Origin of the sequence: Nocardia sp. NBC_00416 (assembly GCF_036032445.1) — a bacterium.
GTDB lineage: Bacteria > Actinomycetota > Actinomycetes > Mycobacteriales > Mycobacteriaceae > Nocardia.
In genome coordinates this window covers 6,331,736-6,562,421 of record NZ_CP107932.1, presented here as the reverse complement: position 1 = coordinate 6,562,421, position 230,686 = coordinate 6,331,736, and the positions used below count along the sequence as shown (strand labels likewise).

The following is a 230,686-nucleotide window of genomic DNA, read 5'->3' as shown; positions in this document are numbered from 1 at the left end:
ATTCAGCGCGGGATGCAAACGCTCGCCGAGCTTGACGTACAGGGCGCCGGTGTCCTTATCCGCGATAATCGGGGAATCGCCCACGGGTTTGGCGGGTTTGAAGAACGCCAGAACGGCCGCGCCCGCGATTCCCATACAGGCGATCGCCACCCCGATCGCGAGTGCCGTGGACCGCCCGCGCGACGGGTCGTCGATCATCGAAGCGTCGCGGCGGACCAGGGCGTGTTCGATCCGGTGTAGCAGGAACCGCCAACCCGAAACCTGGTGTTTGGTCACCACCCGGAAGCGTGCCACCGGTAACCGTTCCTTCCGCCGACCTCGGCCACAACCTAACGCGCACCCCGACATAGACCACTCCCCAGAATTGGGAATAGCCGGTCGGGTGGGCTGTGGGCGCTACTTTCCGACGGGCGCCAGCCCCTGGAGCGCGGCGCCGATATCGAAAGCGTCGACGGTCATCAGTTCCTCATCGGTGAGCGCGGCGATATCCACGTTGTCCCGGGTGAACCGGAAGTCACGCTCGGCCTCCGCGGCCTCCACCACATTGCGCACGAAACGGCCGTTGCCCGCGAGGTCGATGAGCCGCCGCCCGTTGCGGCTCTGCTCCGACATCACCGTGCAGCGGTCCCGCAGCACCTCACGCGCTTCGTCGGACAGGATCGAATCCTTCTTCCCGGCGATATGGTCGGCGATCTGCACGAGCTCGTCGGGGTCGTAGCTCGGGAAACGAACCCGCTTGGTGAACCGTGACGACAGGCCCTCGTTGGATTGCAGGAACCGATCGATCTCCGCCTCGTATCCGGCGATGATCACGACGAGTTTGTCCCGGTCGTTCTCCATCCGGGCCAGCAGCGTGTCGACCGCCTCCTTGCCGAACGCGTCGCCGCCGGAGAGCCCCTCCTGGATCAAGGTGTAGGCCTCGTCGATGAAGAGCACGCCACCGAGCGCGGAGTCGATCAGCGCATTGGTCTTCGGCGCGGTGTGACCCAGGTGGGTGCCGACCATATCGTTGCGCGAGGCCTCGATCACCTCGGCGTTCTCGACCACGCCGAGTCCCGCGAAGATCTTGGCGATGACCCGGGCGATGGTGGTCTTACCCGTTCCGGGCGGACCCGAGAAGATCAGGTGGTTGGACCGCGAGTCGACCGCGAGCCCGCGTTTGGCCCGCACCTGATCCATCAGCACACCGGATTTGAGCCGATCCACCTGCTCTTTGACCGAATCCATGCCGATCTGCGACTGGAGCAGCTTCGATGCCTCGTCCAGCAGTTCATCGCGCTCGGCCTTGGCCGCGCTCGCCGCGACCTCGGCGGGATCGTCCCCGGACTTCGCGTCCCAGATATCGGTCCGCGAGGCGACCACCGCCGGGGTGGTGACCTCGAGCCGGAAGTTCTTGTCCCGTACCGCCTGCTGCCAGTTCGGCCGGTTGGGCCACAGACCCGAACCCTGCAGACCCTTCAGGATCTTCTCCGAGGCCTCGTGTTCACCGCTGTGCCGCAGGATCATCCCGAGCAGATAGTGCGCGTCGGCCCAGATATAGGACAGATTGCCCGATTGGCTGTCCTCCACGATCCGCTGCGCCCGCGGCATCGCTTCGCCGAATCGGCCCAGATGCGCCAGCGCGGTCGCCGCCATCAGTTCCGCGGCGATATCGAGCAAGCCGTCCTCGAGCACCGGCTTCGCCGAGCGCGCGGCGAGGACGTCCGGCCAGCGGCCGGTGCGGTAGAACAGCGCGATCCGGGCGAAGTCGGCGACGTCGTCGCCGCGCACCTCGTCCAGGATGGCCACGGCCTCCTGCCATTCCCCGCCGTCGGCGTATGCGCACGCCTGCGCTATGGCGATCTGATCCCGGTCGGCCATGGCGACCCGGAGCCCGAAGACACCGATTTCGACCTGACACCACAGCGCGCGATCCACCAGTCCGGCGCGCTGCTGGTCGCGATAGAGGTTGTGCGAGGAGCGGTAGGCGCCGTAGATGACCTCCGAGGTGACCTCCCCCGCCATCGCCCGGCCCAGCCACGCGTCGCACATATCCGGATCGATATCCGTCGCCGCCGTGAACGCCGCGCGAGCATGCTCTTCGTTACGCACCCCTCCGGCGACCAATCCCAAACTCTGCACGCCCGTGTAGAACGCGTCTTCGGCCGCTGACACCTCGGACTTCCCTTTCGCCGACCCTCGTCTGCTGGCAGGGTAAGCCACCGGGACCCCCGGGAGGCGCTGGGCATTTCCCGGGGTTGGGAAGGCTAGGACTCGGACGGAGCGCGTCGGTGAGGTATTCGGCGGAACCTCGGGGAGGATAGGCCGAAGTTCGCGATCCGGACAAAACCCCGCATCCACTCGGCAACCCAACATTCCCACTGATGAACGTGCCGTAATTCAGCGTTAAAGTAGTACCGGGTTCCGCACCGCACCCTCGTACGGGACCGCAGTACGCGGACAGCCGGCCACCGTGAACCGGGGCCGGCTTCCGGTCGAATTTGTTTGTAGCCGAACGCATTAACCCCTCATCCTTTAATGCGACCAGCGGCAACCGCACCGTTAACCGCGTTGCCCGGATTCCCCCTCCTGGAGATAGCGCCGTTATTGAACGGCACGTTGTACATGGCTATAGTGGGGCCAGGTCACCAGTTCCCTCATCCCTGATGACCGCAACCGCGGCGGCCGGTGGAAACAGCGAGCCACCGGCCGCCGCATCTCATTCAGACCCGCGGCGGCCCTTCGTCCGCGCGTGTCGGCGCCGAGACAACCGGACTACTCACAGTCGATTGTTGCGCCCCAGCGCTGCGCGAAGCACTCGCCGCCGCATCGGTATCCCGCTCCTGATCTCGTTCGGTCGAGTCGACGGGCGGCGGGGCACCCGGCTGGACCGCCACCTCGACGTCCGCACCGCGCGCCGGATCACGATCCCGTCCGGTCGGATCCACGGGCGGCGGGGCATCCCCCGCGGCCACGACCCCGGGCACCGCCGGCTGCGGGCCACCCGGCGATTTGCCCCAGGGGGTGCGCGCCGGTTCGGCATCGGCGGCGGGACGCGCGGTCCACGGATTCGGCCTACCGGACCTCCGGCGGCGCGCGCCGACCGGCCGGCCGGCGCCCGCGGTGTCGGCCGCCTTCCGCCCGGGTGGCCGTCCGGGCGCCGCTTCTCCCGCACCACCCGACCCGGCCGCCGGGCGATTCCACGGATTTGTCTGTGCCCCAACACTTTCGGGTGAACCTTCGCTGATGGTTCCGCCGGGAGAAAGCTCGGCGCCCGAACCTCCCCCCGCTGCGCCGGAGCGAGCAGCACCGCCCGGCCCGGCGGCCGCGTCCACGGCGCGATCCGTAGCGGCGGCGGCACCAGGATCGCCGGGCGCGCGATTCGCGGGACCGACCGCATGCACGGCCCCCTCCGGTTCGGAACGCCTGTCCTGGGCTCCCACGACCGGCGGGCTCTCGCCACGCGTACCGGCGGGTGGCGCCTCGACCGTCCCCGGCATCGAGCCGCCCGGCGACGCTGCCGCCGCACCTGGTCGGTCCGTGGCCGGTGCGGCTCCGCCGGACCCCGCCGCCGGGGCGGCGGATTTCCCAGCCGAACCGGTCGCGGGCGCGGAATCCGGCGACGCCGTGTTCCCGGCTCCGGGTATCCAGTTCCGGGGAGCCGCGACCGATTCCGGGATGCTCGCCGGCCTGTCCCGAACACCCGGCTCACCCGCGGCGAAAGGCCGGGAGTTCGCGAGCGGACCTGTCTTGCCGGACGGTCCAGGAGTGACGGCGTGACGTACAGCCGGATCGGCGACACCGGGCGGCATTCCGATCGGCGTGGTGAAGTCCAGTGCCGCAACACCGTTCGCGAACTTGTCCGCGTGCTTCATGATGTCGTCGGCATGGTCGTCGAGAACCTGCGCGTACCGGCGGACCTCGTCGGGATCGATCAGCAGCGCTTCGTTTCCGCCGCCGTCCACGCCCAGCAGATCAGCGGTCGCGTTGTAGACGACGCCGCTGATCATATCCGACACCGCCTCCTCCAGCGGTTCGATGGCCCGGCCGAGCACTTCGGCCAGGATGTAGGCGACCAGCATTTCTTCCATGGCTCTGACCAGACGTTTCGCCGCCATGGCGAGGGATTGCCCCACTGCGGCGGAGACCCCGGAGGTCGCCACACTGGCACCCATGGCCGCGGTGTAGGCGGCGGCGAGCAGCGCGAGTTCGGTCAGTACCGCCACTTTCACCACGGCGATGACCTCGGCGGCGATTTCGAGAGCTTTGGCCACCCCTTTGCACAATTCGTCGAGCCGTTCCATATGCGACGAACTCAAGGTCGCCCAGGACGCGACCAACGCGCGATACGAACGCCCCTGGTAGACCGAGCCCATATCGTTGATCGCACCGGTCGCCGACTGATGGGTCCCGGAGACCTCGTCGGCGAAAGTGCGCACATGCGAAGCGAGTTCGCGAACCTGGTCCTCGTTGATATCCGGATACGGGATGCCGATGAAATTCAGGAACAGCGCCACGTCATGGGGTATCTCGATTGCCAAGGGCGAAGGTTCCGCTCAAACGACCCGAACTACGACAGCGCTGGACGGCATGGGGGAATAGGTCACCGTCGCACCCGAATAGGGCGCCTCGATCACCATACCGTTGCCGGCAGCGAGTTGAACGTGTTCGGGACCCCGTGAACTGAACGACCCCGCCGGAAACACCAGATCACCCGCCCGCACATCGCGCGGATCGATCCGTTCTCCGGCATAGATCTGGTCGTAGGTGGTGCGGGGCAACACCACCTCCCCGTTCGTGGCCTGGGCGATGGCGTATTGCGTCAGGCCGGAGCAGTCGAAACCGCCGCCGCTGGGGCCGCCGGCTCCACCGCCGCCCCAAATATAGGGCAGGCCCAGGGCGCCGTCCGCGGCCTGAGCCGCCTGTCCCCCCTTCGACTTGTCCCAGTTGCGGCGGGTACCGCGACGGGTCGGCTGATGGACGGCATTGGTGACCTGCTGACCGGACACCATGCGTGGCCGCCGGCGGCGACGCCTTTTCCGGGGCGGAGTCGAGGCTGCTCGGGTGCGCTCGGCGAGCGCCACCGGCGGCATGATCTGAGCCGCTTGTCTACGTGCCGCGTCGATATCGGCGTTCACCTGCCTGGTCGCGTTCGTGATGGTCTGCTGGGCAGAGTCGAGTAGTGCGGGGCCGCTGAACCGGGTGTCGCCGATAGCCGTGATGGCCTGTATCCGCGCCTGCAGATCGGATATCTGACTGTTGAGCACACCGCGCCCGTTGAGCGTTCCGGTACCTGATTCCGAAACCGTCTTGCCCACCACCCCGTCCCGCCCGTGCTGAGTGTCGATCACCGTCCGCTGCAACCCCAATGCGTCGCCGTAGCCACGAGCGCCCCCGCCGGAGAGTCTGCTCAGATCCGCCGCCATGGCCTGTGCCAGCGAGGCCGAGGCGCGTTCGGACGGCTGCCCGGCCCCGTACAGGCCGAGCAGCTCGTGTAACACACCGTGCACATCGTCGGTCAGTGCCGGCATGCGATCAGCTCACCATCGCTCATCGCACCGACTTACCTCTCTGCCCCAGCACCCCGGGCAATTTCTCGGCAATTACGCCCCTGTTATCTGTTCGACTATGCGACAACACGCGGAATAACGACGCCCATCGTATTCCCATCCTTAGGAAGGCAACACAATGAAAGTGACATCACGGGAGGCGACGACAGCGGATGGATACAGCGACAGCGGACGCAGATCTCAGTACCCCCGAAACGGGGCCGGACGGCACAACGATCGCGGACGGCACCCGCCCTCCCGGTGCGCGACCCGGCGATCCACGCCCACTTCCCCCGGCTCCTGGCACGGACCCGAATCGCCCACTCCCCCCGGCTCCCGGCGCGGACCCGAATCAGCCCACCACGCTGATGAGCGAGAAGCGCACCCCAGGTCCCGAATCCGGTCCCGGCGCGCCGGGAAGCGCGGGTGACGCGGGTGGCGGGATGCAGATCCGCGGCGGTACCGGCCCGACGAAGCCCTACTACGAGATAAAGCTGGTTCGGCTGCCCAAGCACCCCACGGTCAACGCCTTCATCGGGGATGCGGAAGTGGCGATGCAGAAATCGGTGAACGTGCTCGGATTCGGGCGCTCGGATCCGCCGCCGGCGCCGATGAACGGCAAGACCCCGGACAAAGTCCAGGCCGCCACTCTCCAAGGGTCGGGAAAGGGCTTGGACCTCTATAAACAGCAGGTGTCCTCGGCCGGCACCCGGCAAGACTCCATGGTCGATATGGATACGCAGGTGGACGGCACCTCGCGGATGGTCGCTGCCGAGCAAGCCCAGACTTTGTTCACCATTCAGCACATCGAAGCCGAACTGAACACCGCGCTGTCGTCGGTCAGTGCGAAGAAACTCACGCATGCCGAAGAAGCGACGGTCATGGACCATATCGCCGCCGCGGTGAAGAAGGTGCACGACACGGTCCAGGCTGCGCAGGACGTGAACGTCGGTGCGGCCGGCGGTGACTCCGGAAGCGGCGGTTCGTCCGGCGGCGGCACGTCGGCAGGCGCCGCCGGCGGCGCCGCTGGGGGCGCCGACGGCGGCCTCGGATCCATGCTGCCGATGCTCGCCATGCTGCCCATGGCACTGCTGCCCATGCTCGGCCAGCTCCCGGAACTCCTCGGACAGAAAGACGACAAAGACGAGGAGGACAAGGAGGACGGCGAAGCGCCGCCGAGCGAGCCGGCCCCCTCACCCGGTCCCGCCCCCACCGACCCCACCGCGTCGGCGCCCGGGGGCGCGACAGCCCCGCCGGGCGATACTCCGCCGCAGAATCCGGCGCCCGGCACCCCGCAGGGCGAAATCCCCTACGGCCCGACATCTCCCAGCAAACAGGTGTAACCGCCGACCGACGCGCCACACAGCGGCAAATCGACGCTGCTGAAAGTCGTCGCCGGTCTCCCCGATCCGAGCCGGGGCAGCGTCGAACTCGCTGTCCGGGCGCGGGAGAATCAGCGGGCCCGGACGAGGCCGTGATGGTGACCGGCCTGTCCGGCGCGCGCGGATCCGCTGTGCGGCGAGAATCGGCAGTGATACGTTGCGCGGCGCCGTCGCATCTGATGCACCGGTGACATCGACGGACTCCCCAGAACAACAGGCCCGCGACGTTACTGATCCTGGTGTGCGGGGCTGAGGGTTCGGGATTTCGCTCAGCGCGGCCACCGGTGCCGCCGCACTCCTCGCCGCGGCTCCCTCGTCGGCAATGCCGACCTGGCGCTGGGCATATTCACGAACACCGCCGCGCTGTCGCGAATTCTCTTCTGATCCACCGAAACAGCCCCTCGAACAGCGGTAATCCTGGCCCGGTCGGCCCGCGAACCGTCCACTCGGTACGGCCCTGCCGCCGGTCCGGGCAGCAGGGCCGACGACGAATCAGGAGGTTTCGCGGCGCTCCGGCGGTGGCGTGATCGACGGGGCGACTACACCGGGCGGCGGCCCGGCACCGATATCCGGAGCACTGACAGCGCCAGCGGGAGGACTGACAGCACCCGGGGCCGCCGAATCCGGGCTTGCACCCTCTTGTTCGGCGGGGGCGGAGACTCCGGCCGAAGCACCGGCGGGCCGTTCCACCCGCTCGTCGGTTCCCGTGGAAACCGCTTCCGGGGCCGCCACGAACGACGGGTGCTCCAGCACCTGGCTGTGCGCGTAGACGGCGTCGCGCAGGACCTGACGGTCCTGCTCCTCGTCCAGTAGCGCCACCAACTCGTTGGCGCGCCGCTCCCACACCATGGCGCGCACCGCGTTCACCTCGTCGTCCACACGAATGGCGCCGAGATCCACCCGGCCCACATCGACCCGTTGCGAGATCATCGCCGCGGCCAGCAGATCATCGGCGTCGCGCAGTTCGTCCCACCAGGATCTGGGAACATCCTCGCCGGCCTCGATCCGGGCCAGGATGCGGTCGCGGATACCGCGCGCGCCGACTGTGTCGAAGTGGCCCGGAACCGAGCGGCCGACCTGAGCGTGGGCGTCGAGCGCGAGTTCCACACAGCGGGCGCGCACCTGGGCGTCCGGAACCGCCGAGACCGACTCCAGAGCGGACGCCGAACCGGTGAGACCGAGGCGATCGGTGGTGTCGGGAGTGAGCACCCGCAGGTCCAGGTCGTCACTCGGCCCGATGAGGCCCTGCATGGCGACCTCCCGGAGCCGACCCTGCAAGCCGGGATCGATCGGCCCGGACGAGGCGAGCGCGGAGAGCACCGCATTGGCCTTCGCGCCCCATGCCTTTCCGAATTCGACCAGAACCCGGGCCGGGTCGGCGACGCCTTCCCATGGCGCGGCGGCTGCACCGTCGGCGCCGAGCAGCTCGTCCCACAGCCACGGCGTGGAGACCTGGCGTGGCAGGAACAGCCCGGCGGGCATCCAGCCGCGGCCCTCGTTGGACGTGATGAAGATGCCGGCGCCGGCGGGACCGCGCAGCACCGCGACCGCCCAGGTCATGCCGACCGCCGAATCAGTGGCGGCCAAGACGGCCCCGAGCAGTGTCTTGGCGATGACCAGGTCGTCGTTCACCGCGTCGCCGACGATGTAGGCGGGCTCGGCTTCCTTGTCCTTCGCGGAATCGACCGCCGAGTTGAACGGGGTCGGCGCGACGATCGGGACCGGAGTTCCGTCCGGCGAGTTGGCTCCGCTCGGCGGTGTGGTGCCGCTGCGGTCATCGTGCCCGGAGCCGGTCGGCGCGCTGACCACGGGACCGCCCGGATGTACCGCGTCGCCGGATACGGTGGGGCCGCTGCCGGGTCCGGCGCTGATCGGCGACGCGGGCGCACCGGCAGCCTGCTGACCGGCCGGCACGGCACCGGGTGCGGCGGTGGCGCCGTTCGGCGTCGCCCCGTTCTGTCCGGGCGCGGCGCCGTTGGCTGCGGCGGAATCCGGGGCGGCCGCCGCAGGCGCCGCCGGGCCCGCGGGCGGCGCCGCACCCGCCGGGGGACCCTCGACATCCATCGACCGATCCCTGGGGCCGCCGATCGCGCCCGGGACGGCGCCGAGACCGTCCTGGGGCGCCGAGACCGGACCGCGCATGCCGGGATCGGGCTGAGCGAACCCGGACGGGTCGCGGGAAATTCCGTCCACCGAGCCGACAGCGGACGCGCCCTCGGCATCTGTCCGCTCGTAGTCGTCGGCGGAGTCACGCAGCGATTTCGCGGTCATTTCGTGCTCGCGGGCAAGCGCCTCGCCCGCGCGTAGCCGAGCGTCGTAATAGCGTTCGAGCGCCTCTTTAACCGGATTGGCGATTTTGCCGTAGGTGGGTTCGAAGTTGGCGAGCCAGTCCACCGGCGGTTGCGCCCACTCTCGGGTTTCCGCCGCTACCTGGTCGTGTTGAAGTGCCAGCTGGCGCAGTACCGCAGGGTCGATGTCCAACCATTCCGGCATGCTTGATCAATCCTTTCCCACCAGCGACTGTTCCCATTGTCGATTCTTCCCAATCCTGGGGAGGATTAATGGTCGGCGAGAGCGGGATCACCGAGCCGGGCCGGTACTGATCGTCGCGCGCCGCGGAGCGGGCGCGGCAGCCGGGGGCGGCACGAACAGTGGATGCGCGAGGACCTGCGTATGCGCGTACACCGCGTCGCGCAGTGTCTGCCGCGATTTCTCCTCGGCGAGCAGCAGCACCAACTCGTTGCAGCGACGATGGAAAGTGAGCGTGCGCAGCACCGACAATTCCGAGCCCGGTTCGAGATCAGCCGCATCGGAACGCAGTTCGCCGAGCCCGATCCGACTGGTCTCGGCGCGGTGCCCGAGCGCGGTCGCGGCGATCAGATCGTCGGCGTCCTGGATCTCTTCCCACCAGCTGTCGGCGAAATCTCGGCCGTCCCGTAGGGCACGCAGGATCCGGAGCCTGATCTCGGGAGCGCCCATCGCGTCCACGGCGGGCAGCTCGGCCCGTTCGACCCGGGTGTGCGCGTCCACCGCCAACTCCAGGCAGCGCAGCGCGATCGCGTTGTCCGCGACCTTGGCCGCGCGGTCGAGCAACCGGGGCGCGGCAGTGATCCCCAGACGATCCAGGGTGCCCGGGGCAGGCGCCCGCAGATCCATGGTGTCCGACGGCGGGACCGACCCCGCGAGCGAAACAGCGCCGAGTTGGCGCCCCAGCACCGGATCGATCGGCTGCGACGAGGCCAGTGCCGAGAGTTTCGCGCCCGACTTCGCGCCCCAGGCTATCGCGAACTCCACCAGGATCCGGGCCGGATCCGCGATACCCTCCCAGCCCGACCCTTCGGCTACGGCCCACAACCAGGGCAGCGACACCTCGCTGGGCAGATGCAACCGGGCGGGCAACCAACCGCGCCCCTCGTTCGATGTGACGAAGGCGCTCACCCCGCTCGGGTGGCGCAGCACAGCCACCGCCCAGTCCACACCGACCACCCAGGAATCGGTGGCCGCCCGGATACCGCCCAGCAGTGTGCGGGCCAGCACCAGATCCCCGTCGACCCGTTCGCCGACCACGAACGTCGGGGCGGACGCCGAGATCATGGCCGCGCCGACGGCGGTCTGTACGAGTTCGCCGGCGCCACTGTGCTTCCCCGCGCCCGAGTCGCCGTCGGGCAGCGGCACCGGCGCCTTGCCGACTGCCGCGCTCACACCCGGCGCGGAACCGGGCGTCAGGGCTTTGCCGGTCGCACCCGGAGCACGATGTGCGTCGACCGGGCCCATGACACCCCTAGTGGCCTGCGCGGACGATATAGCGCCCGGGCCCGACGCCGCGGCGGCCGGCGTACTGCTCACCGACGCGCCTCCAGCACTCGCGCTGCTCACCGCCGGGGCCGCGGTAGCTCCCGGAGCGGGGTTCATCGCGGCTGGAAGCAGGGGCGGCACGGCGGGAGCGGCCGACCCGGTGTCGGAGTCCGTCGCGGAGTGCGCGCCGTTCCCCCGCGTCACATTCCAGTTCTCCAGGGGATCGTCGCCACTGTGCGCGGACAGGTCGCGGTCGGGGCCCGCGGACACGTCCGAGCCATCGGGAAGCTCTGTCTCGTCGGCGGTACGCCCTGCTCGCGGCGCACCGGCGGGCTCGTCGACCGCCGCGGTATCGATGCCGGCGCCGCCGTCACCACCGCCGCTCCCGGCCTCGGGCGCGGCCGGGTCGGAACGCCCGCCCGGCGATGCGAAGCCGGGAGTGCCGTGTCCGGGCACCGCCGGAGCGTGCCCCGGGTTCGGATCCGTGGGCGCGAGCGGCGCACCGGGCATCTCCCCCCTGCCCACCGGCACATCGATATTCGTACCCGGCGGCAGCATCGATCCGGACGGGCCCGGTGTGGGATGCAGGAGATCGTCGAGTAGATCGATCAGAATCTGCCCGAGAATCGGGTCGGGCCGCATCGGCTTGTCGAATCCCTTGGCCCATGGACCTGCCTCGTAGCCCCGACCCCCGCGGCCGGGCCGCTTGTCGCCGGGTCGATGGTGATCACCGAGCGGTTTCCGGTGCGGCGTGCCCGGCACCCGCCCGCCGGTGCGCCACGGGCCGGGTTGCCCCAGCGCCAACGCGATATCGTCGAGCCTGGGCAGGCCCTGGGGGCCGAGGGACGTGAGCGCGGCGGCGACGATGTCGACCACGTCCCCGCGCGCGTCGTCGAGGATCTTCTCGGTGGCCCGGCGGTCCGCCGCGGCCTCGGCCTCGTCGTCCTCCACACCGTCGTCGTTGTTGTCGCCGCTGGTGGCCTCCTCGATCCGGTCGGTCGCGTCCCGCACCACATCGAGGATCTGGTTCCTGGTCCGCCGCACCAGGTCACCGAAAGCGCCGAAGGTATCCGCGGCGGCCACCAGGGCCTTCGCGAAGGCTCGCGGATTCTCCTCCAGCGCGACCAGCGCCGTCCGGATCTGGGCCAGCCCCACCGATTCCTGAACCACCTCGTCGAACGCTCTGCGCGCCTGTTCGACATCGGCCAGATTCAACGCTTCGGCACCGTCGCGTGCCGCCGTCTCCAGATCGTGCCAGGCCGCGGGCGGTATCTGCGGCCAGTCCTTGCCGACGATCCGGTCCCAGTGCGGGCTCGCTTGTTCGGGCGCCATCGGGTCGGGTCAGACCGCGACCGACCGCACGGCCTCGGCACCGTCCACATCGGTGTTGCCCAGCACCGTCGTACCGTAACTGGTGGCCTGCACCGTGATATCGGACTGCTCGGTGACCGCGGAAGCCGCGGCCGCGAAGGTGTCCCGAATCCAATCCAGCTTGCCTGTCATGTTCCGGTCCAGCGGCGAATCGGGCTTCCTTTCCAGTGCCATCGAATCGACGGTCGTACCGACGTTCTCGTTCATCACCGCGAGCGCCCCGTGGACGTCACCGACAGTTGCGGTCACCTCGTCGAGGGAGTGAATTTTCACCATGGTCGTGTCCTGCCTTTCCGGTGTTCCCGCCGCCTCGGCCCCGTCATGCGGGCCGGAGTCCGAACGCTTCGTCCTCCATGGCCTGATAGGCGGCCTCGGTCGGCAGACCGAACGAGTCGATAGTGTAGGAGCGGGCCCCGTTGGCCTCCATTTCGCGCCGCAGCCCGAGTCGTGATTTCGCATGCGCGAGCCGGGCCAGTTTGAGGATCTCCGCGCCCAGCCAGGCGTCGCCGTTCTCCCGGGCGTCATCGGTGATGTGCAGACCCACTATCTCACCGTCGCGGTCGCAGGCCACCCCGGCCGTGTGATCGGGATTGAACACCTCGTGCACCTGGGGCGGGCCCACGGATTTCGTGGTCACCGGCCCGTCGAAATCGTCCGGGCTGTCGTCGTCGTAGTCGAATTCGTCGCTCATCGCTGTCTCCTGAAGTTCTATAGGGCGTTCGCGGCCAAAGCATCCGACAACGCCGACCACGGCGCGTCGCCGATGGTCAGCACCAGCCGCAGCGGCCAGACACGCGCGCCCAGATACATCTCACCCGTGCCGTCATCGATCAGGTCGAGGTAGTCGGAGCTCTCCACATCCGAGTTCATCGATACGGTTGTCACCGGGGGATTTCCGTCGTCCACGCTGACGATCGAACCGCCGCCGCCGGGGATGAAACTCTTACGGCAGCGCGGGCTGTTCCCGATCGCGACGTTCGGGTTGTTGGTGGTGACGGTGATCTCGGGGTTCAGCAGCAGCTGGCTCACCCAGGACCGGGCGGCCAGTTCGGGACGGTCGCCGTTGATCCCGATCACCAGCGACCCGGCGAGGTCCACCACGAGCACCTGATCACTCCCGGTGACCCCGACGATCACGAGTCGATTGGGCCCGCCCGTCGGCGCCGGAAGATCGTCCGCGGCGAGCGTGCTCGAATCGGCCCCGATACCGCCGTTGGCGGCGGGATATTTGGTGACTATCCCGGTCGCCACATCGACGGCGAACGCCACCGCCGGGTTGGGCGAGCCCGTGCCGAGTGTGGCCAGCCGGGCCAACCCCTCCTCGTGCAGCCAGCCGATGGCGTCGGCGGCCGATACCGAATCGTCGGCCGAATCCGCGTCGAGGGTCTCCGGACCGCTCATCGCACCACCTCGCCGACACCGGCCGGCTCACGCCCTTCGGCCTCGCTGTCGGTATCGGAATCGGCCTCCGCGTTCTCGGTGATCACGGTCTCCATGATCCCCTGGTACTGCCGGGCGGCGTCCTGGGTGCTCTCCCGGATCGCGGCCATGATCTCGGCGACCAGCTCCGGACTCGTGAACCGGTCGGTAGTGCCGGGCGCCAGATACAGACTCGTGAGTCGCCCCATCGCGTCCACCTCCGGGATCACCGTGCCGGAGGGTGAGGGCCGCCGGGCGCGGACATCGTCGATGCGCTCGCGCATATCGGCGATGCGATGCCGCAGTTGGCGGGCGGCGTCGAGCGCGGCCTGCACATCGGGATGGATGGTCATGCACTACCTCCGGAGCGGGTCGGGGCCTGATTGGCCGGCGCCGGGGTCGGTTGCGTGACCGTGGGCGCGATGGTGGGCCGTTCCCCGATGACGGGTTCGGTATGCGGAGTGTCGTCGACGTACATCAGCCGGTCGGGATGCCAGGCGACGACCCGGTTGCGATCGCCGCCACCGCCGCCACCGCCCCCGGCGCCGCCCATACCCGGCGCCATGGGCATGTACGGCATCCCCGATGTGGCACCGCGGCCTGCTGTTCCGGCGGTACCGCCCGCCGTGGCTTCGCCAACCGGCACTCGGGGCGCGGCGCCCACACTGCCGCCGGTGTTCGCCGCGGTCAACGGCATAGACGTCGATGCCGACAGGGTCTGCACCTGAGACGGGCTGGGAATCCCGCCGCCGCTGGGCATGGACGGCGATCCGCCGCCCGGGCTGCCGAAGGAAGGGACCGAATAATCCTGGAGACCGTAGTCGTCGTAGTAATCGTCGAAAGAATCGTCGGAGATGTCCTCGGTCGGGGACAGACCGTTGCCGCCGAGCTGCATCATGCTCATCAGCATGGGCAGCATCTGCGAGAGCATATCGCCCGAACCACCGGATTCGGCGGCCCCGGTCTGCGATGCCGCTCCCGTACTCTGCGACGAATCCGCGATACTCGTACCGGTTTCGGTGGCGTAGGAACCGGCGGCTTCGCCCGAGCGCACATTCAACTCGTTGTATTCCGCGGTCGCGGCGGCCAGCGCTGCCTGGTTCTTCGATCGAGCCGCCGCCAGCATCTTCTTCCGGGACGCCAGGATCTCCTCCGGGGTCGGATGTTTCGCCTTCACCCGGGCGAACGCGTTGCCATAGGAATCGGCGCCCTGCGCCAACTTCTCCATCGCGTCCCCCAAATGGTCCATCCAGCCGCGATAGGTCGCGAATCGCTGGGCGACCTCCGAGCCCACCGGGCTCCAATTCTGCAGGATCGAACCCGCCTGATCCATATCACCGGCAGCCTGGGTCCGGGAACTGGCGTTGAACAGCCGGATCGAATCGGCGAACCGGTGGGCAGGTTCGGGGCCGGGGCCGCTCTGCAGCTGCCGCGCGAAGGTCAGCGGATCACCGGTGGTGACGGGCATATTGCCGAGCCCCGGCGGTACCCGCCGGTAGCCCACCTGCTCCATAGCGGGTACCGGATTGTCCACCAGTTCCCCGCCCGACCCGTTGATCAGTTTCGCGCCGTCGTCGTCCACGGCCGCGTATTCGGCCGCCGCCTGGCCGATACGGTGGGCGTCGTGCTGGATCTTGTTCAGCACTCCGACGGTCGCGTTGAACAGCGCGGCGGCCTGGGAGTTCAACTGCGGGACCGCCTGGGCGGAAATCGGATCCGCCCCGGCGGGCAGCACCCATTCACGCGGCATGGCCGCGCCCGTGACGCGCGCCAGGTCCGCGGACCGCCCGGCCACCGACACCAGCTCACCGAGATCGACATTCAGCGGCATGCCTCACTCCTCTCCACCGTTCACCCTCGCATCCGCTAGGCCGGAACCATCGCCGGTACGTCGACGCCCTGGTCCGCCGAGACACCGGCGTTGCTGTCCTGCCCCTTGTCCCCGCCGGCCTCGACGCCCTTCGGATGTTTGAAGCCCGCGAAATCGCCGAACTGGCCGTCGGCGTCGGCCAGCTCCGGCGCGTACTGCTGCAATTCGCCGTTCACCAAGGCTTCCAGGGTCCCACTCTCGCCTTCGCCGAAGGCGACCAGCAGCGCGGTCCGGTACTGCGGTTCGCCGCTCGACCCGGTGTCCGGTTTGTCCTGCGGCTTCTGATCACCCTCGGCGGAGCCACCCGCGCTGACGCCGACCGCGGCCTGAGCTTGTTTCGGCTCCGGAGCCTGCGCCCCGTCCTTCGGCTTCGCCCGCGTCCAGGTGGCGACATCGCCGGTGGCGAGCTGGAACGGGTCGACCGCCGGCCCGATATCCTTCGGATCGGTCCAGGCGCCGGCGGTGCCCTGGTAGGCGGCCTGAGCGTCGGTGCCGCTCTTGTTCGCGAATGCCTTGTCCAGCGCCTGCGCCACCGCGAGCGGCACCCGCTGGGTCCGGCCGTCCGGGAACGGGTACGGCACCAGGCCGTCGGCCCCGGCCACCCGGTTGGGCAGTCCCGCGCCGGACTGGGTCGAGGTGGCGCCGGAAGGAGCGCCGGTCTGGTTGTGCGCGGGTTGCGCCGGCGTCGCCGGGGTCGCGGCCGCCGCGGCCTGGTTGGACCACGGTGTCGTCGGCGCGGGCTGCGTCTGCGGCATGGTCGGCGCGAGGGCCCGGTCGTAGCGCGCGGGGTCGATATCGTTCACCCGGCCCGCCAGATCGCTGTCCTGCATATTCCGCATGGCCGCCTGCTGCATCATCATCGGGAGCATCGAGCTCATCAGGCTGCCGAGCTGGCTGCCCATTCCCCCCATCGCGCCCGTCCCCCCGAGTTGAGACGCGCCCGGATTGTAGGCCGCGGGAATGGTGCTCGCCGAGTCGCTCGGGTTCTGCAACGAGTCCTTGGCCGGATCTTGGATTTGGTCGAGGGAATCCCGCAGACCCGAGGTCGCCGGGTCGACTGCGCCGGTATCGCCGGTGGTGAGATCTTGCAGCCACGAGGGGAGATTCTCGCCGATCCGCGAAGAGTCGGGCATCAGGCTCGGGTCGTTCAGGCCGTTCGCGAAACTGTCGACCGAACTGTCCAGATCCTGTGCGGCCTTCTTGTCGGCCTCGGCGGCGGCAGCGTCGATGTCCTTGGCTGCCGAATCATTGGCCAATACAGCATCGTTCAGGTTTTGGGCCGATTCACCGAGTGCCTGAGCGAGGAAAGTGAGGAAATTCGTCTCGGATGCATCGGGAATGCCCAACATCGCCTCGTTCACGCCGGCTATGAGACCCGCGTTTTTCTCCTTGAGGATCTTCTGGATCTCGGGGACCGTCGTTTCGGACATCGCGGCGACAAGGTCCTGTTGATCGCCCAGTTCCTTCGCCGAAGTCTCGAACCCCGACCTGGCCTCCTTGTACGCAGCGCCGGCGACCCCTACCCCCAGCCCGCTGCTCTCGGGCAACGTCGGAATCTTCGGCAACGTCAGTGGTGTCTTCAAATCCGGATCACCGGACATCACATCGGTGTCGACCAGTGTCTGGGCGAAGGAATCACCTTCCGACCCGTACCAGTCGACCAAGGTGGGGTGCAGATCCCGCGGCCGCAGCAGGAACCCCATTGTCGCGCCGTCCGTCGGCACTGCCTCGTCCATGACGAACGGGGGCTGCCACATCACCCCCTCCGCGGTGGCGGGAGCCAGCCCGTCCCACGACAGCGGTGTCTGCGGCTCGCCCTCCGGCTGAGCCCCATCCCCTTGCCCCCCTTGCGCCCGGTTCTTGTACGAGAAGTACCCGAGCGGGAACAACGCCGCACCCATCCCGGTCAGGCCGGATCGGGCCCAATTGTGCCCTAGATCCGCCTTCCAGCCGTCGGCGCCGAACTGCTTGTTGGCTCGCTGCCACCATTTGTCCTTATTCTTGGCTTTTGCCAGATCCCCTTTCGCGGCTTTGGCTTTGATCTGGGCCTTATTCTTGGCCTTTTGGGCTTTATTAACCGCATCTTTAGCATCTTTGAGCGTATCTTTGGCTGTGTCTCTTGCATCCCTTCTTTTAACCAATTGCTTTGTACCTACAGAATTCTTGAAGCGCTTATTTGCTTTGTCGAGACCCCTTTTTGCGGTATCTCGGGCGGCCTCGTTTCTTTGGAGGGCCTGTTTTTTACTGGCATAATTCAGCTTCGGCTTCTTCGCATTCATCAGATTCGTCGACGAACGGCCCGCGAGCTTGCTCACCGATCTCTGCGCAACGGCGCCCACACCGTGAAAAACGGCACCGCCCGCAGCCCCGACGACAGTGCCTGTCGCGAGGTCGGTCCACCCGTCCCCGTCGATCGCGGCCGCCGCGAAGCCACCGGCCGCACCGCCGAGCACGGCCCCTCCGAATCCCGGCACAACACGACTGACGCCCACTCCGATGACAGCATCGACGGCAAATCCGGCCCAACTCATGGATCCTCCTCCTATGCGGGTACGGTCGCGGACTGTTCGGTGGACAGCTCGGCGGGAGCGGCCGACGGCGCGGTCGCCGCCTTCTCGATTCCCGGCGGATGGAAGAATCCGGTGAATCCTCCGAATTCTCCAGCGCCGTCACGCATTTCGGCCAGCGAGGTCACCGCCTGCAGCGCGCCGTCGACCACCGCTTCGAGCTGCCCGTCAGCGGCCTCGTCGAATACGACCAGCACGGCATTCCGTGCCTCCCAGACGCCGATATCACCGGTCATCAACTGGTACGGATCGACCCGCGCACCGATTCGCTTCGCCTCGGTCCAGGCGGCCGGGGTCCCTTCATAAGCCTTTCGCGCATCGGTGTTCGCGGCATTGCCGAATGCCGCGTCCAGCACCCGCGCGACGACGGCCGACACCTCTTGCGTCCGGCCGTCGGGGAAGGTGTACACCATATTGCCCTCCGGAGTCTTGGCCGCCGCCGCGGTGGCGGGCGGCGGTGGCGCGGTCGGCTTGACCGGCGGGGCGACCGCCTTGGCGGGAGCCGGGGCCTGGCCGGCCGATTGGGCGGGGGGCGGCGCGCCCGTAGTCGCGGTCCCGGGCGCCACTGCCGCCACCGTGCCGCTGTCCTGCCGGTCTTCCTCCCGCTCCCGACGGTTCCGGCGCTTGTCCTCGCCCCGTCCGGTATTGCGGCCGTTCATCATCATGGCCTGCATGAGCTGCGGCAGCATCATCGATTCCAGGCCCGAGCCCATCCCGGAGCCGCCGATCGCCGGGGTGGTGAGGGCAGGAGTGTTCACCGTTCCGGGATCGAGACCCGCCGGCGTCGACCCGCCGGTGTCCACACCCCCGCCTCCCCCGGTCGAGTCGAGTCCGGAACCGGAACCGGTATCGGCGGTCGAAGAGTCCTTGCCGGTCAGGTCCAGCGCCGGCGGCGCCTGCGTTTCCAGGCCCGAGCCGGGCTGGGAATCGTCGGCCGTCGGCGTCCTCGGTGTTCCCGACCCGAAGGTGGGATCCTCGTCGTCCGAGCCGGGCTCGGTGGTTTTATCGCCCGTCCCTTTTTCTTTCTCTTTTTCCTCGCCGGTCGGCGCCTGCGCCCCCTGCTCGTCGGTCTGCGCGGCGAGTTCCTGGAAGGCTTGACCGTAGGCGGTGATGATTCCCTCGGCGACCGCCATCGCGGACTCGACGAGGACCATGGCGTACGCGTCTTCGTTCCCTCCACCGCCCAGCACGGCGGGGTCGAAAGCCAAGGCCGGAACACCGGTGACCTCACTCGGCTTTTCCTTGTACGTGTCCAACTGTTCTTTGATCCGCTCGAGATCGCGCGGGTCGGCTTCGGCGAACTCCTTCAGGGCGTCGATGGAGCCGTCGAATTCGGCCAGGCCCGCATCACACAGATCACCGGACTTCTCCACCGCGTTCACCACCAGACCGGACAGCGACCGAATTCGGCTGTACTGCTCGCGCAATGCGGCGACACGCTCGGTATAGCTGGGAATCCCGGCGGCTTCCTCGCCCGAGATATCACTGACGTCCAATTCCTCCGGCAGCACATCTTCCGCGGACTCTTTCCCGAAACTCTCCCGGAGACCCTGGTACAGGGGCGGCAATGTTTTGTAATTCTGCTGCATGGGCGTGGTGAACTCGAGACCGTGGGGCATCTGGTTCGGGTCGGGCATATAGACGTGCTGCATATCCTCGGGCCAATCCGAGATCTCTTCGCTGATATCGATCACCGGTATCGAGGGGTAGCCGATGACGTTCCTGCGGAACGAGTCCTGTAGACCACTACCCATAGCCGGGCCGGCCGCCGAACTCAACAGACCGAAATAGGCCCTGCCGGGCTTCAGATGCGCGCCACCGATCTGCCGTGGGAGCCAGCCCATCTTCGCCTTGTTCAGAGCGAGTTTTTCGGCTTCCTTGGCGGCCTTTCCGCCCGCCGCCCTGGCCGCGGTGGTAGCGATCCGTGCCTCCGCTATCGACCCGCCCGCGCGGACCATGCCTCGCACCCCCCAACCACCGACACCGCCGCCGATACCACCCAATGCGCCGAAGCCGATTCCCATCGCGATGTTCTCGCCCTGGACCCCGGCGGCGATACCGCCGGCCACCGCGCCGGCCACCGCGGCGCCGATCGGACCGCCCACCGCGAAACCCGCGACGCTGACCGCGCCGACCAGGATATCGTCGCCGTACTCGCCGAAGAAGTCGCCTACGCCGCCCCAGAACCCCACGGCCTCACCTACCTGGGACTACAGGAGCCGGATTTTGCACGCCGCGCGTCCCGCAAGCGGCCATACCCCGGCGGACACGAGGCACCGGGCACGGGCAGCCGACCATGCGCGTGACTCCTTCCTGACCCCACCCATTGTGTTGGATTCCCAGTAGGGGGAAGCGCTGACCTGGCCGAACAGGTCATTATCGAAGTCCCCGGTCGTAGACTGACGTGCACGAACACCACTGCCCCCCAAGGTCACCCGAGGGCCGGACAGCGCCGCAGGAGGAAACAGTCGATGAACCTGCGTTATCCGCGAGGCGAAACGACGGTAGACGCCCCGGCCCGGTCCCGCGTACTCGCGGGACCGCTCGGCCGCGATTCCGCCGCCCCACAGCCGAACCGGCGCCTCGAGTGTTCGGCGGTGACCGCTGTATGACCACTGCCACCCCGCTGTCGGAAGGCACTCGACCCGCCACGCGACGGACACGCGATTTCGACGCGCTGCGCTATTACCCGGACACCCTGATAGCCCGGAGCAAGGCCTGGCTCGACCGCAATCCCTGGCGTCGCCGGCTGTTGTGGTCCGTCGTGATCGTCTTGGTCCTGGTCGTGTTCCCCGGGGTGCTGGGCGCGGTGGCCACCGCGCAGACCAGTAGCGGCGTCTCCCAGATCGACGGTCTGAGCTGGATGAACGTGCGTGACTCCAATGGTGTTCCACTGTCGAGCTACGTTTTCTCCACCGACAAGGGCGGAATATTCAATCCCGGCAACACCGTGCTGTGGACGCTGATCAGCCTCGAATTCGTCGGCTATATGGCCATCGTGACCACGGCCATCTGGATCATCGGCTTCGCCTTCAGTTTCGTCTGGCTCGATATGTTCGGCAATGCGCTCACCGGTGTCGCCGACGCGTTGGTCCGCCAGGTCGCCACCCCGATGGTGCTGATCACCGCCTCGACCATCGGCGCGTTCTTCGTAGCGTGGTTCATCGCGCGAGGATTCCCGAGCAAAGCGGTCATGCAGGTGATCACCATGCTGGGCGTGGCGGTTCTCGGTCCGATCTTTCTCGCCGAACCGCTCTCCGATGTGCTGTCCTCGGACGGATTGCTCACTCAGGGGCGCGATGTCGGAATCGCCGTAGCGGCGGGCCTCACCGGCGACAACAACCCGAACCCGACCCAACTGGTCACCGTGATGCAGCACGACCTGTCCGATAACTTCGCCCGGAAACCCGTGCAGGTCTGGAACTTCGGCCAGATCGTCGACAACTATCCGGCCTGCGAGTCCGCGTGGACTTCCGGGGTATTGGCCGGCAACGACGGCAATATCCGCGAGGGGATGCGCGACTGCGGCAACGGCGCCGCCTACGCCAAAGCCTCCACGCCCACCATGGGGCAGGTCGGCACCGGCCTGATCCTCCTGGTCTGCGCCACCCTGCTGCTCGCCTTCGCGATCTATCTCGCGCTGAAGGTGATGAAAGCGGCCCTGAACGCCATCTATCACGGGTTCATGACCATCTTGGGCTTCGCCGCCGGAGGTTTCGTCTACGGGCCCACCCAGACCTTCCTGGTGCGCAATATCGTCGACACTTTCGTGGCGGCCGCGCGAATGACCGCGTTCATCGTCTTCCTCGGCATCTATGTGCTGTTCATGGGGAACCTGTTCAACGAAGCACGCGGCCAGGTGATGTCGGTGATCGTCATCGCCTGTGTGGTGGAGATCGTCGCGATCTCGCAGGTCCGGCGACTCAACAGCAGTCTGTCTCGCGGCAACGACTGGATCGCGAACCGCTTCTCGACGGCCATCCAGGGCAACGGTGGCGGCGGCGGTGGCGGCGGCGGTGGCGGTGGCAGAGCGCTGGGGATGGGTCCCGGCGGCGGCGGCGGCGGTGGTGGCGGCGGCGGCGGTCTGAGCGGTCTGGCCACGATCGCCGCTCTCAATACCGTCAACAGCTCACCGATCACCGGTTGGCTCATGGCAGCCACCCCGAACCCGCTGAATCCGCTGGCACGTGGAAAGCGGCGTTCGGATCTGGCCAATATCGCCACTGCCGGATCCCGCGAGGAAACCTACCGCTGGTCCGCGCTCGGACGGGCGAACTGGATGCGCAAAGCACAGGCCCGGTCCGATCCGTACGGCGGCCTGTCCGCGGCGCTCGGCATCGCGAACGCCCTCGACGGTCTCGGCGACAGCCGTGTCCCCGACAGCTACCTGGCCTCCGTGCTGCGAGCCGGCGGAACTCCCGACGAACAGGTCCATCAGGTACTCCGGGCGCAGTCGGCCATGAAGGCGAGTATGTCGACGAACCCCTTCGGCTGGGCGCCACTGCAGAAGGCCATCGCCGCGTCCCGTGCCGTCGAGAACCATCTGCGACCGACCGATACGGTGACGACCCAGCGGGCGTTCGCCGCGCAGGCCGTCGTCGCGGCGGAGAACTTCGCCCGGCATACCAGCGCACCGCCGCCGGGCGGCACGATCGATCACGCTTTCATACACCGTGTCCGGCAGAATTGGGATTCGGATACGGCGCTGCGCACCTCGATCTCGCCGGGCGAATGGAACGACGTCGGGCGCAATACCCGTTGGTCGATCGCCAGCGAAGTGGCGGGGTCGTTCCGGCAAGCGGCCGTGGACTACTACGACAACCCCACGGAGATGACCCGGCGCGAGCTGGCCCGGTGGTCCACACGGGTGGCCAATCTCGATCACCTGGATCCGGCGGCCGGCCTCGACCCCTGGGATTCGTGATCCGCAGGTAGTGGACAACACGATGTGCTGTGGCCGGTCCCGACCGGCCACAGCACATCGGTCACGCGAAGCGGCGTGCCGCGTAACTCTTGGGCAGACTGGTGATCTTCACGTCTTGACCGGTTCTCGGCGCGTGCACGCATTGGCCGTTGCCGACGTACATCATCACGTGCCCCATCTGCCCGTTCTTGTAACTGGTGGCCGGGAAGATCAGATCGCCCGGCTGGATATCGCCGGGACTCACCTTGGGCAGCTGGTTGAACTGGGCGTCGGCGACGCGCGGGATGTTCACACCCGCTTTCTTGGCCGCGTACTGCGTCAGCCCGGAGCAGTCGAAGCTGTTCGGACCCTCCGCGCCCCAGACGTAGGGGTCGCCGATCTGGGCGAGCGCCGTCTTGAGGGCGAACTGTGCTCGCTCCGAGCCGCCTTTGGTCGTCGAGACCGCGTTGTCGAACTTCACGCCGCCGGGCAGTTCCTTGCCCAGGAGGTTGTACAGGTACTGATTGGTCAGCTGGTTGATCGCCGACGCGGTGTCGCCCGCATTGTCGGTCCCGCCCGACACGATCTTGTGCGCCGCCTGCAACGCCGCCGTCAGGATCTTGCGGACCTTCTGCTGTCCCTCTTTCGTATACGCCATCGGCCCGAGCTCGGCCAAGGCCCCGTTCACGCTCTTCAGCAGTTTGCGCACCGCGTCCTGGTCGACCTTGTTCGACCCCGCCAGCCCCGTGATATAGGTGTAGAGCTGCTTGTCCAAGTTGTTGAAAGCGTTGGCCGAGGTGGCCTGATACATACGTTTCGCTTTGATCATCGCGGGCCCGTCGCCCGCGCCGAGAGCCTGTGACCCGCCGATCTTCTCGCGGAGTTCCTTGACCTCGGGGTCTTTCGGCTCCCCCTCGCCGTACATCGCCTCGAGCAGTTTCAGCACCTTCATGGCGCGCTCGGAGTCGGGCGCCATGCCGGCGGCGTCGGCCGCGGCCTCGGGGGCGGCGGCGCCGGACCCGCCCCCGCCCCCACCCAGCAGACCCGACAGGGCCGAACCGATCATCGGCAACAGCGCGGTGCCGGCCATCAGCGCCATGGGCGCCATCTGCTGGAGCATCTCGGGGTCGACGAGAGGTTCGGGCTCGGGCCGGTCTTCCGCGGCGGCGGGCGGCGGGGCAGGCGGAGGTTGGGCGGTGGGCTGCGCAGGCGCGGGTGCGGCGACCGCCCCGGCGGGGGGCGGCGCGGCAGCGGCTACCGGAACAGCTGGGCCGGCGGAGATCGCCGAGCCCGGCGGCGGCGCGGCTGCGGGCGCCGAGGTGAGATTGGAGACGGGACTCGTCGTCGCGTTCGGCGCCCCCTGACCGGTCGGAGATCCCGGCGAGCCCGGAGCAGAACCGTTGTTGCTTCCGCCGCCCCAACGGCGGCGTTCCCCAGGGGTCCACGGTGTCTCGACCGCGGGCGCACCGTCGACCGGGTCCTCACCCTCGCCCTCGGCCATCACCGAATAGGGGCCGACTTCCGCGCTGGTCACGTAACCTCCCCGAGTACCCGCTTGATGTAGACCTCGACACCCTCGGGCATGCTCAGCCGCACGAACTTCCCGCCCTCCGCGGTGACCAACTCGTGGGGCCCCAACGCGATACCGGCCCGCGTCGCGCCGTTGTCGTGGAAATCCCAGAACACCAGGTCACCGGGTGACGCGACGGAAGGGTCCACCTGCAGCCCGCAATATCCCTGCTCCCGGATAGTCATGGGAAGGACCACCGCGGGCACCCGTTTCCTGGGGTCACCGCAATTCCCCTCGGCGACCCACTGGGGAGCCCGGGTCGGCACGCACTGCCCGGTTCCCACTACGGCCGAGGCACTGTAGATCACGTCCCGCAGGTACACCGCCGTATCCGCCGTACCGCCGACGTCGGGATAGCGCTGCGCGATATCGGCTGCACAGGCCACGGCACGACCGGTGTTCGCCTGTCGCAGCGGCGAATCCTGATCCTGGTAGGGCGCCACATTCATGGCCGCCACACACGCCCTGTGACGGCCGGTGGCGTCCGGGGCCGTCGACGCCGCGTAGGGGTTGGCAGTCGGACGAGGCGAGGGCGAGACCGACTCCGGGCTCGGTGTGGCGGTGGTGGTGGCAGGGGTCGCGGTGGGCGTAGTCGTGTCCGTCGGCGATCCGATCGCGATATTGCATTGTCGCTGTAGGTCGGACGAGCCCAGTGAGGTGATCTCCCCGAGTGGCGATAGCACAGCGGATACCAGGCCGCCGCCGCAGCAGCAGCACAGCGCCGCGCACACGAGCAGCACGATCAGTGTTCTGTTCGGCATGACCGGAGTCGATTCACCTGCCGGCCGCGCGCCCTGCTCACCGCACCACCTCCGGCTCCTTGCGTTCGGTCCTGGAGACGGCCGTCGGAGTACTGGTGATCGCTTCTGCCCGGTCGGCCCGGGCGGGACCCAGCACCTTGCCCCGCCCGATCCGGCTCAGCGCGTCCCGCATGAACATCTCGCCGCGCCGCTCCTCGGGGACCTGCCGGCCCGCGCCCACCGGCGGTGAGGTCTCCTCACGCAGTGCTTGCAACAGGAACGGCGCCTCCTCGAGATCCACGCCGAGCCATTCCAGACTGTTCCGGGCCAGGGTCTCGTCCCGCTGGCGGAACACGAAGCGGTTCGGAATCAGATTGTGCGCCGCGCCCTGGAAGTCGGTGGCCGGATCATGGGAGGCCAACCCGATCGCCGCGAGGTGTTTACGTCCGTCGCGGCTGAAGTCCGAAGTCACCGCGGAACCGACCTGCGTCTGCGTGAAATGGTGCGCCTCGTCGCCCACGAGCAGCCCGAAGCGACCGTTATCGGAGAGGAACGCCTCCCGCGCCGTCACCCCGACCAGTTCGTACAGCGCGGTGCCGAGCCGCTTGGTCAAGGGCAGCCTGTTGTACAGGTGCGGGGTGGTGAGCTCTTCGGCGGTCGGCAGCGCCAGCCGGTGGCTGCGGACCACCGTGGCCGCGGCGTCCAGCCGGATCGGCTTCAGGTTCGGGTCGAAGAGCACCGGAACTCGCTCCACGATGGTGCCCAGCCGGGCGGCGAGATCCGAGTACTCCTCCATCGACCCGGGTTCGTCGCGCAACCGGCAGACCACCCGGTACAGGTCCAGCAGACTGGTGATCCCGTGTTGGGCGATCCCCCGCGGCGACAGGAGGTTGCTGATGACCGCGCCGGTTCCCGACGTGGGCGACAGATCCAGTAGCGGCAGCACGGAGTCCAGGGCACGTTCCCCGGCGACGCGGGGGTCGAACAGGCGCAGCGGGTCCAGGGATACCGAGGGATCGGCGAGATCGATGATCACCGCGTCGTCGATGGCCGAAGCGAAATGCTCCCATTCCCCGACCTGACTGCGGTCGATGGCCAGGAACTGCCCGCCCATATCGTGCACGAGCACAGCCATGAGTTTCAGGAAATACGATTTACCCGAACCCAGTTCGCCGGTCACCGCGAACGAGGCGGACAGATCGTGCAGCGCCGCTTCCATGATCCCGAAATGGATCGGCTCGAAATGGCCCGACAGCAGGTTGATGCCGATGACCGGACCACTGTCGTCACCGATCTGGCTGGTGGTGAACGGCACGAATCCGGCCCACATATCGGAAGGCACGATATGGGCGAAATCGTCGAACGCGCGACGCGGCGGACTGCCCGGCACCAGCAGCGACCACAGATCCACCTGCGCGCCGATCGGTGTGGCCATCTCCACCTGGAAGCGTTTGTACCGGCGGCGCAGGGTGTTCACCGCGTCCATGGTCTCGTCCCGCGAGGGGCCGCCGACGGCGATCACCGTGGTGAAGGAGACCTCCGCTTCGCCGCCGTTCACCTCGAAATGCTGGTTGTACTCGCCCAGCATCTGCGCCTTGGACATGAGCGTGTTCTGCGCGAACGAGATCTCTTGATCACGCTGGTCCATCTGTTCGCCGAGCCGCCGCAGGTTCACCTCGTTGGCTTTGAGCACCTGATCGGCGGGTTTGGTGGAGATCCGCATTCCCCAGTCGACGGACACGTCGCCGAGGCTGTCGATCACGCTCAGGAATTCGCTGCCGCCGGGAAACATCATGCCCGCGTACGGGAACGAGCGCGGGGTGAGCATCGCCTGGTACGAGGGCCGGTAACCGGTGTCGGGCTGCACGACCTTGATCACCGGGACGAACGAGGGACGCAGTTTGCGTTGCGCGTCGGCGCGCGCGCCTTCGTCCAGGGCGGCCGATTTGAACACCGCCGCCGTCGCGTCGTCCAGGGCGCCGGCGCGGGTGGGCGCCACCGGGTCGCCGACCGCTCCACGCGCCAGATAGTGCTCCCACAGCCACTGGAACATGGCGGCCGGTACCGGCACCGGATCGAAATCACCGCCGATGCGGGACAGGATCTGGTTCGCTTCTTCCTCGTAGGCGTCGAGTTCGGCGCGTGAGATGGCCGTGGCGTCGATGGTGGTGGTGCTGCCCCGCCACATCCGCGAGAGTGCCGAGATCCCGCCGGTGTTGGCGGTGCCCACCGGTATCGAGAGCAGGAAGATACGGGTCTGCGGCGAGATGGCGCGCACCCGTTCGTAGGAGGCGAAGACCTCGTCGGCGTAATCGCCGCATTCGTCGAGGTCGACGCCCTCGACCATCTTGCTCAGCACATCGATCGTGTTCTGCCGGGCCTGGATCCCCAGCAGCAGCGAGCCGTTGGGCAGATTGTTGATCAGGGAATGGTGCGCGAGCTTGACGTCGAACTTGTCGCTCGCTTTCCGCAGGCCGTAGCCGAGCGGCGTGATGAAATACGTCGCGGTCACCAGTCCGGTGTGGGTGAACTGCAGATGCCCGCGAATCGCGGCCGTCGGCTGTAGATCCCGGTTGAACCCCATCAGCGTCCCTCTCCGCTCTTCGACCGACTCCCGTTGCCGTTGGCCATCGCCCGCCAACCCGACGACGGAGTAGCGGGTTCCACTGCCTCCACCGGCCGCAGGAATCGGTTCGTGCCCAACAGTTCGAGCAGTTGACCACCACGTCCCTGCGCCCGGTCGCCGCGCCCTTTTCCGGACTCGGTGGCGAGCGGTTCGTGCGGCAGGATCGCCACCACCGTCTCCTCGACGAACATGGTGACCCTGGCCGACTCCGGCGTAACCGGCATACCGGAGGCGAGTGCCGGTTTCGGACGGAAGATCAACCGCCCGAACCACACCACCCGGGAGAACAGTCGCACCCCGGTGTAAGGGATCAGGCCGAGCCCGAATCCGATCAGCACGGTCAGCGCCAACCCGACCAGGAAGGTGACCGCCGGGTTCATCGGCAAGGTCATCGCGCCGGCGCCGGTGATGATCAAACCCACCGCGACCCCCGCCACCTGAGGCAAGGTGTAGGGCCCGAACGGCAACTTCTGGCCGTTCTGGGCCTTGCCGATCATGGTGGGGACGCGTTTGACCGGCGTGAAGACCTTGATCACCTGATTCACCCGCCGTAACCGCCTCCGACAGGGTGATCCGGCACGATCGTGTTCGCGTCGGCGCGGGCGTAGTTCACCAGCGTCGGCAGCATCCAGAACAGTACCGCCGCCAGGATCGCCGACCCCGCGACGCCGAGGACCTTGGCCGGGGACAGCTTGGACTTCGCTGCCTCCGAGATCATCACCCCCATCGACACGATGGTGATGAGGATCAGGCCCGCCCAGCGGACGAAGACGAGTATGCCGTAGAGGATATTGCTGATATTGCCCATGGTGGTCGCCTCATCAGTTCTGGGTCGCCGGCGGAATCTGCACGGTCGGGGTCGGGGTACCGGTGGTGGCACCGGTCGCAGGATCGGATTTCTCCCCCTGCGGTGCGACGGCGCTGAGCGGTTCCTTCAGAGCCGGCAGCGTTTCGATCGCTCGTACCTGCCACTGCCCCTCGCCGCGGACCATGGTCAGCGGATAGGCCAGCGGTGGCGCCGCCCCCAACTGACCCTTGGGGGTCACAGTGGCCAGTACACGCGCGTCGTTGCCCGCGGCGCCGCAGGCGGAGTCCTCGGCGGTGACACTCACGGCGGTGAGTTCCGTGAACGGCGCCGGGTGCAGCGCCGCGATCCCGGAATCGACGGTCACGTATCGCGCCACATCACCCGATCCGCTCAGGTAGGCGGTGAGGAATCCGGTGGCCACCTGGGTGAACGCGGTCTCCTCGCCGCAGGGCGCCGAATAGGCCTGCGCCAGATCGGCCCCGACACCCGGCGGCGCCACCGCGGCGGGCAGGGTCAGCGCGCGCAGCGTTCCCGCCGACACCGAGACCGGCACTCGGAAGTAGTGCCGCGTCGTATCGGTCTGGCTGCGTCCGAGACGCACGGAGACGGTGACCGACCAGACCTCCACGGTCCCGGCCGTGAGCGTGCGGGTCGTGTACACAACGATCGGATCGCTGACCGGCTGTCCGGTCTTGGGCAACGAGATCTGTCGTGTCCCGTCGACATAGCGCCCCAGCGCGTCCTGCTGGCCGGAACCGGCACTCAGGTACGCGACCACGAAATCTTCGGCGAACGAACCGGCCAGGCGCTCGTGTCCGCTGATGGTCACCATCGACTCGTCGCCCGGAGGTTGGGGATCGGAGGCGAAGAAGCTGAAGACGGCGTGCCCCCCGCCCAAGACCGCGAGGACCGCGAGGACGAGCACGAGGATATTGTCCCGGCGGCGTCGCGCGGCCATCTGACGAAGCAGTGCTTCGCCCGAATCCGCACGTCCAGCCGCCCCAGTCCTCACTCTGGAAATGGTAAAGAGCGGCCCGGACCACGGGACCGAGATCCCTTCCCATATGTGGGGAATCAAGGGTCCGGAGGGCGGCTAAGTGATCGAGCCGATCAGGATACGGCGCTGTGCCGCAACCGCCCCGCCAGCCGGTACCGGAGCTGATCGTCGTATCCGATCGGCGCCCCGGGCGCCGCCAGATCCGTCGGCTCCGGCTCCACCATGGGGATATCGTCGGCCACCCGCACCAGTTGCGCGATGGCCAGCTCCCGGTTGGAGAACCCGGGGTAGGGATACATCAACAACGAGGTCTGCGTGTAGCCGCCGCCATAGTTCAATGCCCGCACCGTCACCCCGGCGCTGTCCCCGCCGCGGACCCGGGAGCCGAGTTCCACCAACCGGACCCGATCATCGGGGTGGAAGACATCGACCGGGCGGAACAGGTAGTCCCACCGGATCCAGGGCGCCGGGTCGGTGAGCCAGTGGGAGATGCTGGTGTGGGCGAGTTGTACGACCGCGAGATGATTGCCCGCCCGCCGGTGCGCCTCCCGCAGTCCGACGCTCTCCAGCGTCGGCCAGACCGCCGGATCGTTCTCGGAGGTGATGTCCTCTATGAGCCACCAGGCGCCGCGTAAGTATTCGTCGTCGCGCGCTCGCACCGTGATCCGCCAGCGGGTGGCGCGGCCGGCGGTACGCAGCACGGAGACCTCGAACTGGAGCTTGTCGCCGGGTACGGGGCGGTAGAGCAGATCCAGCACTTCCGCGTGCCGGTCGAAGGCCGAGACCCGGTGGAAGAATTCCGCGATGGACATCCGCGGTACGTATTCCTCGGGCGCGATACCCGACAGTGTGGTGATTCCGCTGGGCTGCGCCAGGGTCTGACTGTCCAGGTCCCAGATCACCCCGACCGCCGCGGGCAACGGCGGGACCGGCCCTTTCTCCGGTCCGGCCCACCAGCGCACCGCGTGCACCTCGCCGCCCGGACCGAATACGGGACGCACCATCAACCGGTGCGGACCCGACCGGGTCGCGACGGTTTTGTCCACGTCGACCGAACCCTCGATGGAGGTGCGGAGAGCCTCGGTGATCTCGCCGGTGCTCAGACCGTCGTACAGTGCCGGCGTACGGGCCAGCTGTCGCTGCAGCACGCGCCGCCAGTCGGCGAACTCACGGGCGGAATCCCCGACCGAAGCGACCGAGAATCCTTCCGGCGCCAAAGTTTCGACCGTCACCCAGGGGATCACTGCGCCCTCTCATCGCCTGCGTCCTACCGTTGCGCGGCGTATGCCTCAAACGAGACAACGGCCGCAGAACATAATGTACCGTTGCGCAGCGGTACGTTCAACAGTGGACTCTGAGCGAAACGCGAACAATCGCCTCGGCAACCCGGCGCCACGGAAACCCCCGTTGACCGAGTCCGGAACGACCCGGCAGGGTGATTCTACGGAAATCATTGGCAACACGACCGATTCGGGTCCCGGATCCGCGACCGGCACCGGGTATCACCCCTGCGCCGACCGGCCACCGAGCGCGCGAAGTGATATCGCTAATCCTTGGCAAATCATCCGATGACGATCGGAACAGGCGCCCTCCGCGCGCCGGGCGGAGGGCGGGGAAGCCCGGACAGAACCGCCGGAGCTCAGCCTTCCTGCGAGATCAGCGCGATAACGCCGGCGCCGGCGAGCAGGCCCAGATCCTCGAGATCCGAGGGCACCGCGCGCAATCCCGTCAGAACCGGCAACCGCGCGTGTAGCGCGATCGCATTCTGCAGCGGCTTCCATATCGCCGATCCCGGGGCGGCGATCGGACCACCGATCACGGCCCGGTCGAAATCCAGCAGTGCCGCGACCGAAGCGATGGCCCGGCCCAGCGCTGTTCCGGCGCGTTCGAGCGCCGACACCGCGATCCGGTCCCCCGCCTGCGCGTCGGCAGCCAGGGCTTCGACCGAATTCCCGCCCCAGCCCTGGCCCCGGGCCCATTTCGTCAGTGCCGCACCACCGGCCACCGCCTCCAGACAGCCGCGACCGCCACACGGGCAGGGGTCGTCATAGCCCGGGACCAGCACGTGACCGATCTGGCCGGCATTGCCGGTACGCCCGACCACCGCGAACCCACCGACCATGACGCCGCCGACAATGGTTTCCCCGACATATATCGACAGCGAGTCCATGACTTCGGTGGTGCCGCCGAAATGCCTTTCGGCCAGCGACAGACACACCCCGTCGAGAGCCAGCGCCACCGACGCAGCCGGAAACAGCTGCTCTATCGACTCCACCAGCGGGAAGCCGACCTGCCATTCCCCGATCTCCTGGGGCGCCACCACTCCGGCCGACATATCGATGGGACCGCTGGAAGCGATCCCGACTGCGGCGACCTCACGGCCCGCGGCGATACCGAGCGCCAACTCGCGCAACTGGTCCCACGCGCCGGTCTGCGGAACCGGTATCTGCTGGAGTTGATCGGACCCGACGTCGTCGGCGATCTCGATCGCGGCGAACCGGGTCGGACCGATCTCCAACGCCAGGATTGTCATCTACACCACCAGAGTTAGATCCGCATTTGCCCCCGCAGCATAGTCAGACCGCGGCGGATTCGGTCGGCTGGAGCGGGCGCCCCAGCACGATATGTCGTTTGGGCGCACCGGCGACCGCTGCGCCGTGCGTCGGACGCGGGCCGTTGCGGATGATGCGCATCGGGCGTTTGTGGTCGATCGGCACCGTGCGGTGACGATCGAGGTTCTCGATGATGTTGCCCGAGTTGTCGTAGGCGACGCCCGCCCAGATCATGGCGCGCGGAGCATCGCCGCGCGCGATGAGTGTCTGCGCCAGCCGGTCGCACTGCTCGAAGAGCGGGCATCCATAGCAAATGCGCACTGCTGAATGCCAAGCCTCCGGCGTGCCGGAATCCAGATCCCAGCTGTCGGGCACCTCGGCGCACGGGGGCCGCTGCGCCGATTTCGCGGGCGCGGGCAGCGCCGGCGCGGGCGGCCGGGCAGGAGTGGTGGCGCGGGATGGAACCACGCTCAGGGTACGAATTCGCATTGCGCTCATGGCCGTCTCCGGAACTGCCGAGGGCACGCCGGTGGAACCGGTACGTGTCCCGTTGGTCGGGCGGATCGTCAGGGCTGCTCAACAGTCCCCGGAAACCAGCTGAATGTCAGCTGCATCACGCACGTTAAAGCACGACCGGCCCTCTAGGCAAGGCCTCATGCCGTTAAGTAACGGGACGTTGACATGTTTTTCACATCTTCTAGCCGCTGCTCAGCGGTTCGTTTAGTTACGGACCGTTTATCTACGGGCCTGATTATGGTTTCCTATAGGTATGGCTGGCGAATCCGAGTACACGATCGACGAGCTGGCGCGGGCTGCCGAGACCACCGTGCGCAGCGTCCGCGTGTACCACGAGCGTGGGCTGCTGCCCTCGCCCGATGTCCGTGGTCGGATCGGTTACTACGGGTCGGACCACCTCAATCGGTTGCAGACCATCAGCCGCTTGCTCGGCCGCGGGATGAAACTGAACGGCATCCGGGAGCTGCTCTCCGCCTGGGACCGCGGCGACGGGCTCGGGGATGTCCTCGGCGTCACCGACCAGACCATGAGCGTCTCTCGGCCGGCTCCGTCCGGCCCGCCGCAACCCGAGCCGGAAGAACCGGTCCACGAACTACCCGACTACCTCCAGCAGGCGCTGGCCGCCAGCGACGACCCCTTCGACGTCTACCGGGTCACCAATCCGCGCTGCAGCGATCTGGCCACCCGGCTCTCCGACGCAGGTCTGCCCGCCGCCGCCACCTTCCACATGGTGGAACGACTGCGCGCGGACTGCGACCGCATCGCCGACCGCTACGCGGCCGAGATCTTCTACGTACTGGCCGGCCAGTCCTACGAGCAGTCCGAACGAAACCCCAAGGACCGCACCAAACTGGAAACCGATCTGGCCATCGCCCGGCTCATCGTCACGCGGGCCGCCTCCGAACTGGTCGACCAGGCTTTCGGCCGGCGTGCCGAACTCCCCACACCGGAGGTGGAGATCGCCCGTCCCCGTCCCGGGCAGCAGAGTGCGGCAGCCACCAATGGGAAACAACCGACACGCTCTCATATATGAGGCCGGACGCGGTCGACTCCGCAACGTCCGCGAGAACGACTGTCGGGGTGACAGGATTTGAACCTGCGACCACCCGCTCCCAAAGCGGGTGCGCTACCAAGCTGCGCCACACCCCGTACTGGCCCCCGAAGGGGAGAATTACCGGTCTGGAGCGGGTGACGGGAATCGAACCCGCACCATCAGCTTGGAAGGCTGAGGTTCTACCATTGAACTACACCCGCATGCATACGGCACCGATGGGATCGCCACGATGTCGTGTGCACAGCGACTCTACCCAATCCCGGTTTGTTTTCGCCAATCAGCCCCCGCGCGCGGGTCGGTACCCGCCGCCGCGGCCGCCGGCGGCGCGACCGATATCGACCCGCCGGCCGCAGCGACCCCGGGCCCGGGTCGAGGACGCGCCGCCGGACCGGCAGGGAAGAGTCATCGGATCTTTCGCCAAAACTGTGTAACGCAGAAAGATTCGCGACGATAGGCCAGGGATTGCTGTTGTTCCGGGGCCCGAGAACTTGTTGCAGAACGCAGGTCGTCGGGCTCCACCATCTTGCTACGATCTTCTTGCCGGACGGGGTATCTGGAAAGGGGGCGGTGGCGTGCACCCGACAAGGTGGACCATCCGCACAGCAGTGCGACAGAGCCGGCCCAGCCCGGCGTACACACCGTGGGCCGATGCCCGCGGTGCCGGCTCCACCGTCGTCGGTGGGTCGCCATGACCGCTGAGAGTCGGCCACCGGTACGTTCCACCGCCCGGGAATGGGCGTTGGCCGCCGGTGCGCAATACGACGCGGATATCACCGCGGCGGAGATCGAACCCGTTCTCGTCGAAATCCTCGAACAACTACTCGACCTCACCATTTCCGATCCCTTTCCGATCCGTGCCGCGCGCCGGCTCGGGGCCCGGCTCTGCGCCGAGCCGCTGCACCAGGTACGGATGCTGGCACTGGTGACGCGGACCCTGCTGGGATTTCCGGCCGGTCCACGCGGATCGCTGGTGGCTACGCAGTGGCCGCTGGTAGCCAGTCAGGCCATCGACAGCTACGCCCAGGCACTGCAGGAGCTGGCCCTGGCCCGGCAGAAGAAGAACTTCTCCGACGAAGCCACGCAGCGGGTCCGCGAATTCGCCGCGCTGCAGCAGCGGCTGGAGCACGAGGCCACCCACGACGCCCTGACGGGGCTGGCCAACCGCACCCTGCTGCGCAAGCGGGTGCGCATGATGGCCGAACACTCGGAGCGGGGTGTGGGCCTGCTGGTGGTGGACCTGGACCGGTTCAAGCAGATCAATGACAGCTACGGTCACGCGGTGGGCGACGAGGTACTCGTCGAGCTGGCGAAACGGCTACGTGAGGTGGCGCCGACCGGAGCGGTGGTGTGCCGCTACGGCGGGGACGAGTTCGTCCTGGCGGCCGGTATGGCGGACAACTCGGTGGCCGAACTCGCCCACGACATCGTGATCGCCCTGAACGATTCCGTATGGTCCTCGGCCGGACCGGTACCGGTATCGGCCAGTGTCGGCACAACCTACGCGCCGCCGGAAGACCGCAGCGAACTCGCGGAACTGCTCCGCCGCGCCGACCAGGCGATGTACTCGGCGAAAACCGCCGGCGGGCACCGCTATGCCGGGGCGGAGACCTGCGCCACCGTCGTCGAGGCCGTCGACGCGGCCGTCGCCGGCTGAGCGGGACGGCTCAGGCCGGCTGGCACCGCGCGCACCAGAACAGGTTCCGGCCCTCCAGCACTGTGTGCCGCACCGGTTCGGCGCAGCACCGGCATGCTTCGCCGGCCCGCCGATAGACATATGTGCGCGGCCGGTCCGGGGCGTAGGACGGCGCGCCGTGATCGTGTTCGGGCCGCACCACGTGCATCTTTCCCCGACGGACACCCACCCGCATGAGGTCGACCAGATCGGCCCACAACGCCGACCATTCGGCGGCGGTGACTTCGCGCCCCGGCCGGTCCGGCGAGATCCCGTGCCGGAAGAGCACTTCCGCGCGGTAGACATTGCCGACCCCGGCGATCGCCCGCTGATCCAGGAGCAGGGACCCGATCGTGCGCCGCGAACGGCGGATCCGCTCCCACGCCCGATCCGGGTCGGCATCCGGCCGCAGCGGGTCGGGGCCGAGGCGGGCGACGAGCGCCGTCACCTCCGGCGGCGTCAAGACCTCACAGGCAGTGGGACCACGCAGATCGGTGCCGAATCCGCCACCGTCGCGGCCGGTTCCCGCGAGTCGCATCCGCACCTGCCCCACCGGCTCGGGCATCGGCAGCTCCGATTCGGTGAATGTGCCGTACAACCCGAGATGGACATGGACGAAGATCTCGCCCTCGTATTCGTGCAGCAGATGTTTGCCCCACGCCTCGGACCGCAGCAGGATCCGCCCGTCCACCCGGGCGGCGCCCGCCTCGAACTTTCCCTGCGGACTCGACGCCCGCACCACCGCGCCGGCCAGTCGCTGTTCGTGCCGACGGGCCAGACGATGCAGGGTATGACCTTCCGGCACCGGATCCCCGCCTGCCGATGGATCAGTTGGCGGGCAGCGCGGGCGGTTCGCCGGTCTTCTCGTAGGTCGCGAGGATATCGATCCGCCGCTGGTGGCGCTCCTCGTCCGACCACGGGGTCTCCAGGAACGCGTCGACGATCGCCAGCGCCTCGTCCCGGGAATGCATCCGGCCACCGATACCGATGAGCTGCGCGTTGTTGTGCTGACGCGCCAGCTGGGCGGTTTCGACGCTCCAGGCCAGGGCGCACCGCGCGCCGGGGACCTTGTTGGCGGCGATCTGCTCGCCGTTACCGCTACCCCCGAACACCAGTCCCAGACTGCCCGGGTCGGCGACGGTACGCCGGGCCGCCTCGATGCAGAAGGCGGGATAGTCGTCCAGCGCGTCGTAGACCAGGGCGCCACAGTCGACGACCTCGTGACCGGCCTGCTTCAGATGGTCCTTGACGGCGTTCTTCAGTTCGAAACCAGCGTGATCGGCACCGAGGTATACGCGCATGGCTGCGATTCTGTCAGGCCCCCGACCGGGCGGTGACGCCGGGCGGCGTCACCACGGGACTGCATAGAGTCGTGGTATGCAGCCGCACGACCCTCAGCAGCCGTCCGGACCCGGCCCCGGCGCCGCCTGGTCCGCGAATCCGCCGGAGCCCGGGCCCTACCCGTGGCTCACCGACCATCCCGCGTCCCCGGTTCCGATGTCGGGCGGATATCCCGCGCCGCCGGTTCCGCCGCACGAGCCCCGGGGTTTATCGCCGTTCGGTATGCCCGCCCGGCACAGCTGGGAGATCCCGCTGCTGGTGGTGGTCGTCCTGCTCACCACGGTCGCGTACGTACTGGCGTTCCTGCTGCTGTTCCTCGGCGCGGTCAACCAGTACGTGCTCATCCTGGTGGCGGCGCCGCTGCTGATCTGGTTCGGCCGTGGCATCAACTTCTCGTCACAGCGGGTGAACGGGGTGAAGATGTCACCGTCACAGTTCCCCGACGGGTATCGGATGGTGCAGGAAGCGGCGGCCCGGTTCGGGATGGCCAGTGCGCCGGACGCCTACGTCGTACTGGGCAACGGGCAGATCAATGCCTTCGCGTCCGGTCACGGTTTCCGGCGGTATGTGGTGGTGTACAGCGATCTGTTCGAGATCAGCGGGGCTGCCCGGGAACCCGACGCGCTGGCCTTCATCATCGGGCACGAGGTCGGGCACATCGCGGCGGGGCACACGTCGTATTGGCGGCAGCTCGGAATGTTCCTGGTGCCGTTCCTGCCGATCCTGGGCAACTCGCTGATCCGCTCGCAGGAGTACACCGCCGATAACCACGGTTACTGCCACCGGCCACAGGGCGCACCGGCGGCGATGGGCACCCTGGCTGCCGGCAAGTACCTGAACGCCGTGGTGGGATTCGACGAGATGGCCGACCGGGCGGCCCAGGAGCGCGGCTTCTTCGTCTGGATGGTCAACGCCATGTCGTCGCATCCGGTGCTGACCTGGCGAATGTGGGCGCTGCGCGATCGCAGCAGGCACGGGAGGCTGTTCTGGCGGCCGAATCCGGTCCCGCCGCGGTTCGGCCCGATGCCGGGTCACCCGCCCGCGCCCGGCCCGGGTGGGGAAGCGGTCGCCCTGTCGAAGACCCCGCTCTGATCCGCCGAGTGGTTCCGGATTCCCGGCGGGAACCCGGAACCACGGCGCTCAGTCGAATTCCGGATTCTCGTCGCGGGTGCGCTTGAGCTCGAAGAAGTGCGGGTAGGCGGCCAGCGTCACCACGGCGTCCCACAATTTGCCCGCTTCCTCACCGCGCGGAATACGCGAGAGCACCGGGCCGAAGAACGCGACACCGTTGACATGGATGGTCGGAGTGCCGACATCGGGCCCCACCTTGTCCATCCCCGCGTGGTGGCTGGTGCGCAGGGCCTCGTCGTAGTCGGCGCTCTCGGATGCCGCCGCCAGTTCGGCCGGCAGCCCGATCTCGGCGAGCGCGTCGGCGACGATCGCGGCGGACGTGGCCTTGGCGTCGTCTTCTCGTTCGAACTCGGCCCGGCGGTTGTGGAACCGGGTGCCCAGCGCGGTGTAGAGCGACGGCAGGATCTCCTCGCCGTGCTGCTGCGCGGCCGCGATCGCCACCCGCACCGGCCCCCAGGCGTTCGCCATGAGCGCTTCGTACTGCGGTGGCAGGTCGCGGCCCTCGTTGAGCACCGCCAGGCTCATGACGTGGAAACGGGCCTCGATATCGCGGACCTCGGCGACCTCGAGGATCCACCGGGAGGTGATCCAGCACCACGGGCACAGTGGGTCGAACCAGAATTCGGCAAGGTCTTTCTGCTGGGCCGAGTCGGTCACGAATCGTTCCTCTCCGTAGGGCGTCGGCGGGCGCCGCCCACCGCCATGGTCGCGCCGCGCCGCCGTTCCGGGCCGATACGCACACGCGGTTGTCCTGAGCGCCCGTGCGACACCGGCTCCGGCGGCCGAGCGGCCACCTCTTCCCGGCGCCGCACGCGGTCGCTGTTACGACCAACCGCCGCCGGGGGGTTTTCGTTCCCCGGCCCGCCCGATCCGCGGTCCCCGCCTCAGTAGGCTGACGGGAGGAGTTCGGATCGTCGCTGGAGCAACCCACCACAAGGGAGTGTCAGCTATGACATCTGCGCAACATTTCGTCATCGTCGGCGCCGGCCTGGCCGGGGCGAAGCTCGCACAAGCGTTGCGGGACAACGATTTCGCGGGACACGTGACCCTGATCGGTGCGGAGGACCGGCTACCGTACGAGCGGCCGCCGCTGTCCAAGGAGCATCTCGCCGGAAAGAAGTCGATCGAGGAGTTCACCGTCGAAACCGCGGCCTGGTATCGCGACCACAATGTGGACCTGAGGCTGGGCACGGAGGTCACCGCGATCGATCGGGGTGCCCGGACCGTGGGCCTGCCCGACGGCTCGCGGCTGGAATACGACAAACTCGCGCTGGCGACCGGCGCCGCCTCACGCACCCTGCCGATCCCCGGCGCCGACGCCGAGGGCGTGTACGCCCTGCGCACCCTGGCCGAATCGGATGCGCTGATCGAACTGTTCCGCACCGCGCGACGGCTGGTGGTGATCGGCGCCGGCTGGATCGGCCTGGAGGTCACGGCGGCGGCACGCGCGGCCGGGGTGGAGGTGACCGTCGTCGAATCGGCGTCCGCACCGCTGCTGGGTGCACTCGGCCCGGAAATGGGGGCGGTGTTCACCGAACTCCACCGCGAACACGGGGTCGAGTTTCGGTTCGGGGCGCAAGTTCAACAGATCACCACCGCCGCGGGCCGCGTGAACGGGGTCCGGCTGGAGGACGGCACCTTGTTCGAGGCGGATGCGGTCCTGGTCGCGGTCGGGGCACAACCGAATCTCGCCATCGCCCGATCGGCGGGTCTGCTGCTCGGTAGCGGCGTACTCGTCGATGCCGGGCTCACCAGCAGCGACCCCGATATCGTCGCGGTCGGCGATATCGCCGAACAGGACCATCCGGTGCTCCGGCGCCGGATCCGGGTGGAGCATTGGGCGAATGCCCTCAACCAGCCCGCGGTCGCCGCCGCGACCATGCTCGGCCGGGCCGCCTCCTACGACCGGCTCCCCTATTTCTTCACCGACCAGTACGACCTGGGCATGGAGTACACGGGTTACGCGGCGCCCGGGGACTACGAGCAAGTGGTGGTCCGCGGCGATCGGGCCGGCCGGGAGTTCGTGGCGTTCTGGCTGGACTCCCGGCAGCGCGTGCTGGCGGGGATGAATGTGAACGTCTGGGATGTCGGCGATCGGATCCAGGAGTTGATCCGTTCCGGCGACCCGGTCGATCCGGCCCGGCTGGCCGACACCTCGGCGCCACTATGAGCCGCGACCACCGCACACTGCGCGCAGCCCCGCACGTGACTTCCGGCGATACCGCCGGAAGTCACGTGATCACCAGGTGCGGCCGGTGATCAGCTCGTAGGCCTCGACATACTTGCCCCGGGTGGCCGACACGATATCGGCCGGAATCCGCGGGCCGGGCGGTTCCTTGTCCCAGCCCGTGGAGGTCGCCCAATCGCGGACGAACTGTTTGTCGAAGGACCGCTGCGGACGGCCCGGTTCCCATTCGGCGGCGGGCCAGAAGCGCGACGAGTCGGAGGTCAGGAGTTCGTCCCCGAGGGTGAGGACCTCACCGTCCCAGCCGAACTCGACCTTGGTGTCGGCAATGATCACCCCCCGGTCGGCGGCGTGCGCCGCACCGCGGGTGTACAGCTCCAGCGTGCGGTCACGGAGCTGCCCGGCGACCGTGGCGCCTTCCTGCGCGACCACCTCGTCGAACGTCATGGGCTCGTCGTGGCCGGTATCGGACAGCTTGGTGGTCGGGGTGAAGATCGGTTCCGGGAGTTTGTCACCTTCGCGCAGGCCGTCGGGAAGACGGATTCCGGAAACGGCGCCGGTGCGCTGATAGTCCTTCCACCCCGACCCCACCAGATAGCCCCGGGCCACACACTCCACCAGCACCATCTTCAGTGGCTTCACCCGCACCGCCCGGCCCGCGAACTCCGGCGGAACATCCGTGGTGGACACCAGGTGGTTGGGGATATCGGCGAAGAAATCGAACCACCAGTTGGACAACTGGGTCAGCAGGGCGCCCTTGTCCGGAATCGGGGTCGGCAGCGAAACGTCGTACACCGATACCCGGTCCGAGGCGACCAGGAGCAGCGTGTCACCGTCGGTGTAGAGGTCGCGCACCTTCCCGGCGTGCACATGCTTCACGTTATCGCTCCGATCCTGGTCGAGTGGCCGGCGAGGTCGTCTCCCGCGCGGGCAACCTTACCCACGTGGCATTGTGGACAACGCCCGTGCCCGCACCAATCGTGTCCTCGAAGGAGCCCGATGTCCGCACCGAACCTCACCCGCGACCAGGCGATCGAACGCGCCGAGGTCGTATCGGTCGACAACTACCGCATCGAACTCGATCTGACCGACGGGATGAGCGAGTCAGGCCCGGAAGCGGTAGCGGAGCGTAACCATGCAGGGCCCTCGTACATCCCCAATGGACACGGGACGGGGAAACCGGGCGAGCAGACGTTCTTCTCCCGCACGACGGTGACCTTCACCGCGAAACCCGGTTCGTCCACGTTCATCGATATCGTCGCGCGGGGCGTGCGCTCGGCGGTGCTCAACGGCACCGCGCTCGATATCGCCGGCTACGACGAGTCCACCGGTATCGCGCTGCCCGACCTGGCCGAACACAACGAGCTCGTGCTCGAGGCCGACTGCGAATACTCACACACCGGTGAAGGTCTGCACCGGTTCGTCGATCCGGCCGACGACGCGGTCTACCTGTACTCCCAGTTCGAGACCGCCGACGCCAAACGGATGTTCGCCTGCTTCGACCAGCCCGACCTCAAGGCCACCTTCGATATCGAGGTCACCGCCGCGGCGGACTGGAAAGTCATCTCCAACGGCGTGGGAACCGTGGACGGCGGAAAGCACCGTTTCGCCACCACTCCGCTCATGAGCACCTACTTGGTCGCGCTCATCGCCGGGCCGTACGCCGAATGGACCGACAGCTACACCGACGACCACGGCACCATCCCGCTCGGCATCTACTGCCGCGCCTCGCTCGCCGAGTTCATGGACGCGGACCGGTTGTTCACCGAGACCAAACAGGGTTTCGGCTTCTACCACAAGAACTTCGGCGTTCCGTACGCGTTCGGCAAATACGACCAGCTGTTCGTCCCGGAGTTCAACGCCGGGGCCATGGAGAACGCGGGCGCGGTCACCTTCCTCGAGGACTACGTGTTCCGGTCCAAGGTCACCCGGGCCTCCTACGAGCGGCGCGCGGAAACCGTGCTGCACGAGATGGCGCACATGTGGTTCGGCGATCTGGTCACCATGAAGTGGTGGGACGATCTGTGGCTCAACGAATCGTTCGCGACCTTCGCCTCGGTCCTGTGCCAGGCCGAGGCCACCGAATACACCAGCGCCTGGACCACTTTCGCCAACGTCGAGAAATCGTGGGCCTACCGGCAGGACCAGCTGCCCTCCACGCACCCGATCGCCGCCGATATCCCCGACCTGGCCGCGGTGGAGGTGAACTTCGACGGCATCACCTACGCCAAGGGCGCGAGCGTGCTCAAACAACTCGTCGCCTACGTCGGACTGGAACCGTTCCTGGCCGGGCTGCGCGCCTACTTCGCCGACCACGCGTACGGCAACGCCACCTTCGACGACCTGCTGGCGGCCCTGGAGAAATCGTCGGGGCGCGATCTGTCCACCTGGGGCGCCCAATGGCTCAAGACCACCGGCCTCAACATCCTGCGGCCCGAGTTCGAAGTGGACGCCGACGGCAAGTTCACCGCCTTCTCGGTGATCCAGGAGGGGGCCGCGCCCGGGGCCGGGGAACAGCGCGTACACCGGCTGGCCGTCGGCGTCTACGACGACCAGGACGGCAAACTGGTGCGCACCGAGCGGGTGGAACTCGACCTCGAAGCAGCCGAACGCACCGAGGTGCCCGAGCTGATCGGCACCCAACGCGGCAAATTCGTGCTGATCAACGATGACGACCTCACCTACTGCTCGGTCCGCCTCGACGCCGACTCCCTCGACGTCCTGGTCAACCGGATCGCCGATATCGCCGAACCGCTCCCGCGCACCCTGGCCTGGTCCGCCGCCTGGGAGATGACCAGGCAGGCCGAGTTCCGGGCCCGGGACTTCGTGGCGCTGGTGCAGCGCGGAATCGGCGCGGAATCCGAGATCGGTGTGGTCCAGCGGCTGCTCATGCAAGCCAACACCACCCTGGGCAGCTACGCGGATCCGACGTGGGCGGACAGCACCGGCTGGCCGGACTACGCGGACCGCCTGCTCGAACTGGCGCGGAAAGCGGCTCCCGCGTCCGATCACCAGCTCGCGTTCGTCAACGCCCTCACCGGAGCGAAACTGTCCGGGCAGCACACCGAGGTACTGCGCGGACTGCTGGACGGCGATCCGGCCTCCGCCGGACTGCCCGGGCTCATCGTGGACACCGATCTGCGCTGGCGGCTGCTCACCGCTCTCGCCGCCGCCGGAGAAATCGACATCGACGGCCCCGACGACACCCCCACCATCGACGCCGAACTGCGCAACGACGAGACAGCGGCCGGTCGGCGCCAGGCGGCCACCGCCGCCGCCGCGCGCCCGCTGACGGCGGTGAAGGAAACGGCGTGGGAGACGGTGATGGGCGACGACTCGGTGCCCAACATCACCGCCCGCTCGATCGTCGCCGGCTTCGCGCGAGCAGGCCAGGACGCACTGCTGTCACCGTTCGTACAGCGGTACTTCGACGAGATCCCGGCGGTCTGGGAACGCCGATCCAGTGAGGTCGCGCAGACAGCGGTGGTCGGGCTGTACCCGGCCTGGGACATCAGCGACGAGGCCGTGGCCCGCGCCGATGAATTCCTCGGAGCCGATCACCCGCCGGCCCTGCGTCGGCTGGTGATCGAGGGCAAAGCGGGCATCGAACGCTCCCTGCGGGCCCGCGCCTTCGACAACACCTGACCGGGACGAACGAACGAACGGCGCGTCCACCCCTGATCGGGTGGACGCGCCGTTGTCGTCGGTAGCGAGCGCTCCTGCGATATCAGCGGCCGATAGCCGCCGACATCACTCGGACCGCCGAGATCAGCCCGTCGATCAACTCACCCTGCCGCAGTGAACTCAGTGCGGCGGTGACCCCGAGCTGGCATACCCGGTCGTTCGCGCGATCGGCCACATCCTTACCGGACCGGACCTCCACCGCGTGGTTGTTCGGGGAAACGGCGATGAGCACCGAATGCGCCGCCTCCGGGGTGCTGGGGAACAGAGCGTCCACGGCGGCGGCGGCATCCGGGCCGAGATCGCCGATATAGACGTTGAACCGAACCTTGGTGGCCCGAGTGGCCTCGGTGAGGACATTGTCCATGGCCAGCCGCTCGTTGTTGTCGAACGGGGCTTCCTTGAAGACGCCACCGGCCTCGTGCACACCGGAGACCCGGCCGCTGCTGGTGAGCGCGTATCCGCGCGGCAGTTCGGACTCGACCACCGCCGGCCAATTAGTACTTGCCACTTGCCCGGCCTCCGATCAACGCTTCCTTGGGTGACTCGAGGGAGTCGAACGCCACATGCGAACCATGCGACGACTCACCGGCATCGTAGGAGTGACCGTGCCCGGTGGTGACCTCGTCGGTAGCGCTCCACAGCACCGGAGCCGCGGTCCATTCCTTGCTCAGATCGAAATGGACCGGCTTCTCACCGGGCAGCGGCTTACCGAGGAACGACAAACCAGCGATTATGAGGTAGATCCCCAGCGGGATACCGGCGAAAACCGCCACTGTCTCGAGAATGCTCACCAAACAAAGGTAGACGATCCTCTGTAGTAGTTCACTGCGGGCTCGCTGTGTTTATCGGCGCCGCCTGCGGCGTCTGTCCGATGGCGCGCCTGCGGCGCGCGGGTTGCGGCCCGTCCCGCGCCGTCATCGCGCCCCGCGCGCCGACACAGTGACCGTCGTGGAAGCGAACCGGGAGGAGAACGCTTACGACGAGTTCACCGTTCGCGCCGCGACCCGCTCGCCTCGTCCATCCAGCTACCGCTCCGTCCGCCCGCGGCAGCACTCGATCCCCGCGGACGGATGTCCGCACGGTCACCAGGCAGTATTGACCAGCGAGTTCGCTGCCATCTCGAGGTAGTCGAGGAGTTGGCGGCGGTGTTCGTCGTCGAGAACCTCGGGTTCGAGTTCCGCGACCGCGATGCGCATGCACCGCAACCACGCGTCCCGCTGGATCGGGCCGATCTGGAACGGCATATGCCGCATCCGCAGCCGTGGGTGTCCGCGTTCGTCGGAGTAGGTCCGGGGGCCGCCCCAGTACTGCTCGAGGAACATCCGCAGGCGACGCTCGGCCGGTCCCAGATCCGCTTCCGGGTACATCGGCCGCAGGATCTCGTCGGCGGCGACCTCACGGTAGAAAACGGCCACCAACCGGTGGAATGTCTCGTCTCCGCCGACGGCTTCGTAGAAAGAGAGCGTGGCCTGTTCGCCCGCCGGAGTGCCGGAGGCCGGATTACCCGAAGTCATGAACCCTCTCGTTTCGCTGGATGCGCCGTCCATTGTGCCCGCGTCGGCACGGGTTCGCAGATTCGCCGGGGCACGCCTACCATCGGGGGCTCGCACCAGGCGTTTCGGGCGCGGTAGCTGCTGGGCGTCGATTCAGCGACCGTTAACCGGCCATTGTGCAAAATAACCGTGCGCTGCGGGGCTTTCCATGGTCAACTGGTTTCTGTCTCTGCCGAGATACCACATGATCTTGAAACGCAGAATTTGGGGTCGACATGAAGCAACGGACCGGCGCCCGATCACCGGAGGCGATACGCCACCGACAACTGAAGCCCGCCGACGTCCACGCTCGTGGGTCGGGGGCTCCTCCGCTGCAATTGCTGTCCGATCACGCGGTCAACCGGCACAGCGCCGATACCGCTTCCCATCCCGATCTCATCCGCTCCGAGAGCGATTCTTCCCCCCATACCCCGCCGACGCAGGCGATCAGCTGGCTCAAACGCCGCGTTCTGCTGCTCAACGCCACCTACGAACCGCTGACGGCGCTCACCGCCCGCCGCGCGATCGTGCTCCTGGTCTGTGACAAGGCCGACGCGGTACACCACGACCCCACCGGCCCGGTCCTGCACTCCGCCGGCGCCGCCGTGGTCATCCCCTCCGTCATTCGCCTGCGCACCTATGTCCGCGTCCCCTACCGCGCCCGGGTCCCGATGACCCGCGCGGCCCTCATGCAGCGCGACCGTTACCGCTGCGGATATTGCGGCAGCAAAGCCGAGACCATCGACCATGTCATCCCGCGCAGCCGGGGTGGTGAACACAGCTGGGAGAACTGCGTCGCGAGTTGCGCGCCCTGCAACCACCGCAAAGCCGACAAACTGCTCAGCGAACTGGGCTGGACCCTGCGCTCGCCGCTGGTCTCCCCGAAGGGCCCGCACTGGCGCCTGCTGTCCACGGTGAACGAACTCGACCCGGTCTGGCTGCAATACCTGGGCGAGGGCGCGGCCTGAGGCGCCGACCTCGAACGACCGGAGCGATTCTTCGATCCGGTCAGTGCGGAGTCAGGGAGAGCCCGCCGGCTCTCCGGCGGGCGACCGAGCCGTAGCGGGCATCCAGCCGCAGCCAGGTGTTGCTCGCGCGTACCCGAACGAGTTCGCCGGAGGGAATCCGCCCGGAATCCGCGCGGTCCCCCGAGTGCGGGACGAAGTCCATGGCGGTGAGCGCGAAGACCACCCGCATCGGCACCTGTACCCGGTCCTGCGCCGCGGATACCGTCACCACGGTCTGATCGAGCAGCGACACGGGTGGACCGTGGCCGGAGCCGTGCTCCCTCGCGAGGTCTGCCCCGCGTTCGGCGAGTTCCACCAGGGTGCGAGCGGGGAGATCGTCGATATGGCCGAATCCGGTATCCGGGGGCAGCGCGCCACGCCATGCGGAATCCAGGGAGTACCCGAGGTCGATCGGACCCGGGCCCCGCAGACCGGCCAGCACCGTGTCCACCCCGACCGTCGCGTCGTCGACAGCCAGCTCGGCGGTGACCGTACGGGTCGCGAGCGTCTCGAAACCGGTGGCAACCCAGGCGGCCACCAACCCTTTTCCGCGACGACGCAACCGGACCACCACCGCCGGATCGAGTCGTTGCGCCCGGTTGAGGAAGGTGGCCAGGTTCTCGCGTTCCGCCGGGTCCGCTACGGTCAGGGCGCGCTGGTCGGAGATCACGATGTGGCCGGTTCGGCCGGACCGCTCACCGATCCATCCACTGCGCCAGATATTCGCGTTCGGGCTCACTGAGGCGGCGCAACCGCTGGGTCTCGATATCGAACGCGGCGAGCTGGGTGGTGGCGGTGACCGCGGCGGGCGAGCCGGGAGCCGCGGTGGCGGCCCGCACCTCGTAGCCGACGGTGAAGTCGACCGCCCGCAACTGCTCGATCCACATCGCGATATCGAGCGGAGTGTCATCGTGGCGCAGCTGGCCCCGGTACTTCACGTGCAGATCCGCCAGGACGCATCCATCGCGCAATGCCACGGTGGGCCGGTCGTCCTCGAACAGCCACGGAATCCGCGCTTCCTCCAGCAATGTCACCATCCGAGCGTGGTTGACGTGCTGGAAGACATCCATATCGGACCAGCGCACGTGCACAGCGGTGTGGAACCGGCGCGGCGGCGCCGCGACGGCGCCCTCCGCGTCGACACCCTCTCCGTTGCGGGAAACAGCGTTCGTCACCGTGGTACCTCCGATTGGGCACCCACCCCACTCACCATGCTGCGCACCTGCCGCGCCGCGACCGACAGCGTGGCGAGATCGTGGGTTCCGGACTCGAACAGTTCCGCCAGCGCCGCGCGGGCGCGACCGAGCCGGGACTGATTCTTGGACTCCCAGTATGCAATCTTCTCGTCGGCAGTCTCCTCCGGGTCGCCGCCGGAGAGCACATCGAGGGTGAGGGAGCGCAGCGAACTGTACATATCGTCGCGCAATGCGAGGCGGGCCAAGGCATGCCAGCGGTCGCCGCGTTCCAGATGGCTGACCGCCTCGAGCAGCCAGTCGATCTTGAGATGCTCGTTCAGCGCGTAGTACAGCGCACCGACCTCATCACCGGACCGGTCGGTGATATCGGCGATATCGAGCACGTCGAGCAGCGGGAACAGATGCAGCAGTCCGAAGACCTCGGTCGCGAGATCGAGTGGCGCACCGTGCGCGACCAGGTCCGCGGCCTGGTCGGTGAGCGTGGTGACGTGATGACCGCGCAGCCAACCCGGAACCTTCGGCGCCAGTTCGCTGACGCCCTCCCGGTACCGGTTGATCTCGGCGCCGACCGCGATGGGCTGCGGGCGGTTGGTGAGCAGCCAGCGGGAGGCCCGGTCCAGGGTCCGTTTGGTCTCCAGTTCGAGCTGGTCGCGCACCCCGACGGTGGTATCTGCGGCGCGAATCCGTTCCCAGATGTCGTGCAGGCCGAAGACATCGGTGACCGCGGAGAAGGCCCGTACGGTATCGGTCGCGGTGGCGCCGACCTCCTCACCGAGCCGGAACGTATAGGTGACACCGCCGTAGTCGACCACCTCGTTGGCGATCACAGTGGTGACGATCTCCCGGCGCAAGCGATGCTTCTTGATCGCGGCACCGAACCGTTCCCGCAGCGGAGTCGGGAAGTAGCCGGGCAGCCGGGCGGCGAAGTAGGCGTTGTCGGGCAGATCGCCCGCGAGCAGATCGGCCTTGAGCGACAACTTCACATGGGCAAGCAGATTGGCCAGTTCGGGCGAGGCGAGCCCGGTGCCCTCTTCGAGCCGCCGTTTCAGCACGGCATCGGTGGGCAGTGCCTCGAGCCCGCGGTCCAGCCCACGGCGCGTCTCCAGCTCCTCGATGAGGCGCCGGTGCACATTGAGCATTCCCACCGACTCGGCCCGCGAGATTCCCATCACATAGTTCTGCGAGATATTGTCCTGCAACACCATCTGCGCGACCTCATCGGTCATCTCGGCGAGCAGCGGATTGCGATCGGCGAGCTCGAGCTCCCCCGCCGACACCACACCGTCGAGCAGAACTTTGATGTTCACCTCGTGATCGGAACAGTCCACCCCGGCCGAATTGTCCAGCGCGTCGGTGTTCATCTTCCCACCGTTACGGCTGAATTCGATCCGGCCCAGAGCGGTGGCACCGAGGTTACCGCCCTCGCCGATCACCTTCACCCGGAGTTGGTCGGCATTCACCCGAACCGCGTCGTTGGATTTGTCCCCGGCGTCGGCATTGGTTTCGTTGCTCGCCTTGATATAGGTGCCGATACCGCCGTTCCAGAGCAATTGCACCGGGGCGAGCAGAATCGCGCGGATCAGTTCGGGTGGTGAAAGTTTGACGACACCGTCCGGCAGGCCGAGCGCGGTGCGGGCCTGCGGGCTGATCGGCACCGATTTCACAGTCCGGTCGAACACGCCGCCGCCAGCACTGATCAACGAACGATCATAATCCGCCCAACTCGACCGAGCCAAACCGAACAACCGCTCACGCTCACCGAACGACGACCCCGCATCCGGATCCGGATCCAAGAAAATATGACGATGATCGAACGCCGCCACCAAACGAATATGCTCCGACAACAACATCCCGTTACCGAAAACATCCCCACTCATATCCCCCACACCCACCACAGAAAAATCCTGCGACTGAGTATCCACACCCATCTCCGCGAAATGCCGCTTCACACTCTCCCACGCCCCCCGCGCAGTAATCCCCATCGCCTTGTGGTCATAACCCGCCGAACCACCCGACGCGAACGCATCCCCCAACCAGAACCCATACCGACCCGCAACATCATTCGCGATATCGGAAAAAGTCGCCGTACCCTTATCCGCCGCCACCACCAGATACGTGTCATCACCGTCACGCCGCACCACCCGGTCCGGCGGCAGCACCTGCCCGCCGGCGAGGTCGACATTGTCGGTGATATCCAGCAGCCCGGAGATGAACGTGCGATAGCAGGCCACGCCTTCGGCCATCCGTGATTGCCGGTCGGCGGCGGCGTCGCCGGTGGCGGCCGGCGGGCGCTTCACCACGAAACCACCCTTCGCACCCACCGGCACGATCACCGCATTCTTCACCGCCTGCGCCTTCACCAGACCCAGAATCTCGGTCCGGAAATCCTCCAACCGATCCGACCAGCGCAAACCACCCCGCGCCACCGCACCGAACCGCAGATGAACACCCTCCACCCGCGGCGAATACACGAAGATCTCGTACTTCGGCCGCGGCTGCGGCAGTTCGGCGATCTGCTGCGGCTCCACCTTCACCGAGATGAAATCGCGCGGCGAGCCATCGGGATCGGTGACGTAGTAGTTGGTCCGCAAAGTGGCCAGGATCATTCCGAGGATGGCCCGCAGAATACGGTCCGCGTCCAGGCTCACCACCTGGTCGATACGTTCGCGCAAGCGTTGTTCGAGTTCGGCGGCCTGCTCCGCGGAGTGGCTGTCGGGGTCGAATCGCGCGGTGAAAAGTTGCGCGAAGAGCTTCGCCGTATCGGGATAGGTGTGCAGGACGCGGGCGATATTCACCTGGCTGTACGGGAAACTCGCCTGTTGCAGGTATTTCGCGTAAGTGCGCAGCACCGCGACCGCACGCCAGGACAGCCCGGCCCGGAGTACGAGTTCGTTCAGGCCGTCCGCCTCGGCCCGGCCGTACCAGAGCGCGTCGAACGCGTCGGTGAAGCGGTCGCGAACGCGATCGGCACTGGTGGCCCCCGGCGCGGTGAGCGTATCGGCCGCCACCTCCAGCAATTCGGCGTCGAGGTCCTGATCGAGGGCACCGTGCAGCAGTTCGGGACTCGCGAGCAGGCCGAAATCGTAGATCCAGCGTTCGGCGGCCGCACCGTTACCGTCGCGTTCGCGCCTGATCCGGTAGGGCCGTTCGTCGAGCACCTCGACACCGAGGCTCTGCAGCACGGGCAGCACCTGGCTCAGCGAGATCCCGGCGCCACCGATGTAGAGGGTGAACCGCCAGGAACCGGCCGGCGCATCGGCGATCCGGTACAGATGCTGATCGATGCTGCCCGGCGTCAACCGCTCCAAGCGGTCGATATCGGCGAGGGCGCGCCGCGCCGTGAAGTCCTGTTTGTAACCCTCCGGGAAGGCCTCGCAGTACCGGCGCACGATCCGCGGATCCAGCACCGTGGAGGCGTTCACCGCATCGTTGAGATGGTCGTCCCAGGTTCGGCTGGCCGCCGCGAGCAGGTTCTGGATCCGCAGGCGTTCGGCTTCGGAGATGTCTTCCGCTGAGGACACCCGCACCGGCTCGCCGGTATCGGCACCCGGCATCCGGATGGTGAAGTACACACTGGCGAGCTCGCTTTCGCTCACCCGTGCGGAATAGTCGATCGAGGCGCCGCCCAATTCGCGGACCAGAATGTCCTGCATCTCGAGACGGACGGCGGTTGTGTAGCGATCCCGCGGCAGATACACCATGGCCGCGACGAACCGCCCGTACGGGTCGACCCGCAGGAACAGCCGCACCTGCCGGCGCAGTCCGACATTGAGGACTGCGGCGGCCGTGCGACGCAGCGTGGCCGCGTCGGAGGAGAACAGTTCGGTGCGCGGAAAGCCCTGCATCACTTCGAGCATGGCCTGACCCGAGAACGAGTCGAGGTCGAATCCGCTGCCCTTGATGGCGGCCCGCACCCGCTGGCCGACCACGGGTATGTCCAGCACGTTCTCGTGCAGGGCGGTGACCGTGAAGACGCCGACGAACAGGTGCTCACCCCGGACCTCACCCGCGCTGTCGAGGTCGGCGACGCCGATGAAGTACGGGTACACCGCCCGCTGCATGGTCACCGGGACCAGCCCCTGGGTCATGCGCAGCAGCGGGCGCGCGCCGGTCGTGATCGGAACCTGGAATCCGGTCCCGGTCCCCGGATGCAGTACGCCCAGCGCGGAATCCGGCACCGGAACCGGCAGCGCTTCGCCGGGCTCGCTCCGATAACGGGCGTACCCGAGCAGGGTGAAATTATCGTCGGCCAGCCACCGCAGCAGGCGCGCGCAGTCGGCGGGTTCGATATCGGCCTCGGCCGCCGCCTCGGAAGCACCGGCCCGGTCCAGCCCGGACGCCAGCTGACCGAGGACGGCGTGGATGGCCTCGGTGTCGGTGCTGACCTGCCGCACATCCTTGATGACATCCGGTATGGCGGCGGCGATCTCGTCGAGCAGACGGGCGCTCGTCGCCGGGTGCAGCTGGAGATGGATCCAGGATTCGTGTCCGTCCGCGGTGCCGTTGCGGCGTAGTTCGGCTTCGTGCGGGCGAGCGGCGGTGAGCAGGCCGTCGGCGTCGCGTTCGACCGTGAAGATCGGATGGATGACTTCGCTGATGGTGCCGCCCATGCGGCCGAAGAGCGCCGTGACCGAATCGACCAGCATCGGCATATCGTCGGTGACGATCTGCACCGCCGCGCCCAGTCCCGACCCGTCGTCGGGATGGTGCACCCGCACCAGCCCTTGACCCGGCTGCCGGGTGAGGGCCAGTGTCAGGTGAGCCCGGAAGGTCAGGGTGGGTGCGGTGATCTCACAGTCCGCGTCATCGGTCCCGACGTGCCGAAAATATCCATCCTCCAGAGCGCCGAGGCCGGCACGTAGCGTGTCCGGCAACTCGGCAGCCCATGCCTCGCTGGACAATTCGGACGAGACCGTCATTTCCCACTCCCTTGAATGCGGTTGTTTCGGACACACCGACACCGATTCCCGAGGGTAGTCCCGAACCTGGGCAGCGGGAAAAATTCCGCGGCGTTACCCGCGGGTCAGCTTGCGATGTGTCACTCGATGCGGCCGCGCGGCTTCCGAACCGAGGCGCTCGATCTTGTTGGCCTCGTAGGCCTCGAAGTTGCCCTCGAACCAGAACCATTTGGCTTCGTTGTCGGCGTCACCTTCCCAAGCGAGGATATGCGTACAGGTGCGGTCCAGGAACCACCGGTCGTGGGAAATGACCACGGCGCAACCCGGGAAATGCTCCAGTGCGTTCTCCAGCGAGCCGAGGGTCTCGACGTCCAGATCGTTGGTGGGCTCGTCGAGCAGGATCAGGTTGCCGCCCTGCTTGAGGGTGAGCGCCAGGTTCAACCGGTTGCGTTCACCGCCGGAGAGCACGCCGGCCGCCTTCTGCTGGTCGGGACCCTTGAAACCGAACGCGCTCACATAGGCCCGCGACGGCATTTCCTGCTGGCCCACCTCGATGTAGTCGAGTCCGTCCGAAACGATCTGCCACACGGTTTTGTTGGGATCGATACCCGCGCGGGTCTGGTCGACGTAGCTGAGCTGTACGGTCTCGCCGACCCGGACCGTGCCGCTGTCCGGCTCCTCCAGCCCGACGATGGTCTTGAACAGGGTGGTCTTACCGACGCCGTTGGGGCCGATGACACCGACGATGCCGTTGCGCGGCAACGTGAACGACAGATCCTTGATGAGCTGCCGGTCGCCGAAGCCCTTGTCCAGATTCTCGACCTCGACCACAACGCTGCCCAGCCGCGGCCCGGCCGGGATCTGAATCTCTTCGAAATCCAGCTTCCGCATCTTCTCGGCCTCGGCGGCCATCTCCTCGTACCGGCCCAGGCGCGCCTTGTTCTTGGCCTGTCGGGCCTTGGCGCCGGACCGCACCCAGGCGAGTTCGTCCTTGAGCCGCTTCTGCAGCTTCTGGTCCTTCTTGCCCTGGACCGCGAGCCGTTCGGCCTTCTTCTCCAGGTAAGTGGAGTAGTTGCCCTCGTAGCCGATGGCCCGGCCGCGGTCGAGTTCGAGGATCCAGCCGGCGACATTGTCGAGGAAGTACCGATCGTGGGTGACCGCCAGGACAGCGCCCGGGTACCGGCCCAGGAACTGCTCGAGCCAGAGCACGCTCTCGGCGTCGAGGTGGTTGGTGGGTTCGTCGAGCAGCAGCAGATCGGGTTTGCTCAGCAGCAGCTTGCACAGCGCCACCCGGCGACGCTCACCACCGGACAGGTTGGTGACCGGCTCTTCCGGCGGCGGGCAGCGCAGGGCGTCCATCGCCTGCTCCAGCTGGGAGTCCAGATCCCACGCGTCGGCGTGATCCAGGTCCTCCTGCAATTTGCCCATCTCGTCCATGAGCTCGTCGGAGTAGTCGGTGGCCATGAGTTCGGCGATCTCGTTGAACCGGTCGAGTTTGACCTTGATCTCGCCGAGCCCCTCCTCGACATTGCCGCGGACCGTCTTCTCCTCGTTCAGCGGCGGTTCCTGCTGCAGGATCCCGACGCTGGCGCCCGGCGCGAGAAAGGCCTCGCCGTTGTTCGGCTGGTCCAATCCGGCCATGATCTTCAGTACGCTGGATTTACCGGCGCCGTTCGGACCGACAACGCCGATCTTGGCGCCGGGAAGGAAGTTCAAGGTGACATCGTCGAGCACGACCTTGTCGCCGTGCGCCTTACGAACCTTCTTCATTTGGTAGATGAACTCAGCCATAGCGATCACCCTATCCGTCACACATCGATGCGGTTTCACACGTCGGCGTTCACGGGCACATTGTCCCGCGCCGACTGCTCGACCACCTGATCGTCCTGTTCCCCCGCCACCCCGGTTTCGGCAGACGCAGCGTCCGGACCGGCGGATATATTCCCGGCCACCGGCGCGTGCCCGGGGCGCCTACGCACTACTCGAGCGGTGCAGCGCGTGAGATCCGGCCCCACGGTATGCGCCCGCATCTCCAGATCACGGCGTTCGGCGCCGTCCCGGGTGCGATATTCGTTCGACCGGAGTTGTCCCTGCACGATCACCGGGTCGCCCCGGTGGATCGACGCGTCCACCCCGGCCACGAGCCGCCGCCAGCAGCTCACCGTGAGGAACAGCATCCCATTGTCCACCCACTCGCCGGATTCGCGATCGAACCGCCGCGCGGTGCTCGCCAGCCGGAAGCTGAGCATCTGCTCTCCACTGGGCAGGTCGCGCTTCACCGGCTCGGTCACCACGGTACCGACCACGGTCGCCACTGCTTCGTACATGTCCACCCCTTCGTCGCGCCCGGCAAGTCGCCGAACATGCTCATCGTGGCCCGCTCCGCAGGACTGCGGACGTGGCGAACGAGATCTGTGGACAACTCCGGCCGTCGAGCGAGCTTGTGGAAAGAACGGCTACCACTCGGCCGCCCTCACCGCGAGGAGGCCGGCATGGCCGCGGCGATCTCCCGTCGTGAGTGCACGCCGAGTTTGGCGAGAATGCTGGACACATGCGATTGGACGGTCCGCCGCGACAGGAACATCTGTGCCGCGATATCGGCGTTCGAGCAGCCCTCCGCCACCTGGACCGCCACCGCCCGTTCGGTCTCGGTCAACGAAGCCCAACCCGATTTCGGCCGGTTGCGCGGTCCCCGCACACCTCGGCGGATCCCGTAACGCCGGATCCGCGCCACCGCCCGGGCGCAATCCCACGACGCGCCCAGCCCGGTGTACAACTGCACGGCGGACTCCAGCGCGTCGCGGGCATCCGCATTTCGACCACCGGCGGCCAGCACGACCGCGGCGTTTTCGTAGGCCTGAGCCCGGTAGAGCGGCCATTCGCACCGACCGAACTCGCGCGCGGCGGCGGCGAGATCATCCGGATCCTGTTCGGCCAGCCCACGGCACAGCAGCGCGATGCCGTTGCGGGAAGTCGTCGACTGGGTCGATACCAGGTGGTCCGCGGCCTGCCGGGCGAGACGCAGCGCTTCCTGGTCTCCGGCGTCGAATGCCAACCGGGCGATATCGGGCACGATGTAGTGCAGTGTCGAGGCGCTCATTCCCTGCGCCAGGTCCGTGTGGGCGGCGACGAGCATCCGCAGGGCGGGTTCGGGCTGCCCGCGGGTTTCGTGGGTCAGCGCGGTCACCCACGTATGGACGTACCCGTACCCCAAGCTGCCCAACCGGCTGTCGGGGGGCGGCGGATCACCGGCAACGGACGCGCCGCGATGGATATTGATCAACGCCAGCATGCTCCGGGCGACCGGGGCGTAGCCGAGCACATCGGGCACCTCCAGGCACGCCTCGCATTCGGCGATCGCTTCGTCCCATCGTCCGCTCAGTAGGAACATCCGCGCCTTGGCCAGCAGGTTGGGGCCCAGGTAGACGCCGTGCACGCGGCGGTTGTGGCCGATCGCGGTCTGCAGCGCCTCCTCGGCCGCGGCTGTCCGGTCGAGTTCGATCAGACAGTGCGCATACAGCACATACGGGTCGATCTGATCCGATCCGGCCCCCTCTTGCAGGACATCCAGGGACTGTTCGCTGAGCCCCAGCGCTTCATCGAGACGGCCCTGCGTGTAGCTGACCGCGCCGAGCGCCATCAGGCCGTATCCCGTCGCCAGGGAGTTACCCGCCCGCCGGCCCAGCGTGACCGCGCGCCGGCCCGCCTGCTCCGCCTCGCCGAACCGCTCGAGGAAGAAGTTGTCCAGGGCGCACAGACCCAGGAATCGAGCCGCGTCCGAATCGTCGAGAGGCAGCGTGCGCAACGCTGTCTCGGCGACCAGAACGGCCTCGGCCAATTGCCCCTGGGCATGACATACCTGGGCCAGCAGCCAGCGCAGCCCGGGATCGTCGGAATGCTCGGGCCGGTGCCGCAGCGCGGCGCGCAGGGTGGCCTCTGCCTGCTCCGCCCGGCCGTTCCACAGCAGCGCGCGGGTCCGCATCCGGATCAGGGCGCCACGGGTCGCGTCGTCGAGGCCCGCGGTGTCCACGATTCGGGTGAGCAGCCGCATGGCCAGTTCCGGCGCGCGCACGATCAGCGGATCGCCGACCGAGAGCAACCACTGCAGACTCGCCGGCTCCAGTTCGCGTCCACCGATCGACAAGTAGTAGGCGACCCGCTCGATCGGCGCGCCGGTCGTCTGCAGGACCCGCCCGGCCCGGCGCAGCAGATCCGAGCGCAGCGATGCCGGCAACCGGTCGGCCAGCACATGGCGGATCAGATCGTGGCGGAAGACGAGTTCGGAATCGACCTTGACGAGCAGGTCGGCGTCCATCGCCTCGGTGGCCGCGCTCCACACCTCCATGATGTGGCTGTCCAGGACTGTCGCGAGTTCCACCACATCGACCTTCGGCCCCAGGGCGGCGGCCATGGGCAGCAGGTCGCGGGTCGAACGCGACAGGAATTCCAGACGTCGCCAGATCGCCTCGGCCAGCGAGGCGGCCGGTGGCGCGTCGCGCTCGGCTGCGGTCCCGTCCGGGATCTCCGTCGTATCCCGGATCGAGGTGGCGACCAGTTCGGTGATGTGCAGCGGATTACCGTCCGCTCCGGCGACCTGCCGCAGCAACGCCGGATGCGGTGCCGCGCCGACCATCTGCCGCACCATGCTCGCCGCGGCGGCTTCGGGCAGCGCGCCGAGCCGGATGGTGGACGCGCCGCAGGCGGACAACGCGGCCGTCAACGCCGCGAAGATCGGATCGGCGGTACGGGGTCGCATCGCGAGCACCAGCAGCAGCGGCAACCGGCCGGACAATGTGCACAGCCGGTGCAGGACAGCCAGACTCGAGCGATCGGCCCAGTGGATATCGTCGAGGATCAGTGCAACCGGCCCTGCCGAGCACCAGTCGGAGATGTGCTCGAGCAGGACTTCGGCCAGGGCGAATTCGTGCGTGGCGGCGGCGTCACCGGCCTGCTCCGCGCCCCCGAGCAACAACCGGATCGGATCGGGGTCGGCGTCGGATTGCGCGGCATCGGCCATGAGCCAGGACGCGACCGCGGCGAACGGGACATCCTGCTGGAGTTCGCGCGCACAGGTTGTGCGCACCTGCAGGCCCAGATTCGGAAAACGTTGTTCGACCGCGCTCAGCAATGTCGTCTTGCCGATACCGGCTTCGCCTTCGACCAATACGACGGCCCCGTGCCCCGCGGCGGCCGTCCGGCCGCGAGACACCAGAGCCGCCATCTCGGCGTCGCGACCGACGAACACTGTCGCGAGAGATTGCTGCACCCGCACGAGTCTAAGCAACTGGACCTTTGTCTGCATGGGTCCGCGGCCGATGAAAGCGATGAATTCACTCCGCGCCACCGAATGGAATACGGACATTTCGACCGATTTCAATCGATATTCCGTCGCCGCGTCCGGCAGCCGTGTCCGTGCTGGACAGCTCGGATCCGGTCTCCGGTCGGAGCCTGCCGATCGGTGGCGACGGCACAACGGCCCGCTCCGGCACCCGCGCACCACGTGGCTCCCGACCCCGCCGCGGCCGGATTCGTCCCCGCACCGGACCCGATGCTCGCCGGTTGCCCGATGATCGCTCACCCGGTCACGCAGAGCCGGCTCGCACCCGGACCCGAGGCGATCCGGAATCGATCGGCGGAACCTGTTGTCCGGGAAGCTCTCCCGCGGACCTCTCGGCCGAGTCCGGCCGCGAGCCGATCAGCTGTCCGAGGTCAGAGGACGGGAAGTTCGGTATTCGCCCCGCACAGCACCACCACCGGCCGCTCCCCCTCGCGCGGCACGTAGACACCGCTGAGAATCGCCGCCAGCGCCACCGCCCCCGCCAGCTCGACCACGATCCGGAACTCGCGCCACAGATAGTCCCGGGCGTCGGTGATCGCGTCATCGGTGACCAGAGTCGACCGCACACCGTAACGCCGGGCCACATCGAGCGCGATCTCCCCGATCCGCGAAGCGCCCAGGGCGTCGGCCGTAATGCTCGACACCCCGACATCCACCGCCTTCCCCGCCGCCAGCGCGGCATGCAGCGTCGGAATCCCTTCGGGTTCGACACCGACGATCTCGCGGCGCCGGCCGCCGGCCGCCGCGATACCACCGATCAACCCACCGCCACCGACCGCGACCAGAACCGGCGGCCGGCCCCGGACCTGTTCCTCGATCTCCAGCTCGATCACCCCGGCCCCGGCGACCACCGCGGGCAGATCGTAGGCGTGCAATTGCAGCGCACCCCGCTCGGCGGTGATCTCACAGGCATGCTCGTACGCTTCGGCGTAGGTGGTTCCGTACCACCGCACCTCGGCGCCGTGCGACCACATGGCGGCCACTTTCGTATGCGGCGCCGACTCCGGGACCACGACCGTGCACGTCTTGCCCAACCCGGCGGCGGCCAGCGCGGCCGCGATACCGGCGTTTCCACCCGACGCGATCACGACGTGTTCGGGACACACCCGCTCCGACAGCAGTGCGTTGTAGCTGCCGCGCACCTTGAACGTCCCGCCGTGCTGGAGATATTCGAGCTTCAGGGTGACCGGTACCGGCCCGGTGGGCCCGGGCACGGCGGTATGGAACACCGGCGTCTTCCGGATGCGGCCGTTCAGGCGGCGGCGCGCCGCCCGCACATCCGACCGGTAGATACGCCGGAACGGTTGCACAGGTGTCAGCGGGGTTTTCTGCTCGGTCATCTACCTACTGCCCGATCTCGCTTGGCCAATTCGGCGAACATGGCGTTGTGCGCGGCGAGGTCCGCGTTGTCGTCGCGTTCGGCGGCGCGGTCGGTGCGCCGCGCGAGGCGCGCGTCGCTGCGCGACCACTGGATCAGTAGCGCCAGCATCACCAGCACCAGCGGCACCTCGCCGGTGGCCCACGCCAGGCTGCCGCCGGTGCGCTGGTCGCCCAGCAGATCGACAGGCCAGCTCAGGTCGAGGCTGCGATAGAACCACCCGGCGAGCACCGTGCTCATCCCCATCAGCACCACACCGAAGAAGGCGTGGAACGGCAGCGATCCGAAGACCATCGCCAGCCGGGTGAGCGGCTCCACCCGGCGCGGCTTCGGATCGATTCCGATCACCACCCAGTAGAAGAGGTATCCGCTGACCAGGAAATGCAGATTCATCAGCAGATGAGCGGTATGGGAGTCCGCGAAGGCATCGAAGATCCCGCCCAGGTACAGGGCGTAGAAACCGGCCACGAAAACGACCGAAGCGACGATCGGATGGGTGAGGAACCGGGATACCGGGTTGTGCACCGCCGCCAGGATCCACTCCCGGGGCCCCGGGGCCCCGGTCCGGCCCGCCGGTGGCAGCGCGCGCAGCGCCAGCGTCACCACACCGCCCAGGGCCAGCAGTATCGGTGTCAGCATGGACAGCGCCATATGCGCGCCCATGTGGACGCTGAACATGGCGGGTGCGTATCGGCCGACGCCGGACGAGGTGGTGAAGAGCAGAACCGCGCAGCCGAGCAGCCAGGCGACCGTCCGGCCCACCGGCCAGACGTCACCGCGCGCCCGCAACCGCCGAACGCCCAGTAGATACAGCACCGCCAGCACGATGGCGAGCGTGCCGAAGATCAGGTCGAACCGCCAGTCGAACAGCAGCCGCGCCACCGTCGGCGGACCGTCCAGGTTGTAGCCCAGTTCCACCTCCATCGGAGTGGGCACGCTGGTCGGCGCCGGTGGCGGGGTGCGACCCAGCCCGACGGCCAGACCCATCGTGGCGGCGAAGACGAGCATTTCCACGCTCGCGAACCGGGCCAGCGCCCGTCGGTCGTCCGGGTCGGCGGCCAGCGCCGGCAGCGCGGCCCTCCGTTGGAACCAGCCGAAGACGCCCAGAACCACCAGCGCGACCGCCTTGGCCAGCACGAGCCGCCCGTAGGTCGTGGTGAACAGTTCGTTCCAGGGCACTCGGACCCAAGCGTTGGCGACCCCACTCACCGCGAGCACCACGAAGGACACCAGGGCCACCGCGGAGAAGCGCCGGGCCGCAAGCCCCGTATACGTGCCGTCGCGCAGCGCGTGGACGAGCAGGGCGCTCAGTCCGCCGACCCAGACCGCCGCGGCGATCAGATGCAGGATCAGGCTGTTGGTGGCCACATCGTGCGCCCCGCCGGAGGCGGAGTGGCCGGTCAGCGCCAGCGGCATCATCGCCGCGATCGATCCCGCGAAGAGCACCGGCGTCCAGCCCCAGCGCAGCGCCAGCCGGCAGGCGATCGCCAGCACCAGTGCCGCGATCGCGGTCAGCCGCCACGTGCCCGCCAGTTCGATCTCGTCGACAGCGGCCCACAGATCCTGGGGCGCGAGGATCTCGGTGACCGGGCGCCCGGTGGTGTCGGACACGGTCAGCGGCACCAGCAACGCGGCGCACAGGGCCCAGACTCCCGCCGTGATCGATGCCCGCCGCACCGCCCGGTAGCCGCCGGTGTCGAGGAGCCCGCCCCGCTGCGGTGGGATCAGGAAGGCCGCGAACAACAGCGAGCCCACGGTGAAGGCCGCGAACAGATCCGACAGCGCCCGCATCGCGGGCAAGCCGTAGGTGGTCAGCGGGCCCGGATCGGGGATCCCCAGCAGGCCCAGGGCCTGTGCCGCGGAAAGAGCCACCACCAGGGCCGATACCAGCGCCGCGAGCGCACCGGCCACCACGGTCAGCACCGCCGGAACAGCCGCCGGTCCACCGGGCCGACCGGCCTCGGTGACGGAAACGGCGGCGGGAGCCTGGGCTGACGACATAGGTTCGAGAGTAGTTCGGTGGGCCATGATCGGCCCGGCGGGGCCGTTTCCGGGCAGCCCAAATCAAACGATCAGGTGATCGCTACACTTTTCAGCTGGACAGCGCGACCGTTGTCCGCCATGGTGGAACCACTGCCTCCGTAGCTCAGTTGGATAGAGCAAGGGCCTTCTAATCCCTAGGTCGCAGGTTCGATTCCTGCCGGGGGCGCTCCACCCACCCGACTGAGCTGTCCGGGCCAGTCGGAGTGGGTGTACCCAGCAGAGCGCGCCCCAAACACACGATGCCGACAGCCGATTCGGAATTTTCGGCACCGCGACCGTCCGCCTCTGCGGAGCGCCGCCGCACCGCATCGGAGGAAACGGGGCTGCCCTAGGGTGTCGGAATGGGTTTGCCTTCGCCTTCCGCTGATAGTCGCGCCGTGGTCACCGGAGCCTCGTCCGGAATCGGAACCGCACTGGCCGCTGAACTCGCCCGGCGGGGGCATTCGCTCATCCTCGTCGCCCGCCGCGGTGAGATTCTCGATGAACTCGCCGGGCGGCTGACCCGCGAGCACGGCATCACCGCCGAGGTCCGCGCGGTCGATCTCGCGGACCGCGCGCAGCGCGCACCCTTGACCGAGGAACTCGCCGGGCGCGATATCTCGATCCTGTGCAACAACGCCGGTATCGCGACCTTCGGCCCGCTCGCCGCCCTGGACCCCGCCTACGAACGCGACCAGCTCGAGCTGAACGCCGTCGCCGTCCACGATCTGACCCTGGCCGTTCTGCCCGCCATGCTGACCCGGCGCGCCGGCGGCATCCTGGTGAGCGGGTCGGCGGCCGGCAATATGCCCATCCCGAACAACACGACCTACGCGGCGAGCAAGGCGTTCGCCAACACTTTCGCCGAATCCCTGCGTGGTGAGCTGAAGGGCTCCGGAGTGCACATCACCCTGCTCGCCCCGGGGCCCGTGCGCACCGAGACGCCCGACCCCGGCGACGCCTCCCTCGTCGATCGGATGGTCCCCGACTTCCTGTGGGTGTCCTCCGACTACACCGCGCGGATCTCGATCGACGCGCTGGCCCGCAACAAGATGCGGGTCGTACCGGGCCTGATCGGCAAGGGTATGAGCGCGGCCGGCAACTACGGCCCCCGCGCGGTCACCGCGCCGATCGCGGGCGCCTTCTACAAGAAACTGGGCGACTGATGCACCCGCGACCGCGGACGGTTTCCGCAACGGGTGGGCGACGATTGCGCCGGACCGGTAGATCGGCTGATTAGGGTGGTGCGAGTGTCCGACAAATTAGTGGTGTGGATGGATTGCGAGATGACCGGTCTCGACCTGGTCGCCGACAAACTGATCGAGGTGGCCGCGCTGGTGACAGACAGCGACCTGAATGTCCTCGGTGACGGGGTGGATATCGTCATCCACGCCGACGACGACGCACTCGCCGCCATGCCCGAGGTGGTCGCCGAAATGCACGCCCGGTCCGGCCTCACCGAAGAGGTGCGGCAGTCCACGGTCACCCTTGCCGAGGCCGAGCAGCAGGTATTGGACTACGTGCAGCAGTACGCGCCCACCGCACGGGTGGTACCGCTCGCCGGCAACTCGATCGCGACCGATCGGGGATTCATCGCTCGGGACATGCCGCGGCTGGACGCGCACCTGCACTACCGGATGATCGATGTGAGTTCGATCAAAGAGCTGTGCCGACGCTGGTATCCGCGCATCTACTTCGGCCAGCCGGAGAAGGGTCTGGCCCATCGCGCGCTCGCCGATATCCAGGAATCCATCCGTGAGCTCGAGTACTACCGGCGCACGGCGTTCGTACCCGCTCCCGGCCCCTCGACCGCGGAGATATCCGCCATCGCCGCCGAGGTCAGCGCACATTCCGTAGGCGAAACCGGAGCGGGCGCCGGCCACACACCATAGGCCCGGGTCCCCGGCACACCGATAACCGATTGGCTTGCGATGGGGTGAACGCGCTACTATCTAGGCCGCCGGTGCGAAATCGGTGATGGTGAGTGTAGTTCAGTTGGTAGAGCACCAGGTTGTGATCCTGGATGTCGCGGGTTCGAGTCCCGTCACTCACCCTGTAAAGCCCGAGGACCATGGTCCTCGGGCTTTTTCATTGAGCCGGCGGCCCGGTCAGGCGGCGGGTTTCTCGGTATCGACCGGTGGCGGGACGGCGTCGCGTGCGCCCTGATCCAACCGGAACGGCGGATACTCGTCGCGCAGCAGCGAGGCGTAGACCTGTACGCGCAGCATCCACCGGTTGACACCCATCACGAAGTCGAACAGGCCCTGCGAATAGCGCGCGACGAACAGCAGCCCGACCAGCGCGACGAAGGTCAGCACGCCGATCAGCGGGATGCCCATGGCACTGGCCGCACTGCCGGCGTCGTCGTAGTCGACCACCCAGGCGGCACCGGTCATCGCGCCGATGATCAGATAGTGCGGGATCGCCAGCAGCCACCATTTCACCAGCACCAGGCCGCGATGCAGGGTCGGCGGGTAGTCGACGTCCAGATCCGCCGGATAGTCGTCGTCGTTCGCGAGCGAGAACGGCGGGTACTTATCGGTGCCGGCCGGCGTCCAGGCGTAGTAGCTGACGCGCCAGGTCCATCGCACCACCCCGACGCTGTAATCGAACAGGGCACGCGGGTATCTGCCGGTGAACAGGATCGCGAAGAACGCGATCACCGTGACGACGGCATAACCGATGTGCAGGAAGAACAGAACTATGTAGTGCGGTACCGCGAGAATCCATTTGACGATCCACAGCCAGCGCGACAGCGCGGGGTCCAGATCGCCGCGAACACGGACCGGATAACCGGCGGGAGCAGGCATCGTGATCAACGCTCCTTCGAGGGTGCTGGTCCGGCCGAACCGGCCCGACCGTCCCTCAATTGTGAGCTATCACACAATTATTCGTGCCCGGCGCGCGATACCGACACGTCATCGAGATCAATCGGCCGCCCAACGGGCCCGATCGACCGGCCGCCGCTACCGCACCGGCGCCTTCTCCTTGTCGAAACCCTCCAGCGCGGCCAGCCGCGGCAGGGCTTCCGGATGCTGCTCGTTCAACCAGCTGATCAGTTCCTCGCGCACGGCGCAGCGCAGCGACCACACCGCGTCCGAATCACGCCCGGTCATCGACGCGCGGACCTCGATACCGGTGGGCGTGCTGTCGGTGACAAGGAGATTCCAGCTCCGGCCGTCCCAATCCGGGTGGTCGCTCAGGTACCGATAGAGGTGTTTACGCAGCGCGGATACCGGGGTGCTGTGGTCCAGGTACAGGAAAACGGTGCCGGTGAGTTCCGGGCCGCCGCGCGACCAGTTCTCGTACGGCTTGCTGTTGAAATAGGACACGGGCATGGTCAGCCGGCGGTCGTCCCAGATGCGGACGGTGAGAAAGGACAGTGTGATCTCTTCGACGGTGCCCATCTCGCCCTCGACGACGACCGTATCGCCGATCTTCACCGAATCGCCGAACGCGATCTGCAGCCCCGCCATGAGATTGCTGAGGGTGGATTGCGCCGCTACACCGGCGATGATGCCGATGATGCCGGCCGAGGCCAGCAGCGAGGTACCCAGCACGCGCAACCCGGGAAACAGGATCAGCATGGCGATGGCGGCGGTCGCTACCGCGAGCACCGTACTGGTGATCCGGCGGATCAGCGTGAACTGGGTGTTCAGCTGACGCACCCGGCGTGGGTCACGAGCGCGGCGGGAGTAGCTGTTCAACAGGCCGTCGGCCACCGCGTCCGCTATCCGGACGACCAGCCAGACCGCCGACATGGTGACCATCGTGGCCAGCACACTGAGGATGACCGTGTCCTGCCGCAGTTCCAGATCGGCCAGCGGGTAGGTGATCCGGAGCGCGGCGAAGCCGAGGAACAGTTGCAGCGGGAGCTGGATCCGCCGGAGCAGGCCGGGAATGGTCGTCTTCGGATGCCTGGCCGACCAGTACCGGAGCCCGCGATCGATCCCCCAGCCGAGCGCGATCGTCACCACCAGCGTGCCCCCGAATACGATCAGCAGCCGTATCACGTTCTCCACCGCGCCCACTCCTTGCCCTTACTGATCGGTCGTTCACGTCCCCCGAACAAGGCTACAGTTCGATAACGACGGATCACCACCAGTAACGGGGAACAACGCCCACCTCATGGGTCCGCGGGCTACTGCGGCGCCTGCCCGTGCGCGGAGTACAGCCTGATCTCACCGGCGTCACCGAGAAACGCGTTGACCAGCATCACTCGCTCGGCACGCAGTTCCGCCGCGTCGGGCGCGGTGGTGGTGATGGATATCTGCGGAATCGCCGCCCAGTTCACGACATAACGCTCCGGAGGGCCGGCATCGTCGGACAGCCGGGCCAGCCGGAAGACCGATACGGTTTTGCGCTCCATCAGGTCGCGTACCACCTCCGCGATCCGCTCGGGGTCCTCCAGCGCGAACAAGAATCCGAAGGTCAGCTCCGGCGAGGAGATGTAGGCGGGCACGACCAGAGGTTAGCCGATGAGTAACCGCTCGGTGTGAGCTGTCCCACCGAGCGGTTCGAGGTCCGGATCAGCGGCGTTTGCCGGACGGATCGGAGTCCGCGGTCTCGATATCGACGATATCGGCGTCCACCACGACCTCCCCCTCGTGCACCCGCGGCGTACCGGCGGCGGTCTCGGGTGCGTCCGCGGCGTCACCGACGCCGGCGGGCTCGTCGGGCCCCTCGGTGGCCGCGGCATCGCGCCGGGCCGCGGCGGCGGCCTCGTTCATCTCGATGGCGTCGGTGACCCATTCACCGATCTCCCGGGTCACCTCGGCGATCGTGCCGGTGATGATGCCCGCGATATTGCCGACCCGGCGCGCGCCCGACGAGGTGAGTTCCTGGATCAAGTCCTTGTTGGCCTCGAATTTGCCGATCATCACACGCCCGCTTCGGTTGGACTCTGCTGACGCATCACGATAACACCGGAAGCAGGCTGTTTCCGCAGCGCAGCGGGCAAGAACCGAGCGAACCGGGACCGCAGCGCCCGCGGCGGCAGGGCCAGCTGGAAGATCTTCGCCCAGACCGATCCGATCTGCTTCCCGAGCGGCCCGGTGTTGTAAGGCAGTCCGAACTTCTCGCACAGCGCGCGTACCTCCGGTGCGATCTCGGGGTACCTGTTGGCCGGCAGATCCGGGAACAGATGGTGCTCGATCTGATGCGACAGGTTGCCGGACATGATGTGGAACAGCGGGCTGCCGGAGATATTGGCCGAACCGAGCATCTGGCGCACGTACCATTCGCCGCGGGTCTCCTCGGCGGTCTCCTCCTCGGTGAACGTCTGCACACCCGCGGGGAAGTGCCCACAGAAGATGATCGAATAAGCCCACAGGTTGCGCATCAGATTGGCCGACGCGTTACCCGCGAGGGTCGACAGGAACAGCGGTCCGGTGAGCAGCGGGAACGCCACATAGTCCTTGAGGACCTGCTTACCCGACTTGCGGAGCTGGCCCGCGAGCAGCGGTTTCAGATCCGACCAGCTGCGCTTGCCCTTGACGATGTTGTCCGCTTCGAGGTCGTGCAGCATCACACCCCATTCGAAGAACACCATCAGCAGGAACGCGTACAGCGGGTTGCCCAGGTAGTAGGGGTGCCAGTCCTGGCCTTCGTCGATCCGCAGCACGCCGTAGCCGATATCCCGGTCGCGGCCGTGGATGTTGGTGTAGGTGTGGTGCATGTAATTGTGCGAATGCTTCCACTGGTCGCCCGGGCAGACGTTGTCCCATTCGAAGACTCGCGAGTTCAGGTTCGGCTCACGCATCCAGTCGTACTGGCCGTGCATCACGTTGTGGCCGATCTCCATATTGTCGAGAATCTTCGACACGCTCAGCGCCGCCACGCCGGCCAGCCAGAACGGCGGCAGGAAACCCAGGTACATGAGGCCGCGGCCGGCGATCTCGAACCCGCGCTGTGCCTTGATGATGCTGTAGATGTACTCGCGGTCGCGTTCACCCAGGTCGGCGACGACGCGGTCGCGCAGTTCGTCGAGCGTGCGGCCGATCTCCTCGACCTGGTCTGGCGAGAGGACCAGCGGTCCGTCCTTGGTCTCGGTGAGAATGGTCATCTGTTTCTCCCCTTCGGGTGTCAGATTCGTTTCGGGTGTCAGATATCGATGTCGACATCGCCGACGGCGGCTTGGACACAGAGTTGGATCGGCTGGTCGGGATCGGATTCCAGCTCCCCGGTGCGCAGGTTGCGGGTGCATCCGCTGCGCCGGACCGAAGTGCAGGAGAAGCAGATCCCCATCCGGCAGCCGAACTCCGGGGTCAGGCCCGCGCCTTCGGCCTGCTCCAGCAGCGACGCCCCGGTATTCTCCGCGGTGACCCCGCTGGTCGAGAAGGTGGTGGCCCCGTCCACGTCCGCGCTGTCCACCGGCACGGTGGAGGGCGTGAACTCTTCGGTGTGCAGGCGTTCACTCAGCCCCGAGGCCGCGTATACCTCCCGAACCGAGTCCATCAGCGGCGGTGGACCGCACAGGTAGGTGTGCGCGTCGGCGAACCACGGCGCCACCCGCGCGAGTTCGGCGGAATCGAAGCCGCGGCCGTCCCGTTCCGGATACCTCGTCTCGAGCGAGATATTCGGATGGGCGGCAGCGATTTCGGCGAGTTCGGCGCGGTGCGGCACCAGCTCGGGCGAGCGCGCATAGTGCAGGAAGACCACTCGGCCGGCGTATCCCTCGTCGACGAGGGTGCGCAGCATGGACAGCACGGGAGTGATCCCACTGCCGCCGCTGATCAACAGCACCCGGTCGGGCCGCCGGTCCGGGAGATGGAACACGCCGGACGCGGGTTCGAGATCCACGATCATGCCCGGGCGGGCGTGCTCGTGCAGGTACCGCGATACCAGGCCGTGCGGGTGCACGCGGAGGGTGAGGTCGAGCCGACGACGCGAATCGTGCTGCGAGTTCACCGGTGAATAGCAGCGCAGGTGCCGTACACCGTCGATCACCACTCCCAACTGCAGGAACTGACCTGCGCGCAGCCCGGTCCACTGCCGGGTGGGGCGCAGTCCCAGCGAAACGGTTCCGGGGACCGAGCGGTCCACCTCGACGATTCGTGCCCGCATATCGCGGACGGTGAGCATCGGGCGCACCAGTTCCAGGTACCGGTCCACCGGATGCGGAGTGGTCAGGGTCTGCATCAGATCGAGGAGGGCCACCATCGGAGTTCTCCGTCCCTGTCTGTCGGTCACGTCACCAGCGTGAAATAATTTCGGTGTACGCCTGTACACTCAACCAGTGTGCCGGATACCCCGCCGGGACTGTCAACCAGTAATAGGTGTGACGCGGACGACAAGAGGGAGCAAGGCGAATGGTGAACGGCTGTATGCTCACTGAAATGACGGATCAGGGAGCGAGCCGCGTCGAGCGCAAGGAGCGCACCCGGCAGGCCCTACTCGTCGGGACACTGACGCTGGCCGCCGAACGCGGATTCGGAGCCCTGAGCCTGCGCGAGATCGCCCGGTCGGCCGGTATCGTCCCGACGGCCTTCTACCGGCATTTCGACTCCCTCGACGATCTCGGCGCCACCCTCGTCGACGAAGGCGTCCAGGCCTTACGGCTGGCGCTGCGGCAGTTGCGGCGCACCCCCGACGCCCGACTCTCGGAAACGGTGCGGTTCGTCTTCGGCGAGGTCGCCCAGAAGCAGGAGCTGTACGGCTTCCTGATCCGCGAGCAGCGCGGCGGCACCGCGGCGCTGCGTACGGCGATCGCGCTCGAACTGCAGTTGATCGTGCGTGAGCTGGTGGCCGACCTGTCCCGCGTGCCGGCGCTGGACGACTGGTCGCCGGGCAACCTGGAGGTCGCCGCCGATCTCCTGGTCGCCACCGTGATCGACGGAATCGCCGACTATGTGGCGGCCACCCCGCGCGACCAGCAGTCGATCGTCGAACGCACCATCCAGCAGATCCGCCTCATCTCCTTGGGAATGGGCGCCTGGAAGCCCTGAACGGGTGTGTCGCCCTCGTCACGCCGCGGGCGCCTGCGCCGGCTCCTTGCTCCCCTTCTCGCCGGGGGCGGGAACCAGCAGCAGGGCGATCAGACCGGCGCCCAGCACCAGCAGCAGCCCGCCGATACCTGCCCGATCCGCACCGAAAGCCCAGACGAAGAGACCGAACAGGCTGGGAGCCAGAAATGACGCGGCCCGCCCGGTGGTGGTGTAGAGGCCGAAGAGCTGCCCTTCGCGTCCGGGAGGTGTCAGCCGGGTGAGGAAGGACCGGGCAGAGGCCTGCGCCGGACCCACGAACAGGGTGAGCGCGAGCCCGAACACCCAGAACATGGCCGTCCCCGACACCACCAGCAGCACCGCCCCGGCCACCACCGCGGACAGTAGCGACACCACGATCACCCGCTTGGGACCCACTGTGTCGTCGAACCGGCCGGCGACGATCGCGCCCAGCGCCGCGACGACATTCGCCGCGATGCCGAACAAGAGCACATCGGAATCGCTGAGCCCGTACACCTGCACGGCCAGGATCGCGCCGAACGCGAAGACCCCCGCCAACCCGTCCCGGAAAATGGCGCTGGCCGCCAGGAACCAGATGACGGTGCGATCGAGCTCCCACAGCTCCCGCAGGTCGCGCCACAGCACCCGGTACGAACCGAACACCCCCGCGGCAGCCGCCCCGGGGTCGGCGCCGGTACGCGGCACCTCCGGCACCGCGAACAGCACCGGCAGTGCGAACACTGCGAACCAGACCGCGGCCAGCAGCACCACCAGCCGGATGTTGAGACCGCCGTCGGTGCTCACGCCGAGCAGGCCGCGCTCGGGGCCGTCGCCGGCGATGAAGCCCACATAGCAGATCAGCAGCAGGAAGATCCCGCCGAAGTAGCCCATGGCCCAGCCGAACCCGGAGACCCGGCCGAGCGTCGCCGGAGTGGACACCTGACGCAGCATCGCGTTGTAGGGCACCGACGCGAGTTCGAAGAACACCGTCCCCAATGCGAGCAGCACCAACCCGAGCCACAGGTAGGAATGCTCGTCCCGGACGAAGAACATTGCGGCGGTCAGAACGACGGTCACCGAGGTCATGATCCCGAGCGAACGTTTGCGGCTGGCGGTGGCGTCGAAACGCTGCCCGGTGACCGGGGCGGTCACCGCCACGATCAGCCCGGCCGCTCCGAGAGCCCAGCCCAGCCACGCACTGGCCGGGACTCCCCCGGGCAGATCGTCACCGACGGTATCGGTGAGATAAACCGCGAAGACGAACGTGACGATCACGGCTTGGAATGCGGAGGACCCCCAGTCCCACAGCCCCCATGCGACCACCTGCCCGCGCCCCACCCGCGCGTCCGCCTCGCTCATACCGCGCACCCTAACGGATACGCCCCGGACAGGCCGGGTATCGGTGGTGGGGTGGATACGCGGCCCGCGGCCACGGTCGAAGTACGGCGAGGTAGCGGGTTGATCACGTCTGGTGCTGTCTGATTACAGGTGACGAGCGCAAACCCTATAGTCGGAAATGTCTTTCGACTGAAGTGCGCCATCAGGGACTCGAACCCCGAACCCGCTGATTAAGAGTCAGCTGCTCTGCCAATTGAGCTAATGGCGCGCGCCCCGTTGTGCGGTGCGGGACAGACATTAACAGGCTCGGGCCGCAGAAGTGAAATCGATAGTCGGTCGGACCGGTGTGAGCCGGACGACACCGTAACGGATGGCGAGCCGAACCCTATGTGTAGGTGGGCCGGTGGAGCCGGAAGTGATCATCGACGGTTGGGATCACCTCGGGACGGCTGGCAGAATAGTTGACGTGGTCTCGACCGATCCCGCCGCCGTGGGTCGAGGTGAGCAGTAATCGGTCGGATCCGAAGGTCGGTGCGTAGCGGGTGCGCCGGGACTTGAAACGGGGTTGAATATGCGTACAGGTGATCGGCGTGAGCCGATCCGTTGGCTGGTCGGACCGCTGGTCCTGATCACATTGGTCGCGATGGTGCTGACCGGTTGTTCGTCGTCGGAGGCGGCGGACGGATCCGTCGCCATCGATCGAAACCCCATCACAGAACTCATCAAGCCCAAACTCGTGGCTCCCGTCAAGGACGGCGATATCGGCGTGTCGCCGGCGGAAGGGATGAAGTTCGAGATCACCGAGGGCCTGTTCACCGATGTGGCTCTGCTGAATCCGGACGATCAGCCGGTGGCCGGCCAGCTGGCCGCCGACGGGCGCAGCTGGTCGACCACCGAGCCGCTGGGTTACAGCAAGACCTACCGGCTGCAGGCCCGGGCCAACGGGCTGGGCGGTGCGTCGACGGCCGCCATGAGTTTCACCACGACGGCGCCGGGCAATGTGACCAAGCCCTACCTCGCCCCCGGCGAGGGCGAGGTGGTCGGTATCGGCCAGCCGGTCGCGATCCAGTTCGACGAGAACATCCCCGACCGCAAGGCCGCGCAGGACTCCATCACGATCAAGACCGACCCGCCGGTCGAGGGCGCCTTCTACTGGGTGAACAATCGCGAGGTTCGCTGGCGGCCCGAGCATTTCTGGGCGCCGGGCACCAAGGTGAACATCGACGTGAACGTCTACGGCAAAGACCTGGGCAACGGGCTCTACGGCCAGGACGACATCCACTCGAACTTCGTGATCGGCGACGCGGTCGTCTTCAAGGCCGACGACAACACGAAGATGGTCACGGTGGAGAAGAACGGCCAGGTCATCCGCACGATGCCGACGTCGATGGGTAAGGACGACACCCCCACCAACAACGGCGTCTACATCCTGGCCGACCGGCACGAGCACATCGTGATGGACTCGTCGACCTACGGTGTCGCGGTGAACTCGCCCACCGGGTACCGCACCGATGTCGACTGGGCCACCCGGATGTCCTACAGCGGGATCTTCTTCCATTCGGCTCCGTGGTCGCTGGGCGCACAGGGGAATACCAACACCAGCCACGGGTGCCTGAACCTGAGTCCCGAGGACGCCCAGTGGGTGTACAACACGGCGAAACGGGGCGATATCGCGATCGTGCAGAACACCGTCGGCCCCACCCTTCCCGGAGTGGACGGCCTCGGTGACTGGAACGTCCCGTGGCCCGAATGGAAAGCGGGCAACGCCCAGATGTGAGCCCACGGGCGAACGCGAACACCCGGTGCCGGGTCCCTCGGGGGCCCGGCACCGTGCTGTATCAGCGTGCTGTCTCGTAGAGCCGCCGGACGATGTCCTCGATATCGGGTTCCTCGATCGAGAGGTCGCGCACCTCGGCGCGGGCCGATACCTCGGCCAGCAATTGCGCGGCGGTGGTCGTCTCGTCGTCGAAGGCGAGCCGCTGCCGCATCCCGTCGGCCTCGTAGGCGACCATTTCCGCACCGGACAGCCCGTGCAACGCCGGTGCGGGCCCGACCAGGTCGACGACAAGCACCCGCTGCGCGCCCACGGTCGCGCCGAGGCCGAGCAACGACCCGTCGTAGGCGAGACGGCCGCGATCCACCACCAGCACGCGGTCGCAGAGGCGTTCGATATCGCCCATATCGTGGGTGGTCAGCATGAGCGTGGTGCCGCGTTCGGCCCGTTCGGCGCGCAGGAATTCGCGCAACCGCTGTTTGGACAGCACATCCAGCCCGATGGTCGGCTCGTCGAGTATCACCAACTCCGGGGAATGCAGCAGCGCCGCGGCGACCTCCGCGCGCATTCGCTGCCCCAGCGACAGCTGCCGGACCGGTGTATCCAGTGTCTCGGCCATTTCCAGCTGCTCGACCAATTCCGCGGTGCGCGACCGTCCGGCTCCGGGTTCCAGCCGATGGATGGCGGCCAGGATCGTGAACGATTCGCGCAGCGGCAGATCCCACCACAACTGGGAGCGCTGCCCGAACACGACACCGATCCGGCTCGCCAGTTCCCGGCGCTGCCGGATCGGTTCGAGTCCGCAGGTCCGAACGGAGCCGGAGGTCGGGACGAGGATCCCGGTGAGCATCTTTATCGTGGTGGACTTCCCGGCGCCGTTGGCGCCGATATAGCCGACCGCCGCGCCCCGCTCGATCCGGAAGCTCATGGCATCGACGGCGGTGACCGCCTCGCGCCGCGACCGCAGCCGTTTCCCGGGTCGGCGCGACCGGACGAACTGCCGGGTCAGCTCGTCGACCTCGATGATCGGATCGGCGCTCGTCATATCCTCGACCCCATCTCAACCACCGCCGCTCTGATAGTGCCGGGTCCCGATCCGCCACAGTGCCCCGGCCAGCGCCCAGACCCACAGCGCCGCCAGCGGCGCGCCCCAGGCGAGCCAGGACGGCAGCCCGGCCGGGCCGGGCATGCCCAGCAATGCCAATGTCGGGAAGTATGCGGTGAACGCCACCGGAATCGCGATGCAGAACAGGAGTCGCAACGGCGTCGGGAACACCGATATCGGTTGCGACGCAGCGAAGGATCCACCGTAGGTGAAACTGTTCGTGAGTTCCGCGCCGTCGATCAGGAAGAACTGGCAGCCGGCGGCCGCGACGAACAATCCACCGAACAGGACGGTCGCGCTCAGCACGGTCAGCGCGAGCAGCGCCACCGTGCTCGCCGACCAGTCGATATCGTTGCGCACCAGCCCGGTGGTCAGTACCACCAGCGCGACGGTGGCGCGGGCCAGGCGGCGCAGCGAGAAATCGCTGGTGATCAGTTGGAGCAGCACCGGTTGCGGGCGCAGATGGTAGACGTCGAGCGTGCCCAGGCGGATGAGGCTCGGCAGTTTGTCCAGATGCCCGAACCCGAGCTGGGCCAGCGCGAAGGCCAGATTGCTCAACCCGAACAGCAGCAGGGCGGCGTCCATATCCAGGCCGCCCAACACCTTCGCCTGGTTGAACACCACCCACACCTCGGCGAATTCGACGAGTCCGACCATGGTCGCACCGAGCAGATCGCTCGCGAACGACAGACGATAGGTCCGTTGTGCCCGGATCCGGGAACGCAGCACCGCCGCGTAGGGACTCCACCGTGATCCGCTGGGACCGGTCCGGCGGCCGGATGCCCGGACAGCCGTCTCAACCACCCTGCACCTCCAGCTTGCGCCGCCCCGCCGCCAGCAGGACCCGCCCGGCCGCACCCACCACCAGCAGCCAGAAGACCTGGGTGCCCACCAGGTGGGCCGCGTCCCAGCCGGTGACGCGCCCGGACAGCACATCCACCGGCACCTGCAGCATCGACGGGAACGGTGTGGACTCGGCAATGGCGCGCAGCCAGTCCGGGAAGATGTGCACCGGCACGAAAAGCCCCGCGAGGAAGGTACCGCCGGTCTGATACAGCGAGCGGATACCCCGCGTCTCCACGACCCAGAACGCGACCATCGTCAACGCGAACAGCGATAGATACGAAAGGGCCGCGGCCAGTAGGACACTGAACGCGCCGAGCAGGTAAGACTCGGGCGAGGTGGGCAGCACCAGGCCGAAGGTGAGCGAGCCGACGAGCAGACTGGGCACACCGCGCGGAATCAGCGTGCACAGGGCCCGGCCCAGATCGGCCGCGAGGTTGCCCAATTGCACATCGACCGGCCGCAGGAAGTCGATGGCGATATCGCCGTTGCGGACCCGTTCGGCCAGTTCGAGTTCCGCCGACATGAACTGCATGGCGCCGAGCAGACCCTGGGAGATCCAGACATAGGCGCCGATACTGCCCGCGTCGTAGCCACCGAAACCGCCGGTCGCGTCGATCGCCGCCACCATGACCGCCGCCCGGACGAATCCGAACACACAGTTGGTGAACAACCCGGAGAACATCGCCAGCTTGTAATGCCATTGGCGACGGAACCCGGCCGCCATCAGCCGCCAGTAGACGCCCGCCGTACCTCGGAGATCGACCGCAACGGCCGGCACGGTCACCCCCTGATTCGCGCGAATACAAAGCCGCAACCCTACCGCGCGCACTCCTGCGGAGAAAGCCGATTATCGGTCCGGGCGAGCGCCGCGCCGCGGCGATGTCACCACCCGGACCCACCGGAGCTCACAGCCGTGCCGCGAGCCTCGTCCCCTGTTCGATAGCCCGCTCGGCGTCGAGTTCAGCGGCCAGTTCCGCACCGCCGATCAGATGCGCCGAGACACCCGCGGCGGTGAGTTCGGATTCGAGATCGCGTACCGATTCCTGTCCGGCGCAGACGATCACGTTGTCGATCCGGATCACCCGGGGCCGCGCGTGTTCCGGACCGAAGCTGATGTGCAGGCCCTCGTCGTCGATCCGCTCGTAGTTCACGCCCCCGATATGCTCCACCCCCTTGGCCTTCAGCGCGGCCCGATGCACCCAGCCCGTGGTCTTGCCGAGTCCCTTCCCGAACGGTGTGTCCTTGCGCTGCAGCAGAACGACTTCACGGGCCGCCGGCGCCGGACGCGGGGCCCGCAACTGGCCCCGCACTTGCTCGTCATCGGTCTCTACGCCCCATTCCTGCCGCCATTCGTCCGGTTTCAGGGTGGGGTGTCCGTCGACGATCAGATATTCGCTCACATCGAATCCGATCCCGCCGGCGCCGATCACCGCGACCCGCTCGCCCACCGGTTTCTCCTCCCGCACCAGTTCGGCGTAGGACAGCACCATCGGGTGATCGATCCCCGGGATATCGGGAATCCGGGGCCGGACGCCGGTGGCCAGGACGACCTCGTCGTAACGTCGATCGATCAGTTCGCGCGCGGTGATCCGGGTGTTCAGGTGCACCTGGACGCCGGTGAGTTCGAGCTTGCGGGTGAAATAGCGGATCGATTCGTGGAACTCCTCCTTGCCCGGAATGCGGCGTGCGATATCGAACTGGCCGCCGATACGGTCCAGGGCTTCGAACAGCTCGACGCGGTGCCCGCGCTCGGCCAGATTGACCGCGGCCGAGAGCCCGGCCGGACCGGCCCCGACCACCGCGATGTCCTTCACTCGGCGGGTGGGTAGGAGCGTGAGCTCGGTCTCCCGGCCGGCACGCGGATTCAGCAGGCACGACACGGTCCGGTGCCGGAAGGCGTGATCGAGGCAGGCCTGATTGCAGGCGATACAGGTGTTGATCTCATCGGCGCGGCCGGTGGCGGCCTTGTCGGCCCATTCCGGATCGGCCAGCAGCGGGCGAGCCATCGAGATCAGCTGGGCGTCGCCCCGGGTCAGGATCTCCTCGGCGACCTCCGGCATATTGATCCGGTTCGACGCGCACACCGGAACACCCACCGCGGCGGTGATCTTCGCGGTGAATTCGACGAACGCCGCCCGCGGCACCGAAGTGACGATCGTCGGGACCCGGGCCTCGTGCCATCCGATATCGGTGTTCAGAATGCTCACCCCAGCGGCCTCGAGTTCCACGGCCAGAGCCAGGATTTCTTCGAACGTCTGCCCGTTCTCCACCAATTCGGCCATCGACAAACGGAATACGATCAAGAAATCCGGGCCGATCGTCTCGCGTGTACGCCGGACGATCTCGACCGCCAGTCGACGTCGATTCTCGGCGGATCCGCCCCAGCGATCCTTGCGTTTGTTCGTGCGCGGCGCAAGGAATTGATTGATGAAATAGCCCTCCCCACCCATTATTTCGACGCCGTCGTATCCGGCGAAGTAGGCCAGTTCGGCGCAGCGGACGTAATCGTCAATGGTCTGCCGAATTCCACGGTCGGATAACGCGCGGGGCCGGAAGGGATTGATCGGGGCTTTGATCGACGACGCGGATACGCTGCCGGGAACGTAGGCATAACGCCCGGCGTGCAGGATCTGCAGCGCGATCTTTCCCCCGGCCGCGTGCACCGCGCGAGTGATCGTCCGGTGCCGGTAGGCCTCGGTCCGGTTGGTGAGTTTCGCGCCGAACGGCAGCAGCCAGCCGGTGCGATTCGGGGCGTAACCGCCGGTGATGATCAGGCCGACCCCGCCGCGCGCGCGTTCGGCGAAATAGGCGGCCAACCGGTTCATATCCCATGCCCGGTCCTCCAGACCGGTGTGCATCGATCCCATGACCACCCTGTTCCGCAGCGTGGTGCGCCCTACTTCGAGCGGGGTGAACAGCTGCGGATAACTCGTCGTCGAGTCCATCGCGGGCTCTCTTTCCGATATCGGTCCGGGCCCGGCGACGACCCGGACGCTGGGCCTGCAGGACCTCATCACACCATCCGCCACGGTGGGATTCCACCCCCCGGCGGACCCGCTGCCGACCGCCGGTCACGGACGGGTGGCCGATACGCCCGCCGAAGGGTCGCGACCACCCGTTTTCGAATCACGGAACCATCACGAACACTCGAAACCAGCGTTATCGAACAGAAATTTTGCGCCCTGCGCCACATCAGGTTTAGAACTATTTCCCCAGGTCGACGCGCTGGTGCAACACGTTCATTTCTCACTTCAAGATCGCACTTAAGATATTCTCAGGCTGCGTTAACCCTCTGTTCACCTGCTGTGACCATTCTGAGATCCGGTCTTGAACGACCTGAAGTTCGGTTAGCCCGCGAAGTTGTGGACACCAGGTTGGAAACAACCGGAAAAACTCGCCGGCGCGACAACCACAAACGGTATCGCGATAACCGAACCCGAGTCCACTCGACTTCACCACACCGGTGAAGTTCCTGCGGGCGCAGCGGACCGGGAACCCACCCGGTAACCGTGGCTTGCGCCATCCGGACCCGAACCAGCCTGCGTTCGGTGTCACACAAAAGAACCCGACAACAGCACAGCCATGTTTTCCGGTCGCGAGCCACCCGGCCGCCGCCGTAGATCCGTGCTGCCCGAACCGGGCCGGATCCCGAGACCGATCAAGGAACCGAATCCGATCATGCAAAATCACCGTTTCCCCACCCTGCGCCGCCGCACCAAACGCGAAGCCCTGGGCTTCGCCCTCGCCACGGCCGGCATCGTCGCCGTCACCGCGTCCTCCGCGGTATCCATGGCCGACGACAGCGAACCCAGCCGGGTCGCCATGGTCGCCGAGCAGCAGCCCGCCGCCGCGGCCCCCGAAGCGGCCGCGGTAGCCGCACCGGTCGCGGAAGCCGCGCCGATCCCGGCCCCCGCCCCCGCCCCCGAGGCTCTGGCGCCCGCTCCGGCCCCGGAGGCCGCCCCGGCCCCCGCCCCCGCACCGGCGCCCGCCCCGGCCTACCCGAACAACCTGGACGGCTGGATCCACGAGGCCATGGACATCATGGCCCAGCAGGGCATCCCCGGCAGCTACGACTCGATCAAGCGCAATATCCTGCGCGAGTCCTCGGGCGACCCGGCCGCCATCAACAACTGGGACTCCAACGCACTCCTGGGCATCCCCTCCAAGGGCCTGCTCCAGGTGATCGACCCCACGTTCGCCGCCTACCACGTGCCGGGCACCGCGTTCGACGTCTGGAACCCGGTCTCCAACATCGCCGCGGCCTGCAACTACGCCTTCCAGAAGTACGGCTCCATGGACAACGTCTTCGGCGCCTACTGAGACTTCTGCCCCGCCTCCGGCGGGGCGGGGTCGGGGCCCTTGTCAACCCCGGTTCTTCACTCCTCCGCTCAGTCGCTGCGCTCCCTCGCTCCGTCGCTCCAGAACCGGGGCGGGCCCCGACCATGGAAGCCGACCGATCGGCAGAAGCGATCGAGGCGCGGGACGAAGTCCTGGCGATCCCCGGCTTTGGACCGCAGCCCAGTTCGCTGCGCTCCTTCGCTCCATAGCCGGCAGGCCATGGATGTAGACCATCCGCGGAAGAGGCCACTACCGATGCGGTCGCTGGGGCACGTGGTAAAGGCACCGCGGGCGTTCGCACAAAGACCGTAGAGATCTGCCAGGCGAACTCTCGAAAGACCGTAGAGGTCTACCAGAGCGATCGTCGAGCGGGTGCCCGGACTTCGATCTCCGACGTAACCGCCGGAGCCGAGTTCAGCGAGGCACCCCAAAGGGTTGAGGCCCCCTTGGTCCCGGCGTTCAGCCCTCGAAAGCGCATGAGGCGAAGCCTCGAGTCTCGAGGGCTGAACGCCGGGACCAAGGGGGCCTCAACCCCGCGCCGCCGCAGGCGGCGCAAAAAAACACAGCCCGCGAACTCCTTTGCGGACCAGCACAGTTCAACCAGGCCCGACCGGCCTCGCAACGAAGCGAGCGCCCGACGGCCCCGGTCCACGAACGGATTCCGCGTACACCCACAATGGCGTGGGTGCTCCACAACGAAGTGGGCAGTCGATGCCGTCCAGTGCGCTGGGCGGCATCGACGCGTATTCCACCGCGCGCCGGGCCGACGGCCTCCTCCGGGACCGCCCCGAGTGCACGGGCAATGGTGTCGGGCCGCCTGTACGGACGGCCCGAACCTCCTTCTCCGAGAGACTCTTACACTTGCTCATGGCCGATTACGCGCATTCCCCGGCCGCGGAGGCCGGTCGAGCCGCCAAGGCGCGGCAGCTGGCCGGTTATCTGTGGGACCGGGATATTTCGGGAGCCGACCTGCTCGATATGGCGGCGGCGGTGCGCCGCAAACTCGCCCGGGCCGCGGGAGCCAATCCGCCGAGTAGCGAGGAGACTTGGCGGTCGGTCGCGCAGCTGTTGGACGAGAAGGCCCTGTGGGCCACGCGTCATCCCACGCACACGGCGGCGCAGCGGCCGCACAGCGACGAGAAACTGCTCTGGGTGAAGCCACCTGTCACCCCATGGTGATCCAGGCCGCCACGGGCACGACAGCGGCCGCCGTCCGACGGACCGGCCTGCCCGCGTAAGCGGATGGCGCTGCGCGCGGCCGGTGCGCGGGGTCTCGCGCACCGGCCGCGACCGTCACCACCAGCCGGTGGCCGTGCCGATCTGACGCTCCAGCTCGGGGGCGAGGGTCCGCGCGTAGCTCGCACTGAGATGGTGCTCGTCGTGGTAGACGAGCACATTTCCCTCGACCACCCGGCAGATATCGGGTCCGCACACCGAGTCGGTGAGATCCAGCAGTCGCATATTGGGGAACGCCGGCGCGACCACCAGTGCCGGATTGACCGGCGCCAGCGCCGTCGCACGCGGCATTCCGCAGGTCGCGCTGTCGCCACCGGCGGCCAGGCAGTCCACCGCGCTGTAGCGGATCCCGGTGGGGCTGCGCAGCCACGGGGTATCGCGGATCGCGAGAACGTTCAGGTTCCGTTCCGCCAGCGCGGCCCACACATCGAGGTACTCGGCGGGCACCACGTCGCCGCCGCTGGGCCAGACGGGCGCGGTGGCGGTGGTGAACACCCAGTCCGGCGGATCGGCGGCGAGCATATCGATCACTTCGCGGGACCAGTCGCGGCAATCGGAGATATCGAGACCCCGGTATTGCGCGTCGTCACGGATATTGAGCGAACACCCCATCTTCAAGTAGACGACGACCTTGATATCGCGCACCTGGGCCAGCGCGTCCATGGCGGGCATCCAGTGCTCGGTATGGGAGTTCCCGACCATGGCGACGGTGCGCGAACCGTTCGGATCACCGTAGGTGCAGGTGACCACTTCTTTGTTGAACCAGTCGGAGATACATCCGTCGCGGGTCGGCGCCGGAAGATCATTGGATGCCTCCAGGATCGACGGCCGCAGTTTCGCCACCGGGACCGCCGCACCGGCGAACAGGGCTTCGGCACCCGGATACTCGTTGACCGGTAGCGCTTCGACCGGTTCGGACGGGGTGCGCGCCATCACCACCTGCCACGAGACGCAGGCGGCGAGCACCAGCACCCCGACCAGTCCGACCGCCACACCGGGGATCCGGCGTTGCCACACCGGCGCCACGACCGCGCGGCCCGACCGCAACCGCAGGGGCTCCTCGACGAACTTGTTGGTCAGGACCGCCAGCACCAGCGACACACTGATGACCATCAGCCCACCGCCGAGGCCCGCATGCGGTTTCCCGGTCTGCACCAGGTAGTAGATCAGCAGCGGCCAATGCCACAGGTACAGGGAATAGGCGATCGAACCCAGTTCGACCATCGGCCGAGAGGCGAGCAGCCGGGATACGACCGACCGCCAGCCGGTCACGGTCGGGATGCCGGCGACGATCAGCGCCACCGCGGCCCCCACCGGGAACAGGGCGGCCGGTCCGGGGAACTGGCGCGCTCCGTCGAACAGCAGACCGCAGACGAGTACCGCTGTGAGTCCGAGCGACGCGATCAGCGTCAGCAGCAATCGCCCGGTCCGGCCCGCGGTGAACCGCACCCACGGCAGCACCGCCGCGAGCAGGGCGCCGGTCAGCAGCTCCCAGGCGCGGGCGCCGCTGTCGTAGTAGGTCCATTCCTGCGACTTGGTCATCCACACAGCGGCGTAGACGAAGGAGCCGGTACCCAGCGCCAGCACCAGCACCACGACCGTCGGCCGCACGGCCGTCGGACGGCCGAGCCGCCGGTACACCCAGCCGACCACCGCCAGCAGTACCGCGATGGCCAGATAGAACTGGCCTTGGACCGCCATCGACCACATGTGCTGGAGTGGGCTGACCGAAGGGTCCGCGGCGAGATAACTCTCGGCGGACTGCGCCAGATACCAGTTCTGATAGTAGAAGGCGGTGGCGATGGTCTGGCCGGACATATTGCCCCAGGTCGAGTACGGCCTGGACAGCACTGTGACCACCGCCACCAGCGCCAGCACGACCATGAGCGCGGGGAGCAGCCGGCGCGCGGTGCGCACCGCGGTCTGCCGCAGACCCACCCCGCCGGTCCGTTCGACCTGACGCAACAGCATGCCGGTGAAGAAGAAGCCCGAGAGCACCAGGAAGATGTCGACCCCGCCGGAAACCTTGCCGTACCAGACGTGGAAGGCGACGACCAGCGCAATGGCTATACCGCGGAGACCGTCGAGATCCAGGCGATAGTCGGCCGAGCGGGCCGCGGCTACCGGCTCTGGCGCGGGCGGGTCACCGGCGAGGTCGCGTTCCTTGATTCGCAACAACTGCTTATCCCCGACCTATCGCTTTCTCCGGCCGGCCCGTGATGGGTCGAGTAACAGCAGCGGAGTACGAGCCTCGGACATAGCATGCATCCCTATCACAATGTGTTGTCTGCGGCGAAACCTCCCCGTACTGGACGAGGGCGCCGCCGCTGTGGCGCGGTGCGTCACAGCACCACCGGAGTACCCAACCGCGCGCCGAATTTCCCATGTCTTATCCAGGCCATACAAGTTGACAATCGACCCGGCCCTCACAACAGTGGTAGCCGCGCGTTCTCTTGTCGAACGCAGATCCACTCCCCAGCAGACATAGAGGAATTCATGAACGTACGCCAGCTCTATGTCAGCGCCGCCGCCGCGGGGCTGACTCTTCTGGCCGCTCCCGCCGCGAGCGCCGGCCCGATCCAGATCCCGCTGCCCTCTCTGGCGGGTACCGGTTCCTCCGCTGCCGACGCCGTGCTGGGCGCCACCGGATCCGCGCAGCTGGCGCAGACCGGTTCCGCCGGTGGCGCCTTCAAGAATTGTGACGAAGCGCGCGCCGCGGGTCGGGCGCCGATCTTCCGCGGAGAGCCCGGGTTCGGTCCGCACCTGGATCCCGACGGCGACGGGTTCGCTTGCCCCACCGTCTGATCCACGGTAACTGCGCACGAACACGAACACCCGGTGACAGATCCTCTGTCACCGGGTGTTCTGTATTCGAGCCCAGCGCGGAACGTGTGCGCGAGCTCAGCCCGCCGCGCGTCGCGATCGACCCCGGCGCGGACGCGCTCCCACGACCAGCCCGGCGCGGACGCGCTTCCCGATCAGCGCAGAATTTTGAACAGCAGCGCACCCGCGAGCAGCGCACCCACACCGATCAGGGTGTATTTGACCTTCGGCTCGCTCACCTTGGCCAGCGCCAGCTGCTTGGTCCCCTCGGCGATCCGCTGCGGATCGGCCCGCACCGCGATCTCGTCCAGGGTGCTGGCCAACCGCTCCCGCGCGGCCTCGATCTCCCGCTCGATCCGCTCGGTATCCTTTGCCACCTTCACGCCTCCTGTAACTGGTCTGCCGCGTTCTCCGGCGGCCGGTGATCACCCCTGGGCCGCGGTGGTCACCGGATCGCGCCGGGGTTCGCGCTCGAGTGTATCCGCGCTCCCCCAGGCCGCTACCCGATCGTCCCCGCGCCGCCGGGTGCGGCGGGAATCGCCGCGGGCCGCCGGCGCCTCCCGATTCACCCGCCGAAGCGGCCGGCGCAGAGCACGGGCGCGCATCCGGATTCGGGAGCCGGGCGGTTCGGATACGGTAGCGAGGGTGACCGACAACCAGCGACTCTCCCCGGGCGATCCGGCGCCCGATTTCACGCTTCCCGACGCCGACGGCAACGAGGTCTCGCTCGCCGACTACCGCGGCCGCAAGGTCGTGGTGTACTTCTACCCCGCTGCGAGCACTCCCGGCTGTACCAAGCAGGCCTGTGACTTCCGGGACAGCCTCGGCGAGCTGAACTCCGCCGGGCTCGAGGTCGTCGGCATCTCCCCCGACAAACCCGCCAAACTGGCCAAATTCCGCGACGCCGAACAGCTGAACTTCCCGTTGCTGTCCGACCCTGATCGCAAGGTCCTCGGCGAATGGGGGGCGTTCGGCGAGAAGACCATGTACGGCAAGAAGGTGACCGGCGTGATCCGGTCCACCTTCCTCGTCGACGCCGCGGGGAAAATCGAAGTGGCGCAGTACAACGTGCGCGCCACCGGGCATGTCGCCAAACTCCGCCGCGATCTGTCGGTCTGATCGGCTACCACCCGGGCTCGGCCCGGGTGGTCATTCGTACGAGGCGATCAGCCGCTCGCAGCCGTCGAGTGGTGGGGCGGGATCGCGCCGGCGGGATATCTCGCGGCCCTGGCCCTGTTCCGCAGGCGGACCCGGGACTGACACCGATCCCGCCGCGGCGGGGTGCCCGGCACTCGTTTCGGCCGGTGTCGCGCCCCGGTTCGGCGGGATTTCCGTGGTGAGACATGACAGACTCGCCGTCACAGTTCCACACTCTGCACCACTGGGTTCTTCCTACCGCTAGCCTGGGACAGGTGAACGTACGGACGGAGGCCAGGGCCAAACGGCGTCCGGACCCTGCGCTGGAACTTCAGGACGACCCGCAAGAACTGATGCCGCGTCGGCGGCCGACCCAGGAACGCAGTAAACGCAAGTTCGACGCGCTTCTGCAGGCGTCGCGCGAACTGCTGGTCGAAGTGGGTTTCGAATCGTTCACCTGCGAAGAAGTCGCCGCCCGCGCGGAAGTGCCGATCGGCACCCTGTACCAGTTCTTCGCCAACAAATACGTGATCGTCTGCGAGCTGAACCGGCAGGATCTGGTGGCGGTGTCCCAGGAGCTGGCCGATTTCCACGGCGAGATCCCGTCGCTGGACTGGCTGCGCCATATGAACCAGTTCGTCGACCATCTCGCCAGTCTGTGGATGACCGACCCCTCCCGTCGCGAGGTGTGGCTGGCCATGCAGTCCACCCCGTCGACCCGGGCCACCGGCGCCATCCACGAGAAGGAGTTCGCCGAGGTCGTCTCGCAGATGCTGCGCCCGCTGACCCCGCGCACTCCGCGCGCCCGGCGCACCATGATGGCCGAGGTGCTGGTGCACGTGGTGTATTCGATGATGAACTTCTCGGTGCAGGACGAACAGAGCCACGCCGACGCGGTCGCCGAACTCAAACGACTCATGGTCGCCTATCTCCTGGTCGCGGAGAAGGAGTCCCGCACGGCCAGCCAACGCTGATCGACGCTCGGCGGCCGTAACGCGATTCGGTTTCGCGTCGACGCCTTCGGCCCGCCGCATGCGGTCAGAAGAGCCTCAGGTTCCCGATATAGAGCTTGCCGCCGACCGCCACGGGTTCGTACTCACTCGTGATATCCCAGACTTCACCGTCGGCGCTCCATACCTGGAGTGCGCTGCCCGAATGGGCCGAGTCGAGGGCGACGGCGATCCGGCTGCCGTCGGTACCGAGCTCGGTGCCTTCCGGTACGAGTCCGGGGATCACATACTCACCGGTATAGGCATCTACGACACGGCCCGACTCCGAGGTGAGGATCAGATTTCCGATGCCGCGCAACAGAAGTTGCTCGGGGTTGTCGTCGGCGCCGTATGACTTCTGCTGCCACAGGACAGTCCCATTGCGCGGACTGATCCCCGCGTAGGTCGTCCGGTTTCCGTCTACCCGAACGGCCGTGGGTACCGAAGTCTCCACCGGTCCCGGCTCCGCCGACGTTGTCGTCGAGTGCTCGCTCGGACGCCAGCCGTCCGGGAGATCCGCTGTCCTGGTGCCGTTCCGGTCGTAGATCCCGGCCGGTGATCCGCCGTCGGCGACGACGAATCCATCGATGAAGACGTTCCAGTCCTGGTCACGAATCTCTGCTACGGAGTCACGCCGGAAAACTTCTTTACCGTCCTCGAGCCGTATCACGCGTAACTCCCACTTCGACAGTGGTACCGACGGGTCCGGTGGAGTCTTGACCACGGCCAGCCGGGCAGCTCCGAAGACCTCGATCGAGGGGCTCGGGTCCGGGCGGACCGGATTCGGGTCGGTATCGGTCCAGCCGATCGGCGGGAGTTCCCGGCCGTCGGCACCGACCGTTCGCAGCGACGGCAGGAGAGTCCGAGGTGTCCGGTCCACGAATACGAAACGCTCACCTGCGGCGGTCAGGTCGACGATGGTGTCTGCTGCGGGAAAGGTGCCGACAATCCGGCCGGCCGCGAGGTCGACGACGATGACGGCATCGTTGGGCGCCGACGCACCGTTGAGGTGGCAGGCAGCTGCCGAACGTCCGACGTCGACGACACAGCGGTCGAGGTTGCGCTCGGACGTGTCCACCGCGACGGGCTCGGTGTCCTCCCGGAGCCGGCCGGTGTTCGCATCGACCACGTCCAGGTATTCGGTGGTGCTCCCGTCGGCCAGCCGGACTGTGCGGCCGAAAAGGACGGTGTCGGCATCACCGCCGAGCGCCGACACCTCCTCCACCTGGGAGCCGGCCGGGCCGGGAGCAGCCGGCAGCGTCCAGATCGGGGTGTCCGGCCGCTTGTCGAGCGACGGCAGAATCGGTGTCACGGGTCGGCGGGGCAACTTCGCGGCTTCCTCCGCACCCGCGTCGTGGACGAATGCCCGGACACCCAGCACCCCGACGACCAGCGCCGCAGTGGCCACCATGGCTCCGACGAGGAGAGGGATCCCGCGGCGCCGAGTCGTTCGTGGCCTCGTGTTCACCGGAGCAGGTGGCATCAGCGGTGCCGGATGATGCGGTCCACGGCCGGCCGCTGCCGGGTTGACGACTGTGGCCGCGTATCGACCGGCGGATGGTGGCCCGGAAGGCGCGAGCACGGACAGAGCCTGACCGAGCGCGGTCGCAAAATCCTTGCTGGTGGTGTAGCGATGCTCCGGGCTCTTCGCCAGCGCGCGGCCGAGGACCGAATCGACGTGCGGCGTGAGATCGGGCCGGCGGTCTCGCACACTGGGAACGGGCTGCTGCGCATGAGCCATGATCACCGCGACCGCGTTGGTGCCGGTGAACGGCTGCACGCCGGTGAGGAGATGAAAGGCGGTGGCAGCCAATGAATACTGGTCGGATCGTGGATCGACGGGGAGTCCCCGCATCTGTTCCGGAGAGGCATAGGCGACGGTGCCGATAGTCAGACCCGTTCCGGTGAGGTCGGAGGTCTCTGGTCCCATCCGGGCTATCCCGAAGTCGGTCAGCAGGTAGTGGCCGGTCCGGGCGAGCAGGACGTTGGCGGGTTTCACGTCTCGGTGGACGAGCCCGCGCGCACCCGCATAATCGAGCGCGTCGGCTATCTCCGAGATCGCCCGGACCACGTCGGCGGCGGGCAACCCGCCCGCAGCTCCGACGAGCGCCGCCGATAGATCGATGCCGTCGACCAGTTCCAGAGAGATCCACAACCGTCCGTCGAATTCCCCACGGTCGTGCACGGTCACGATGCCGGGATGCGACAGAGCCGCGGCGAGATCCGCCTCCCGCTCGAAGCGGCGCCGGTACGAGTCGTCGCGGGTGAACTGCGCGGCAAGCACCTTCACCGCGTCGGAGCGAGGTAACCGCGGATGCCGGGCCACGTACACCTCCCCCATGCCGCCGGCACCGAGAAGTCGTTCGATGGTGAACCCGGCGAACACCGAACCCGGCTCCAATGCGGCCATGCTGAATACCTCCCCGAACGCGATGTCGAGCCGATGACAGCGCATTCCGGGCTGCTAGGCAACTCCGCGGCCCGATGGCCGGGATCGCGGAAGGCGAGCAGTAGCCGGCGGGCAGGCCGCGGGGGCGGCCCACCCGCCGAATCGGCACGACCGAGTCGCCAGCGGCCGCGGGTTTCTGCAGCACCGGGTTGGTGCGCTGCCGGTCGTCAGTTCTCCGGCGTCCGGCCCTCGATCAGGTCGGCGAGTTCGCCCGGGTCCTCCAGCACCACCATCGCGGCCGCGGTGTCCCCGTCGTGGGTGAGCGACAGGTGCACCCGGACGCGCGGCAGGAACTCCGCGGCCAAGCCGTGCAGTTTGATGCTCGGCCGGCCCCAGGCGTCGTTGACGACCTCGATCAGCGGGTACGGGTTGTCCCCGATCTGCGGGCGGCGGGCGAAGCGCGACGACGCCCAGGCTTTGAGCACCGCCTCCTTCGCCGCCCACCGCGCCGCGTAACTACGGGCCGGATCGGTGGCCTTGCTCTGACAGTAGCGCCGTTCACCCGCGGTGAAACTCTCCCGGACCATGGTGGTTCCGGCACGTTGCAGTTGTTCGGCGAACTCGGAGATGGTCACCAGGTCCAAGCCGATTCCCAGGATCGTCACAGTGGCGCAGCCTACGGTGTACCGGCGTCGGCGGCATCGGAACCGCCACCGACGAACTGTCCGGTCTCGCAACCGGCTCCACCGACCTGGTAGACCCCGTCACCGCCGAGCCGTGCGGTCTCGGACAGCAGCACATCGGCTTCGAGTCCGCGCGACTGCGCCGCCGGAGTGCCGTCACCGCCGAGCCGGCGGTCGGCCGGACGCTCGTAGAGCGGAGCGCCGCCGCACATCGCCTCGGCGATACGCTGCCGGCCCGCCAGCTGACGTTCCTGCGCCCGCCGCTGATACTCCTCGCGCCGGCCCGGTTCGATCGCCTGCACGAAGGCCTGCGGATGTACCACCGCCAGCAGACCGGAGACGTGCCCGAATCCGAGCGAGGTCACCAGACCCGCCTTGAGCGGGAAACGATCCCCGAAACGCAGTGCCTCGCGCAGCCAGACCAGATGCGAGTACTCCCGCATCTTCTCGTCCACGCAGTCGAGGCTCCGGTTCGGCGGCAGCACACCGTTCTCCAGCACCTGGCACAGGCCGATCAGCTGGAACGCCGCCGCACCGCCCTTGGCATGCCCGGTGAGGCTCTTCTGCGAGACCACGAACAGCGGAGCGCCCTCGGACCGGCCGATGGCCGCCGCGAGCCGCTCGTGCAGTTCGGACTCGTTCGGATCGTTGGCCGCGGTGGAGGTGTCGTGCTTGGAGATCACCGCAATATCGTCGGCGCCGACGCCGAGTTTGCGCAGCTCCGCGGCGAACCGGGATTCCCGGCCGCCCCGGCCCGCACCCAGCGCGCCGAGACCGGGCGCCGGGATCGAGGTGTGCACGCCGTCGGCGAAGGACTGCGCGAAGGCCACCACGCCGAGCACCGGCAAGCCGAGTTCGAGCGCGATGTCACCGCGGGCCAGCAGCACGGTGCCGCCGCCCTGCGATTCCACGAACCCGCCGCGCCGGCGATCGTTGGCGCGGGAGAAGTACCGGTCGCTGATGCCCTTGGCGCTCATCGCCGCCGAATCGGCGGTCGCCGACATATCGCCGAAGCCGACGATGCCCTCGATACCCAGATCGTCGAAGCCACCGGCCACCACGACCTCGGCCTTCCCGAGCCGGATCTTGTCGACGCCTTCCTCCACCGACACCGCGGCGGTCGCACACGCCGCCACCGGATGCACCATGGCGCCGTAACTGCCGACGTAGGACTGCACGACATGGGCCAGCGCCACGTTGGGCAGGGCTTCCTGCAGGATGTCGTTGGGCCGCGATTCGCCGAGCAGGTTGTCGACGTAGAGCGAGCGCATCGACGACATACCGCCCATACCGGTGCCCTGAGTGTTGGCCACCAGGCTCGGATGCACCCAGCTCATCAGCTCCGCGGGGCTGAATCCGGACCCGACGAACGCGTCCACGGTGCAGGCGATGTTCCACAGCGCGACCCGGTCCACCGAGGACGCCATATCGGCGGAGATACCCCACACCGTGGGATCCCAGCCGGTCGGGATCTGGCCGCCGACGGTCCGCGACAGATTCGCCCGGCGCGGGACCCGGATCTCGGTGCCGGCCTGGCGGGTCACGGTCCAGTCGCCGGAATCGGCGACCGGGGTGATGATCGTGTGCTCCGGATCCGCGGCGTAGAAGGCACGGGCCTCTGCTTCGCCGCCGACCGTGAACGACAGATCCTGATCGAGGAACACCGAGGTCATCAGCGGGCTGGTGTTGTCGACCATGGCGCCGTCGTCGGCGTAGCGGCGGATACCGCACTTCTCGACCACGGCGTCGTGATAACGCTCCGCCAGTTCGTGTTCCGGGACGAGGTCCCCGCTCTCGGCGTCGTACCAACCGGGCTTCGGATCGTTCTCCCAGGTCACCATGCCGGTGGTCCAGGCCAGTTCCAGCACGCCTGCGGCCGACAGTTCGTCGGAGACCTCCATCTCGAACCGGGTCCGCGCGGAGCCGTAGGGCCCGAGCTCACCGGCGCCGACGATGACGACCATATCGGCGAGATCGGCGGTCACCGCACCCCATTCGGGAACGGGCAGCGCCGAGGTCAGCGTGGGCGGGGCGGGCAGCGCGGAGATACGCGGCGCATCGCCGGCCGCCGCGGAGTCGGTCGCCTCCTCGGCGTCCGCGGCCTCCTGCGCCTGCTTGGCCAACGCGGCCAGATCCAGGTCGGCGCCGGCCAGCCCGCCGGTCAGATCGACCTGCTGCGGGCCGGAAGCGGTGACCTCACGGGCCTGAGCGGTCGCCCATTTCAGCAGTTCGTCGGCGATCTCACCGGTGGACCAGGTCTGCACCCCGGCCTGCTCGACTGCCTCGACCATGGGGTCGTTCTGGCCCATCAGGCCGGTGCCCCGGACCCAGCCGATCAGCGCGTGCACCAGGGTGACCCGGGTCGACCACGACTTCTCGGCACGCCACTTCGCGACCACCGCGTCCAGCGCGGCCTTGGCCTCGCCGTAGGCGCCGTCACCGCCGAACATGCCACGGTTGGGCGAACCCGGCAGCAGCACATGAAGTTTCGCGTCGACATCGTGGTCGGCGCCGATCGTGGACAGTCCGCCGATCAACCGCTCGACCGACCACAGCAGCACCCGCATCTCCATTTCGGCGCGGGCGCCGGCGTCGGAGAGGTACCCCGACACCCGCGGCGCCGCGAAGGGCAGCAGCAGGGTGGGGGTCAGCGCGTCCTTGGTCTTGATCTTGGCGCCACCGGCGTTGTCCACCTGCTCGGTACCCACCCAGTCGATCAGGGCGTCGATATCGGTGTAGGAGGCCATATTGGCCGGAACCACCCACAGCGCGGCGCCGTGGCGCGCGTTGTCGCGGTAGAGGTCGCGGTAGAAGCCGAGCCGGGTGTCGTCGAGACGCGAGGTGGTGACGACCACGGTCGCACCCCCGCCGAGCAGACGACCGGCGAGCGCGGCGGCGATGGACCCCTTGCTCGCTCCGGTGACGACCGCGATCTCGGCGGACCACTGACCCGGCTCCGCGCTGCTCGCGGCCGCCTCGGCGATCCGCTCGTACTGACCGGCGAGCACCGAACGGGCCTCGTGCACCGCGCGCTGCCGCCACCAGGAAGCCTGTGCGGCAACAGCTTCACCGGCGCCCAAGAAACCGGTCACCGGGAGTTGCGCGGTCACCGCATCGTCGCCCAGCCACAACCGGGCCAGGTCCTCACGCGCGGTAGCCCACCGGTCGTCGATGAGCACCGCCTTACGCGCGTCGAACGCGGGGGCGACCAGCCGCGGCCAATCCGACCCCAGCTCCGCCGACACCAGATCGACGAGACCGTCGTCGGTGCGCTCCGGCGCGGAGACCTGCTCACTCAGCCCGAGCTGCTCCAGCACCAGGCGGGCGGCCGAAGCCAGCACGCCGTCCTTACCGGTGATCTGCTCGGTGAACTCGCCCAGCGCCGCGGCGTCCACGGTGCCGCCGCCGGATCCGCCGGCCGCGGGCAGCGACACCGCCACACCGCGTCGCGCCGCCACAGCCTGCACTGCGGCGTCGACCGCCGCGTCCACGGCCGCGCCGTCGGTGAGCGCACCGGCTACGAGACCGCCCAGGTCGCCGCCGCGCACACTGGTGCCCTCGCGGGTGCCCAGCGAGACTTCGGCGGTGATGTGGCTGGCCCAGCCCTCACCCAGTTCCCAGACCTTCTTCACACGCTCGGCGATCGCGGCCGGTCGCTTACCGGACGGCCCGAACACCTTGCGCAGATGATCGTTGATCGCGTCGCTGAGCACCGAGCCGAACGGCTTGTAGGTGCGGGCGAGGCGTTCCACGGTCGCGGACAGCGCGCCCATATCGGCATCGGCCGCGCCGTCGATCGCGCCCAGCGACAGTTCCGACCCGAGGTCGACCAGCAGCTGGTTACGGCGTGAGGACACCCCGTCGCACAGGCCCTCGATTGTGTCGACCGGGCCGATCTGGTCGATACGGAGTTTGGTCCACAGTGCGATCAGCACCCTGGTCGCGTCGGCGGCGGTGAAGGCGATGTCGTCCGGCCGCGGTCCGCCGGTGGCGGCGGGCGCCGCGGCGGGTGCGGCGGCGGCCGGTGCGGCCGCGGCGGCGGTCGTTTCGGCGACCTCCTCGACCGGATCGTCCGCGGGGGCGGGATCGGTATCGGTCGAGTAGACGACCGACGCCTCACGCTCGATATTGAGAACCTCCACGGTGGCCGTGGCGAAATCGGGCAGTTTCAGCGTCTGGCTCGCCAGGTTGGCCACGGTCGGGGTGGCGCCCAGCCCGACCTCCACGAACCGTTCCACAGCGAGGTCGCCGAACAACAGGTCCTGGGTCTCGATCCAGCGCACCGGACTGGCGAACTGCCAGGCGAGCAGCTCGATGAGCACCACACGGCACAGTTCACTCGGCCGCTGCGACCAGGAATCGAAATCGGCGAGCACGGCGGCGAGGGGCTCCGAGGGCACCAGCTCGGCGATCTCGGCGACGAATTCCCGGTCCAGCGAGAACGGCCGGGGCACGAGGTTCGGAATGTACCGGCCCACCAGCACCTCGGGCTGCAGTTCCTCCGGCAACAGCTGCTCGAGCTTGCCCCGGAACTCCGGGACACCCTTGCGCAGCACCGTCGAATGGAACGGCACATCGATACCCGGCACCAGGATGAAGGCCCGCTTGCCGCCGAATTCCGCCCGGCGGCGATCGATCTCGGTCTCCAGAGCTTCCAGACCGGCGACGGTGCCCGCGATGGCGTACTGCGAGCCGCGCAGGTTCAGGTTCACCACTTCCAGGAATTCCCCGGCCTGCGCACCGATTCCGGCGACGAAATCGATGACCTCGTCGTCGGGCAGTCCGATCTGCGAGGGGCGGATCGCCGCCATCCGGTAGTCACTGCGACCCTGCGCGTCGCGCGGCACCAGCTCGTGCATGGCCGAACCGCGCTGGAACACCACCTCGAGCACGGCTTCCAGCGGCAGCACCCCGGCGACAGCCGCGAGCGCGTTGTACTCGCCCACCGAATGTCCGGCCAGCAGCGAGCCCTCGACGAACGCACCGGCCTCCCGGAGCTCCGCGACCTGCGCGACCCCTAGAGTGGCCATCGCGACCTGGGTGAACTGGGTCAGGTGCAGGACGCCGTCCGGATGCCGGTGCTCGACGCCGCGCGCCTTCAGGTAGGTCGGGTTGTCCCGCACCACCGCGAGGATCGAGAAGCCCAGGGCCTCCCGGGTGTGCTTATCGGCACGATCCCAGATGGCCTTGGCGGCCTTGGACCGGGAACGGGCGTCCAGGCCCATGCCCTTGCGCTGGATTCCCTGACCCGGGAACGCGTAGACGGTCTTCGGCGCGGCGGTACGGCCGGTGGCGGTCATCACCAGGTCGCCGCCGGCGCGGCAGGAGACCTCGATGATCTCGTCGCCCGCGTCGACCGCGATCCGCTCGACCCGCACGTCGATATCCGCGCCGGGCCGAACCATGCCGAGGAACCGGGTGGTCCACGCGGTCAGCGTCCGCGCCGGTGCGGAGGCCTGCGGGTCCACCGCCGACACCGCGTGCTGCGCGGCGGCCGACAGCCACATACCGTGCACGATCGGGCTGCCCAGGCCGGCCAGTTTCGCCGCGGCGTCACTGGTGTGGATCGGATTGTGATCCCCGGACACCGAGGCGAACGCGGCCATGCTCCGGGGGGCGATCATGGTCACGTCCCGGCGCCGGCGGCGCGGGGTCTCGGTCGCGTCGGCGCTCACGGTGCCACCGGCGCGCGGCGGATCGGTCAGTTCACCGGCGCCGGTACGGCCGCGGATCGCGAACCGCTCGGTCAGGCGAGCGAGCGAGACGACGTCCAGACCCTTGTCGCGCATCTCGCCGACGGTGACCCGAACCTCGACCACCCGGCCGAGGTCGGTATCGACGACCGCGCCGGATTCGGCCCGCACGACGAGAATGCTGGTCTCGTCGGGGAGTTCGCGCAGCAACTCGATCCGATGGTCGAGGTGCACCAGGTCCAGCATGCCCTCGATGACGCTGGCGTCGGCACCGGTACGCGCCGCGCCGAGCACCGCGAAGACGGCCGGCCAGCACGCGCCGACCAGCACATCCGGCGCCGTGCGGCCCAGGGTGCTCAGGTTCGCGGGCAGTCCGGCCCCGGTGACCCCGGCGTGGTCGGCGACCAGATCCGGCGTCCAGGCCAGGTTGAGGTGCGCGACAGAGCCTTTCACCTCGGGCAGGGTCTGCCCGGCGGCCACGGCCAGCAGCGCGGACATGGCGGTATCGGCGTCGGCTTCGGTCACCACCGGCGCACCGCCGTTGTACACCGATACCGGCACGGTGATGCGGATGCGCACCACCTGCCCGGCGTACAACGGGACGGTCAGTGCCACATAGGCGTGCTCGGACTCGGGCCCCTCGGTCTCGACGAGGGTGGCTCCGGTCGGGGGGTGCACCGCGCCCTTCTCGTCCACGGTCCACTCGTGCAGATCGCCGAGCCGGTGTACCGGGTTCACGGTGGTCCGGCCGGACCAGTTCACGTCCGGCGCGGCCAGCACCACGTCGATCGGCCCGCTGGTCACCGCGGCGACCCGGCGGGCGTCCACCGCTGCCGGCACCACACCGTCGCGCATCAGCGCGTAGGCGGCGTCCTGTTCGAACCGGTCCAGCAGTTCACCGACGGGCTCGTCCACCCGGGTGATCCCGGCGACCGCGACGGTGCCCGGGATGACACACACCTGATCGGCCGAGTACCGCGGATCGTGCGCCTGCCACAGCGAATCCGAGCGCCACCAGCGCCGCACGTCCTGGTCGACCACGGGGACGAAGTTCACCGGTTTGCCCGGGGTCTTGCACAGCGTGACGAAGAACGGCACGTCGGCCGGATGCAGCACGGTCTCGGCGGCCGCCGGGTAACGCTCGCGCAGTGCCGCGACGGCGGCGGCGGGATCTTCCAGATCTTCGTCACGGAACAGGGATTCGATCTCGCCGCGATCGGCCGGCGCCAGCCGGGCCTCGGCCCGGCGCAGCATCTCGGCGAACCGGTCGCGCCAGCTGATGTCCAGCCACGCCGACTGCGTCGCCGCGGCGATCGCCTCGCCGAGGTCGGTGCCGCAATCGAAGTCCTGGCGGCTGCCCTGCCCGATCGCGAGCTCCACGTAGCGTTCCAGCCACGCGAGATAGGTCATGGCCGCCACATCACCGAAATACGGTTTGGCGGTCGCGTTCAGCGCGGCGATGATCTCGGTGCGCCGCTGCGCCACCGCGTCCGCGTCTCCGGCGACCTCGTCGAGCAGCCGGCCGGTCCGGGACGCCGCGTTGTCGATCTCGTGGATATCGGCGCCCAGCTGGCTGCGGCCCGAGGCCATGCCGCCGTTCGCGGTTCCGGCGCCCACCCAGTCGGGGGTGCCGGGGGTGTCGACCAGCAACTGTTTGACCTCGGGCGTGGTCGTCGCCTCCAGGGTCGCCATGGCCGCGGTCCCCACCAGCACGCCGTCCAGCGGCATCGCCGGGTAACCGTGCGCCGCCGACCAGGTGCCGGTCAGGTATTCGGTGGCCCGCTCCGGGGTCCCGATCCCACCGCCGACGCAGACCACGACGTTCCCGTGGGTGCGCAGCTCGGCGTAGGTTTCGAGCAGGAGATCGTCCAGGTCCTCCCAGGAGTGGTGCCCACCGGCCTTACCACCCTCGATGTGCATGATCACCGGGTAGTCCGGCACCGCGTCGGCGATCCGGAGCACCGCGCGGATCTGCGCGACCGTGCCCGGTTTGAACGCGACGTGGCTGATCCCCACCTCGGTCAGTTCCTCGATCAGCGCGACGGCTTCCTCGAGCTCCGGGATACCGGCGGTGACGATGACACCGTCGAAGGGAGCGCCCGCCGCGCGTGCCCGTTGAACCAGCCGCTTACCCCCCAGCTGCAGCTTCCACAGGTACGGGTCCAGGAACAGCGAATTGAACTGCACCTGCCGTCCCGGGTGCAGCAGTTTCTTCAGCTCCGCCACTCGCTCGGCGAAGATCTGCTCGGTCACCTGGCCGCCGCCGGCCAGTTCCGCCCAGTGCCCGGCGTTGGCCGCGGCCGCGACGATCTTCGCGTCGACCGTGGTCGGGGTCATTCCCGCCAGCAGGATGGGCGAGCGTCCGGTGAGTTCGGTGAACGCGGTCTCCAGCACGATCCGCCCGTTGGGCAGCCGCACCGGCCGCGGCGCGAACGCCGCCCACGGCCGCGCCACCTCCGGGACCGCACCGGGGGTCAGCAGACTGCGCTGTCCGGCCCGGGTGGCCGCCGCGATCACGCCGACGCCGCTGCCCTTGAGGGAGCCGGAGCTCACCCGGGACAGCAGGTCGCCGGGGCCGAGGTCCAGGATCCACTGTGCACCGGTGGTCACCACCTCGTCGACGGTGGCGACCCAGTCGATGGGGTCGACCAGGATCTCGCGTGCCAGCCGTCCGGCCAGCTCGGCGTCGAGCCCGCACTGACCGGCCCAGCCGGAGACGAGGTCCACGGTGTCGGCGAGCGCCGGGTGGTGGAACGCCACGTCCACCTCGAGGTCTTCGAAGACCGGGGCGAACACCGCGCCGCCGCGCTGTTTGGCGGCCCGCTCGCGATCCTGTTCGGCGTGCAGCTGCGCGCATCGCTGCTGCACCCGGCGCAGCTGGTCGGGGGTTCCGGACAGGACCACCCGGCGCCGGCCGTTGCGGATCGACAGCACCGCCGCCGCCAGCGGGTCCACCCCCGCGCAGACCTCGGCGAGCACGGCCCGCAGTTCGTCCGGGTCGACATTGGAGACCGCGACCATCGAGGACCGCTCACCGACCGGCATGAGCCCGCGCCGCCGCGCGACCAGTCCGGCCGCCGCGCCGATCAGCTGGGCGATCGCCAGGATCTCCGCGTCCCGCTGTCCGGCGGCCCGCACCGCGGCCGCGGCCAGCAGGCCCTGTGAATGGCCGACCACCGCGACCGGGGCGACCTCGGCCGGGTCCAGTCCCTGCAGGCGCAGCGCCCGCAGGGCGGCGACCTGAGTCAGCAGCACACCGGGCATGGAGACAGCAGCCGAGCGCAGCACCCGTTCCGGCGGCGCGTCCGAAGTCTCGGTCTCGTCGTCGGCGAGGTCGTCCTCCAGCATCCAGGCCACCGGATCGAAGCCCACCGGGCGCACGACCAGGAGCTGGTCGGCGACGGGGTCCAGCAGGGCGGCGGCCTCGTTGACCAGCGCGGTCAGTTCTGGCTCCAGGGCGGCGTCGCGGCCGATCTCGGCCAGTTCGCCCAGCCAACTGGCGCCCTGACCACCGAAGGCCAGGGCGTAGGGGGTTCCTTCACGCAACCGGTCCAGCAACGGTGTGCGATTCGTCTCGGTCACGGTCCTGCCTGCGGCTGCGGCCACATCCACCCGGTGTCCAGTACCGGACGCAGTGCTCTCGTTGATCGTCAAGACGCTTCGACTTTCTCTCGTGGCGACATGTCTTCGGAGACTTCCCCGGCTCCCAGTCCGCCCGCGGGCGGTCCACACCCGTCGGCCTGCTCTCAGCGAGAATGACACAAAATCATGAGGGAATCCTCACGTTTCCCTGCCAGTGCAGCCCCTACCGGCGGGTATTCGTGCACTCATGTACCAGAATCGACGGAAACATGAACCTCCCTCATGTTTGAACGCGCAGGTGAGGATCGGTCCTTACCCGAACGGAACGTGAGCACTCCTCATATTGCCAGTTACCGAATCGTTATAATCGCAGGTGGGGTTACCGGCGAGTACGAAACGCCCGCCCGCGTCTTCGCGATCCGGGATGGGCCCGGTAGAGTTTGGACGGTCGTACCATCAGCGCGAGTGGCGAAATTGGCAGACGCGCCAGATTTAGGTTCTGGTGTCCACGGACGTGGGGGTTCAAGTCCCCCCTCGCGCACCGCTCACCTACCAACTCCCACCATTCCTGGCGGAGATCGGTGTGCAAGCAGCCTCGTCACACCTCCGGCCCGTTTCCGCCGAGTCCACCGGAGCGCCGCCCCGGAAACCGGCCGCGGAGACACCGTGGTCCCGGGCCGAACACCCCGGCCGTCCCCCGGCTCCGCGCAGCGCGGACGGGACCCGACCGGGCGGCCCGCCCGATCCCGGAGCTACCCGTGGCAGCGGAATACACAGCGGGATAGTTGGTTCCCGTCGCGCTCACCGGGCAGAAGCTTGCTAGCCTTTCGGATCTCGGCGCCGGATCCTCCACCACCGGACAGTCTCGGTGCCGAAGCGTGGCACGAGGAGAAGCAGACAGATATGGCCGACGAATCCGGTGTATCGATCCCCGGTTCATTGACAGCCGACCATCCCCTTGTTCGCGCCCTGATCGCCTGCGCTCCCGAAGGCTGGGAGCGGATAGACGCGGTGTTCGCGATCACCGTGACCGGCCATATCGGCACCGTCGTGTCCTCCGACGGCCGGCACGCGGTATCGGTGCCCCCACCCGATGCCGTCATCGATCTGGTGCGGGAACACCGTGTGCAGACCGCCGGCACCGGTCCATGGTGGCGGATATCGCTCGCGCTCACCGCGATGGGCGAGCTGGAAACCGGCTACGACTACGGCGACGAGCCGTTTCCCGAAGGGCAGTTGCTGCCCGCGCCGGAGTATCGCGCCGATCTCGAAGCCTTTCCACGGGAACGGGTCCCGGTGTGGCTCGGCGCCTACATCGGTCACGGCGACCGCCAGCGTCGCACCCCGCGACAGGCCGCCGAGCGGGCGCGTGCGGATCGGGCCGGCCAGGTGTGGCCCACGCTGGCGGAGAACGAGTTTCCGCCGTTTCCGGTGATGTGGGCGCGCTGGGCGACCGTTGCCGCCGCGTTCGTCGCCGCCGGATCCGACTGGGGTCCGCGCATCGAACCGAGAGCCGCAACCTTCGAGGGGGCCGGTCGCGGCGGTTCGTCGCTTCATGTACTCACGCACGGACGCGCCGTTCTCTCGGGCGGAGTCTGGGAAGCACCGGAACTCGACGCGGTATACAACCGGAGCGGACCGATGCCGGAGCACTATCGCGGCGCACCCGATTGGGTGGCCGACCCGGTGCTGAATCCACGTGCGGCGGCGGGTCTGCTGTCGTTCTGCTACTGGTGGGAGGCCGGCCGGTGGTATCGCGGACAGTCCCCGTCGGCGCGCGACTGCGCCACGGCGATACCCGGCGTATGGACCGCGGAGATCGTGCACGGGCTGGTCGGCGGTCTGATCGAGGCGCCGGACACCGCACAGAACGCGATCACCGCGCTGCTGACCGCGGCGGAAGCGGGCAAGGTCGACCGTGCCGCACTCGTCGCGGTATTCGGCGATACGGGACAGTTCGATATCGACAGCGCCCTGTACCAGTTCACTCTCGCGGGCCTGACCGCCACCGCACCGGAACCGATGCCCTCCGGCCAGGCCATCGACCGGGTGCGCGACTACATCACCGGCCGCGCCCTCGACACCACCGGATATCCGCTGGCGGAACTGGTCGCCGAACGGTTCAGTGTCGGCTGGCTGGTTTACGTGCCCGTACCGGCCGGGGAGATCGCGATCGGGCGGGCCGTGTTCTACCTCGCCGACGACGGAATGCTGGAGCATTCGACTTCGTCGATCGCCCCGGCCACGTTCATCGCCGAATTCGAACGGGCCTTCGCCCGGCGGCACGGACTCGAGGAGGTGTCCGATGGACAAGTGGGAAAGTGACGGAATGCGTTTCGCCAACTACGGGATGCGCAAGCAGATCGAGAGCATGCTCGACACCTTCGAGGCCCAGCAGGCGCAGGTACCGGAGGTGTTCGCACGGCTGGCGCAAGCCCGGATAACGGCTCGGTCGAGCGACGGCCTGATCGAGGTGACCGTCGACGGCAGCGGCGGCTTGGCCGAGGTGCGCGTCGAACCGGATGCCCTGCGGCTGGGCGCACAAGAGCTGAGCCGCGTCGTCACCGCGGTGGGCAAGGAAGCGACGCGGCTGGCCGAGGAACAGCGGCGCGAGCTCGCCGCCCCCCTCCTGGACGGCGACGAGGCGGTGCCCGATCTGCCCGATCTCGTCCCGGGCGCCCACAGCCTGCGTGAACTCGGCGCGGCCTGGGATTCCGAGACCGAGCAGGACGGGCGCGCGCAGGATCCGCACTAGCCGCGGCCATTGCCACCGGCGGACCGCGATAGCTAATATGTATCAGTCCGACCGGGTCGGGGACACGACAACTCGACAGAACGGAATCGTCCCCCATGAGGCCAACAGCGCGTTTCCTGCGCGTCGGCCCCCGACTTCTCGGCGCCACCGTCGGGGCCGCCGCCCTCTTCTTCTCCGTCGCCGCTCCCGCAGCCGCCCTGCCCTGGGCCGCCACCGTGGCCCCCGTCGCCGACGGGCCGAATCCTCAAGTGGAACTGCACAGCTACTGCCAGGCGCCCGGTGAGGTCGGGCACCTGGCGGACGGCACCACTGTCTATTGCTCGGCTGTCCAGGGGTCCGGCGCCTTCGCGTGGTCCTACTACTCCCAACCCCTGCCGGTGGATCCGAACACGCGCAACTACGACTGCGACAGCGGCAGCTGCACCTATCAGGACGGATCCCAGGTTCCCCACGAGCAGCGGTGCGGAATCCAGTGCGGCGAACCGCCCGTGCCGGGCGACGTCCAGAACCATCTCAACAGCAGGCTCTGATCCCCCGCCCGCGGCCGGTCCCCGGGCGGCCGCGGGCGATCCGTGCCCGGCCGCCCGCGCGGGTGGCCTGCTACCGTGGACCGGGAGTTTTCGAACGCAGAGAGAGATCGACCATGGTTGGTGAACTCGACATCGCCGGGGTCACCCGGCTCTGACGGCCACCAGTTGGGCGCATACGGCGCCGCTGTCGTGGCCATGCCGTCGTTCATCATTCATCTTTCGCGGCACACGATACGTGCGCGAACGACCGCAGAGGTCTCTCATTTATGTCCGATACACCTATCGTCTGCTCGAATCTGACCTTCTCCTGGCCGGACGACACCCCGGTTTTCACCGACCTGTCCTTCAGCGTGCCCACCGGGCGAACCGGTCTGGTCGCGCCCAACGGCGCGGGCAAGAGCACCCTGCTCCGACTGATCGCCGGTGACCTGCGCCCCGGCGCCGGTAGCGTGTCCGTCGACGGCGTACTGGGTTATCTCCCCCAGACCCTGCCGCTGACCGGCGATCTGACCGTCGCCGAGTTACTGGGTATCGCACCGGTCCTGGCCGCACTGGACGCCGTCGAATCCGGTGACACCGCCGAGGAGCACTTCACCACGATCGGCTCCGACTGGGATATCGAGGAACGCACACACGCCCAGTTGAACCGGCTCGGCCTGGGCGAGCTGACGTTCACCCGGCGGCTGCACACCCTCAGCGGCGGTCAGGTCGTTTCGCTGGGGCTCGCGGCCCAGCTGCTGCGCCGGCCCGATGTCCTGCTGCTCGACGAGCCCACCAACAACCTCGACCTGGACGCCCGCCACGACCTCTACGATCTGCTCGCCGAATGGAACGGGTGCCTGCTTCTGGTCAGCCACGACCGGGCGCTGCTGGACCGGATGGACCGGATCGCCGAACTCCATGCCGGGGAGATCCGTTTCCACGGCGGTGATTTCACCGAATACGAGGCCGCGGTCCAGGCCGAACGGGAGGTCGCGGAGAAGAACATTCGCACTGCCGAACAGGAGGTCAAACGCGAGAAACGCGAACTCCAGCAGGCCCGGGAACGGGCTTCGCGCCGGGCGAGCAACGCCGCCCGCAATCTCGGCAACGCGGGTCTGCCGAAGATCTTCGCCGGGACCATGAAACGCAACGCCCAGGAATCGGCCGGGCGCGCGAACGAGACGCACACCGCCCGGGTCGACGCCGCCAAGAACCGGCTCGACCGGGCCGAGCGCGCGCTCCGTGAAGACCAGCAGATAAAACTGCAACTGCCCGGTACCGAAGTTCCGGCCGGGCGCACCGTATTCCTGGGCGAACAGATGCGCTACCGCTTCGGTGAGCGGACGGTTTTCGCGGGCGACGGCGCCGATCTGGTGATCCGCGGACCCGAACGTATCGCGCTGACGGGCCCGAACGGCGCGGGGAAATCCACGCTGCTGCGGCTGATCCACGGCGATCTGACGCCGGAGGCCGGGACCGTCACCCGCGCCGAGGGCCGGATCGCTTATCTGTCGCAGCGACTGGACCTGCTCGATCTCGACCGCACGGTCGCCGAGAACCTGGCCGCGGCCGCCCCGGATCTGCCCGCGCCGCAACGGATGAACCTCCTGGCGCGGTTCCTGTTCCGGGGATCGCGGGTCCAGCTGCCGGTCGGCGCGCTCTCCGGAGGTGAGCGGTTGCGCGCCACCCTGGCGTGCGTCCTTTTCGCCGAACCCGCTCCACAACTGCTGTTGTTGGACGAGCCGACGAACAACCTCGATCTGGTGAGCGTCGCGCAGTTGGAAAGTGCGTTGGACGCCTACCGGGGAGCCTTCGTGGTGGTGAGCCACGACGAACGGTTCCTCGCCGAGATCGGAGTGCAGCGGTGGTTGCGGTTGACCGACGGCCGGCTTACCGAGGTCGCGGGGCCTGATTCCGCGGCCTGATCTCCCGGGTCGCCGACCTCGCGGCGCCCGCGGGGTCGGCATCGGATCTCGAATGCGGTTCTGAGCCCGGCTCATCCGCGCCCGCGACCCCGCTGGGGCCGCGGGCGCGCACCGTGCCGCTGTCGACCTACGGCCGACGACCCGCGCCGGTATTACGTCAGTTCCGGCGGTTTCGCTTGCGCGGGGCCACCGGGTTCCGGCGGAGCATCCGGCCCCGGCGCGGCGGTGGTGGGATCCTCGCTCGGCGGATGAGTTTCGGCGGGTTCCAGGGATTCGGCCGCCGGCTCTGCCTTCCGCGTCTCGTCGCGGTCCAGCCAGGCGAACACCAGGTGCTGCTGCCCGTAGGTCCATATGTTGTTGGCCACCCAGTAGAGCAGGATGGCGATCATCAGCAACGGACCGCCCACCAGCACGCCGAGCGGAAACACCCACAGCATCAGTTTGTTCATCAGCGATATCTGCGGACTCGCGGCCGCCGCCGGATCCTGCCGCGCGATCGACGCGCGCGCGTTGAAATGGGTGGCGAGGCTCGCCACCACCATCAGCGGCACCGCCACCGCCGCGATCGCGGCCAGTGACGGCACCGGTCCGTGGGCGGCGAACGAATCCAGCGCGCTCTCGGGACTGGCGATCGCGACCGATATCGGCGCCCCGAACAGCCGGGCCCCGAGGAAGGACTGCACATCGGCGACGTCGAAGAAATAGTTCGCGGTCCGGGCGTTCGCCTCCGGGGTCATGCCGAGCTTGCCGAATCCCGTGCCGGTGCGGTTGAACGACTGCAGAACGTGATACAGGCCGAGGAACACGGGCAGCTGCACCAGCGCGGGCAGGCAGCCCATCAGCGGGTTGAAACCGTGTTCCTGCTGGAGCTTCTGCATTTCCGCCGCCTGCTTCATGCGGTCACCGGCGAACTGTGTCCGCAGGTTCTCCAACTGCGGGCGCAGTTCCTGCATCCGGCGGGTTGTGCGGATCTGTTCGATCGCGGGTTTCAGCAGGAACAGCCGAAGGGTGAAGACCAGGAACACCACCGACAGCGCCCAGGCGAAACCGCTGTCCGGACCCAGCACGGCCCCGAAGACGGTATGCCACAACCACAGGATCGCCGATACCGGGTAATAGATGAAATCGAGCACGGGAGCACCTCATTTGCTGCACCGCACGGAAGAACCGCGCCGGGTGCGAAAGGCGCCACGCCCGCACACTCGGGCGGTGGCGCGAAGGACAGGTCGACTCGGGCCGCCGAAACGCCGAAGCGTCAGGCGGCGGCCGAAACCTGTCCGGGTGCTCGGGGAAGGCGCGGGCGACCAGGTGTGTCCGGAGCGCTCTGCCGACGGAACGCGCCCCGCAGACGCCGCTCCTCGTGGGAGGGTCCGGTGGCCGATTCGGCCGGTGGCCGCAGCCCGGACCGTCCGCCCTGCTCGGCCAGGCCGAGCAGAATGGTGATCGCCACCGCGGCGCCGACCACGGCGGTGGGCCCGTCGCCCACCAGCGCCACAGTGATGGCGAGGGTCAGGGCGGCCACCCACGCGAGCTGAACCAGGTTCACCGCGTGCGCGACGACCGACCAGATCCGTGCCATGTATCGCAGCATACCCAGCCCGTCGGCGGCGATTCACACCTCGACGCGCTCGATGCTCCCCGATTCCATCGCAATCCACAGTGCGCCGTCCGGACCGACGGTCAGACCGTGCGGCTCGGCGCCGGGTAGCTCGGTCGCGGTGATCACGCCGTCGGTGGTGATACGGCCGAGCCGGGCGGTGGCCCATTCGGTGAACCACAGGGCGCCGTCCGGGCCCGTGATGATGGCGTGTGGCCGCGCGTCGCGGTCCGGGAGCGGAAATTCGTCGATCGTGCCGTCGACCGCGATCCGGCCGATCTGCCCGCCCCCGATCTCGACGAACCACAGTGCGCCGTCGGGTCCCGCGGTGATACCGACCGGCATCGCGGCCTCCGTCGGCAGGGGGTACACCGCGGTGGTGCCGGACAGGTCGACCCGGCCGATCGCGTTGCCCTGATTCAGGGTGTACCAGAGCGCGCCGTCCGGACCGGAGGTGATCATCGACGGCATCCCGGTCACCGGAAACCGGGAGATTTCGCCGTCGACGGTCAGCCGCCCGATCCGGTCGGCCTGTAGTTCGGTGTACCAGAGCGCGCCGTCGGGACCCGTGGTGATGCCGTACGGAGATACCGCGGCGAACCAGGTCGCATCGCCTTCCCCAGCGATGCGGCCGATCCGGTTGCCACGGAATTCGGTGAACCACATGGCCCCGTCCGGTCCCGGCACGATAATCGTCGGCTGCCCGTCACGCGGGTCCAGCGCAAACGTTCGCACCGCGCCGTCCAGGTATCTGCCGATGGCGCCCTCGCTGGTCAAGGTGAACCAGAGGGCGCCGTCGGGACCCGGGCTCAGCCCGTAGGGTGCCCCGGAGATCCGAACCACTCGCTCATTCCTCCTCGTGCTCCGCCCGATGACGACCCGGCCGACCGGTGCGGAGAGCTGAGCTTGCCACATCCGGTGCGACTGTTCGAGCCGGGGCGTGATCTCGGTGCAGAGATCCCCGCTCACCGGCCCGGGCGTGCGCGACGCCACTCGCCGTGTCCGGCCACCGGGTTTCGCGGGCGCCGTCCCGGGTAGGACGCCGGGCAGATCGCAATCGTAGGAGCCGGAAGGAGCACGGAATGGCCCAGCAGCACGATCTGACCGGACGGCGAATCGCCGTCCTCGCGACAGACGGGGTGGAACAGGCCGAACTCGTCCAACCCAGGTCGGCGGTCGAGGACGCCGGTGCGACCACCGCGTTGCTCGCGCTGGAACCCGGCCGGATCCAGGCCATGAATCACGATGTCGAAAAGGGCGCCATGTTCACCGTGGACCGGGTGGTCGGCGAATGCAGCCCCGACGAATTCGACGCACTGCTGCTACCCGGCGGCACCACGAATCCCGACAAACTGCGCCAGGACGAGTCGGCGGTGTCGTTCGTCCGGGATTTCTTCGCCACCGGTAAACCGGTGGGCGTGATCTGCCACGGTCCGTGGACGCTGGTGGAAGCGGACGTGGTGCGCGGGCGCACCCTGACCTCCTATCCCAGTGTGCGCACCGATATCCGCAATGCCGGCGGCACGGTCGTCGACGAGGAAGTGGTCAACGACCACGGCTTGGTGTCCAGTCGCAACCCACGCGACCTGCCCGCGTTCTGCGCGAAGATCGTCGAGGAGTTCGCGGAAGGCAAGCATCCGGTGCGTCCGGAGGGTGCGACGGCGTCCCGCTGACACGGTCGTCTCGGCACTGCCCGCCGAAACGATCGTGCGCGGGATCGCCGCCGCTCCCTACCCGGCCGGACCCCGTCGACGCGACCGCCTCATATTCGGCCGCGATCGCGGCACCCGGCGAGGGAGCACTCCCACCGGGCGCTGGTCGTCCGGCTCAGATCACGCCGTGCAGCGGCGGCGGAGTGCCGTGCAACAGCGTGCGACCTATGTGCTGGTACTTCCAGCGGACCGGGTCGTGCAAGGTGTGCGTGCGGGCGTTGCGCCAGAAATGGTGCAGGTTGAGATCATCGGCCGCACTGCGGGTTCCGCTCACCTCGAACAGCGCGCTGGACACCTCGGTGGCCGCGCGGTCGGCGAGTATCTTGGCGCTCGCCACGGCGATCGAGGCATCGGCCACCCGCTCCGGAGCGTCGACCGCGGCGTCGACGGCGACACCGGCGGCGACCAGAGCGGCCTCGGCGGCGGTCACGGTGACGGCCAGCTCGCCGAATCGCTGGATCAGTAGCGGATCGTCGATCGCGCGGGCCACCTGCGCCTCGAACCAGGGCCGGCTCTTGTCGCGGACGAAATCGGTGGCGGCGGTGAGCGCCCCGCGCGCGATACCGGCGTCGATCGCGGCGTGCAACAGCTGCGCGGAGGCCCCGTAGGCGGTCGGCGCGTCGACGGCGGCGGTCCGGGCGACGAGCTGATCACGGTCGACCACCACACCCTCGAACGACACCGTCCCGCTGCCGGTGGTGCGCTGGCCGAGCCCGTTCCAGTCGTCGACGATCCGGACGCCCGGGGTATCTGCGGGCAGGAACGCGACGTACTGGCCCGGCGGCAGACCGGACGTGCCCTCGGGGTCGTCCAGCTTGGTGAGCACCGCGAGCACATCGGCGAACAGCGAACCGGTGCAGTAGTACTTGACCCCGTCGATCCGGAACTGCTGCCCGTCGGCGAGGGGACGCACCGTGGTCGCGATATCGGCGATCGTGGCGCCGCCACGCTCGGATTGCGCATTGGCGATCTGCGCGCCGTCCAGCACACCGGTCAGGTAGCGGCGCTGCTGATCCGCGGATCCGGCGAGTTTCAGCAGGTTCACGTACACGAAATGGCTGTGCGGGATCTGCGCGATATTGGGGTCGGCGACCGCGAGCAGGCGCACCACTTCGGCAACCTCGCTGGGCGGTAGATCCGCGCCGCCGTGCGCGGCGGGGACGGTGACGGCCAGCAGACCGCTGGCCGCCAGTGTGCCGATCTCGGCGAAGGGCAGCGCGCGGTCCCGGTCGCGGTGCGCGGCGTCCACCGCGAATTCGGTCGCGAGCTGCGCGGCCACCGTCCGGGCCTGTTGCGCCGAGGTGATGCGCGCGGCCCCGACGGCGGTCATCGGCCGGCGACCGCGGCGGGACGTCGCGCGGCCTCCAGTTCGCGCACCAGCGGCAGCACCTTGGCGCCGAAGTACTCGACCTCCTCCTGGAAGTGCAGGAAGCCGCCCAGGATGAGGTCCACACCCAGTTCGCGATAGGCGACGATACGCTCGGCGACCTGTTCGGGCGTACCGATCAGCTTGGTCCGGAAACCGTCGTTGTACTGGACCAGATCCTCGAAACTCGAATCCGCCCACATCCCCTTGCCGTCGCGAGTCGAAGCACCGGCCTGCTGTACCGCGTCCCGGAAGCCCTCGACGGCGGGTTTGTTGGCCTTGTCGACGATCTCGCGCAGCGTCTCCTTGGCCTCGCGCTCCGTATCCCGGGCGATGATGAAACCGTTCAGCCCGAACCGCACTTCCCGGTCGTGGGCGCGTGCGACGCTGCGCAGGTCGTCGAGTTGTTCGGTGACGCCGTCGAAGTCCTTGCCGTTGGAGAAATACCAGTCGGCGTAGCGGCCGCCGTTGCGGCGGGCGGCGCTGGAGTTACCGCCTTGGAACAGTTCGGGATTCGGGCGCTCCGGGGTGTTGAGCGGTTTGGGCTTGAGGGTGAAATCGCGGATGCGGTAGAAGTCGCCGCCGTAGTTCACCTCGTCCTCGGTCCAGATCTTGCGGATCACCTCGAGGAATTCCGCGCTGCGCCGGTACCGCTCGTCGTGCTCGAGCCAGGGTTCGCCGAGGGCGGTGAATTCCCCGGCGAACCAGCCGGATACCACATTGATGGCGAACCGTCCGCCGGACAGGTGGTCGGCGGTGGCGCCGAACTTGGCGAGCACGGCCGGGTGCCACAGCCCGGGGTGAATGGCGGCGATCACTTTCAACCGTTCGGTGGCGCCGAGCAGCGCCAGGCTGAACGAGGTGGATTCGTGCTGGAACTCCGCGCCGTAGGAGGCGGTGTAGCGCACCTGGGAGAGCGCGTAGTCGAAACCGCTGCGTTCCGCGGTCTGCGCGAGCTTCTTGTTGTACTCGAAATCCCAGCCGGTGCGTTGCTCGATATCACTGGTCACCAGACCACCGCTGACATTGGGCACCCAGTACGCGAACCGGATCTGGTCGGTAATCTGCTCAGTACTCATCGAGCCTCCCTCGAGCTGGTACATGCGGTGCGCGGAGGCCGCAGCGAAGACGTAGGCATCGCATCTTCGAAACTCCCGCTGCTCGCCGTGGGCATCATCGTTCGGACGCCGAGCACGACTACCCCTGCACCCGGCGCGAGTACAGTGCACCAGCAGTGTTGCGGGGGTACGAGGGTTTGAATCTGCCGGATCACATCCCCGGCGGTCGTCACGCGCGGGCAGCGCCCCGGCGCATCCGCCGGGGCGCTGTATCGGACACCGTCACACCGAGCGCAGTTCCGGTGCCCGGCGCACCACTCCCGCGATTCAGGCCGTGGTCGCGGCCCGGTCGCTGTACTCCGATCGACTGAACCGCCCCGCGGGCTGGAAGCGGCCCAGGACGGTCGCCGCGTCCTCCCCGGTGACCTGGGCGATGAGTTCGTGCGCGTCCGCCACCGAGTTCACCCCGTGCGCGGCCTGCGGGTGGTGCAGCGTACTCACCAGCGCCGACGCGAAACGCGGGTCGGCCGCCGCCGCGCTGAAGAACTGGCCGCCGATCTCGGCGAATTCGGGGTCGCTGAGGAACAGCCGGGTGACCTTGGCGGCGTCCTCCGCGCGGGCGCCCAGGAAGGCCTCGTACTGCGCGGTGATCCAGGCGTCGTCGAACGCCCCGTCGTGCGCGGCGGCCGCGGCGACCAGGCGCTGCGCTTGGATGAGACCGCCCTGCGCGCCCTGCCCGGCGATCGGGTCGTGGGCCACCGCGGTGTCACCGAGCGCCGCTACCGGGTGACCGCCCGCGGTATGCCCGACGCCGCGCCGGAACAACGGCCGCACCGCACCCTTCAGCCAGGAGTGCGGATCGTCGGCGATCACCTCGGTGGCCAGGACTTCGGGCAGGTCCCAGTCCAGGTAGTCGCGGTAGAGCTCGGTCACGATCCGGTGCGCCGATTCGGCCGAGTCCGCGGCCGCGAACCGCTTCTCCCAGTCGCCGCCCGGCCGGGCCCAGCCGAGGAACGCCCAGGTCGGGCCCGCGTCCTTGTGCAGGTACGGTCCCCACCACGCTTCGCCTTCTTCGGCGACGATGGAGAACCCGCTGCGTCCGCCGCCGGCCGGACTGCGGTGCGCGAACACCGATTCGTCGTGGCCGAGACCGGTCACCGTCACGGTGAGCAGCTTGCGCTGCGGCGCGTCGTAGACGGTGCGCGCGGTGTCGATCTCGAACAGGTCCGACAGCCCGCCGCGGCCGGTGGCGACCAGGGTGAGGTCGTTGTCGGCGGCGATCGGGTCGAGCCGTTCCGGTGTCACCGAGTCGACGACGAACCGGCCGCCGCGCTCCAGGAAGGCGGTGAGCCGTTCGTCGGCCTTGAGCCTGGTGTCGACCGCCAGACCGCGGAAACCGTCGAAAGCGCCGTCGAAGGCGATCAGTTCCTCGCCGCCGCCGGCCACCCGGACGGTGAGACCGCTGTGCAACGGCGCGCGATCGAGGTAGGTGGGCAGACCGAGCGCTTCCTCGGCGGCCTGGGCCTCACCGAAGATCAGCGCGGTACCGGTGGCGGGCACCTTGTCACGGAGGTCGCGCTGGTCGCGGTCGCTGTAGAGGGTGACCGTGAATCCGGCGTCGAGCAGGCCGAGCGCCGCGGTGACGCCGGTCTGGCCCGCACCGATGACGGCGGCCTTACGGGTGGAAGTGTTCTGCGTAGTCATAGCGCTATGGTCACGATCCCGACGGCCCGGTTGCAGGGTTACACTCATCGCGAGTTGATGCCGAAAGTAGCTGCACTACATTCATTTTCGTGACACGATCGAGGGCCGTCGCGACGGCTGCCCGATCCGGGTGTCCTACCATCCGGCCATGACGTTCGACCTCGTCCCGCTGACCGGCGATCGCGCCGACGGGTACCGGCAGCTCACCGCGCAGGCCGCCGCACTGCTCGCCGGCGAATCCGATCGGATCGCCAACGCCGCCAATCTGAGTGCCCTGGTGTACCACGCCCTCCCGGAAGTGAACTGGGCCGGTTTCTACTTCTACGACGGACGCGAACTCGTGGTCGGCCCGTTCCAGGGCAAACCGGCCTGCGTACGGATCGCGCTCGGCACGGGTGTGTGCGGTACCGCCGCGCACACCCGCCGGACGCAGCTGGTGCCCGATGTCCACGCCTTCCCGGGCCATATCGCCTGCGACGGCGACACCCGTTCCGAGATCGTGGTGCCGCTGATCCGGGACGACACCCTGCTCGGCGTCCTCGATCTGGACAGTCCGCGTCCCGCACGCTTCGACGACACCGACCGGCGCGGACTCGAATCGATCGCCGAGATCTTCGTGCGGTCGCTGGCCACGTCCTGACTCCTAGGTGACCAGTTCACCGGAGACATTGCGCGACACCTCGTCCGGCAGCACGGTGGAACCGGAACCGCCCAGCCGGTAACGCGCGCCCCGATGCTCGGGCGGCAACCGGTCCCCGCGCTCGAACAGCGCGTTGCGCAGGGTGCCCGGCACGTACTCACCGGGATAGGCGCCGCGCTCTGTCAGCACCGGGATGACATAGCGGACGATGTCCTCGAAGGTCCCGGGCGTGATCGCGTACGCGAGGTTGAATCCGTCCACATCGGTCTCTTCGGCCCATTCCTGCAGACGGTCGGCCACGGTCGCACCCGACCCCACGAACACCGGGCCGATCCCGCCGATCCCCGCCCACCGGCCGATATCGCGGACCGTCCACTCCCGGCCGTCGTCGTCGAACTCCTGGAACGCGGCCACCGCCGACCTGATCGCGTTGCTCTCCACCTCGCCGATCGGGTCGTCCAGGTCGTAGCGGGACAGATCGATTCCCATCCAGCCGGACATGAACACCAGCCCACCCTCGACGCTGGCGTAGGACAGGTACTCCTCGTGCTTGCGGTGCGCGGCCGCGTCGGTGGCATCGGTGACGATGGTGGCGAGCGCGTAGATCCGGGCGGCGTGCCGATCGCGACCGGCCGCTTCCAACGCTTCCCGGATATTCGTCACCGTCTGGGCGAGCACCCGTTTCGACGGCGCGGCGACGAAGATCGCCTCGGCGTTCTCCGCGGCGAACCGCACACCGCGCGGCGAGGCGCCCGCCTGATAGATCACCGGGGTCCGCTGCGGGGACGGTTCGGACAGGTGCACACCCGGGACGGTGTAATGCCGCCCGCTGTGGCCGATATGGTGCACCTTCGCCGGATCCACGTAGATATTCGCGACCGGGTCGCGCACGACCGCGTCGTCCGCCCAGGACCCCTCCCACAACTTGTAGAGCACTTCCAGGTATTCGTCGGCCTGGTCGTAGCGGTCGTCGTGGTCGAGCTGATCGTCGGCACCGAAATTGCGTGCGGCAGAAGGCAGATAGCCGGTGACGACGTTCCAGCCGACCCGGCCGCCGGTCAGATGGTCCAGCGTGGACAGCCGCCGGGCGAACGGGTACGGATGCTCGAACCCGGTTCCGGTGGTGATGCCGAACCCGAGGTGGTCGGTCACCGCCGCCATGGCCGACACCAGCAGCAACGGATCGGCCACCGGGATCTGCGCGCCCTGACGCAGGGCAGCCCGGTCGTCGCCGCCGTAGACGTCGTAGGTGCCGAGTACATCGGCGATGAAGAGTCCGTCGAAGCGACCCCGCTCGAGCAGTGCGGCCAGCTCGGTCCAGTAACCGATCTCCTTGTAGCGGTGCGACTGGTCGTCCGGATGCCGCCACAGTCCGGGTGACTGGTGCGCGACACAGTTCATATCGAAGGCGTTGAACCGGATCCGCCGGGTCATCAGCGTGCCTCTTCCGCGGGCTTGCGCTCACCGGCGCTCCAGGCGAACGGCAGCTGGGCCCCGTTGAGCAGATGGTCGCCGATGGCCCGGGCCTTCTGGACGGCCGGATTGTGCACCGAGATGGTGCGCGCGTTGCGCCAGTGCCGGTCCAGCCGCAGCCCCTCCGACGTGATGGAAGCCCCGCCCACCTCGAACAACTGTGTGGTGGCCGACAACACGGTGTCGATCACCCCGAGTTGCGCCTGGGCCGCGGCCAATTCGGCCTCGACCAGCCCCTTCTCCTCGGTGGCCCCCGCGGCGAGCACCTCGTCGAGCACATCGGCGACCGCGAGGACACTCGCTCGGGCGCTGAACGACGCGGCCGACAGTCGCCCGATCACCTGCTGCACGAGCGGATCGTGCCGCGGCAGATCGGCCGCCGAATGGGTGTATCCGCGACGCCGCGCGGCAACCCATTCCCGGGTGTCGCGTTCGGCCCGCTGCGCGATTCCGGCCAGCACCGCGAGCTGGATCAGCTGCAGGTAGGAGGTCGAATAGGTGGCCCCGGCGTCACCGTAGCCCGGTCCGAGGATCCGGTCCTGCGGCACCGCGACCCCGGTGAACTCCGTGGTGCCGCTGGCGGTCAGGCGCTGACCGAATCCGTCCCAGTCGTCGTGCTGGCGCACACCGTCGGCGTCGGCGTCCACCAGGACGCTCACCCGCTCACCGTCCCGATCGGCGGCGACGAGAATATGGTCGGCGTAGAGCGACCCCGTGCTGTAGTACTTCGTACCGTCCAGCTTCCAGCCGTCCTCGGATTCGGTGAGCCGCGTCTGATAGCGGCCCACCGCGCCGACGCCCGGTTCGGTGATCGCATTGCCGACCAGCGTTCCCGCCGACACCGCCCGCAACCACTGCTCACGGGCCGGACCGGCCTCCGCCAGCAGCTGATCCTCCACGAACACGAAATGCACGCGCAGTGCCTGCGGCAGATTGGATTCGGCCGCGGCCAATTCGATCAGCTGCCGGAACAACTGCCGGACGCTGGCGCCGTACCCGCCGTATTCGACCGGTACCCGCAGCGCACCGAAATGCGCCGCGCGCAGTCGGCGTACTTCGTCGTGGGCGAGCCGGCGGTCGATCTCGCGCTCGACCGCGCCGGTCGCGATATCGGCGTAGATCGGCGCGAACACCGCGTCCAGATCGGTATCGGAGACAGGTTGTGCGGTGGAAGTCATCACCCCACCATCACCGACGCCGAACCGACTCTCACCAGTTAGGCGCAGCGAGAGCGAAACACTCGCCGCCAAAAAATCCCGCCGATTCCAACCGGTGACGTCGCGAGCGCGGTCCGTCAGGATCAGAGACCGGCCCGGCGAGGAGCTGGCCATCGCATCGTCCGTTCGCGAGCCCCTCGAAGGAGATTTCGGGATGAGTCTGTCGTTCCACTGGTTCCTACCCACCTACGGCGATTCGCGCGGCCTGATGGCCGGAGGTCACGGCACGGCCATGTCCGGCGACCGGCCCGCCTCGCTGCGCTACCTGAACCAGATCGCGGGCGCGGCCGAGGAGAACGGGTTCGAGGCGGTGCTCACCCCGACCGGCGCGTGGTGCGAGGACGCGTGGCTGGCCACCGCCATGCTGGTGGAGACGACCGAAACCCTGAAGTTCCTGGTGGCGTTCCGCCCCGGACTGGTCAGCCCCACCCTGGCCGCGCAGATGTCGGGCACCTTCCAGCGCCATTCCCGGGGCCGGCTGCTGCTCAATGTGGTGACCGGCGGCGAACCGCACGAACAGCGCGCCTTCGGTGATTTCCTGGACAAGGAGCAGCGCTACGAGCGCACCGGCGAGTTCCTGCACATCGTGCGGGAACTGTGGGAATCCCGCGAGCCCTTCAGCTTCGAGGGCACACATCTGCGGGTCCAGGACGCGTTGCTGAACAACCACCCCGATCCGTTGCCCCCGATCTTCTTCGGCGGCTCGTCCGCGGCGGCGGGTCCGGTCGCCGCGCGATACGCCGACACCTACCTCACCTGGGGCGAACCGACCTTCGCCGTCGGCAAGAAACTGGAATGGATCCGCGGCCTGGCCGCCGATCAGGGCCGCACCCTCGACTACGGCATCCGCCTGCACGTGATCACCCGCGACACCTCCGAAGCGGCCTGGGCGGAGGCCGACCGCCTGCTCGAGGGGATCGATCCGGCCGATATCGAGCGGGTGCAAGCCAATCTGGCGCGCAGCGAATCCGAGGGCCAGCGGCGCATGCTCGAACTGCACGGCGGCAATACCGACCGCCTGGAGATCGCGCCGAACCTCTGGGCGGGCGTCGGCCTGGTCCGTGGCGGCGCGGGCACCGCCCTCGTCGGCTCGCACGAGGAAGTCGCCGAACGGCTCATCGAGTATTCGCGCCTCGGCATCACCCACTTCATCCTCTCCGGCTATCCGCACGTCGAGGAGGCGTACTGGTTCGGCGAGGGTGTGCTGCCGATCCTCGAACGGCGGGGTGTGTGGCGTCGGTCGGTCGACCGCGCCGCCGGTCCGGTGGGCACGCCCTTCGCCACCGCGTCCACCAGCTGAGCGGCCGATAGGCGGGTGGTCGGCAGCGCCCGGGTCGGCTTCCGCCTCGAGCGTGTCGTCGGCCCGGGTTTGCTCGGATACGAGGTGATTTCGACGGTCACACGAGAATCAGTGTCCGGCTGCGGGACTCACGGCACAGGACAGCTCCGGCGCAGATGACGCCGTTCATGACCGCAGTCTCGGTTACTGGCAGCAGTTGGGATCCAGGACCGAGCACAGCGCGGCGAGGGCATCGCGGTGAGCGCGGTGCATGACGCTCATGCCGTGACGCTCGGATCGGACCAGTCCGGCTTTGCGGAGCTGGCCGAGGTGGTGGCTGACGGTGGATTCTGCGAGGCCGACCGCGGTGGCGAGGTCGCCGCCGTTGACACCGGTGACCGGGTCGGCCAGCAGTAGCGACATGAGCTTCACGCGGACGGGGTCGGCGAGGGCTTTGAGCCGCAGCGCGACGTGCAGGGCCGCTTCGTCGTCGACCGGGCCGGCGGCCACGGGGGCGCAGCAGACGGGTGCGGTGGTGTCGATGACGGGCAGCGCTTTGGGCATGTCCCGACCCTACCGAAAGAATTGACATATGTCGAAAAGGTGGCACACTCGTCCGTGTCAGCTCTTCGACATATGTAACATAACTGGAGGTCGTCATGTCTCGTGTGCAGCTCGCTCTGAATGTCGATGATCTGGAACAGGCCGTCGGGTTCTACTCGACGCTGTTCGGCGCGCAGCCCGCGAAGCGCAAGCCCGGGTACGCGAATTTCGCGATCGACGAGCCGCCGCTGAAGCTGGTGCTGATCGAGAACCCCGGCCAGGGCGGCAGCGTCAACCATCTCGGCGTGGAGGTCGATACCTCGGAGAAGGTGCACACCGAGATCGCGCGCCTGTCCGAAGCCGGGTTGTTCACCGAGGAGCAGATCGCGACCACGTGTTGCTTCGCCACCCAGGACAAAGTCTGGGTCACCGGCCCGAATTCCGAGCGGTGGGAGGTCTACACCGTGCTCGCCGATACCGAGCACTTCGGTGCGGCCCCGGTGTTCGCCGAGATGAGCGACGGCGAGGCGGTGCAGGCGTGCTGCGGCACCGACCGCGGCGACAGCGCCGGTGCGGAATCCGGGGTGGCGTGCTGCACACCGGCCACCGCCCAGTAGCCCGCTCCGGGAGTGACCGAGTCCGATACCGCGCCCGCGGTGGTGGTGTTGCCGCGGGCGCGGCGGCGCCGGGTGTCGGCGGTGCTGCGTACGACCCAGATATCCAGCTGGGGGATCCTCCATTACGCGTTTCCGGTGCTGTCGGTGTCGATCACCCGCGAGACCGGCTGGTTGGCCCCGGTGATCACCGCCGCTTTCTCGCTCGGCCAGCTCGCGACCGCCCTCACCGGCATTCCCGTGGGCGCGGTCATCGACCGCGACGGCACCAGTTCGGCGATCAAGGCTTCGACGCGGGTGCGGATCTCGTCGCGGATCGGGCGCACCGCCTCGACACCCTTCCCAGCCGGGTCCGGTAGGTCCCAGTCGCGGTAGCTGATACCCGGGAACACCGGGCAGGTGTCACCACAGCCCATCGTGATCACCACCGTGGAGGACTCCACCGCCGCGGAGGTCAAGATCTTCGGCGCCTGCGCGGTGATATCGACGCCCACCTCGGCCATGGCTTGCACAGCCGCGGGATTCACGTCGGCAGCCGGCGCGCTGCCGGCGGAACGGACCTCGATCGCACCGGCGGCGAGGTGGGTCAGGAATCCGGCGGCCATCTGGGATCGGCCGGCGTTGTGGACGCAGACGAACAACACACTCGGCACCGGGGTCACCGGAACACCGCCTCGACCGACGGAGCGGCATCACGGAACCGGTTGCGCAGCGCCAGGGACACATAGACCAGCCCGACCAGGACCGGGACTTCGATCAGCGGGCCGACCACACCGGCGAGGGCCTGACCCGAGGTCGCACCGTAGGTGCCGATCGCGACCGCGATGGCGAGCTCGAAGTTGTTGCCGGCCGCGGTGAACGCCAGCGTGGTGGTGCGCCCGTACCCCAGGCCCATGACCGCTCCCAGCAGATAGCCACCACCCCACATGATCGCGAAGTAAGCGAGCAGCGGGACCGCGATGCGGACGACGTCGAGCGGCCGGGCAGTGATCCGGTCGCCTTGCAGGGCGAACAGCACCACAATGGTGAACAACAGCCCGTACAGGGCCCACGGCCCGATTCGCGGGAGCAGCGTCGACTCGTACCGGTCCCGGCCCTGCGCGCGCTCCCCGAACCGGCGGGTCAGATATCCGGCCAGCAGCGGGATGCCGAGGAAGATCAGCACCGACTTCGCGATCTGCCACGGGGAGGTATCGATCGCGTTCTGCTCCAGGCCCAGCCACCCGGGCAGCACCGACAGGTAGAACCAGCCCAGGACGGCGAACATGAGGACCTGGAAGACCGAGTTCAACGCCACCAGCACCGCGGCGGCCTCCCGGTCACCACACGCCAAGTCGTTCCAGATGATCACCATCGCGATACACCGCGCCAACCCCACGATGATCAACCCGGTCCGGTACTCCGGCAGATCCGGCAACAGCAACCAGGCCAGCGCGAACATCAGCGCCGGACCGAGCAGCCAGTTCAGCACCAGCGACCCGGCCAGTAGCCGCCGGTCACCGGTGACGGCGCCGAGGCGGTCGTAGCGCACCTTCGCCAGCACCGGGTACATCATGACCAGCAGCCCGATCGCGATCGGCAACGAGATCCCGTCGACCTCCACCGCCGCCAGCCCCTCCCCGAGACCCGGGATCACCCGGCCCAGCAGCAGCCCGGCGGCCATCGCCACACCTATCCACACCGGCAGAAACCGATCCAGCGTCGACAATTTCGTGACCGCACCCGGGCGGCTGCTGGTCGCGGCCGTGTCGGCGGTCATGCGCGCACAGCGGCAGCCGTGCCGCTCTCCAGCGCCAGCACCTCGGAGAGCCGTCGCAATTCTGCGGGGACTATCCGGTAGTACACCCAGGAGGCGCGGCGCTCACTGGTCAGCAGGCCGGCATCCCGCAGCACCTTCAAGTGGTGCGAGATCGTCGGCTGGGTCAATTCGATGCCCACCGACAGATCACACACACAGGCTTCCTGCCCGGCCCGCGACGCGATCGAGCTCAGCAACCGCAGCCGCACCGGATCCGACAACGCTTTGAACACCGCCGCCAACTCCCCCGCGGCCGCCGCCGACAACGGCTCCCGCACCCGGGGAGACGGGCTGCAATCCTCGATCGGCGCCAGCAGTGACTTAGACATACATCGATATTGACAACCATCTATCCCGAACGCAAACGCACGGCACACGTGCGACCACCTGGTGCGGCGCCCGAGCCGGGGCGCCGCGCACCAGATGGCCGCTGGATCGGTCGCCGCCAACCCGACGGGCGATCGATCCGGAAACGCACGACCGGCGATCGGTGGGTGGGCCACCGATCGCCGGTCGTGCTCATGGATTCGTCAACGCGACAGCGAGTTGCGCAGATCGGTGATGGTGGCGCGCCGCTCGTAGGCGATCCAGGCGAAGACAGCGGCGAGCACCAGGGGGAAGATTCCCATCGCGGGCTCACCGGCGATGAAAGCCTGCGTCCCGGCCGCGAGCACGGTGAGAACGGACAGACCCGCGGCAGCCAGGGCACTGAGCCGTGGCACCATCAGGCCGATACCGCCCGCGACCTCCACGACTCCGATGAAGATGAGCAGCCCGAACGGGATGGTCAGATTCTCGGGGGCGTTGTCCACCAGGGCGTTCGGCATAACGAGCTTCGGCCCGCCGGAGGCGATGATGAAGAACAGGCCGAGCAGGATCTGCAGCGTCCACAGGACGCGGTTGCGCACCTTTCCGGGACGGTAGGTGAGGTCGTCGGAGAAGTTGGCGGCGGGGCTGGCAGTGGTCATTTCTGGTCCTTCAGGTCGGTCGCGCCGGGTTGGTAGCGCGTTCAACAGGTAGGACGGAGCACCGCCCGAGGAGTAATCGCTGTCCGCGAATATTTTCCGGAACCGCCGCCGCACCGGCTCAGCGCCGGATTCCGCAGACCTGCGCCGCCGGGGACGCCGCGGCAGCCGGACCGCGTTCCATGCCGACGACTCCGGAAATCATCCGCGGCAGCACCCGTTACGCGCCCGGGTTCTCGACGTGCCGAGCCAGTGGGATCAATCGATCTATCGACGAATATTGTTGGTGTGCAGCATCATTCGGTACTCGATTTCGCCGGGATCGTCGTTCGACTATGTCAAAATCGTATTATGTCGAGGTCACGCCAGCCGAGTTCGTCGCCCGCGCGGTCCTCGCCGACCTTGCCACGAGGACCCTGAGCAGCGTCGAACTCACTGCCGCGGTGAAGCCACCCACCTGAGGTTCTGGAGATCGCGCTTGCCCTGCCATTGGGTGGGTCGGCCCGAACAGGCGGGCCGGTGATGCTCAGTACGTACCGGCCCGGGGCATCCACCGCCGAGCAGACGTGCTGACGTGGGCCGATTCCACCGCTGACGCGGACAACGCGCCGATGGCTACTCTCGCCACATGACCGCATCGCAGCACGACGGCCGGACCGCGCCCCGGGCCACGGTGGCGGATGCGCTCCGCGAGGACATCCTCGCCGGACGCCTGTCGCCCGGCGATCGGCTGCGCGAGGTCGATCTCGCCGAGCGTTTCGGCGTCTCCCGGATCCCCATTCGCGAGGCGCTGTCGCAGTTGCAGAGCGAGGGCTTCGTCACCCTGGTCAGGTATCGCGGCGCGACCGTTTCGGCGCCGTCGGGGTCGGCGGCGCGGGAACTCGTGCAGATCCGGCGCGGACTGGAAGTGCTGGCTGCCCAGCTGGCCGCGCGGTCCCGGGGCGGCGCCGTGGCCGCGGAGCTCGAGCGGGTGGTGCGGCTGGGCCGGTCGGCCGACCTCAGCCACGCCCACGACGAGCTGCCCCCGCTGATCTGGCGGTTCCACACCCTGGTCGCCGAGGCGTCGGGCAATCAACAGTTGCAGGCGATGCTGGAGCAGATTCTGGAGCGGGTGTCCTGGATCTTCGGCCAGCGGCTGGAGACCCGGACGCCTATCTCGTGGAGTGATCACGCCGCGATCGCGCAGGCGATTCTCAACGGTTCCCCGGTGCAGGCGGGCTATCTGATGGACGAGCACATCGCGCGGGACGAAGACCTGCTCGACGATATGGACGCCGGGGGTTCGGCGGGCTGATCCTGTCGGAACGGCTGTGATATCGCGGCCGCCCAGCACTCACCGGACGGAAATCGACTGCGCGGCAGCGGATGCGAACGGCAGGGATCTACCGGCTCAATCGACGACCCTTCACCAAGTTTGTATACAAAGATTTCCGCGGATCGGCATACCGGCAGATAGTTCACTGCGATGGAACCTTGAGCAACATCCACGAAACAGTATTTGTATACAAATTCTGGTGTTGCTTGTTTCTTCTGCCCGAGGCCAGGTCCCATGTCCACAGACGCTGCCCCGACCCAGTCGCCGCCGCTAGCACCACCCGCCCGACCCTCCTACTGGCGTACCGCGCTCTTCGGGATCCAGCATGTGCTGGTCATGTACACCGGCTGCGTCGCGGTCCCGCTGGTCTTCGGCGCCTCCATGGGGCTGGACACGTCCACCATCGCCACCCTGGTGAATGCCGACCTGCTGGTCGCGGGCGTCATCACGCTTGTACAGGCGCTCGGAATCGGCAAGCTCCTCGGCGCGCGGATGCCGGTCGTGGCGGGCGCCTCGTTCACGGCGGTGACGCCGATGATCCTGATCGGCCAGGAGTACGGGCTGTCCGCCGTGTACGGCGCGATGATCGCGGCGGGCGTCTTCGGCATGCTGGTCGCGGTCCCGTTCTCCAAACTGGTGCGGTTCTTTCCCCCGATGGTGCGCGGCGCGGCGGTCACCATGATCGGGCTCTCGCTCATCGGCAATGCCGTCTCCATGACCTTCGGCGACGAACCCGCGGGCGGTGCGCCGCTGGCGCTGGCCGCCGGGGTGATCGTCACCATCATCGCCCTGATGCGTTACGGCCGCGGCCTCATCGCCCAGTCCGCGGTGCTGATCGCCCTGGTCCTGGGCACGGTCGCCGCCGCCGCGTGCTCGCTCACCGATTTCGGCGCTGTCGGCACCGCCGCCTGGTTCGGACTGCCGAACCCGTTCCTGTTCGGCACCCCGACCTTCCCCATCGCCGGAATCATCTCGATGTGCCTGGTGATGCTGGTGATCTTCACCGAATCCACCGCCTACCTCATGGCCACCGCGGACAGCCTGGGCCGGCCCTTGGCGCCGAAACAGCTCGCCCGCGGGTTGGGCGCCGACGGCGCGTCGGCGGTCCTGGGCGGGTTCCTCACCTCTTTCCCGGACACGATCTTCGCCCAGAACGTCAGCCTGGTCCGGATGACCGGGGTTGCGAGCCGGGGCGCGGTCGCGGTCGCCGGTGGACTGCTGGTGGCGCTGGGTCTGGTGCCGAAAATGGGCGAGGTCGTCGCCAACCTGCCCGGTGCGGTGATCGGCTCGGTGAGCCTGGTCATGTTCGCCACCGTCGCCGGGGTCGGCATCTCCACGCTCGCGAAGGTGGACTACTCACGTAACGACAACCTGCTGGTGGTGTCGCTGGCCATGGGCATCGGCATGATCCCGGTGGTCGCCCCCGACGTGTACGAGGGGCTGCCGTCGTCGGTCCGGATCATCGCCGGTGGCGCGATCACCAGCACCGTCGTCGTGGCATTCGCCCTCAATCTCCTGTTCAACCACCTCACCCCCGCCCGCACCCCGAAGGAGAGCGCCGCATGACCGGTATCGCCCTGCTGACCGTGCCCACCACCGACCCCGGCGATACCCGCCCCTTCGAGGTGCTCGCCGAATCCGGTTACCGCGCAGATGCCCTCGTCTCGGTGATCGGCAAAACCGAGGGCAACGGCTGCGTCAACGATTTCAGCCGCACGCTGGCCACGGCGGTCTGGGAGCCGCGTATCCCGCAGTCCGCGGTCACCGTGTTCTCCGGCGGCACCGAGGGCGTGCTGAGCCCGCATGTGAACCTGCTCGTCCGCGACGACCGCCCGCATCCCGGGTTCGACCGCGGCCTGGTCGCGGCCGCACGGCGCAGCCGGGTGCTCGAACCGGTGGAGATCGGCCGGGCGGCACAGGTCGACACGGTCGCCGACACGGTGGGCAAACTGCTCGCCGAACTCGGTGTCACACCCGCCGACGTCCATCTGGTGCTGGTGAAATGCCCGCTGCTCACCTCGGACAAGGTCACCGCGGTGCAGGCGGCCGGCCAGGCGCCCGTCGCCTCCGACACCTACGCGTCGATGGGGTGGTCGCGGGCGGCGAGTTCGCTGGGTATCGCTGTCGCGCTGGGTGAATGCGATCGCGACACCGCGCTGCTGGCCTTGGCCGGAGAAGCCGAGGTCTGGTCGGCGCGGGCATCGGCCAGCGCGGGCGCCGAACTCGACGACTGCCATGTCCTGGTGGTCGCCGAGAGCCCCACCGCGGCCAATCCGCTGCGCGCGGTCCACGGCGAGATGGCCGACGCCATCGACCTCGCCTCGGTCCAGCGGCTGCTGGACCGAGTGGCGGCCGCCGGTGGCACAGTGCGCCAGATCTTCGCCAAGGCCGAGGCCGATCCCACCGGTTCGGTGCGCGGACTGCGCCACACCATGCTCACCGATTCCGATATCAACGCCACCCGGCACGCTCGCGGCGCGGTCGGCGGGCTGCTCTCGGCGCTCAAAGGCGACGGCGCGGTATATGTCTCCGGCGGCGCGGAGCACCAGGGCCCGCCGGGCGGCGGCAGTATCACCGTGATCTACGAGCTCCCCACCCCGGAACGGACCGACGGATGAGCACCACCACCCTCACCGGATCCGAGACCTCCTCGGAGAACGAGGAATACGAGAACAGTCCGGTACCGGCCGACCGCAGGCGCGGGCTGGGTTCGATATCGGCGGTGTGGTTCGGCTTCCCGATGGTGCTGACCTGCGCCATCTTCGGCGGACTCATCGTGTACTCGCTGGGCTTCTGGCCCGGCATGCTCGCCATCGCCGTGGGCAATCTCTGCATGATGGGTTATGTCGGCGCGCTCAGCGTGATCGCCGGGCGCACCGGCAAGAACTTCGCGCTCACCGCCGCCGGGACCTTCGGCAGAGCCGGGGCGTTCCTCCCGTCGGCCTTCCTGGCGACCATCGTCATCGGCTGGTTCGCCTTCCAGACCGGGATGGCCGGCGCCATCCTGCACGACACTCTCGGCTGGCACGAACAGTTCACCGCGCTGGCCGCCGGGATCGCGTTCATCGGGGTCACGCTGCTCGGTATCCGGGCGCTGTCGGTGATCGGCATGATCGCGGCGCCCGTGTACATCGTGCTCGGGCTGGCCGCCGTGGGGCTCGCGGTCGCCGACGGCGGCGGCGCACCGACCTCCTATCAGGGCGGTGCGGGCACCGCGGCCATGAGCTTCGGTGCGGCGGTGACGCTGGTGATCGCCTCGTTCATCGACTCGGGCACCATGACCGCCGATTTCACCCGCTGGTCCCGCAACGGCCGCGAGGCGTTCCTCGCCGCGGCGTCGGCCTTCCCGGTCGGCAATATGATCGCGTTGATCATCGGCGGGCTCGTGGTCGCGCTGGGCGGCAGCGCCGACCCGGGTGCCGACGGCGGCAACTTCCTGGGCCTGCTGGTCGATCACGGCGGCCTGCTGGTTCCGCTGGCCGTGGCGTTCGTGTTCATCAACCTCGGCTCGGTGTGCGCACACTGCCTCTACAACGGCGCGGTCGGCTGGAGTCAGCTCTCGGGCGGCCGGATGCGGCGGCTCACCCTGATCCTCGGCGTGGTCGGCGTGCTGCTCGCGGTCGCGGGTATCTGGTCGTACTTCGAACAGTGGCTCAACCTGCTGGGCGTGATCGTCCCGCCGATCGGCGCTGTCGTGATCCTCGACCAACTGGTCCTGCCCCGGTTCGGTCTCGGCGCCGACGACCGCCGCGCCCGCTGGCACTGGCCGGCGTTCACCGCCTGGGCAGGTGGTGCGGTGGCCGCCCTGATCACACACCATTTCGCACCCTGGCTCTCGGACGCCGTCATCGGTTTCGTGGCCGCCGCCCTCATCCTCACTCTCTGCTCGACCCGCACCGCGCGACCCGACAAGGAGCTCACCGCATGACCGTCACCACCGTGGACGCCACCCCCTACACCTGGCCCTTCGACGGCCCCGTCGACCCCGCCCGCACCGCGCTGCTGCTCATCGACTGGCAGACCGATTTCTGTGGCCCCGGCGGATACGTCGACCAGATGGGTTACGACCTCTCCCTCACCCGCGCCGGACTCGAACCCACCGCGCGCGTGCTGGCGGCAGCGCGCGAACTGGGTCTCACCGTCGTCCACACCCGCGAGGGCCACCGCCCCGACCTCTCCGATCTGCCCGCGAACAAACGCTGGCGTTCGGCGCGGGTCGGCGCCGAGATCGGCAGCGTCGGCCCGTGCGGGCGCATCCTGGTGCGCGGCGAACCCGGTTGGGAGATCGTGCCCGAGGTCGCGCCGATACCCGGCGAACCGATCGTCGACAAACCGGGCAAGGGCGCGTTCTATGCCACCGACCTCGATCTTCTCCTGCGCAGCGCGGGCGTCACCCACATCATCCTCACCGGTATCACCACCGATGTCTGCGTGCACACCACGATGCGCGAAGCCAACGACCGCGGGTACGAATGCCTGATCCTGTCCGACTGCACCGGCGCCACCGAGCAGAAGCACCACGAGGCGGCGCTGAGCATGGTGACCATGCAGGGCGGGATCTTCGGCGCGGTCGCGACCTCGGACCAGCTGCTGGCCGCTCTCGGTAAGCAATCCGTCACCGCATGAGAGTCGTGCTGATCCACGGCGTGGCCACCGACAGCCGGGTGTGGTCGGGGACGATCGCCGCCCTCGGATCATCGGTGACGGTCCACGCCCCCGACCGCCCGCAGTCCGGCGATATGGACATCGAGGTCGCCGCCCTCGCTCCGCTGTGCGAGGGCGCGTTCGTGATCGGCGTGAGCGGGGGCGCGACTCTCGGGCTGGCGCTGGCCGCACGAGGTGTCGAATTCACCGGGGCACTGCTGCACGAGCCGGCCGCGGGGTCGCTCGCGCCCGGGCTGCTCGACGAGGTCGCGCGAGCGTTCCGGCGAGACGGTGTGGCCGGGTTCGGCCAGGCCCTGTACGGACCGAGTTGGACACCGGCGATGACCACCGCGACCTCCGCGACCGTCGCCGGGGAACTCGCGATGTTCCGTGCATTCGAACCGGAAAAGGTAGGACACCTGGCGGATCGGATCACCCTGACCGTCGGGCAGCATTCGTCCCCGGCGCGGCACCAGTCGGTCCGAGACCTCGCCGTCGCGCTCGGAACCGACCGGCAGGTGCTGCCCGATGCGGGACACGCGGTGCACCTCGAGGCCCCCGCGCAGCTCGCGGCGAGAGTGCGGGTGACTCCCCGGGCAGATCTCGGCTCGTACGTGATACCGCCGTTTCCCTGAGAACTACCCCTGCCCCGAGGACACCGACGCCGGAGAACACAGGTGTCACGCCTTGTCGTCTTCGGCATCGCGTCGACCCGCTCGGCGAGCGTCGGGTCGCTGGGTTGCGGGCACCGCCGGGCGCGTCGTTGGAGTCGGTTCGCGCAGCGCTGTAGGACAATCTGCGTATGCCCGAGCGGTCACCGCGGCGGCAGCGCGAACGCAGACCGGGCACGGTCGATTCCGCGCGACGGGTTCGGATGGTGTCGAGCGCAACGAGGTGATCGCGGCGTGGGCGAACAACGAAAAGCTGTGGGACGTCGTGAGTTTCTGCGCGTCGCCGGTGGCGTCGGCGCGACACTGCTGTCGGCGTCCGCACTGAGCGGGTGCGGCGGCGACGAGGACGCGTTGACGTTCTTCTTCCAGGCAAATCCCGACGAGACCGACGGACGAATGCGGGTGATCGAGGAGTTCGGCCGCAGCCATCCGGAGATCAGGGTGCGCACGGTCCTGTCCGGACCGGACCCGATGCAGCAGATGCTGACCTTCTGCGCGGGCGGCAAATGCCCCGATGTGTTGATGGCGTGGGAACAAACCTATGCCGGCCTCGCCGATCGGGGCGTACTGCTGGATCTGAACACCATGCTCGACGATGATCCGGATTTCGCCGCCGAACTGCGGGCCGGAAGTATCGCGGCGCTGTACGACACCTTCACTTTCGAGGGCGGGCAATACGCCTTCCCGGAGCAGTGGTCGGGAAACTTCCTGTTCTACAACAGGAAACTGTTCGACGAAGCCGGCCTGGCCGTCCCGAGCCGATGGGACGACGCCTGGACATTCGCGGAATTCCTCGACGTCGGCAAGGCCCTCACCCAGCGCGATCGGTCGGGCGAGGTCGTGCAGTGGGGATTCGTCGACACCTGGGTACCGCACTATTCGGCCGGCCTGTTCGCTATGAACAACGGCTCCGAATGGACGAGCCCGCGCACCGACCCGGCTCGCTCCAATTTCGCCGACGACGCCTTCATCGAGGGCGTCCAGTTCTACGCGGACCTGGCCAACGAACACCGGGTGGCCCCGACTCCGGCGGATCAGCAATCGATCTCGGCCATGGATCTGTTCGCCCGGGGCGAGGCGGCGCTGGCCCTGGGCGGGCACTGGCGGTACCGCACCTTCTCGGATGCCGACGACCTGGATTTCGATATCACAGCCCTACCGTGCGGGCCGAAAGGCACGGGGGCACGGTCGAATATCGGCACCACCGGTCTCGCCATCTCCGCGGCCAGTCCCCGGAAGGCGCAGGCGTGGGAGTTCCTGAAGTTCGCGACCGGCCCCGCCGGGCAGGCCGTCATCGCGGAAACCGGCCTGTTCGTGCCGGCCCTCGACGCCGCGGTGCGATCCGGCGGGTTCGCCGAAGCGCATGCGAACGTGACGAACTCGGGAATCCTCACCGAGGGACCGGCACACTCCTGGCCTTTGCCGGTCACCCCCGCGTGGGCGCGGATCGATGCCCTGATGGACCGCAATATGGGCCCGGTGCTGCGCGGCGCCAGGCCCGCGACATCGCTGGCGAACCGCCTGGCTCCCGACGCGGACGAGGTGCTGCGCACCCGATGACAGCGACCGACGAGCGGGCCGTCGAGGAAACTTCGGCACCGGCTTCCCCGAGTCCACCGCGCCGATCGGCGCTCGCGAGGCGACAGGCGCGGGCCGCGCGGATATTCATCGCGCCGAACCTTCTCGCGGTGGCGGTATTCCTGGTCTTTCCGCTGGGGTTCTCGCTGTATCTGAGCTTTCAGCAGTGGGACCTGTTCGGCCCGATCCGTTTCACCGGGCTCGGCAACTTCCGCCGGCTGCTCACCGCGGATCCGTTGTTCACCATCGCCTTGCGGAACACGATCGTTTTCACGCTCGGAACCCTGCTGCCGACCGTGGCGATCAGCCTCGTCGTCGCCGCGGCGCTGAACCAGCGGGTCAGGGGGATCGGCTTCTTCCGGACCGTCATGTTCCTGCCGCTGGCGGTGTCGAGTGTGGTCATGGCCGTGATCTGGCGTTTCGTATTCGACACCGACAACGGGCCGCTCAATATGATCCTCGGCTGGATCGGACTCGGTCCCGTTCCCTGGCTGGTCGACCCGAACTGGGCGATGGTGTCGGTGTGCCTGGTCAGCACCTGGAAGAGCATCCCGTTCGCCACCGTGGTCCTGCTGGCCGCCATGCAGGGTGTACCGGAAGATCTGTACGAGGCGGCAAAGATCGACGGGGCGGGCGGAATACGACGATTCGTATCGATCACGCTGCCGCTGATCCGGGGCGCCCTGTCTTTCGTATTCGTCATCTCGATCATCAACTCGGTGCAGGCCTTCGACCAGATCTACGTACTCACCGGCGGCCGCGGCGGACCGGAGACGGGGACCTACGTCTTCGGCATCATGATCTTCCAGAACGCGTTCGCGTTCGGCGACGCCGGCTACGCGTCCGCCATCGCCTGGCTGATCTTCCTCGTCCTGTTGTCGCTGACCGGCGCACAACTGTGGTTCAGCCGTAGAAACGCCACCGAGCAATGAGGCCGGGCACGGCTCGACGCCGGCGCGCACGCGGCCTCCTGCGGGCCGCCGCGCTCTACCTGGCCCTGATCGCCATGGCGTGGTGCGCACTGCTGCCCATAGTGTGGGCGCTCTCGGGTTCGGTGAAGAGCCAGTCCGAGATCACCACACCGACCCTGGCCCCGCGGCATCCGCAATGGTCCAACTACGGCGAGGTCTTTCACCTGATGCCGTTCGGCCGGATGTTTCTCAATACGATCTGCTACGCCGGGTGTATCACGGCCGGCCAGGTGTTCTTCTGCTCGCTGGCCGGATACGCGTTCGCTCGGCTGCGGTTCACCGGGCGCGACGCCCTGTTCCTGGCCTACCTGGCCACCCTCATGGTGCCGCTCACCGTAACCGTCATTCCGCAGTTCATCCTCATTCGAACGCTGGGCTGGACGGATACCCCCTGGGCCCTGATCGTGCCCGGATTGTTCGGCAACGCCTTCGGCACCTACCTGATGCGGCAGTTCTTCCGCACCCTCCCCACCGACCTCGAGGAGGCCGCGCTTCTCGACGGCTGCTCACTGTGGCAGATCTACTGGCGCGTGCTGTTACCCAATGCGAAGCCCGCCGTCATGGTGCTGACGGTGCTCACCTGGGTCACTGTGTGGAACGACTTCCTGTGGCCGTTGGTGATGATCCAACGCCAGGACATCTCCACCGTCACCCTGGGCCTGGTGTGGATACAGGGGCAGTACGTCTCGGACTGGCCGGTGTTGATGGCCGCGTCCATGCTGATCCTCCTACCGCTGGCACTCGTCTACGCCCTCGCGCAGAAAGCGTTCGTTCGAGGTATCGCCATGGCCGGTCTCGGCGGCCGATGATCTCGCTCCCCCGAGTTCGAGCACCTCGACCGACTCGACCAGCGACCTCAGCAGGTCGTGATCTTCCGTTCCCCGGGCGATCGCCCGGTCCACAGCGCGCCGGGCTGCGCCGCCGTTCAGCCACCGGACGACCTCGCAGTGCGCGGTGCTCTTCGTATCCCAGAAGGGATTCCGGGGCGCCAGCGCGCCGTTGCGCACCTCCACCTGATCGATCAGGAAGTCCCGGAGGCTGTGCACGGCCGCGGCATGCTCCAGCCGCGACCAACTCGCCAGATTCGTGGCGACGCTGCCCGCGGCGCTCCCGAACGCGCACAACAGATCGCCAGGAGCGTCCGATTCCGGATAGTCGGTGAGAATCCGGGTCCACAACGCGTCCATCAGCTCGGCCACGGCGCCTGCCTCGGGCCATGATTTCCAGTCCGCGCAACGCAGATGGTCGTACACGATCTCGATATCGGGCCAGTCCATTTCACCGGTATGGCACAGCTCCAGGATTCGCGGACAGAAGTACCGCAGGTCCTCGGCCGACCCCGCCCCGTTCATCGCCACTGTCGTGTACTGCTGGAGATCGTCGACACTCAGCAGCTTCCGAGGTCTGCTCAGCAGTGCCTCGATCTTGTCGGGGCGCAGACAGCAGGGACACGCCTCGAGGCGCGGCGGCCGCCGCGCCTGCACGAACACCGTGTCCAGCGCCGCGAGTAGTTCATCGACCGGGCGGACGTCATCGCTGCCGAGCATGGCCGAACGGTAGCAGTGCCGAAGACCGCAGTCGCCTCGATTTCGCGTCGGTGGAACCTCAGGCCGAGGGCAGTGCGCTGCGCCCACGGAGTGCCGAGCGGATCAACTCCCGGGCCTGCTCCCCGGTCACCGACTGCCCGGCCAGCGTGTCGAACGCCCGCCCGTACACGTCGATCTCCCGCGGCTGCGAGATCGTGAGTTCCGCCGCCGTCCCCTCCACCATCACGAGCCGGTTGTCGAACATGACGAAATTGGTGGACACCACCATCGCCTCGGCCGTGGCCGGCACGATGCCGATCGTGACACGAGGTAGCCCGAACACCGAGAACAGCCGGTCGAGCTGACCGATCATGACGGAATCGTCGCCGACCGTGGTGTGCAGCGCCTGCTCTGCGATGAGGAAGTGGAACAGGTGATCGCGCTGGTACAGCACGCGCTGGCGTTCCATACGCTTCGATACGGCATCGTCGATGTCGTCGGGCAGACGATGGAACTCGATGCCCCGGCGCAGTTTGGCCGCCGCGTACTCCGCCGTCTGCAACAGGCCGGGCACGATCTGCGGTTGGAAATCGCGGATATGGGCTGCCGACGCCTCGAGCTTCAACGACTTCTGCTGCCGCCGTTTGAGACCGGTACCGAGAACCTTCTGCCATTCGAGGTAGGCGACCTCGATATTGCGCGCGGTCGCCAGCAGATCCGGTAGCTGGTCCGCGGCGTCGCAGTGCCGGCAGTAGGCGCGGACATCGTCGTCGGACGGTTTTATCCGCGCGAATTCGATCTTGCTGACCTTGGATTCGTGCCAGCCCGAAAGTTGGGCGAGTTTGCGATTGGTGAGCCCCGCGGCCCGGCGAAGCTCCCGGAGTCGGGCTCCGAGAGCTTCCCGCGCGTCGTGAACGTCGGTCATTCGTCGACATACTCCATGTACGGCGTTGCCATATTCCAGAGGCGCTTTCGCACACCCCGGGCGTACCCGGCGATCCCGGGGTCCGTGGTGACGGCCAGACCGGCGGGACCACCCTGGTCGTCGACCAGGTTGTAGACCACCCGCGCGTTGTCGATCAGCCACCAGTCGTCGGCGGGCACCTCACCGGCGAGGTGCCGGGGCACGTAACGGATGTCCTCGCCCGCCTCGGCGTTGGCGCCGGTCACCGAGAGCAGCCAGCGGTGGTAGTCGGTGTGCGGCACCGTCACGACCCGCACCCGGGTCACCGAGACGCCCCGGCCCGTCGCCTCCCGGACCATCGAGTTCCACTGGTGCTTATCGGGATCCGGCAGCGCGGGCAGACCGTCGAGGAAGCGCCGGTACCGATGCGTTTCGGCCGGCACGGCATAGGCGTCCCGGACTTCGAGGTGGAAAGCCTCGAACTCGCAGTCGCGGAACATCACTGCCCAGTCCGGCGGCTCACGCTGAAGATAGAGCACCGTAGAAATTCCTTCTGGTCTTCGGAACCTCGATCGCGGTCTCGTTCGCGGCCAGATCGAGCTGATCCAAGATCTCCCGCTCGGCGACCGCGCGGCCGGTGAGGGTGAAAGTGCCCCGACCGGTATCCGTCATCGTCGAGCCGATGAAGGTGTCGGGCTCGGCGTAACCTACCAGCAGATGCGGAATTTCGATGGTTTCGGGTCTTTCCGTCTCCCAACCCTGGACCAGATAACTCTCCTGATCCGTGAGGTAGAGGCTGGGGCACCCGCCGAGATCCGAGCCACCTCTGCCGAGAAACCGCAGTTGCACAGTTCGACTCCCTATCCGATGATGAGCACGAGTTTTCCCGCACTGCGGACATGATGCACCGCGATGGCGCGAAATAGGCGCTAGAAGTACGGATTTGTGCAAACTCGTGCTCATCGCTCGCCTCGGCCGACGAGGTCTCTTATTTTCATCTCAGCTGCCGTGCCGGGTTTCTCCCCGGGCGCGGCGCGCAGTCGGCGACACGGCAAAGGGGTGAGCATGCTGTTCGAGGTGAAGGTGAGCCGCTACGGGTCCCAGTGGCTCCTCTCGGCGCCGGCGTTCGGCCTCCGCCGAATCGTCACGGACGAGAAGACCATTCGCCAAGAGGCCTACCGGATGATCGCTCAGTGCGGCGCCGCGCCCGATTCGTTCCAGGTCGAGCTGGTGTGGAACCGGGCGCTCGACACGGCCTGAAAGCAGGTTCCTCAGGACAGCTCCAGCACCGCCTTACCGTGCAGACGCCGGGACAGCAGCACCTCGGCCGCTTCGCCGATACGGTTCCACTCGCCGCGCCAGGCGATGTTCGGATCCAGCTCACCGTCCGCAACCCGCCCGGCGAGCCAGGTCAGGTCGGGACCCAGCGCCGTGCACGGCAGGAGGAAGAACGAGGTGATCGAGCGGTCACTGCGGCCTCGATCACCGAACAGTGCCCCGAACGGGAAGGTCTCGTCCCGGCCGGCGGCGTGCCCGACTGCCACGAGCGCGTCCGCTGGGTGATCACGACAGCACACCTCCCCGGCAGCCACGGCACGGTCGACTGTCGGGGAGGTGCGGGGCGGCTCCACTCGACCGGGGACAGCGGTCGACGGCGCCGAGGGTCAGGGTTTCGGTACCGCCGCGAGCCCGATGGCGGGATCGATGAACTCGTTGGTCACCAGGTCGGCGGCGGTGAGCCCCTCGGCGATCTGGTCACCTCGTTTGCGCAGGATCGGGGTGACCGCGGCGATCACCCGGTTCACCCGGGCATCGTCGAAATTACCGAGGGTGGTGTCGGGGCCGTTGCCGACGATCTTCTCGGCCACCTGGACTTTCACCGAATCGGTGTTGCCGGCCGCGGTCATCGGCGGGCCGTCGGGGATGGTGTCGGCGATCCGCAGCAGTGCCGCGTTGACCGGTTCCGGGTCGGCGATGTAGTCGACCTGCGCCTGCTGCAGCATCGGGACCAGTTTCGTGAGGCAGGGCCGCAGGGCGTCGAGTTCACCGGCGCGCACCGACCAGGCGTGCGGGTAGATCTCGTAGCCGGACTCGTGCACCAGCAGATAGTCGGTGGGTTTGCGCCAGCCCTCCACATCGTGCTCCCAGCGGTAGGGCTCGTTGGACACATAGCCCTGCTGCATCACGCGACCGTGTTCGGCGACGAACCGGCTCGGGGTGCCGTCGAACGAGGCGTCGGCCTGGTCGTCGCGCACATAGCCGTTGGCGGTGAGGTAGTCCATGAATATCTTGCCCTCGCTGTACACCACGGGGGCATTGGTGGCGGGCACGTCCTTCCACGATCGGACGTGGTAGGTCGCCGGATCCCACATCACGATCTGCGGGTTGACGTCGAGTGAGGCGAATACGCCGGTGACCGGGAATTCGGCCTGCGCCCGGACGGCGTCGTCGGTGGGGACGAAACCCAGCGTGATCGAGGTGTCCTGGTACATCTGCGCCGGCACCGGCTGGCCGCCCAGGAACGGGCCGCCCAGGCGGACTTCGACATTCACCCCGGTATCGCCGAGCGGACCGGTGTAGGAGCCCTTGTTCACGTCCACCGTGCCGTCGGGGCCGACGAGCTGGAAGGCGGCGGCGCGCTCGGGGGTGGCGTACCAGTCCGTCTGGATCACCACCGTGGACGGGCAGATACCGGCGAGCGGGCCCTCTCCGGTGGGTTCGGGGATGGAGGTGGCGCCGCCGCACGCGGTGAGCAGGGCGGCGCCGGCGGCGGCGGTCAGTGCTGAGACAGGTTTCTTCATGGATCTTCCCTGGTGACGATGGATGGGGGCGTGCGGGATACGGGAGTCCCGGGGTTCAGTGGCCGCGACGGCGGCCGTGGGCCCGCTCGACGCGGACCGCCAGGAAATCGAAGAACCAGAACAGGATCAGACCGGCCAGCGAGGACAGCAGCAGCGCGGTGAGCAGTTCCTCGGTCGCCAACCGCTGCCGGTAGACGTCGATCATCCGGCCGATCCCCGGTTCCCCCTGGCGGAAGAAGAAATCCGCCACGATCGACCCGATGATCGCCATCCCGCCGGAGATCTTGAAGCCGGAGATCATCGCCGGCAGCGCGGCGGGCAGCTGAAGTTTCAGCAGCCGCTGCGCGCGGGTGGCTCCGTGCAGGGTGAACAGATCGTGTTCCGCGGGGGCGACGGCCTTCAAGCCGAACAGCGTATTGGTGACCACCGGGAACAGCGACACCATGACGCAGACGATCACGCGGCTACCGAATTCGTAGCCGAACCAGAACCCGAACAGCGGCACCACGGCGAGGATCGGGATGGTCTGCAGGATCACGGCATACGGGTACAGGGAGTATTCGGCCCACCGCGCCTGGCTCATCACCACCGCGAAGCCCACACCCAGCACCATGGCGATGAGCAACCCGCTCAGCGCGACCAGCACCGTGGAGCCCAGCGCGGACAGGATCTCCGAACGCACCGCCGAGTCGAGGAGGCCTTCGCTGAGCACCTTCTCCGGGCCCGGCAGCAGGAATCGCGACTCCTCGGCGATGAGGTAGCGGCTGGCGAGGAACCAGGCGCCAATGACGAGCACGAACACCACGACGGGGGCGATGATCCGCACCGGCGCCGGGCGGCGCCGGGCCCGCGCCGACTGTTTCGGCTGCGACTGCGCGACGACGGTGTGGGCGGCGGTATCCGCCGCTACCGTGGTCATGCCGCGACCGCCTGTTCCGCGGTGTGCAGCGCGGCGGAGACCGCACCGGCGATCTCGGCGAACTCCGGGGTGTAGCGCAATCCCGGCTCGCGGGGAAAGTCCAGGGGCACCGGGATATCGGCGGCCACCCGGCCCGGGCGGCCGGTGAGCACGACGACCCGGGTCGACATGAACACCGCCTCCGGCACCGAGTGGGTGACGAACACACCGGCGAACGCGTCGCGGCGGAACAGACTGCCCACTTCCTCGTTGAGGCGCTGGCGGGTGATCTCGTCGAGCGCGCCGAACGGCTCGTCGAACAGGAAGACCTCCGGCCGCAGGGTGAGCGCGCGGGCGATGGAGGCCCGCATGCGCATCCCGCCGGACAATTGCGCGGGTTTGTGTTTCTCGAACCCGGTCAGGCCCACTCGATCGATGGCGTCCTGTGCGGCCGCGCGCCGTTCGGCGCGGTCCACCCCGGCCAGTTCCGCGGGCAGCTCGACATTGCGCAGCACTGTGCGCCACGACAGCAGTGTCGCTTCCTGGAAGACGTAGCCGAGACGGTCCGTGGCGACCTCGACCGTGCCGGAGCTGGCGTCCTCGAAACCGGCCGCCAACCGCAGCAGCGTCGATTTGCCGCAGCCGGACGGACCGACGAGGGAGACGAATTCGCCCGGACGGACGCTGATATCGATATCGCGCAGGGCGGCGGTCCCGTTCTCGAAGACCATCGACACGTTCCGGAACGCGAGCGCCGCATCCGGCTCGGTCGTATACATTGCCTCCCCCGAAAGGGTGGGCGCCGGGATAGCCTTTGTGCTCATGGACCAGTTCTATCGGCTGCTGATTGCCGATCGCGGTCCACCGGATTACACCCCTGTTTCGTATACGATCAAGCGGCGAGTTGACCGTCGCGGGCCACCACGCACCCACCCTTGAGGACCAGTTTCCGGGTCGGCACGCCTACCACGGCGGCGGCCGGCGTCGGCGCCTCCACCGTGACGAGATCGGCCCGGGCGCCCACCGCGAGTCCGTGATCCGACAGCCCGAGAACCCGCGCGCCGCCCATCGTCCCGGCCGCGAGCGCCAGTTCGATCTCCTCGTCGGCCAGCAAGCGGTCACGGAACGCGACCGTGCTGATCCGGCGCAACATATCGCCGTCGCCGTAGGGGGTCCACAGATCACGGATGCCGTCGTTGCCGAGCGCGAGGGTCGCGCCGGCCGCGTGCATCACCCGCAGCGGGACCACCGGCGCGTCACCGACCGCGCAGGTCACCATGGCCACCCCGGCCGCCGTGAGTCGGTCGGCGATCCGCCGCTGATCATCGGCGGGCAGCGCTCCCATCGCGTAGGCGTGACTGATGGCCACCCGGCCGCCCAGCCCGGTGGCCTCGGTGCGCTCGATGATCAGATCGAACTCCCAGGCGCCGAGGGCGCCGGCGTCGTGCAGATGGATATCGATCTTCGCGCCGTGGCGTTCGGCCAGCCCGAACAGCAGGTTCAGCTGACCGGCCGGATCGCCGTCGAACCCGGCGGGATCTATCCCACCGACCACCTCGACGCCGCCGGCCAGGGCCTCGTCCAGCAGTTCGGCCGTCCCGGGACGGCTGATCAGCCCACCCTGCGGAAAGGCGACCAGTTCGACGTCCACCCGGCCCGCGTGCCGGGCGGCGGCGGCCCGCACCGCTTCGACACCGGCCAACCCGACCTCGGGATCGATATCGATATGGCTGCGCACATGCGAGGTTCCGCCGGCGATCATGGCCGCGAGCAGGTTGGCCGAGTAGTCGGGGTTGGGGATGCCGAGTTCGGCCCGGCGGCCCTCGCCGTTGGCGATCCGGCCCGCCAGTGATCGGCCGCCGGTATTGGGCACCCAGGGACCGCTCCACAGAGTTTTGTCCAGGTGGCAGTGGGTGTCGACGAATCCGGGCAGCACCAGCGCACCGTCCAGGTCCAGGGTTTCGACCCCGGCCGCGTCCAGGTCGGCCCCGATGCGTTCGATCCGTCCGGCCCGGATCAGGATGTCGGCGGTTTCCAGCGGTTGGGCGGGCATCCACGGACGCCCGTTGCGCAGCAGCAGATCGGTCATATTTCCTTCTCTCGGGTTCACGTGAACAACATCGCGATGCCCGCGCCGGCACCGAAGACGATGACCACGGCGCGGAAGGCGCCGGGGCGCAGGCGGTCGGAGATCTTGCCGCCCACCATTCCGCCGATCAGGCACGCGGGGGCCAGGATCGCGACCGACAACCAGTCGACCGGGCCGAACAGGGCGACCGCGATGGTGGCGGTGGTGGAGACGGCGAGGGTGAGGACGCTCTTCAGGCCGTTGAGCAGATTGATCGAGGCGTCGATACCGAGCGCGAGCGCGGTGAGCAGCACGATCCCCATGCCTCCGTTGAAGTAGGCGCCGTAGACACCGCCCAGGAACACACCCGCGAACAGGGTGAACCGGGAGTCGCCGCCCCTGTCGGCCAGGGTCCGCGAGATCAGCGGCTGCGCGGCGAACAGGGCGGTGGCGGCCAGGATCAAGTAGGGCACCAGGGCGGTGAACACCTCGGGCGGCGCCGCGAGCAGCGCCACGACTCCCCCGAGCGCGCCCGCCGTACCCACGACCACCAGCCGGGACAGCAGGCTGCGATGGTCGGCGACCCGGGAGCGCAGCGCGGCGGCGCCACCCAGGTATCCGGGCCACACGGCTACGGCATTGGTCACGGTCGCGGTCACAGGCGGAAGGCCGGTGGCCACCAGCGCGGGAAAAGAGAGCAGGCTGCCGCCGCCGGCGATGGCATTGCAGATACCGGCGCCGAAACCGGCGGCCAGCAGCAGAACCGCGTACACGGGATCCATGTCGTCCTTCCGATCCGAAGTGAGACCGGATCGTATACGAAATGGGCGCGGGGTGTCGATCGTGTGCGGCCGGTCACGCCGCCCGCACCGGCGCCTTGCACGGTCCGCACCGGCACTTCGAGTAATTTCCTGGTATCCAGTTGGAGTACCGGGCGGCGGATCGTATGCGACCGACCGCCGATCACCACCCGAGCCGAGGACGATGTGGACAGCAGCAACCCGCGGATGACCAAACAGCAGGTGTGCCGCGCCATTCGCGACGACATCATCCTCGGCACCTTCGCACCCGGTCAGCGACTCACCGAGGACACCCTGGCCGAGAGCTACGGGGTCTCGCGCGTTCCGGTTCGAGAAGCGTTGCGCACCTTGGAAGCCGAGGGGTTCGCCTATTCGCGCCCGTACGCCGGCACCTTCGTCGCGGAACTGACCGAGGCCGAGGCCGCCGACCTCCTCGAGATCCGCGCGCTGCTCGAACCCCTGTGCGCGAGCCGGGCCGCGCACCGGCGCACCCCGGAACAGCTCGGCCGGCTCAAGGAACTCACCGCGCTCGGCCAGGAATCCGTACGAGCCGGTCGCCTGGACGATCTGACCAGGCTCAACAGTCGATTCCACGAGGTGCTGGCCGAGGCGTCGGGCAGTAGTCTGCTGGCCCAGTTGATCACCCAGCTCGGCTGGAAGATCGCCTGGGTGTACGCGGTCGAGCTGCCGCGCCGGGCGGCCGATTCCTGGTACGAGCACGAACGGATCTGCACCGCCCTCGAAGCCAATGACGCGGAGCTGGCCCAGCGCCTGGTCACCGAGCACATCGCCCACGCGACCACCGCGTACCGGCTCCGGCACGCCCGGCCCGCCGTGACGGGGTCCGGTTCGTAACCTCGGCGAAGCATTCCGCGGGCCCATCGGAAACACCAGGGTCGTATACAACCGGTGTCACTTTTTTCGCGCCGGGAGGATCCATGACAGAGCTGTCGCTGCACGACGCGCCAGAGGTATCGCTTCGCGACGCGACCGATCTGCTGCTGCGAAACGCGCGCATCGACGACGCGGCCGCACCGGTGGATATCGCCGTCGAATCCGGTGTGATCACCGCGATCGGCGCGGCGCTACCGCTGACCGCGGCGAACGAGATCGACTGCGCCGGCCGGGTGGTGATCCCCGGCCTGGTGGAAGCACATGTGCACCTGGACAAAGCGCTGCTGGACAGCGAAGGCCCCGAGCACAGCGGCACCCTGGCCGAGGCGATAGCGATCACCGCGGAGCTGAAACGCGATTTCACCGCCACCTCTATCCGGGACCGGGCACGGCGCGTGCTGGAGCAGGCGATCACCCACGGCACCACCGCGATTCGCGCCCACCCGGATGTGGACCCGATCGTCGGACTCCTGGGCGTCCACACCCTGCTGGAATTGCGGGAGGAGTTCCGCGGCCGGATCGACCTGCAGATCGTCGCGTTTCCGCAGGAGGGGATCTTCCGCGCGCCCGGCACCCTCGCATTGCTGCGGGACAGTCTGCGCGACGGCGCCGATGTGATCGGCGGCTGCACCTACAACGAGGATTCGCTGCGACAGTGCCGCCGCCATATCGACCTCGTCTTCGAGCTGGCCGCCGAGTTCGGGGTCCCGGTGGACCTGCACGCCGATTTCGCCGACGATACCGCCGACCCCCGCTTCGCCCTGGCCGATTACATCGCGGAGGTCACCGACCGCACCGGTATGGCCGGACGGGTGGCGATCGGTCACGCGACCTCGCTCGCCGCCCGGGAGCCCGCGGACCGGCGCCGGGTCCTGCTCCGGCTCGCCGACGCCGGCGTGGCCGTGGTCCCGCTGCCCGCCACGGATATGTTCCTCGGCGGCCGCGCCGACAACGCCAATATCCGCCGCGGTATCGCGCCGGTGCGGGAACTGTGGGATGCCGGGGTACGGACCGCCTACTCCTCCAACAACATCCGCAACGCCTTCACCCCGTACGGCAACGCCGACCTGCTCGATATCGGCCTTTTCCTGGCCCAGACCTCACATCTGTCCGGTCCCGCGGACCTCACGCAGGTCCTCGGGATGGCCACCTACGAGGCGGCCGCCGTGATCGGAATCGACGACCGGTACGGGTTGCGGGTAGGGGCCGCGGCCGATCTGGTGGTCCTGTCCACCCACCGGGTCGCCGACGCGCTGCTGGACCGTCCGGACCGGTGTTATGTGATCAAGGCGGGCCGGATCGTTGCGCGCACCACCCGGACCAGGGAACTACTCCCGGCGACCCCGGTGTGAGGACGGGCCACCGGTCCGCGCGGCCGGCGACCGTCAGGCCGCGGCCCGGTTTCCCTGGTGGATCAGCGCATCGATCCTGCGCTTGTAGTCGTTGAATTCCGGCGCGGTCACCTCACGGACGCGCGGCAGCCCGATCTCGACGATCTCGCGGACCTGCCCGGTCGTTCCGTGCGCACTGCCACCGGCCATGACCACCACCCGGTCCGACAGGTACACGGCCTCTTCGACACTGTGGGTGACGAAGACGATCGTCACCCCGGAGTCCTGGTGGATGCGGGTGAGTTCGGTCTGCATATCGGTGCGGGTGAGGGCGTCGAGCGCGCCGAAGGGTTCGTCCATGAGCATGACGGCGGGCCGGTTGGCCAGCACCCGGGCGATGGCGACGCGCTGCTGCATACCGCCGGACAGTTGATGCGGGAAGGAGTCGCGCACGCGGGTGAGCCCGACGGTCCCGAGGCACCGGTCGGTGGTCTCGCGGATATCGTCGCGGGTCATCCGGGCCTGTTTCGGGCCGTAGGCGATGTTCTCGGCGACGGTCAGCCAGGGGAACAGGCCGTAGTCCTGGAAGACGACGCCGCGGTCGGGGCCGGGGCCGGTGACCGGCTCGTCGCCGACTTCCACCGACCCCTGCGTCGCGGTCTCGAATCCGGCGAGGATCCGCAGCAGTGTGGATTTTCCGCAGCCGCTGGCGCCGACGACGCAGACGAATTCGCCGGCGGCGATATCCAGCGACACCTCGTCCACCGCGAAACCGGGCGCGCCCGGATAGCGTTTGCCGAGGCCCTCGACGACGATCCGGGCGGGGCGGCGCGGCCGGCGGCGCGTGGAGTAGATCTTCATGGTGATCACCTGATCCGGGAGAGGGTCATGGGAGAAGGGGACGCCGCCCCACGAGCAGCCGCACGGCGAGCATCATGATCCGGTCCGCCAGGAACCCGGCCAGGCCGATCACGATCATGACAGCGACGATGAGGTCGGTACGGGACTGTTCCCGCGCCTGGGTTATCAGGGCGCCGAGGCCCACTCGAATGCCCACGGTCTCCCCGACCACCAGGATCACCCAGGACAACCCCAGCGCGATCCGCAGACCGGAGACGATGGTGGGCATCGCGGCCGGCAGCACCACTTTGTACAGCGTCTGGGCGGGCGGCGTGCCGAGCATGGCCGCGGCCTCGAACAACCGCTCCGGGACTGCGCGGACACCGGCGACGGTGTTGATCAGGATCGAGAACACCGCGGCGAGGAAGACCAGGAAGATGGTGGCGCGGTCGCCGAATCCGATGATCAGCAGCGATAACGGCGCCCACGCCGTCACCGGGATCGGGCGGATCAGATTGAGCGTCGGTTCGAGCATCCGGAAAACGGTCGGCGAACGGCCCATCACGATCCCGAGCGGCACCGCCACGGCGGCCGCGATCGCGAACCCCTGGACCACCCGCAGTGTGCTGGCGTAGAGGTGCAGCCACAGGGTGCCGCTGTAGGAGTCGTCGACGATTCCGCCCACGGCCAGATCGGCCAGCCGCCGCGCCACCTCGTACGGGGTGGGCAGGAACTGCATCTGGATCCCGAACGGCAGGGTCCAGCCGCCGCCGACGCCGCGGTCCCACAGCAGCAGCACGATGATCGGCACGGGTAGCGCCCACAGGACCGCGCCGGCCCGGGCGCGGTAGCGGCGGGCCCGGCCGTCCGGCGGAGCCGAGGTGTCCGGCGGTACGCGCGCGGCCGTCTCCGCGTCCGTGACCCCGAGTGCGGTCATCGCTGCGTACCCGCGGTCTCGAGGAATTCGGTCCGGAAGACCTTCGCCATATCCGGCGCGGCCGGCAGCTGGTCGAAATCGACCATTTGGCGGGCCAGCTCCGTCACCCGCTGCCGGAACTCGTCGTCGAGCTCCCAGCGCAGAGTGACGTTCTCGATGGCGATATCGGTTACCGCGCGGTCCGTTCCGAAGGTCTGGACGAGTCCGTTCGCCCAGGCGTCGTGATCGCCCTTCATGAAATCGATGGCGCGGGCGAAGGTCCGCACGGTGTCGCGCGCCCGGTCGGGCTGTCCGTCGAGGAACTCGCCGTTGCCGCCGAGCACGATATTGGTCGCGCCGATCGGCGTCTGGTAGGGCGAGACGATCTGGTGGGCGCCGGCCTGCCGGGCGATCGATACACCCATTTCCGCGCTCAGGAAGGCGTCTACGCGGCCCGCGCTGTAGGCGCCGGCCATATCCGAGTACGCCAGATTGATCAGTTGCACATCGGTGTCCGGGTCCAGTCCGTGCGCCCGCAAGGTGAGTTTCAAGGCGATCTCCTGCGAGGACCCGGCGGGGAACCCGATCCGCTTGCCCCGCAGATCCTCCGGTGTGCGGATCTCCGGACGGCCGACGAATCCGGACCCGCCGTCGGCCGCCGACGCGATGATCCGCACGTCCTGTTCCGCCGCGATGCCGGCGAGCATCGCGGGTGCGCCCAGGACTCCGATATCGACCGCGCCCGAGGCGAGGGCGTTCTTGATATCCGGTGAGTTCTCGAACAGCACGATCTCGTAACTGGTGTTCTCCGGGGCGAAGCGCTGCATGAAATAGGGGGCGTAGAGGTGCGGCTGCCCGCGCAGCGTCCCGATCCGGATGGCGTTCGGGTCGCCGCCGGCGCTGTCGGGTGTGGCGATGCAGGCGGTCAGGCCGGCCACGGCCAGCACCGTGACCACGATGACCGAGAGGATATGGCGAAGTGGATGTTTCATGGTCGATCCTCACTGTGTGGCGATCCCTCGGCCAGGACAGCGGCAGTGCTGAGTGCGAGGCGGATCAGGGAACGGTCGGCGCCCGGCGCACCGAGCAGGCACCAGCCGGCCGGCGCCGCACCCGGGCGCGGCGGAGTCTCGGTACCCGGGCGCGGCGGGAGCGTCGCGCCGGGGCCCGGCGGCATCGTCGCGCCCCGGCCCGGCGGCATCGTCGCGACAGGGTGCAGCGGCATCGTGACCGCGGGCAGCCCCGCGATGGACGCCAGGCAGGTCAGCCGGAGTGTGCGGGCGCGGACGGCCTCCCATACCGGCCGCCCCGCCGAACGCGGTGGGGCCGGTGTCGCGGTGGTCGGCAGCACCAGGGCGCGACCGGCGAGCGCGGCTCGCAGCGTCTCGGCGGCCTCGTCCAGTACGCGGCGCGCGGCCGCCGCCTGTGCCCCGGTCACCGTCGCGGCGAAGGCGAACCGCTCGGCCACATCGGGTTCGAGCACGCCGGGATGTGCGGCCACCCAGTCGCCGTGGTTGGCCCAGGCTTCGAAGGCCTGGACCGTCCGGAACGCGGCGAGCCAGGTATCGGCGGGCGCGACCTCGACCGGCGTGGCGCCGAGCCCGACGGCGAGGGCGCGTACCGCGGCCGCGATCGACGGGTCGGCGTACGCGCAGATCGCCGGGTCCACCACGAAACCGCGGGACGCGGCACTGTCGCCGTCGAGGACACAGTCCGCGACGGCCGCCAGGGTCGCGCCGTCCCGGGCGACCCAGCCGACGCTGTCGAACGACTGGGCGAGCGGGAGCAGGCCGGAAGTGTCGACCCGTCCGTGTGTGGTGCGGATCCCCCACAGACCCTGATACGCGGCCGGCACCCGGATGGAGCCGGCGGTATCGGTCCCCAGGCCGATGCCGACCTCGCCGCGGGCCACCGCGACGGCCGGACCACTGGTGGAACCGCCCGGGATCCGATCGGGCGCGGCCGGATTCACCGGCATGCCGAACCCGCCGTTGCCGCCGGTGAGGCTGTAGGCGAATTCGTCGGTGTGCGCGATACCGGCGACCTGTGCGCCCGCCGACAGCAGACGCGCCACCACGGCCGCGTGACGCGGCGCCGGGGCCTGCTCCTCCTGATAGGCGGGAACGCCCGCGCCGACCGGGAATCCGGCCACCGCGTACAGGTCTTTCACGGCCACGGTCTGCCCGGTGAGCGGTCCCGGCGCGGTCGCGCCGACCAGCGGCGCCCCGGCCACTCGCCAGACGGTGGTGTCGATCTCGGGGTCCACGGCCGTCCCGGTCACCGCACTCGCTCCAGGATCCGGCGCGCGAACGCGGTATCGGCCGCCCGGCCGAAGTCCGCCCGGCGCACGGCCCCGTGCACGCCGCGCACTTGGTCGACGGCCTGCGAGATCGTGAAATCGGCGGCGGCGCTGAGGTACAGGTAGGCCTGCCGGGGGTCGGCCTCGAACAGGCCGGTGACCAGTTCCACGGCATGGGTCACGCACAGTTCCAGGGCGGTGTTCAGATCGGCGTGCAATCCGGTGGGGATGAGCAGCCCGTGGGCGGCGGCGAACGGTCCGATCCGGCCGCCGAACCCGCCGGCGATTTCCGCGGCCGGGATCAGGTCCAGGGTCAGTGTCGCGCGCAACGGAGCCTCCAGCGCCGTCAGCGCCACTTCGCCGTCGCCCTGCGCGAAATGCGGATCACCGATATAGAACAGAGCCTCCGGGGCCTGGACGGGCAGGAACACCGTGGCGCCCGCGGTGAGCAGTTTGACGTCGATATTGCCGCCGTGCGGCCCGGGCGGTACCGAGTTCACCCTGGTCCCGGTATCGGTGGCCACGCCCATGATGCCCAGGAACGGCGCCAGCGGAAAGGTCGCGTGCCCGGCCCGCCCGACCGCGTCGAGCGGCATCGTGGCGAACCAGCCGTCCTCGTGCGGTGCGACTCGGCAGAACTGTCCGTAGTCGCCGTCGAATCCGGCGCGGCCGCTGAGCACTCCGCGTCCGTGCCGGGTGGACACCACACCGTAGGGTGCGCGCATGGTGAGCGCGTCGATCCGCACCGCCAGCAGATCCCCGGGCCGGGCGCCCGCGACCGCGATCGGGCCGGTCACGATATGCGGCCCGGAGCCGGGCTCACGCGGCCGGCCCGCCGCCACCGCGATCGCGTCGTCCAGCACCTCCGCACGGTCCACGCCGTGACTTCCGAAGTACCGCACCGGGTCCGAGCCCTGGTCTTCGAGGATTCCCTCGTGGCTCACGGTATCGACGACCACCGTGGTTCCCGACGTCACCGTGACCACCGCGCGGTCGGCGCGGCAGGGCAGCCGCCCCCAGAGGACCCTGTCCGGTTCTGCGGGAACGTAGACCGCCGCCGGGTCGATTCCCGTGTGCTGCTGCAGAACCGGGAAGGCCGCGGCCTGTTCCTGACGTGCCAGCGTCGTCACCGCGACTCCTTATTGGTCAGACCACCTGATGCACCGACCATAGGAGCAGGGGACTTCGGCCGCGAGCGCGGTCACGGAACGTAACGGCCGATTTACAGGTGCGCAACACAACCCGCGAAATACCCTGTAGATCGGTAACTTCGCCGAATCATTCGGACCGCCGGACCGAGCGTTGCGACAATCCGCGTGCCGCTACGTAGAATTCCCCTGCACGCAGATCACCGACATTGGTCGGACCATTTTACTCACCGCCGTGCTCGCGAACCGCGACCCGCGGCCGGGTGTCCGGCACCGAGAGAGGGCCCGTATGACCTTCGCATCGATACCCCCGATGCGCCGCCACTCGCGCAGTGTCAGCGCCGAGGTCGCGGCGCACCTGGAACGGCTGATCATCAGCGGCGAACTGCGGGCCGGGGACCGGCTCCCACCGGAACGCGAACTCGCGGCGAGTATGAACGTGTCCCGGTCGTCGTTACGCGAGGCGATGTTCGAACTGGAATCGAAGAAACTCGTGGAGCGTCGGCAGGGCCGGGGCAGCACGGTCGCCGATATCTCGCGGGGCGCCGCACAGCTGTACGGAAACCTGGCCGATCTCGACGTCGAACTCGGTTACGCGACCGAACTACGCGACCTGGTCGAGCCGCGGATCGCGGAACTTGCCGCGCTGCGCGCCGTGGACTCCAACCTCCTATCGCTCGACACCGTGCTGACCCGCTCCCACGAGAGCCTCCCGCCCGAGGAGTCGATGCGCCTCGACATCGAGTTCCACACACTGCTGGCGCACGCCGCGCAGAATCCGCTGCTGGTCACGCTGTGCACGATGACCACCGAATGGACGCAGCGCACCCGGACGCTCTCCCATCGCACCGCGCTCGGCCGCCGGATCTCGATCCAGGGCCACGAGATGATCTACCGGGCGGTTTCCGATCGCGACGGCGCGGCGGCCGCCGCCGCGATGGAACAGCATCTGCGCGAGGTCCGCGAGATCAGCACACCCGGCGTTCCGTAGCGTCGCCGGAGGTCGCGCGGCGGAGGTCAGCGGGCCACTTTAGCCGAACTTAACGAATCACCGTTCACTTTCCACTATTGTCGCGATCGCCGGGCAGTTGCCCGGCGGGACCGGCGCCGCGCAACGGCGCGCGGGTCCCCTATCGGCTCGGCGGTCGGATATCGACCGCTCCGTTCCGTAGAGGAGCAGTATGTACCCCGGCGCGCATGTCGATCGCTTCCCCGATAAACCAGCCGTTATTCTCGCCGAGACCGGCGAGGTGCTGACCTATCGGGAGTTGGAGGACAACTCCGTCCGGCTCGCCCGGCATCTGCACGCCGCCGGATTGCGCAGAGGCGACCACATCGCGTTGCTGTCCGGAAACGACCCGAAGGTCTACGAGGTCTATTGGGCCGCGCTGCGATCCGGGCTTTACATCACCGCGGTGAACCGGCATCTGTCGCCGGAGGAGATCAGCTACATCGTCGAGGACTGCGGCGCCCGGGTGCTGATCGTGTCCGCGGGACTACGGGAAGCCGCCGAAAAGGTCGCCGTGCAGGTTCCGGGAATCGATGTCCGGCTGGCCTTCGGCGGCCCCGTCGACGGCTTCGAATCCTATGCGGACGCCTTGGCCGCCGCCTCCCCCGAACCGCTGCCCGACCAGCCGCGCGGCGCCGACATGCTGTACTCCTCCGGCACCACCGGGCGGCCGAAGGGCATCAAACCGGCGCTGCCGGACCGGCAGGTGGGCGATGCCCCGGGCGATACCTTCACCGCCGTTTTCGGTCCCCTCTACGGATTCGACACCGATACCGTCTACCTCTCCCCGGCCCCGCTCTACCATGCCGCGCCGCTGCGCTTCGGCGGTGTGGTGCACGCGCTGGGCGGCACCCTCGTCGTGATGGAGCGGTTCGACGCCGAGCGGGCCCTGGCGGCGATCGAGCGCTACCGGGTCACGCACAGCCAGTGGGTGCCGACTATGTTCGTCCGGATGCTGAAGCTCGACGAGTCCGTCCGCACCCGCTACGACCTGTCGAGCCTGAAGGTCGCCATCCACGCGGCGGCGCCCTGCCCGGTCGACGTGAAGCAGGCGATGATCGACTGGTGGGGCCCGGTGCTCTACGAGTACTACGCCTCGACCGAGGCCAACGGCGCCACCTTCATCGACAGCGAGCAGTGGTTGCGCAAACCGGGTTCGGTCGGGCCGGCCGGTATGGGCACGGTCCGGGTGTGCGGCGACGACGGCGCCGAACTGCCGACCGGCGAGATCGGCACCATCTATTTCGAACGCGAGGAACTCCCGTTCGCCTACCACAACGACCCGGACAAGACCACGCAGGCGATCCACCCCGGCCACCCCACCTGGACCACCACGGGCGATATCGGCTACATCGACGCCGACGGTTTCCTGTTCCTCACCGACCGCAAGGCGTTCATGATCATCTCGGGCGGGGTCAACATCTACCCGCAGGAGATCGAGGACGCGCTCGCCCTGCATCCGAAGGTCCTCGATGTCGGGGTGATCGGCATCCCCGACGAGGAGATGGGTGAATCGGTGCAGGCCGTCGTCCAGCCCGGCCCGGGTGTGGAGACGGGTCCGGAACTGGCCGCGGAACTGCGCGAGTACCTGCGGGCCCGCATCGCCCACTACAAGGTGCCCCGCAGTTTCGACTTCGCCGACGAACTGCCCCGCACACCGACGGGCAAGCTGGTCAAGGGGAAATTGCGGGCGCAATACCTGTGATCGGCGGGCCGGAACCGGCGAGCTGAGAACCCGTCACCCCACCGCGACCAGCGATGTTTGCACCGGCGCGACCGGGAAATACCGCGCCCAGGAGGACTGGGCGATGACCGACGACGCGGAGAAACGGTGGTCCGACGACGGAAACTTCCGCCGGGCCGTGCGCTACACGCTGGCCGTGCTCGGCGTCGCGGCGCTGGTGTGCGCGATCACCGCGGTCTGGGCGGCGACCGGGCGGTGCCGCGACGCCGACGCGCTGCTCTGCGACGCGCCTACCCGGACCGCGGTGCTGTTCGGACCGGGCCTGGTGTTGTTGCTGGGCGGGATCGGCGCCTTCATCGAGACGGTCCGGGTCCTGCGCCGCGGCGGGACCTGGCCGATCTGGCAGGGCGCGGGCTGGTTCCTGTTCCTGATCATGCTGTTCTATCTGGGGATGGGCGCGAGCACGATACCGGCGGACTGACCCGCCCGGATACCGCGTTCGCCCATCCCCGGGTGCGGCGAACGCCCCGGTAGCCCTGCTAACTCACCCGCACCTGTGGCAGACTTCCGTGGAAAGCTGGGACTACGGCCGCTCGACTCGTTGGGGTCGGCAGGTACCGTGCGCGGAAGGTGATGCGGGAATTGAGATCGCGATGGACCTGATCGCCATCGAGGGCCGGGTGGCCGCGGACCGGATCGCGGCGCGTGACCGCACACCGGAGGCGGAACTGCAGCTGGCCACCGGCTTGTGCGAACTCGCCTCGGCTTATCTGGCCACCCAGACCGACGGTTCGGTGCGCAACCGGGTGGCGGGCGCCCTGGAGCCCGCCCAGGAAGCGGTGCTGATCCGACTGCGCTGGTTCACCTCGGGCCATGTGTCGGCGGTGTTCGCCAACGAAGTCCAGGACACGCTGCGGCTACTGGAGCAGGCGGCCCGGGCCATCGGGCATCGTGAGCTCGCGACCGCCACCATCCGCGACGCCTGTAACGCCTACACCCGGGTCGCGCACGATTATCCGAACGCGGCCGGTGTCTGCGCGGACGGCCTGTCGAAATGCGGTGTGTGGCTGTGCCGGCTGGACCCGGGCGCGGCCGTGGTGGCCACCAACGAGGCGGTCCGGATCCGCGCGACGTTGTTCGAAGCCGACGCGGAGCAGTCGCGGAAATACCTCGCGACCCTGAACACCCTGCTGCGCACCCTGATGGTGGGCAGGCAGCGGAAACAGGCCGTGGCGATGTACCGCGAACGCTATACCGCGCTCACCAGCCCGACCATGGCGGCGCAACTGCGGGCGCTGAAGATCGAGGAGATCGGTTTCACCGCCAAAACGCAGTCCGCGCTGCGGAAACTGGAATGCCGCACGCTCGAGCGCGCCGGTTATCTGACCCAGCAGCAGATCCTGTACCAAAGCGCCGGTGATCTGGCGACGATCGAGGAGATCAACTGGCAGCTGGCTCTGGTCGGGCTGAAACCACTGGTCGCCGGCGCGATGCCGGACCAGCCGTCCCGGCCGGTGGAGATCGGTTCGTCGTTCGGCGCGCTGGGCGTGCTGTGCTCGGCGCCCGACGCACTGACCCTGGTGCGGGACGCGATCATCGCCGCCTACACCGCCGCGGGGGCGGAGCCGGTGGATATCAACACCGCCTACGGGGTGGACAAAGCACATTGGGGCACCCGTGATCCGCAACTGAACGCCGCCGCCGAACTCGGTGAGGACATCGTCCTGGTCGAGCGATTGTCGGGGAGCTGGGTCGCGGTCAAGTCCCTGAAATGGGAGTTGACCCCGGTCGCGAAGAATCCGCTCGCGCTGTACCTCTCCCAGCAGTGGCCGGTCATGAGTGTGACCAGCACCGAGAATCTGGCCTACGAGTTGTGCTGGTACGAGCAGGGTTCGGCGACCCAGTACGCCGCGCTCGGCCGTCCCGCGGAACCGGTCGCCCTGGATACCCCGTTGTCGCCGTTGGACTTCGGCAAGCTCGCCGATTACGGCGCCGATTACGCCTCGGAGACCCAGATCCGGTCCGCTTTCGGCAACGCCACCATGTTCGCGAAACTCACCGAGTTGCCGGCCAGCGGTATCCGGCAGGCCGCCGAGGCCCAGCCGCTCGCCGGATACGGCGAACGGGTGCTGTGTTTCCGGGCGTCGGAGGCGAAACGGATGAGTGCGACTCGCGGTACCGCCTGACCTGCTCCCTCCCCTGTAACACATCGTTGCCGGAGTTCGAATAGAACGCCTGGTGGGAGTAGACGTTTCCGATACTGAAATGCGTTGCTTTCGCTAATGTCTGGACGAAAGCGTGGCGCATTGCCGGGAGACCGCAGTGCCGGGATAGTTGGGCGGTGAGCCGGACCGATGATGTCGGACGCGCGCATGCCCGGGAACGAGTTGATCTACTGTGTCCAAGCGGCTGCCTGTCCCCGATTTCATTCGGACACACCGATCCAGACCTGGTCGAACGCGGGGCCGGGTGGGTATCCGGACCCGCCTGCTGGCGATCGTGCTCATCACCAGCAGCGCATTGCTGGCGGTCGGCGTCGGCGCCGCGGCCTATCTGGTGCGTTCCGGCCGGGCGGCACAGGAATGGGCCGATCTGGCCACTAGCACCACCACTCCCGCCATCCTGATGGTGCAGGGGCTCCAAGAGGAACGCCGCCTCTCGCTGCTGTACCTGGCCGGCGATCCCGGGGCGGCCGGCCAACTGGTGGACGCGCGGAAACGCTCCGATCTCGCGCTGGCCACGGTCACCGCCAAGGGCGACGCCGCCATGCGGCTCGATCCCGACGGATCGGCCGCTCAACTGGAGGGCTACCAGAAACTGTTCGACGCGGTGCCCGGCCTGCGCGCGGCGATCGAGGCGCGCACGATACCGCGGGAGGAAGCGTTCGGGTTCTTCAGCGCGGTGATCGACACCATCATCAGCGCGTCCGTGCTGGCGGCCCGGGTGGCGCCCGACGCCGGCATCGGGATCGCGCTCAATTACGGAGTCGAGCCGTTGCGGGCCGCCGAATCGCTTTCCAAGGCCGACACTCTCGGAGCGGTCGCGCTCACCGTCGGCGAGTTCACCGGCGCGCAACTGGTCGAGTTCAACCGGCAGATCGGCGAATTCCGGGGCGAGGTGGCGTATTCCGGTGCCTTGCTGAAAGGACAGCGGCTGGCGCAACTGCGGTCCCTCACCGACTCTCCGGCCTGGCATCAGCTGATCGCGATGCAGGACGCCGTCATGCTGCGCGGGCCGGCGCCCGCCGCCGACGCCGACCCGGACAGCACCGGCTACGGCGCCGAGCAGACCACCGATTCCGATGCCGCCGCCCTGCCGTCGAGCGTCGCCGACTGGCAGCGAGCGTCCGGCGAGGTCGTCGGCGCGCTACTGAAGCTGTGGGAGGACCAGAGCGGCGACGCCCATGCCACCGCGCGGGCCCAGGGTGCGGATACCGCGAACCGATCCCTGGCGGGCGGCGCCGCGGTCCTGCTCATCACGATTCTGGCGTTCGTCGCCGCCCTCGTACTGGCGAACCGGTTCATCGGCCGGATGCGCCGACTGCGCAACGACACCCTGGAACTGGCCGACGAGCGGCTGCCCGACATCATGCGGCGCCTCGACAACGGCGAGAACGTGGACTCGGCCGCCGAGGTGTCGCGCCTGGACTTCGGCACCGACGAGCTGGGTGAGGTCGCTCAAGCGTTCAACCGGGCGCAGGTGGCGGCGGTATCGGCCGCGGTGGCCGAAGCCCGGACACGTGCCGGATTCCACACGGTGTTCCTCAATATCGCCCACCGCAACCAGCTGGCGGTGCATCGTCAGCTCACCCTGCTCGACCGGGCCGAACGCCAGGAGGAGAACGCCGATCAGCTCGAGCTGCTGTTCCAGCTCGACCATCTGGCCACCCGGGCCCGGCGCCACGCCGAGAACCTGATCGTGCTCGGCGGCGAACAGTCCGGCCGCCGCTGGCGCAATCCGGTCCCGCTGTGGGAACTCATCCGTGGCGCGGTGGCGGAGAGCCTGGACTACACCAGGATCCAGACCGGCCGGGTGGCCGAGGTGCTCATCGCCGGCCAAGCCGTGGCCGACCTGATCCATCTGCTCGCGGAGCTGATGGACAACGCCACCTCGTTCTCACCCCCGGAATCCCGCGTCGAGGTATCGGCGTCGGTGGTCGGCCGCGGGGTCGCGGTCGAGGTCACCGATCAGGGGCTGGGGATGACCGAGGAGGAGATCACGGCGCACAACCGACTCCTGGCCGAACCCCCGGACTTCGGGGTGGCGGCGCTGACCGGCGATACTCGCCTGGGCCTGTTCGTGGTGGCCACCCTGGCCGCCCGCCACGGTGTTCCGGTGCGCTTGACGGAGTCGGTCTACGGCGGGATCAAGGCGATCGCGCTGATCCCGACCGCACTCATCGAGTCGGGTGGGCCGCGCCCGCCGGAGCATCCGGCTCTCGAACCCGTCCCGGCCTCGGTGCCGCCCGGCGAGCCCTTCGTCTCGCCGGCCGCCGAACCTGCACCGGCCGTCTCCGGTGGGGTACATCCGATGACCGTCATCTCGAAGCCCCGCCCGGACGAAGGCGCCCGCCCGGTGCTGCCGCGCCGTCAGCGGCAGTCCACCGAAGCCGATACCGGGGTGATCCCCGTCGTCGATCTGCCGCGCACCCGGACCCCCGAACAAGCTCGGAATCTGATGACGGCCATCGACGGCGGCACCCGGTCCGGCCGCCGTCCCGATACCGAATCGCCCACCACCGATCACACTCGCGAAGAAGGCAACGATGACCGTTCCCCCGCGCACTGACCTGAGCTGGCTGCTGGAAGAAATGGTGGACGGGTTGCCCGACGCCGACTCCGCAGTCCTGCTGTCCACCGACGGACTGCTGATGGGCCATTCGGCCGGACTCGAACGCACCGACGCCGAACGATTCGCTGCCATGGCATCGGCCTTCCACAGCCTCGCACGCAGCGCCGGCAGCCATTTCAAGGCCGGCGGGGTCTGCCAGACCGTCGTCGAACTCGACCGCGCCGTCCTGTTCATCACCGCCGCCGGCGGGAACGCCTGCCTCGCGCTCTTGGCCGCCGAGTCCGCGAACATGGGTATGGTCGCGTTCGAGATGAACCGGACTGTGCAGCGGGTCGGCAGCCATCTGGCCGTCGACTCGCGCCCGCGGCCGAACGGTGCGAGACAGCCGTGAACGCGCCGCGCGACCCTTGGGACGAGGAGGAGGCCGGCCCCGTCGCGCGCCTCTACGCGATGACCGGTGGCCGGGGTCGCACCGGGCGAACCGAACTCACCCTGGACACCATGGTGGTCGATATCGGCGCCGGGTTCGCGCCGCGGCGGAGCGAACCCGAGTACATCGATATCGTGCGGGTCTGCCGGGTGCCGCAATCGGTGGCGGAAGTATCGGCACAGCTGCGCGTCCCGCTCGCGCTGACCAAAGTGCTCATCGGAGATCTGATCGACGACGGCCGGCTGATCGTCCGTCCACCGGCCGAGACCACGAACGATATCGGCGATCTCGGCCTGCTCCGGACGATCGCGAACAGTCTGCGGGGAGGTTGAGCCCGGATATCCGAGCGGATGCGGCAGTAACGATTGTGTATTCCCGTACGACGAACCGAGACCGGCCCCGGCGGCCGCACCCGAGCAGGAGGCGCCGACGATACCCGAAACACCGCAGGTGATACCCGTCGAACAGGGAACGGGAACGCACAGTTCGGCACCGATGGATCCACCCCGCACAGCACAGGCCGACCACACCCTGTAGCTGCCATCACACCGATACCCCGAGGCCCGCTCGGTGAGACCGGTCTCCGGTATGCGCGCAGCTTTCGCTATGGTCTGGACGAAGGCTGATGCATTGCCGGGCAACGGCAATGCCGAGAACATTGGGTGATGCGCCGGTCACCACGGTGTCGCACGCGCGCATCCCCGGGAACGGGTTGATCTATCGTGGCTGTTCGGCGGCAACTGCCCGAATCACTGGTGCGGGCGGTCCGGTCCGGCAGAAACGCGACGCGCGGCCGGCTGGGCATCCGGGCCCGGCTGCTGTCGATCGTGCTGATCACCAGCGTCACCTTGGTGATCGTCGGTGTCGGCGCCGCCGGGTATCTGGTGAAATCCAGTCTGACGGCGACGGTGTGGGCCAATCTGATCAGCAGCACCACCACGCCGGTCATCTCGATGGTGCAGTCCTTCGAGGAGGAGCGTCGGCTGTCGCTGCTGTATCTCGCGGGCGACCCGAGCGCGGCGAACAGTCTGGTGGACGCACGCAAGCACTCCGATATCGCGCTCGCCGCGGTGATCGCCAAAGGTGAGGCGGCCCAACGGCTGAACCCCGGCGGATCGGCCGCCGAACTCGAGACCTTCCGGCCGCTCTACAGCCGGGTTCCCGGTGTGCGCACCGCGATCGACGCCCGCGCGATGCCGCAGGAGGAGGCGTTCGGATTCTTCAACACGGTGATCGGCACCATCCCCAAAGCGTCGTTGGTGGCGGCCCGGGTCGCGCCCGGCGCCGGGCTCGGCATCGCCCTGGGTTACGGCGTCGAACCGTTGCGCGCCGCGGAGGCACTGTCGCAGGCCGACACCCTCGGCACCGTGGCGCTCGCCCGCGGTGAGATCACCGCGGGTCAGCTGCTCGAGTTCACCCGGTATACGGGCGAGGTCCGCGCACAGGTGGCGTATTCGGCCACGGTGCTGACCGGGTCGCGGCTGGCCCAGCTGCGGGCGATCACCGACTCACCGGACTGGCAGCAGGTGATCGCCATGCAGGACGCCCTCGTCCTGCGCGGTCCCGTGCCCGCGGGCGAGCCCGCCGCGGACCCGTCCGGAACCGGCGAGGACTACGACGAGACCGATGTACCCGAAACGGCCCCCCTGCCGATGACCGTTCCCGCCTGGCAGGAAGCGTCCGGTCGGCTCAACTCGGCCCTGCTGGCACTGTGGGAGAGCCAGAGCCGCGACGCCCATGCCATCGCGCGCACGGAAGGCACCGATACCGCCGGGTTGTCGCTGATCGGTGGTGTCGCGGTGCTCATCGTCACGGCAGTCGCCTTCCTCGCCGCGATCATCGGGGCCAACCGGTTCATCGCCCGGATGCGCCGGTTGCGCGACGACACCCTGGAACTCGCGGACGAACGTCTGCCCGACCTCATGCGCCGGCTGGACGACGGCGCCGATATCGATACGGCGGCCGAAGTGGCCCAGCTGGACTTCGGCACCGACGAACTCGGCGAGGTGGCCGAGGCGTTCAACCGGGCACAGGTCGCCGCCGTGTCGGCGGCCGTGGCCGAAGCCAAGACCCGGGCCGGTTTCCGGACGGTCTTCCTCAATATCGCCCATCGCAACCAGCTGGCCGTGCACCGCCAGCTGGCACTGCTGGACCGAGCCGAACGTCGGGAAGAGAACGCCGACCAGCTCGAGCTGCTGTTCGAACTCGACCACCTGGCCACCCGAGCCCGGCGCCACGCCGAGAACCTCATCGTCCTCGGCGGCGAACAACCGGGCCGGCGGTGGCGTAAACCGGTGCGCCTGTGGGACCTGATCCGGGGCGCGGCCGCGGAAAGCCAGGAGTACACCCGGATCCACACCGGGCAGGTCCCCGAGGTGCACATCACCGGCCAGGCGACGGCCGACCTCATCCATCTGCTCGCGGAGCTCATGGAGAACGCCACCGCGTTCTCGCCGCCGGAGTCGCGGGTCGAGGTATCGGCGTCGGTCGTCGGCCGCGGTGTCGCCGTCGAGGTCGCCGACCAGGGTCTGGGAATGTCGGCGGCGGAGATCTCCACCCGGAACGAGTTGCTGGCCGCGCCCCCGGATTTCGGGGTGGCGGCACTCACCGGCGAGACCCGTCTCGGCCTTTTCGTGGTGGCCACGCTGGCCGCCCGGCACGGCGCGTCGGTGCGCATGTCGGAATCGGTCTACGGCGGGATCAAGGCGGTCGTGCTGATTCCGACCGCACTCATCGAATCCGGTGGCCCCACCGAACCTCCGCCCGCCGAAGAACCCGCCTATGCGGCGGTGTCCAGCGGTGCGCCGGACACCGCTCCCGCCGCAGCCTCCGCGGTGGCGCGATCCACTTCCGCTGCCGCGCAGCCGGTCCCCGCCGCACCGGTGTCGCAGCCCGGCGCGGGCGGCCGTCCCGCACTGCCGCGACGACGCCGACAGCAGACCGACCCGGAGCCGGAGCCGACTCCGGTCGCCGACGACACACCCCGTGCCCGCACACCCGAGCAGGCACGGAACCTGATGGCCGCGATAGAAGGCGGCACCCGGTCCGGACGTCACCCGCGTCCCGATTCGACCGATAGAACTCGACAGGAAGGCGACGATGACCACTCCGCCACGCACTGACCTGAGCTGGCTGCTGGAAGAAATGGTGAGCGGGTTGCCGGACGCCGAATCCGCGGTCCTGCTGTCCACCGACGGACTGCTGATGGGCCATTCGGCCGGACTCGAACGCACCGACGCCGAACGATTCGCCGCCATGGCATCGGCCTTCCACAGCCTCGCACGCAGCGCCGGCAGCCATTTCAAGGCCGGCGGAGTCTGCCAGACCGTCGTCGAACTCGACCGCGCCGTCCTGTTCATCACCGCCGCCGGCGGGAACGCCTGCCTCGCCCTGCTCGCCTCCGAGTCCGCGAACATGGGCATGGTCGCCTATGAGATGAACCGAACTGTGCAGCGGGTCGGCAGCCATCTGGCCGTCGACTCGCGCCCGCACCCGAACGGCGCGCCGCAGCCGTGAGCGGCCCGCACGACGACCACTGGGACGAGGAGGACGCCGGCCCCGTCGTACGTCTCTACGCGCTGACCCGCGGCCGGGGTCGTACCTCGCGCTCGGACCTCACCCTGGACACCATGGTGGTCGACACCGCGCCCGGGCTGGCGCCGCGACGGTCCGAGCCCGAATACGTCGACATCGTCGGCCTGTGCCGGGTCCCGCAGTCGGTGGCGGAGGTGTCGGCGCAGCTGGGCGTCCCGTTGACGCTGACAAAAGTGCTCATCGGGGATCTGGTCGACGACGGCCGGCTGATCGTCCGCGCCCCGGCCGACACCGGCGACGACGCGGATCTGGGTCTGCTCCAGATGATCGCGAACAGCCTGCGCGGCAGCTGATCCGGTAGGTCAGGTCAGCCGCGCGGCGAGTCGTTTCGCGTTCATATGGGCGATCGCCTCGATCGACACCATCGGGTTGACACCCGAGGACGTCGGGAAGCAGGACGCGTCGGCGACGACGATGTTCGGCACATCCCAGGTGGCTCCGTCCGGGTCGGTGGCGGAGAGATCCGGTGAGCCGCCCATCCGGGCCGACCCCATGATGTGCAGGGCGCCGAGCGCGCACCGGCCCGGGCCGTATCCCGCGGTGCGGGCGGCGGCGGCGAATTCGTCGTGCGAACCCCGCACACCGGGTTCGTAGGAGACACCGGCTTGATGTCCGGAGAAGATGCGGCGCGCTCCCGCGGCTTCGAGAATCTTCGCCGCGCCTTCGATTCCGGTGTGCAGGTGGGCGGCGTCGTAGTCGGAGATGCGGTAGTCGACGGTCGGTTCGCCGTCTCGGCCCACCTGCACCGTGCCCGAATCGCGGTCGCGGGTGATGATGCCGACGGCGTTGGTCCGGGCGAAATCCAGCATGGTGGTCCGATGACCGGCGGCGCCGCGCCAGCTCATGAACCCCGTGGACGATCCGGGATGCAGCGGCCCGGTCTCGTAGATGACGCCGTAACCGTTGCCGTCGAGATCGGCGTCGTGACGGCAGATCCGGGTCTGCAGCCCGCCTTCCCAGGGTCGGATCTCCTCGTCGAACACCCCGAACACGGCCGCCGCCGGATGCAGCCGCAGATACCGGCCGATATTGTCGTTGCGCAATCCGGACCGCTTCAGCAGCGCCGGGGTCTGGATCGCACCGGCCGCCACCACCACGGCTCGGGCCCGGATCTCGAAGTCGACTCCCGCCGCGCTGCGCACCGATACCGCTTCGGCGCGGCCGTCGCGGACCTCTATCCGGCGCACCTCGGCGTCCACGATGAGGCGCGCGCCGCGCGCGGCGGCATCGGCCAGCCACGTTTTGGTGACCGACTGTTTGGCGCCGATGCGGCACCCGTTCCCGCATCGGCCGCATTCCACCCCCGCGTCGCAGGCGTCGGTGACATTGCGCGGCAACGGATCCACCGCCCAGCCCAGTGCACCGGCGCCGCGTTCGAGCACGCCGTCGCGCGGCGACAGGATCGAGCGGCGTTCGTTCACCCCGAGCCGGCGTACCACCGCGTCGAGCGATTCGGTGAACTCGTCCGTACCGAACTGGTTGGCGCCCAGCGCTGCCCACTCCGCCCGCACGCTCTCGGGTGTGGCCAGCGAGGTACTCCAGTTGACGACCGTTCCGCCACCGAGGCAGGTCCCCGCCACCAGCGTGATCTGCCCCTCGGCGGACGCGGCCGGTCCGGGCGAATACAGCTGTTGCAGGCCCGCGAGTTCGCCCGCGCCGAAATCCTGGTCGTCGTAGTAGCCGCCGCGTTCGACGACGATCACCTCGAGTCCCGCCTCGGCGAGGACGGCGGCCGCCGTCCCGCCGCCGGCGCCCGATCCGACGATCACGACATCGCAGGTGAGCGTGCCGGGTTCGGTGACCCGCTGCGGGGACAGCGCGGGTCGCGGCGCACTCGGCAGCGGGCCGGGCGGTCCGGGGTACCCGATCTCCTTCCACAGCGGATGGAATCCGGTCGGCCCCGGGGTGACGTTGTAGGCGAGCAGCGAGGCCTGTTTGAGCGCTTGGAAAACCGCGCGGACCGCGCCGATCCGGGAATCGCCCAGTCGCAGCAGCGCCCGCTCCCGGTCCTCCTGCGACAGCGTCGAGAACCGCCGCGGCCCTCGGCCGGTGAGCAGACCGGTCAGGGGCGAGTCCCATACGTCCAGCAGGGTCGCCAACTGCTTGCTCTCGGCTTCCCTGGGATTGCGTCCGAGTAACTCGAATACCGTGTCCACGGCGCCGAGTTCGGTCGCCGACGGCAGCGTCATCCCGTCGCCCGGCACGAATGTATCGCAGATCGTCCCGAGCGCGGCACGCTGTTTGGCAGTGACCTTCATACCCATCCGCCTTTCAGATCCCCGCTGTTCTATCACGCCGGGTGAACCTTCGCTCACAAATAGCGGCGAATGCAGGCAATTGGATACAACAGGCAGCAGAATAGTAAATTACTTCGCCGCCTCTCCCCGACAGGTGAGAGCCGGTTCCCGGAACACCACCGCGAGCTGGAGAACAGCCGACCGAGCGGCGCCCATGACGCGCGCGAACGCGACGTTCGTTCCGATCCCCCGCTTCCGCGCATGGGAAACCGAGCCGACCGGCCCGTGGGAACCAGCGGACCGGCACGAGCCGCGATCGGCGTCAGAACAGGGTCATCGGTTCCGCTTCGGCCGGGTCCGGGAGCGGGTCGAGATCCGGTACGAGTTCGCGGACCTCGTCGTGGAAACTGCGGGCCAGATCCCGTGACGACGCGTTGTCCGGGGTGTGCAGGAAGACAGTCGGCGACCGCCCCTCACGCAACCAGTCCACGGTCTGCTCGACCCAGGGCGCCCACCCCGCCACCGTCGCCGCCGGGTCGTCGCGGCCGTGGTAGCGGACGATCGGCCGATCGGTGAGCGCACGCATCCGGCGCGGCAGCCGCGGCTTCTTGGACCGGGCTTCGAGTTCGGCCGGGCTCGAAGCCGGGGCGGCGAACAATGTGGTGGTGTCGAACGGAACCCATTCCACCCCCATCCGGGCCAGCCCGCCTTCCAGGTGCGCGGCGGTGTGTTCATCGGTGAAGAAGGCGGGATGGCGCACCTCGACCGCCACCCGCAGGTCTTCCGGTACGGCCCGGACGAAACCCGCCAGGGCGCCGAGGTCGTTCGGGCCGAACGACGCGGGCAGCTGGATCCACAGCGCGTGCATCCGGGGCCCCAACGGCTCCATGATGTCGAGAAAAGCGTTCAGCTCCTGGTCCGCCCCCGCCAACCGCCGCTCGTGCGTGATCGTCTTGGGCACTTTGATCACGAACCGGAAATCCGGATCGGTCTGCGCCGCCCATGTCTCGACCGTCCGCCGCGCCGGGACCGCGTAGAACGTGGTGTTCCCTTCGACCGCGTTGCACCAGTGCGCGTAACCGCGCAGTTTGTCCCCGGTGACCGGCCATGCGGTGTGTGTCCACATGGCGCAACCGACGTGGAGCCGAAGGCTCAACGTTTCAGTCCGTGCATCCCGGCCACGACCTTCTCGATCACCGCCGCCGGCAGCAGGCGACGCAGCAGGAACACGATCGGCGCGCGACTGCCCCTGGCGTACAGCGGTTTCGGATTATCCGCTTCGATGGCGCGCAGGATGGTTTCGGCGACCTGCGCCGCCGATATCCCGGACCGCTCATTGCTGTCCAGATGCGTGAGCATGGTCCGGAAATCCGCCGCGTACACCGAATCCTCGGCGATGTACTCGGTGCGCCGCTCCCCGATCCCGGTCGCGATGGACCCGGGCTCCACCGTGCTGATCCACACCCCGAACGGCGCCGTCTCCAGCCGCGCGGCGTCCGCGAACCCCTTGATCGCCGCCTTCGCCGCCACATACGAGGACCGATAGGCCAGCGGGAAGCTCGCCAGCATCGATCCGACCATGATGATCCGCCCGTACCCGCGTTCCCGCATCCCCGGCAGCACGAGCTGCGACAGCCGCACCGCACCGAACACGTTCAACTGGAACAGTCGGCCGATCGCCTCGAGCGGCAACTCCTCGAGCGGCCCCGACTGGCTCTCCCCCGCATTGTTGACCAGCACATCCACCGGCCCCGATTCCGCCCCGAACCGCTCGATACCGGCCGGATCGGTGAGATCCAGCGCGCGATACTCGACCCCCGCCACTCGCGCCGACTCCGCGATCGTCTCCGGGTTCCGGCTGGTCCCGATCACCCGATACCCGCGGTCGACCAGCAGTGCGGCGGTCGCCCGCCCGATCCCCGACGATGCCCCGGTCACCAGCGCGGTCTTCGTCATACGATCCCTAACCCTCGACGGTCCTGCCAACCGGGCGGCGCGGCCGCCCGGTTGGCCAATCTAACGGACGGGCAGGTCACCCGGGAACAGGCCCGGCCGCTCGGCCACGGCCCGGTACGGCGGCGAACCGCTCACCGTGCCCGGACAGCGCGTCGTCAGAAGCAGTAGGGAAACTTGCACGTCGACGGATCGTTCGGCCCGAAGATCGCGAGAATGAGCCCGTTGATGACGGCATCCCCCACCGCCGACCCGGTACTGATCGCCACCTCCTGCGCGGCAGGGCCGGCCTCGGCTTCCGGTACCGCGACATCGGCCGACGCCGTCACGGGTGTGCTGATCAGAATTCCGGCGCTGACCGCCAGCAGGACCTTGCGGATCATAATCACTGCCTTTCGTCTGTCGAATATCTCAGGGCCGCAGCGTATCCGAGACAGTCGGTAGCCCACGGCCTTCTACGCGTATCAGTGTCCCGTCGCGGCGTCAGGCGGGGTAGTGGTATTCGACAGCCCGCTCATCGAACGCGATCCCCTGCCGGACCAAGCTATCGATCACCTGCCGAGTGAACCTGCACAGTGGCTAGCAAAAGGCGGTGTTACCTCCGCTGCGCCACATCGATCAGGTGCGCAAGCGAAGGCGCCTGGTGTTCGGGCGCGTCGACGGTGACGACGCCACCGAACGCGTTCTCCGGAACCTGCCGAGACGCGGCGAGCGCGGCCGTGGGCGCCAGCTCACTCTCGTACCAGTCGCCGAGCCTTCCCCGCCACCACCCTGCCGCGACGAGCCCGGGCTTGCCCGCTTGCTCGCTGGGCAGGTAGGCGGCGGCGTCTTCGGCCGTGGACGCCCAGAGATATCCGAGAACGGCTCCCCCGGCGGTAACTGGGACGTACCGAACCGCTGCATCCGTGAAGGTGGGGTACATGGGACGGGTATAGCCGCCCAGCGACCCCCACCCTTGCGAACGATCGGCTGGTGTGCCGTCGGGATACAAGCCGTCCTGGATCATCACACCAGGCGGCGGCGGTCCACCCGGGTTGGTGAGTTCGTACAGTTCGGCCAGACTCCGCACTTCGGCTTCCACCGCGTCCGGGGGGATATAGCCGCCTATCGGATCCTCGGGTGCGCCTCTCCACCGAGTCACCGCCTGGTAGGGGGTCAGGTTCTCCGCGTAGGACTGCGACAACCGGTCCTCCCACACGAACGAGCACCGCAGGGATGGATCGGAGAACGGATCGATCGTCAGATCATCGGGATCGAATTTCAACCGACGAACGAACCCCGCCGATCGACTCGTCGTCGCCCCCCAAAGGGCTCCCATGAACTCGCCCCGCAGTACGACCGGCAGATGGACGACTGGATGGAGCGTGGAACCTTCATAGTTCGCAGGCTGGAAGCCCGGCGTTCCAGGGCTTACCCCAAACCCCATCGGAGGAATTCGACCACTCATAGATTGTCCGTCCATAGTCTCGGCACTGTTGTCAGCTTCCCGTCACGGCTTCAGGCGGGGTAGTGGTATTCGACAGCCCGCTCATCGAACGCGATCCCCTGCCGGACCAAGCTATCGATCACCTGCCGAGTGAACCTGCGCGGCGGCTGGTAGTGCGTGCTGTGATCGGATATGAGCTCGACCCTTCCCTGTACAGCCCGGATCTCCCCGGCGCCCGCCACCGGGTTCCCGGCCAGGAAGCTGGAATGGTGGAACTCACCGAGCAGGTGATAAGGCGACGCGTAGAGCTGCCCCTGGTCGTCCATGACGAAAATCGCCCGGCCGCCCTGCGGGGTCCACAGGGTGCGCGCGTACGAGGTATCCAACGGCTGCTGCTCACTGGTGTAGAGCAGGCCGTTGTTGGCGAACAAACGGTACGGCTCCCGCTCCTGCGGGCTCAGATAATTGACGAACGTACCGCCCCACTGCGCGTTGCCCGGCAGGTGCTCGCCGTGGAATTCGGTTCGTAGCGGGGTGGTTTCGTACGGGGGGTAACCGGATTCGGGAGGCTCGGGCCAAATCGTCAAAGAGAAGTCCTCCGAACGCAGACCGGAGCCGGCTACCAACTCCGCCACGATGTCATGAGCGTAAAAAGGTACCGCGGTGGCCGAGAGCAAGGTGTCGCTGCTGTCGTCCCAGTAGTTGGCGAAAAAAGCGGCATCGATACCGGAATGCATACGCAAGAGAAGAAATTCACCGAATTCCGGGCTTCCCCTGAAGTTTCTCTTCATTGCCGTTTCGACTTCGGTGAACGGCAGGTGCACCCGGGCAATCGGGCGCGCCGAAGCCAGAAATCCACGAAGCTGCTCCGCAGGCAAAGGGAGATACGGGAGAACCGGCCAAGGTCGCGCTGCATCCATCTGTTCGACCACCGCGGCGATGAAATCCCTGATCTCGGAGGGCTGATATCTGGTCTCGACCACATCCGGGAGCGGATAGTTGTTCCTTATCCCCTCGGATAGGGCTTCGAACTCCTGCTCAGGAGTGAGTGTATCGATCGGCTCGGTGAGAAGCGCTCGAACAATTCGGTCTCGGGTGACCTCACCGAGGTCGTCGAATTGGACACTGTAGACAATCGTGTTCACCATCCCTGGCCACAGCGACGCCATACGATCCTCCATGATCTATGCGGGAGCTACGAAGCTCAGTTGATCCGGCCGAATATTCACACCGAGATTGCGCAGATGATTGACGGCCTGCAACGAGAAAGCGCGTGAGGGCGTGTAATGACCACTCGAGTCCGTCAGCAGCCTGAGCTCGCCGTTGGTGACCACGAGTTCCCCTGCCGCGGAAACCGGGGCTCCGGCGAGAAAGCTCGAATGGTGAAACTTTCCTTGTTCATGGTAAGTGGACGCGTACAGGTTTCCATTCTGGTCCATGACAAAGATCGCCCGACCACTACCACCCCAGGCGGAATGCCCATTTCGGGTGTCGAACAGATTTCCATTCGAATCGTACAATCGACCGTCCCTGATCGTTATGCGCGCCAGACTCCGACGGTACTCGTCTAGATAGTCAACGCACGATCCGGGCCAGACGGTATTACCTGGAGTATTTTCTCCCCGATAGGTCGGCGCCATCTCTGTCGACTGGAACGGCGGCGTTGAACCGAATGGACTGTCGGGGATCCTCGCATCCATCGGTGGTTGCCCGTTGTCGGGTCGAGTGGTCGCCGGTGGGACAGCCGGACCGTGAGCGACGGGCGGCCTCGGTTGCACCGAGACCGGTGTTTCCGGCCGGGAGGAGCGAGACGCCGGAGCCAGCCACTGAACGAATCGGCGCAGCGGGCTCGGACGACGAGGATTCGATGGACTCGGATGCACCCGTGCGGGCTGCCCGAAGGAGTGCCGGTCGGGGTGATCCGGCCGGTGAGCATCCGGGTTGGTCGGCGCCCAAGCCGTGGGTGCCGGAGGAGGACTCTGCCTAGGTGGCGGAAGGGATTCCGGGGCGCGGAAAGTGCGCGGATCCGGCTGCTGCGGGTGGGGCGGCCGAGAGATATTCGCCGGATCGGTCCGACCCGGGGACGGGGACGGGGACGGGGACGGGGACGGGGACGGGGACGGGGACGGGGACGGGGGATTCTGCCCCGGTTGCGGATTACGGGATCGTTGGGGTGCTGAACCGTTCGACTGGTCGGGACGGGAGGGCAGAGTATTCGTTGGATCCGTGCGGCGCGGGGGCAGCGGGTTGTTCGGATCCGGCCGCTGACCATGCGGATCCGGCCGCTGCATGTGCGGATCCGGCCGCTGCGTATGCGGATCCGGCCGCTGCACATTCGAATCTGGCCGCTGTAGGTGGGGGTTCGGCTGCTGCGTATGCGGGGCCGGTTGCTGCGTATGCGGGGCCGGTTGCGCAGTCGCTGGATTCTGGTGCTGGCGAGTTCGTGGCTGGTGTGGAGAGTTCCAGATGGGGTCGGTGGGGCGTGGCGTGTTCCAGTGCGGTTGATTCGGCCGGGTGTGAGCGGAGTTGGTATCGATCGGAGCGGGCGGCGTCGGGTTCGGATGCGCCGAGCGCGCGGGGTCCGTGGCGGCGGTGTCGTTCCGACTGGCGGTGTCGGTTCGGCTGGGGGTAGCCGGTGGAGCGTTCGGTGGGCGAGCCTCGTCCGGGGTCGATGCCGTCCGGTCCGGAGTGGTGTCGGTGGTGGGCCGCGCCGGAATGGGCGGGCGGGAGAACTCGACCAGGAAACGGGCGTGATTTGCCGGGTCGAAGAGGTTGTAGTTGTCGCGCGGGGCGGCGGGGGTGTTGTCCGGAGTTGCCGGGCGAGTGTTCCGAGGTGAGCTGTCGCCGGATGTGCCTTCGGGCGTCCTGTTGGAGGGGCGCGTGGTGTCCGCAGGGCGCGTGGTGTCGGTGGGGCGGGACGGGTTCCGGGAACTACTCGCCGGGGTCGCGCCGGACGGTGAGGCGGACGTTGCCGCGTCGGCTGGACCGGTGGTGCGCGGTGTGTCGGCCGGGGTGACGGTAGGGGTGAGGGGTGTCGCCAGGGTGGGCGGTGCGGGCGTGGCGGTGGCCGCGGCCGCGGTGGTGGAAGCGGTTTCCGGGGTGGCAGTGTCGGAGTTGGGGTTCGACGGCGACGCGGTCGTGGCGGGTTGGGCTGTGGGTTGCGGGAGGCCGCCTACCGGGGATGTGGCGGGAGCCGACGCTGTGGTCGCCTCGCCCGTAGTCGTCGCCTCTCCCGAGGTCGTCGTATCCCCCGTGGTGGTCGTGGGAGTCGGTTGCCCGGTGGGGCCCGGAGGGGGCGTCGGCTGCGGAGTCGGTGAGTCGGGCGTGCCCTGAGTGCCCGGCGGCTGTGCTGTGGAGGTTTCGGGCGCAGTCGCGTTGCCAGGGGTGGTCGAGGCCTGCGGAGTTCCGGTGTCGGGGGTCGGCGCGGGACCTGAACTGGTCGCGGCTTCCGGCGTACCAGTGTCCGAGGTCGGCGAAGGACCTGAACTGGTCGCGGCTTCCGGCGTACCAGTGTCCGAGGTCGGCGAAGGACCTGAACTGGCCGCGGTTTCCGGGGTATCGGTGTTCGATGGCGTGGGACCGTCGGGAGGCAGGTTCAGGCTGGAAGCGGGCGGCTGCCCGCCGGTGGTGGTTACCGGGGAGGCGGCGTCCGGAGTCGACGCCTGCTCACCCGAATCCGGACTCGACGGCTGCGACGGCAAACCGGACTCCGGACTCGACGGCTGCGACGGCAAACCGGACTCCGGGCTGGACGGTTGGCCCGGGTCCTGTGTCGATGTCTGCGACGGTGACCCGGTATCCGAACTCGGGGAATGTTGGCCGGAATCCTGTGTCGACGGCTGCACCGGGGAATTCGAATCCGGGCTCGACGGTTGCGGTCCCGAGTCCTGGGACGGAGTCTGCGATGGGCTGTCCGAGCTCGGGGACTGCTGTGTCGGCGCCTGGTTCTCCGGTTGCGACGGCTGCTGCGGCTGGCCCTGGGGCTGATTCTGGGGCGGGGTCTGGGATTCCCGGCTATTGTCGCCGCGGTCACCCGAGTCCGGTTCGGGCCCGGGCTCGGTTTGCGCGGTTCGGGTAGCGGGGGCCTGGCTGTCGGAGGGGTTGGGTGCGTCCCGTTCGCCGGGGGCGCTTTCGTCTGCGCCGCCGGTGTTGTTCTCGCTGCTGTCGTTCTCGCTGCTGTCGTTCTCGTTGTCGTTGTTCTCGTTGTCGTTGTTCTCGCTGCCGGAACTGCTGTCCCCGGCGCTGTTCTCCCCCAGCGTCTCGGTCCCCCGCTGCACCCCCGCGGCGGCCGACGATGTCAGGTTCTCCGGCGACAGCGCCTCTTCCAGACTGAACTCGCGGTCGTTGAGCGCGGCGTCGGTGGCCTCGCCCGCCACCTCGCCCGTGATACCGGCGACCGTTTCCTTCGCCGCGTCCTTCGCCGCGTCGGCCAGCGGATTCCCGCCCTCGGGGCCGCCGGGGACGTTCCGCGTCGTGATCCCGTCGGGACCCATCGCCCCGGTGACGGCACCGGTGGCCGCGGCGGTCAGCGCGGTTTTGCCCGCACTCGTCAGGTCCTCGGTGGTGATCTCGTCTCGCCGGCCCGTCGCGACCTGTAGCGCTTTGACGCCGAGGTCCAGGCCCGTTTCTTCCAGGGCAGCGGCCCATGCGCCGCGCACCGCGGAGCGGGCGGCGGCTTTCAACGCCGCTTTCGACAGGATCCGCTGCACCAGCTGTTTGATCGCGGTCCGCACCGCGACCCGTGTCGCGGTTTGCAGTACGGCGGCTTCCGCCGCCGCCGCGGGAGCGCCGATTCCCGTGGATGCCGCGGCGAGAAGTACCGCCATCTCGACCGCGAAGATCGCCAGGCTGGCCAGGATCACGAGCTTGGTGTGCTCGATATCGGCGGCGCCGTCGCCGATTTCGTCGGCGAGTGTCTCGATATGCGCGATCAGGCCGTCGAAGGCGCCCGCACCGTGCCCGAGCTGGGTCCAGCGGTCGGAGATGGCCTGCGCGGTGTCGCCCTCGATGGCCGCGAGTACCTGGTCTATCGCGTAGTTGGCGTCCGGGCCGAGATCCCGCAGGTCGGTGGCCAGCTGCGTCCAGGCGGATTCCACCCGCCGCATCGCGGTCTCGTCGCCCTCCGGCCAGTCACCGGCCCCCACCACATATTTCGCCGTCCACTGCAGGGCCCCCGGGATCTCGATACCCATTCAGCGCACCCCCACCACGGACACCGTGGGAGCGACAGTGGTCCGGTGGTTCATTCGCGCCAACGTGTGGCAGCCGACGGCGCACATCGACCCGCCCCTTCGCCTCGACAACAGATCCATCACTCAGTCCGACGCGGTGGAACAGCACCCGGTTCCCCCGATCCGAAGAATTTCTGGACCGACCATGCCGAGCAGATTCTGCCATCCGGCGCCGAGGCCCGTGCTGCACACTTGTCCGAACGTGGGCCGCCGCGACCGTCATGACGATCGCGGACCGACCGAGAAATACGAGGGGTAACCATGGTGCGCAGCCCCGACGCGGACGACCTCCACTTCCGGCTCGAGAACTGGCTCGAATAGCCGATCACGGCTCAGGTGTTCGCTTGCGGTGAGCTCCGCAGCCGCAGCAGATGGGGATGGTTCGCTTCATCGAGCGCCAGGGCGGCCGCCCATAGTGAGGCGTCCAGCGTTTCGGGAATCCGCCAGCTCTCGGGCGCGGTGGCGGGAATGTGGATGCGCACCGGATCCAGTTCGATCAGGTGCCGGCCGACGACCGCCCACCATTGGCGACCGGTGGCGTCGATGACCACCGCCACGATCACATCGTCGACCCCGGGCAGTCGCGCGGCCGCGCTGCGGACCTGGGCGGGAATGTGCCGGTTCTCGTCACGATCGTCGAGTTGATCGGCGAAGACAACGAAGACGAACCCGAATCCGAACATATCGGGCCCGAGCAGGGAGCGCAGGTGCGCGGCGCGCAGGTGCAGCGGATTGGGCTCGTCGTCGTGCCGGTCGCCGGTGAGGTCGACGGTGGCGCATTCGGCGTCGATACCGTCCTCGGCACAGCGGAACCCGTACAGCATCGGCATGAGGCTGGTGGGCATCGACAGCAGGTAATGGGCGGTGATCTCGTCGATGGTCTCGGCGTCGGGGAAGCGGATCTCGGTCATCCGGCGATACCCGCCGGGGCGGTCTGGGTCCAGAAATGGTGCCGGACGGCGTCCCACAGCGGAGCCAGGTCCGGGAAACGTTCACGCATATCCGCGAGGTCGGGCGCGGCCTCCCCGGCGGCGATCGGCAGGCGAGCGCCGGACGCATGCCGCACCTCGGTGATCCGGATCCCCCGCTGATCCCGGCACCAGACCGCCCGCCACTCACCGGCCACCGTCCGCCGGGTGATCCCGCCCCCGTTCCGCCCCTCCGGCAAGCGCCGCGCTCCACCGAATGTCCGTACCCGAACCGCCCGGCGCGAACCTCCTCCCGCGCTCGCGATCATGTCTCGAACCCGCCAAATTTCCCTGGTCAACGGACTTCCGTGTTGCTCGGCCATGTGGTTATGTTGCTGCCCGCACAGCGCGTTCGTACGACCCAGCGGGACAGTCGAATTCAAGTCGGCCGACGGCGCAGAGTCCGGTCCGATCCGTAAAAAGCAGACGTACGAATCGGACCACGACCTCGGCCGTAACGGACCGACAGGGGAAGGGGAGTTATGGCGAGAGACGAACAGAGCGGCTCCACACTGCCGCGCCGGCAACTGGGTCGCGCGCTACGGGAAGCACGCGAAGGAGCCGGATTCACGCTCGAGCAGGCGGCCCGGGAAATGGAGATGAGCAAGACCTCGGTCATACGGATCGAGAAGGGGCACAACGACAAGGTCAAGCTGCGGGATGTCGACGGGTTCGGAGAGTTGTACGAACTGAGCGAGCACAAGATCGATGAGCTCAAGGCCCTCGCGCAGCAATCGGCTACAAAATCGTGGTGGCAGGCTTCGCGCCATCTACTCCTGTCCGGATACAACACTTATCTCGAGCTCGAATCGGTTGCATCGCAGCTCCGGTCCTATCAGCCCCTGATCATCCCTGGACTGCTTCAGGTAACGGACTACGCCGGAGCGATCGAACGCCCGGTACTTCCGGGCGATTCACCGGAAGACCTCGAACGCCGCGTGGCCGTGCGTATGCGGCGAAAAGCCATTCTCACGCGGCAGCGCAAACCGATATCGGCCGAGTTCATCCTCCACGAGAGCGTTCTGCATACCGTTGTCGGATCCCACAACGTTATGGCCTGTCAGCTGCGGCACATCGCGGACCTGAGCACCCGCACCAACATCAGCTTGCGCATACTGCCCGCGGCGGCCGGTTTCCCCGGCGATGCGGTTCCGGTCCTGCCCTACATACTCCTCGACTTCCCGATCGACAGCGCCGAGCCAGCTGTTGTGTACTGCGAGAACCCGATCGGCTCGATGTTCTTCGAGGAGGAGGCCGACGTGCATAGGCATCGCGACATCCACGCATCACTCCGATCCGCGACACTGGAGGAGCAACCATCGAGGGACCTCCTCAGGCGTATGGCAAGGAGATTCGACCAGTGACCAACGACTTACCGGGCGCACAGTGGTTCAAGTCGTCACACAGCGGACCGGCCAACGAATGCGTGGAGGTCGCCTGGCTGGATGAAGCCAGCGTCGGAGTCCGCGACTCGAAAGACACGACCAGTCCCGCACTGATCTTTTCCAAGGATGCATGGTCTCTGTTCATGTCCGTATTGCGGAGAGGCGATTTCGGCCGGCCCGACACCTGACCATGCGGGTCGCAGGCAGTCCAAGCCGACCAACAGTCACCGAAGTCGAACGACCCGCCGTGCTCCAACGGTCAGCGAATGTGCGCAGGAATCGCCTCGGCTGGTCAACCACCGGGCCCCACCTACCAAAGATGCGGTGCCTGGTCCAAAGCCACCCGCTATGGTGAGAACGGTCCCGTGTGGAAGGTTCACACGTCGAAGCAGGAGGGGCATGCGTACCGCGAAGAAACGCTATGCAGAAGTCATGGAGCGCGCGATACTCGCGGTGACAGCCTTGGGGCTGCTAGCTGGGTGCGGGGTCGCTCTCGACGGAGAACCCGCAGCAGAGGGGCAGACCAGCCCGAGCGGAGAACAACACGTCGAATGGAATCCCTGCTCGGAACTGTCGGAGGAAGCACTCCGAACAACAGGGGCGGATCCCGCGAGCAAGCACACCAGCTTCGATGCGCCCGGAGACAAAGCGACTTGGCGCATGTGCTCTTGGAACTCTGTCGACAATCCGTACTACATCGGAGTCGGCGCTACCACCTACACCCAAGACGAGATGCGTGAGAACACCTCGGTCACCGGCTTCAGTCCGGTGCAGATCAACGACCGCTCTGGACTGCAGTTCTACCCGAGCGGCGAGGAAGAACCCATCCGTCGCTGCTACGTGAGCCTCCCGATGAGAGATGGGTCGCTCACCGTCTACGCAGATTGGCGCTACAGCGAGCGCAGTTCGTTGCCGGAATCGCCACCGTGTGGACTGGCCGTCAAGCATGCACAGACACTCGAGACCTACCTGCCGGAGTAGCAGGCGTGACAGCGAATTCCTCACTGCATAGACTGGAGGAAATCGTTGGGGGGAGCGCGTCATGAGCCAGGAACAGGCGATCCTGCAGCAGTGGCAGGGTCTGAAGAATCAGGCCGAAAATGGCGGGCTGAAGATGGACCCAGATATCGGCAGCAACCTGGCAGCGCGTTGCGACGTCTTCTTGGACCGACTCGACGGGATGCTCCTCACCTGCGACGATCTCAAACTCGTCGACGGTTTCGGGACCTTGAGGTCAGCCACCTCCCTTCAGGATAAGTTCGCCAAGATCGCAATGAGCAAGACCGATTCCGCTGCCAACCGCCTCAAGACTGCGATCGACATCGTTACCCTGATGAAGCAGACGTTCGAGCTATCCGCACGCCGAGTCGAAGAAACAGATCAGTCCACTTCCACGGCTCTGGGTAATGCAGGGACATAGCCATGATCAATTTCTCGCAATGGCTCCAACCGATCCTCGACGGCCCCAATCAGGCGTCGAAAAACAAGAGCGACGACACTACACGCGCCGAGAACGAGAACACCACTCGGAACCAGGATCGCGCTGCTGTCGACGGCGAATGGTCGGGTTTGGTGAGCGAATTCGGCGGTCAGTTCGCCGCACCCTCCATCCTGGAGAAAGATGGCTTTTCCGCCATGACACACCAGCAGATCTGGGACGCGCTCAAGGACGTCAGGTCATCGGCCATCAGTGACAAGTCCACAGCATGGCGCAACCTGGCGAAGGAAGCCCGCGCAGCAAACGATGCCTTCCTCATGGCGGTCACCACCGATCTCGACAAGGGATGGGATGGCCAGTCCGGAATTGCGGCTGTCAACGGGGTGCGCGAGTTCCACACGTCGTTCACCTCGCTGGCCGCCGGTTTCCAGATGCTGGCGGACGGCCTCGGCCTGATGGAGGGGCACCTCGCCCAAGCCAAGGCGTCTGTCGGCGAACCCGACAATGTGACCATCGGGGACAAGATCATCAATATCCTGCCGCTCGACGACACCCTGAAAACCCCGCAGTACCGGGCCGACGAAGCGCAGGAGACGGCCCGCTGGGTAATGACCACCTATTACGAGCCCGGCGCCGCCGACGTTGACAGCCGAACTCCGGTGCTGCCGGAGCCGAAGAAAACCGTCGACGACGGCACCGACCCCGGGCAACCGGTGCAGCCCGTCAGAACCCAGCCGCCCCCGGGCGAGACCACCCAACCGCAGGGCACCGATACCGGCGACGGAACGAATACCGGTGACGGCGCCGAACCCGAGGACCAGGGTCAGCCGTCCGAGTCGGAAGACCCGCAGAGTACCGACCCGCAGAGCACGACCCCGCAGTCGACCACCCCGGAAACCCCGACCAATCCGTCGCTCACCACCGGCACCCCGACGACCACCACTCCGGGCACACCGTCGGGGACGCCGTCCGGGATGCCGTCGGGCGCGCCGCAGACCACCGGTCCGTTCGTCCCCGGCCAAACCGTGCAGGGCGCACCGAAAACCGCGTCGACGGGGTCACCGGCCGTCGCCGCGTCCACCAGCAACCGCGCCGGCCGCAGCGGGATGCCGGGCATGATGTCGCCCGGTGCGCGCGGCAACAAGGGCGATGACGATGACGAGCACAAGACCCCCGACTACCTGGTGTACGACCGGGGCAGTGAACTGCTCGGCACCCAGCCCCCGGCGCTGCCTCCGGGCGGAGTGATCGGGGGGTGAACGATCCGCAGTGGCGCCTGGACGGAGAGATGTTCCGCCAGGCGGTCCGGGCGTTCGGCCGCGATCGGCTGCCGTATCCGATCCGGGTGCTGCCGCTGGGACCCACCGAGACACCGCCGAACGCGGACGAATACGAGGCGGCCCGGCTGGCGGCGGCGCAGCGGTTGCGGAACATGGCGGACGAACGGTTGTTCCGGGTCCTGCGCACCCTGCTGGAACCGCAGGTCCGCGTGGAAGTGCACGGTGTCTATGACCGTGGATTCGAACGGGTGGTGCGGATGCACGCCGGTGTCACCGGGCCGTCCGCCACGCTCGCGGTCCAGGCTCCGGGGCCGACCAAGGAGTACGGCGGCGATATCCTCCTGCTCGCCATCCCCTCTCAGCAGGTCGCCGCGCGGTTGGTCGCCTATCTGCCGGGGTGCGCGCCGGGCCGTTATGCGGGGGTTCGCGGCGCCCGATCCGATATCGGCAAGGTCGAATACGCACGGCATCCCACGCGCATCTCCCGCACCGAGGAGATCAACCGGATCGTGCGCCGGCCGCGATCCGGGATCGGCGAGATCGGTGTTTTCGCCGGCCCCGCCGTCGATTCCCGGCCGACCGGCAACCCGCACGGCTTCCACTGGATGGACTACTTGCCCCAGGACGGCCGCTACCTGCTGATCAACCACAGCAAAGAGGAATTCACCCTCACCCCGGGCGCTCCGCAGGAACTCACCCGCCGCCTCCAGCACGCCGTCACCACGGTCGGGCAGTCACAGGCATCGACCCCGCGTCCGCCCGCTTCCCGCGACCTCTCCCAGGAAGAGATCGACCAGGAAGACGACTACTACCGCAGGCGCAACGAACGCGGCTGGCTGACCTGACCGTCCAGGCTTCGCCGAGCCGGCACTACCGACCGGTTATGATGCCCGCGAGTATTGCGTGCCGACTGCGTCGGCAAATCGCCGGTGCGGTATACCGACTCCGACCTGCATCGGCCGCTAGGTTCAGTTCCGCACACGCGACCAGGAATTCGCGGCGGTCGTCGGTGTGCGTGTTCGTTGGTGAAGTTCCGATTCGAATCATGACTCGACTGGAGCACTATGAACCGCAAGAATTCCTGTACTCTTTCCGCGATTTTCGCGGTGATACTGGCCCTCGCGGCTGTCGATACCGTGGCCCACGCCGAGCCGGGGGAGGTCACCGCCGGGGGGCTGCACATGGTCGCCGCGGCGAATTCCAATAGTGTCGTGCCCTCTGCGCAAACAGCGATTGGTGTGCCGTTCGTGCACTCGGTCAAGGTATCCGGAGATTTCTCGGTCGCCCTGGAATCCGGGTCGCCGATACGCGGCGGCGAGATCGTCGCCGGATATCTGATCGGCTGCGCCGTCGATATCTCCAACGGCATTTCGATCGGCATCGCGCCGAGCGTCGGTGTCAGCGCCGCGATAGCGCCTTCGATCGCCTTCGATTTCGGTGTCGATCTCGGTCTGGAGATAGACGCACCGCCCAGCGTCGGCATCGGCGCCGGTGTCAGTGTCGGCGTTCAGCCTTCCGTCGGCGTGGAAAGCGGTCTCGCCGCCGAACTCGCGGTGAACCTGGCGCCCGGCACAGTGACCGCGGCAGTGATCGGCGGGGCGGAGCTCGACGAAGAATCGGAGTTCCCCTACACCTTCGTGCACAGCAACACCCCGCTGCAGGTGAACGGGTGTCTCTCGCCGGCCTCGGCCATGCCGTTCGTCACGGTCCGCACCGATTCACCGAGCAGCAGCGTCCAGACGACGGGCTACGGCGCCGCGTTCGGATTCTGAGAACCGCGCCGGCGATAGCTCCGCGCGCCGCGGAGCTATCGCCGCGCGCGACTTCACACCGGTCCATCCTGCGCGTGCGCCGCGAGCACTACCGCGCCCGTCGGGCGACGGGCTCCCGTCTCACCACTCGACCAGCAGCTCTTTCGGCCCCCGCACCAGCAGTCCCGACTTCCATGGGATCTCATCGAGCGGCGCCGCGAGCCGCAAGGCCGGGAACCGCTCCAGCAGCGCCTCCAGCGCCACCTGGAGTTCGACGCGGGCCAGTTGCGCGCCGAGGCAGTGGTGCGCGCCGTACCCGAACGCCACGTGCGGGTTTCGCTGCCGGGTGAGGTCGAGCGCTTCGGGATCGTCGAAGACGGCCTCATCGCGGTTGGCGGCCTGCGTGTGCACGAACACCGCCTCACCGGCCCGCACGGTGACACCGCTGAGCACCACGTCCTCGGTGGCGACCCGCGGTTGCCCACCGCCGGCGCCCAATTGGACATGCCGCAGCAGCTCCTCGACCGCGCCCGGGATCAGCTCGGGTTCGCCGCGCAGCTGCTCCCAGTACTCGCGCTGGGTGAGCAGCACATAGGTGAAGTTGGCGATCTGGTTCGCGGTGGTCTCGTGTCCCGCGATCAGGATCCCGACGCCCAGATTGACGAGCTCGCGCTCGCTCAGCCGGTCCTCTTCGTCACGCGCGGCGACCAGGGCGCCGAGCAGATCGTCGGTCGGCCGCTCCCGGCGTTCGGCGATCTGTTCGGCGAGGTAGCCCTCCAGGGAATCGCGGGCGGCCTCGATCTGCTCGCGGGTGTAGGCCGTGGTCGACAGGATCGCGTCGGAGAAATCCCGGAACCGGTGCTGATCGCGCGGCGGCACACCGAGCATTTCGCAGATCACGGTGACCGGCAGCGGCAACGCGAGCCCTTGCACCAGGTCGGCGGGCGATCCGGAACGCTGCATCTGGGTGAGCTTCTCGTCGACGATGTCGCGGGTACGCGGGCGCAGTTGCGCGACCCGGCGGCTGGTGAACGCCTTCGCGACCAGTTTGCGCAGCCGGCTGTGCTCGGGCGGGTCGAGGCTCAGCAGCCCATCGGGACGCGTGGGTGCGGGTGTGGCGCGCGGAATGTCCTCCCGGCCGACGGTCGCCGACCGGCTGAACCGGGGATCGCCGAGCACCAGTTTGACGTCGTCGTAGCGAGTGACGAGCCAGCCCTGCCCGCCGTAGGGCAGCTCGACCCGGGACACCGGTTCCTCGCGGCGCAGTTGTGCGAAGAGCGGATCCATATCGAGGCGAACCGGCTCGCCGAAGGGGTACTGACGCACCTCGGTTTTCACGGTCATAGGGTCTCCCTTTCCCGACGCCCGGCGAATACAGCCGATGTAAGCGATTGCTTACTTAGGCAGGGTAAGGGGTTGTCCGAGGGGTAGTCAACGACGTAACAGCGTTACGCCGGAGGGAATCTCGCGTCGTTGCGTTCCAGCAGCACGCTCGCGGCACGCAGCACATGACCGGCGACCTCCGTCGGATCCGCACTGTGCAGCGGCTCCCGGTGCAGCACCGAACGGACCAACCCGATACCCAGCAACCAGGCCAGCAGCAGGTCGGCGCGCAACTCCCCGTCGCCCCCGTCCGTGAGCTCCGACAGCGCGCGGATGTACTCCTCCCCCAGTTCCCGGCGGATCACCGACGCCCCCTCTTCGTGCCCGCTGGATCGCAACGCCGCCTGCAACCAGCTCCCCGGCGAGACGGCCTCGCCCGGCTCGAGCGCGCGCTCCAGCAACCTGGACAGCAACGCGTCCACCGGCCCGGCATCGAGCACCGACCGCCCCCGATCGGTCATCGTGGCCCGGAACAGCTCGTCCTTGGTCCCGAAATACCGGAACAGCAACGCCTGGTTCACCCCGGCCCGGGTCGCGATATCGCGCACGGTCGCCCGCTCGTATCCGCGTTCGGCGAACAATTCCTGCGCTGCCGCCAGAATCGCGCCCCGCGTGGCCGCGGCATCCCGCTTACGGCCGATCGGCTCGTTTCCGCTGACCATGAATCCTCCGCTCACCTGCTGTCGAAGAGGCAGCGTAAGGCACGCGCGATCAGGACAAAGCGGGCAACCGGCGGACGACGGCAACGCCCCGGCACACCGGCTGCCGGGAAACCAACCCTGGACGCGGGCCGAGTCACGGATCTACGCTCGGGTCACCATGCCGGATCTGCTCGGAATCAACCATCTGACGCTGTCCACGACCGATCTCGACCAGCTCGTGGCGTACTACTCCGGGTTACTGGGAGCCCGGCTCGCCTTCGAGCGCCCCGCGTCCACGACCGATCCCCGGATCGCGATCCTCGACGTCGGCGGGGCCGATCACCTGATGATCGTCGAGACGGACACCGACCCCGCGACCGAACTCGACCCGCTGGGCCGGGCAGGATGGGGACTCCGCCTGGCGACCTACGCCCAGCTGTGCGAGGTCCGCGAACGAATCCTGGGCGCCGGACTACCGGCCGACCCGATCGAGACCCTGCCCACGCAGTGGACGATGACAGCGCACGATCCCGACGGACGGCCCGTGGACATCCGAGCCCACCGGCCCAGTAACGGTTAGCTTCCGCTTCGGGACGACCCGGTCCTGCCGCACCGAGCGTCCGAATATCGTGGGCGGCCGCCGCCGGTCGCGGCGATGAGGCGCCGGCACAGCGAATCGCGCAGTCGCGGGCCGTCGGACTCGGCGCGACGTAGCCGCCGAGGTTGCCCGGCGGTGCGGGAAAGTTCGGCGCCGCCGGCGAACGAGACCTGCGGGTGCCCGGAATTCCGCCCGGGCAGTGTCTGCCGAGCATCCCGAAAGGTCTTCTTACCGTTGGTAATAACCAGGGCCGCTGAGCGGATCTCGTCGTGATATTTTCGCCGGCGATGTTCGGTATTTGCCTGAAGGATTTGTTCGGCTTCGGTGTGGGATCGCACGTTGACGCTGCAATCCGGGCGACTCGCCCCGAAGGAGTTCCCCGATGACCGATCGCTCCAGCGTGCCCGCAACCACGCACTCCGACGGTTCGCGCTGGCACATCTCCGCGGTGCGGATACCGATAGACGGCGGTGATCACGAGGAACTCCTGGCCGGCCTACGCGAGCTGCGCGCCCGCATCCTGTTCGATCGCGGCCGCCGCCCGGCCTTCGCCGCCGCCGTCGAGGAGTCCGCGGACGATCAACAGTTGGATTACGGCGCTTGGCATTTCCTGGCTCGCCGCGACCCGGACGGGCCGCCACTGGGGTATATCAGGCTGTCGACTCCGGCCACCGGTCACCTGTTCCAGTCGCTGGAGTACCTGGGTCCGCAGCAGTATCAGAGCGTGCTGGCGGCCGAGGGCGTCGACGCCGCCCACACCTTCGAACACAGTCGTCTGGTGGTCGAGCATCGAGCACGCAAACTCGGCCTGGGCGTCTGCCTCAACGCGGTCGCCCTCGGCGCCGCGCACCATCTCGGCGCGCACCTGATGATCGGCACCTCGGGCACCGCCGACGGCCAGGAACGATTTCATACCCGGTTCGGGTTCGTCCCGGTCCCGGGTACCCGGCGCTACACGGAGCAGTACACCGAGGACGTGCTCGTCATGGTGCACCATCCGGCACAGGGCGCCGGCGAATTCGCCGACCTGGTCGCCGAGATGCGGGACGAATTTCCCCGGCTGCCCACCCTCACCACCACCGTCTCCGGCGCCATCGCCGCCCGGGACGTGACGCGGTCGGCGCCCCCCGGACTGCGCCCCGCGCCCGGCCCGGATGAAACCCCGTGGCGGCCGACGCTGTTCGAGCCGGTGCACGCGCACGACCACGCCGCCCTGACCGAGCTGCTGGAGTCGGGCCGGGTCACGGCGGTATTCGACAGCATCGGCGAGCAACTCGACGAACTGGTGCGCAGCCGGGAACCACAACACCGGTTCACCCCCGACGACGTGGCCGCCGCCGTACGCGACCAGCTCGGCGGTGTCGAGCAGTGGGCCTACGGCACCTGGGCTTGGTATCCGTGGTCCGGGCGGCTGGTGCACGTCCTGCCGTGCGAGGAATTCCGGCTGGTGCGCACCGACCGCAACCGCGAGAAGATCCAGCGGCCCGAACAGCGCCGGCTGCTCGCCCGCCGGATCGGGATCGCCGGGCTGTCCGTGGGCAACTCCGCCGCGCTCACCCTGGTCGCGGGCGGCATCGGCGGCAGTTTCCGGCTCGCCGACTTCGACGAACTGGGTCTGACGAACCTGAACCGGTTACGCGCCGGGCTGCACCACCTCGGGGTCAACAAGGCCGTCCTCAGCGCACGACAGATGTTCGAAGTCGACCCCTACCTGGACATCGAGATCTTCACCGACGGACTCACCGAGGACAATATCGATCGCTTCTTCGACGGTCTGGACCTCATGGTCGAGGAATGCGACACCCCGAAGATCAAACTGGCCGCTCGCGAATACGCGCGCGAGCGCCGTATTCCGGTCGTCATGGACTGCAACGACCGCGGCATGCTCGATGTCGAGCGATTCGATCTCGAACCGGACCGCCCATTGCTGCACGGTCGGCTGGGCGCCGTCGGCTCGGCGGAACTGGACGTACTGTCCCCGACCGCGCGCGTCGAGGTGCTGCTGGCGATGGTGGATCCCGAACGGATCAGCCCCGGGCTCGCCGCGGCCTTCGGGCAGATCGGGGTCACCCTCAGCGCTTGGCCGCAGCTCGCCGCGGATGTCGCCCTGGGCGGCGCGCTGGTCGCCGACGCCGCCCGCCGTATTCTGCTCGGGCTGCCGTGCGAATCCGGGCGCTTCTACGTCGACCTGGCCGAGCTCATAGCACCCGAACACAACACCGCTGAACTGGCCGAGACACGGTGATACCGCCCGAAACGCGGCCGTTGTCCGGCACCGGATCCAGATGCGCGGCTACACCCCTTCCGGCCCAGGCGTCATACCGAGTCCGGCCGCGATATCGCCGGGAGTCGGATAGCGATGCTCGACGGGCGCTGACGCCAGTGCCGCCGGGCGGTCGCCGGCAGCGAGGAGCCGTCTCATGGCGCGCGCGGTATCGGTGACATCCTCGATCGACACGATCCACTCGTCGCAGTAGCGCCGGACCGCCTCACCCGACAGTCCGACCTGCAAGGATCGATAAGGCAAGGGGCGAAACCCGGTATCGCGCTCGGGATCCCACTGCACCCGCACCGGAGCCGACAAGCTTTCCTTCCAGGCCGCGCGGTCGGCGTGGAGCTTCGCGTCATAGTGCGTGAACGCCGCGTTCCGCAACACCCATTCGAATCCCTCCCGCCGGACCCGGACGGCCAGCACATGCTCCTGCCCCGGCTTACTCGCCCATCCGCACCGATACATCATCCACAGGAAAGACGGTTTGATCCACGTCATCCGCTCCCGCTTGAACGCCCCCGGAAATCTCCCCTCGGCCGCGGCCGGCACCGCGATCTCCGAGCTGTATGCCTGGTAGATCGTGATGGTCTCGTCGTCGTACCGCGCCCAGATCTCCCGAAACCCTCTCTCCACTCCCCCATGCTGGCACACCGCCCCGACCAGCACACTCGAGTTATCGCCCGACCAGCGCGTCAAGCACCGAGGTCCGCGGCGGTCGCGGGACCGATCGGCGCGGCCCGCAGCGCAGCCCGCGCCTCCATCAGTGCGAACCCGAGCAGATTCAACCCCTTCCATCGGGCGGGGTCCTCGACGCGCTCATCGTCCACCGCCAACCCGACACCCCAGATCCGGTCCACCGGACTGGCTTCCACGAGCACACGATCACCGGTGTTCACCAGGAAATTCCGGAGATCCTCGTGCTGCCCGAACTTCGCGACACTTCCCGCGACGACAATCCAGAAACGGTGTATCTCCCACAGCGCCTCATCGAAGCCGGTGATCCGCCGCCCCAGTGCCTTCGCCGCTCCCGGGCTGGCGGCCCGCAAGACCTCCTCGGCGATCGCCCCGTCATCGAACAGCATCGCCTTCCGCCACATCATGTAGTGCTCGGCGGTCGGAAAGGCCACCCCGTCGACCGTGAACTCCGCCGGCCACCACTGACTCAGGCAACTCGCGCCCACTGTCCCGTCCGCACGCGGATGATGCCCCCAGAACGGCAGATATTTCAGTCGACGGCCGTCGCGTACTGCATCGATCAACTCGCTGACACTCCGTACGGTCACCTGAGCCAGTCTGCCTCACACTCCGATGGAAGACACGCGGATTGCGGCCGGTCAGCGGGATGCGCCCGGGCTCCTCGGTCCGGCGAACGATGGCGAGCACGCTCGCCACAGCGTTAGGAACGCCGTCTGACGAGCTGCTTAGCCGCGATGTCGCGCACAACCTCGGAATCGGAGTCCAGCAGCTCCACCATCGCAGCCTCCGCGGCGGCCCCAGGTATTTTGCGGAGGGCGTGTACAGCCTTTCGCGCCATCGCACGATTCTCATCGTATTCCAGATATTCCGGCACGTATTCTGCCGCATACCGCAGAGCGGGAACAGAACTCGGGGAAGCTATCCGTTCCAACAACGTCACGATGTTCTCGTGCGACTCGTGCCAGTCGGCCCCGACAAGCGGAAGCAATGACTCGATGGCGTCCTTGACGCCGACCACGGATTCCGCCAGGCTGACGCCCGAATACCACTCGGTCGAATCCGCCCGCTCGGCGATCAGCGGATTCGACTCGGTATCGGTCACTTCGAGACCTCGCCGCCGGCCTGCAGCAGGGCCGCGGCGACCGCGTCGTCGGCGCCGGTGAAACTGTCGGCGGCAGCACCGAGTTTGCGCGCGTCCTCGACGACCGCGGTCCGCGCGGCCTCGAGCGCCGCGATTCCGCCCTCCTCCACCGAATCCACGAACAGTGGCGGCAGGAAGGCGCACAGCTTCCCGAAGGCGTCGGTGGGCGCGGATACCGCGCGGGCGGCGGCCGCCGCCTGCTCCAGCGGTCCGGACAATGCTTCGATACTGGTCGCATGGGTCCGGATGGTCTCCGGGTCCACCTGCACCGGTTCTTCGGGCACAGTACCCTCCCCCCACGAAAAACCTATCGCGCCACATCATCTCCGCGCGGCGCTCACCCTACCGAACCGACGACACCCCGCACCGGCGTTGTGGCCGGACCGCTGGTCGCCGGTGTCTTCGGCGCAGCCGCCCGAAGTCTGGTCACATGACGCGCAGCGCGGTCACCTTCCAGCCGGTCGCGACGCCGTACTCGATCCGTCCGGCCAGCACGAGGCGGCGGGGACCGCGCTGATACATCGCCATCAACTCCGCCGCCCGCTCCTCGACCGGGTACAGCCGCACTGTGGTGAGCACGGCGGCCCCCAGGGTTCGGCTGGGAACGTGGTCGTTGGCCACCAGCGCACCGATCACGCGGACCAGCCCGGGCGTGCACAGTCGGGTCAGCTGAGCGACGGGGCGTCTACGGTCCAGTACCTCCAGCAGGATCCGCACCGCGGTCGTGGCGAACTCCCGGGCACCGGCCCGCTCCGATTTCCGATCCGCGCCGCGTCCGGCGCGCTGGGCCCGGCGAATTCCCGCCGGGGCGCTGTGGTTGCGCCGGAGGGCCCGGGGGTCTATTCGGGCAGCGCACCCGGATGACATGTCCGGGTGCGCGCGGATTTCCGACCGCACACGTACCGCGCCCGGATCCAGCAGTCCGGCGGCTTCCGGCCGGTCCGGCGCGACCGCGGCTTCCGGCCGGTCCGGTGCAATCGCGGACGCGGCGGGTTTCGGCAGCGTGGCGAACTCGCCCTGGCCGGTAACGGTGACCTCGTGCGCCGGCGGCGCCGGCGTGACCTCGCCCGGATCCCCCTGGCTCCGCCCGGCCGAAGCAACGGAACCGGCGGGTGCACCGGTGGCCGGGACGCCCGGCGAATGTCGCGGTGGGCCGGCCGCCCGGTGTGGATTCTTCGCCGGGGGCGGTCCGAGCCGTCGCGGTCCGGACCCACCCGAGGACGGTTCGAACCCCGGGACCCGATTCAGGATCGGCTGGAAATCACACATTTCGACGCCCCCTCCAGAACGGACCGCCCCCACGGCACCCCGACCGCGACAGCATCGCACCTCGGGACGCCGCAGTACAGGTCGGCATCGGGGTCTGTCGCCGAAACCATGGTCGGCACGGCGTGTCTCGGTGTGGACGGGCCCTCGGCGAGTCGTTACCGCAGCTCACGAAACCGGTCTGTCGGGATCGATTGATAGCTTTGAACGCTACGTACGATCGCTTCTCGATACCGGGAGAGTTTGTTTTGCTCGGCCATTCCCATGCCACCAGCGGCGCGCTGGCCTTCGTCACCGCTGCCACCGTCGTCCCCGCTTCCGTGATGGAGCTCGTCCAGGGGCCGGTGCAGATCAGCGCGCTCGAACTCGTCCTGGGCGCGTTCATCACGGCGGGCGCCGCGCTGGTCCCCGATATCGATCACCCCGGCGGGACCATCGCGCAGTCGCTCGGACCCGCGAGTGAATACCTGGCGAAAGGGGTTTCGGCGGTGTCCGGTGGGCACCGCAAAGGGACGCACGGACTGCTGTTCGTGCTGCTCGCTGGCTGGGCCACCTGGGCCGGGGTGCATCACCTCGGCCGGTATTTCACGCTGGCCGTGGTCTTCCTGATGCTCGCCTTCGGCGTGCGGGCACTGCATCTGACGCCGAAGGGCGATTCGCTGCGCGCCTACGGAATGTGCATCCTGCTGGCCGGGGCCGGCACCGTCCTCATGGACCGCTGGCTGCCGGATTCGCCCTACTGGCTCCCGTTCGCGATCGGCCTCGGCGCGCTGATCCATATCGTCGGCGACTGCCTCACCGACCGCGGCTGTCCGCTGTTCTGGCCGCTCAAACCCCGGCTCGCGGTACCGATCATCTCCCGCACCGGGAACAAGGTGGAAACCTGGGTCCTGACCCCGGCGATGGGTGTGGTCACGATCGGACTGCTCTACGTCTACGCGGTTCCCAACTAGTCCGGCGGCGCGGACGAGCAGGTGTGTCCGCACCGCCGCGCGGTGACATAGTCTGCGCCCATGACCGAGGCACCGGAGCAGAAGTATCTACCGCAGACCGGGCTGGCGGCGAAACTCAACTGGCTGCGGGCCGGGGTGCTGGGCGCCAACGACGGGATCGTCTCGACCGGCGGGCTCGTGGTCGGGGTCGCGGCGGCCGCGTCCAGTACCGACACCGTTCTCACCGCGGGGATCGCGGGGATCAGTGCGGGCGCGATCTCGATGGCGGTGGGCGAATACGTGTCGGTGAGCACCCAGCGCGATACGGAGAAGGCGCTGCTGGCACAGGAGCGCCGGGAACTGGAAGCCGACCCGAGTGACGAACTGAACGAACTCACCGCGATCTACCACGCCAAAGGCCTCTCCGCGAAAACCGCGCGCAAGGTAGCCGAAGAGCTGACGGCCTTCGACGCGTTCGCCGCGCACGCGGAAGCCGAACTCGGGTTGAACCCCGACGAACTGACCAACCCGTGGCATGCCGCGCTGTCCTCGGCGGTCGCTTTCACGGTGGGCGCGCTGCTGCCGCTGCTGGCGATCCTGCTGCCGCCTGTTCCGGCGCGGATCCCGGTCACCATGGTCGCGGTTCTGGTCGCGCTGGCGCTCACCGGTTCGATCAGCGCCTGGCTCGGCGGCAGCAGCCGGGGGCGGGCCGTGGCCCGGGTGGTGCTCGGTGGCGCGCTGGCGATGGCGGTGACCTATGGGATCGGTCAGCTCGCGGATGTCGCCGGTATCTGAAATGTCCCGAATTATCTTGCCGGAGCAACGTTTTTAGGAAGTGAACCAGCGCCGAGTCGGAAGTTTTGCTGTACTTGGCGGGTGAGTTCTCTTTTCGCCGTATTGCCCACGGCCGGGATCGAATCGGCCGCGCAGGCGTACGAGCGGTATCAGGCCCTGGAAGCCGCGCCGGAGCCCAGCCCGCCGCCGCAGCCGGTAGGGGTCGTGTGCACCCTGATCCACCGCTCCGGGACCGGTCTGCGGGTGTATCGCCGCCCGGATGCCCGCGGCGCCCTGTTGGAGGCCACCGTCGCGGATCGTTTCGACTGTCTGCGCGCACTGCTCGCACTCACCGCGGATCGCGACCTCGCCATCCTCGACGTCGCCACCCGCCGCTTCTACAACCCGCGCGGCGCCGCCCGGGTTCCGGTGACCGCGGGCGACATCACGCTCCCCTACCTCACCGAGAGCATTCTCGACGAGATCCTGGAGACTCCCCCCGACCCGCGCGATCCGGCGTTGAAAGTGACCCGGGCCCCCATGTGCCACATCCGGGCGCGCCGACTACCGGAGGAGATATTCGAACTCGAGCACCGCAACCTGGACGAGTTCTTCCAGCTCTACACCGACGATCGGATCCTGGTCCGCAAAACGCTCTGGGCGTGGGCCACCGGCGATCCGTGGTGGCATCAGGCCATCGCCTGGCAGCCCATCGACGCGCCGACCGAGCGGCGGCGTCCGGCGCCGGAGGACGATATCGACGCGGTCCTGGCCGAACTCCGGCAGATGGCCGAGGAGACGCCCCTGGAACTGGGCGCGCTGGACCTGATCTCCGCACTGGGCGATGTCGACTCCCGCGCGCAGGCGATCCTCGATCGGGCGGACACCGAGCCCTCCGACCAGCCGTGAGTCGCGCTAGCGCACCCCGACCCGGACGCGCACCGAATCGTCGTTCGTGCTCTGTAGCGCCTGATCGATCAGACTGCTGATATCGAGCTGCGGCGCGGTCGCGTTCAGGGTGTCGGTCAGCGGAGCGAGTCCCGGTTGCAGTGCGGTGAGTTCGGGGCCCACCTCGTCGAGCAGGCCCCGGAGCCGCTGCAGGAACGGGACCAGGCCGTCGTCCTGCAGATACCTCTCCGGCGACCCCTCGGCGCCGGTGAACCGGCCCACCGCTTCGACGAAATCGTCCAGCACTTCCGCGAATCGGGTGAATTCGGTGGCCGCCGCCGAAGTGGAGGGGCCCGCCCAGTCGCTGTCGGCGGCCGCGGTCTCGAAATTGTCGAGCAGTTCGGCGATCCGCGGCTCGCGGGACATGATGGTGGCCGCGAGCAGGTCGGCCGCGCGGGTGAGTTCGGGCAGGACCGCGTCGGTGCCGTGCAGTGCGTCGTGCAGGGTCCGCACCAGCGAACCCATGGTGGCCGGGTCGAGCTGGTTCATGGTCCGGGTGACCATCCGGGCGGCCTGCGGAATCGACAGCGGACTGTGGATGTCCTCCGATCGCAGCCGCTGTCCGTCCCGCAGATACGGTCCGGCACCGGTTTTGGGTACGAACTGCACATAGGGTTCGCCGAGCGCCGACAGATGTTCCACGGTGACGACGCTGTCGGTGGGCAGCCGATGCGAATCGTCGACCCGAAAACCGACTTCCACTCCGTCGGCCGCGCGGTCCACGGAGGTCACCCGGCCCACCTCGATACCGGTGAGCAGCACCGGCGATCCCACACCGAGCCCGCCGGAATCGTCGAGCACCAGCGAGGCGTTCAGGTAGTCGGGGAACAGATCCGCGCGCACCACACCGAAGGTCAGATAACTCGCGCCGAGCACCGTGATGGCCGCGATACCGCCCAGCGACGCCAGTGGACCGAGTTTCATCGCACGGCTCCGATCATGCGCAGGGTTTCGATGATCCGGTTCACCTGGTCGTCGGCGGACAGGGTGTTGCCGGTACGCACGCCGCGGATGTTCACCTGTGGCCCGTTCTCCACGAACGGAATGACCTTGTCCCGCAGCAACGCGACCAGCAGGTTCAGATTCGAGGGCTGCCGTAGATCCAGCGGCCCGCCGGTGGCCAGCGGCACGAAGGCCGCCGCGGCCGCGCCGCCGGACTGGGCCAGCGGCGTCAGCCAGGCCAGGGACTGTCCGACCGGTCCGAGCCCGCTGAAGATCTCGGTCACGCCGGCGATGGATTCGGTGGCGGCGTTCATCTGCTCGACCGATTCCGGGCGCAGGATATTGTCCAGTTCGTCCTGGATCCCGTGCATCACCTCGGCATTCGAGGCGACGCCGTGCAGCAGCAGATCCACCTGGTCCAGATGCGCCGCCAGATCCACCGCGTCGGTGGCCAGGACCTGCGCGATCCGCTGTGTCTGCGCCGGGTCCCGGGGCAGTACCGAGTTGACGCGGTTGACGATGTCCTGCAACTGCCCCACCGATCCGCTGTTCACGAAGAAGGCGATCGCGGCCATGGTGTCCTCGAGCTGCACCGGTGGACGGGTGTGGTCGCGGGTGATGGTGTCGCCGGGGCGCAGCAGGGCGCCGTATCCGTCGGGTGGGGTGGTCAGCGCGATGTGGATATCGCCGAGCACAGTGTTCTGCCGCAGTTCGGCCACGGTGGTCGTCGGCAGTTCGACCGAACTGTCCACCTCTATGTCGACAGTGACGTAACCGGGTCCGGACGCGTCACCGGGCACGACCTCCACCCCGGTCACATTGCCGACCTGCGCGCCGTTGGCGATGACCTTCGCCCGGGCGGGCAGGTTCAGCACATTCGTGAACTCGATCCGCAGCCGATAACTGTCCCCAGCGACCGCGGCTCCCGGCACCGGGACCTCGGACGGGTCGAACGCGCATCCCGACAACCCCAGTGACGCGGCCAGCCCACAGGCGGCCAGCGCGCGCCGCAGCCGGGTGATCTCGACGGTGATCCGGGCGCTCACCGGGTACCCACCGATCCCAGCACCAACTGCACCAATTGCAGGTCCACCATGCCGTTCGCCGCCCCGGCGCACCGGCCGGGGGCCAACGCGTTCACCGCCGCGCACACCTGGTCGGCGTGCTCCTGCGGTATCGCCACCCGCGGTGGGGCGTAGGTGAGCCCGGGCGACCCGGTCGCCGGGTCGGTCACCGTCCGGAACGCGGACGCCAGCACCGGTGTGGTGCCCACGATCTCGCTCAGCGACCCCACATTCGCGCGGAGCAGTTTCACCAGCGGCACCAGACCGTCCAGCGTCGACATGAGCGGATCGGCCAGGATCACGGTGAGATCGTTGAGCATCGGCAGCACTTCGCCCAGCCCGTCGAACAGCGCGATCCCCGGCGTCAGCAGCTCGCTGTGCGCTTGGTTCAGCGTCGGCGCCAGGCGCGTCAGCATCGTTTTCAGGTCACCCCAGTGTTCGGCGACCTTGTTCGACACCGACGCGTAGGCGTCGAAAACACCGGCCAGATGGGCGATATCGGCGTCCGGCGATTCCAGGACCCGGCCCAGCTGGTCGATCAGACGGTTGATCTGCGGCCCGGTGCCGGCCGACGCCGAATCCAGCGCGTCCAGACCACCGGCCAGCGCGTTCGGCTCGGTTTCGGTACCGCCGATCTGATCGGACAGTTCGGCGAGCGCGGTGACGGTCTGGGTCAAGCTCTTGGGGGTCAGGGTTTTGGTGAGGCACTGCCCCTGATCCCATTGCTCGGCGGTCTTCCCGCTGGACAGCACCGCCAATTCGCGGTCGGCGACCACCGTGTTCGACACCGTGGTGGCTCCGGCGTCGGCGTATACCGGATGGTCGGCGTCGACCTCGAAATCGACGCGCACCTTCGCGCCCGCCGGGGCGATCCGGGTGACGGTGCCGACGGTGATGCCCCGCATCGACACCTGGTTGCCCTGGTAGAGGCCGATACTGTCCGGCATGAGCGCACAGTAGGAGCGGGTCTGCCGCATCGGCTCGAAGGCGATCACGTACGCCGCGCTCACGGCGAGAACCACCACCACCGCGCCCGCGATCGACATCGACCCCGGCGACCCGAGGATCCGTTTCAGCATCAGCACGCCTTCCCGGGGAGCGGAACGCAGAAGGCCGCGCCCGGATCCAGGCCCGGCGCGGTCACCGTCGTCCCCGACTGGTCGATCCGCACCCCGCCGTCCGGACCGACCAGTTCACGCAGTTTCGTACTCAGGCTCTGCGCCGCGGCGATCATCGGCTCCAGCCGGGTGCCGTAGTCCCGCAACCGCGGCAGCGCGTCGGCCAGCTGCTGGACCTTCGGCTGCAACGTCAGTTCCCAGGCGGGGGCCAGGGCGGTCACCCGCTGTACCACCGAGGTCAGCAGCGCCAGCGCCTGTCGCAGTTCGGCCCGCTTGTCCAGCAGCACGGTCTCCATCAGGTTCACGTTGTCCATCAACCGGCCCAGATCGGATTTCGCGCCGTCGTACATGGTCACGTACTCGTCGGCGGTCGCGATGGCGTTCGACACCTGGGTGCGCTGACGCTCGACGGCATCGAGGTAGCTGCCGACCGTGTCGAGCACACTGCGCAACGATTCGGGCGCGGCGTCGATGGAGGTGTCCAGCGCGGCGAGGTTGCGGCGCAAGGTGTCGCCGTCGGTTTCGCGCAGCGGCGCCGTGGCGTCCTGGAAGGTCTCCATCAAGCTGTAGGGCAGCCGGACCCGGTCGGCGGGAATGGGTTCCTCGCCCAATGCCGTGTCCCCCGCCGGGAACAGTGCCGCATAGTGACCGCCGACCAGCGTCAACATCCGGATATCGAGGGAACTCCGGTCGCCGACGAACACGTCGGAGTCGACGGTGAACCGCATGAGCACCCGGTCCGGTCGCAGTTCCAGCGATTTCACCTCACCGACCGGCACCCCGGCCAGGCGGATGTCGTCACCGGGTTTCACCGACTGCGCTTCGGCGAGCTCGGCCGTATAGGTCCGCTTCCCCAGCGGCACCACGTACAGCGCCCCCACCGCCACCGCCAGCACCGCCACCGCGCAGAGCCCGATCACGCCCAGCCGCAACTGTTTGCGCAGCTTCGTGGGTTCGTCGGTGATCGGCTGGTCACGATCGAACCAGCGCACCAGCACCGCCTTCGCGCCGGTCGAGTTCACCCGTTGCATATCGCCACCCGTTGTCCGCCGATCAGCACCCGTACCGGAGCCGGTACCTCGGCCGCGCCCTTGCTGCAGTCCGGCGCGAACCCCGCGACCGGGCGCGGCAACGAGGTGTCCACCGCGGCCAGCAACCCGGGCAACCGGCCGAACACCTCGACGGCCTGCCGCGGGTCGGGGAACAGGTTCCGGATCATGGCGTCGATATCGGGGCCCGCCTCCGGGCTCAGGCCCAGGGTCGCCAGCAGCCGGTCCACCGGTTCCAGGACCGACGGCGCGCTCATCGCGAAATCGGCCAGCCCGCCGACATTGCGTTGCAACGCCTGGAAGATATCGGTGAGCCGGGCCAGTAGCGGCACCAGGTGATACAGCCGGCCGCCCACCCGCTCGGCGAGGTCGGACATGTTCCGGACCAGGGTTCCGATGACCTGCTGCCGGTCGCCCACGTATTCGCTGAGCGTGCCGATCGCGTCCAGGGCGGGACCGATTCCGGCGCCGTCGCCCTCGATTACCGCGAGCAGGCTCTCGGTGAGCTGGTTGACAGCCTCCGGCGAGAGGGTCGCCAGCACCGGTTGCAGGCCGTTGAAGAGGCTGGTCACATCGAACGAGGGCACTGTCTGCTGCGGGCCGATGGTCGACCCGTCGTCGAGCCGGACACCCGGATTCGGCTGCTGTTGCAGGTCGATATAGCGCTGACCGGTGAGGTTCTGGTAGCGGATGGCCAGTGTGCTGTTGTCGTAGACCGGGGTGTCGGTGGTGACGGTGAGCCGGACCTTCGCCTTGTCCCCGTCGAGGGTGACCGCCTCGATCTTGCCAACCTGCACACCGAACATCCGGACGTCGTCACCGGCCTTCAGGCCGTTGGCGTCGGTGAACAGCGCGTGATGGGTTTCGGTCTCGCCGTCGACCGGGCGCTCGATGGCGCCGATGACCAGAGCGAGCACCAGTGCCATCACCCCCGCGAACAGAGCCAGCCGCCAGGCGGCGCGTCGGGCCGTCACCGCGCACCCTCCTGCGCCGGGCCGTCCGGGTCCACGTCTACATCCAGATCCAGCACCGGCCCCTGTGGTCCGTCCTTGAACGCCAGCCCGAGCCGGGTGAGCAGCGTGCGCAGGTCGGCCGCGGACTGCTGCGGATCCGGGACGGCCAGCGCCAGCAGGTTCAATGTGGGTGCGAGCGCGTCGGTGTACCCGGACAGTTGCCCGGCGCTGTGCACGGTGGAGGCCAAGGTCGGCAGGATTTCGCCGGTCAGGGCTTTGACGCCCGCGTCGTAGTCGGCGCGGTCGGTGCGCAGGACATCGATATCGACGATCTGGTCGAGAACTTCGATGGTGGCGCCGGCGAACTGCCCGCCGCCCTCGAACGCCGGACCCAGTCGCCCGACGAGTTCGTTCGCCGGCATCGACTGGTGGTCGGCGATCACCCGGCCCGCGGTGATCAGCGCCTCGGCCAGCGGGGTGAAGGCCTTCACATCGGCCGCCGCCTGGGAGATCACCGTCGCCATATCCGGGGTGAACACGGTGCCACCGGTCTGCGAGAGACTGCGCAGCAGCGCGCCCATGGTGGCGTCGTACACATCGGCGGCCCGGGGCCCGGTCAGATCGACCACCACGCCGGATCGCAGCGGCGTGCCGCCGGATCCCGGTCGCAGTTCGATCTCGCTGATCCCGAACAGGTTGGCGGGCGCGTAGTCCACCAGCATGCTGTCGTCGATACCGTGCAGGCGATTCCGGTCCAGGGACAAGCCGATCTCCTGGGTGCCGCGCGCGGCGGGGGCGATATCGGTGACCGACCCGACCTGGACGCCGTCGATCCGCACCAGCGTTCCGGCGACGACCCCGTCGCCGATCTGTTCGGTCCGCAACGCGATCCGCAAACCGTCGTCCGAGGTCAGCGCCCGATACCCGGATCCGGCCAGGGCGAGTACCACCAGCACCGCGACGACCAGCACACCGACGCGCCGCGCACTGCGCGGATCGGCGGCGACCCCGGGCATTCCGTACTTCGGCATCGTTCCCTATCCCGTGAAGCTGATCGCCGCGTTGAAACCCCACAGCACCAGGGTCAGCACCATGTCGATGGCGATGATCGCGACGAAACTGGCGCGCACCGCACGGCCCGACGCGATACCGACGCCCTCGGGTCCACCGGTGGCGAAGAAGCCGTAATAGCTGTGCACACAGATCACCACCGTGCCGAAAACGGCGACCTTCACCGTGGCCGCGATGATGTCGAACCCGGCGATGAACTGGAAGAAGTAGTGGTCGTATACGCCGGCCGACTGCCCGTGCACCAGGGTGATCAGGCCGCGGCAGGCGAAATACGATCCGATCAGCGCGATCAGGAAGGTCGGCACGATGGCGATCGCTCCCGCGACCACGCGGGTGGTCACCACGAAGGGCACCGACCGTAGCCCGAGCGCCTCGATGGCGTCGATCTCCTCGGAGATCCGCATGGACCCGATCTCCGCGGTGATCCGGCAGCCCGCCTGTGCGGCGAAACCGACGGCGGCGGCGATCGGCGCCAGTTCCCGTGTGGTGGCGAAGGCGGACACGATCCCGGTGACCGGGCCCATGCCCAGCATGTCCAGCGTCGCGAACGATTCCACGCCGATCGACGCGCCGATCACCACACCCAGCACGATCATCATGGGCACGGTCCCGCCGCCGACGATGACCGATCCGCGACCCCAGGTCATATCGGTGATGACCCGCAGCGTTTCGCCGCGGTACCGGCGCAGCGCCAGCGGTATCGAGGACAGCACCTGCCAGCAGAACACCAGCACGAAGCCCAGCGAATCCACCGCGCCCAGGATCCGGCTGCCCCGGCGGAAGTACCGCGCCAGGAAACCCAGCCCCTTCGGGGCGTACGAGGTCGCCGCCATCACGCCAGCCTGGTGGGCAGGAACATGGCGGTCACCTGGGTCATCACCAGATTGACGGTCACGACCGACACCACCGACAGCACCACCGCGGCGTTCACCGCGTCGGCGACACCGCGCGGTCCGCCCTTGGCTTCCAGCCCGCGCTGGCAGGCGATGATCACCACCAGGAATCCGAAGACAACGGCCTTGAGCAGCGAGATCCAGACGTCGGCCGCGGTGGTGAACGAACCGAAGGCCGCCCAGTAGGAGCCCGGCGTGACGCCCTGTCCGCCGATCGCGACGAGGTATCCGGCGACGATGCCGACGAAGATCACCAGGATATTGAGCAGCGGCGCGACCAGCAGCATCGCCACCATCCGCGGGATCACCAGCCGGTGCACCGGGCTGATGCCCATGGTGTGCAGCGCGTCGATCTCTTCACGGATCGTGCGGGCGCCGAGATCGGCCGCGATCGCCGCGGCCCCGGCGCCGCCGAGCAGGAATCCGGTGGCCATGGGCGCGCCCTGTTTGATGACGCCCAGTCCGCCGGTGGCGCCGAGCAGTGAATCGGCGCCGAGATTGTGGATGAGGTTGCCGACCTGGACGGAGACGATCACGCCGAACGGGACGGCCATCAGGATGGCGGGGAAGGCGGTGACGGTGACCAGGCGCCACGCCTGGATCAGCATCTCCTGCCATTGGAACTTGCCGCGGGCCAGGTCGGCCGCCGCCCCGGTGACCGACTCCTGGGCCATCCCGACCGCCCGCCCGAAGGTGCGCACCGAGGACACGATCGTGCCGGAGAAATTCTGCTGGACGATTTCGCGCGCGGACGCGGGACGGGCGAGTTCGGATTCGGGGCGGTCACCGGAATCGATCGCCGCGGTATGACGCTCGGAGCTCATGGCCGAGATCCACATACCGCTGTCGCGGCACGGAATAGTGCGAGTTTCATTCGTCTGATCTCTCCGGTCCGGCATCGATGCCAACGGAGAGGAAGCTAATCGTTACCGACGGTGACGGACAAATCCGCAGGGGTGTGACAGTGCCCACGACAAATGGCCGGTACGCATGGGTTTCTTCGAATTGTGCGGACCGTCACCGGCATATCGGGAGCGCAATCAGAACACGTTCCAGCGAATTATTCGATGCGGAACGCATAGGAAATTTCGAAATCCGTCAGTCGTCCAGATCGACGCGAATTGTCAGCAGATCGGTACCCATGGCGCGCACCGCGGCACTGTTGCCGCGCGGTAGCGAAGAAAGCCTGCCCACCGGATCGTCGTCGGGCAGCAGATGCGCGGCGCCCGAATGCCATGCACCGTCCAATCGCACTCTGACCCGGTCGTCCGCGCGGATATTGCGGACATAATCCGAGCGGTCCCCGAACTCGGAGACGAACCAGAACTCGTTCCCGGTTCGGCGGCCGCCGATCGGCACCACCCGGGCGGTACCGCTGACCCGCCCGGTGGTCTCCAGCAACTGCTGCGCCGGACGTTTCCGGTTCAGCGGATTGGCCACATGCCGCTGGAAAGTGGTGACGATGCGATGTTTGATACTTCGCATATCGGTCATGTGACGACGGTAACACCAACAGCTTCCGCGAGCTCGAAATGCCACCGCGGACCGAATCGACGGATCATTCGACCGATGCGCGCGCCATGGGCGACAATTCCCCGGTGCGAACTCAGTTCACCAACGAGCTCGTCGCGTTGACCGCAGATCTGACGCAGATGTGCAGCATCACCCACGAGGCGGCCGAACGCGTCACCGACGCGCTCGTGGGGGCCGACCTCACCGCGACCTACGAGGTCTTCGCCCTCGACGAACGATTGCAGACGATGTACGGCGCGTGCGAAGCGCGCACGGTGGTGTTGCTGGCGCTACAGGCGCCCGTCGCGCGCGATCTGCGCCATGTGGTGACCGCGATCCAGATCGCCGGTGAACTGTCCCGGATCGGGAGGCTGTTCAGCCGGGTGGCCGATCAGGTGTACCAGAGCCACCCGGACGCGATCGCCCCGGCGCCGGTACTCGACATCCTCGCGCAGATGTCGGCCCTCACCGCCGAGTGCACGGCACGCGCCGAACGCGACGTCACCCGCGGCCGGCACACCTGCGCCGACGACACCGGGGCGGCCACCATGCACGCCCTGAACCAGAAGTTGCACAACGCGCTGTCGACGACCGAGGGCTCCACCGACACCGCGATCGCACTCGCGTTGATCGGCCACAAACTGTCCCGGATCCTCGACCACACCGGTCGGATCGAGCGGTTGATCCATTTCCTGGACACCGGAATCCCGCCGACCGCCCAGCTGGACAGCGAAGACGAGGACGCCGAAGCGACCGACTGACCCACCGCGACCGAGCCCGGCGTCGACCTCACCGCCGCCCGCCCGCGGCGGTGCGCTCCCAATAATGGGAATTCCCTATGCTTTTCACCTAACGGCGGATCGGCGTACATCCGAGGACGATGCACCGGCCATCTGCCCGAAACCGACATCTGCATACCGAGAGACCGGCCGGACCCGTTCCGGCCCCCAATACGTCACGGCGAGCGCATCCGGTGCGGAAGCGACCACGAGGCTACCCCTCATCAAGCCCCGCGGTGCGCCGCGGAACCGGTCCGGACAACCGGCCCGCGGCTCGTGCCGGGCACTCATCGCCCTCGTTCGTGACAAGCCCACCCCCGAGTCGGCGCCGGCACGGCGACTCGGGGGTGGTGCGCCTTCTACACGAGACAGGAATACCCCGAGCATTCACCGGGTACTCCCGACCGAGTATGCCGAATATCACACCGGACAGTAGCTTTCGGGTAGCTGACCGGCCGGTAGCTTGACGCTCGGCACATCCCGGCACCTCGGCAAGGAATTTCGTTGAAGCCCATAGCAAATGAATACGATCCGGGCGTCGCGCCCATCGCCCATCGATCCGCGGAGGTCCGGCGATGAACTCGCTGCTTTCAGCACTGCCCGCCCCGGCCCGCAAGTTCGCCGCCGTCGTCGTCCCCGTCCTGATCGCCATCGCCCTGGCCGCGGGCTTTCTCCTGGAAGGCTGCAGCACCGCCACCGGTCCGGCCGCCGGCGCGGCGAAATCCGTCGCCGGCACCGCCGCCGAGATACGGTCGGCGCTGGACCACCTCCCGGTGAAGACCGAGGTCGCGATGACCGGGTACAGCCGGGAGAAGTTCCCGCACTGGGACAACAACGACCCCGAACACGGTTTCGGCCCCGAGTTCGCCCAATACAGCAAATGCACCACCCGCGAAGTGATGATGCTGCGGGACGCCACCGGCGAGGTCAGCCTGGATCCGAAGACCTGCGACCTGAAGATCGGCAAAGGCGGCGGCTGGCAGGACGCGTACGGCGTCATGGACAGCAAGACCGGAAAGCTGAAACCGTACAAGTTCATGGGCGACTCCAAGGGCGTGGACGCCGAGCACATCGTCCCGCTCGCCGAGGCCTGGCGTTCGGGCGCCAAGGATTTGGACACCGACACCCGCCGCCGGATCGCCAACGACGCAATGAACCTCATCGCCTCCGACCCGTCCGCGAACCGCTCGAAAGGCGATCAGGACGCGGCGCACTATCTGCCGCCGGGAAATTTCCGGTGTGGCTATATCTCGCATTACGTCCAGATCAAGCTAAAGTACGGCCTGAGCGTGGACAAGGACGAACAGACCGCACTGCGCACCGCGGTGGACGACTGCGTCGAACGGGGTGAGTTCAAATAGCCGAAGTCATCGAGTTACCCGCCGCGGCATCGGTGATGACCCGGGAGGCCGGGACGATATCCGGCGACCTCGATGTCACCCTCGATCCCCAGGGCCAGGGATTGGTCCGCTACCGGGAGACCGAGGACTGGTACACGATCGGCAATCTCGATGACGAACAGCCGCGCACCTGGGATACCTGCACGGAACTGGTGGAGGCGATAACAAAGGGAATCGGAGCCCGCGACGCCGCGGGCAACACAATTCCCTTCGAATGCTGATATCTATGGCGCGCCTACCGCGCGCGGGGTCGGGGCCCCCTTAGGTGCCGCCGTTCAGCCCTCGAGACTCGCGCCTGCGGCGCATGCGCTTTCGAGGGCTGAACGGCGGAACGGGCCCCAACCCTTTATGGGCCTCGCGGGACTCGGCACCATGGTGGGCGTCTTGGATTCCTCAGCCTTTATCCGCGTGGATGGCATCAGCAGTTCGGGAGTGTGCCGGATCCGAGATGGCGTGTACCGGTTCGTCCCAGTCGATCCGATAGCGCTGCTCCTCGGCGAGGGTCTTCTCCGGATTCATGACCGTGCGCGCCATGATCGGCATGAGCAGCTGCATCACCTTGCGGGCGACCGGGCCCGGGGTCTTGCTGTGGTTGATCTTCGCGGCGCGGGCGGCCACACCTTCCACTCGCGGCCGGCGCAGACTCTCGTAAGCGGCGAACGCTGCGGCGGGTTCGCCGATGTCACGCAGGCAGCGAGCCAGCTCGATCGCGCTCTCGATCGAGAGTGACGCCCCTTGACCGGAACTGTTCGAGGGCGCGTGCACCGCGTCGCCGACCAGCACCATCCGCTCGCGGAACCAGTGCCGAACCGGCGGCATGATGTGCAGTGCGCCGACGACTTCCAGCTGTTCGGGCGTCGTCCCACGGGCGAGCTGCCCACCGGGGGTGTCGTCGGCGTAGGTGTCGCGCAGGATCTCGAGCCAGTGCTCGGCCGGCACCTGCCGCGCTTCGGTGAGTGAGAGATATTCCTTGCTGGGCAGATTGGCTCCCCAGCTGATCCGGCCGGGAGCGACCGGCCAGTACAGGTAGTAGGCCCGCGCGCCGTAGGCGAAAACGATCGTCTCGGGTGCGACCTCGACCGAGCAGTCGACCGTGGCCCCGAAACCGAGCATCCCGGTGAAATCCGGGCCCGGCGCGTCCGGGTCGATCAGGCGGCGCACCGTCGAGCGGATTCCATCCGCGCCGATGAGCACATCGGCGGTGGCGGTGGTTCCGTCGGCGAACCGGGCCGTCACGCCCGCCGCGGTCCGCTCCGCCGATACCAGGCGTTTGCCGAACTCGACCGGAACCCCGGCCGCCACCGCCCGCTCGTGCAGCACCCGGTGCAGGTCACCGCGATCGACGAGTTGCAACGGCGCCTGATCCCCGAGGGTGGGCATCGAGAGCAGTTTCCGGCCGACCGCCAGCGCCATCCGTGGCACCGGCACCGCGATATCGCGGACGGCGTCCCCGGCGCCGATCACATCGAGCGCGGCGACACCGTTCGGCGCCAAGGCCAGGCCGCTGCCGATCGTATGGGCGGGACCCGGATAGGCCTCGTAGACGCGGGCCTCGATACCCGCCTTACGCAACGCGGTGGCCGCCACCGGCCCCGCTATACCGCCGCCGATCACCAGGGCGGTCTCGATTCCGGACATGGGTGTACTCCTCGGGAGGTTCGATTCGGATTCATAGCCGAACCGCCCCGGCATCCACCCACCCGGTTATCCTGTGTTCTGCCAAACTCGTGGCCGGGTGTGCGTTGTGCGGGCACGGTCCGAGACGGTGACCCGAGCTCGATGGTGGCGTTGCCGCGCCTCCATCGAGCCCGGTTTTTCAGCGGTCGCTCGTCGTATCGACCCCCTCCACGTACGCACGGGCGCGGGCGCTGTCCACCCCGGGCCCGCCCTGATGCCATGCCTGCCATTCGGCCAGGTCGGGGAAGGTTCCCTCGAGTAGTTCGGTGCGCAGCGCCCGGGCCCATTCGGCCTCGGTCTCCAGTACGGCCAGCCCGTATTCGGATTCGATGAGGAACAGGCGGGGCAGCGTTGCGGCGAGCTCCGCGAGTTCCTTGCGCACCTCGGCGATCTGCGCGTCCAGCGAGACCAGCCGGCGACCCAGCAGTTCCGCCACCTCGTCCGGTGGCAGGACCGCGAGAATCGACAGGCCGGCGAGGAACCGCCCGCGTTCGGGCTCCGGTTCGGCGATCAGTTCCCGGGTCCAGTCGACGAGTTCGCGCTGCCCGGCGTCGGTGATCCGGTAGATCACCCGCTCAGGCCGCGCCCCTTCGCGCTCACTGCCCACCACCTCGAGGAAACCGGCTTTCGCCAGGTTCTGCACGACCGTGTACAGCGATCCCCATTTGATATCGAGATCGCGGTCTTTTCCGTAGTCGCGCAGGCGGGCCGCGATCTGATAGCGGTGCATGGCTTCGTCCTGCATCACCGCGAGCACCGCGAGGGCCAGAAGATTGCCGACCTTGCGTTTCTTCGCCATGCACGCTCCTTACTCGTCTACGAATATACGTGTACGAGTATATCGATGGCAAGGACGAGCCAGCGCACATCTCGTCTTTCCGCCCCTGACCCGATCGGCGCTACGCCGGCGAGACCCCGGCCGCGAGCAGGTCGCCCGGCGCGGCGAGCCGCCACGAATCCAGCACTATCGCCCGAAGCTCGTCCTGGTCGTCCAGCGCCGCGAGCCGGACCCGCACCCACGCGTTGTTCGCCTCATGGCCGGCGATCCAGAACTTGCCCGGCTCCGCCAAGACCAATTCGTCCCGCTCCACGATCGGACACCGCACCGCCATCGAGGTCTCGGCCTCGGGCAGGGTGAGGAAAAGCCGACGCTCCACTCGGAAAGTGGGCATCCCCCAGGTGAACTGTTCGGTCGTCGCCGGGAGCGACAGGGCGTAGGCGCGAACATCGTCCCCGGTAGCAGTCATACCCGGAATTCTGCCCCGCCTCGGCACCGGACGCACCCGGCCCCGGGCCCGGCCCTCAAGCGCCGGCCGTCACCACGGCGCCGGAGAGCTCGACACCCGCTCCGGCCAGTTCGCCGAGCGCCTTCTCGACAGTGGCCGGCGCGACTCCCGCGGTGAGCCCGAGCAAGATCCGGGTGGCGAACCCCGCCGCGACGGCATCCATGGCAGTGGCCCGGACACAGTGGTCGGTGGCGATCCCCACGACATCCACCGACCCGATATCCCGGGCACGCAGCCAGTCCGCGAGAGTCTCCCCGGCTGTGGCGGCGCCTTCGAACCCCGAATACGCGGCCGAGTACTCCCCCTTCGAGAAGACCTCCTGCACGGCGCCGGTCTCGAAGTTCGGATGGAAATCCGCACCCGCGGTACCGACCAGGCAGTGCGGCGGCCAACTGTCCACGAAATCGGGCGTCTCCGAGAAATGAGCACCCGGATCGATGTGATAGTCACGAGTGGCCACCACCGCGTCGTACTCGGAATCGGCCAGATATTCGCTGATCAGCTCCGCGACACGGGCGCCACCGGCCACGGCCAGCGAACCGCCCTCGCAGAAATCGTTCTGCACATCCACCACGATCAGCGCGCTCTTCATGGACACAGTCTCCTCGCCTTCGTCGGGTCAGGCCAGGAATGTGGTCGGGACCGCTGGTTCGCCGCCGGAGAGTTTCAGACCCTCCCACGGCAGACTGACCAGCCCGCGCGCCACCAGATCCCGGGATTCGGCGAGTGTGGGCAGGTCGAGCACCTGGCCACCGCGCACCAGCGGAACCAGAAGGTCGCGCACCGCGTAGCCCGCGGGGTCCGGCCGGTCGGCGATAGCCGGGTAGACGATCTCCTCGACGATCGTGCCGGTGCCGCGGGCCAGCCGCACCGCCCGCTTCGCCCCACCCCGCGATTCCTTGTGGCTGGACCTTTTCGCCACGGGCAGCCCATCGACCTCGACGAGCTTGTAGACCATCCCGGCGGTCGGCGCGCCCGATCCGATGACCAATTGGGTGCCCACTCCGTAGGCGTCCACCGGTTCGGCGCGCAATGCGGCGATCGCGTATTCGTCCAGATCCCCCGAGACCACGATCCGGGTCTTCGTCGCCCCCAACTCGTCCAACTGCTGGCGCACCTGCCGGGCCAGCACGCCCAGATCACCGGAATCGATGCGCACCGCACCCAGTTCGGGCCCGGCCGCCTCGACTGCCAAGGCCACGCCGCGGGTGATGTCGAAGGTGTCGACCAGCAGGGTGGTGCCGGTTCCGTGGACCGCCACCTGGCTGCGGAAAGCCTCGATCTCGTGTTCGCCGTCGGCCCCGCTGTGCACCAAAGTGAAGGCGTGTGCGCTGGTTCCGGCGCCCGGCACGCCGTACCGGCGCACCGCCTCCAGGTTGGAGGTCGCGTGGAAACCGGCCAGGTGCGCGGCCCGGGCACTGGCCGGGGCGGCCTGCTCATGGGTGCGCCGCGACCCCATCTCGATCAGCCGCCGCCCGGCCGCCGCACTCACCATCCGAGCGGCGGCGGACGCGATAGCGCTGTCGTGGTTGAGCACCGACAGGGCGAGCGTCTCGAGCACCACGCATTCGGCGAACGTCCCGGTGACGGACAGAATGGGAGAACCCGGGAAATACAGCTCGCCTTCCGGGTAACCGTCGATATCACCGGAGAACCGATAGTCGCGCAGCCAGGCGACCGTATCCGCGTCCAGGAACCGGCCGGCGATCTCCAGCTCCGCCGCACCGAACCGGAACCTGGAGAGCGCGTCCAGGAACCGCCCGGTACCCGCCACCACGCCGTACCTGCGGCCGTGCGGCAAGCGGCGGGCGAACACTTCGAAGGTGCACCGCCGCGCCGCGGAACCGTCGGCGAGAGCGGCGGCCAGCATGGTGAGCTCGTATTGGTCGGTCAGCAGAGCGGTGCTGCCGGCCGCGTCGCGCAGGTCCACGGGTGTCACTGTAAACAGCCCGCGCGGACCGGCCGGACGAGCACCGGGCACCGCGCCCGCCGAAGCTCACGGACCACGGCGTGTCGCGGGGTCGCCGACGACGCCGAGACGGCCCCCGATGGACGTATCGGTCCAGCTCCGGGTGTTGTGAATTGCTCCGCGAGTCGTACCCTTGAATTCATGGCCTTGTGCAACACAGCACCCCGCAACCGGACGGCAACGGTCCGCGCCGACGCCTCCGGCGCCACGTTGTCGGCGCCCCAGGCGACCCCGGAGGCCGTGGAGTACACCGAGATCCTGGAGGCGGAGGACCGGCCGTGGGTCACGGTGGTCTGGGACGATCCGGTGAACCTCATGCACTACGTCGCCTACATATTCCAGAAGCTGTTCGGCTACAGCAAAGCCAAGGCGACCGAATTGATGCTCAAGGTGCACAACGAAGGCAGAGCGGTCGTATCGTCGGGATCGCGGGACAAAATGGAACAGGATGTCCGCCGGCTACACGCGGCGGGCCTGTGGGCGACCATGCAACGTGACGACTGATCGGACGGTTACCGTAGCGACGTGCGTAAATGGAGCCGGAAGAACTCATTGAGCGGTCTCAAACTTCGGTCGGAGATGGACGCGCGCGAGGCGAGCGTGCTGCGCTCGCTGGTCGGTGCCGTATCGGGTCTTCTCGGTGAGCGCGCGGCCTCGGCCCCCGAGGACGAACTGGCCGCACTCACCGGTCTGCGCAGCGGCAACACCCTGCCGCCCGACGACCCGCGGCTCGCCCGGTTGCTGCCCGAATTCCACCGGGCCGAACCCGGCTCCCCCGATGCGGAACGCGCCGACCTGAACAGCGCACTGCGCGGGCTGCACGAACCGGAGATCATCGACGAGAAACTGGCCGCGGCCGGGGTCGTGCTGCGCACCCTGCCCGAGGACGGCGGCAAGATCCTGCTCACGCCGGAGGAAGCCGATGCCTGGCTGGCCGCCCTCACCGACGTCCGGCTGGCGCTCGGCGTGGTCCTCGAGGTCGATGCCGACACCCCCGAGCAGTACCCGCCCGACGACCCCCGCGCCCCGCATCTGGACGTCTATCACTGGCTCACCTGGATGCAGGACTCACTACTGCAGGCGATGGCGCCGTGACCGCCGCTCCCGGAGCGCGTAACGCGCTCACCGATGTCTCCGGACTGCTGGTCGGTCATCACCACGTACTGGACCCGGACGCGACCCGCGGTTCCGGTGCGGCCACCGGCTGCACCGTGGTCCGGGCGCCGGGCGGCGCGGTTGCCGCGGTCGATGTGCGCGGCGGCGGGCCGGGCACCCGGGAGACCGATCTGCTCGATCCCGCGAACACCGTCCGGCAGGTGCACGCCGTCCTGCTCACCGGCGGCAGCGCCTACGGCCTGGCCGCGGCGGACGGGGTGATGAGCTGGCTGGAGGAGCACGGCGAGGGCATCCCGATGTCCCCCGACGATCCGAGCCGGGTGGTGCCGATCGTGCCCGGGGCCGTGATCTTCGATCTGCCGGTCGGCGATTGGCACACCCGCCCGACCGCCGATTTCGGCTATCACGCCGCCGACGCCGCCGGACCCGATTTCCTGCGCGGATGCGTCGGCGCCGGAGTCGGCGCCCAGGCCGGTGCCATCAAGGGCGGCGTCGGATCCGCGAGCATCCAATTCTCCGACGGCGTCGCCGCCGGGGTCACCGTGGCCGCGCTGGTCGTCGCCAACCCGGTGGGGTCGGTCTTCGATCCGCGCACCGGGATCCCGTGGGGGGCGGGCACCGACGGACCCGAGTTCTTCGGGCTGCGCCCCGGCACTGCTGCAGAACTCGCCGCCGCCAATGCCCTGGCGGTGAAGAGCACCGTACTCAACACCACGATCGGTGTGGTGGCCACCGACGCCCCGCTGGACGCCGCGGGCTGCCGCCGGCTCGCCACCGTCGCCCACGACGGCCTGGCGCGAGCGGTCCGCCCGGCCCACTCCCCGCTCGACGGCGACACGTTCTTCGCACTGGCCACCGGCACCGCGACCCCGCCCCCGACACCACAGCTCCCCTCGGCTTTCCCCGCGGACCTGCCGCTGATCGACGCGCTGAGCACGGCCGCGGCGGTCTGCGTGGAACGCGCGGTGGTGGACGCGATCCTGGCCGCGGAACCGGTGGCCGGTATCCCCGCCTACCGCACCCTTTTCCCGAGCTGATCCGTCCACCCCGACGGGGGTCCTGCAACACGCCGGGAATACCCGAATATTGTCGACAGTTGTCGGCTGTGACGGGTCGGCGATGGCCGAGACGACAGGTGGAAGGGTTCGATTGTGCTCGTGATCAGGGCCGACCTCGTGGACGCGATGGTCTCCCACGCCCGCGCCGACCATCCCGACGAAGCCTGCGGCATCATCGCGGGACCCGAAGGATCGGACCGGCCCGAGCGGTTCGTGGCGATGATGAACGCCGAACGGTCCCCCACCTTCTACCGTTTCGATTCCGGCGAGCAGCTGAAGGTCTGGCGGGCCATGGACGACGCCGACGAGGAGCCGGTGGTGATCTACCACTCGCACACCGCGACCGAGGCCTACCCCAGCCGCACCGATATCTCCTACGCCTCCGAGCCCGGCGCCCACTATGTGCTCGTCTCCACCCGCGACGCCGAACAGCACGAACTGCGCAGCTACCGCATCGTCGACGGCACGGTCACCGAGGAGCCGGTGCACATCGTCGACGCCTACGAAACCGCCTGAACACCAGAGATTTCCGACCCCTAGACCGAGAAACACAGCGAGGAGCACCCATGCCGGTCACCGTGTCCATCCCGACCATCATGCGCACCCACACCGGAGGCGAGAAGCGAGTGAAGGCCGAGGGGTCCACGCTCGCCGCGGTGATCGACGATCTGGAAGCCAACCATCCGGGGCTGGCCGAGCGGCTGCTCAACGACGGCAAACTGAACCGCTACGTCAACATCTACGTCGACGACGAGGATGTGCGGTTCTCCGGCGGCCTGGAGACGACCGTCGGCGAAGGGGCCACCGTGACGATCCTGCCTGCCGTCGCCGGCGGGGCCTGACGGCCCGTGGCACGCTACGAATCGCTGATCGCGACCCTCGGCGACACCCCGCTGGTCGGCCTGCGCAGCCTGTCCCCGCGCTGGGAAGGCGAGCAGCCGGTGCGGCTGTGGGCCAAGCTGGAGGACCGCAACCCCACCGGGTCCATCAAGGACCGCCCGGCGCTGCGCATGATCCAGCAGGCCGAGGCCGACGGTCTGCTGAGCCCGGGTTGCACCATCCTGGAACCCACCAGCGGCAATACCGGGATCTCGCTGGCCATGGCGGCGAAACTCAAGGGGTATCGCCTGGTCTGCGTCATGCCGGAGAACACCTCGGTGGAGCGGCGGCAGCTGCTCACCATGTTCGGCGCCGAGATCATCGATTCACCGGCGGCGGGTGGTTCGAACCAGGCCGTGGCCAAGGCCAAGGAGATCGCCGCCGCGAACCCGGACTGGGTGATGCTGTACCAGTACGGCAACCCGGCCAACGCGCTCGCCCACTATGAGACGACGGGTCCGGAGATCCTCGCCGACCTGCCCGAGATCACCCACTTCGTCGCCGGTCTGGGGACCACCGGGACACTGATGGGAACCGGGCGGTTCCTGCGGGAGAAGGTTCCCGGAATCGAGATCGTCGCCGCCGAGCCGCGGTACGGCGAACTGGTCTACGGCCTGCGCAACATCGATGAGGGTTTCATCCCCGAACTGTACGACGAACAGGTGCTCACCAGCCGCTTCTCCGTAGGCCCCTACGACGCCGTGCGCCGCACCCGCGAACTGGTGCTGGAGGAGGGGATCTTCGCCGGCATCTCGACCGGCGCCATCCTGCACGCCGCGCTCGGTGTCGCGAAGAAGGCGATCGCCGCCGGTAAACGGGCCGATATCGCGTTCGTGGTGGCCGACGGCGGCTGGAAATACCTGTCCACCGGGGCCTACGACGGCACCCTCGAAGAGGCCGAGGAACGCCTCGACGGCCAGCTCTGGGCCTGACACCGGCACAACGCCGCCGGGGTCCGGCCCCTGCCGCTGGATCGGCGCAGTGACCGAGCGAGTACGGCATCCGACCGTCGGCTGCCGCGTGCGACCCGCCCGCGTTCGACATCCTGCCGAGACTGCCGGCCTTCTCGGCGTCAGGTGTGTTCCCCTGGCGACTGGTGAGCTGCGCAGCCGAGGTCGAGGCAGCGGCCTTCGTCGGTCGCCGCCCGCCGGGTTGTGCCGGTATCGATGCAGCCGTCTACGCAACCTCTCCGGCACCGTCGCGGCCGCCCACCCCCGGTGCCTCCGGGCCGAAGCGAACGACTCCCGCACCCCGAGAGCGCGCAGCCGCCCATCGGTCCCCCGCCCGTCGAACCCTTCAGCCTTTTCCAACTGCGCACCCCCGCTCGCCCGCCCCTTCCAGATAATCTGTCTCTGAGGCCCGCATACACCCACCGCATCGATCCTTCCCGGACCGCCGACCTCCAAGGCCGGGGCCCGCCCCGGTTCTGGAGCGACAGAGTGAAGGAGCGCAGCGACTGAGCGCCGGAGTGAAGAACCGGGGTTGACGAGGGCCCCGACCCGCGCCGCCGAAGGCGGGGCAAACCCACACAGTCGGGGCCCGCCCTGGTTCTGGAGCGACAGAGCGACAGAGTGAAGGAGCGCAGCGACCGAGCGGCGGAGTGAAGGAGCGGGGTCACGAAGGCCCCGACCCGCAACACCGAAGGCGGGGCAAACCCACACAGTCGGGGCCCGCCCCGGTTCTGGAGCGACAGAGCGAAGGAGCGCAGCGACTGAGCGCCGGAGTGAAGAACCGGGGTTGACAAGGGCCCCGACCCCGCGCCGCCGAAGGCGGCGCCATAGATACAGGAGATGGTCATGACCGGTGGTGGACCGCTGGGCGCTTCGTTCGACCCCGACCGTATCGCCGCACTCCGTCCGGGTCGCGGCAGCGGCCCGGTCTCCGGTTCCGCGGGCGGCGGCCGGTTCGTCGCGAGCAGACGCACTTGGGCGCAGGCCGGGGTTCTGACCGTCGCGTTCCTGGTTCTGCTGTATCTGATCGAGGCCGTCGACGCGATGATCGACTTCAGCATCGATCGGGCGGCCGGGATCGAGCCCCGCGATATCGACGGCCTGGACGGCATCTTTTTCGCCCCGCTGCTGCACCACGGCTGGGACCATCTGATCGGCAACACCCTGCCGGTGCTGATCCTCGGTTTCCTCACGCTGGCCACCGGTATCCGCCGGGGTCTCGCCGCCACCGCGATCGTCTGGGTCGTGGCCGGTGTCGGCACCTGGTTGACCGGCGGTGCGGGCAGCGTCCATGTGGGCGCTTCCTCGCTGGTCTTCGGCTGGCTCACCTATCTGATCTGCCGTGGCTGGTTCGCCCGGCAGATCGGGCAGATCGTGGTCGGCCTCGTGGTGCTCGTCCTGTACGGCTCAGTGTTGTGGGGCGTCTTGCCCGGTCAGGACGGAATATCCTGGCAGGGACACCTTTTCGGCGCAATGGGTGGACTGTTCGCCGGGTGGGTACTCTCCAGTGATGAACGTCGACACCGTCGTCAACTCCGCACCGGGTCACCCGTCCCACCCCGGTGACCGCGGGTGCGGCCAGTATTTTCGGGGGATGCGGTCTTGAATCGGGAAACATCGTGGCAGCATGGTGATATGCGCCTCACCGTCCTCGGGTGCTCGGGCAGTGTGTCCGGCCCGGATTCCCCCGCGTCGGGTTATCTGCTGACCGGTCCGGATATGTCGCCGGTCGTTATCGATTTCGGCCCGGGGATCCTGGGTGCGCTGCAGCGGTACGCGGATCCGGGACAGGTGTCGGTCTTTCTCACTCATCTGCACGCCGATCACTGTCTGGACATGCCCGCGCTGCTGGTGTGGCGGCGCTACCACCCGAGTCCTCCCACCGGGCAGGCCATCGTGCGCGGTCCGTCGGATTCGCCGGTCCGGATCGGTAATGCCTCGGCAGAGGTCGGCGGCGAATGCGACGACTGGTCCGATGTGATCGATTTCCGCCCGTGGTCCGAGGGCGAGACGGTGGAGTTCGGGCCCGGCCACACCATCACCGCTCGGCGGATGTACCACCCGCCGGAGTCCTACGGTCTGCGGATCGTCACCGCCGCGGGGCGCACCTTCGTCTACACCGGCGATACCGCGGTCTGTTCGGCGGTCCAGGAACTGGCCGAGGGCGCTGATGTCCTCATGGCCGAAGCGTCCTGGACCCACGATCCCGCGAATCGTCCCGAGGGTATTCACCTTTCGGGTACCGAAGCCGGTCGGATCGCCGCCGCGGCCGGGGTCAAGGAACTGCTGCTCACCCATATTCCGCCGTGGACTTCCCGCGAGGATGTCATCGCCGAGGCCAAGGCCGAGTTCACCGGCCCGGTGCACGCGGTGACCCCCGGGGAGACCTTCGACCTGTAGCCCCCGCCATCTCCGGGCCCGGGTCCCCCACTACGCTGGGCGCGTGTCGAGACGAGCCGATGGCAGGGCGGACGACGAACTCCGCGAGGTACGGATAACTCGAGGCTTTACCACGCACCCGGCTGGTTCGGTGCTGGTGGAGTTCGGGCAGACCCGAGTGATGTGCACGGCCAGTGTCACCGAGGGCGTCCCGCCCTGGCGACGCGATTCCGGCCTCGGCTGGCTCACCGCCGAATACGCGATGCTGCCGGCCGCCACTCACACCCGCAGCGGCCGGGAATCGGTCAAGGGGAAGGTCGGCGGCCGCACCCAGGAGATCAGCCGGTTGGTCGGCCGCTCGCTGCGCGCCTGCATCGACCTCGCCGCGATCGGCGAGAACACCATCGCCGTGGACTGCGATGTGCTGCAGGCCGACGGCGGCACCCGTACTGCCGCCATCACCGGCGCGTATGTGGCACTGGCCGACGCTGTCACCTATCTCGGCGCCGCGGGTGGCCTGGCGGATCCGCAGCCGATCTCGTGCGGGATCGCCGCGGTGAGTGTCGGTGTGGTGGACGGCCGGGTCCGGCTCGATCTTCCCTATGAGGAGGATTCGCGCGCCGAGGTCGATATGAACGTGGTCGCCACCGATACGGGAACGCTGGTGGAGATCCAGGGCACCGGTGAGGGTGCGACCTTCCCGCGATCGACCCTCGACAAGCTGCTCGACTCCGCGCTGGCCGGTTGTGAACAGCTGTTCATCGTGCAGAAGGAAGCGCTGGCTCTGCCCTATCCCGGTGTGCTGCCGGAGACGCCCGAGCCCACGAAGAAGAAGTGATGAGCCGCCGGGTTCTGCTCGCCAGCCGCAATGCCAAGAAACTGACCGAGCTGCGCCGCATCCTCGATGTGGCCGGCGTGGCGGGTCTGGAGATCGTCGGGCTCGATGATGTGCCGGAGTATCCGGAGGCCCCGGAGACGGGGGCCACCTTCGAGGAGAACGCGCTGGCCAAAGCGCGTGACGGTGCCCGGGCCACCCGGTTGCCGTGTATCGCCGACGATTCCGGTATCGCGGTGGACGCGCTCAACGGTATGCCGGGCGTGTTGTCGGCGCGCTGGTCCGGTCGCCACGGTGACGACGCCGCGAACAATGCCCTGCTGCTGGCACAACTCTCCGATACTCCCGACGAACGCCGTGGCGCCGCTTTCGTCTCGGCGTGTGCGCTGGTGATCCCGGCCGGCGCCGAGATCGTGGTGCGCGGTGAATGGCCGGGCACGATCGCCCGGGCCGCGCAGGGTGACGGCGGCTTCGGCTACGACCCGCTGTTCCATCCCGACGGCGGGGAACGCAGCGCCGGGCAGCTCGCCCCGGCCGAGAAGGACGCGGCTTCGCATCGCGGACGGGCGCTGGCCCAGTTGCTTCCCGCGCTCGCGGCGCTGTCCCGCTGACGGTCGCGGCCCGGCCGGCGGCCGGGCCGAACTATCCGGTCAGAGTCCGAAATCCCGCTTGACCTGCTGGGTGTTGCGGTGCTCGACGAAGAACGACAGCAGCGGGATCGTGCCCGCGAGCAGGGTGCCGACGGTGCGTTTGAGCGGCCAGCGAACTTTCACCGCGAGATCGGCGGTGAGGATCAGATAGATGAAGTACGCCCACCCGTGCACGACCGCGATCCAGCTCGGTGTGTGGACCCCGAACCCGTACTTGGCGATCATTTCTGCGGTGAGGAACAGCAGCCACAGACCGGTGACCCAGGCGAGTACGCGATAGCGCAGCAGCGCGCCCGCGATCTTCCGGTCCCCGATGGTCCCGGCCGCGGGTGCGGCGGTGGCTTTCTCGCTGGCGGTCAACCCGCGCTCCTCTCGGTATCGCGGGGCGCGCCCGCGGTGCTGCCCGCGGTGTTCAACCGGGCCAGGTAGCTGTTGTATTCGGCGAGTACCGGATCGTCGTCCCGGGTCGCGCGCGGACGTTCGGGGAGGAATCCGGCCGGGATCTCACGTGGAGCGTGGGCCGTAGTGGTCCGGCGGCCGGTGATCAGACCTGCCCGGGCGCCGGACGTGGACCCCGGCAGGGGTGAACCTGTCCCGGCGGTCGCCGGATCGTCCGCGGTGACGCCGCCCGGCACGGACGTGTCGGGGGTGTCGGACTCCTGTTCCAGCCGTACGAACCGGAAATACGCGAACAACGCGAATCCCGCGAACAGCGGCCACTGCAGCGCGTACCCGAGGTTCTGCGCGGTGCCACTGGCCGAGGCGAACCGCTCCCACTGCCACCAGCCCAGCGCGAGCGCGGTGAATGCGAGCACGACCACCAGGAGAACCAGGGCCGGGCGATGCACGGTGCGGCGGGGCGTTGCGGACACGGCTACCACGGTACCCGTCTACTACACGGACCGTAGTGTGAGGTGGGCATCGCGGGAGCCGGTATCGCCGCCGGTCAGAACTTGTAGACGACCCCGGTCAGCCGCTCGGATTCCGCCCACAGACGGCGCCACAGGTCGGTGTTCTTGGACAGACGGGTCGACGGGGAGGCCTCCACCGGGCCCTGGGACTGGAACAGCCGGGTCGGGCCCCAGTACGTTTCGGGATCGGCATCGGGCGTCGTGGCCGCGAACAGCGTCGAATGCGCGGCCTTGGACGGTGCATGCCCGACCAGGCGGATCACCGGTTTGCTGACCCAGTCCAGCGGGGTTTCGGTGCGGGTGAACAGTTCGGTCGCCGAGACACCGGGATGCACCCCGTATGACCGTTTCGCCGAGCCGGCCTCCGCCAACCGCCGCTGCAGTTCGCGGGCGAACATCAGATTCGACAGTTTGGCCTGCGCGTATGCCAGGTTGCGCTGGTAGCGGCGGTTCTCGTAGTTCAGGTCGTCGGCCCAGAACTTGGGCGTCTGCTTGTGGGCGATACTGGCCAGCGTCACCACCCGGTCGCGCATCCGGTCGAGCAGGAGACCGGTCAGCGCATAGTGGCCCAGGTGGTTCACTCCGAACTGGGTCTCGAAACCGTCGACGGTCCGCGAGAAGGGCACGTTCATCAGTCCCGCGTTGTTGACCAGCACATCGAATTCGCCGGTGGTTTCGGCGAATTCGCGCACCGAGGACAGGTCGGCGAGGTCCAGCCGCCGGACCTCGAGATCGCCGCCGATGGAGTCGGCGACCTTCTTGGCCTTCTCGGTGTTGCGGCAGGCCATCACGACCGTGGCCCCTTTGGCTGCGAGTACCTTGGTGGTCTCCGCCCCGAGCCCGCCGTTGGCTCCGGTGACGACGAAGGTGCGCCCGCGCTGGTCGGGTATCTGATCAGGTTTCCACGCCATGACCCGACCTTACTTCTGAGTAAGATCGCTGGGAAGAGCGGAGCGCGCGTCCGGAAGAACCGGCCGGTCCGTCATCCCCGAGACCACCCCGCCGGCGACTCCCGGTCGGCGATTTCGAAGACCGCCCGGTCGGCGACTCCGCGCACGACTGTCGGTGCGGCGCAGTAGGCTGCCCGAGTGCCCGAATTCCCGCCCGTATCAGACCTGCTGGCGACCGCTGTGACCGCGCTCGGCGGCAAGGAACGCCCCGGGCAGATGACCATGGCGGCCGCGGTGGACAACGCGATCGAGAACAAAGAGCATCTGGCGGTCCAGGCCGGGACCGGGACCGGGAAATCGCTCGCCTATCTGGTGCCCAGCCTGCGATACGCGGTGCGCACCGGGCGCACCGTGGTGATCTCCACGGCGACCATCGCGCTACAGCGCCAGCTGGTGGACCGGGATCTGCCCCGTCTCGCCGAGGCGCTGGCGAAACCGCTGGGTCGCGCGGCGGAGTTCGCGATCCTCAAGGGGCGCAACAACTATCTGTGCTTGAACAAGATCAATAGCGCGATCCCCGACGAGCCCGCCGAGGCGGAACTGTTCGACGCGTTCGCCGTCTCCCGGCTCGGCCGCGAGGTCAAACGGCTCAACGAATGGGCCTCCGACACCGAGACCGGCGATCGCGACGAGCTGGCGCCCGGCGTCGGCGACCGGGCCTGGCGGCAGGTCAGCGTGTCGTCACGGGAATGTCTGGGCAAATCACGCTGCCCGTTCGGGCAGGACTGTTTCGCCGAACGGGCCCGGGCCGAGTCCGCGCAGGCCGATATCGTCGTCACCAACCACGCGCTGCTCGCGATCGACGCCATCAGCGGGGTGCAGGTACTCCCGGAACACGATCTGGTCGTAGTGGACGAGGCGCACGAGCTGGTCGACCGTGTCACCGGTGTGGCCACCGCCGAACTGTCGCCCACCGCCGTCAGCACCGCTGCCCGCCGCTGCACGAAACTCGTCGACGAACAGGAGGTGGACCGGCTGGAGGCGGCGTCCGAAGCGTGGCACACCGCCCTCGACGAGTTGCCCGCGAACCGCTGGGACGCCCTGCCCGACGGTATCGCCGAGGTACTCGCGCTGATCCGGGACGCCGCGTGGAACGTCCGCACCGCGCTCAACCCGCAGGGCTCCGGCGGGCCCGGCGCCGATCCGGAGGCCGCGGCCGGCCGGAACATGGCCATCGCCGCGATCGAGGAGATCCACGACAGCGCGGTCCGCGCACTCACCGCCTTCGACGAACCCGATCCGGCGGCGCGCCGCGATGTGGTCTGGTTGTCGGCCGACGAGGTCCGGGGCGTCACCCGCCGCACCCTGCGGATGGCCCCGCTCGCCGTCGGCGGGTTGTTGCGCAGCCAACTGTTCGGCGCGGCGACCGTCGTACTCACCTCGGCGACACTGCAGATCGGCGGGTCGTTCGACGGCCTGGCGCGCACCTGGGGGTTGCCGCCGCAGTCGAACACCCGGGTGGATCCGGCGATGGCCAACAGCGCCGAGACGCCCGGTGACGCCGATACCGTGCGCTGGACCTCGCTCGATGTCGGATCGCCGTTCGATCACGCCAAATCCGGGATCCTCTACGTCGCCCAGCATCTGCCCACCCCCGGCCGCGACGGTCTTCCCCCCGCCTACCTCGACGAGATCGAGGGGCTGATCTCCGCCGCGGGCGGCCGCACCCTGGGGTTGTTCTCCTCGATGCGCGCCGCGAAGGCCGCCACGGAGGCGCTGCGCAAACGCCTGGACACACCCATTCTGTGCCAGGGCGACGATTCCACCGGCGCGCTGGTGCGCAAGTTCGCCGACGATCCCGAGACCTCCCTGTTCGGCACCCTCTCGCTCTGGCAGGGGGTGGACGTCCCCGGCCCGTCGCTGAGCCTGGTGATCCTGGACCGCATCCCCTTTCCCCGCCCCGACGATCCGCTGCTGGCGGCCCGGCAGCGAGCCGTCGAGTCCCGCGGCGGCAACGGATTCCTCACGGTCGCCGCCAGCCACGCCGCGCTGCTCCTCGCCCAGGGCACCGGGCGGTTGCTGCGCAGTGTGGACGATCGTGGAGTCGTCGCCATTCTCGATCCCCGGCTGGCCACCGCCCGCTACGGCGGTTTCCTGCGCGCCTCGCTGCCCCCGTACTGGGAGACGGCCGATCCCGCGGTGGTGGTCGAGGCCCTGCGCCGCCTGTCCGCCGCGGCGACAATCTGAATCCGGCTCCGCTACTCCGGAGTGCTCAGAGCACGGCCTTGAAGAGCAGGGTGAGCGCCGCGGCGACCACCGCCACCACGATCGCCACGATGGCCCAGATCAGTCCGCCGCGCGCCCACGGGCGGTGGTGGTCCACCGAGAACCGGCCCGGGCCGGTGAACGCGAGGGCGGCCGCGACCGCGGCGAAGAGCAGGCCTGTCTCGTAGCCCTGGCCGGTGAGCAGCCCGCCGCTGAAGGTCGTATTGATGATGACGATGGTGGTGCCCAGCACCACGGCCGCGCCCAGCGGGGACAGCGCGCCGAGAGCCAGCAGCAGCCCGCCGACGAATTCACTGAGCCCGGCGAGCGTGCCGAAGAAGTCGCCGGGGTTGAAACCCATCTGCTCGAAACCGGCGTTGTTGGCCGTAAGGCCGGGCCCGTCGAACCAGCCGAAGAGTTTTTGGGTGCCGTGCGCGGCGAACAACAGGCCGAACACCAGTCGCAGGATGAGCAGGCCGATATCGGCGGACAGGAGTCCACCTCGGCTCGTAGATGTGTCGGTACGGTCCAGCGTCGAATCAGAAGTCATCGGAACCCCTCATTCATATCCGGATACTTAGCCAGGGAAACAAACGGACCGGGGTCCGAATACTGCCGTTGATCGGACCAACCCGGCCCCCGCACACGCTATTCCGCCAGGAAGAAGAAATACCCGAGAAAGATCAGCGTCAGCACCCACATCACCGGGTGCACCTCCCGGAAACGTCCCCGCGCCGCCATCACCACCGGGTAGAAGATCATCCCCATGGCCAAACCGTTCGCGATCGAGTAGGTCAGCGGCATCATCACGATGGTGATGAACGCCGGCACCGCGAACTCCAACCGGCTCCAGTCGATATCCCCCAGCGACCGTGCCATGAGCACGCCGACCACGATCAACGCGGCCGCCGTCACCGATCCCGAAGCCGCCACCACCGCGAAAATCGGGTAGCAGAACATCGCCACCGCGAACCAGCCCGCCGTCACCACCGCGGTCAGCCCGGTCCGGCCGCCCGCCGACACACCGGCCGTCGACTCCACATAGGCGGTGGTGGTGGACGTGCCGATCACCGCGCCCGCCATGGTGCCCACCGCGTCGGCGGACAGCGCGCTCGCGGCCCGCGGCAACTCCCCCTTGCTATTGAGCAGACCCGCCTGATTGGCGACCCCGATCAGTGTTCCCGACGCATCGAAGAAATCGACGAACAGCATGGTCAGGACCACCACGGCCATCTGCGCGGTGAACGCGTCGGGCAGGTGGATCAGGGCCTGCCCGAAGGTCTCGTCCAGACCTCGCGGCAGCGCGGCGATACCTTCGGGTACATCGACGAGCCCGAAGATCATCCCCACCACCGCGGTCAGCACGATGCCGTACAGCACCGCCCCGTGCCAACCGCGCACCAGGAACACCACGGTCACCACCAGGCCGAACAGGGCGAGCACTGTCGTGCCCTTGGTGAAATCACCCAGTGTCACCAGGGTCGAATCACTGGCCACCACGATGCCCGCGCTCTTGAGCCCGAGGAACGCCACGAAAACCCCGACGCCCGCCGCCACCGCCAGCTTCAACTGCAACGGAATCGCGTTGAGGATCTTCTCCCGGATCCGGGTGATCGCGAGCACGAAGAAGATCAGACCCGACAGGAACGTGCCCGACAGCGCGACCTGCCAGGGAATCCCCATCCCCAGCACCACCGAGAACGCGAAGAACGCGTTCAACCCCATACCCGGCGCCAGCGCGATCGGATACCGCGCCCACAAACCCATCACCAGGGTGCCGGCCACCGCCGAAACCGCCGTCGCGGTGAACACCGCCTGCGTCGGGATGCCCTGATCACCGAGGGCGCCCTGATCACCGAGGATGGACGGATTGACGGCGAGCACGTAGCACATCGCCAGGAACGTCACCGTTCCCGCCATCAACTCGCGCTTCATGGTCGAACCGTGCACCCCGACAGCGAAGTACGTGTCGATCCGCCCGCGGGTCCGGGTCAGAAGAGCAGTGGCCATGGGACCTCCAGTCGGCTGAGCGTGACATCCTGCCGCGCACCGGCCAGGCGCAGCAGGAGAGCGGACCGGAGTCCGGCAGGCACTCGCCGGGCGGTCCCGATCCGGTGCCCGGCACCAGCGCTCCGACCCGGAACGCGACAGCCCACACCGCTCCCACTGGTGGATTGCGCAGTACGACAGTGAGAGGTCCGGCGCCCGGCAGCGCCAGTGGAACGGTATCCGATACTCGTTACGAACCGAAGTCGTCAGCATCCGGACGCCCAGAGCGCCGGACCTCGGGCCCCGGACCCCCGGTCGCCGAGCACGGCGCCCCGCGCAGGCAGAGACGACGGCGCAGACCAGCGGTGCGGCAGCTGAGCCTCGGGGTCGCGCCGGGCCCGGAGCTCGGCCGCGGCGATGGCTCCATCGGCCGCCGACACATCGGCGATCCGCTCGACAACGTTCGGGTAGCGCATCGCGCCGACGCCGCCGTCGAGATCGATGGCCGCCGCGGGCACACCTCCCTGCGGAACGGAACGCCGTCTCTCAGGCGTTCACGACCAACCCCAGCTCCGCGTGCGACGCCAGCAACTCGTGCGACGGCAGCACCCGGACCGTGTATCCGACAGCTCCCGACAGCGGGACCGGGGTTTCGACGGTGAACACCTCGAGCGCCGACTCCGCGGATTCCCGCCCGGCGTAGGACATCGGCACGGCACTGGTATCGGACAGCTCGTCCTCGGGCGACACCCGGCCCAGCACTGCCTGCACCAGCACGTCCCCGGGCGTGAGACCGCCCAGATCGACGCGCGCGGTCAAGGTCAGCGGCGCGCCGATCACCGGCGTGTCGGGCAGGCCCGCGGCATCGACCTGAACGATCCGTACCCCGGACCACGCGCCGTCCACCCGCTTCCGGTAATCCGCCGCCTCCCGCGCGCCCCGCAGCGCGTCCGCGGTGGCCCGGCGGTACGCCGCGGACGCGGGCGCGTAGTACTGCTCCGCGTAGTCGCGCACCATCCGGTCGGCCGGCACCTTCGGCCCGAGGGTGTGCAGGGTGTGCCGGACCATCTCGACCCAGCGCACGGGCAAGCCGTCCGCGTCGCGATCGTAGAAGCGCGGCGCCACCGTCCGCTCCATCAGCTCGTAGAGGGCGGTCGCCTCCAGATCGTCGCGGCGATCGTCGTCGGTGACGCCGTCGGCGGTCGGGATGGCCCACCCGTTCTCGCCGTCGAACATCTCGTCCCACCAGCCGTCCCGGATCGACAGGTTCAGCCCGCCGTTCAGCGCCGATTTCATCCCCGACGTCCCGCACGCCTCCAGCGGTCGCAGCGGATTGTTCAACCACACATCACAACCCCAGTACAGGTACCGGGCCATCGACATGTCGTAATCGGGCAGGAATACTATCCGGTGCCGCACCGCCGGATCGTCGGCGAACCGCACCACCTGCTGGATCAGCGCCTTACCGCCCTCGTCCGCGGGATGACTCTTGCCCGCCACTACCAGCTGCACAGGCCGTCGCGGGTCCAGCAACAGATCCCGCAGCCGCTGCGGGTCCCGCAGCATGAGAGTCAACCGCTTATAGGTCGGAACCCGGCGCGCGAAACCCACGGTCAGCACCTCCGGGTCGAAAACCTCGTCCACCCAGTTCAATTCGGCCTCGGCCGCACCCCGCTGCAGCCACGATTCCCGCAACCGCCGACGCACCTCCCCGACCAGAGTGGCACGCAGCGTCGCGCGGATCCGCCAGATCTCGGGCAGCGCGAGATCGGCCATCCGCTCCCAGCTCCGCGGGCAGTCGGAGGTATCGAGCAGCTCACCCCATTCCCGGGCGGCCCAGGTCGGGGCGTGCACGCCGTTGGTCACCGACCCGATCGGCACCTCCGAAGCATCGAAACCCGGCCACAGCGGGTTGAACATGCCCCGGCTCACCGCACCGTGCAACCGCGAGACCCCGTTGGCCCGCTGCGCCAGCCGCAACCCCATATGCGCCATATTGAACACCGACGGATCCGCCTCCCGACCCAGCGCGATGATCCGATCCACCCCGATCCCGGGCAGCAGCGCCGACTCCGGGTCGCCCCCCGAACCGCCGAAATACCGATGCACCAGCGATACCGGGAACCGGTCGATACCTGCGGGCACCGGGGTATGGGTGGTGAACACGGTCCCGGCGCGCACCGCGGCCAGCGCGGTATCGAAATCGTGTCCCCCGGTCAGATACTCGCGGATCCGTTCCAGACCGAGAAAGCCCGCGTGCCCCTCGTTCATGTGGAAGACCTCGGGGTCCGGCAGCCCGGCGGCGGCGGTATACGCCCGCACCGCCCGCACCCCGCCGATCCCGGCCAGGATCTCCTGCTGGATCCGATGATCCTGATCGCCGCCGTAGAGCCGGTCGGTGACCGCCCGCAGATCCGGGTCGTTGGCCGCGATATCGGTGTCCAGCAGTAGCAGCGGCACCCGCCCCACCTGCGCGATCCACACCCGCGCCGCCAGCACGCGCCGATCCGGCATCCCCACGTGCACCAGCACCGGTGACGAATCCGCGGTCAACAACCGCAACGGCAACCCCTGCGGGTCGAGCGCCGGATACCGCTCGGCCTGCCACCCGTCCGCGGTCAGCGACTGCCGGAAATACCCGGACCGGTACAGCAGCCCGACCGCGATCAGCGGCAGACCGAGATCCGACGCCGCTTTCAGATGATCCCCCGCCAGAATGCCGAGCCCACCCGAATAGTTCGGCAACACCTCGGTGACCCCGAACTCCATCGAGAAATACGCGATCCCGCGCACCCCGGCATCCGCGACCGGTCGATCCAGATAGGCCCGCAGGTCGGCCGCCACAGCGTCCAGCCGGGCGCAGAACCGCTCGTCCACCGCGAGCGCGTCCATCCGCTCCCGGGGCACCTCCCCCAGCATCCGCACCGGATCGTGCCCGATCTCCTGCCACCGCCGCGGATCCAGCGCGGCGAACACATCCTGCGTCGGACCGTGCCACGACCAGCGCAGATTCGTGGAAAGCTCGCCCAGCGCGGCCAAACGCTGCGGCAGATGGGCGCGAACGGTGAACCGACGCAGTGCCTTCATCCGGCCGAGTTTATTGGCGCACCCGCGGCGCGCGAGGGCGAGGCCCCTCGGTCGCGTCGGTTTCCCCGCCGACCTCGTTGCCAATAACGTGGTGTAGATGACCGGCCGCATCGCCATCGATGACACCGCCCCGCAGCTGCCCGGCGGCTACCCGGCGAAGGCTGTGGTCGGCGAGGTCTTCCCGGTACGTGCGGTGGTGTGGCGGGACGGGCACGGCGCCGTCGGCGCGGGCCTCGCGGTCCGCGCGCCCGGATCCTCGCGTTCGATCCGGATCCCGATGACACCCGCCGGCGAGCCCGATGTCTTCAACGGCGTGTTCACACCGTCGCGGCCCGGGCTGTGGCACTACCGGGTCGAGGGCTGGGCGGATTCCATCGCGACCTGGCGATCCGCGGTGGAGGCGAAGCTGGCGGTCGGGCAGAGCGCGGCCGATCTGGACAACGATCTGGAGCTCGGCGCACGGTTGTTCGACCGGGCGGCCGGCGCCGTGCCCAAACAGCAGTTCGAGCGGTTGCGCGCGGCCGCCGCGGCGCTGCGCGGCGACGATCCGCTGCCGGCCCGGGTGGCTCCGGCGTTCACCGACGAGGTCGCCGAGATCTTGCGCCGCGCCCCGCTGCGGGATCTGATCACGCGCGGACCGCAGTTCTCGGTCCTGGTCGAACGGTCACGGGCCCGTACCGGTTCCTGGTACGAATTCTTTCCCCGCTCGACCGGCGGCCGTGACGCCGACGGCATCCCGGTCCACGGCACCTTCGCGACCGCGGCCGCCGCTCTGCCCCGGATCGCGGCGATGGGTTTCGATGTCGTCTATCTGCCGCCGATCCATCCCATCGGCGCGGTGAACCGCAAGGGTCGCAACAACGCGCTCACCGCGGGCCCCGGCGATATCGGGTCCCCGTGGGCGATCGGATCGGCCGCGGGCGGTCACGACGCTTTCCACCCGGAACTGGGCACCGAAGCCGATTTCACCGCTTTCGTGCGCGCCGCGACGGACCTCGGACTGGAGGTCGCGCTCGATCTTGCGCTGCAGTGCGCGCCCGACCACCCGTGGGTCGGCGCACATCCCGAATGGTTCACCACCCTGCCCGACGGCTCCATCGCCTACGCCGAGAACCCGCCCAAGAAATACCAGGACATCTACCCGCTGGATTTCGACAACGACCCCGACGGCCTGTACGCCGAGGTGCTGCGGGTGGTGCGCTATTGGATCGGTCTGGGGGTGCGGATCCTGCGCGTCGACAACCCGCACACCAAGCCCGTCGATTTCTGGGAATGGCTGATCACGACCGTGCGCCGTACCGATCCGGATGTGGTCTTCCTGTCCGAGGCGTTCACCTATCCGGCCCGCCTGTACGGTCTGGCGCGGCGCGGTTTCAGCCAGTCCTACACCTACTTCACCTGGCGCACCCATAAGCACGAGCTGATCGAATTCGGCCGGGAGATCGCGGCCGAAGCCGACGAATCCCGGCCCAACTTGTTCGTCAACACCCCGGACATCCTGCACGCGAGCCTGCAGCACGGAGGTCCGGGCATGTTCGCCGTCCGCGCGGTGCTGGCCGCCACTCTCGGCCCCAGTTGGGGCGTCTACTCCGGGTACGAGCTCTTCGAACACCAGGCCGTTCGTCCCGGCAGCGAGGAGTACCTGGATTCGGAGAAGTACGAGCTGCGGCCCCGCGCGTTCGCCGACGCCCGCGCCCGCGGCGAATCGCTGGAACCGCTGCTCACCCGGCTCAACGAGATCCGCCGTCGGCATCCGGCGCTCCAGCAGCTGCGCTGCCTGCACTTCCACCACATCGATAACGACAACCTGCTCGCCTATTCGAAAATCGACCCCGCCACCGGTGATGCCGTGCTGGTCGTGGTGAACCTCAACCCCTTCACCGCCGAGCAGGGGACGCTGTCGCTGGATCTACCCGCGGTCGGCCGCGAATGGCACGACCGTCCGGTGGTCCACGACGAGATCAGCGGCGAGCAGTACCACTGGGGGCAGAGCAACTATGTGCGCCTGGACCCGGCCCACGCGGTCGCCCACATCATCGCGCTGCCGCCGGTCCCGCATCATGCCCGCACCGGACTGGCCCACCGCCGCGATTTCCGGTGAGGCCGCGATGAACCGCCGGGATCTGCTGCTGCTCGCGGCCGGCAGTCACCCCGACCCGCATACGGTGCTCGGCGCCCACCCGCACCCGGAGGGCATCGCCGTCCGGGTGCTGCGGCCCGCCGCGGAATCGGTGTCGGTGCGCGTCGGCGGGGCCGAGCACCGGCTGGACTCCGCGGGCCACGGCGTTTTCGCCGCCGTACTCCCGTACCCCGAGCTCCTGGACTACCGCGTCGTCACCGTCTACCCCCACCACCCGGCCACGGTGAACGCCGACGGCTACCGCTACCTGCCCACCTTGGGCGAGCTCGACCTGCATCTCATCGGAGAGGGCCGCCATCAGCGGCTGTGGGAGGTCCTCGGCGCGCACACGCGCTCCTATCCGGGCCTGGACGGCGAGGTGACCGGTGTGTCGTTCGCCGTGTGGGCCCCGAATGCCCGGGGCGTCACCGTGTTCGGCGATTTCGACCATTGGCAGGGCGGCACCTGGCCGATGCGGGCGCTCGGGCGCTCCGGTGTCTGGGAGGTCTTCGTGCCCGGCGCGGCGCCCGGTGACCGCTACAAGTACCGCGTGCACGGAGCCGACGGCCGGATGGCCGACCACGCCGACCCGCTGGCCCGCGCCACCGAACTCCCCCCGGCCACCGCGTCGATCGTCGCGACGACCGAACACCGCTGGTCCGACCGGCGCTGGCTCGCCACCCGGGCGCACACCGATCCGGCGCGCACCCCGTTCAGCGTTTTCGAGGTCCATCTCGCGTCGTGGCGTCCCGGCCTGACCTACCGCGAACTCGCCACCGAACTCGGCGACTATGTGCGCAGTCTGGGCTTCACCCATATCGAACTGCTCCCGATCGCCGAACACCCCTTCGGCGGATCGTGGGGATATCAGGTCACCTCGTATTACGCGCCCACTTCGCGATTCGGCGGCCCGGACGATTTCCGCGCCTTCGTCGACCATATGCACGCGGAGGGGATCGGCGTGATCCTCGACTGGGTGCCCGCGCATTTCCCCCGCGACGCCTGGGCGCTGGCCCGGTTCGACGGCACCCCCCTCTACGAACATCCCGACCCCCGGCGCGGCGAGCAACCCGAATGGGGCACCTACGTCTTCGACTACGGGCGCCCCGAAGTACGGAATTTCCTGGTCGCCAACGCCCGGTACTGGGTGGAGGAATTCCATATCGACGGCCTGCGCGTCGACGCGGTCGCCGCCATGCTGTATCTCGACTACGCCCGGCCCGGCAGCGGCTGGGAGCCGAATGTCCACGGTGGCCGCGAGAACCTGGAGGCGGTGGCGTTCCTCACCGAGCTCAACGACAGTCTGCACAGCTCGTATCCGGGTGTGGTCACCATCGCCGAGGAGTCCACCACCTGGGCCGGTGTCACCCGCGCCACCGAGGTCGGCGGGCTCGGGTTCACCATGAAATGGAATATGGGCTGGATGCACGACACGCTCGACTATCTGGGTCGCGACCCGGTGCATCGGGCCTGGCACCACAACGAGATCACCTTCTCGCTGATGTACGCGTGGAGCGAGAACTACGTGCTGCCCATCAGCCACGACGAGGTGGTTCACGGTAAGGGCACGCTGTGGACCCGGATGCCCGGGGACGAATTCGCCAAGGCCGGCGGCGTGCGCGGGCTACTCGCCTACATGTGGGCCCATCCCGGTAAACAACTGCTCTTCATGGGACAGGAGTTCGGTCACTACCGCGAATGGTGGCACGATCACAGTCTCGACTGGCACGAACTCGACAACCCGCTGCATCGCGGGATCCAACTGCTCGTCGCCGATCTCAACCGCGTCTACCGTGCCTATCCGGCGCTGTGGAGTCAGGACACCACTCCCGGCGGCCATTCCTGGATCTCCCCCGACGACCGGGAGACCAACGTGCTGGCCTTCCTTCGACACGCCTCGGACGGCACCACCGTGGCGTGCGTCTGCAATTTCTCCGGCGCCACCCACACCGGCTACCAGATCGGCCTCCCCGTGCCCGGGGACTGGATCGAGATCCTGAACACCGACGCGCTCGAGTACGGCGGTACCGGCTCGGGGAATCTCGGCACAGTGCGGGCGGACCCGACGAGCCGACACGACCGCCCGGCCTCCGCTGCCCTCACACTGGGCCCGTTCAGCGTCATCTGGCTGACCCCGCGCCCCTGACCACCGATCCACACCTGTTCCCCACGAGACCCATCCCGGTACCGAGCCCCACCAGATTCCCGGCCCGTCCTCCAGCACCCGCGTCACCGTCGTCCACAGGTGTCCCCAGCCCGTAATCGCACCGACCCGCCACCTTCGCCCGGATGGTTACCCCTCCATGGTCGGGGCCCGCCCCAGTTCTGGAGCGACAGAGCGAAGGAGCGCAGCGACTGAGCGGCGGAGTGAAGAACCGGGGTTGACAAGGGCCCCGACCCCGCGACGCCGCAGGCGGCGCCATAGATTCAGTACAGGGCTGTGGCGAGTTTGCGCCTGGCCGCGACCACGAACGGCTCTGCCTGGTCGAAGAGTTCGAACAGTTCCAGCAACCGGGTGCGTACCGCGGTCCGTTCGTCACCGGCGGTCCGGGCGACCAGTTTGATCAGCCGATCGAATGCCGCGTCGGGTTGTTGCTGGAAAAGTTCTACATCGGCGGCGTCGAGGGCGGCGGCGACGTTCGCCGGGTCCGCGTCGGCGGTGGCGATCGCCGTTTCCGGCAGTTCCTGGGCGCGGCCGACAAATTTCACTTGGCGCAGCGCGGCTTTGGCCTCGGTGTTATCGGGTTCCTGGTTCACGATCGATTCGTAGGCCGATTCGGCGCCGGCCAGGTCTCCCTGTTCCAGCAGGGCCTCGGCCGCCGCGAACCGCGGATCGACGGGCTCTTCCTGCTCGGCGTCCGGGTCGCCGTTGCCTTCGAGCTTGCCTTCCACCGCCTGCACCACGGCGGCGAGCCATTGGGCGACCTGCGGTTCCGGTTGGGCGCCCTGGAAGTCGGCCAGTGGCTGGCCGCCGGCGACCGCGATCACGGTCGGGATCCCTTGGACGCCGAAGGCCTGAGCGATCCGCATATTGCTCTCGGCTTCGACGGCGGCGAGGTCCCAGGCGCCGTCGGCTTCGCCGACGAGACGTTCCAGCAGTTGCACCAGTTCGATGCTGCCGGGGCTGCGCTGGGAGTAGAGCGCTACCACCACCGGCACCTGCGCGGAGCGGCGCAGCACCTTGGTCTCGAAATCCGCCTCGGTGACCGTATGGTCACCGGCGGCGGCCGCCGCGCCCGCGGGCGGCTGCTTCAGGGCGGAAAGGTCCACCGCCCCGGACATGGCGGCGGCTGCGGCGGGTGAAGGACGGCGGGATGCTGGTCGAGTCACAGGATCCAGTTTGTCACGAAGAGGCGGCGAGGGTCTTCGGGGACTCGGTGGCGCCGACCGCGCTCAACTCGCCCAGCTTTCCGGTGCGCACAGCCCACACCTCGAACACGACGGTGAAGAACGGCGGGATGCTGGACAGCAGCGCCAACACCGTGGTCTTCCAGTTCCATTCGAGCTCCCGCGCGGCCAGCAGCGCGGTGAGCAGGAACAGGATGAAGATGCCGCCGTGTACCGGTCCGAAGATCTTCACTCCGATTTCGTTGCCCTGTTCCGGAAGGTACTTGAACGCCATTCCCACCAGCAGCCCCAACCAGGACAGTGCCTCGAGCACCGCGAAGAATCGGAACCTGCCGGCAACGGTGCGCAGACCAAGGAAGTTCATGCGCACCATTGTGCCCTAGCCACTACGTAGCGTCGTAGTCGAACTGGTCACATCGGACATAACGGGCCGGGCTAGACCCTGACGATCAGCGCGTCACCCTGGCCGCCGCCACCGCACAGCGCCGCCGCGCCGATCCCACCACCACGTCGGCGCAGCTCCAACGCCAGGTGCAGCACGATCCGCGCGCCCGACATCCCCAGCGGATGGCCGACCGCGATGGCGCCGCCGTTGACATTGACCTTCTCCGGATCGATACCGAGCTTGCGCGTCGAAGCGATGCCGACCGCCGCGAAGGCCTCGTTGATCTCCACCAGATCCAGCTCGGCCGGTGTGATGCCTTCTTTGGCGCACGCCTTGGCGATGGCGTTGGCAGGCTGGTCCTGCAGCGTGGAGTCCGGGCCGGCCACCACTCCGGCCGCGCCGATCTCGGCGATCCAGCTCAGCCCCAATTCCTGCGCCTTGGCCTTGCTCATCACAACCACGGCGGCCGCGCCGTCGGAGATCTGGGAGGCCGAACCCGCGGTGATAGTGCCGTCCTTACGGAACGAAGGCCGCAGTTCGGCCAGCGATTCCGCGGTGGTGCCGGCCCGGATCCCCTCGTCCTGACGCACGACGATCGGATCGCCCTTGCGCTGCGGCACCTCGACCGGCGTCACCTCGTCGTCGAACACGCCGTTCTTCCACGCGGCCGCCGCACGCTGGTGCGACGCCGCGGCGAACGCGTCCTGATCGGCCCGGGTCACCGGATCGGCGTCGTTGCGCTGCTCGGTGAGCGCACCCATCGCCTGATCGGTGAAGATATCGTGCAGCCCGTCGTAGGCCATATGGTCACGCAGCGTCACATCGCCGTACTTGAAGCCTGCACGGCTCTTCTCGAGCATGTGCGGGGCACGGCTCATCGACTCCTGGCCACCGGCCACCACGATCTCGTACTCACCCGCCCGGATCAGCTGGTCCGCCAGCGCGATCGCGTTGATCCCGGACAGGCACACCTTGTTGAGGGTGAGCGCGGGAACGTCCATCGGAATACCGCCGGCCACGGCGGCCTGCCGGGCCGGGATCTGCCCCGCGCCCGCGGTCAGCACCTGACCCATGATCACGTAGTCGACCTGGTCGCCACGAACACCGGCCTTCTCCAGGGCCGCTGCGATCGCGAATCCGCCCAGATCCGAGCCGCTGAAGTCCTTCAGACCGCCCAGCAGCCGACCGATCGGGGTACGCGCACCGGACACGATCACGGAGTTGGTCACGACGAGCCTCCTGTATATATTGCGTCGCCTTCGGCGCCGCGGGGTCGGGGCCCTCGTGACCCCGGGTCTTCACTCCCGCCGGTCGCTCCAGACCCGGGGCGGGCCCCGACCACACAGGTGATCGGCCCGGGAATGGCTTCGGCACATCGCACGGTTGCTTCCGGTCGATGGCACGACACGACCCACCTCCGACGTGCTGTCCGCAGACAGCGCGCGGCGCGGGCTACTCCACGGTAGCCTGCGGCCGCCCCGATCAGAGCACAGGGAGCACACAGATAACCCACCCCACATTTGACGGCACCTGCCCTCCATTGGACCGTTGCGGGTGGGTACGCAACGGCGGCAAGGTGGAACGCGCTACTTTCGAAGGGTGAGCACCGCTACCCCGTTATCAGAATTCATTCCCGCCGACTACATAGTCGCGGTCGATCACGTCGGCATCGCCGTCCCCGATCTGGACGCCGCCGTCGCCTGGTACGCCGAAAATCTCGGGCTGGTCGAAACCCATCGCGAGGTCAACGAGGAGCAGGGCGTCCAGGAGGCGATGCTGTCCGCGCCCGCCGCCGAGGACGATTCGACTGCTCTGCAGTTGCTGGCGCCGCTCGACGAAACCTCCACGATCGCCAAGTTCATCGACCGCAGCGGCCCGGGCCTGCAGCAGCTGGCCTTCCGGGTCACCGACATAGAGGCCGTTTCCGCATTTCTCCGCGATCGCGGGATGCGGTTGCTGTACGAGGCTCCGCGCCGCGGAACCGCCGATTCCCGAATCAATTTCGTCCATCCGAAGGATGCTGGCGGTGTGCTGGTCGAGTTACTCGAACCGGATCCGAATGTTACGCACTAGTATCAGGATCGGGCTGTAAGGAGACGCTCCGATAACATTCCCGGTCGACTCACCATGCGCTGGTCTCAGGCTGTAGTTTGTTGGCCATGTCGTCACCCGAGTCCGATCGCAATCGCTTCGTTGCGCTGCCCTTCACCGTTGTGCGCAAGGGTTATGCGCAAGACGAGGTGCGTAACTATTTCGACCGCTTCGATGCCGAGTTGCGGGTCACCGCCACCGACCGCGACGCCGCCGCCGCCCAGGCGCGGAACCTCGCCAGTCAGCTGGAAGACGCCCGCGACGAAATCGACGAACTCCGCAAGGAAGTCGACCGGCTGTCCGTACCGCCGACCACCGCGGAGGGGATGAGCGACCGCATCTCCCGCATGTTGCGATTGGCCTCGGACGAGGCGTCCGAGGTTCGCGCCCTCGCGCAGGCCGAAGCCGCCGAGATGGTGTCCATCGCCGAACAGCAGGCCACCGAAATGCGTGGCAAGTACGAATCGCTGCTCGCCGAAACGAAGGAAAAGCGCGAAGCCCTCGAGATCGAGTACGAGCAGACGCTGGCCAACGCTCGTACCGAATCCGCGAAGATCATCGAAGCTTCCCAGGCCGACGCCGAGCGTCTCGCCAAGGAGTCCGAGGCCAAGCGCAAGGCCAACCAGCAGGACTTCGAAGTCACCATGGCCGAGCGTCGCACCAAGCTGACCCGCGCCATGGAAGAGCTCGAGGCCACCAGCCGCGCCGAGGCCGCGCAGCGCATCAAGGACGCCACCGACGAGGCCAACCGCCTCATCACCTCGGCGACCCAGACCTCCGAGCGCAAGATCGCGCACGCGAAGGAGCTGGCCGAGGAGATGCGCGTGCTGCGAGGCCGCGTCCTGGCTCAGCTGCTCGGTATCCGCGGCCAGCTCGATTCGGTGCCCGCCATGCTCGCCGCCGTCAACCGTGAGAGCGAACTTCTCGACGGTGTGCCCGAACAGCCGCGCAAGTCCATCGGTAGCGGTCAGAACAAGTCGGTGGGCGGTCCGCGTCAGAAGGCCATCCCCGAGTTGAGCGCCGACGACGAGTCCGACGACATCGTCGAAGAAGAACGCGAAAACGCCGACATCAGCAACTGAGCTGCTGTCGGGACGTGCACGGCGACACCACAAATCGATCCGAAGGCCGCCCTGGGTGGGGCGGCCTTCCTCATATCCGGACACCCCCTACGGCTGCCGGATGGCCGGTCCGCTCGCGCTCGGCGACCTGGGTCCGGCCCCGCGCATACCCGTCTACCGGCCCGTGGATGGTGCGGCAAGTTATCGCGACAGCGCTGCACCCGGCTTTCCGCACGATGCCGACGCTGCCGCGGCACCCGGATCTTTCCGTCGATCCAGGCCTGGAGACACTGCGAGCCGGGTTCGGACCAGATCCGGCCGGAAGCGCAGAGCGCCGGCCACACGCCCAGAGCGGGCACGCACCTCGAAGTCGAAGGTCCGACACGGGCCGTGCGCTGCACGATGCGATCGACGCGGAAGGTACGCCGGCCGCGTACCAGATGGCGTCCTTGTCGACCAGACCCCAGGGATCGACCGCTCGCTCGTCCGTCGCGTCGTCGCGCCCCTGGTAGCGCACTGTGGACTTTCCGCCGTCCCACCACCGCCTGCTGCATGCCGGCCGAAACCACTGCACGCGCCTGTTCATCATGGCCGGTGTGGGTGGTCGAGATGAGTCCTCGACGCCGTCGGGCAGGTCGGTCGCGCGGGCGAGCAGGCGCCGCGTGGCACAGGGACCTCCACGTAGCCTGCGTGCGCGGTCGGTAGGCGCTCGGCGGTGCCGCCTCGGGCCTAGGACCAGCGCCGAGTGATCCCGCGGGTCCCGCGGCCGTTCCAGCAGCCCCGGTGCCAGTGCCGGCGGTCCGTCTCACCGCTGCCCACCGGCCACGCCACCACGTGTGGCACCCCGGGAACGATCTCGTGATCACAGCCCGGGCAGCGGTACCTTTTCATCGCCCGCGCACCGGGCACCGTGCGGACTACGTATTCGTCACCGTCCGGCCCCGACTCGGTCCGGCGGTACACATCTCCCAGCCCGCTGCCCGGCCGCGGCGAATGCGCCCGAGAACGCTCGTTGCGCGGATTTCGTCGTGGCATGGTTCCAAGTCTAGAAGAGCCGGAATTCGTTGCTCTCGGTCCCACGCAAGGCGTCGTAATCGAGGGTGAGGCAGCGGATCCCGCGATCCTCCGCGAGCGTGCGCGCCTGCGGCTTGATCTGCTGCGCCGCGAACACCCCGGCGACCGGGGTCAGCAGCGGATCCCGGTTCAGCAGTTCCAGGTAGCGAGTGAGCTGCTCCACGCCGTCGATCTCGCCCCGCCGTTTGATCTCCACCGCGACCGTGCGCCCGGCGGCGTCACGGCACAACAGATCCACTGGACCGATCGCGGTCATGTACTCCCGTCGTATCAAGCTGAACCCCGCACCCAGCGTCTGCACATGCTCGGCCAGCAACTCCTGCAGATGCGCCTCCACCCCGTCTTTCACCAGTCCGGGGTCCACGCCCAGCTCGTGAATCGAGTCGTGCTCGATCTCGGCGACGCTGATTCGCAACTCCTCGCCCGCCTTGTTGCTCACCACCCACAGGGCTTTCAGCTCCGCGGCCGGGTCCGGTTCCCGTTCCTCCAGCCAGCACGGCGGACTCATCCAGTTCAACGGTTTATAGGACCCACCATCGGAATGCACCAGTACCGAACCGTCCGCTTTGATCATCAGCAGCCGACGGGCCATCGGTAGATGGGCGGTCAGCCGTCCCACGTAGTCGACCTGACAGCGAGCAATCACAAGGCGCATCCGGGTGAGTCTAGGTGAGCGCCCGGGCCGCTGAGCCGGGGCCCGACCGCGTTTCGCGAACGATGAATCGTCGCGTCCCCGTCGAAAGCCCAGTAACCGGATCCGATATGGAAAGTTACCGCCGCGGCGGGCGCCGGATCATGTTGTGCGGCATCGAGGCCGGAGCACGGCCACTTCCCACCATCAATACCCCTGAAAACGCCTCTAGGGGCCCACAATCGTGGGCCCCTAGAGGGAAATATGTTCCGGCGGTGTCCTACTCTCCCACACCCTGTCGAGTGCAGTACCATCGGCGCTGGCAGGCTTAGCTTCCGGGTTCGGAATGGGACCGGGCGTTTCCCTGCCGCTATAACCGCCGTAACTCTATGAAACTATCCACACACCCCAACCCCACCCTCACACATCACGGTCTCGATGACCACGAAAAACGTGTGAACGTGTAGTTCGGGTGTCTGTGTGTTGTTTCAGACACCGCACAGTGGACGCGTAGCAATCTTTGTTGGTAAGCCCTCGGCCTATTAGTACCGGTCACCTCCACGCATTACTGCGCTTCCAGTTCCGGCCTATCAACCCCATGGTCTGTAGGGGGCCTTAACCACTCAAGGTGGTGGGAAACCTCATCTTGGAACAGGCTTCCCGCTTAGATGCTTTCAGCGGTTATCCCTTCCGAACGTAGCCAACCAGCCGTGCCCCTGGCGGGACAACTGGCACACCAGAGGTTCGTCCGTCCCGGTCCTCTCGTACTAGGGACAGCCTTCCTCAAGTTTCCAACGCGCGCGGCGGATAGAGACCGAACTGTCTCACGACGTTCTAAACCCAGCTCGCGTGCCGCTTTAATGGGCGAACAGCCCAACCCTTGGGACCTACTCCAGCCCCAGGATGCGACGAGCCGACATCGAGGTGCCAAACCATCCCGTCGATATGGACTCTTGGGGAAGATCAGCCTGTTATCCCCGGGGTACCTTTTATCCGTTGAGCGACACCGCTTCCACTTGCCGGTGCCGGATCACTAGTCCCGACTTTCGTCCCTGCTCGACCTGTCAGTCTCACAGTCAAGCTCCCTTGTGCACTTGCACTCAACACCTGATTGCCAACCAGGCTGAGGGAACCTTTGGGCGCCTCCGTTACATTTTGGGAGGCAACCGCCCCAGTTAAACTACCCACCAGGCACTGTCCCTGAACCAGATCATGGTCCGAGGTTAGAGGTCCAATACGATCAGAGTGGTATTTCAAGGACGACTCACCGAGCACTGGCGTGCCCGTTTCACAGTCTCCCACCTATCCTACACAAACCGTACCGAACACCAATACCAAGCTATAGTGAAGGTCCCGGGGTCTTTTCGTCCTGCCGCGCGTAACGAGCATCTTTACTCGTAATGCAATTTCGCCGAGTCTGTGGTCGAGACAGCAGAGAAGTCGTTACGCCATTCGTGCAGGTCGGAACTTACCCGACAAGGAATTTCGCTACCTTAGGATGGTTATAGTTACCACCGCCGTTTACCGGGGCTTAAATTCTCAGCTTCGCGCCGAAGCGCTAACCGGTCCTCTTAACCTTCCGGCACCGGGCAGGCGTCAGTCCGTATACATCGTCTTACGACTTCGCACGGACCTGTGTTTTTAGTAAACAGTCGCTTCTCTCTGGTCTCTGCGGCCACACCCAGCTCCCACCGTAAAGGCGTTCACCGGACATGGCCCCCCTTCTCCCGAAGTTACGGGGGCATTTTGCCGAGTTCCTTGACCACAGTTCTCTCGATCGCCTTAGTATTCTCTACCTGACCACCTGTGTCGGTTTGGGGTACGGGCCGTGTATCAACTCACTAGAGGCTTTTCTCGGCAGCATAGGATCACTGAATTCGCCTCAATCGGCTACGCATCACCTCTCAGGCTATATGCAACACGGATTTGCCTATGTTGCGCCCTACAGGCTTACACCAGTACAACCACTGACTGGCCCAGCTACCTTCCTGCGTCACCCCATCGCTTGACTACTACAGCCAGGGTCGTGTGCATCGCCATCCGGCCTCCCGAAGGAGGTCCATCCGGTCCTGGACACTTAGCACAACTGCCTCGCCATTGGGCGCGGATACACGGGTACGGGAATATCAACCCGTTGTCCATCGACTACGCCTGTCGGCCTCGCCTTAGGTCCCGACTAACCCTGGGCGGATTAACCTGGCCCAGGAACCCTTGGTCATTCGGCGGACGAGTTTCTCACTCGTCTTTCGCTACTCATGCCTGCATTCTCACTCGCGCAGCCTCCACAACTAGGTCACCCCGCTGCTTCCCTGGCTACACGACGCTCCCCTACCCAGCCACACCACTGCACACCGAACCGTAGTCCGATGCGGATGTATTGTGTGACTGCCGCGGCTTCGGCGGTGTACTTGAGCCCCGCTACATTGTCGGCGCAGGATCACTCGACCAGTGAGCTATTACGCACTCTTTCAAGGGTGGCTGCTTCTAAGCCAACCTCCTGGCTGTCTGCGCAATCCCACATCCTTTTCCACTTAGTACACGCTTAGGGGCCTTAGCCGGCGATCTGGGCTGTTTCCCTCTCGACTACGAAGCTTATCCCCCGCAGTCTCACTGCCGCGCTCTCACTCACCGGCATTCGGAGTTTGGCTGATTTCGGTAAGCTTGTGGGCCCCCTAGACCATCCAGTAGCTCTACCTCCGGTGAGAAACACGCGACGCTGCACCTAAATGCATTTCGGGGAGAACCAGCTATCACGGAGTTTGATTGGCCTTTCACCCCTACCCACAGCTCATCCCCTCAGTTTTCAACCTAAGTGGGTTCGGGCCTCCACGACGTCTTACCGTCGCTTCACCCTGGCCATGGGTAGATCACTCCGCTTCGGGTCTAGAACACGCGACTCAAACGCCCTATTCGGACTCGCTTTCGCTACGGCTACCCCACACGGGTTAACCTCGCCACATGCCACTAACTCGCAGGCTCATTCTTCAAAAGGCACGCCATCACCCCCAGCAGCAAGCTGCTCGAAGGCTCTAACGGATTGTAAGCGCACGGTTTCAGGTACTATTTCACTCCCCTCCCGGGGTACTTTTCACCTTTCCCTCACGGTACTAGTCCGCTATCGGTCACCAGGGAGTATTCAGGCTTACCGGGTGGTCCCGGCAGATTCACAGCAGATTTCACGGGCCCGCTGCTACTCGGGTACTCACTACAACAGAGAACATGTTTTCGCCTACCGGACTCTCACCGTCTACGGTTGGCCGTCCCAGACCAATTCAGCTAACACGCACTTTTCTGACTGTTGCTCGCCACGGCAGTGACAAGAAAATGAGCCCCACAACCCCAATCGGACAACGCCTGCCGGCTATCACATCCAACTGGTTTAGCCTCATCCGCTTTCGCTCGCCACTACTCACGGAATCACATGTTGTTTTCTCTTCCTGTGGGTACTGAGATGTTTCACTTCCCCACGTTCCCTCCACACACCCTATATATTCAGGTGCGGGTAACACGACATCACTCGTGCTGGGTTTCCCCATTCGGACACCCTCGGATCACAGCTCGGTTGACAGCTCCCCGAGGCTTATCGCAGCCTCCTACGTCCTTCATCGGCTCCTGGTGCCAAGGCATCCACCGTACGCTCTTAAAAACTTACAAAACAAAGATGCTCGCGTCCACTGTGCAGTTCTCAAACAACACACCCACCCGAA

Annotated in this window: 201 protein-coding genes, 6 tRNA genes, 2 rRNA genes and 1 pseudogene (1 of these 210 only partly in view); 81 read left to right on the top strand and 129 right to left on the bottom strand. The window is 68.0% G+C overall.

The genetic code is table 11. The features are described from left to right. The 4 genes from eccB to OG804_RS28500 all read right to left on the bottom strand — a co-directional run. Nucleotides 1-294 carry the start of a type VII secretion protein EccB gene (gene eccB / locus OG804_RS28515; protein WP_328391721.1) on the bottom strand. The gene continues 1,263 nt to the left of window position 1, outside the view, so the window shows 294 of its 1,557 coding nt (coding positions 1-294); its start codon is at nt 292-294; its stop codon lies beyond the left edge, outside the window. A 102-nt stretch (nt 295-396) separates the two neighbouring features. Next, nucleotides 397-2,154 (bottom strand): type VII secretion AAA-ATPase EccA, encoded by a 1,758-nt coding sequence (gene eccA / locus OG804_RS28510; RefSeq protein WP_328391719.1) that lies wholly within the window; start codon nt 2,152-2,154, stop codon nt 397-399. A 548-nt stretch (nt 2,155-2,702) separates the two neighbouring features. Next, nucleotides 2,703-4,520, bottom strand: coding sequence for a WXG100-like domain-containing protein (locus tag OG804_RS28505; RefSeq protein WP_328391717.1), 1,818 nt, complete (start codon nt 4,518-4,520; stop codon nt 2,703-2,705). Nucleotides 4,521-4,535: 15 nt separating this feature from the next. Continuing rightward, nucleotides 4,536-5,510 (bottom strand): C40 family peptidase, encoded by a 975-nt coding sequence (locus OG804_RS28500; RefSeq protein WP_328391715.1) that lies wholly within the window; start codon nt 5,508-5,510, stop codon nt 4,536-4,538. Between the two features lie 386 nt (nt 5,511-5,896). Here OG804_RS28500 and OG804_RS28495 point away from each other — a divergent pair, with 386 nt between their 5' ends. Then, a complete protein-coding gene (locus tag OG804_RS28495) occupies nt 5,897-6,871 on the top strand; it encodes a hypothetical protein (RefSeq protein WP_328391713.1) in 975 nt (324 codons plus the stop codon). A 531-nt stretch (nt 6,872-7,402) separates the two neighbouring features. Here the strand turns inward: OG804_RS28495 and OG804_RS28490 are convergent. From OG804_RS28490 to OG804_RS28450, 9 genes are all read right to left on the bottom strand, one after another. Then, entirely contained in the window at nt 7,403-9,403 is a 2,001-nt protein-coding gene (locus tag OG804_RS28490; RefSeq protein WP_328391711.1) for a type VII secretion target, read from the bottom strand. Between the two features lie 87 nt (nt 9,404-9,490). Beyond that, a complete protein-coding gene (locus OG804_RS28485) occupies nt 9,491-12,037 on the bottom strand; it encodes a hypothetical protein (RefSeq protein ID WP_328391709.1) in 2,547 nt (848 codons plus the stop codon). A gap of 9 nt (nt 12,038-12,046) precedes the next feature. Continuing rightward, nucleotides 12,047-12,352, bottom strand: coding sequence for a hypothetical protein (locus OG804_RS28480; RefSeq protein ID WP_328391707.1), 306 nt, complete (start codon nt 12,350-12,352; stop codon nt 12,047-12,049). Between the two features lie 43 nt (nt 12,353-12,395). Beyond that, nucleotides 12,396-12,767, bottom strand: coding sequence for a hypothetical protein (locus OG804_RS28475; protein WP_328391705.1), 372 nt, complete (start codon nt 12,765-12,767; stop codon nt 12,396-12,398). A 17-nt stretch (nt 12,768-12,784) separates the two neighbouring features. After that, nucleotides 12,785-13,477 (bottom strand): hypothetical protein, encoded by a 693-nt coding sequence (locus OG804_RS28470; RefSeq protein ID WP_328391703.1) that lies wholly within the window; start codon nt 13,475-13,477, stop codon nt 12,785-12,787. Next, entirely contained in the window at nt 13,474-13,848 is a 375-nt protein-coding gene (locus tag OG804_RS28465; protein WP_328391701.1) for a YbaB/EbfC family nucleoid-associated protein, read from the bottom strand. Before OG804_RS28465 ends, OG804_RS28470 begins: the two co-directional genes overlap by 4 nt. After that, a complete protein-coding gene (locus OG804_RS28460) occupies nt 13,845-15,326 on the bottom strand; it encodes a PPE domain-containing protein (protein WP_328391699.1) in 1,482 nt (493 codons plus the stop codon). Before OG804_RS28460 ends, OG804_RS28465 begins: the two co-directional genes overlap by 4 nt. A 35-nt stretch (nt 15,327-15,361) precedes the next feature. Next, nucleotides 15,362-17,818: a hypothetical protein gene (locus tag OG804_RS28455; RefSeq protein WP_328391697.1), complete on the bottom strand. Its 2,457-nt coding sequence runs from the start codon at nt 17,816-17,818 to the stop codon at nt 15,362-15,364. An 89-nt stretch (nt 17,819-17,907) separates the two neighbouring features. Then, nucleotides 17,908-20,124 (bottom strand): hypothetical protein, encoded by a 2,217-nt coding sequence (locus OG804_RS28450; RefSeq protein WP_328391695.1) that lies wholly within the window; start codon nt 20,122-20,124, stop codon nt 17,908-17,910. 416 nt (nt 20,125-20,540) lie between these two features. Between OG804_RS28450 and OG804_RS28445 the strand changes: the two genes are divergently transcribed. Next, nucleotides 20,541-22,856 carry a hypothetical protein gene (locus OG804_RS28445; protein WP_328391693.1) on the top strand — a complete coding sequence of 772 codons (2,316 nt, stop codon included), beginning with the start codon at nt 20,541-20,543 and terminating at the stop codon, nt 22,854-22,856. Nucleotides 22,857-22,917: 61 nt separating this feature from the next. Here OG804_RS28445 and OG804_RS28440 read toward each other — a convergent pair whose 3' ends face one another. The 9 genes from OG804_RS28440 to OG804_RS28400 form a co-directional block, all read right to left on the bottom strand. Next, a complete protein-coding gene (locus OG804_RS28440; RefSeq protein WP_328391691.1) occupies nt 22,918-24,369 on the bottom strand; it encodes a C40 family peptidase in 1,452 nt (483 codons plus the stop codon). Then, nucleotides 24,366-25,166, bottom strand: coding sequence for a hypothetical protein (locus OG804_RS28435; RefSeq protein WP_328391689.1), 801 nt, complete (start codon nt 25,164-25,166; stop codon nt 24,366-24,368). The genes OG804_RS28440 and OG804_RS28435 overlap by 4 nt, the downstream gene beginning before the upstream one ends. Nucleotides 25,167-25,203: 37 nt before the next feature. Next, nucleotides 25,204-27,729 carry an ATP-binding protein gene (locus tag OG804_RS28430; RefSeq protein ID WP_328391687.1) on the bottom strand — a complete coding sequence of 842 codons (2,526 nt, stop codon included), beginning with the start codon at nt 27,727-27,729 and terminating at the stop codon, nt 25,204-25,206. Beyond that, on the bottom strand, nt 27,729-28,307 hold the full coding sequence (locus OG804_RS28425; protein WP_328391685.1) for a hypothetical protein: 579 nt from the start codon (nt 28,305-28,307) through the stop codon (nt 27,729-27,731). The genes OG804_RS28430 and OG804_RS28425 overlap by 1 nt, the downstream gene beginning before the upstream one ends. 5 nt (nt 28,308-28,312) lie before the next feature. Continuing rightward, entirely contained in the window at nt 28,313-28,579 is a 267-nt protein-coding gene (locus OG804_RS28420) for a hypothetical protein (protein WP_328391683.1), read from the bottom strand. Nucleotides 28,580-28,592: 13 nt separating this feature from the next. Continuing rightward, a complete protein-coding gene (locus OG804_RS28415) occupies nt 28,593-29,591 on the bottom strand; it encodes a conjugal transfer protein (RefSeq protein WP_328391681.1) in 999 nt (332 codons plus the stop codon). 98 nt (nt 29,592-29,689) lie between these two features. Further along, entirely contained in the window at nt 29,690-30,808 is a 1,119-nt protein-coding gene (locus OG804_RS28410; RefSeq protein ID WP_328391679.1) for a GAF domain-containing protein, read from the bottom strand. Between the two features lie 407 nt (nt 30,809-31,215). Then, nucleotides 31,216-32,109, bottom strand: coding sequence for an ROK family protein (locus OG804_RS28405; RefSeq protein ID WP_328391677.1), 894 nt, complete (start codon nt 32,107-32,109; stop codon nt 31,216-31,218). A 43-nt stretch (nt 32,110-32,152) separates the two neighbouring features. Next, nucleotides 32,153-32,617 carry a hypothetical protein gene (locus OG804_RS28400; protein ID WP_328391675.1) on the bottom strand — a complete coding sequence of 155 codons (465 nt, stop codon included), beginning with the start codon at nt 32,615-32,617 and terminating at the stop codon, nt 32,153-32,155. Nucleotides 32,618-32,897: 280 nt separating this feature from the next. Here OG804_RS28400 and OG804_RS28395 point away from each other — a divergent pair, with 280 nt between their 5' ends. Then, a complete protein-coding gene (locus tag OG804_RS28395) occupies nt 32,898-33,677 on the top strand; it encodes a MerR family transcriptional regulator (protein ID WP_328391673.1) in 780 nt (259 codons plus the stop codon). A gap of 42 nt (nt 33,678-33,719) precedes the next feature. Here the strand turns inward: OG804_RS28395 and OG804_RS28390 are convergent. Further along, nucleotides 33,720-33,793: transfer RNA gene (locus OG804_RS28390), tRNA-Pro, on the bottom strand. Between the two features lie 31 nt (nt 33,794-33,824). Next, nucleotides 33,825-33,898: transfer RNA gene (locus OG804_RS28385), tRNA-Gly, on the bottom strand. A 488-nt stretch (nt 33,899-34,386) separates the two neighbouring features. Here OG804_RS28385 and OG804_RS28380 point away from each other — a divergent pair. After that, entirely contained in the window at nt 34,387-35,352 is a 966-nt protein-coding gene (locus OG804_RS28380) for a diguanylate cyclase domain-containing protein (RefSeq protein WP_328391671.1), read from the top strand. Nucleotides 35,353-35,362: 10 nt separating this feature from the next. Here the strand turns inward: OG804_RS28380 and OG804_RS28375 are convergent, their stop codons facing one another. Then, complete coding sequence (locus tag OG804_RS28375) at nt 35,363-36,175, bottom strand: Fpg/Nei family DNA glycosylase (protein WP_328391669.1); 813 nt, start codon at nt 36,173-36,175, stop codon at nt 35,363-35,365. A gap of 22 nt (nt 36,176-36,197) precedes the next feature. After that, complete coding sequence (locus tag OG804_RS28370; RefSeq protein ID WP_328391667.1) at nt 36,198-36,671, bottom strand: ribose-5-phosphate isomerase; 474 nt, start codon at nt 36,669-36,671, stop codon at nt 36,198-36,200. A gap of 76 nt (nt 36,672-36,747) precedes the next feature. Between OG804_RS28370 and OG804_RS28365 the strand changes: the two genes are divergently transcribed. After that, nucleotides 36,748-37,803 (top strand): M48 family metallopeptidase, encoded by a 1,056-nt coding sequence (locus OG804_RS28365; RefSeq protein ID WP_442941653.1) that lies wholly within the window; start codon nt 36,748-36,750, stop codon nt 37,801-37,803. A 48-nt stretch (nt 37,804-37,851) separates the two neighbouring features. On the opposite strand, the gene OG804_RS28360 is transcribed toward OG804_RS28365, so the two are convergent. After that, the gene (locus OG804_RS28360; RefSeq protein WP_328391665.1) at nt 37,852-38,499 is read right to left on the bottom strand and encodes a mycothiol-dependent nitroreductase Rv2466c family protein; all 648 of its coding nucleotides are present in this window, start codon (nt 38,497-38,499) and stop codon (nt 37,852-37,854) included. Between the two features lie 292 nt (nt 38,500-38,791). On the opposite strand from OG804_RS28360, the gene OG804_RS28355 reads away from it, so the two are divergent. Beyond that, a complete protein-coding gene (locus tag OG804_RS28355) occupies nt 38,792-40,012 on the top strand; it encodes an NAD(P)/FAD-dependent oxidoreductase (RefSeq protein ID WP_328391663.1) in 1,221 nt (406 codons plus the stop codon). Between the two features lie 69 nt (nt 40,013-40,081). Here OG804_RS28355 and OG804_RS28350 read toward each other — a convergent pair whose 3' ends face one another. Further along, on the bottom strand, nt 40,082-40,906 hold the full coding sequence (locus OG804_RS28350; protein ID WP_328391661.1) for a phosphoribosylaminoimidazolesuccinocarboxamide synthase: 825 nt from the start codon (nt 40,904-40,906) through the stop codon (nt 40,082-40,084). 120 nt (nt 40,907-41,026) lie between these two features. Here OG804_RS28350 and pepN point away from each other — a divergent pair, with 120 nt between their 5' ends. Next, nucleotides 41,027-43,672: an aminopeptidase N gene (gene pepN / locus OG804_RS28345; RefSeq protein WP_328391659.1), complete on the top strand. Its 2,646-nt coding sequence runs from the start codon at nt 41,027-41,029 to the stop codon at nt 43,670-43,672. Between the two features lie 82 nt (nt 43,673-43,754). On the opposite strand, the gene OG804_RS28340 is transcribed toward pepN, so the two are convergent. From OG804_RS28340 to OG804_RS28330, 3 genes are all read right to left on the bottom strand, one after another. Continuing rightward, nucleotides 43,755-44,219 (bottom strand): DUF5130 domain-containing protein, encoded by a 465-nt coding sequence (locus OG804_RS28340; protein WP_328391657.1) that lies wholly within the window; start codon nt 44,217-44,219, stop codon nt 43,755-43,757. Then, on the bottom strand, nt 44,206-44,502 hold the full coding sequence (gene ctaJ, locus OG804_RS28335) for an aa3-type cytochrome oxidase subunit CtaJ (protein WP_328391655.1): 297 nt from the start codon (nt 44,500-44,502) through the stop codon (nt 44,206-44,208). The genes OG804_RS28340 and ctaJ overlap by 14 nt, the downstream gene beginning before the upstream one ends. Nucleotides 44,503-44,793: 291 nt before the next feature. After that, nucleotides 44,794-45,225 carry a globin gene (locus OG804_RS28330; RefSeq protein WP_328391653.1) on the bottom strand — a complete coding sequence of 144 codons (432 nt, stop codon included), beginning with the start codon at nt 45,223-45,225 and terminating at the stop codon, nt 44,794-44,796. 254 nt (nt 45,226-45,479) lie between these two features. Here OG804_RS28330 and OG804_RS28325 point away from each other — a divergent pair, with 254 nt between their 5' ends. Further along, the gene (locus OG804_RS28325; RefSeq protein ID WP_328391651.1) at nt 45,480-46,211 is read left to right on the top strand and encodes an HNH endonuclease; all 732 of its coding nucleotides are present in this window, start codon (nt 45,480-45,482) and stop codon (nt 46,209-46,211) included. A gap of 40 nt (nt 46,212-46,251) precedes the next feature. Here OG804_RS28325 and OG804_RS28320 read toward each other — a convergent pair whose 3' ends face one another. The 8 genes from OG804_RS28320 to OG804_RS28285 form a co-directional block, all read right to left on the bottom strand. Further along, nucleotides 46,252-46,920 (bottom strand): hypothetical protein, encoded by a 669-nt coding sequence (locus OG804_RS28320; RefSeq protein ID WP_328391649.1) that lies wholly within the window; start codon nt 46,918-46,920, stop codon nt 46,252-46,254. A 25-nt stretch (nt 46,921-46,945) separates the two neighbouring features. Beyond that, entirely contained in the window at nt 46,946-47,341 is a 396-nt protein-coding gene (locus OG804_RS28315; protein WP_328398791.1) for an acyl-CoA thioesterase, read from the bottom strand. Nucleotides 47,342-47,421: 80 nt separating this feature from the next. Continuing rightward, a complete protein-coding gene (locus OG804_RS28310; protein ID WP_328391647.1) occupies nt 47,422-52,365 on the bottom strand; it encodes an NAD-glutamate dehydrogenase in 4,944 nt (1,647 codons plus the stop codon). A 93-nt stretch (nt 52,366-52,458) separates the two neighbouring features. Then, nucleotides 52,459-54,135 (bottom strand): energy-dependent translational throttle protein EttA, encoded by a 1,677-nt coding sequence (gene ettA / locus OG804_RS28305; RefSeq protein WP_328391645.1) that lies wholly within the window; start codon nt 54,133-54,135, stop codon nt 52,459-52,461. Nucleotides 54,136-54,170: 35 nt separating this feature from the next. Further along, complete coding sequence (locus tag OG804_RS28300) at nt 54,171-54,671, bottom strand: single-stranded DNA-binding protein (RefSeq protein ID WP_328391643.1); 501 nt, start codon at nt 54,669-54,671, stop codon at nt 54,171-54,173. A 146-nt stretch (nt 54,672-54,817) separates the two neighbouring features. Next, on the bottom strand, nt 54,818-57,610 hold the full coding sequence (locus OG804_RS28295; protein WP_328391641.1) for a helix-turn-helix transcriptional regulator: 2,793 nt from the start codon (nt 57,608-57,610) through the stop codon (nt 54,818-54,820). A 443-nt stretch (nt 57,611-58,053) separates the two neighbouring features. Next, on the bottom strand, nt 58,054-59,022 hold the full coding sequence (locus OG804_RS28290; protein ID WP_328391639.1) for a threonine/serine dehydratase: 969 nt from the start codon (nt 59,020-59,022) through the stop codon (nt 58,054-58,056). Further along, entirely contained in the window at nt 59,019-61,061 is a 2,043-nt protein-coding gene (locus OG804_RS28285; protein WP_328391637.1) for a cytochrome c oxidase assembly protein, read from the bottom strand. Before OG804_RS28285 ends, OG804_RS28290 begins: the two co-directional genes overlap by 4 nt. Nucleotides 61,062-61,195: 134 nt before the next feature. Here OG804_RS28285 and OG804_RS28280 point away from each other — a divergent pair. The 4 genes from OG804_RS28280 (at nt 61,196) to OG804_RS28265 (ending at nt 63,135) form a co-directional block, all read left to right on the top strand. Continuing rightward, a tRNA-Arg gene (locus tag OG804_RS28280) sits at nt 61,196-61,269 on the top strand. 175 nt (nt 61,270-61,444) lie between these two features. Next, nucleotides 61,445-62,248, top strand: a complete 804-nt coding sequence (gene cmrA, locus OG804_RS28275; RefSeq protein ID WP_328391635.1) for a mycolate reductase — start codon at nt 61,445-61,447, stop codon at nt 62,246-62,248. 84 nt (nt 62,249-62,332) lie between these two features. Further along, on the top strand, nt 62,333-62,974 hold the full coding sequence (gene orn, locus OG804_RS28270; RefSeq protein ID WP_328391633.1) for an oligoribonuclease: 642 nt from the start codon (nt 62,333-62,335) through the stop codon (nt 62,972-62,974). An 88-nt stretch (nt 62,975-63,062) separates the two neighbouring features. Then, nucleotides 63,063-63,135 (top strand) — tRNA-His (locus OG804_RS28265). A gap of 55 nt (nt 63,136-63,190) precedes the next feature. On the opposite strand, the gene OG804_RS28260 is transcribed toward OG804_RS28265, so the two are convergent. The 6 genes from OG804_RS28260 to OG804_RS28235 form a co-directional block, all read right to left on the bottom strand. Further along, nucleotides 63,191-63,892, bottom strand: coding sequence for a DUF4389 domain-containing protein (locus OG804_RS28260; RefSeq protein WP_328391631.1), 702 nt, complete (start codon nt 63,890-63,892; stop codon nt 63,191-63,193). A 156-nt stretch (nt 63,893-64,048) separates the two neighbouring features. Next, complete coding sequence (locus OG804_RS28255) at nt 64,049-65,104, bottom strand: mechanosensitive ion channel family protein (RefSeq protein WP_328391629.1); 1,056 nt, start codon at nt 65,102-65,104, stop codon at nt 64,049-64,051. A gap of 119 nt (nt 65,105-65,223) precedes the next feature. Beyond that, nucleotides 65,224-65,544 carry a hypothetical protein gene (locus OG804_RS28250; protein ID WP_328391627.1) on the bottom strand — a complete coding sequence of 107 codons (321 nt, stop codon included), beginning with the start codon at nt 65,542-65,544 and terminating at the stop codon, nt 65,224-65,226. Nucleotides 65,545-65,611: 67 nt separating this feature from the next. Then, nucleotides 65,612-65,962 (bottom strand): hypothetical protein, encoded by a 351-nt coding sequence (locus OG804_RS28245; protein WP_328391626.1) that lies wholly within the window; start codon nt 65,960-65,962, stop codon nt 65,612-65,614. Then, nucleotides 65,962-67,146 (bottom strand): fatty acid desaturase family protein, encoded by a 1,185-nt coding sequence (locus OG804_RS28240; RefSeq protein ID WP_328391624.1) that lies wholly within the window; start codon nt 67,144-67,146, stop codon nt 65,962-65,964. The genes OG804_RS28245 and OG804_RS28240 overlap by 1 nt, the downstream gene beginning before the upstream one ends. 38 nt (nt 67,147-67,184) lie before the next feature. After that, entirely contained in the window at nt 67,185-68,243 is a 1,059-nt protein-coding gene (locus OG804_RS28235; RefSeq protein ID WP_328391622.1) for a ferredoxin reductase, read from the bottom strand. 176 nt (nt 68,244-68,419) lie between these two features. On the opposite strand from OG804_RS28235, the gene OG804_RS28230 reads away from it, so the two are divergent. Beyond that, nucleotides 68,420-69,028, top strand: coding sequence for a TetR family transcriptional regulator (locus OG804_RS28230; RefSeq protein WP_328391620.1), 609 nt, complete (start codon nt 68,420-68,422; stop codon nt 69,026-69,028). An 18-nt stretch (nt 69,029-69,046) separates the two neighbouring features. Here the strand turns inward: OG804_RS28230 and OG804_RS28225 are convergent, their stop codons facing one another. After that, a complete protein-coding gene (locus OG804_RS28225) occupies nt 69,047-70,384 on the bottom strand; it encodes an MFS transporter (protein ID WP_328391618.1) in 1,338 nt (445 codons plus the stop codon). A gap of 174 nt (nt 70,385-70,558) precedes the next feature. Next, nucleotides 70,559-70,631: transfer RNA gene (locus OG804_RS28220), tRNA-Lys, on the bottom strand. Nucleotides 70,632-70,934: 303 nt separating this feature from the next. On the opposite strand from OG804_RS28220, the gene OG804_RS28215 reads away from it, so the two are divergent. Continuing rightward, complete coding sequence (locus tag OG804_RS28215; RefSeq protein WP_328391615.1) at nt 70,935-72,140, top strand: L,D-transpeptidase; 1,206 nt, start codon at nt 70,935-70,937, stop codon at nt 72,138-72,140. A 61-nt stretch (nt 72,141-72,201) separates the two neighbouring features. Here OG804_RS28215 and OG804_RS28210 read toward each other — a convergent pair whose 3' ends face one another. The 4 genes from OG804_RS28210 to OG804_RS28195 form a co-directional block, all read right to left on the bottom strand. Continuing rightward, a complete protein-coding gene (locus tag OG804_RS28210; protein ID WP_328391613.1) occupies nt 72,202-73,182 on the bottom strand; it encodes an ABC transporter ATP-binding protein in 981 nt (326 codons plus the stop codon). A 15-nt stretch (nt 73,183-73,197) separates the two neighbouring features. Beyond that, nucleotides 73,198-74,046 carry an ABC transporter permease gene (locus OG804_RS28205; RefSeq protein ID WP_328391611.1) on the bottom strand — a complete coding sequence of 283 codons (849 nt, stop codon included), beginning with the start codon at nt 74,044-74,046 and terminating at the stop codon, nt 73,198-73,200. Further along, nucleotides 74,039-74,866, bottom strand: coding sequence for an ABC transporter permease (locus OG804_RS28200; RefSeq protein WP_328391609.1), 828 nt, complete (start codon nt 74,864-74,866; stop codon nt 74,039-74,041). The genes OG804_RS28205 and OG804_RS28200 overlap by 8 nt, the downstream gene beginning before the upstream one ends. Before the next feature lie 127 nt (nt 74,867-74,993). Continuing rightward, nucleotides 74,994-77,033, bottom strand: coding sequence for an NADPH-dependent 2,4-dienoyl-CoA reductase (locus OG804_RS28195; RefSeq protein ID WP_328391607.1), 2,040 nt, complete (start codon nt 77,031-77,033; stop codon nt 74,994-74,996). A 733-nt stretch (nt 77,034-77,766) separates the two neighbouring features. Between OG804_RS28195 and OG804_RS28190 the strand changes: the two genes are divergently transcribed. Then, the gene (locus OG804_RS28190) at nt 77,767-78,408 is read left to right on the top strand and encodes a transglycosylase SLT domain-containing protein (protein ID WP_328391605.1); all 642 of its coding nucleotides are present in this window, start codon (nt 77,767-77,769) and stop codon (nt 78,406-78,408) included. Nucleotides 78,409-79,293: 885 nt separating this feature from the next. Then, complete coding sequence (locus tag OG804_RS28185) at nt 79,294-79,605, top strand: hypothetical protein (RefSeq protein ID WP_328398789.1); 312 nt, start codon at nt 79,294-79,296, stop codon at nt 79,603-79,605. A gap of 114 nt (nt 79,606-79,719) precedes the next feature. Here the strand turns inward: OG804_RS28185 and OG804_RS28180 are convergent, their stop codons facing one another. Continuing rightward, nucleotides 79,720-81,840: an acyltransferase family protein gene (locus tag OG804_RS28180; protein WP_328391603.1), complete on the bottom strand. Its 2,121-nt coding sequence runs from the start codon at nt 81,838-81,840 to the stop codon at nt 79,720-79,722. 318 nt (nt 81,841-82,158) lie between these two features. On the opposite strand from OG804_RS28180, the gene OG804_RS28175 reads away from it, so the two are divergent. Continuing rightward, nucleotides 82,159-82,467: an excalibur calcium-binding domain-containing protein gene (locus OG804_RS28175; RefSeq protein WP_328391601.1), complete on the top strand. Its 309-nt coding sequence runs from the start codon at nt 82,159-82,161 to the stop codon at nt 82,465-82,467. A gap of 173 nt (nt 82,468-82,640) precedes the next feature. Here OG804_RS28175 and OG804_RS28170 read toward each other — a convergent pair whose 3' ends face one another. Next, nucleotides 82,641-82,862 carry a DUF3618 domain-containing protein gene (locus tag OG804_RS28170; protein ID WP_328391599.1) on the bottom strand — a complete coding sequence of 74 codons (222 nt, stop codon included), beginning with the start codon at nt 82,860-82,862 and terminating at the stop codon, nt 82,641-82,643. A gap of 268 nt (nt 82,863-83,130) precedes the next feature. Here OG804_RS28170 and bcp point away from each other — a divergent pair, with 268 nt between their 5' ends. After that, nucleotides 83,131-83,604, top strand: a complete 474-nt coding sequence (gene bcp, locus OG804_RS28165; protein WP_328391597.1) for a thioredoxin-dependent thiol peroxidase — start codon at nt 83,131-83,133, stop codon at nt 83,602-83,604. A gap of 371 nt (nt 83,605-83,975) precedes the next feature. After that, nucleotides 83,976-84,596, top strand: coding sequence for a TetR/AcrR family transcriptional regulator (locus OG804_RS28160; protein WP_328398787.1), 621 nt, complete (start codon nt 83,976-83,978; stop codon nt 84,594-84,596). A 64-nt stretch (nt 84,597-84,660) separates the two neighbouring features. Here the strand turns inward: OG804_RS28160 and OG804_RS28155 are convergent, their stop codons facing one another. The 3 genes from OG804_RS28155 to OG804_RS28145 form a co-directional block, all read right to left on the bottom strand. Beyond that, on the bottom strand, nt 84,661-87,021 hold the full coding sequence (locus OG804_RS28155; protein ID WP_328391595.1) for a serine/threonine-protein kinase: 2,361 nt from the start codon (nt 87,019-87,021) through the stop codon (nt 84,661-84,663). Between the two features lie 206 nt (nt 87,022-87,227). Then, the gene (acpS, locus tag OG804_RS28150; RefSeq protein WP_328391593.1) at nt 87,228-87,665 is read right to left on the bottom strand and encodes a holo-ACP synthase AcpS; all 438 of its coding nucleotides are present in this window, start codon (nt 87,663-87,665) and stop codon (nt 87,228-87,230) included. A gap of 11 nt (nt 87,666-87,676) precedes the next feature. Continuing rightward, complete coding sequence (locus OG804_RS28145) at nt 87,677-96,988, bottom strand: polyketide synthase (RefSeq protein WP_328398785.1); 9,312 nt, start codon at nt 96,986-96,988, stop codon at nt 87,677-87,679. Nucleotides 96,989-97,417: 429 nt separating this feature from the next. On the opposite strand from OG804_RS28145, the gene OG804_RS28140 reads away from it, so the two are divergent. From OG804_RS28140 to abc-f, 5 genes are all read left to right on the top strand, one after another. Next, a tRNA-Leu gene (locus OG804_RS28140) sits at nt 97,418-97,499 on the top strand. Between the two features lie 362 nt (nt 97,500-97,861). Further along, nucleotides 97,862-99,283 carry a hypothetical protein gene (locus OG804_RS28135; RefSeq protein WP_328391590.1) on the top strand — a complete coding sequence of 474 codons (1,422 nt, stop codon included), beginning with the start codon at nt 97,862-97,864 and terminating at the stop codon, nt 99,281-99,283. After that, nucleotides 99,264-99,713 carry a YbaB/EbfC family nucleoid-associated protein gene (locus OG804_RS28130; protein WP_328391588.1) on the top strand — a complete coding sequence of 150 codons (450 nt, stop codon included), beginning with the start codon at nt 99,264-99,266 and terminating at the stop codon, nt 99,711-99,713. The genes OG804_RS28135 and OG804_RS28130 overlap by 20 nt, the downstream gene beginning before the upstream one ends. 95 nt (nt 99,714-99,808) lie before the next feature. Next, nucleotides 99,809-100,243 carry a hypothetical protein gene (locus OG804_RS28125; RefSeq protein WP_328391586.1) on the top strand — a complete coding sequence of 145 codons (435 nt, stop codon included), beginning with the start codon at nt 99,809-99,811 and terminating at the stop codon, nt 100,241-100,243. Between the two features lie 266 nt (nt 100,244-100,509). Further along, nucleotides 100,510-102,150 (top strand): ribosomal protection-like ABC-F family protein, encoded by a 1,641-nt coding sequence (gene abc-f / locus OG804_RS28120; RefSeq protein ID WP_328391584.1) that lies wholly within the window; start codon nt 100,510-100,512, stop codon nt 102,148-102,150. Between the two features lie 152 nt (nt 102,151-102,302). Here abc-f and yidC read toward each other — a convergent pair whose 3' ends face one another. The 3 genes from yidC to OG804_RS28105 all read right to left on the bottom strand — a co-directional run bounded on the left by yidC (nt 102,303) and on the right by OG804_RS28105 (nt 104,590). Then, nucleotides 102,303-103,283, bottom strand: coding sequence for a membrane protein insertase YidC (gene yidC, locus OG804_RS28115; RefSeq protein WP_328391582.1), 981 nt, complete (start codon nt 103,281-103,283; stop codon nt 102,303-102,305). A gap of 122 nt (nt 103,284-103,405) precedes the next feature. Continuing rightward, on the bottom strand, nt 103,406-103,729 hold the full coding sequence (locus OG804_RS28110) for a DUF6412 domain-containing protein (RefSeq protein ID WP_328391580.1): 324 nt from the start codon (nt 103,727-103,729) through the stop codon (nt 103,406-103,408). Nucleotides 103,730-103,762: 33 nt separating this feature from the next. Next, nucleotides 103,763-104,590: a Vgb family protein gene (locus OG804_RS28105; RefSeq protein ID WP_328391578.1), complete on the bottom strand. Its 828-nt coding sequence runs from the start codon at nt 104,588-104,590 to the stop codon at nt 103,763-103,765. Between the two features lie 239 nt (nt 104,591-104,829). Here OG804_RS28105 and OG804_RS28100 point away from each other — a divergent pair, with 239 nt between their 5' ends. After that, nucleotides 104,830-105,420 (top strand): type 1 glutamine amidotransferase domain-containing protein, encoded by a 591-nt coding sequence (locus OG804_RS28100; protein ID WP_328391576.1) that lies wholly within the window; start codon nt 104,830-104,832, stop codon nt 105,418-105,420. Nucleotides 105,421-105,574: 154 nt separating this feature from the next. Here the strand turns inward: OG804_RS28100 and OG804_RS28095 are convergent, their stop codons facing one another. From OG804_RS28095 to OG804_RS28085, 3 genes are all read right to left on the bottom strand, one after another. After that, entirely contained in the window at nt 105,575-106,789 is a 1,215-nt protein-coding gene (locus tag OG804_RS28095; RefSeq protein ID WP_328391574.1) for an SfnB family sulfur acquisition oxidoreductase, read from the bottom strand. Continuing rightward, entirely contained in the window at nt 106,786-107,904 is a 1,119-nt protein-coding gene (gene sfnG / locus OG804_RS28090) for a dimethylsulfone monooxygenase SfnG (RefSeq protein ID WP_328391572.1), read from the bottom strand. The genes OG804_RS28095 and sfnG overlap by 4 nt, the downstream gene beginning before the upstream one ends. Nucleotides 107,905-108,210: 306 nt before the next feature. Continuing rightward, nucleotides 108,211-109,587: a styrene monooxygenase/indole monooxygenase family protein gene (locus OG804_RS28085; RefSeq protein ID WP_328391571.1), complete on the bottom strand. Its 1,377-nt coding sequence runs from the start codon at nt 109,585-109,587 to the stop codon at nt 108,211-108,213. 148 nt (nt 109,588-109,735) lie between these two features. On the opposite strand from OG804_RS28085, the gene OG804_RS28080 reads away from it, so the two are divergent. After that, nucleotides 109,736-110,227, top strand: a complete 492-nt coding sequence (locus OG804_RS28080) for a GAF domain-containing protein (protein WP_328391570.1) — start codon at nt 109,736-109,738, stop codon at nt 110,225-110,227. A gap of 3 nt (nt 110,228-110,230) precedes the next feature. Here the strand turns inward: OG804_RS28080 and OG804_RS28075 are convergent, their stop codons facing one another. After that, complete coding sequence (locus OG804_RS28075) at nt 110,231-111,661, bottom strand: LLM class flavin-dependent oxidoreductase (protein WP_328391568.1); 1,431 nt, start codon at nt 111,659-111,661, stop codon at nt 110,231-110,233. Next, the gene (locus OG804_RS28070; protein ID WP_328391566.1) at nt 111,661-112,878 is read right to left on the bottom strand and encodes an acyl-CoA dehydrogenase family protein; all 1,218 of its coding nucleotides are present in this window, start codon (nt 112,876-112,878) and stop codon (nt 111,661-111,663) included. Before OG804_RS28070 ends, OG804_RS28075 begins: the two co-directional genes overlap by 1 nt. A gap of 193 nt (nt 112,879-113,071) precedes the next feature. Here OG804_RS28070 and OG804_RS28065 point away from each other — a divergent pair, with 193 nt between their 5' ends. Then, nucleotides 113,072-114,217, top strand: coding sequence for an LLM class flavin-dependent oxidoreductase (locus OG804_RS28065; protein WP_328391564.1), 1,146 nt, complete (start codon nt 113,072-113,074; stop codon nt 114,215-114,217). Between the two features lie 183 nt (nt 114,218-114,400). On the opposite strand, the gene OG804_RS28060 is transcribed toward OG804_RS28065, so the two are convergent. Further along, nucleotides 114,401-114,760, bottom strand: a complete 360-nt coding sequence (locus tag OG804_RS28060) for an Rv2640c family ArsR-like transcriptional regulator (protein ID WP_328391562.1) — start codon at nt 114,758-114,760, stop codon at nt 114,401-114,403. Between the two features lie 95 nt (nt 114,761-114,855). Between OG804_RS28060 and OG804_RS28055 the strand changes: the two genes are divergently transcribed. Beyond that, the gene (locus OG804_RS28055) at nt 114,856-115,356 is read left to right on the top strand and encodes an ArsI/CadI family heavy metal resistance metalloenzyme (protein WP_328391560.1); all 501 of its coding nucleotides are present in this window, start codon (nt 114,856-114,858) and stop codon (nt 115,354-115,356) included. Nucleotides 115,357-115,613: 257 nt separating this feature from the next. On the opposite strand, the pseudogene OG804_RS28050 reads toward OG804_RS28055, so the two are convergent. The 4 genes and pseudogenes from OG804_RS28050 to OG804_RS28035 form a co-directional block, all read right to left on the bottom strand. Next, a pseudogene (locus OG804_RS28050) lies at nt 115,614-116,015 on the bottom strand (arsenate reductase ArsC); the annotation flags it as partial. Next, nucleotides 116,012-117,112 (bottom strand): ACR3 family arsenite efflux transporter, encoded by a 1,101-nt coding sequence (gene arsB, locus OG804_RS28045; protein ID WP_328391558.1) that lies wholly within the window; start codon nt 117,110-117,112, stop codon nt 116,012-116,014. The gene arsB and the pseudogene OG804_RS28050, both read right to left, overlap by 4 nt. After that, the gene (locus OG804_RS28040; RefSeq protein ID WP_328391556.1) at nt 117,109-117,480 is read right to left on the bottom strand and encodes an ArsR/SmtB family transcription factor; all 372 of its coding nucleotides are present in this window, start codon (nt 117,478-117,480) and stop codon (nt 117,109-117,111) included. The genes arsB and OG804_RS28040 overlap by 4 nt, the downstream gene beginning before the upstream one ends. A 201-nt stretch (nt 117,481-117,681) precedes the next feature. Further along, entirely contained in the window at nt 117,682-118,119 is a 438-nt protein-coding gene (locus OG804_RS28035; RefSeq protein ID WP_328391554.1) for a DoxX family protein, read from the bottom strand. Nucleotides 118,120-118,451: 332 nt separating this feature from the next. Here OG804_RS28035 and OG804_RS28030 point away from each other — a divergent pair, with 332 nt between their 5' ends. The 10 genes from OG804_RS28030 to OG804_RS27985 all read left to right on the top strand — a co-directional run bounded on the left by OG804_RS28030 (nt 118,452) and on the right by OG804_RS27985 (nt 128,104). Further along, nucleotides 118,452-118,577 (top strand): hypothetical protein, encoded by a 126-nt coding sequence (locus OG804_RS28030; protein WP_328391552.1) that lies wholly within the window; start codon nt 118,452-118,454, stop codon nt 118,575-118,577. Between the two features lie 167 nt (nt 118,578-118,744). Next, nucleotides 118,745-119,410: a GntR family transcriptional regulator gene (locus OG804_RS28025; protein ID WP_328391550.1), complete on the top strand. Its 666-nt coding sequence runs from the start codon at nt 118,745-118,747 to the stop codon at nt 119,408-119,410. A 255-nt stretch (nt 119,411-119,665) separates the two neighbouring features. Continuing rightward, nucleotides 119,666-120,997 (top strand): nucleobase:cation symporter-2 family protein, encoded by a 1,332-nt coding sequence (locus OG804_RS28020; RefSeq protein WP_328391548.1) that lies wholly within the window; start codon nt 119,666-119,668, stop codon nt 120,995-120,997. After that, complete coding sequence (locus tag OG804_RS28015) at nt 120,994-122,049, top strand: ring-opening amidohydrolase (protein WP_328391546.1); 1,056 nt, start codon at nt 120,994-120,996, stop codon at nt 122,047-122,049. The genes OG804_RS28020 and OG804_RS28015 overlap by 4 nt, the downstream gene beginning before the upstream one ends. Further along, complete coding sequence (locus OG804_RS28010) at nt 122,046-123,359, top strand: cytosine permease (RefSeq protein WP_328391544.1); 1,314 nt, start codon at nt 122,046-122,048, stop codon at nt 123,357-123,359. The genes OG804_RS28015 and OG804_RS28010 overlap by 4 nt, the downstream gene beginning before the upstream one ends. Beyond that, nucleotides 123,356-124,057, top strand: a complete 702-nt coding sequence (biuH, locus tag OG804_RS28005) for a biuret amidohydrolase (protein ID WP_328391542.1) — start codon at nt 123,356-123,358, stop codon at nt 124,055-124,057. Before OG804_RS28010 ends, biuH begins: the two co-directional genes overlap by 4 nt. Further along, a complete protein-coding gene (locus tag OG804_RS28000) occupies nt 124,054-124,710 on the top strand; it encodes an alpha/beta fold hydrolase (protein ID WP_328391540.1) in 657 nt (218 codons plus the stop codon). The genes biuH and OG804_RS28000 overlap by 4 nt, the downstream gene beginning before the upstream one ends. Before the next feature lie 270 nt (nt 124,711-124,980). Further along, entirely contained in the window at nt 124,981-126,306 is a 1,326-nt protein-coding gene (locus tag OG804_RS27995; protein WP_328391538.1) for an ABC transporter substrate-binding protein, read from the top strand. Next, on the top strand, nt 126,303-127,256 hold the full coding sequence (locus tag OG804_RS27990; protein ID WP_328391536.1) for a carbohydrate ABC transporter permease: 954 nt from the start codon (nt 126,303-126,305) through the stop codon (nt 127,254-127,256). The genes OG804_RS27995 and OG804_RS27990 overlap by 4 nt, the downstream gene beginning before the upstream one ends. After that, a complete protein-coding gene (locus OG804_RS27985; protein ID WP_328391534.1) occupies nt 127,253-128,104 on the top strand; it encodes a carbohydrate ABC transporter permease in 852 nt (283 codons plus the stop codon). The genes OG804_RS27990 and OG804_RS27985 overlap by 4 nt, the downstream gene beginning before the upstream one ends. On the opposite strand, the gene OG804_RS27980 is transcribed toward OG804_RS27985, so the two are convergent. Genes OG804_RS27980 through OG804_RS27965 form a run of 4 tightly spaced genes read right to left on the bottom strand, consistent with a single transcriptional unit; the run spans nt 128,024 to nt 130,574 of the window. After that, on the bottom strand, nt 128,024-128,842 hold the full coding sequence (locus tag OG804_RS27980; protein WP_328391532.1) for a hypothetical protein: 819 nt from the start codon (nt 128,840-128,842) through the stop codon (nt 128,024-128,026). The two genes, OG804_RS27985 and OG804_RS27980, sit on opposite strands and share 81 nt — an antisense overlap. Nucleotides 128,843-128,900: 58 nt before the next feature. Beyond that, the gene (locus tag OG804_RS27975; RefSeq protein WP_328391530.1) at nt 128,901-129,746 is read right to left on the bottom strand and encodes a helix-turn-helix domain-containing protein; all 846 of its coding nucleotides are present in this window, start codon (nt 129,744-129,746) and stop codon (nt 128,901-128,903) included. Next, nucleotides 129,743-130,264 (bottom strand): DUF6879 family protein, encoded by a 522-nt coding sequence (locus OG804_RS27970; protein WP_328391528.1) that lies wholly within the window; start codon nt 130,262-130,264, stop codon nt 129,743-129,745. Before OG804_RS27970 ends, OG804_RS27975 begins: the two co-directional genes overlap by 4 nt. Next, the gene (locus OG804_RS27965; protein ID WP_328391527.1) at nt 130,245-130,574 is read right to left on the bottom strand and encodes a hypothetical protein; all 330 of its coding nucleotides are present in this window, start codon (nt 130,572-130,574) and stop codon (nt 130,245-130,247) included. Before OG804_RS27965 ends, OG804_RS27970 begins: the two co-directional genes overlap by 20 nt. Nucleotides 130,575-130,790: 216 nt before the next feature. Here OG804_RS27965 and OG804_RS27960 point away from each other — a divergent pair, with 216 nt between their 5' ends. Further along, nucleotides 130,791-130,985 carry a hypothetical protein gene (locus OG804_RS27960; RefSeq protein ID WP_328391526.1) on the top strand — a complete coding sequence of 65 codons (195 nt, stop codon included), beginning with the start codon at nt 130,791-130,793 and terminating at the stop codon, nt 130,983-130,985. Nucleotides 130,986-130,996: 11 nt separating this feature from the next. On the opposite strand, the gene OG804_RS27955 is transcribed toward OG804_RS27960, so the two are convergent. The 6 genes from OG804_RS27955 to OG804_RS27930 form a co-directional block, all read right to left on the bottom strand. Continuing rightward, a complete protein-coding gene (locus OG804_RS27955; protein WP_328391525.1) occupies nt 130,997-131,269 on the bottom strand; it encodes a hypothetical protein in 273 nt (90 codons plus the stop codon). 120 nt (nt 131,270-131,389) lie between these two features. Next, nucleotides 131,390-132,526 (bottom strand): ABC transporter substrate-binding protein, encoded by a 1,137-nt coding sequence (locus OG804_RS27950; protein WP_328391523.1) that lies wholly within the window; start codon nt 132,524-132,526, stop codon nt 131,390-131,392. 55 nt (nt 132,527-132,581) lie between these two features. Next, a complete protein-coding gene (locus tag OG804_RS27945) occupies nt 132,582-133,445 on the bottom strand; it encodes an ABC transporter permease (protein ID WP_328391521.1) in 864 nt (287 codons plus the stop codon). Then, nucleotides 133,442-134,203 carry an ABC transporter ATP-binding protein gene (locus OG804_RS27940; protein WP_328398783.1) on the bottom strand — a complete coding sequence of 254 codons (762 nt, stop codon included), beginning with the start codon at nt 134,201-134,203 and terminating at the stop codon, nt 133,442-133,444. The genes OG804_RS27945 and OG804_RS27940 overlap by 4 nt, the downstream gene beginning before the upstream one ends. A 113-nt stretch (nt 134,204-134,316) precedes the next feature. Then, entirely contained in the window at nt 134,317-135,513 is a 1,197-nt protein-coding gene (locus tag OG804_RS27935; protein WP_328391519.1) for an amidohydrolase, read from the bottom strand. Nucleotides 135,514-135,530: 17 nt separating this feature from the next. Next, entirely contained in the window at nt 135,531-136,274 is a 744-nt protein-coding gene (locus OG804_RS27930; RefSeq protein ID WP_328391517.1) for a sulfite exporter TauE/SafE family protein, read from the bottom strand. Nucleotides 136,275-136,478: 204 nt separating this feature from the next. Here OG804_RS27930 and OG804_RS27925 point away from each other — a divergent pair, with 204 nt between their 5' ends. Beyond that, nucleotides 136,479-137,147 carry a GntR family transcriptional regulator gene (locus OG804_RS27925; protein WP_328391515.1) on the top strand — a complete coding sequence of 223 codons (669 nt, stop codon included), beginning with the start codon at nt 136,479-136,481 and terminating at the stop codon, nt 137,145-137,147. A gap of 83 nt (nt 137,148-137,230) precedes the next feature. Continuing rightward, a complete protein-coding gene (locus OG804_RS27920; RefSeq protein ID WP_328391513.1) occupies nt 137,231-138,538 on the top strand; it encodes an amidohydrolase family protein in 1,308 nt (435 codons plus the stop codon). A gap of 33 nt (nt 138,539-138,571) precedes the next feature. Here the strand turns inward: OG804_RS27920 and OG804_RS27915 are convergent, their stop codons facing one another. The 5 genes from OG804_RS27915 to OG804_RS27895 are packed head-to-tail and all read right to left on the bottom strand — an operon-like array spanning nt 138,572 to nt 143,702. Next, complete coding sequence (locus tag OG804_RS27915; RefSeq protein ID WP_328391511.1) at nt 138,572-139,378, bottom strand: ABC transporter ATP-binding protein; 807 nt, start codon at nt 139,376-139,378, stop codon at nt 138,572-138,574. Between the two features lie 25 nt (nt 139,379-139,403). After that, complete coding sequence (locus tag OG804_RS27910) at nt 139,404-140,294, bottom strand: ABC transporter permease (RefSeq protein ID WP_328391509.1); 891 nt, start codon at nt 140,292-140,294, stop codon at nt 139,404-139,406. Continuing rightward, the gene (locus tag OG804_RS27905; RefSeq protein ID WP_328391507.1) at nt 140,291-141,265 is read right to left on the bottom strand and encodes an ABC transporter substrate-binding protein; all 975 of its coding nucleotides are present in this window, start codon (nt 141,263-141,265) and stop codon (nt 140,291-140,293) included. Before OG804_RS27905 ends, OG804_RS27910 begins: the two co-directional genes overlap by 4 nt. Then, complete coding sequence (locus OG804_RS27900; protein ID WP_328391505.1) at nt 141,262-142,554, bottom strand: amidase family protein; 1,293 nt, start codon at nt 142,552-142,554, stop codon at nt 141,262-141,264. The genes OG804_RS27905 and OG804_RS27900 overlap by 4 nt, the downstream gene beginning before the upstream one ends. After that, entirely contained in the window at nt 142,551-143,702 is a 1,152-nt protein-coding gene (locus OG804_RS27895) for an acetamidase/formamidase family protein (protein ID WP_328391503.1), read from the bottom strand. The genes OG804_RS27900 and OG804_RS27895 overlap by 4 nt, the downstream gene beginning before the upstream one ends. Nucleotides 143,703-144,009: 307 nt before the next feature. Here OG804_RS27895 and OG804_RS27890 point away from each other — a divergent pair, with 307 nt between their 5' ends. From OG804_RS27890 to OG804_RS27845, 10 genes are all read left to right on the top strand, one after another. Beyond that, nucleotides 144,010-144,711, top strand: coding sequence for a FadR/GntR family transcriptional regulator (locus tag OG804_RS27890; protein WP_328391501.1), 702 nt, complete (start codon nt 144,010-144,012; stop codon nt 144,709-144,711). Between the two features lie 190 nt (nt 144,712-144,901). Then, nucleotides 144,902-146,434: an acyl-CoA synthetase gene (locus OG804_RS27885; protein ID WP_328391499.1), complete on the top strand. Its 1,533-nt coding sequence runs from the start codon at nt 144,902-144,904 to the stop codon at nt 146,432-146,434. Nucleotides 146,435-146,537: 103 nt separating this feature from the next. Then, nucleotides 146,538-146,894: a hypothetical protein gene (locus OG804_RS27880; RefSeq protein WP_328391497.1), complete on the top strand. Its 357-nt coding sequence runs from the start codon at nt 146,538-146,540 to the stop codon at nt 146,892-146,894. Nucleotides 146,895-147,066: 172 nt separating this feature from the next. Further along, the gene (locus OG804_RS27875) at nt 147,067-148,599 is read left to right on the top strand and encodes a hypothetical protein (RefSeq protein ID WP_328391495.1); all 1,533 of its coding nucleotides are present in this window, start codon (nt 147,067-147,069) and stop codon (nt 148,597-148,599) included. 283 nt (nt 148,600-148,882) lie between these two features. Beyond that, the gene (locus tag OG804_RS27870) at nt 148,883-151,201 is read left to right on the top strand and encodes a sensor histidine kinase (protein WP_328391494.1); all 2,319 of its coding nucleotides are present in this window, start codon (nt 148,883-148,885) and stop codon (nt 151,199-151,201) included. Continuing rightward, complete coding sequence (locus OG804_RS27865) at nt 151,179-151,595, top strand: roadblock/LC7 domain-containing protein (RefSeq protein ID WP_328391492.1); 417 nt, start codon at nt 151,179-151,181, stop codon at nt 151,593-151,595. Before OG804_RS27870 ends, OG804_RS27865 begins: the two co-directional genes overlap by 23 nt. Further along, complete coding sequence (locus OG804_RS27860; RefSeq protein WP_328391490.1) at nt 151,592-151,966, top strand: DUF742 domain-containing protein; 375 nt, start codon at nt 151,592-151,594, stop codon at nt 151,964-151,966. The genes OG804_RS27865 and OG804_RS27860 overlap by 4 nt, the downstream gene beginning before the upstream one ends. A 390-nt stretch (nt 151,967-152,356) precedes the next feature. Further along, nucleotides 152,357-154,756 carry a sensor histidine kinase gene (locus tag OG804_RS27855; RefSeq protein ID WP_328391488.1) on the top strand — a complete coding sequence of 800 codons (2,400 nt, stop codon included), beginning with the start codon at nt 152,357-152,359 and terminating at the stop codon, nt 154,754-154,756. Continuing rightward, nucleotides 154,734-155,150, top strand: a complete 417-nt coding sequence (locus OG804_RS27850) for a roadblock/LC7 domain-containing protein (RefSeq protein WP_328391486.1) — start codon at nt 154,734-154,736, stop codon at nt 155,148-155,150. Before OG804_RS27855 ends, OG804_RS27850 begins: the two co-directional genes overlap by 23 nt. Then, complete coding sequence (locus tag OG804_RS27845) at nt 155,147-155,521, top strand: DUF742 domain-containing protein (RefSeq protein WP_328391484.1); 375 nt, start codon at nt 155,147-155,149, stop codon at nt 155,519-155,521. Before OG804_RS27850 ends, OG804_RS27845 begins: the two co-directional genes overlap by 4 nt. Nucleotides 155,522-155,530: 9 nt before the next feature. Here OG804_RS27845 and OG804_RS27840 read toward each other — a convergent pair whose 3' ends face one another. The 9 genes from OG804_RS27840 to OG804_RS27800 all read right to left on the bottom strand — a co-directional run bounded on the left by OG804_RS27840 (nt 155,531) and on the right by OG804_RS27800 (nt 167,243). Continuing rightward, complete coding sequence (locus tag OG804_RS27840; protein WP_328391482.1) at nt 155,531-157,486, bottom strand: GMC family oxidoreductase; 1,956 nt, start codon at nt 157,484-157,486, stop codon at nt 155,531-155,533. A gap of 301 nt (nt 157,487-157,787) precedes the next feature. Beyond that, a complete protein-coding gene (locus OG804_RS27835) occupies nt 157,788-158,591 on the bottom strand; it encodes a DUF72 domain-containing protein (protein ID WP_328391480.1) in 804 nt (267 codons plus the stop codon). Nucleotides 158,592-158,617: 26 nt separating this feature from the next. Beyond that, complete coding sequence (locus tag OG804_RS27830; RefSeq protein ID WP_328391478.1) at nt 158,618-159,421, bottom strand: SDR family oxidoreductase; 804 nt, start codon at nt 159,419-159,421, stop codon at nt 158,618-158,620. Between the two features lie 155 nt (nt 159,422-159,576). After that, a complete protein-coding gene (locus OG804_RS27825; RefSeq protein ID WP_328391476.1) occupies nt 159,577-159,801 on the bottom strand; it encodes a hypothetical protein in 225 nt (74 codons plus the stop codon). 212 nt (nt 159,802-160,013) lie between these two features. Beyond that, nucleotides 160,014-160,682: a hypothetical protein gene (locus OG804_RS27820; protein ID WP_328391474.1), complete on the bottom strand. Its 669-nt coding sequence runs from the start codon at nt 160,680-160,682 to the stop codon at nt 160,014-160,016. 233 nt (nt 160,683-160,915) lie between these two features. Continuing rightward, nucleotides 160,916-162,013 (bottom strand): hypothetical protein, encoded by a 1,098-nt coding sequence (locus tag OG804_RS27815; RefSeq protein ID WP_328391472.1) that lies wholly within the window; start codon nt 162,011-162,013, stop codon nt 160,916-160,918. A 15-nt stretch (nt 162,014-162,028) separates the two neighbouring features. After that, on the bottom strand, nt 162,029-166,036 hold the full coding sequence (locus OG804_RS27810) for a WXG100-like domain-containing protein (protein ID WP_328391470.1): 4,008 nt from the start codon (nt 166,034-166,036) through the stop codon (nt 162,029-162,031). 371 nt (nt 166,037-166,407) lie between these two features. Beyond that, a complete protein-coding gene (locus tag OG804_RS27805; protein ID WP_328391468.1) occupies nt 166,408-166,986 on the bottom strand; it encodes a hypothetical protein in 579 nt (192 codons plus the stop codon). Beyond that, nucleotides 166,983-167,243, bottom strand: a complete 261-nt coding sequence (locus tag OG804_RS27800) for a hypothetical protein (RefSeq protein ID WP_328391466.1) — start codon at nt 167,241-167,243, stop codon at nt 166,983-166,985. Before OG804_RS27800 ends, OG804_RS27805 begins: the two co-directional genes overlap by 4 nt. A 282-nt stretch (nt 167,244-167,525) precedes the next feature. On the opposite strand from OG804_RS27800, the gene OG804_RS27795 reads away from it, so the two are divergent. From OG804_RS27795 to OG804_RS27765, 7 genes are all read left to right on the top strand, one after another. Then, nucleotides 167,526-168,407 (top strand): helix-turn-helix domain-containing protein, encoded by an 882-nt coding sequence (locus OG804_RS27795; RefSeq protein WP_328391465.1) that lies wholly within the window; start codon nt 167,526-167,528, stop codon nt 168,405-168,407. Next, nucleotides 168,404-168,616, top strand: a complete 213-nt coding sequence (locus OG804_RS27790) for a DUF397 domain-containing protein (RefSeq protein WP_328391464.1) — start codon at nt 168,404-168,406, stop codon at nt 168,614-168,616. Before OG804_RS27795 ends, OG804_RS27790 begins: the two co-directional genes overlap by 4 nt. Nucleotides 168,617-168,827: 211 nt before the next feature. Next, on the top strand, nt 168,828-169,409 hold the full coding sequence (locus OG804_RS27785; RefSeq protein ID WP_328391463.1) for a DUF3558 domain-containing protein: 582 nt from the start codon (nt 168,828-168,830) through the stop codon (nt 169,407-169,409). Nucleotides 169,410-169,470: 61 nt separating this feature from the next. Next, nucleotides 169,471-169,848, top strand: coding sequence for a hypothetical protein (locus OG804_RS27780; RefSeq protein ID WP_328391461.1), 378 nt, complete (start codon nt 169,471-169,473; stop codon nt 169,846-169,848). Nucleotides 169,849-169,850: 2 nt separating this feature from the next. Continuing rightward, the gene (locus OG804_RS27775) at nt 169,851-171,125 is read left to right on the top strand and encodes a WXG100 family type VII secretion target (RefSeq protein WP_328391459.1); all 1,275 of its coding nucleotides are present in this window, start codon (nt 169,851-169,853) and stop codon (nt 171,123-171,125) included. Continuing rightward, a complete protein-coding gene (locus OG804_RS27770) occupies nt 171,122-171,991 on the top strand; it encodes an ESX secretion-associated protein EspG (RefSeq protein ID WP_328391457.1) in 870 nt (289 codons plus the stop codon). The genes OG804_RS27775 and OG804_RS27770 overlap by 4 nt, the downstream gene beginning before the upstream one ends. Nucleotides 171,992-172,210: 219 nt before the next feature. Beyond that, a complete protein-coding gene (locus OG804_RS27765) occupies nt 172,211-172,918 on the top strand; it encodes an MspA family porin (RefSeq protein ID WP_328391455.1) in 708 nt (235 codons plus the stop codon). Nucleotides 172,919-173,038: 120 nt separating this feature from the next. On the opposite strand, the gene OG804_RS27760 is transcribed toward OG804_RS27765, so the two are convergent. Together OG804_RS27760 and OG804_RS27755 are read right to left on the bottom strand one after the other, a co-directional pair. After that, on the bottom strand, nt 173,039-174,241 hold the full coding sequence (locus OG804_RS27760; RefSeq protein ID WP_328391454.1) for a cytochrome P450: 1,203 nt from the start codon (nt 174,239-174,241) through the stop codon (nt 173,039-173,041). Nucleotides 174,242-174,345: 104 nt separating this feature from the next. Further along, nucleotides 174,346-174,942: a TetR/AcrR family transcriptional regulator gene (locus tag OG804_RS27755; protein ID WP_328391452.1), complete on the bottom strand. Its 597-nt coding sequence runs from the start codon at nt 174,940-174,942 to the stop codon at nt 174,346-174,348. Between the two features lie 157 nt (nt 174,943-175,099). On the opposite strand from OG804_RS27755, the gene OG804_RS27750 reads away from it, so the two are divergent. Further along, entirely contained in the window at nt 175,100-175,501 is a 402-nt protein-coding gene (locus tag OG804_RS27750; RefSeq protein ID WP_328391450.1) for a VOC family protein, read from the top strand. A 400-nt stretch (nt 175,502-175,901) separates the two neighbouring features. Next, on the top strand, nt 175,902-177,764 hold the full coding sequence (locus OG804_RS27745) for a ThiF family adenylyltransferase (RefSeq protein WP_328391447.1): 1,863 nt from the start codon (nt 175,902-175,904) through the stop codon (nt 177,762-177,764). Nucleotides 177,765-177,812: 48 nt separating this feature from the next. On the opposite strand, the gene OG804_RS27740 is transcribed toward OG804_RS27745, so the two are convergent. From OG804_RS27740 to OG804_RS27720, 5 genes are all read right to left on the bottom strand, one after another. Continuing rightward, entirely contained in the window at nt 177,813-178,424 is a 612-nt protein-coding gene (locus OG804_RS27740) for a DUF4291 domain-containing protein (RefSeq protein ID WP_328391445.1), read from the bottom strand. A 59-nt stretch (nt 178,425-178,483) separates the two neighbouring features. Further along, nucleotides 178,484-179,074: an NADAR family protein gene (locus OG804_RS27735; protein ID WP_328391443.1), complete on the bottom strand. Its 591-nt coding sequence runs from the start codon at nt 179,072-179,074 to the stop codon at nt 178,484-178,486. Nucleotides 179,075-179,187: 113 nt separating this feature from the next. Next, a complete protein-coding gene (locus OG804_RS27730; RefSeq protein ID WP_328391441.1) occupies nt 179,188-179,589 on the bottom strand; it encodes a HEAT repeat domain-containing protein in 402 nt (133 codons plus the stop codon). Beyond that, entirely contained in the window at nt 179,586-179,912 is a 327-nt protein-coding gene (locus OG804_RS27725; RefSeq protein WP_328391439.1) for a type VII secretion target, read from the bottom strand. Before OG804_RS27725 ends, OG804_RS27730 begins: the two co-directional genes overlap by 4 nt. A 142-nt stretch (nt 179,913-180,054) precedes the next feature. Beyond that, a complete protein-coding gene (locus OG804_RS27720; protein WP_328391437.1) occupies nt 180,055-180,897 on the bottom strand; it encodes an Rv3235 family protein in 843 nt (280 codons plus the stop codon). 200 nt (nt 180,898-181,097) lie between these two features. On the opposite strand from OG804_RS27720, the gene OG804_RS27715 reads away from it, so the two are divergent. The 3 genes from OG804_RS27715 (at nt 181,098) to OG804_RS27705 (ending at nt 183,509) form a co-directional block, all read left to right on the top strand. Beyond that, nucleotides 181,098-181,847: a metal-dependent hydrolase gene (locus tag OG804_RS27715; RefSeq protein ID WP_328391435.1), complete on the top strand. Its 750-nt coding sequence runs from the start codon at nt 181,098-181,100 to the stop codon at nt 181,845-181,847. Between the two features lie 60 nt (nt 181,848-181,907). Next, on the top strand, nt 181,908-182,621 hold the full coding sequence (locus OG804_RS27710) for a VIT1/CCC1 transporter family protein (RefSeq protein WP_328391433.1): 714 nt from the start codon (nt 181,908-181,910) through the stop codon (nt 182,619-182,621). A gap of 81 nt (nt 182,622-182,702) precedes the next feature. Further along, complete coding sequence (locus OG804_RS27705) at nt 182,703-183,509, top strand: hypothetical protein (protein WP_328391431.1); 807 nt, start codon at nt 182,703-182,705, stop codon at nt 183,507-183,509. Between the two features lie 6 nt (nt 183,510-183,515). On the opposite strand, the gene OG804_RS27700 is transcribed toward OG804_RS27705, so the two are convergent. From OG804_RS27700 to OG804_RS27660, 9 genes are all read right to left on the bottom strand, one after another. Continuing rightward, complete coding sequence (locus OG804_RS27700; RefSeq protein WP_328391429.1) at nt 183,516-184,472, bottom strand: MlaD family protein; 957 nt, start codon at nt 184,470-184,472, stop codon at nt 183,516-183,518. After that, a complete protein-coding gene (locus OG804_RS27695; protein ID WP_328391426.1) occupies nt 184,469-185,536 on the bottom strand; it encodes an MlaD family protein in 1,068 nt (355 codons plus the stop codon). The genes OG804_RS27700 and OG804_RS27695 overlap by 4 nt, the downstream gene beginning before the upstream one ends. Further along, the gene (locus tag OG804_RS27690) at nt 185,533-186,633 is read right to left on the bottom strand and encodes an MlaD family protein (RefSeq protein ID WP_328391424.1); all 1,101 of its coding nucleotides are present in this window, start codon (nt 186,631-186,633) and stop codon (nt 185,533-185,535) included. The genes OG804_RS27695 and OG804_RS27690 overlap by 4 nt, the downstream gene beginning before the upstream one ends. Further along, nucleotides 186,633-187,703, bottom strand: a complete 1,071-nt coding sequence (locus OG804_RS27685; protein ID WP_328391422.1) for an MlaD family protein — start codon at nt 187,701-187,703, stop codon at nt 186,633-186,635. The genes OG804_RS27690 and OG804_RS27685 overlap by 1 nt, the downstream gene beginning before the upstream one ends. Continuing rightward, nucleotides 187,691-188,695, bottom strand: coding sequence for an MlaD family protein (locus OG804_RS27680; protein ID WP_328391420.1), 1,005 nt, complete (start codon nt 188,693-188,695; stop codon nt 187,691-187,693). The genes OG804_RS27685 and OG804_RS27680 overlap by 13 nt, the downstream gene beginning before the upstream one ends. Next, entirely contained in the window at nt 188,692-189,705 is a 1,014-nt protein-coding gene (locus OG804_RS27675; protein ID WP_328391418.1) for an MlaD family protein, read from the bottom strand. The genes OG804_RS27680 and OG804_RS27675 overlap by 4 nt, the downstream gene beginning before the upstream one ends. 6 nt (nt 189,706-189,711) lie before the next feature. Beyond that, nucleotides 189,712-190,578 (bottom strand): MlaE family ABC transporter permease, encoded by an 867-nt coding sequence (locus tag OG804_RS27670; protein ID WP_328391416.1) that lies wholly within the window; start codon nt 190,576-190,578, stop codon nt 189,712-189,714. After that, nucleotides 190,578-191,462, bottom strand: coding sequence for an MlaE family ABC transporter permease (locus OG804_RS27665; protein WP_328391414.1), 885 nt, complete (start codon nt 191,460-191,462; stop codon nt 190,578-190,580). Before OG804_RS27665 ends, OG804_RS27670 begins: the two co-directional genes overlap by 1 nt. Before the next feature lie 274 nt (nt 191,463-191,736). Then, complete coding sequence (locus OG804_RS27660; protein ID WP_328391412.1) at nt 191,737-192,132, bottom strand: nitroreductase/quinone reductase family protein; 396 nt, start codon at nt 192,130-192,132, stop codon at nt 191,737-191,739. A gap of 104 nt (nt 192,133-192,236) precedes the next feature. On the opposite strand from OG804_RS27660, the gene OG804_RS27655 reads away from it, so the two are divergent. The 3 genes from OG804_RS27655 to OG804_RS27645 all read left to right on the top strand — a co-directional run bounded on the left by OG804_RS27655 (nt 192,237) and on the right by OG804_RS27645 (nt 194,550). Then, complete coding sequence (locus OG804_RS27655) at nt 192,237-192,911, top strand: phosphate signaling complex PhoU family protein (RefSeq protein ID WP_328391410.1); 675 nt, start codon at nt 192,237-192,239, stop codon at nt 192,909-192,911. Nucleotides 192,912-193,504: 593 nt separating this feature from the next. Then, on the top strand, nt 193,505-194,290 hold the full coding sequence (locus OG804_RS27650) for an HNH endonuclease family protein (protein ID WP_328391408.1): 786 nt from the start codon (nt 193,505-193,507) through the stop codon (nt 194,288-194,290). Between the two features lie 35 nt (nt 194,291-194,325). Then, a complete protein-coding gene (locus tag OG804_RS27645; RefSeq protein WP_328391406.1) occupies nt 194,326-194,550 on the top strand; it encodes a hypothetical protein in 225 nt (74 codons plus the stop codon). A gap of 172 nt (nt 194,551-194,722) precedes the next feature. Here OG804_RS27645 and OG804_RS27640 read toward each other — a convergent pair whose 3' ends face one another. From OG804_RS27640 to OG804_RS27620, 5 genes are all read right to left on the bottom strand, one after another. Continuing rightward, a complete protein-coding gene (locus OG804_RS27640; protein ID WP_328391404.1) occupies nt 194,723-195,967 on the bottom strand; it encodes an FAD-dependent monooxygenase in 1,245 nt (414 codons plus the stop codon). Nucleotides 195,968-196,145: 178 nt separating this feature from the next. Further along, on the bottom strand, nt 196,146-196,805 hold the full coding sequence (locus tag OG804_RS27635) for a PadR family transcriptional regulator (protein ID WP_328391402.1): 660 nt from the start codon (nt 196,803-196,805) through the stop codon (nt 196,146-196,148). A 100-nt stretch (nt 196,806-196,905) separates the two neighbouring features. Then, complete coding sequence (locus tag OG804_RS27630; protein ID WP_328391401.1) at nt 196,906-197,253, bottom strand: MmcQ/YjbR family DNA-binding protein; 348 nt, start codon at nt 197,251-197,253, stop codon at nt 196,906-196,908. A 55-nt stretch (nt 197,254-197,308) separates the two neighbouring features. Further along, a complete protein-coding gene (locus OG804_RS27625) occupies nt 197,309-197,884 on the bottom strand; it encodes an isochorismatase family protein (protein ID WP_328391400.1) in 576 nt (191 codons plus the stop codon). 27 nt (nt 197,885-197,911) lie between these two features. Further along, entirely contained in the window at nt 197,912-199,162 is a 1,251-nt protein-coding gene (locus tag OG804_RS27620; protein ID WP_442941912.1) for a nicotinate phosphoribosyltransferase, read from the bottom strand. A gap of 240 nt (nt 199,163-199,402) precedes the next feature. On the opposite strand from OG804_RS27620, the gene clpS reads away from it, so the two are divergent. The 10 genes from clpS to OG804_RS27570 all read left to right on the top strand — a co-directional run bounded on the left by clpS (nt 199,403) and on the right by OG804_RS27570 (nt 207,089). Then, nucleotides 199,403-199,765: an ATP-dependent Clp protease adapter ClpS gene (gene clpS, locus OG804_RS27615; RefSeq protein WP_328391396.1), complete on the top strand. Its 363-nt coding sequence runs from the start codon at nt 199,403-199,405 to the stop codon at nt 199,763-199,765. A 21-nt stretch (nt 199,766-199,786) separates the two neighbouring features. Beyond that, complete coding sequence (aosR, locus tag OG804_RS27610) at nt 199,787-200,356, top strand: oxidative stress transcriptional regulator AosR (protein WP_328391394.1); 570 nt, start codon at nt 199,787-199,789, stop codon at nt 200,354-200,356. Next, entirely contained in the window at nt 200,353-201,414 is a 1,062-nt protein-coding gene (locus tag OG804_RS27605) for a P1 family peptidase (RefSeq protein WP_328391392.1), read from the top strand. Before aosR ends, OG804_RS27605 begins: the two co-directional genes overlap by 4 nt. A gap of 114 nt (nt 201,415-201,528) precedes the next feature. Next, nucleotides 201,529-201,951 carry a M67 family metallopeptidase gene (locus OG804_RS27600; RefSeq protein ID WP_328391390.1) on the top strand — a complete coding sequence of 141 codons (423 nt, stop codon included), beginning with the start codon at nt 201,529-201,531 and terminating at the stop codon, nt 201,949-201,951. A 50-nt stretch (nt 201,952-202,001) separates the two neighbouring features. Continuing rightward, a complete protein-coding gene (locus OG804_RS27595; protein ID WP_328391388.1) occupies nt 202,002-202,277 on the top strand; it encodes a MoaD/ThiS family protein in 276 nt (91 codons plus the stop codon). Nucleotides 202,278-202,283: 6 nt separating this feature from the next. Beyond that, nucleotides 202,284-203,246, top strand: coding sequence for a PLP-dependent cysteine synthase family protein (locus OG804_RS27590; RefSeq protein WP_328391386.1), 963 nt, complete (start codon nt 202,284-202,286; stop codon nt 203,244-203,246). 864 nt (nt 203,247-204,110) lie between these two features. Beyond that, a complete protein-coding gene (locus OG804_RS27585) occupies nt 204,111-204,830 on the top strand; it encodes a rhomboid family intramembrane serine protease (protein ID WP_328391384.1) in 720 nt (239 codons plus the stop codon). A gap of 69 nt (nt 204,831-204,899) precedes the next feature. After that, on the top strand, nt 204,900-205,664 hold the full coding sequence (locus tag OG804_RS27580; RefSeq protein WP_328391382.1) for a cyclic nucleotide-degrading phosphodiesterase: 765 nt from the start codon (nt 204,900-204,902) through the stop codon (nt 205,662-205,664). Nucleotides 205,665-205,707: 43 nt separating this feature from the next. After that, nucleotides 205,708-206,481 (top strand): ribonuclease PH, encoded by a 774-nt coding sequence (gene rph, locus OG804_RS27575; RefSeq protein WP_328391380.1) that lies wholly within the window; start codon nt 205,708-205,710, stop codon nt 206,479-206,481. Next, entirely contained in the window at nt 206,481-207,089 is a 609-nt protein-coding gene (locus OG804_RS27570) for a non-canonical purine NTP pyrophosphatase (RefSeq protein ID WP_328391378.1), read from the top strand. The genes rph and OG804_RS27570 overlap by 1 nt, the downstream gene beginning before the upstream one ends. Before the next feature lie 39 nt (nt 207,090-207,128). Here the strand turns inward: OG804_RS27570 and OG804_RS27565 are convergent, their stop codons facing one another. The 3 genes from OG804_RS27565 to OG804_RS27555 form a co-directional block, all read right to left on the bottom strand. Next, nucleotides 207,129-207,488, bottom strand: a complete 360-nt coding sequence (locus OG804_RS27565; protein ID WP_328391376.1) for a DUF3817 domain-containing protein — start codon at nt 207,486-207,488, stop codon at nt 207,129-207,131. Then, a complete protein-coding gene (locus tag OG804_RS27560) occupies nt 207,485-208,009 on the bottom strand; it encodes a transcriptional regulator (protein WP_442941649.1) in 525 nt (174 codons plus the stop codon). The genes OG804_RS27565 and OG804_RS27560 overlap by 4 nt, the downstream gene beginning before the upstream one ends. Before the next feature lie 65 nt (nt 208,010-208,074). Further along, nucleotides 208,075-208,950: an oxidoreductase gene (locus tag OG804_RS27555; RefSeq protein ID WP_328391372.1), complete on the bottom strand. Its 876-nt coding sequence runs from the start codon at nt 208,948-208,950 to the stop codon at nt 208,075-208,077. A gap of 177 nt (nt 208,951-209,127) precedes the next feature. Here OG804_RS27555 and OG804_RS27550 point away from each other — a divergent pair, with 177 nt between their 5' ends. Next, on the top strand, nt 209,128-211,176 hold the full coding sequence (locus OG804_RS27550) for an ATP-dependent DNA helicase (protein WP_328391370.1): 2,049 nt from the start codon (nt 209,128-209,130) through the stop codon (nt 211,174-211,176). Between the two features lie 25 nt (nt 211,177-211,201). Here OG804_RS27550 and OG804_RS27545 read toward each other — a convergent pair whose 3' ends face one another. The 4 genes from OG804_RS27545 to glgP form a co-directional block, all read right to left on the bottom strand. Beyond that, on the bottom strand, nt 211,202-211,744 hold the full coding sequence (locus OG804_RS27545; RefSeq protein WP_328391368.1) for a DoxX family protein: 543 nt from the start codon (nt 211,742-211,744) through the stop codon (nt 211,202-211,204). Nucleotides 211,745-211,842: 98 nt separating this feature from the next. Continuing rightward, a complete protein-coding gene (locus OG804_RS27540; protein ID WP_328391366.1) occupies nt 211,843-213,204 on the bottom strand; it encodes an NCS2 family permease in 1,362 nt (453 codons plus the stop codon). Nucleotides 213,205-213,449: 245 nt separating this feature from the next. Further along, nucleotides 213,450-213,701, bottom strand: a complete 252-nt coding sequence (locus OG804_RS27535) for a hypothetical protein (RefSeq protein ID WP_328391365.1) — start codon at nt 213,699-213,701, stop codon at nt 213,450-213,452. A gap of 28 nt (nt 213,702-213,729) precedes the next feature. Next, a complete protein-coding gene (gene glgP, locus OG804_RS27530) occupies nt 213,730-216,270 on the bottom strand; it encodes an alpha-glucan family phosphorylase (protein ID WP_328391364.1) in 2,541 nt (846 codons plus the stop codon). A gap of 97 nt (nt 216,271-216,367) precedes the next feature. Between glgP and OG804_RS27525 the strand changes: the two genes are divergently transcribed. Continuing rightward, nucleotides 216,368-218,371 carry a maltotransferase domain-containing protein gene (locus tag OG804_RS27525; RefSeq protein ID WP_328391363.1) on the top strand — a complete coding sequence of 668 codons (2,004 nt, stop codon included), beginning with the start codon at nt 216,368-216,370 and terminating at the stop codon, nt 218,369-218,371. Nucleotides 218,372-218,378: 7 nt separating this feature from the next. Continuing rightward, nucleotides 218,379-220,535 carry a 1,4-alpha-glucan branching protein GlgB gene (gene glgB, locus OG804_RS27520; RefSeq protein WP_328398781.1) on the top strand — a complete coding sequence of 719 codons (2,157 nt, stop codon included), beginning with the start codon at nt 218,379-218,381 and terminating at the stop codon, nt 220,533-220,535. A gap of 281 nt (nt 220,536-220,816) precedes the next feature. Here glgB and OG804_RS27515 read toward each other — a convergent pair whose 3' ends face one another. The 3 genes from OG804_RS27515 to OG804_RS27505 all read right to left on the bottom strand — a co-directional run bounded on the left by OG804_RS27515 (nt 220,817) and on the right by OG804_RS27505 (nt 223,351). Beyond that, nucleotides 220,817-221,671 carry a tetratricopeptide repeat protein gene (locus tag OG804_RS27515; RefSeq protein ID WP_328398779.1) on the bottom strand — a complete coding sequence of 285 codons (855 nt, stop codon included), beginning with the start codon at nt 221,669-221,671 and terminating at the stop codon, nt 220,817-220,819. Between the two features lie 61 nt (nt 221,672-221,732). Continuing rightward, a complete protein-coding gene (locus OG804_RS27510) occupies nt 221,733-222,101 on the bottom strand; it encodes a DUF3817 domain-containing protein (RefSeq protein WP_328391361.1) in 369 nt (122 codons plus the stop codon). A gap of 71 nt (nt 222,102-222,172) precedes the next feature. Then, nucleotides 222,173-223,351: an acetyl-CoA C-acetyltransferase gene (locus tag OG804_RS27505; protein WP_328391359.1), complete on the bottom strand. Its 1,179-nt coding sequence runs from the start codon at nt 223,349-223,351 to the stop codon at nt 222,173-222,175. A 370-nt stretch (nt 223,352-223,721) separates the two neighbouring features. Between OG804_RS27505 and mce the strand changes: the two genes are divergently transcribed. Both mce and OG804_RS27495 read left to right on the top strand, forming a co-directional pair. Next, a complete protein-coding gene (mce, locus tag OG804_RS27500) occupies nt 223,722-224,195 on the top strand; it encodes a methylmalonyl-CoA epimerase (protein ID WP_328391357.1) in 474 nt (157 codons plus the stop codon). 86 nt (nt 224,196-224,281) lie between these two features. After that, complete coding sequence (locus OG804_RS27495; protein WP_328391355.1) at nt 224,282-225,295, top strand: hypothetical protein; 1,014 nt, start codon at nt 224,282-224,284, stop codon at nt 225,293-225,295. 70 nt (nt 225,296-225,365) lie between these two features. On the opposite strand, the gene OG804_RS32435 is transcribed toward OG804_RS27495, so the two are convergent. From OG804_RS32435 to OG804_RS27475, 5 genes are all read right to left on the bottom strand, one after another. After that, the gene (locus OG804_RS32435; RefSeq protein WP_442941911.1) at nt 225,366-225,860 is read right to left on the bottom strand and encodes a WYL domain-containing protein; all 495 of its coding nucleotides are present in this window, start codon (nt 225,858-225,860) and stop codon (nt 225,366-225,368) included. A 143-nt stretch (nt 225,861-226,003) separates the two neighbouring features. Beyond that, nucleotides 226,004-226,309: an ATP/GTP-binding protein gene (locus OG804_RS27490; protein ID WP_328391353.1), complete on the bottom strand. Its 306-nt coding sequence runs from the start codon at nt 226,307-226,309 to the stop codon at nt 226,004-226,006. Nucleotides 226,310-226,319: 10 nt separating this feature from the next. Further along, nucleotides 226,320-227,003: an endonuclease NucS gene (nucS, locus tag OG804_RS27485; RefSeq protein ID WP_328391351.1), complete on the bottom strand. Its 684-nt coding sequence runs from the start codon at nt 227,001-227,003 to the stop codon at nt 226,320-226,322. Nucleotides 227,004-227,246: 243 nt separating this feature from the next. Continuing rightward, nucleotides 227,247-227,363: ribosomal RNA gene (gene rrf, locus OG804_RS27480) — 5S ribosomal RNA — on the bottom strand. A 138-nt stretch (nt 227,364-227,501) separates the two neighbouring features. After that, nucleotides 227,502-230,633, bottom strand: a 23S ribosomal RNA gene (locus tag OG804_RS27475). Nucleotides 230,634-230,686 lie beyond the last annotated feature (53 nt).

Coding starts and splice junctions, on each gene's coding strand:
- OG804_RS28500 (WP_328391715.1), bottom strand. CDS start 5,510: ATGCCGGCACTGACCGACGATGTGCACGGTGTGTTACACGAGCTGCTC.
- OG804_RS28495 (WP_328391713.1), top strand. CDS start 5,897: ATGAGCGAGAAGCGCACCCCAGGTCCCGAATCCGGTCCCGGCGCGCCG.
- OG804_RS28490 (WP_328391711.1), bottom strand. CDS start 9,403: ATGCCGGAATGGTTGGACATCGACCCTGCGGTACTGCGCCAGCTGGCA.
- OG804_RS28485 (WP_328391709.1), bottom strand. CDS start 12,037: ATGGCGCCCGAACAAGCGAGCCCGCACTGGGACCGGATCGTCGGCAAG.
- OG804_RS28480 (WP_328391707.1), bottom strand. CDS start 12,352: ATGGTGAAAATTCACTCCCTCGACGAGGTGACCGCAACTGTCGGTGAC.
- OG804_RS28475 (WP_328391705.1), bottom strand. CDS start 12,767: ATGAGCGACGAATTCGACTACGACGACGACAGCCCGGACGATTTCGAC.
- OG804_RS28470 (WP_328391703.1), bottom strand. CDS start 13,477: ATGAGCGGTCCGGAGACCCTCGACGCGGATTCGGCCGACGATTCGGTA.
- OG804_RS28465 (WP_328391701.1), bottom strand. CDS start 13,848: ATGACCATCCATCCCGATGTGCAGGCCGCGCTCGACGCCGCCCGCCAA.
- OG804_RS28460 (WP_328391699.1), bottom strand. CDS start 15,326: ATGCCGCTGAATGTCGATCTCGGTGAGCTGGTGTCGGTGGCCGGGCGG.
- OG804_RS28445 (WP_328391693.1), top strand. CDS start 20,541: ATGACCACTGCCACCCCGCTGTCGGAAGGCACTCGACCCGCCACGCGA.
- OG804_RS28435 (WP_328391689.1), bottom strand. CDS start 25,166: ATGCCGAACAGAACACTGATCGTGCTGCTCGTGTGCGCGGCGCTGTGC.
- OG804_RS28430 (WP_328391687.1), bottom strand. CDS start 27,729: ATGGGGTTCAACCGGGATCTACAGCCGACGGCCGCGATTCGCGGGCAT.
- OG804_RS28420 (WP_328391683.1), bottom strand. CDS start 28,579: ATGGGCAATATCAGCAATATCCTCTACGGCATACTCGTCTTCGTCCGC.
- OG804_RS28405 (WP_328391677.1), bottom strand. CDS start 32,109: ATGACAATCCTGGCGTTGGAGATCGGTCCGACCCGGTTCGCCGCGATC.
- OG804_RS28400 (WP_328391675.1), bottom strand. CDS start 32,617: ATGCGAATTCGTACCCTGAGCGTGGTTCCATCCCGCGCCACCACTCCT.
- OG804_RS28395 (WP_328391673.1), top strand. CDS start 32,898: ATGGCTGGCGAATCCGAGTACACGATCGACGAGCTGGCGCGGGCTGCC.
- OG804_RS28380 (WP_328391671.1), top strand. CDS start 34,387: ATGACCGCTGAGAGTCGGCCACCGGTACGTTCCACCGCCCGGGAATGG.
- OG804_RS28370 (WP_328391667.1), bottom strand. CDS start 36,671: ATGCGCGTATACCTCGGTGCCGATCACGCTGGTTTCGAACTGAAGAAC.
- OG804_RS28365 (WP_442941653.1), top strand. CDS start 36,748: ATGCAGCCGCACGACCCTCAGCAGCCGTCCGGACCCGGCCCCGGCGCC.
- OG804_RS28355 (WP_328391663.1), top strand. CDS start 38,792: ATGACATCTGCGCAACATTTCGTCATCGTCGGCGCCGGCCTGGCCGGG.
- pepN (WP_328391659.1), top strand. CDS start 41,027: ATGTCCGCACCGAACCTCACCCGCGACCAGGCGATCGAACGCGCCGAG.
- OG804_RS28330 (WP_328391653.1), bottom strand. CDS start 45,225: ATGACTTCGGGTAATCCGGCCTCCGGCACTCCGGCGGGCGAACAGGCC.
- OG804_RS28325 (WP_328391651.1), top strand. CDS start 45,480: ATGAAGCAACGGACCGGCGCCCGATCACCGGAGGCGATACGCCACCGA.
- OG804_RS28310 (WP_328391647.1), bottom strand. CDS start 52,365: ATGACGGTCTCGTCCGAATTGTCCAGCGAGGCATGGGCTGCCGAGTTG.
- ettA (WP_328391645.1), bottom strand. CDS start 54,135: ATGGCTGAGTTCATCTACCAAATGAAGAAGGTTCGTAAGGCGCACGGC.
- OG804_RS28300 (WP_328391643.1), bottom strand. CDS start 54,671: ATGTACGAAGCAGTGGCGACCGTGGTCGGTACCGTGGTGACCGAGCCG.
- OG804_RS28290 (WP_328391639.1), bottom strand. CDS start 59,022: ATGACCGAGCAGAAAACCCCGCTGACACCTGTGCAACCGTTCCGGCGT.
- OG804_RS28285 (WP_328391637.1), bottom strand. CDS start 61,061: ATGTCGTCAGCCCAGGCTCCCGCCGCCGTTTCCGTCACCGAGGCCGGT.
- cmrA (WP_328391635.1), top strand. CDS start 61,445: ATGGGTTTGCCTTCGCCTTCCGCTGATAGTCGCGCCGTGGTCACCGGA.
- OG804_RS28260 (WP_328391631.1), bottom strand. CDS start 63,892: ATGCCTGCTCCCGCCGGTTATCCGGTCCGTGTTCGCGGCGATCTGGAC.
- OG804_RS28245 (WP_328391626.1), bottom strand. CDS start 65,962: ATGATCGGCAAATTCGAGGCCAACAAGGACTTGATCCAGGAACTCACC.
- OG804_RS28240 (WP_328391624.1), bottom strand. CDS start 67,146: ATGACCATTCTCACCGAGACCAAGGACGGACCGCTGGTCCTCTCGCCA.
- OG804_RS28235 (WP_328391622.1), bottom strand. CDS start 68,243: ATGGTGGCCCTCCTCGATCTGATGCAGACCCTGACCACTCCGCATCCG.
- OG804_RS28230 (WP_328391620.1), top strand. CDS start 68,420: ATGACGGATCAGGGAGCGAGCCGCGTCGAGCGCAAGGAGCGCACCCGG.
- OG804_RS28225 (WP_328391618.1), bottom strand. CDS start 70,384: ATGAGCGAGGCGGACGCGCGGGTGGGGCGCGGGCAGGTGGTCGCATGG.
- OG804_RS28215 (WP_328391615.1), top strand. CDS start 70,935: ATGCGTACAGGTGATCGGCGTGAGCCGATCCGTTGGCTGGTCGGACCG.
- OG804_RS28210 (WP_328391613.1), bottom strand. CDS start 73,182: ATGACGAGCGCCGATCCGATCATCGAGGTCGACGAGCTGACCCGGCAG.
- OG804_RS28195 (WP_328391607.1), bottom strand. CDS start 77,033: ATGGACTCGACGACGAGTTATCCGCAGCTGTTCACCCCGCTCGAAGTA.
- OG804_RS28190 (WP_328391605.1), top strand. CDS start 77,767: ATGCAAAATCACCGTTTCCCCACCCTGCGCCGCCGCACCAAACGCGAA.
- OG804_RS28185 (WP_328398789.1), top strand. CDS start 79,294: ATGGCCGATTACGCGCATTCCCCGGCCGCGGAGGCCGGTCGAGCCGCC.
- OG804_RS28175 (WP_328391601.1), top strand. CDS start 82,159: ATGAACGTACGCCAGCTCTATGTCAGCGCCGCCGCCGCGGGGCTGACT.
- OG804_RS28160 (WP_328398787.1), top strand. CDS start 83,976: ATGCCGCGTCGGCGGCCGACCCAGGAACGCAGTAAACGCAAGTTCGAC.
- OG804_RS28155 (WP_328391595.1), bottom strand. CDS start 87,021: ATGGCCGCATTGGAGCCGGGTTCGGTGTTCGCCGGGTTCACCATCGAA.
- OG804_RS28135 (WP_328391590.1), top strand. CDS start 97,862: ATGGCCGACGAATCCGGTGTATCGATCCCCGGTTCATTGACAGCCGAC.
- OG804_RS28130 (WP_328391588.1), top strand. CDS start 99,264: ATGGACAAGTGGGAAAGTGACGGAATGCGTTTCGCCAACTACGGGATG.
- OG804_RS28125 (WP_328391586.1), top strand. CDS start 99,809: ATGAGGCCAACAGCGCGTTTCCTGCGCGTCGGCCCCCGACTTCTCGGC.
- abc-f (WP_328391584.1), top strand. CDS start 100,510: ATGTCCGATACACCTATCGTCTGCTCGAATCTGACCTTCTCCTGGCCG.
- OG804_RS28110 (WP_328391580.1), bottom strand. CDS start 103,729: ATGGCACGGATCTGGTCGGTCGTCGCGCACGCGGTGAACCTGGTTCAG.
- OG804_RS28100 (WP_328391576.1), top strand. CDS start 104,830: ATGGCCCAGCAGCACGATCTGACCGGACGGCGAATCGCCGTCCTCGCG.
- OG804_RS28095 (WP_328391574.1), bottom strand. CDS start 106,789: ATGACCGCCGTCGGGGCCGCGCGCATCACCTCGGCGCAACAGGCCCGG.
- sfnG (WP_328391572.1), bottom strand. CDS start 107,904: ATGAGTACTGAGCAGATTACCGACCAGATCCGGTTCGCGTACTGGGTG.
- OG804_RS28085 (WP_328391571.1), bottom strand. CDS start 109,587: ATGACTACGCAGAACACTTCCACCCGTAAGGCCGCCGTCATCGGTGCG.
- OG804_RS28080 (WP_328391570.1), top strand. CDS start 109,736: ATGACGTTCGACCTCGTCCCGCTGACCGGCGATCGCGCCGACGGGTAC.
- OG804_RS28075 (WP_328391568.1), bottom strand. CDS start 111,661: ATGACCCGGCGGATCCGGTTCAACGCCTTCGATATGAACTGTGTCGCG.
- OG804_RS28070 (WP_328391566.1), bottom strand. CDS start 112,878: ATGACTTCCACCGCACAACCTGTCTCCGATACCGATCTGGACGCGGTG.
- OG804_RS28065 (WP_328391564.1), top strand. CDS start 113,072: ATGAGTCTGTCGTTCCACTGGTTCCTACCCACCTACGGCGATTCGCGC.
- OG804_RS28060 (WP_328391562.1), bottom strand. CDS start 114,760: ATGCCCAAAGCGCTGCCCGTCATCGACACCACCGCACCCGTCTGCTGC.
- OG804_RS28055 (WP_328391560.1), top strand. CDS start 114,856: ATGTCTCGTGTGCAGCTCGCTCTGAATGTCGATGATCTGGAACAGGCC.
- arsB (WP_328391558.1), bottom strand. CDS start 117,112: ATGACCGCCGACACGGCCGCGACCAGCAGCCGCCCGGGTGCGGTCACG.
- OG804_RS28040 (WP_328391556.1), bottom strand. CDS start 117,480: ATGTCTAAGTCACTGCTGGCGCCGATCGAGGATTGCAGCCCGTCTCCC.
- OG804_RS28035 (WP_328391554.1), bottom strand. CDS start 118,119: ATGACCACTGCCAGCCCCGCCGCCAACTTCTCCGACGACCTCACCTAC.
- OG804_RS28030 (WP_328391552.1), top strand. CDS start 118,452: ATGTCAAAATCGTATTATGTCGAGGTCACGCCAGCCGAGTTCGTCGCC.
- OG804_RS28025 (WP_328391550.1), top strand. CDS start 118,745: ATGACCGCATCGCAGCACGACGGCCGGACCGCGCCCCGGGCCACGGTG.
- OG804_RS28020 (WP_328391548.1), top strand. CDS start 119,666: ATGTCCACAGACGCTGCCCCGACCCAGTCGCCGCCGCTAGCACCACCC.
- OG804_RS28015 (WP_328391546.1), top strand. CDS start 120,994: ATGACCGGTATCGCCCTGCTGACCGTGCCCACCACCGACCCCGGCGAT.
- OG804_RS28010 (WP_328391544.1), top strand. CDS start 122,046: ATGAGCACCACCACCCTCACCGGATCCGAGACCTCCTCGGAGAACGAG.
- biuH (WP_328391542.1), top strand. CDS start 123,356: ATGACCGTCACCACCGTGGACGCCACCCCCTACACCTGGCCCTTCGAC.
- OG804_RS28000 (WP_328391540.1), top strand. CDS start 124,054: ATGAGAGTCGTGCTGATCCACGGCGTGGCCACCGACAGCCGGGTGTGG.
- OG804_RS27990 (WP_328391536.1), top strand. CDS start 126,303: ATGACAGCGACCGACGAGCGGGCCGTCGAGGAAACTTCGGCACCGGCT.
- OG804_RS27985 (WP_328391534.1), top strand. CDS start 127,253: ATGAGGCCGGGCACGGCTCGACGCCGGCGCGCACGCGGCCTCCTGCGG.
- OG804_RS27980 (WP_328391532.1), bottom strand. CDS start 128,842: ATGCTCGGCAGCGATGACGTCCGCCCGGTCGATGAACTACTCGCGGCG.
- OG804_RS27975 (WP_328391530.1), bottom strand. CDS start 129,746: ATGACCGACGTTCACGACGCGCGGGAAGCTCTCGGAGCCCGACTCCGG.
- OG804_RS27960 (WP_328391526.1), top strand. CDS start 130,791: ATGCTGTTCGAGGTGAAGGTGAGCCGCTACGGGTCCCAGTGGCTCCTC.
- OG804_RS27950 (WP_328391523.1), bottom strand. CDS start 132,526: ATGAAGAAACCTGTCTCAGCACTGACCGCCGCCGCCGGCGCCGCCCTG.
- OG804_RS27945 (WP_328391521.1), bottom strand. CDS start 133,445: ATGACCACGGTAGCGGCGGATACCGCCGCCCACACCGTCGTCGCGCAG.
- OG804_RS27940 (WP_328398783.1), bottom strand. CDS start 134,203: ATGTATACGACCGAGCCGGATGCGGCGCTCGCGTTCCGGAACGTGTCG.
- OG804_RS27935 (WP_328391519.1), bottom strand. CDS start 135,513: ATGACCGATCTGCTGCTGCGCAACGGGCGTCCGTGGATGCCCGCCCAA.
- OG804_RS27930 (WP_328391517.1), bottom strand. CDS start 136,274: ATGGATCCCGTGTACGCGGTTCTGCTGCTGGCCGCCGGTTTCGGCGCC.
- OG804_RS27920 (WP_328391513.1), top strand. CDS start 137,231: ATGACAGAGCTGTCGCTGCACGACGCGCCAGAGGTATCGCTTCGCGAC.
- OG804_RS27915 (WP_328391511.1), bottom strand. CDS start 139,378: ATGAAGATCTACTCCACGCGCCGCCGGCCGCGCCGCCCCGCCCGGATC.
- OG804_RS27910 (WP_328391509.1), bottom strand. CDS start 140,294: ATGACCGCACTCGGGGTCACGGACGCGGAGACGGCCGCGCGCGTACCG.
- OG804_RS27905 (WP_328391507.1), bottom strand. CDS start 141,265: ATGAAACATCCACTTCGCCATATCCTCTCGGTCATCGTGGTCACGGTG.
- OG804_RS27890 (WP_328391501.1), top strand. CDS start 144,010: ATGACCTTCGCATCGATACCCCCGATGCGCCGCCACTCGCGCAGTGTC.
- OG804_RS27885 (WP_328391499.1), top strand. CDS start 144,902: ATGTACCCCGGCGCGCATGTCGATCGCTTCCCCGATAAACCAGCCGTT.
- OG804_RS27880 (WP_328391497.1), top strand. CDS start 146,538: ATGACCGACGACGCGGAGAAACGGTGGTCCGACGACGGAAACTTCCGC.
- OG804_RS27875 (WP_328391495.1), top strand. CDS start 147,067: ATGGACCTGATCGCCATCGAGGGCCGGGTGGCCGCGGACCGGATCGCG.
- OG804_RS27865 (WP_328391492.1), top strand. CDS start 151,179: ATGACCGTTCCCCCGCGCACTGACCTGAGCTGGCTGCTGGAAGAAATG.
- OG804_RS27850 (WP_328391486.1), top strand. CDS start 154,734: ATGACCACTCCGCCACGCACTGACCTGAGCTGGCTGCTGGAAGAAATG.
- OG804_RS27840 (WP_328391482.1), bottom strand. CDS start 157,486: ATGAAGGTCACTGCCAAACAGCGTGCCGCGCTCGGGACGATCTGCGAT.
- OG804_RS27835 (WP_328391480.1), bottom strand. CDS start 158,591: ATGTGGACACACACCGCATGGCCGGTCACCGGGGACAAACTGCGCGGT.
- OG804_RS27830 (WP_328391478.1), bottom strand. CDS start 159,421: ATGACGAAGACCGCGCTGGTGACCGGGGCATCGTCGGGGATCGGGCGG.
- OG804_RS27825 (WP_328391476.1), bottom strand. CDS start 159,801: ATGATCCGCAAGGTCCTGCTGGCGGTCAGCGCCGGAATTCTGATCAGC.
- OG804_RS27815 (WP_328391472.1), bottom strand. CDS start 162,013: ATGGCGTCGCTGTGGCCAGGGATGGTGAACACGATTGTCTACAGTGTC.
- OG804_RS27810 (WP_328391470.1), bottom strand. CDS start 166,036: ATGGGTATCGAGATCCCGGGGGCCCTGCAGTGGACGGCGAAATATGTG.
- OG804_RS27805 (WP_328391468.1), bottom strand. CDS start 166,986: ATGACCGAGATCCGCTTCCCCGACGCCGAGACCATCGACGAGATCACC.
- OG804_RS27795 (WP_328391465.1), top strand. CDS start 167,526: ATGGCGAGAGACGAACAGAGCGGCTCCACACTGCCGCGCCGGCAACTG.
- OG804_RS27785 (WP_328391463.1), top strand. CDS start 168,828: ATGCGTACCGCGAAGAAACGCTATGCAGAAGTCATGGAGCGCGCGATA.
- OG804_RS27780 (WP_328391461.1), top strand. CDS start 169,471: ATGAGCCAGGAACAGGCGATCCTGCAGCAGTGGCAGGGTCTGAAGAAT.
- OG804_RS27775 (WP_328391459.1), top strand. CDS start 169,851: ATGATCAATTTCTCGCAATGGCTCCAACCGATCCTCGACGGCCCCAAT.
- OG804_RS27765 (WP_328391455.1), top strand. CDS start 172,211: ATGAACCGCAAGAATTCCTGTACTCTTTCCGCGATTTTCGCGGTGATA.
- OG804_RS27760 (WP_328391454.1), bottom strand. CDS start 174,241: ATGACCGTGAAAACCGAGGTGCGTCAGTACCCCTTCGGCGAGCCGGTT.
- OG804_RS27755 (WP_328391452.1), bottom strand. CDS start 174,942: ATGGTCAGCGGAAACGAGCCGATCGGCCGTAAGCGGGATGCCGCGGCC.
- OG804_RS27750 (WP_328391450.1), top strand. CDS start 175,100: ATGCCGGATCTGCTCGGAATCAACCATCTGACGCTGTCCACGACCGAT.
- OG804_RS27745 (WP_328391447.1), top strand. CDS start 175,902: ATGACCGATCGCTCCAGCGTGCCCGCAACCACGCACTCCGACGGTTCG.
- OG804_RS27720 (WP_328391437.1), bottom strand. CDS start 180,897: ATGTGTGATTTCCAGCCGATCCTGAATCGGGTCCCGGGGTTCGAACCG.
- OG804_RS27710 (WP_328391433.1), top strand. CDS start 181,908: ATGACCGAGGCACCGGAGCAGAAGTATCTACCGCAGACCGGGCTGGCG.
- OG804_RS27700 (WP_328391429.1), bottom strand. CDS start 184,472: ATGAAACTCGGTCCACTGGCGTCGCTGGGCGGTATCGCGGCCATCACG.
- OG804_RS27690 (WP_328391424.1), bottom strand. CDS start 186,633: ATGCTGAAACGGATCCTCGGGTCGCCGGGGTCGATGTCGATCGCGGGC.
- OG804_RS27685 (WP_328391422.1), bottom strand. CDS start 187,703: ATGCAACGGGTGAACTCGACCGGCGCGAAGGCGGTGCTGGTGCGCTGG.
- OG804_RS27675 (WP_328391418.1), bottom strand. CDS start 189,705: ATGCCGAAGTACGGAATGCCCGGGGTCGCCGCCGATCCGCGCAGTGCG.
- OG804_RS27670 (WP_328391416.1), bottom strand. CDS start 190,578: ATGGCGGCGACCTCGTACGCCCCGAAGGGGCTGGGTTTCCTGGCGCGG.
- OG804_RS27665 (WP_328391414.1), bottom strand. CDS start 191,462: ATGAGCTCCGAGCGTCATACCGCGGCGATCGATTCCGGTGACCGCCCC.
- OG804_RS27660 (WP_328391412.1), bottom strand. CDS start 192,132: ATGACCGATATGCGAAGTATCAAACATCGCATCGTCACCACTTTCCAG.
- OG804_RS27650 (WP_328391408.1), top strand. CDS start 193,505: ATGAACTCGCTGCTTTCAGCACTGCCCGCCCCGGCCCGCAAGTTCGCC.
- OG804_RS27645 (WP_328391406.1), top strand. CDS start 194,326: ATGACCCGGGAGGCCGGGACGATATCCGGCGACCTCGATGTCACCCTC.
- OG804_RS27640 (WP_328391404.1), bottom strand. CDS start 195,967: ATGTCCGGAATCGAGACCGCCCTGGTGATCGGCGGCGGTATAGCGGGG.
- OG804_RS27635 (WP_328391402.1), bottom strand. CDS start 196,805: ATGGCGAAGAAACGCAAGGTCGGCAATCTTCTGGCCCTCGCGGTGCTC.
- OG804_RS27630 (WP_328391401.1), bottom strand. CDS start 197,253: ATGACTGCTACCGGGGACGATGTTCGCGCCTACGCCCTGTCGCTCCCG.
- OG804_RS27625 (WP_328391400.1), bottom strand. CDS start 197,884: ATGAAGAGCGCGCTGATCGTGGTGGATGTGCAGAACGATTTCTGCGAG.
- OG804_RS27620 (WP_442941912.1), bottom strand. CDS start 199,162: ATGCTGGCCGCCGCTCTCGCCGACGGTTCCGCGGCGCGGCGGTGCACC.
- clpS (WP_328391396.1), top strand. CDS start 199,403: ATGGCCTTGTGCAACACAGCACCCCGCAACCGGACGGCAACGGTCCGC.
- OG804_RS27595 (WP_328391388.1), top strand. CDS start 202,002: ATGCCGGTCACCGTGTCCATCCCGACCATCATGCGCACCCACACCGGA.
- OG804_RS27585 (WP_328391384.1), top strand. CDS start 204,111: ATGACCGGTGGTGGACCGCTGGGCGCTTCGTTCGACCCCGACCGTATC.
- OG804_RS27580 (WP_328391382.1), top strand. CDS start 204,900: ATGCGCCTCACCGTCCTCGGGTGCTCGGGCAGTGTGTCCGGCCCGGAT.
- OG804_RS27570 (WP_328391378.1), top strand. CDS start 206,481: ATGAGCCGCCGGGTTCTGCTCGCCAGCCGCAATGCCAAGAAACTGACC.
- OG804_RS27555 (WP_328391372.1), bottom strand. CDS start 208,950: ATGGCGTGGAAACCTGATCAGATACCCGACCAGCGCGGGCGCACCTTC.
- OG804_RS27545 (WP_328391368.1), bottom strand. CDS start 211,744: ATGACTTCTGATTCGACGCTGGACCGTACCGACACATCTACGAGCCGA.
- OG804_RS27540 (WP_328391366.1), bottom strand. CDS start 213,204: ATGGCCACTGCTCTTCTGACCCGGACCCGCGGGCGGATCGACACGTAC.
- glgP (WP_328391364.1), bottom strand. CDS start 216,270: ATGAAGGCACTGCGTCGGTTCACCGTTCGCGCCCATCTGCCGCAGCGT.
- OG804_RS27525 (WP_328391363.1), top strand. CDS start 216,368: ATGACCGGCCGCATCGCCATCGATGACACCGCCCCGCAGCTGCCCGGC.
- glgB (WP_328398781.1), top strand. CDS start 218,379: ATGAACCGCCGGGATCTGCTGCTGCTCGCGGCCGGCAGTCACCCCGAC.
- OG804_RS27515 (WP_328398779.1), bottom strand. CDS start 221,671: ATGTCCGGGGCGGTGGACCTTTCCGCCCTGAAGCAGCCGCCCGCGGGC.
- OG804_RS27510 (WP_328391361.1), bottom strand. CDS start 222,101: ATGAACTTCCTTGGTCTGCGCACCGTTGCCGGCAGGTTCCGATTCTTC.
- OG804_RS27495 (WP_328391355.1), top strand. CDS start 224,282: ATGTCGTCACCCGAGTCCGATCGCAATCGCTTCGTTGCGCTGCCCTTC.
- OG804_RS32435 (WP_442941911.1), bottom strand. CDS start 225,860: ATGAACAGGCGCGTGCAGTGGTTTCGGCCGGCATGCAGCAGGCGGTGG.
- OG804_RS27490 (WP_328391353.1), bottom strand. CDS start 226,309: ATGCCACGACGAAATCCGCGCAACGAGCGTTCTCGGGCGCATTCGCCG.
- nucS (WP_328391351.1), bottom strand. CDS start 227,003: ATGCGCCTTGTGATTGCTCGCTGTCAGGTCGACTACGTGGGACGGCTG.